A 220,102-nucleotide genomic window follows, 5' to 3' on the forward strand; every position below is an offset into this window, starting at 1 on the left:
CTGCCCTACGAGGAAGACCTCGTGCGCAAGGTCGAGGTTGCTCTTGGCCGGATCAGCGATGGCGAAGAGGTTGGCGGCGTCATCGAGGATGAAGCCTCGGGCGAGACCGCCGAGGAGCTGGCCGAGGAAGAGGCCGAAGAGGCCGCCGATGACGGCCCCGATTCCAGCATGATCGGCGACAGGGGCTTCCAGCTCGATCCCGGGGACCTGGTGTTCGGCGAGCGCCCGGCGCCAAGAACACCCGAAAAGCCGGACTGACAGGCGGGCGCTCCAGCGCCCGCCCCCGCGCCTCAGGCCTCGGGAACCTCGCCCTCCTGCGGCGTGGCAGCGCTGGGCGGCAGGCCGGTAAGGGCGATATAGGCGCCCGTCAGATCCTCGGTGCCCGTCTCGGCCAGAAGCGTCGCCGGCGTCTCTTCGCGGCGCACCTCGCCCTGCACCAGCAGCACGATCCGCGCTGCTGCCTCCACCTCTTCCGCCAGGTGGGTGGACCAGAGCACAGCCGTACCCTCCCGTTCCGCCAGCGCGGCGATGTCGGTGACGAGGCGCTGGCGCGAGGCCGGGTCGAGACCCGTCGAAGGTTCGTCGAGCAGCAGAAGCTCGGGCTGCGACAGCATCGCGCGAGCAATCTCCACCCGCCGCTGGTTACCGCCCGAGAGCTGTCGGACGGGCCGGTCGAGCAGGTCGCTGATCTCCATCAGATCGGCCATCTGCGCGATCCTCCGCCGCAGATCCTGCCCCCAAAGGCCGAAGAGCCCGCCATGGAACCGCAGGTTGGCGCGCACCGAGATATCGGCGTCGAGCGAGCGCGACTGAAACACCACCCCGACCCGCGCGAGGATCGCCGAGGGCGCGTCGCGGTAGTCGAGGCCAAAGAGCTTCACCTCGCCGCCATCGGGCGCGAAGAGGCCGGCGCAGATCTGGAAGAGCGTCGACTTGCCGGCGCCATTGGGGCCGAGCAGGCCCACCAGCTCGCCGCGCCGCACCTCCATCGTCACGCCGCGCAGGGCGGGCTTGCCGCCATAGCTCTTCTTGACTCCATTCAGCTCCAGCACGGGTTTGGTCATGTCAGCACCGCCTCCTCGCCCGCGGCTTCGCGGAGCTCTGCCAGAATGTTGCGAACGTCGGCCTCGCTGCGCTCATGCGCCGGCACCTTCGGGGTGATGTCGGCGGGTATGCGCACGGGCCGGCCACTGAGCAAAACCACGCGGTCGGCCAGCCGCGCGGCATCTTCGGGGTCGTGCGAGACCAGCACGACCGTCGGGCTGCCCTCGTGGATTAGCCGCAGAAACAGGCCCTGCAGATCGCGCACCACGGCGCGGTCGAGCGAAACGAAGGGTTCGTCGAGCAGCAGCATGCCGGGATGCACGCAGAGCGCCCGCGCCAGGGCGGCGCGGCGTTGCATGCCGCCCGAAAGCGCGTGGGGGAAGACATCTGCCTGCCCCTCAAGATGCACGGTGCCGAGCAGCTCTTCGATCTCGCCGTCGCTCAGGCCGGGCGCCACGGCGCGCAGATTGCCGGCGACGGTGAGCCAGGGCATCAGCCGCGCATCCTGAAACACATAGCCCGGCACCGGCGCTTCATGCGCGGGCTGATTGCCCACGCGCATCTCGCCCTGAAAGCCGCGCTCGGCCCCGCCGATGATGCGCAGAAGCGTCGTCTTGCCCACGCCGGAGGGCCCCAGCAGCGCCAGCACCTGGCCGGGCGGCACATGCAGCGTGAACCCCTCGAAGAGGGTGCGGCCGCCGAAGACGAGCCGATCGAGCTGAAGGGTCAGTTCCGGTCCGCGCGCCACCTCAGAACCCTTCTCTCAAGTGGGCGCAGAAGCCCGTATTCGATGACCATGATGACGAGCACGAAGACCGTCGCATAGGCGAGGATGCCCGTCATGTCGAAGAACTGGAAATAGACGCCCACCCGAAAGCCGACACCGCCGTCAGAGCCCAGCACCTCGAAGACCAGCACCATCTTCCAAACCAGCGATAGCCCGGTGCGGGCGGCGGCGAGCAGGTAGGGCACGAGTTGCGGGGTGAGCACGAGGCGCAGGTAGCGGGCGCGCGGCATCCGAAACATGCGGGCCAGCTCGTCGAAATCCTCCGACAGGCTGCGCACGCCTTCGCGCATCATCGTGGTGACCAGCGGCACCTTGTTGATGACGACGGCGATGACGAGCGCCACATCCGTCAGCCCCAGCCAGATGTAGCAGATGATCCCCACCACGATGGCGGGGATGTTCAGCCCCACGACCACCCAGGGGCTGAGCAGTCTGTCGATGGGCCGGATGCGCCCCAGCGCGATGCCGATCGCGGTGCCCAGCACCATGGCGATCACGAAGCCGGCGAAGGCCCGCGTCAGCGTCTGCGCAAAATCGTCGATCAGCCGGCCGCCCAGCAGCTCCTGCCAGATCTCGGCCGCCACGGCGACGGGGCCGGGCATGAAGCGCGACTGGGCGATCCAGGCCGCGCATTGCCAGAGAAGCAGCAAAAGGGGCAGCGACAGGATCTCCAGCAGCCGCCCCTGCATGAACCGGCGCGGCGGCTCGGGCGCCGCGTCTGCCGCGTCACCCGGAGTGCCGTCGGCTGCCCGCCAGGTCGCGCCCGCCGCGGGCCCGTTCTGGCGGGTCTCGCTCACTCAGTTCCCCTCGTAGCCGTCCCAGAAGGTGCCGGGCGCAATTTCGGGGTTGTCGCCGATCAGATCGGAGCCACCGTATTCAGCCATCAGCGCAAAGCTCTGCGCCGCGGCCTCTTCGGCCTCAGGGCCATAGGTGGTGACGATGCCGGCGCGGTAATCGTCGCGCAGCGTTTCGAACAGCGCGTCATCGTCGCCCACGTTCATCACGGGGCGAATGGTCTCCCACAGCTCGTCATCCGTCAGAAGCTTCTGCTTTGTCTCGTAGGAGGCATCGAGGAAGCCCTCGATGATGTCGTCATTCTCTTCGGCATAGCTCTCGGAGAAGACCCAGCCCAGCAGCGGCGGCGTCTCGCTGACGCCCAGCTCGGCCAGCATTTCTTCGACCGTGATCAGCTCGACCGCGCCCTCGACCTTGGCCCGGGCGTTGAAGTGCCAGAAGTTGAGCGCCGCATCCGCATCGCCCGAGGTGAGCTGCTCGTTGACGAGCGGCGGGGCGCCGAAGGTGGCCGTCACCTGGTCGGGCAGCGCTTCGCCGAACTTGGCCATGTAATAGGCCTGCAGAGTGACATAGCTCTTGTCGACCGGCCCGCCCGCGATGGCGATGGTCGAGCCGGGCAGATCCTCGACGCTCTGCACAGGGCCATCGGGCATCACCATCAGCGCGCCGACAGCGAGCGAATGGGGCACGAAGGTGAAGTCAGAGCCCTCATGGCGCTGCACCGAGGTCCAGAGGAAATCGGAGAGGATCACATCCACCCGGTCGCCCTGCAGGGCTACCTGGCCGGCGCCGGTATTGGCGACGGGGCGCATCTCGACTTCCACGCCGTGCTTCTCATCGAGATGAAGCGACTTCATCGCCTCGATCTCCCAGGTCGCGGTGCCGCCCTCGAGCAGGGCAACAGTGATCTCCTGGGCGGGCGGGCTGAAGGCAAAGGCGGTGCCGGCAGCAACGCTGCCCAGCAGCACAGCGGCCGAGCCCATGTAGGTGGTGAGTGTACGCATGATGATCCTCCCCTCACGTCTCTCGACTAGGTTTGCGACTGGGTATCATGCAGCACCATTAGCCGCGCCAATATTGAACATTGCAGCAGTTGAATTGACGGAACTGCCGGCGGGGCGGAGGATGCCCCCAGTACTATTGGGGAGGAGAGGTCGATGAGTGTAATCACGCGTCTGAACGCGGCGGCGGCATTGTGTGTGGCTGTTTCTCTCGGGGCGGCAGCGCCGGCCATGGCAGAGGGCAATCTCGCCGCCGTGCCAACAACGCTCGACACGCTTGAGCTGGGCGGCGATCTGTCGATTTCCACCAGCGAGTACACGCTGGAGACCGGGAAGTACTATCACCTGACGGTCGCCTCCGACGGTATCGAGGAATTCGCTTTCATGGCCCCCGAGCTGTGGCGCAATTCCTGGATCAACCAGGTCGTCATCAACGATCTCGAAGTGAAGCCCATGGGCCTTTACTCGATCGAGTTCGATGACGAGGGCGAGATCGATATCTGGTTCGTGCCCATCCGGCCCGGCCGCTACGACTTCTGGGTCGACGGCTATGAGAACCGCGGCATGGCCGGCTTCTTCATGGTGAATTGATGGCACGCCTGACCGGCCTCATCGCCCCCGCCATTCTGGCTCTCGCCTGCACGCCCTTCGGCGCGTGGGCTCAGGGCAGCGGCGATATCTTCGTCTCGCTCGAACGCGGCAACGAGATCGTCGTGCTCAACAGCGATTACGAGATCATCGACCGCATCGAGACCTCTCGCCGCCCGCGCGACATGCATTTCAACGCCGACAAGACGCTGCTCTACGTCGCCGCCGGCGACGACGACGTCATCGATGTGATCGACGTCGCCACGCATGAATTGGTCGACAACATCCCCACGGGCCCGAGCCCCGAAGTGTTCACCTTCTCGCCTGACGGCACGCAGATCTATGTGTCGAACGAGGAGGACAGCACGCTGGAATACATCGACCTCGCCACCGGCACGGTGACGAACCGCGTGCCCACAGGCGCCGAGCCCGAGGGGGTGATCAATGGCGTCAACGGCGAGGTGATCTATGTCACCTCCGAAGTCGCCGACATGGTGCATGTGGTCGACCGTGCCTCGGCCCGCGTGGTCAAGAACATCATCGTCGGCACGCGGCCCCGCCGCTTTGTCACCACGCCCGACGGCGCCGAGCTTTGGGTTTCGGACGAATTGTCGAGCGAAGTGCATGTGATCGACACCGAGACCAACGAGATCAAGGAAGTGTTGACCTTCCTGCCCCCGGGTTTCCGCCCTGAGGATGTGACGCCCGTCGGCATGACGATCACCGAGGATGGCAGCCGTATCCTGATCAGCCTTGGCCGCGCCAACCATGTGGCCGTGGTGGATGCCGCCACCCGCGAGGTCGAAGCCTATATCCTCGTCGGCAGCCGGGCCTGGTCGGTCGCGCTCAGCCATGACGAAACCAAGGCCTATGTGGCCAACGGCCTGAGCGACGACATCACCGTCATCGACATGGAAAGGCTGCGCCCCGTCACCTCGATCCCGGTCGGCCGCACGCCGCATACCATCGTGGTGGACGACTGATCATGGCGCTGATCCGCTTCGCGATCTTCTGCATCGTTCTGTTTCTGCCCATCGCCGGGCAGGCACAGGACGATCCGCTGTCGGAAGTGGTCATCGGCCATATCTCATTGGCCGACGATCCGCGCTACCAGCAGAACTGGGGCTATGCCCGCCTGATCGTGCCGCCGCCGGTGCGCACCATCGAAGGGGCCGAGATGGCGGTCGACGATCTGGCCTTCGTCAGCCAGTCGATGGGCCTCGCGCCCCGGATAGAGGCGCGCGAGGTGGCGCCAGACGGCGTGGTGCCGACGCTGCAGGAGCTGGTGGACATGGGCGCGCTCTTTGTGCTGCTCGATCTGCCCGCCGATCTGGTTGAGCAGGCCGCCGAAGCGGGCGAGGGGATGGCGGTGACGCTCATCAACGTCTCCGCCAATGACAATGCGCTGCGCACCGCCTGCCATGCCGGCCTGCTGCATTCCGCCCCGTCCGACCGGATGCTCATGGATGCCTTCGCGCAATTCCTGCGTGCGAAGGACTGGACGCGCGTGCTGATGCTGGTGGGGGAAAACCCGCAGGACGCAGTTACCGCCGATGCCTTCGAAGACAGCGCCGCCCGCCTGCGCCTGACCATCGAAGAGCGGCGCGACTTCACGCTGGCGGCCGACCCGGCCAGCCGCGAGGGCAACAACATCGCGCTGCTCACCTCCGGCGCCCGCTACGACGTGGTCTTCATCGCCGATGACCGCGGCGAGTTCGCCCGCTACGTGCCCTATGCCACGCAAGACGCCCGGCCCGTCATCGGCGCCACGGGGCTGACGGCGGAATCCTGGCACTGGGCGATGGAGCGCGATGGCGCGACGCAGGTCTCTTCGCGGTTTGACAAGGCCTATGGGCGGCGCATGTCTTCGGCCGACTGGTCGGCCTGGGTTGCGGTGAAAAGCGTGCTGCAGGCCTATACCCGCGCCCCCGAGCAGACGGTGGAGAGCATGACCAGCTACATGGCCTCTGACGACATGGCGCTCGACGGCTCGAAAGGCGTGCAGCTCAACTACCGGCCGTGGGACGGGCAGCTGCGTATGCCCATCCTGCTCGCCACGAGCGATGCGGTGATTGTCGTGGCCCCGGTTGAGGGCTACCTTCATGCGACGAACGTGCTCGACACGCTCGGGATGGATGAGGCCGAATTCGCTTGCAACTGACCGCACGCCACCTTGGACTTGGGCTTTGGGTGATCATAGCGCGGGAGCTGGCAAAATTCGTCCGCCAGCGTGAGCGCCTGATCTCCAGCCTCGTGCGACCGCTGCTCTGGCTGCTGGTGTTTGCCACCGGCATGCACGATCTGCTCGGCATCTCGATCATCGAGCCCTACACCACCTACACGCCCTATCAGGAGTTCATCCTGCCGGGGCTGATCGGCATCGTGGCGCTGTTCCAGTCGATGCAATCGGCCCTGAGCCTGGTTTATGACCGCGAGGCCGGCGTGATGCGGGTGATGCTCGTCACCCCGTTGCCGCGGCCATTCCTGCTCTTCGCCAAGATCCTTGCAGCCTCGGTGCTGGCGCTTGCGCAGGCGCTCGCCTTCCTCGCGGTGGCGGCGATCTTCAAGATCACCCTGCCCTGGGGCACAGTGGCTTGGGCTATTCCCGCCATCCTCGCCGCCGGGCTGATGCTGGGTTCGATCGGGCTGGTCGTGTCGGTCTACACCAACCAGATCGAAAACTTCGCCGGCATGATGAACTTCGTCATCTTCCCGATGTTCTTTCTCTCCTCGGCCCTCTACCCCTTGTGGAAGCTGCGCGAGGCGGGGGCTGAGATCGTGTACTGGCTGGCTGTCTGCAACCCGTTCACCCATGCGGTCGAGCTGATCCGCTTCGCCGCCTACGGGCAGATAAACTGGGTCAGCCTCGCCGTGGTGACGGGCGTGGGCCTGGTCGCCTTCGGCCTGGCCGTGCGCGGCTACGACCCGCAAAAGGGCGCGATCCGCCGGGTGAAGCGGGGCTGAGGCTCAGGCCCCCAGGTTCGGGCCCCCAGGTTCAGGCTCGCATCGCCCGGGAGGGGCGCAGCGAGAAGACCACCGCCAGCAGGCAGCCGCAGAGCAGAAGAAACAACAGTCCGGCGATGCCCCAGCGCACGGCGGGCAGCGATTCCAGCTCGACCCCCGGCCAGTCAGTGCCTCCGGTGAGGATCACACGGCCATGCGCGCCGCCTTCCGAGCCGAGCGAGATGCCGGTCGCGAGCGGCACATAGCCCTGCACCTCGCTGCCCGCATCATCGAGCGGCACCGCATCGCCCGGCGCCCTGTCGAGCCAGACGCGCGCCACGGCGCTCTCGCCCGCCGCCATCGTGCCGAATTCCAGCGCGGTGATCCCCGCCGCCGTCTGCCGCAGCTCGCGCGGCTGGCCCTCGCCATCCTCGGCGATCAGAGCGCCGGGCAGGGTGATGGCAACGTCGGAGAGCGCGTCGCCGCTGCGATTGGTCACCTGCACCTCGGCGACGGAGCGTACGTCTGCGAGCGAGAGGATCTCGGCCAGCGGCCCGGATTGCTCCATCAGGCCGCGCGTCACTGCCGGGCTCATCAGCCGGGGCAGGGCGACCTCGCGCAGCTTCTCCAGCCCGTCGCTGCTAAGCGTCACCCGCAGGGCGACATCGCGGGAGGCGCGGTCATCGAGTTCGCGCAGCAGGTAATCCGACAGCAGCTGCGGGTCCGCCCCAAAGCCGGAGGGCAGCGGAAAGGTCTGGATGTCCACCCGTGCCTGCAACCCACGGGGCTGAAGCAGGTCGCCCCGGCCGGACAGAACCACAAGCCCCGCCAGCGCGGCAGCGCCAAGAGCCAGAGCGATAAGAAGGGTGAGAACGCGCGTCATGAAAGCCTCGATGCCATTGCCGGGCGACCATGCCCGCGCTCACCCGTTCTTCGGGCGATGCGCGGGATTGGCAAAGCCAATGACGGCCCCTTAGGCGCCCTCTAGTCCCAGTCGGGCGCGCTGGCCGGGTCGATATGGCGGGGCAGATCGGGGATCGAGTCGATGATCGCCATCTCGTCCACCGTCAGCTCCAGCGTCTCGGCCGCCATGTTCTCGCCCGCCCGCTCGGGCTTGCTGGTGGTGGGGATGGCGCAATAGCCGCGGGTCAGCTCCCAGGCGAGCGCCACCTGTGCCGGCGTCGCGCCATGCGCCTCGGCGATGGCGGCGATCTCGGCATCCTGCCCCAGCCGCCCGCCGGCGATGGGCTGGTAGCAGACCACGCCGATGCCCGCCTCCTGGCAATAGCTCGCCAGCTTCTCGTTCTTGAACAGCGGGTTAAGTTCGACCTGGTTGCAGACGATCTCGCCCTCGCCAAGGATGCCCGCCGCCTCTTTGAGCAGTGCGATGGGGAAGTTCGACACGCCGATATGCCGGGTCAGGCCGGCGGCCTTCGCCTCGGCCAGCTGGGTGAGATACACCCCCAGCGGCACTTCGCCATTGGGCGAGGGCCAGTGGATGAGCGTCAGGTCGACCTGATCGAACTGCAGCTTGCGCAGGCTCTCCTCCAGCGAGGGCACCAGCTTGCCGGCGCCGAAATTGCCTACGTCGATCTTGGTCGTGACAAAGATCTCGTCCCTGGGCAGGCCCGAGCGGCGCACGGCCTCGCCCACCTCGGGTTCGGTGCCGTAGTTCTGCGCCGTGTCGAGATGCCGGCAGCCGGCCTCGATGGCGGCGAGCATCGGCGCGATCCCGTCGTCGCCCTCGCGGTGGACGGTGCCGAAGCCAAGGGCGGGGATATGTGCGGGGCCGGGGAGTGTCTTGACCATGAAAGGCTCCTTGCTGCCGGAATGCGGTTGACCCTTAGGGTGGGGCGCCGGCACGCCATGTCCACCCCCGCTGGACTTCCCGCTGCGGGAGGTTACGTTCCGCCCAAAGTTTGTCTGACAATCACGGGGGGAGCCATGAGTGCGACACAAACGATAGGTGTGGTGCCGCGCATCGGCTACGGCACCTGGCAGCGCCGCGGCGACGAGGCGCGGGCCTGCACCCTGGCGGCGCTGGAGGCTGGCTACCGGCATATCGACACCGCCGAAGGCTATGAGAATGAAGGCGAGGTGGGCCAGGGCATCGCTGAAAGCGGGTTGCCGCGCGGCGAAATCTTCGTGACGACCAAGGTGAAGCCCGAGCATCTCGGCCCCGGCGAGGTGCGCCCGGCGCTGGAGGCCTCGCTCGGCCGGCTCGGACTCGATCACGTCGATCTCTGCCTCGTGCACTGGCCCTCCATCGGCGATGAATACGAGGTGGCGGAGTATCTGGGCCAGATGGCCGAGGTGCAGCAGGCCGGGCTGACCCGGCATATCGGCGTGTCGAACTTCACCCGCCGCCATATCGACCGGGCGGTCGCGGCGCTGGGCGCGGGCGCCATCGCCTGCAATCAGGTCGAGATTCACCCCTATCTGCAGAACGACGCCATCGTGGACCATTGCCGCTCGCTCGGCATCCCCACCACCGCCTATTGCCCGCTCGCCCGCGGCAAGGTGGCGAGCGACCCTGTCATCTGGCGTATAGCCGAGGCGCATGGCGCGACCGCGGCGCAGGTGGCGCTCGCCTTCCTGCTGGCCGAGGGGCACATCGTCATTCCCACGTCATCGAAGCCTGACCGGATCGCCGAGAACCTTGGCGCGCTGGATCTGTCGCTGACGGCGGAGGACATCGAGAGCATGCGCGGCCTTGAGGCCGGCCAGCGGCTCGTCACCGGCACCTGGGCCCCGAAATTCGACTGATGAGGATCACATGACCGATTACAGCTACCAGCTTTACTCCTCGCGCAATTTCGGGCCGCTGCCCGACACGCTGAAGATGCTCGCCGACCTCGGCTACAAGGGCGTCGAAGGCTACGGCGGGCTCTATGCCGACAAGGAAAAAACCGACGAGCTGATGCGCCTGCTGGGCGACACCGGGCTGACGATGCCGACGGGGCATTTCGGCCTGGCACAGGTGAAGAGCGAGCCCAAGCGTGTGCTCGACATCTGTGAGCAGACCGGGATGGAGGGCGTCTTCGTGCCCGCAATCCCCGCCGACGAGCGGGTGAAGGATGCTGCCGGCTGGGCGGCGCTGGGCCGCGAGCTGGCAGAGGCTGGCAAGCCGTTCTGGGATGCCGGCCTCACCTTCGGCTGGCACAACCACGCCTTCGAATTCGCCGATATCGGCGGGGCGGAGAAGCCGCTCGACCTGATCCTCGCCGCCGATGACCGGCTGGCGCTGGAGATGGACGTGGCCTGGGTGGCCGTCAGCAAAGAAGACCCGCTGGTCTGGATCGCGAAATACGGCGACCGGATCGTCGCGGCCCATGTGAAGGACATCGCCCCCGCCGGCTCCGCCCCCGACGAGGACGGCTGGGCCGACGTGGGCCACGGCACGCTCGACTGGCCGGCCCTGATGGGCGGGCTGAAGGAGAAGACCAACGCCCGCTGGTTCGTCATGGAGCACGACAACCCGAACGACGATGCGCGGTTCGCAAGGCTGTCGATCCTAGCGGGGCAGTCGCTGTAGGGCGGGGTTCACCCCGTTACCTCTCCGCTCCATCCCTCGCGCGGAATCAAGGCCGTCAGGCCGCCGCGCGAGCGCCTGCCCGTTCCCGCGGGCTGGGGCTCTGGTGAAGGCAGCGCCTAGCCCTCCGCTGGGAGGAGCGCGCCAGGCATAGAGCGCTGTAGCGGGGCGGTTGAGGCGCAACCCCACGGGCCGGCGTGAGAGGTGGTCTTCGGTCGCAAGCGTCTTCTGAAGGCGAACGGCGAGGTAAGGCCACATTCCGCCGGCACAATTCGCAGCGAGGCAGAGCGCCGCGCATTGTTCTGCCCCGCCGCCAGCGCTAAGAAGGATTGTCTGACAATCCTCGAGCCCCAATGCCTACCGCCCTGCGCCTGCACCCCGACGACGACGTGGCCATCGCCCTCGCCGACCTCCCCCCGGGAACAGAGGTCGAAGGCGTGCGCCTCGCCGAGCCGGTCAAGCGCGGCCACAAGCTCGCGCTACGGCCCCTCACCCCTGGCGACATTGTCCGCCGCTACGGCCAGGTGATCGGCCAGGCCACGGCGCCCATTGCCCCGGGCTCCCATGTCCACAGCCACAACCTCGGCATGGCGGAGCACTCCGGCACCGCAACCTCCACCGCCGCACCTCTCCCTCCAGCCACAGAGCATCGGACTTTCGACGGCTACCACCGCGCCGATGGCACGGTCGGCACTCGCAACTACCTCGGCATCGTCACGACAGTGAACTGCTCCGGCTCCGTGGCCAAGTTTATCGCCGAGGCGGTCGAGCGCAGCCCCTGGTTCGCCGAGATGAGCCATGTCGACGGCATCGTGCCCATCACCCACGGCTCCGGCTGCGCGATGGATATGGAGGGCGAGGGCTATGCCACGCTCTTCCGCACGCTCTCTGGCTACGTGCAGCACCCGAACTTCGGGGGCGTCCTGCTTGTCGGCCTCGGGTGCGAGGCGATGCAGGTGCCGGCGCTGGTCGGCAAGGGCCGGATGCGCGAGGACATGAACTTCCGCTACATGACCATTCAGGCGACCGGCGGCACCAAGGCCACCATCGAGGCGGGGGTGGCGCAGATCCGCGAGATGGCCGAGGTGGCGAACCGGGCGCGCCGCGCCCCCGCGCCGCTCTCCAAGCTCATGCTCGGCATGCAATGCGGCGGGTCAGACGGCTATTCCGGCATCACCGCCAACCCCGCGCTCGGCGCCGCCTCTGACCTCTTGGTGCGCCACGGCGCCACGACGCTGCTCAGCGAAACGCCCGAGATCTACGGGGCCGAGCATCTGCTCACCGCCCGCGCCGCCAGCCCCGAGGTCGCCGAGGCGCTGATGGCGCGCATCGCGTGGTGGGAGCGCTACGCCGCCCTGCACGGCGGCAAGATGGACAACAACCCCTCCCCCGGCAACAAGCGCGGCGGGCTGACGACGATCCTCGAGAAATCGCTCGGCGCCGTCGCCAAGGGCGGCACCGCGCCGCTGGTCGAGGTCTGCGGATTTGCCGAGCGGCCCACGCGCCCCGGCTTCGTCTTCATGGACAGCCCCGGCTACGACCCCGTCTCGGTCACCGGGCAGATCGCGGCGGGCAGCAACCTCATCGCCTTCACCACCGGGCGCGGATCGGTCTCTGGCTTCAAGCCGGCGCCGGGGCTGAAGCTGGCGACCAATAGCGAGATGTTCGCCCGGATGGAGGGCGACATGGATATCGACTGCGGCGATATCCTGGGCGGCACCAGCATTGAGGAAAAGGGCCGCGAGATCTTCGAGGCGCTGGTCGCCACCGCCTCTGGCAGGGAAACGAAAAGCGAGGCACTTGGCTTCGGCGGGGCGGAATTCGTGCCCTGGCAAATCGGAGCAGTGATGTGAGTGAGGGACAGATGGCCGAAGCGCTGGTGCTGGAAGAGAAGGGCAAGCTCGCCCTGCGGGAGATCGAGCTGAAAACGGCGCCGGGCCCCGGCGAGGTTGCCATCGAGATCGACACGGTCGGCATCTGCGGCAGCGACGTGCATTACTACACCCATGGCCGCATCGGCCAGTTCGTCGTCGAGGCGCCCATGGTGCTGGGCCACGAGGCCGCCGGCACCGTCACCGCGCTGGGCGAGGGGGTGACTGGCCTCGCCGTGGGCGACCGGGTGTGCATGGAGCCGGGCGTGCCCGACCCGCGCAGCAGGGCGAGCCGGCTGGGGATGTACAACGTCGACCCCGCCGTCACCTTCTGGGCCACGCCGCCGGTGCATGGCGTGCTGACAAAGACCGTCACCCACCCCGCCGAATATTGCTTCAAGCTGCCCGAGCACGTCAGCTTCGCCGAGGGGGCTATGGTCGAGCCCTTCGCCATCGGCATGCAGGCCGCGGCCAAGGCGGGCATCACCCCCGGCGACACGGCGGCAGTGATCGGCTGCGGACCGATCGGCATCATGGTGGCGCTGGCCGCGCTGGCGGGCGGCTGCTCGAAGGTCATCATCGGTGACCTTGCCGAAGAGAAGCTGGCCATCGCCGCCAGCTATGACGGCATCGAGACGGTCAACATCCGCGCGCGCCCGCTGGCCGAGGCCGTCGCCGAGGCGACGGATGGCTGGGGCGCCGATATCGTCTTCGAATGCGCCGGCGCGCCGCCCGCCTACAAAACCATGTTCGACAGCCTGCGCCCCGGCGGCATCGCCGTGCTCGTGGGCCTGCCGGTCGAGCCGGTGCCCTTCGACACCAATGCCGCCATCGCGCGCGAGGCGACCATTCACACCGTCTTCCGCTATGCCAATGTCTTCGACCGTGCCGTGGCGCTGATCGCCTCGGGCAAGGTCGATCTCAAGCCGCTGATCTCGGAGACCTTCGCGTTCGCCGACAGCGTCGCCGCCTTCGAGCGCGCGGCAGAGGGGCGGCCGACGGATGTGAAGCTGCAGATCAAGCTGTGACCTTGGCGGCGGGCCCCCACAGATGAGCCCCGAGCATCGCGCCGTCGCGCGCTTTTACGTGACGCTCTACATGGTGCCCGCCGTCACCGTCACCTATCTGCCGATCTTCCTGCAAAACCGGGGCTTTACCGACAACCAGATCGGCGCCTTCACCTCGCTGCCCTTCTTCGCGATGCTGATGACGGCGATCCTGTTCGGCCGGCTGGCCGACCGGGCGAAGGACTGGAAGCAGGCGATCACGCTTGGCTACGGGCTCGCCTTCCTCGCCACGCTTCCGCTGTTCCTCGCCCGCGAGTGGCCCGTCTGGCCGCTGCTTGCCCTGTGGATGCTCACCGCCGTGCCCGCCGGCGTGGTGGGGCCGGTGGCCGATGCGGCGTCGATCCGGCTGTCGCGGCGCAAGGGCTTCTCCTTCGGGCAGGTGCGGGGGCTGGGCACCGTGGGCTTCCTCACCATCTGTCTCGTCACCGGCTGGGCCGTCTCGCGCTGGGGCGACACCGCCTTTCTCTGGTTGCTGCTCGCCGCGGCGGCGCTGCGCTTCTGGCACGCCTGGCGGCTGCCGGTGATGCGCGAGGCCGGGGCGGCCCGGCCGAGCGGCAGCGGCAAGGTTCTTTCTGTCGAGCTGCTCAGCCAGCTCAAGCTCTGGGTGCTGCTGCCGCTCGTCGGCGGGGCCATCATCCTTGGCACGCATATGGTGATGAACGCGTTTTCCGCCCTGGTCTGGGCCGAGCAGGGCATCTCGGGCACCACCATCGGTGCGCTGGTCGCGCTGGGCGCGGCGGCCGAGGCGACGACGATGCTGCTCTGGTCGAAGCTCGAGGCCCGCTTCTCGGCCCGCACGCTCATCCTGCTCGCTGCCGCCAGCGCCTGCCTGCGCTGGGGCGCCATGGCGCTGACGCCGCCGGTCTGGCTGCTCTGGCCGCTGCAGCTGACGCAGAGCATGACCTTCACGGGTGCGCTGCTCGGCTGTCAGTATTTCATCGCCAACCGCACCGAAGAGACGGTCGCGGCCGAAGCGCAAAGCCTGTTCGGTGTGATGCAGCAGGGGATGTCGGTGCTCATCATCGCCGGTTTCGGCGCGCTCTTCAGCGTGTTCGGCGATATCTCTTTCCTCGCCACCTCGCTGGCCTGTGCGCTGGTGGTGCCGATGGTTCTGCTCAGCTTCCGCCTGCAGGGCGACGAGGTGAAGGTCGAGGCGCCGGCCGCCTGACGGTTATTCCGGCTCGTAGCGCATGAAGGCGAAGCGGCTGCCATCGGGCGACCAGCAGGGCACGTTGATCGAGCCCTGACCGCCGAAGAGCGACACCAGCGTGCGGATCTCTCCGGTCTCGGGCATCAGCAGGCGCAGCTCGACATCGTGGTCGCGCGGATGGCCGGTGACGCCTTCCTCATAGGCGAGATACAGCACCTCCGGCCCGGTGGGGCGGGGATGGGGGAACCAGTTGACCCGCTCGTCGCGCGTCATCTGCTGCAGATCCGTGCCGTCGGGGCGGACACGCCAAAGGTCCATGCTGCCGCCGCGGTCGGAATTGAACCATATGAAGGCGCCATCGGGCGTGTAATCCGGCCCGTCGTAATGGTCGCCGGTGCTGCCGGTCACCCGCAGCTCGTCGCCGCCCTCCGCCGCGCAGGTGCAGATCCAGAATTCATCGTCACGCACGGCGGTATAGGTGTGCCGGGCGCCATCGGGCGACCAGCCGTGCCACCACGAGGGGATGTCCTTCGTCACCCGCGTGGCCGTGCCGCCGCCGGCGGGCAGGGTGTAGATGCAGCTCTTGCCCGGCGTGTGCGACGAGACGACGAAGGTGGTGCCGTCGGGCGAGATGCCGTGGTCGTTGTTCAGCTTCGCCGCCTCGCCTGTCTCGACGGGCTGCAGCGCCGGCGCCTCCATCGGCACCTGGAACAGGCCTCCATCGCCGTTGACCAGCAGGTAGCTGCCATCGGGCGCCCAGTTCGGCGCCTCGATCAGCTGCTCCGTGGTGAGCAGCGTCGTGACCGTTCCGGTCGCCAGCTCGTAGATCTCCAGATGCGATGTCATGCCGTCCCCCCAAGCTCTTGCGCATTTATGGGTGGCCGTCTGGCTGACGGCAAGTCTGGCTGGGGGCTTCACGGCGCTTGACAGGTGCGCACAATGATAAATGATCCTTTATATAAAGAATCACGGAATCATTGATGCCCCTCGACGCCGCCTTCGCCGCCCTGTCCGACCCCACGCGCCGCGCCATCCTTGCCCGGCTGGCCGAGGGCGAGGCGACGGTGAAGGACATCGCCCGCCCCTTCGAGATGAGCCAGCCGGCCATCTCGCATCACCTCAAGGTGCTGGAAGGGGCCGGCCTCATCACCCGCCGCGTGGCCGGCAGCAGCCGGCCCTGTCGGCTCGCGCCGGGTGCCCTGGCGGATATGGACAGCTACCTCGCCCAGCTGCGGACCGCCCTGGAGGCCAATTACGCGCGGCTCGACAGCCTTCTTGAGACCCTCACACCGAATGACGGAGACAAGACATGAGCGCCCTGACCCTCGAACGCGTGGGCGACAGCAATGTCGTCATCACCCGCCACTTCGCCGCCCCACCCGAGGCGTTGTTCCGCGCGCACACAGAGGCCGATCTCGTGCAGCAATGGATGCTCGGGCCCCCGGGCTGGACGATGCCGAATTGCCTCTGCGAGCCCGTGCCGGGCGGTAACATCCGCTACGACTGGGCGCATCCCGAGCAGGGCAGCTTCTACCTCACCGGCGAATTCATCGCGCTGGAGCGGCCGCACCGCATCGTACATGTGGAGCGCATGCACCTGCCCGATCCCACGCCCGACAACCGGATCGAGACAACCTTCGAGCCCGAGGGGACTGGCACGAAGATGACCATGCGGATGACCCTGCCCAGCCAGGAGGCGCGCGAGCAGATGCTGGCGACGGGCATGGATCAGGGCATGGAGACCAGCTACCAGAGCCTCGAAGCGCTGCTGGAGCGCATCTGAGGGAGAGCGCGTGGCGGAGAACGAGGCGAAACCGGGCGAGCTGCTGCTGCACGCGCCGGCCAAGGTGAACCTGGCGCTGCGCGTCACCGGGCGGCGGGCGAATGGCTACCACGAGCTGTCATCGCTCGCCGTCTTCGCCGGGGCGGGGGACAAGCTTCGCCTCGCGCCGGATGACGCGCTTTCGCTGGTTGTGGAGGGACCGTTCGCCGGAGGTGTGCCCGTGGACTCCGGCAACCTGGTCCTGAAGGCGGCGGAGGCGCTGCGCCGGGCGCGCGGTGTGACCGCTGGCGCCCGGATCACGCTGACGAAGCATCTGCCGCATGGCGCTGGCATCGGCGGCGGCTCGTCGGATGCGGCGGCGGCGATCACCGGGCTGGCGTCGCTCTGGGGCGTGGCTCCGCTCTCGGGGGAGGAGGCACTGGCGCTCGGCGCCGACCTGCCGGTCTGCCTCGCCGCGCCGGCGCCGCAGCTGATGGGCGGCATCGGAGAGCGGCTGGCGCCCGCGCCGGCTCTGCCGGCCTGCGGCCTCGTCCTCGCGAACCCCGGCGTGCCGGTCCCGACCGGGCCGGTCTTCAAGGCGCTGAACGGCCGCTTCGGTGCGCCGTTGCCCGCGCTGCCGGAGGGCATCGACTTCCCCCGCCTCTGCGCCTGGCTCGCCGCTGCGGGCAACGATCTGGCGGCCCCGGCGGAGCAGATCTGCCCAGAGATCACGGCAACTCGAGCTGCGCTTTCCGCTGCTCCTGCCTCTGGCATGTCTGGCTCTGGCGCCACCTGCTGGGCGCTGGCGGAGAGCGCCTCCGCTGCGGCGCGGCTCGCCGAAGAGCTCGGCCGGGCGCAGCCCGACTGGTGGGTTTGGGGCGGTGAGGTTCTGCCCGCGCGCTAAGCGCAGGCGAGGCTACTGGTCGGAGACCGGCGTGTAGAACTGCCCGCGATCCGCGACGATGGCCATCACGCAGGGCGCGGCGCCGTAGCTGTCGCAATGGGTGCCGTGGCGCTGCAGCAGGATCACGGCGGGCAGGTACGAATTCTGCCGAACCACCTCCCAGCCCCAGCCCTGCCAGCTCGCCGTGGCGCCGCTGTCGAGCACGAAATGCACCGGCGCGCCGCCGGTGCCGCCCCAGAGCGAGGCGGCGCGCGAGCAGTAGATGTAGTTGAAATCTATGACCAGATCGTCCGGCCCGTTGCCGGCATTGTCGCCATCGAGATCCTCTTCGATCAGCGAGCCGGGCTGAAACTCCAGCTCGCCGCCGTCCGTCTCGCGGTCGCATTGCTCGGCGGCGTCGGCCACGATCTCGGCCCCGGCGGGGAAGACCTGCTGCAGCCAGCTGATATCGTCCTGCGCCAGCGCGGCACCGGGCAGCAGGGCGGCGATGAGGCAGAGGGCGCGGCGCATCACTTCGATCCGATCTTCGGCTCCGTCCCGGCGGTGAGCCGGGCGATATTGGAGGAATGGCGCAGGAAGATGATCACCGCCAGCGCAAGGCACAGCACCGCCACCTCGGGCCAGCCCAGCAGTGCCGCCAGCACGGGCGAGAGCGCCGCGGCGAGGAGGGCGGAGAGCGAAGAATAACGCGTCAGCGCCGCGACGGCGAGCCAGATCACGCAGGCGATCAGCCCCAGCGGCCAGACCAGCGCGAGCAGGATGCCAAGGAAGGTCGCCACGCCCTTGCCGCCGCGAAAGCCCAGCCAGACGGGAAAGCAATGCCCGAGCAGCGCCGCGAAGCCCGCCAGCTGCGCCGCATCGGGCCCGCCCAGCCAGCCGGCCAGCAGCACCGCTACGGCACCCTTGGCGCCGTCGAGGATCAGCGTCAGCGCTGCGGCGCGCTTGTTGCCCGTGCGCAGCACATTGGTCGCGCCGATATTGCCCGAGCCGATCTTGCGCAGATCCCCAAGGCCCATCGTGCGCGCCAACAGCACGCCGAAGGGGATCGAGCCCAGCAGGTAGCCCATCACGGTGAGCAGCAGCAGCCAGAGCGGCGGCGTCGTCATCTCGGGCAGAAACATCATCCGAACATTCTTTCTCCGCCGACCCAGGTGCCCAGCACCTTGCCCTGAAGTCGGGCACCGTCAAACGGGGTATTTCGCGATTTGCTGTGGAGAGTCTCGCGGTCGAGCACGAAGGGCGCGTTCTCGTCGAAGAGCACCAGATCCGCCGGCGCGCCCTTCGCCAGCCGACCGCTTGGCAGGCCCAGCCGCAGGGCCGGGTTGCGCGACAGGGCGCGGAACAGCTGGGTCAGGCCAAGGTGGCCGCCATGCACCAGCCGCAGCGAGGCGGGCAGCAGCGTCTCCAGCCCCACGGCGCCAGAGGCGGCAACCTCGAAGGGCAGGCGCTTGGATTCCTCGTCCTGCGGGGTGTGGAACGAGCAGATCACGTCGATCAGGCCAGAGGCGACGGCCTCCACCGCTGCCATGCGGTCATCCTCGCTGCGCAGGGGCGGGGTGAGTTTGAAGAAGGTGCGGTAATCGGCGACGTCGAACTCGTTCAGCGTCAGGTGATGCACCGAGATGCCGGCGGTGATGTCGAAGCCGTTGGCCTTGGCCCGCTCCAGCGCCGGCAGGGCGCGGGCGGTGGTGATCTGGTCGGCATGGTAGCGCGCCCCGGTCATCTCGATCAGGGCGATGTCGCGGTCGAGCGCCATACGCTCTGCCATCGGGCTGATATGCGGCAGGCCGCGCAGCGAGGCGAACTTGCCCGCCGTGGCCACCCCGCCGGCGGAAAGCCCCGGCTCCTGCACATGGCCGATGACGAGGGTGCCGAGCGCGCGGGCATAGGTGAGCGCCCGCTGGTACACCTTGGTGTCTTCCACCACGCGCAGCCCGTCGGTGAAGGCGACCGCGCCGGCATCCATGAGGAAGCCGATCTCGGTCATCTCGCGCCCCTCACGTCCCTTGGTGAGCGCGGCCATGGGGCGCACGCGGGCGCGGGAATCCTCGCGGGCGCGGCGGGATACGAATTCCAGCACTTCGGGGGTGTCGATGGTGGGGGACGTGTCAGGCCGGGTGACCATGGTGGTCACGCCGCCCGCCACGGCGGCGAGGCCGGCGGAGCGGAAGCTCTCCTTATGGCGCTCGCCGGGCTCAGAGACCTTCACGCCCAGATCGACGATACCGGGGGCAAGGGCGGCGCCGCCGCAATCGAGCCGCTCGGTTCCGGGGAAGGCGCCCTCTTCCACGGCACCGGCGATCACTTCGGCAATCTCGCCGCCACGGATCAGCAGGGCGCCGCGGGCGGGCGCCTCGGCCTCGGGGTCGATCAGCCGGGCATTGGTCAGCAGCAGGTCGCTCATTCGCCCGCGTCGCCCTCGGGCTCGCCATCATCCAAATCGCGAGGATGGTAGTGTTCCGCATCTTCCTGGGCGTTGGCGGCGTCGATCAGCGCCTGGCTGGCGAGCCGGTAGACCTCGCTCCCCTCTTCGATCAGGCGGAAACCGACGGGGGCCGAGATGGTGGCGATGGACGAGCCGGTGGCGCGGCGCACATCGCGGCTGGCACGCTGCCGGTACTCGGATTCGGCGAACCACACGTTCTGCAGCCCGGTGATGTCATCCTCGACCGCGAGCTTTTCGGCCAGCAGCGGGTAGCGGCTGCGATGCTGCCCGAAGAAGCTGTCGGTCACATAGGCGGCGCGGTCGGTCAGAGTGTATCGGCTGGCGCGCCGGCGCTGCGCATCGGCGAGGATCCGGCCCACGGTGAACCAGAGCCCGAAGAGCAGCGCGACGGCCTCGATCACGGGGATCTGGCCGGACGGGCCGCCGTCGCGTGTTGTCCAGATGACGATGCGGATGATGGGGAAGAGCAGCAGGAGTGCCCCAATGGCACCTTCGGTGGACTTGATGTCCGACCAGAGCAGGCGGCCGTCGGGCCTGCCCTGCCAGAGCACGGTCTCGCCCGGCCCGATCTCGCCCTGCCCATCCGGCTCGCGCATCAGTTCTCGCCGCCTCTTGCCCCAGATCCCATGCTGCAATGCCGTACATTCTGCGCCGCGGTTTCGCCAGACCCAAGCTGGCGGGCGCGGCGCTCATGTGGCCGTTTCGGCGCCCCGGGCATTGGCGGTCTTCAGATTTTCCGCCAGCAGTTCCATCGCCGCCATGCGCACGGCGACGCCCATCTCGACCTGCGTCTGGATGACGGAGCGGTTGATATCGTCGGCGATGGTGCCGTCGATCTCTACCCCGCGGTTCATGGGGCCGGGATGCATGACGATGGCGTCGTCCTTGGCATAGGCGAGCTTGGCGGCGTCGAGCCCGTAGCGGTGGTAATACTCGCGCTCGGAGGGGATGAAGCCGCCATCCATGCGCTCTTTCTGCAGGCGGAGCATCATGACGACATCGGCGCCGCGCAGCCCTTCCTCCATGCTCTCGAACACCTCGACGCCCAAGTCCGCGATGCCCGGCGGCATCAGCGTGGGCGGGCCGACGAGGCGCAGGCGGTTCTCCATCTTGCCGAGGAGGAGGAGGTTGGAGCGGGCGACGCGGCTATGGGCGATGTCCCCGCAGATGGCGATGGAGAGGCGATGCAGCCGGCCCTTGGCGCGGCGGATGGTGAGCGCATCGAGCAAAGCCTGCGTGGGGTGCTCGTGGCGGCCATCGCCGGCGTTGAGCACGGCGCAGTTCACCTTCTGGGCGAGCAGATCGACGGCGCCGGAATGCGGGTGCCGCACGACCAGCAGGTCGGGCCGCATGGCGTTGAGCGTGAGGGCGGTGTCGATCAGCGTCTCGCCCTTCTTCAGCGAGGACGAGGCCATCGACATGTTCATGACATCGGCGCCGAGCCGCTTGCCGGCCAGCTCGAAGCTCGCCTGCGTGCGAGTGGAAGCCTCGAAGAACATGTTGATCTGGGTGAGCCCGGCGAGCTTGCGCTCGGGCTTGAGGCCGTCGCGCATCTGGTCGGCATGGATCTCGGCACGGTCGAGCAGCGCCACGATCTCGTCCTGGCCAAGCGGCTCGATGCCGAGGAGATGTCGGGCGCGGAAGGTCATCGGTCGGTCCCCTTGGGGCGAGGTCATGCCCCGGCGCGAGGACGGATGCAACATCGTTGGATGCCGGGCGGGGCATTGAAGGCGCGAGGAGTGTCGCAACGCTCCGGCTGTATCCCCCGCGCGGAATCAAGGCCTTCAGGCCGCCGCGCGAGCGCCTGCCCGTCCCCGCGGGCTGGCGCTCTGGTTGGGCTTGGCGCTTCGCGGGTAGCGGGGAGGGGCGTGGCGGGCATAAAGCGCGCAGCGGCGCCGTTGTGGCGCCACCCCACGGGCAGGCGTGAGAGCGGGGCGCGTGTGGCGGGCCGGGGAAGGCAGGTTACAAACCCACCACGCCTCTCGCCTAAGCCTCGCCCCGAGGCTTCAGCAGATCGCGGATATCCGTCAGCAGCTCTTCCTGCGTCGGGCCCTTCGGCGCCGCCGGCACGGGTTCGCCCTTTTCGACCTTGGCATCCTTGATCCGGTTCACCGCCTTGACCAGCATGAACACCACAAGCGCGATGATCAGGAAGTTGATCACCGCCGTCACGAACGCCCCGTAGGCGAAGATCGCGGCCCCGCTCTCGCGGGCCGTCGCCAGCCCCGCGTCGGCCGGCACTTCGCCCGACATCACCACGTACATGTCGGAGAAATCGACCCCGCCGAGGATCAGCCCGATCACCGGGTTGATGAGGTCGTTGACGAGGCTTTGCACGATAGCCGTGAAGGCCGCGCCGATGATGATCCCCACGGCGAGGTCCATGACATTGCCCTTGGCAATGAAGTCGCGAAATTCCTTGATCATTGTCCCACTCCCTCAAACGCGCGGCCCCGCCGCATTCTCTGCGGCGAGGCTAGCGCATGTCCTGTGACATGGGCAGAGGAATTAGCCGCGAAGCGCGCCGCCCGTGGCTTTCGAGACCTTGTCGACGACCTTGGCCGCCACGGCCTCGATCTCCTCGTCCGTCAGCGTGCCCGCCTTCGGTTCCAGCCGCACGGTGAAGGCCAGGCTCTTCTGCCCCTCCGCCAGCGACCCGCCTTCGAACTCGTCGAAGACCCGCACCTCGGAGATCAGCGCCTTGTCGGCGCCTTGCGCGGCATTCACCAGCACCTGCGCTTCGACGTCCTTCGGCAGCACGAAGGCGAAGTCACGCTCGACCGCCTGGAAGGCGCTGGCCTCCAGCGCCGGGCGGGCGGGGGACTTGGCGCGGGGCAGGGGCACCTCCTCCGGCGAGAGGGTGAAGGCGACCACCGGCCCCTTCACATCCATCGCCGCCAGCACCTTGGGATGCAGCGCGCCGAAGGTGCCCATGACCTTCTTCGGCCCAAGGCAGAAGCGCCCGTGCCGGCCGGGATGCCACCAGCCCTCGCCGCCGCGCATCACCTGCATCTTCGCCGGCGCGCCCATGGCCGAAAGCACGGCCTCGGCATCGGCCTTGGCGTCGAAGACATCCTCGGCCCGGCTCTCGCCGTGCAGATCCTTCGGGCCGGTCTTGCCAACCCAGATGCCGGCGATCTGCCAGTCCTCGTCCCCCGGCTCGCCGCCGGAGAAGACATGGCCAACCTCGAAGAGCCCGAAATCCGCCTGCCCGCGCGCCTGGTTGCGCGCCGCGGCGGCCAGAAGGCCGGGCAGCAGCGAGGGGCGCATGTGCGACATGTCGGTGGAGATCGGGTTCTCCAGCGCCGTGGCCTCATCGCCACCACCGAAGAGCTGGGCCGCGCCTGCCTCGATGAAGCTGTAGGTGACGCATTCGTTGTAGCCGAGCGCCGCCGCCTGCCGCCGCGCGAAGCCGAGGCGCCGCTGCATCGGCGTCAGCACCGGCTTCGGCACGCCGGGCACCTGCGGCATGGGCTTGCCCTGCAACTTCGTCAGGGACGCCACGCGCGCCACCTCCTCCACGAGGTCCGCCTCGCCCTGCACATCCGGCCGCCAGCTCGGCACGGAGGCCATGTCGCCATCCAGCGTGAAGCCGAGCGCCTCCAGCGTCGCGCGCTGCTCCTCGGCCGGGATCTCCATGCCGACGAGGCTGACCACGCGGTCGGTGTCGAGCTTGTAGGAGCGCGACGTGTCGGGCACCTCGCCCACCTGGATCATCTCGCTGGCCTCGCCGCCGGCGATGTCCACGATCATGCGCACGGCGCGGGCCAGCCCCTCGGGCGTGAAGGCCGGATCGACCCCGCGCTCGAAGCGGTAGCGCGCATCGGAATGCACCTTCAGGGCGCGGCCGGTGTAGGCGATCTGCACCGGGTCCCAATAGGCGCTCTCGACGATCACGTCCGTCGTCTCCAGCTCGCTGCCGGAATGCTCGCCGCCCATGATGCCGGCGATGCTCTCGGGGCCGTTGTCATCGCCGATCACCATCTGCCCCGGCTGGAAGCGGTAGGTCTTGCCGTCGAGCGCCAGCAGCTCCTCGCCGCCCTCGGCCCGGGAAACGCGGATCGCGCCTTTCACCTTGGCCGCGTCGAAGACGTGCAGCGGGCGGTTGAGATCGTAAGTGAAGAAGTTCGTCACATCGACGAGGAAGTTGATCGGCCGCAGCCCGATCGCCTTCAGCCGCGCCTGCAGCCACGCCGGGCTCGGCCCGTTCTTCACGCCGCGAATGACGGTCGCGCAGAAGAGCGGGCAGCCGTCGCGGGTGTCGTCATCGACGCTGATCTGCAGATCGGAGGTGAAGGCGGGCGCCACCGGCTCGAAGGGAACCTCCTTCAGCTTGCCCAGCCCCCGCGCCGCGAGGTCGCGGGCGATGCCGCGCACGCCGAGCGCGTCGGGCCGGTTGGGGGTGATGGCGATCTCGATCACCGGGTCGACGGCCTCGGGCCGGTTCGCGGCCAGCCAGTCGGCGAATTCCTCGCCGACCTCGCCGGAGGGCAGCTCGATGATGCCGTCATGCTCGTCGGACAGCTCCATCTCGCGCTCGGAGGCCATCATGCCGTGGCTCTCGACGCCCCGGATGTTGCCGACGGAGATCGTGATATCGAGCCCCGGCACATAGGCGCCCGGCTTGGCGACGACCACGGTGATCCCCTCGCGGGCATTGGGCGCACCGCAGACGATCTGCTTCGGGCCCTCGTCCGTCTCCACCTGGCAGACGCGCAGGCGATCCGCATCGGGGTGCTGGGCGGCAGCGGTGACCTTGCCGATGGTGAAGCCTTTCAGCTTCTCGGCGGGGTCTTCGATGCCCTCGACCTCCAGCCCGAGGTCGGTCAGCGCCTCGGCGATCTCGGCCACGGAGGCGGAGGTTTCCAGATGGTCCTTCAGCCAGGAGAGGGTGAATTTCATAGGTGGTCTCCTTTGCGGGGCGCGGGGGCCCCTCGTCTCTCGTAGGGTGCGTGCTCGTCACGCACCTTCGGCCAGTGTTTGGTTCGGTGCGTGCGAGCACGCACCCTACGACCGGTATCTCTTGGCGAGGTCTGCGTCGTCGCCCATCCGGTAGAGCTTGATCTCGCGCACCAGCCGGATGGTCGGCTTGGCGCCGAAGAGGATCGAGCCGATGAGGAAGAACCACGTGCCCATGGTCGTCCACGAGCTGTAGAAGAACATGACCGACCCGACGATAAAGCAGAGCGCCGCGCTGAAATCGACGAAGGTATAGACGATCTCGTAGCGCGCCCAGAGACGCTTGGACGCCTCGTTCTGCTGGCGGCGGTCGGGGTGGAAGAGGGGCATTGTATTTCAATCCTCTTGACGGACAGGAAGCCGTAATCTGGCCTAAGTCGCTGAAAAAGCTTGTCTTATTGCCAGAAAACGTCTAAAATGATCTATACGATCACTCCCCTCAGCAGGTCGTATAGGAGCCGAAAAATGAGTGAGAAACTCCGCGAGTTCTTCGCCGCCGCGAATCGCTTTTTTGCAAGCAATATCAATCGCTTGCAAGACTCTGCGCGTCGGGCGCGTCCGAGTTGGGTATTGTAGGCCGTTCGCCTGCGGCTCACTCGCTCGGCTGCGCCTCGCGCCTTCAATACCCAACTCGGAGGCCTCGACACTTGTCAAGGGTAAATCTGCATTCCTCACAGTAATTTGAATTATCACCTATTCAAACCCCCAGCCAACCCCGGCTGATCCAGCGACGCAAATCCATAGTGCCGCAGCCACCGCAGGTCGCTGTCGAAGAACGCCCGCAGATCCGGGATGCCGTATTTCAGCATCGCCAGCCGGTCGATGCCCATGCCGAAGGCGAAGCCCTGGTACTCGTTCGGGTCGATGCCGGCGTTGCGCAGCACGTTGGGGTGCACCATGCCGCTGCCCAGAACCTCCAGCCAGTCGTCGCCCTCGCCCACCTTCACGGTGCCATTGTCCCACGCGCATTGCACGTCGACCTCCGCCGAAGGCTCGGTGAAGGGGAAGTGCGAGGCGCGGAAGCGGGTCTTCACGTCGGTGCCGAAGAAGGCGGTGAAGAACTGCTCCAGCACCCATTTGAGGTTGGCCATCGAGATGTCCTTGTCGATGGCGAGGCCCTCGATCTGGTGGAACATCGGGGTGTGCGTCTGGTCGTAATCGGCGCGGTAGACGCCGCCGGGGCAGATGATGCGGATGGGGGCGCCGCTCTTCTCCATCGTGCGGATCTGCACGGGGGAGGTGTGGGTGCGCAGCACGGCCGGTGGGCGGTTATCCCCCTCGGCGCGGCGCATGTAGAACGTGTCCATCTCCGCGCGGGCCGGGTGGTGGCCGGGGATGTTGAGCGCGTCGAAATTGTACCAGTCGCTCTCCACCCTCGGCCCCTCGGCCACCGAGAACCCGAGGGAAGCGAAGATCGCCGTGACCTCTTCCATCACCTGGCTGATCGGGTGGACCGTGCCTGCCGGGCGCCGCCGCGCCGGCAGCGTCACGTCGAGCCATTCGCCGCGCAGCCGCTCTTCCAGCGCCGCATCGGCCAGCGCCGTCTTGCGGGCGACGAGGGCACTGTTCAGCTCGTCCTTCAGGGCGTTGAGCGCGGGGCCGGCGGTCTGCCGTTCTTCGGGCGTCATCTTGCCCAGCTCGCGCATCTTCAGGCTGACTTCGCCCTTCTTGCCGAGCGCTGCGATCCGCACCTCTTCGATCGCGGCCTCGTCAGAGGCATCCGCGATGGCGGAGAGGTATTTCGCTTTGAGATCGTCCATCATGGGGGCCCTCTTTTCGTTGGGCTGGTGCTACGGTCTTCGCCCCGCGCGCGCAAGCGCGGGCCGGATGCATGGGCCGCCCCCGAAGGTCTCTGCTGTCAGTGGATGCGTGGCGTCAGGCGCCCAATCCGGCAGAGGCCCCCGGGGGCCTGCTAAAGAGCCGGAACGTGATGGCGCAGATCGTCATGGACAGATCATCTAGCAGAGCCGCGGCGTTTTGCAAGCCTGGGGCTCCGCGCCTGGCGAGGCGGACCAGGGAGCTTCAAAGCAAAAGGCCGCCCCGAGGGACGGCCTTTCGTATTCCATAGGTGAGCGTGAAGCTCAGGCCAGGGCCTTCTTCGCCTGGTCGACGATGGCGCCGAACGCCTCGGGCTCGTGCACGGCGAGATCGGCGAGGACCTTGCGGTCGACTTCGATGCCAGCCAGCGACAGGCCGTTGATGAAGCGGCTGTAGGTCAGCGCTTCGTCATGGCTGCGCACGGCGGCGTTGATCCGCTGGATCCACAGGGCACGGAACGTGCGCTTGCGGTTCTTGCGGTCGCGCGTGGCGTATTGGTTGGCCTTGTCGACGGCCTGCTTGGCGACCTTGAAGGTGCTGCCGCGGCGGTCGTAATAGCCCTTCGCCTGGTCGAGGACCTTCTTGTGGCGACGGTGGGTAACGGGGCCGGTCTTGGTGCGGGACATGTCTCAAACTCCTCCGGTTCAGCGCGCGTACGGCATCATCGGCTTGATGATACCTTCGTCGGCCTTCGACAGGGTCGTCGTGCCGCGAGCGTTGCGAATGAACTTGGTGGAGCGCTTGATCATGCCATGGCGCTTGCCGGCCTGACCCGCGATGACCCGGCCAGAGGCCGAGACCTTGAACCGCTTCTTGCAGCTCGATTTCGTCTTCATCTTCGGCATTTCCATCTCCTTTTCGGATCTTCTGGCGCGACTCGGCAATGCCGGTAGGGGCCGGACGCGCGGATAGAGCGGGCCGTATAGGGGCAATGCGCCCATGTGGCAAGGGGCTGCGGGGCCTCGGAGCCTAGTTCATCATGTCGCCGATCACCCGCACGAAGGCGTCGGGGATCGTGGCGATGGTGTAGGTGCCAGGCGACTGGCGCATGGCGATGAAGATCAGCATGGCGGCGATGGCGATCATCACCGCCGCCATGCGCGGCGCCCGCCGTTCGATCAGCGCGCCGAAGATGGGCGGGATCGAGAGCCCGCCGATGACGATGCCGATGACGAAGTACAGATCGGCAGTCATTGCCAGGGCTCCCCGCTAGGTCGGGCGAGCCTATTCCGGCTCGGAGGCAAAGATCAAACGTTCCTCGCAAGGTGCGACGCGAAGGATGTTCGTCGAACCGGGCGTGTTGAAGGGCACACCGGCGGTGACGACGATGTTGTCCTTGTCTTCGGCAAGCCCCAGCGCCTTGGCGGCGCGCACCGCCTCGACCACCGCCATCTTGAAGCGGCTCACCTGGGGAACGACCACGCAATTGGTGCCCCAGACAAGGCAGAGCTGACGGGCCGTCTTCTCCATGTTGGTCATGGCGACGATCGGCACGCGCGGGCGCTCGCGGGCGACCATCAGCGCCGTGGTGCCGCTTTCGGAGAAGCAGCAGATGGCCTTCACCTGGGTCTTCTCGGCGATCTCACGCGCGGCGGCGGTGATCGCGCCGGCGACGGAAGAGCTGTCGGCCCGGCGGGAAGCCTCGATGATCTCAGTATAGGTCGGGTCGTTCTCGACCTCGGCGGCGACGTTATCCATCGTCTGAACCGCCTCGATCGGGTAGTCGCCGGCGGCGCTTTCTGCCGAGAGCATGATGGCATCGACGCCCTCGTAGATGGCGGCGGCCACGTCGCCCACTTCGGCACGGGTCGGCATCGGGCTTTCGATCATGCTCTCCAGCATCTGCGTCGCCACGATCACCGGCTTGGCGGCGGCCCGGCAAAGGCGTGTGAGGCGCTTCTGGATGGTCGGCACCGATTGTACCGGCATCTCGACGCCAAGGTCACCCCGGGCGACCATGATGCCGTCGGACACGGCGAGGATCTCTTCGAACGAACGCACCGCTGCGGGCTTTTCGATCTTCGACAGCACATTAGCGCGGCCCTTGGCGAGTGCCCGGGCCTCTTCTACATCCGCCGCGCGCTGCACGAACGACAGGGCCAGCCAGTCGATGCCGAGCTCGCAGACGAACTCGAGATCCTTCTTGTCCTTCGGCGACAGGGCGGCGAGCGGCAGCACCACGTCGGGCACGTTCACGCCCTTGCGGTTCGAGATGGTGCCGCCCACCAGCACTTCGCAATCGGCGAAATCGGCGCCGCAATCCTTCACCTTCAGGCGGATCTTGCCGTCGTTGACGAGCAGCGAGGCGCCAGGCTCCAGCGCATCGAAAATCTCCTTGTGGGGCAGCTGCACGCGGGTCGCGTCGCCCGGCGTTTCGTCGAGATCGAGGCGGAAGCTCTGTCCGTCTTCCAGCTCGGCCGAGCTGTCGGCGAAGGTGCCGACGCGCAGCTTGGGGCCCTGAAGGTCGGCCAGGATGGCGATGGGCGTGCCCAGATCGCTTTCCACCCGGCGGATGATCTCGTGCCGTTCGCGGATCTCGTCATGGCTGCCGTGGCTCATGTTGAGGCGGAAGACATCGGCGCCGGCATCGACCAGCGCGCGGATCACCTCGTAGGTCGAGGACGACGGGCCGAGGGTGGCGACGATCTTCACATTGCGATGGCGTTTCATGGCATCTAGCCCCTTGTTCGGTCAGGCCGGCCCTCAGGCCGGCCGATCTGTCTTTCGGCATACAGACGGGCCGCCGTTAACGCTAACAGCCCCTTCGCACGCCTTATCGCGCGATTTCCATTTGCTCACAACTAGCCTAAGTCGCCTTTCGGCAAGATGACAGGTACAAGCTAGATGACCGAAACCGGCAAAAATGCCGATAATGCCTATGAAACCATCGGTGAGGCGCGGCCTGGCCGCTGGCTGGTGACGTGTGATCACGCCACCAACATCGTGCCGCCCTGGGTGAATGGCGGCGATCTCGGCCTGCCGCCCGAGGATATGCTGCGCCACATCGCCTACGATCCCGGCGCCGCCGGCGTGACCCGCGCGCTGGCCGAGGCGCTCGACTCGCCCGCCATCCTCACCCGCTTCTCGCGCCTGGTGATCGACCCCAACCGGGGCGAAGACGACCCGACGCTGGTGATGAAGCTCTATGACGGCTCGGTCATCCCCGCCAATGCCAGGGTGGGCAAGGCTGGCAGAGAAGAGCGGCTGGAGCGGCTCTACCGCCCCTATCACCGCGCCTATGGCGACCTCGCAGCGCGCCGTCGCGACACGGCGATCGTCGCCATCCATTCCTACACGCCGCAACTGCGCAACCGCCCGCCGCGGCCCTGGCATCTAGGCGTGCTCACGGCGGATGAAGACCGGCGCCTGTCCGAGCCTCTGCTGGCACGCCTGGCGCGCGAGCCTCACCTCGTTGTGGGCGACAACGAGCCCTATGGCGGCCATATGCCCGGCGATTCCATCGACAAGCATTGCCTCGTCCCCGGTCGGCCGAACCTGCTGCTGGAAATACGGAACGACCTGATCGAAACCGAAGAGCAGCAGCGCGCCTGGGCCGAGCGGCTGGCGCCGATGCTGGTGGAAGCGCTGGCGCAGGCCGGCGTCTGAGCCGGCTGGGCTTTCACAGCCGCGCCGGGCACCTTACCTTCCCGGCAACCCCTGAGGAGGCCATCATGGACGACCAGACCCGTATCGAAATCGAAGCCGCCGCCTTTCGCCGTCTGCGCCAGCATCTCATCGAAGAGCGGCCCGACGTGCAGAACATCGACCTGATGAACATGGCCGGCTTCTGCCGCAATTGTCTGTCGCGCTGGTATCAGGAGGCCGCTGCCGAACGCGGCGTCGAGCTCTCGAAGGACGAGGCGCGCGAGGTCTACTACGGCGAGCCCTATGATGACTGGCGCGCCAAGCACCAATCTGAGGCCTCGCCCGAGGCCAAGGCGGCCTTCGCCGCCCGCGCGCCCGAAGGAAGCTGAACCGGCTGCCGCCGCCGTTTTCGGATTCTTAACCAAGCTGATTCCAAAATCCCCCATGTGAGCGGATCGCCCGGGCGCCGGGCTCGCCACCTGTCTGAGGGAGTGAGGAATCGGCAATGCGCAGCGTCATCCGCGATATCGGGCGGCTTCTCGATGGCTGGCGCCGTGAGCCGGCCAACCTGGCCGGTCAGGCGGGCGAGGGTGCGCCTCCGGCGCTGCTGGGCGCGTTCGATGCCGCCTTCTACCGGCTGACGAACCCCGATCTGCCGGCCATGGCGCCGCCCGCGCTGCTGGGGCATTTCCTCAGCACCGGCTGGCGCGAGGGGCGCGATGGCTGCGCCGGCTTCTCTCTGGCCGATTACCTCGATGCCAACCCCGATGTCGCCGCGGCGGGCATCAACCCGCTCGCCCATTACGTGCTCACCGGCAAGTCCGAGGGCCGCGAAGCCTGGCTCAGCCATTGGCGGCAGCAGGGCGCGCCCCGGGTCGAGGCGCGGCATCTGGCGCTGGTGGTGCCGCAATTCGATGCCACCGCCTATGCCGAGCGCCGGCCCGACCTGGCAGAGCTTGAGCCGGGCACGCTGGCCGCGCATTTCCTGATGGTAGGCTGGCGCGAGGGGCTCGACCCCAACGCCAACTTCTCGGTGCGGGAGTACCTCGGCCTCAACCCCGATGTGGCCGAGGCCGGGGTGAACCCCTTCCTGCATTTCCTGCAGGTCGGCCATGCCGAGGCGCGACCGCTGCATGGCCGCGAGGCGGGGCCCGGCCCGCAGCCGGTGGGCGAGGTGAGCGACGAGGATCTGGCGAATGTCGCGCCCTTCTTCGACGCCGCCTTCTACCGCGCCCGCCACCCGCATCTGGAAGGCGACGATGCCAGCCTCGCCCGCCATTACATGGTGGTGGGATGGCGGCAGGGGCACGACCCGTCGCCGGAATTCTCCACCTCGTACTACCTCGTCAACGCGCCCGATCTCATCGCGGCCGATATCAACCCGCTGCTGCACTATGCCCTCGCCGGCCGGGCAGAGGGCCGCGTCTGCGCCCCCACGCCCGACGATCACTCGCTGGCCGAGCGCGAGGGCAAGGATCTGGTCGATGCGCGCGATGTGTCTGCGCTGGGCGAGGCCGATCTCGAAGCGGTGATCGGCCAGTTCGACCCGGATTTCTACCGTGCCAGCAACGAGGATCTCGAAGGCTCCGACGCCGAGCTGCTGCTGCATTACATGACCCGCGGCTGGCGCGAGCGGCGCGACCCGTCGCCCAGCTTCTCGACCGGCTTCTACCTGGAGACCTACCCTGACATCGTGCAAAGCGGGGTGAACCCCTTCCTGCACTACCTGCTCTTCGGCCAGGCCGAGGGGCGGCGCGCCCATGCCGCCGCCGCTGTCGGCATCGGCTACAACCCCGCGGCCGATCTTGTGCCCGCCCTCTCTGCCGCCGTTTTGCCCGCCAGCCTTCCGGCCTCGCGCCGGCCGCCCACGCCGCCCTCGCGCATCAACACGCGGGCGATGGATATCCACTGGCTGGTGCCCGATTTCTCTCGCGGTGGCGGCGGTCACATGACCATCTTCCGCATGGTGCGCTTCCTTGAGCAATTCGGGCACCGCTGCACGATCTGGATCGACCAATCCTCGCTGCACGAAGATGCCGAGAGCGCCTGGGAAGACATCGTGAAGTACTTCCAATGCGTTCGGGCGCGGGTGCGCTTCGCCTCCGACGGGCTGGCCGAGGCGCGGGGCGACGTGATCCTCGCCACCGGCTGGTCGACGGCCTGGCAGGTCAAGGCGCTGCAGGGCTTCGCGCAGAAGTTCTACTTCGTGCAGGATCACGAGCCGGAATTCTTCCCGACCGGGGCAGAGGCGCTGCTGGCCCGTGCCACCTATGGCTTCGATCTGGCCTGCATCTGCGCCAGCCCCTGGCTGCAGCAGATGATGGAGCAACGCTACGGCCGCTGGGCGCGCGCCTTCTCGCTGGCCTACGATCCGGCCCATTACGACATCCACGACAAGCCCGGCCAGGCCCACCGTTACCAGCCGCCCAGCCCGCGCCGCCCGGCCCGCATTGCCGTTTACGCCCGCGCGCATACCGAGCGGCGCTGTGTCGACCTGGCGCTGCTGGCCCTGCAGGCGCTGGGCCGCGAGCGGCAGGATTTCGAGGTGCACTTCTTCGGGCAGCACAAGCTCGATTACGACGAGGCGCGCTTCCACGCGCAGGATCACGGCGTGCTCGACGCCGCCGCGCTGGCCGAGCTCTACAACAGCTGCGACATCGGCATCTGCTTCTCGGGCACCAATTATTCGCTCGTCCCGCAGGAGATGATGGCCTGCGGCCTGCCGGTGCTGGAGCTCGATGGCGAGAGCACGCGCGCCATCTTCCCCGAGGGCGTCACCGCCCTCGCGGGTCCGGAGCCGGCAGGCATCGCCGCCCGCCTCTCCGCCCTCATCGACGCGCCGGAAGACAGGCGCCGCCAGGCCGAGCGGGCGCTGGCCTGGGTGCGGCAATTCTCGTGGGAGCGTTCGGCCCGCGATGTCGAGGCGGCGATCGTCGAGCGTATTTCGGCAGAGCAGGCGCTCGCCGCCCCCGCCGGCATAAGACGCCGCCGCAAGCGCATGGATGTTGTGATCCCCACCTACAACGGCCTTGGCGAGATCGAACCGGTGATCGCCGCGCTCCGCGCGCAGAGCATGGCGGAGGAGATGCAGATCTTCTGCATCGACAGCTCCAGCGGCGACGGCACCGGCCCCTGGCTCGCGGCGCAGCGCGATGTCTCGCTCACCGTCATCCCGAAACAGAGCTTTCAGCACGGCCGCACCCGCAACCAGGCCGCGGCGCTGGGCGAGGCGCCGGTCATCGCCTTCCTCACCCAGGATGCCCGCCCCACCGGGCCCGACTGGGCCGCCGACTTGCTGCGGATGCTCGATCATCACGAGCGCGCCGCCGGCATCTTCGGCCGCCACAAACCCTATCCGCACCACCCTGCCTTCGTGCGTCGCGAGATCGAGCAGCATTTCGACAACATGCTGAAATACCCGCTCGCCCTCAGCCGCGAGACTGACCGTGCCCGCTGGGACAGCGGCGACAAGGGCTGGCGGCAGCTGCTGCATTTCTATTCCGACAACAATTCGGCCATGCGCCGCGACATCTGGCGTGACTTTCCCTATCCCGAGATCGACTACGGCGAGGATCAGGTCTGGGCGCGCGATATCATCGAGGCGGGCTTCACCAAGCTCTACGCCCCCACCGCCACCGTCTATCACAGCCACGATTTCGACCCCGAGCAGACCTATGAGCGCTGCCGCATCGAAGGCGGCTTCTTCTACCGCCACTTCGGCTACCAGCTCGGCGCCGGCAGTGCCGAAGAGGTCGCCGCCCGGGTCGAGCGCGAGCAGGCTGAGGTGAAGGCCCGCGCCGAGCGCGACGAGATGAGCGAAGAGGAGGTGGCGCGCCGCCTGGCCAATATCGCCGAGAAGTACCGCGGCTGGCGCGATGGGCTGCGCGAGGCGCTGCGGGGGGCCGCCAAGAGCATGCAGGCGGAATAGTCACATGTCAGGGGGAAACATCATGCCGAAGGATTTCAGCGAGCCGGCCGAAGAGGGCGTGTCTGCCGTCACCGCCGCTTTCGGGAACGAGATCAATGCCTTCTTCCATATCTCGCTGAAGCACCGCTACCTCTACGTGCAAACGCCGAAAGTCGCCTCGACCACGGTGAAATCGAAGCTGATCGAGGTCGAGATCGCCGGCTCCGGCATTCCCCGCGCGCAGGTGCCCCCGCATCCCGACAGGGTGGGTTCGGTGCATGTGAAGCCCTACCAGCTGCCGCCCCACATGCTGCAGGAGGTGCTGGAGGGCGAGTTCACCCGGTTCTGCTTCGTGCGCGACCCCTTCGCGCGGGTGCTCTCGGCCTATCTCGACAAGATCCTCAACGAGCCGGCCGACAGGGCTGCCTTCTGCAAGGGCCACGGTGTGCAGGTGGAAGACGACATCACCTTCGCCGATTTCGTCGAGCTGCTCTGGACGCATCGCGACAGGCGCCCCCGGTGGGACCCGCACTGGCGCCCGCAATGGCTGCTCCTGCGGCCGGATCTGGTCCGTTACGGCCTGATCGGCAAGATCGAGAGCTTCGATGCCGATTTCGCCGCGCTCGACGCCCGGCTCGGCGGCCTGCTCGGCGCCTACGAGGCGCGCGCACCGCACCGGACGAATGCCGCGGCGCTGCTGGCCGAGCACTACACCCCCGAGATCCGGGAGAAGGTGGCGCTGCTCTACGGCGAAGATTTCCGCCGCTTCGGCTACGAGGCCGGGTGAGGCGCTCAGATCGCGGTCTTCAGGCTTTCCGCCAGGTAGATCTCGCGCAGACGCGTGGCCACCGGCCCGACGGTGCCGCTGCCGATGGCGGTGCCGTCGATCTCGATCACCGGCATCACGAAGGCCGAGGCGGAGGTGATGAAGGCTTCATCAGCACCTTGCGCCTCTTCGATGGTGAAGGGCCGCTCTTCGACCTTCATCTGCGCTTCGGCGGCGAATTTCAGCACCGCGGCGCGGGTGATGCCGTGCAGGATGTCTTCGCTGAGCTGGCGGGTGACGATGACGCCGTCCTTGACGAAATAGGCGTTGTTCGACGTGCCCTCGGTGACGGTGCCGTCTTCGACCATCCAGGCGTCATCGGCGCCGGCGGCCTTGGCCATCATCTTGCCCATCGAGGGGTAGAGCAGCTGCACCGTCTTGATATCGCGCCGGCCCCAGCGGATGTCGGGGATCGAGATGACCTTCATGCCGGTCTTCGCGATGGGGTTGTCGGCGAGGCCGGGCTTGTTCTGCGTGAAAGCCACGATGGTGGGCTTGGTGCCCGCCGGCGGGAAGGCGAAATCCCGGTCGCCCGGGTTGCCGCGGGTGACCTGCAGATAAACCATGCCGTCGGTGATCTCGTTGCGGGCCACTAGCTCGCGGAACATCGCCAGCAGCTCGTCATCGGAGCAGGGCGCGTCCATCTGCAGCTCGGTCAGCGAGCGGGAGAGGCGGGCGGAATGGCCGGCGAAATCGAGGATCTTGCCGCCGAGCACCGAGGTGACCTCGTAGACGCCATCGGCCATCAGGAAGCCCCGGTCGAAGACAGAGACCTTGGCCTCATCCTCGGGCAGATATTCTCCGTTCACATAGACGATGCGGCTCATCCGGGGGCTCCTCATGCTGGTGCGGCGACCTTCCGCTTTTGCGGGGGGAGGTCAAGAGAGTTGGGCGCTGGCGTCGCCTTGGCACCGGTGCCGCTCACGCCCCCTGCGCGGAATCAAGGCCGCAGGCCGCCGCGCGAGCGCCGGCCCGTCCCGGCGGGCTGGCGCTCTGGTTGAGGCAGTGCCCAGCCCGCCGCTGGGAGGGGTGTGGCGGGCATTAAGCGTGTTAGCGGGGATGTCGTGGCGCCACACCACGGTCCGGCGTGCGGCGCGGTAGTCTGAGGCTGGCGTCTCTTATGAAGGTCTGTCCTGGCGGGGCCCTACCCCCAGAGCGCCGGATCGGCGGGGTAGATCGTCGAGCCCTCGAAGCGCACCGGCGGCTCACGGTCTTCGCCCAGCAGCAACGGCCCGTCGAGATCGACCCATTCCGCGCCCTGGGCGACCAGCACCGCCGGCGCCATGGCCAGCGACGAGCCCACCATGCAGCCCACCATCACCTTGTAGCCCGCCTCGCGTGCGGCGTCGCGCAGCGCCAGCGCCTCTGTCAGCCCGCCGGTCTTGTCGAGCTTGATGTTCACCACGTCGTACTTGCCGGCCAGCCCCGCCAGCGTCGCACGGTCATGGCAGCTCTCGTCGGCGCAGACGGGCAGGGGGCGCTCGATCTCGCCCAGCATGTCATCGGCCCCTGCGGGCAGCGGCTGTTCCACCAGCTCCACCCCGAGGCGAATGAGATGCGGCGCCAGCTCGGCATAGACCTCCGCCGTCCAGCCCTCGTTTGCATCGACGATCAGCCTTGCCTTCGGCGCTCCCCTCCGCACCGCCTCGAGCCGGGGCATGTCTTCCGGCGTGCCGAGCTTGATCTTCAGGAGCGGACGGGCGCTGTGCTTCGCCGCTGCCGCCTCCATCTTCTCGGGCGTGTCGAGCGAGAGCGTGTAGGCGCTGGTCAGCGGCTTGGGCTTCGGCAGGCCGGCCAGCTGCCAGACCGGCGCGCCGGAGCTCTTGCTCTGCCAGTCCCACAGCGCGCAATCCACCGCGTTGCGGGCGGCGCCGGCGGGCAGGGCGTCCGCCAGGTTCTGCCGCGAGATGCCCTCGTCCAGCCCCTCGATCTGCGCGGTCACGCTCTTCAAAGTCTCATCGTAGCGGGCGTAGGGCACGCATTCGCCTGCGCCCTGGCTGCCGTCGCGGGTGACGCGGGCAGTGAGCACATGCGCCTCTGTCCGGCTGCCGCGCGAGATGGTGAAGACTTCGGCGAGGCGAAAGCTCTCGGCCATTACAGATAGGGTCATGGATCGTCCTTCTGGCTTTTGGTGGCGGGGCGCCTCAGATCGCCCCCAGCGCATCCACCAGCCGGCCGGCGCCGTGGCGGTAGGGGTCGACCGTGGGCAGGCCCATGCGCTCTTCCACCTCGGCCAGATAGTCCCGTGCCGCCTCTTCCTCCAGCCCCGCCGTGTTGATCGAGATACCGGTCACCTGCACCGCGGGGTTGACCATCTGCGCCATGGTCAGGCCCAGATCGCGCAGCGCCTCAAGGCTCGGCAGGTCGCGGCCGGGCAGGCCGCGCATGTGCTCGCGGGTCGGCTCATGGCAGAGCACCAGTGCATCGGGCTGGCCGCCATGGATCAGCGCCAGCGTCACCCCGGAGTACGAGGGGTGGAAGAGCGAGCCCTGGCCCTCGATGATGTCCCAATGGTCGGCATCGTTGTCGGGCGTCAGCCATTCCACCGCGCCGGCCATGAAATCGGCGATGACGGCGTCGAGCGGCACGCCCTCGCTGGTGATGAGGATGCCGGTCTGCCCCGTGGCGCGGAAGGTGGCCTTCATGCCCCGCTCGGCCATCTCCTTCTCCATCGCGAGCGCCGTGTACATCTTGCCGACCGAGCAATCGGTGCCGATGGCCAGGCACCGCTTGCCCGTGCGGGGTTCGCCATTGGCAATCGGGTATTTCACCGTGGGGATGCGCACGTCGTGCAGGGTGCGGCCGTTCGCCTTGGCGGTCTCCACCAGCGCCGGCTCGTCGCGCAGCAGGTTGTGCAGGCCCGAGGCGAGGTCGTAGCCCATCTCCAGCGCTTCGCCGAGCACCGCCTTCCAGGTCTCCGAGATCACGCCGCCGCGGTTGGCAACGCCGATCACCAGCGTCTGCGCGCCGGCCTCGCGGGCGGCTTCGAGCGACATATCCGGCAGGCCGAGATCGGCCTTGCACCCCGGCAGGCGCAGCTGGCCGACAGCGTAGTCGGGGCGCCAGTCGCGGATGCCCTGCGCCACTTTGGCGGCCAGCCGGTCGGGTGCGTCGCCGAGGAAGAGAAGATAGGGAGGGGTGATCATGGGAGCTCCGTCCAGATGGCGTGCGTTTGCGGCATCCAGCCGCTTTTCGCGCGGCTCCGCAAGGGAGGCCCCGGCGGGCGGCAGAGAATTCTTTCGCCCCTGCCGCCCATTTTGGCGCCCCGGCGGGCCGCCGCCTCAGGCCCCCGGCCCTGCCACGGCCCCGGTTGCAAAGCCCGCAGCGCGTTGCATATAGGGGAATGGCCCGGCGCCCTCAGGAGGTTCGATGAACAACTATCTCGATTTCGAGAAGCCGATCGCGGAGTTCGAAGGCAAGGCCAACGAGCTGCGCGCCATGGCGCGGGCCAACAAGGAGATGGATGTCGAGAAGGAGGCCTCTCAGCTCGACAAGAAGGCCTCCGACCTGCTCATCAAGCTCTATTCCGAGCTCAGCCCCTGGCGGAAATGCCAGGTGGCGCGCCATCCCGAACGGCCGCATTGCAAGGATTACATCGAGGCGCTCTGCACCGATTACACGCCGCTGGCGGGTGACAGGAACTTCGCCGACGATCACGCCATCATGGGTGGGCTCGCCCGCATGGGGGGCATGCCGGTGGTGGTGATGGGCCACGAGAAGGGCCACGACACCAAGAGCCGCATCGAGCGCAACTTCGGCATGGCCCGCCCCGAGGGCTACCGCAAGGCCGTGCGCCTGATGGATCTGGCCGACCGCTTCGGCCTGCCGGTGGTGACGCTGGTCGACACGCCCGGCGCCTTCCCCGGCAAGGGGGCCGAGGAGCGCGGCCAGTCCGAGGCCATCGCCCGCGCCACGCAGAAATGCCTGCGCCTGAACGTGCCCATGGTCTCGGTCATCATCGGCGAGGGCGGCTCCGGCGGCGCCGTGGGCATCGCCACCGCCAACAAGGTGCTGATGCTCGAGCATTCGATCTATTCGGTGATCTCGCCCGAGGGCTGCGCCTCGATCCTGTGGAAGGATGCCGACAAGATGCGTGAGGCCGCCGAGGCCCTGCATCTGACAGCGCAGGATCTCGAACAGCTCGCGGTGATCGACAAGATCGTGAAGGAGCCCATCGGCGGTGCCCACCGCGACCCGGCGGCGACGATCAAGGCCGTCGGCAAGGAAGTGCAGGCGCAGCTCAAGCAGCTCTCCAACATGGGGGCCGAGGCGCTGCGCGCCGACCGCCGCCGCAAGTACCTGGGGCTCGGCGCCAAAGGCCTCGCCGCCTGATCGCCGGCGGGCGGGGGAATTCTCCCGCCCGAAGCTCCGGCGTTTACCCCTCCTTCACCACGATTTCGTAAATCTGCAGCGCGGCACAGGCTGAGGAGCCGATGGCCGCGCCAGGTGAAGCCCTGCCCCGCCGCAGCCCGAGGCGCCGCGGCCGGGCAGGGTGGACCCTCAGCTTCATCTGGCCAGAAATACCTCCGCCGGAGGCACCGAAGGTCCCGGCGCGCCGCCTTCCCTTAGCCGAACCGCTCCGGCAACGCCGCCCCGCGCAGCAGCTCCTCGGCACTCATCGGCCGTTTGCCCGGCCTTTGCGCCTGCAGGAATTCTATCGCCCCCGCCTCGCCCCCCGTGCCGCAGGCCACCGCAAGCCCCTCCGCCTCGGGCAGCCGGCTGCCGGGGGCCAGGCCCGCCTCAGCCCCAATCGGCCGGGCGCGCAGCACTTTCAGCCGTTCGGCCCCGTCCTCTTCGCCGAGCGGCGCCCAGGCGCCGGGGAACGGCGACAGGCCGTTGATATGGCCGGCCAGCTCCACCGGCGGGCGGGCCCAGTCGATGCGGGCTTCGTCCTTGCTGATCTTGGCGGCGTAGGTCACGCCATCCTCCGGCTGCGGCTCGGGCACCAGCTCGTCCAGGTGCGCCAGCGCCTCCACCACCGCTTCGGCGCCAAGGGTGGAGAGCCGGTCATGCAGCTCGCCCGTGGTCTCCTCCGCGCCGATTGCCACCGTGCGGCGCAAGAGCACCGGGCCGGTGTCCAGCCCCGCTTCCATGCCCATGATGCAGACGCCCGTCTCGGCATCGCCCGCCATAATCGCCCGGTGGATCGGCGCCGCCCCCCTCCACCGCGGCAGCAGCGAGGCGTGGATGTTGAGGCAGCCGCGCTCCGGCGCGTCCAGCACCGGCTGAGGCAGGATCAGCCCGTAGGCCACCACCACCGCCAACTCGGCGCCGAGCGCCGCGAAGGCCTCCTGCTCCTCGGCGCCCTTCAGGCTTGCCGGATGGCGCACCTCCAGCCCCAGCGCCTCCGCCGCCTGCTGCACGGGGCTGGGGCGGGGCTTCTTGCCGCGGCCGGCGGGGCGGGGCGGCTGGGTGTAGACGCAGGCGATCTCGTGCCCCGCCGCGGCCAGCGCCTGCAGCGGAGGGACAGAGAAGTCAGGCGTTCCCATGAAGATCAGCCGCATCGCATCGCTCCTCTCTTGCCCCGCGCGACGGCCCGTCAGGGCCGGCAAGCCGCGCCGGCTCAGCCCTTCCGCGCCCTGCGCAGAAACATGTCGCGCTTCACCCGGCTGAGATTGTCGAAATACATCCGCCCGTTCAGGTGATCGACCTGATGCTGCGCCGAAATCGCCCAAAGACCGACCAGATCGCGCTCTTCCATCTCGCCCGCTGCGTTCACGAACCGCATCGTCACCGCCCTCGGCCGGGTGATCACCGCAGACAGCCCCGGCAGGTTCGGCGAGGCCTCTTCATGCTCCATCAGCTTGACCGAGGCATGCAGCACCTCCGGATTCGCCATGCGGATCGCCTGCCCCCGCGCGTCGCTCGCATCCACCACGGCCAGCCGCAGCGGCACGCCGATCTGCGGCGCGGCGAGGCCAACGCCCGGCATCGCGTCCATCGAGGCAATCATCTCGGCCCAGATCTCGCGGATCTCGTCGGTGATCTCCGCGACCGGCGCCGCCTTGGCGCGCAGCATCGGGTGGGGCCAGCGCAGGAACTCTCTCATCGCGGCACCTCCGGGCGTTCGGTCATCAGCACACCGTCCAGATGGTCGATCTCGTGCTGGATGATGGTCGCCTCATAGCCTTCGAACGCCTCCTGCCGCTGCCGCCCGTCCGTGCCCTGCCACGCCAGCACGATCTCGGCAGGCCGCGCGATGCGCCGGCTCACGCCCGGGATCGACAGGCAGCTCTCGGGCACCACCTGCAGGCGGCTCGATTCGCGCACCACGCGCGGATTGGCGAAGATGCGGGGGCGCGGGCTGCCCTGCGGCCAGTCGACATCCATCACGAACAGCCGCGCAAGCCAGCCTGCCTGCACCGCCGCCAGGCCGCGGCCGCGATGGACATACATCAGCTCCAGCATCTGGCGCGCCAACTCGCCCGCCTCTGCCCCCGGCCGCACCGGCTCGGAGATGGCCTGCAGCACCGGGTCGGGCACGAGGCGCAGCGTCAGGCTCACGCCCGGGCCCGCTCGCGCTTCAGCTTCTGCATCTTGCGGGTGATCATCTGCCGCTTCACCGCGCTGAGGTAGTCGATGAAGAGCTTGCCGTTCAGATGGTCGATCTCATGCTGCACGCAGGTGGCCCAGAGCCCGTCGAAATGCTGCTCGTGCATCTCGCCATCCAGCCCCAGCCAGCGCACGTCCACCTCCGCCGGGCGGGTGACCTCGGCATATTGCTCGGGGATCGACAGGCAGCCCTCGTCAAACGTGCTCAGCTCCTCCGAAGCGCCGATGACCTCGGGGTTGAGCAGCACCATCGGCTGGGGCGGCTCCTCCTCGTCTTTCACGCAATCCATCACCAGCAGGCGGCTCATCACGCCGACCTGCGGCGCGGCGAGGCCGATGCCGGGGGCGTCGTACATCGTCTCCAGCATGTCGTCGGCCAGGCGGCGCAGCTCGTCCGTCACCTCGTCGACGGGCTGGCAGCGGGTCTTCAGGCGCGGATCGGGGTGGATGAGGATGGGCAAAATCATGGGCGCTGATCTAGGCGGTAGGGCGCAGCCTTGCAACTGCCTGCAACGGGGCTACGCTCCGCCGGCCGACCCCAAGGAGAATTTCATGAGCTTCGACGACATCATCGACAGGCGCGGCGCGCATACCGCCAAATGGGACGCGATGGAGGGCTTTTGCGGTGTCTCTCCCGACGACGGCCTGCCGATGTGGGTGGCGGATATGGAATTCGTGCCGCCGCAGGTCGCGCTCGACGCCGTGAGCCGCATGATCGAGCTCGGCTCCTTCGGCTATTTCGGCGATGACCGCGCCTATCGCGAGGCCATCCGCTGGTGGATGGAAGAGCGCCACGGCGTGCAAATCGACCCCGCGCATATCTTCACCACCCACGGGCTGGTCAACGCCATCGCCGTGATCCTCGAAGCGTTCACCCAGCCCGGCGACGGCGTGGTCGTGTTCGCGCCGGTTTATCATGCCTTCGGCCGTATCGTCGGCGCGGCGGGGCGCGAGCTGATCGAATGCCAGATGCCGGTGGGCGAAGATGGCGCCTATGTGCTCGATATCGACCGCTGGTCGGAAGAGCTGCCGAGCCACGCCAAGGTGCTGATCCTCTGCAGCCCGCACAACCCCGCCGGCCGCGTCTGGCGGCGGGACGAGCTGGAGGCGGTGGCAGCTTTTGCCCGCAAGCACGATCTGTTGATCGTCTCTGACGAGATCCATCAGGACATCGTGCTGCCCGGCCACAAGCACATCCCCACCGCGCTGATCGACGGCGTGGCTGACCGACTGCTCACTCTTTCCGCCCCGTCGAAGACCTTCAACATCGCGGGCGCCCATACCGGCCAGGTGATCATCTCTGACGAAGCGCTCCGCGAGCGCTTCGCCGCCAAGATGGCTGCGCTGGGCCTGTCGCCCAATTCCATCGGCCTGCACATGACGACGGCGGCCTATTCGCCAGAGGGTGCCGCCTGGGTGGACGAGATGTGCGCCTATCTGGCCGGCAATCTCGAGGTGTTCGCAAAGGGCATCGCAGGCATCCCTGGCCTGTCGCTGATGCCGATGGAGGGCACGTACCTGGCCTGGGTCGATTTCTCCGGCACCGGTATGAGCCTCGATGAGGTGCTGGAGCGGGTGCAGGGCCAGGCGAAGATTGCACCCAGCCCGGGCCCGTCGTTCGGCAAGGGCGGCGACACCTGGCTGCGCTTCAACATCGCCATGCCGCGCGCGCAGATCGAAGACGCAGTGCAGCGCCTGCAATCGGCCTTCGCAGACCTTCAGTAGGGCGGGCCAATAGCGCGGAGGACAGTCCGGGGCGCTCAGGCGCCCCGGGGCAGAAGCCCCGCTGGCACGAAATCGTCCTGCGCGAAATCCAGCGCCGGCCGGTCGCTGACGCGGGTGGAGCGCTTGAATTCGTACACACGCTCCTCCCCCTCATGTTCCGACGAGACGACGAGGCAGGAATAAAGGTGGCGGGGGCCATCGTAGATGTCGACGAAACCGCGCAGCGGCGGGGCATCTTTCTCAAGCGCGAAGCCGGTCTCCCACAGGCGAAGCACGCGGTGAACATCGTCACCATCATGCACGCAGAGCCGTTTCGACTTGCGCAGCATTGCCTTGTGCGCCTCTTCAAGACCCTTGCGCACGGCCTCGGGCAGGAAATCCGACATGAGTGCCCCCTCGCTTAGGCGGGTGATCCGCCCCTCAGGAATATAGCAAACTGGTTGCTATATGGTTCCCAAAACTGGCGCGAATTTAGGCGTTAAGATGTCGCACTGGCGCGCGGGCGCAACAGATGCGGCCTCGCAGCGTCATAAAGCGCTGAATCCGGGAACCCCTGATCCTCTCCCATCGCGGGGCCGACGAAAATAAGCGCCGTCCGCGTGATCTTCGCCTCGCGCACTTTCGGCTGGATGTCTGCCAGCGTGCCGCGCAGAATCACCTGGTCGGGCCAGGTGGCGCGGTAGACCACCGCCACCGGGCAATCCTCGCCGTAAAAGGGCGCCAGCCGCCGCGAGATATCGCGCAGCGCCCGGATGCCGAGGTGAATGGCCAGCGTGGTGCCCGAGGCCGCGAAATTCTCCAGCGTCTCGCCTTCGGGCATCGAGGTCGATTTCATCGACATCCGCGTCAGCACGAGGCTCTGGCTCACCTGCGGAATGGTCAGTTCCTGCCCCAGCGCGGCGGCGGCCGCGGCCCAGGCCGGCACGCCGGGCACGATCGCATAGGGGATGCCGTCGCGCTTAAGCAGGCGGATCTGCTCGGCGATGGCGCCGTAGAGCGACGGGTCGCCGGAATGCACGCGTGCCACGTCCTGCCCGGCGGCATGCGCGGCGGTGATCTCGGCATGGGTCTCGTCCAGCGTCATGGGCGCCGTGTCGCGCACCCGCGCCCCCTCCGGCGCGCCGGCGACCACCTCTTCGGGCACGAGGCTGCCAGCATAGAGGCAGACGGGGCAGGCGGCTATCAGCCGCGCAGCCTTCAGCGTTAGAAGCTCGGGGTCGCCGGGCCCGGCACCGATGAAATAGACCGTCATTCCGCAGCCCTCGCGATCAGATGTTTCTCGTAGCCCCGCGGCGTGAAGATCCGCGGCCCGTCACCCGTCTCGATTAGCCGGGAGGCCGAAGAGCCGATCAGCACGACCGTCAGCATGTCGACCTCGTCGACCTGCAGCTCGTCGAGCCGCCGGTGGGTCAGCTGCTCCTCGGGTCGCCCGAGGTTGCTGGCGAGCAGCACAGGCGTGTCGGCGGGGCGATGGGCGAGAAGGATCTCACGCGCCTCGGCGAGCAGCGTGCGGCGGGTGCGGCTGACCGGGTTGTAGAAGGCGATGACGAAATCGCCCTCCGCCGCCGCCCTCAGCCGCGCCTGGATCGCCGCGCGCGGGGTGAGCAGGTCGGAAAGCGAGATCGCGCAGAAATCGTGGCCCATCAGCGCCCCGGCCCGCGCGCTCGCGGCCTGCATGGCGGTGATGCCGGGCGCGGAAACCACGGCGGCGCGGCGGGCGGCATCGCTGACCCCCCCCGGCCCGTCGCCGCGCGCGATGAGCTCCCAGACCAGCGCGCCCATGGCGTAGATGCCGCTGTCGCCCGAGCAGATCAGCGCGACATTCTGGCCCTCGCCCGCCCGCTCCAGCGCGTGGCGGCAGCGATCCTCCTCGCCGCCGAGCGGGAAGTCGGCGCGCGGCTTGCCATGGGCAAGGGGGCCGAGCAGGTCGAGATAGAGCGAATAGCCCACCAGCTCATCGGCCTCTGCAACGAGGCGGGAGGCTTCGGGCGTGCGCCACGCCGCCTGCCCCGGCCCGATGCCCACAAGGGTGACCTGCCCGCGCTTGCGGCCGGGCAGGTCGGTGATCGGCGCGGGCGCGAGGCCAAGCGCGACGGTGGCGTTGGCGCTCTTGCGCTTGGGCAGCAGAAGCGCGCCATCCGGGCCGACGGAGGCGAGCGCGGCGTTTTCCGAGACGCCATGCGTGCCGACCTCGGCAAAGACGACATCGGAGGGATTGGCGGCACGGGGGCTCTCGGCCTCGAGCGCGGCGGCGCCAAAGAGGCGCAGCGGCGCGCCGAGATGCGCCGCGAGCGCGTGCATGGCGGGCTCGTCGGCCTTGAGGCCCAGCGTCGCGACGGCGGCAACGGCGGCGGGCGCGACGTTGGCCTCCTCCAGCGCGGCGTCGGCCAGCGCGATCAGCTCCTCCGCCGGGCAGCCCCGCGCGCAGCCGGCGCCGAGCACGACCTGCTGCGGGTGAAAGGCCAGCCCGGCGGCGGGTGCCGGGGCGAGGCCGGCGTGGATGGCGACCTCCGGCCCCTCCGGCAGCCCGGCGAGCCACGGCGCCTCGCCGCTGATCACCGCCCCGCCGCCCGCGAGCAGCGCCGCCATGGCGGGCTTGGCCGCCTCCGGGTTGGCGAGCCGCCAGCCCGGAGGCGGCGCATCGAGGGCCAGCCCCAGCTTTACATCGCCCGCCGTGGTCAGGGCCGGCGCAATACCGAGCGCCGCGCCGATCTGCCGGGCCAGCGCGTTGGCCCCGTGATGCCCGCCGAGAAGCGGCGTCACGGAAGAGCCATCCTCCGCCACCGCCAGCACCGGCGGCTCGGCGCGCTTGTCGGCCAGCAGCGGCGCGACGGCGCGGATGAGGATGCCGGCGGCGCAGAGGCCGATCACCGGGCGCCCGGCGGCGAAGAGCGCGCGGATATGCTCGGCGGTGTCGGTAAACGTCACCTCCGCCTCCGCGCGCCCCGCGAGCCCGTGAACCTCCGCCCCGAGGGTGGGCGCGAGGCGGCGGGCCGTCTCGGCGGCGCTGGCGGTCAGGGCGATGAGGGCGGGAGTTAGAGCCACGGGTCCTGGCCTTTCGTGATCAGACAGAGCGAGAAATAGGCGGCCTCGTCCGGCGCCTCGGCAAGCGGGCAGAGGATCTGCCGCTCCATCGAGACATGCTGTGCGAAGGTGGCGCGATGGGTGAGGCCGAGCCGGCCCAGCACGCGGCGCAGCTTCGGCAAATGCCGCCCGAGCTTGAGCACGGCCACGGCATCGGCGGCCTCGATGCGGGCCTGCAGATCGGGCTCGGGCAGGCCGGCGGACAGAACCTCCAGCCGCTCGTCACGCGCGACCAGCGGCAGACGGGCTTCGGCGGCGGCGGCGGAGAGCGAGGTGATCCCGGGCACGACCTCGATGGGATGCGCGCGCAGCCGTGCGGCCAGATACATGAACGAGCCGTAGAACAGCGGATCGCCCTCGCAAAGGAGCGCGACATCCTCGCCGGCGGTCAGCGCCGCGCCGATTTCCGCCGCGCCCCTGTCATAGGCCTCCTGCGCCGGCGCGCGGGCCGGGCGCATGGGCACCTCGATGCGGATCTCGCGCGCCCCGGCCGGGATCAGCGCCGCCGCGATGCCGCGCGCGAGGCTCTCGCCGCCCGCGGGGGCGGGGTAGGCGACGACGCGCGCCTGCTCGATCAGCCGGGCGGCTCGCAGGGTCAGAAGGTCCGCCGCGCCGGGGCCGAGGCCGATGCCATAAAGCGTGCCGCTCATCGCCCGGCCTCGCCTGTCGAGGGGGGCGCGGCCCCCCGCCTGCGGCCCCCCCGGGATATTTTGAGAAAAGCGAGAGGCAGGGCGCACGGTTGAGCCTCGCTTTTCGTCAAATATCCCCGCCGGAGGCATCCGACATCTGCCAGAAGCGCCGTCATCTTTTCACGAGGCTCCACTGCGTCACGGGCCGGAGCGGCTTGAAGCCGGTGAGCCCGCCGACCGGGCCGGCGCGGGAGATGTCGATGCGGGTCAGCTCGCCGCCGTGCTCCGAGCGGAGTGCGGCGAGGCGGGCCTCGCCCTCGATCGTCACCGCGTTGGCGGCGAGGCGGCCGAGGGGGCGGAGGGCGGCGAAGGCGGCGGCGAAGACCTCCTCCGTCAGGCCGCCGCCGATGAAGATGGCGTCGGGCGGGGGCAGGCCCTCGAGGGCCGCCGGGGCCTCGCCGGCGACGAGCTCCAGCCGCGGCGTGCCGAGGGCGAGGGCATTCTCTGCCGCCAGCGCGCGGCGGTCGGCGCGGGGCTCGATGCCGATGGCGCGGGCGTAGCGGGCGGCGCGCATCCATTCGACGGCGACGGAACCCGAGCCGCAGCCGATGTCCCACAGGAGCGCGCCGCGCATCGGCATCAGCTTGGCGAGCGTGATGGCGCGGATCTCGCGCTTGGTCATCGTGCCGTCGGAGCGGAAGAGCGCGTCGTCGAGGCCGGGGACGCGGGGCAGGAGGGCGGCGTCGGGGGCGGCGATGCACTCCACCGCCAGCGTGTTGAACTCGGGCACCTCGTGGGCCCAGCCCTCCGCGGTGCCTTCGAAGCGCTGCTCGCTCTCGCCGCCCATCGCGGCCAGCACATTCATCTTCGAGGCGCCGAAGCCACGCTCGGCGAGGAAGCGGGCGATCTTGGCCGGCGTCTCGGCGCCGGTGGTGAGGATCAGGAGCCGCGCCTCGGGCTGGATGAAGGCGATCATCTGCTCCACCGGGCGGCCGTGCACCGTGAGCGTCTCGCAATCGGCGAGGGACCAGCCGAGGCGGGCGGAGGCAAGCTGGAAGGCGGAGAGCTGCGGGTGGAAGGTGATCTCTTCCGGCGGGATGCCGCGGGCGATGCGCGCCCCGGCGGAGAACCAGAGCGGGTCGCCCGTCACCAGCACCACGGCGCGGCGGCCGCGTAAGGAGCGGATCGTGTCGATCATCGCCGAGAAGGGCGAGGGCCAGGCGATGCGCTCGGCGGTGATCGCGTCGCTCAGCACATGGTGCCGGTCGCCGCCGAGGATGACCTCGGCCGATTCCACCACGGCGCGCGTGGCGGGGGAGAGCCCGGCGAGCCCATCCTCGCCGATGCCGACGATGTGGAGCCACGGGTCGGGGCGAGGCGGGGCGGCGGCGAGGGCGCCAAGGGGGGCATCAGCCATGGGTCTCTCCCAGAGCGAGGGCGTTGACGGCGGCGGAGGCGAGGGCCGAGCCGCCGCGCCGCCCCTTGAGGGCGATGAATTCGCAGCCCCGGGGATTCGCGGCAAGCTCTGCCTTCGATTCCGCCGCGCCGACGAAGCCGACGGGCATGCCGATGATCAGCGCGGGCTTCGGCCAGCCCTCGTCGAGCTTTTCCAGAAGGTGGAAGAGCGCGGTGGGCGCATTGCCGATGGCGACCACGGCGCCCTCGATGCGCTCGCGCCAAAGCTCGACCTGCGCGGCCGAGCGGGTGGTGCCCATCTTGGCGGCGAGGGCGGGCAGGCCCTCGGCGTTGATCGTGGTGACCACATCGGAGCCCGTCAGGTGTCGCTGGATGATCCCCGCCCCGACCATCTCGCAATCGCAGAGGATGGGCGCACCCGCCTGCAGCGCCGCGCGGCCCGCCTCGGCGGCGCCGGGCGAGGCGGCGAGGCGGTCGGCGATGTCGATCATGCCGCAGGCGTGGATCAGCCGAGTGACGACGGGCTCCATCGCCGGGGAAAAGCGCTCCAGCCGGGCCTCGGCGCGCACGATGCGGAAGCTCTCGGCATAGATGGCGGCGGGGTCTTTGAGATAGGGGCGCATGGGGCGAGGCTTTGCACTGGGGGCGGGCAGGGCGGCGGGTGCGGAGGCGGGCACCGCGAGGGTGACCATCTCGGCGGCGGCGGAGACGAGCGACTGCTCGTGGCCGAGGCCGAGGATCCAGGCCTCTTCGCGTTCCACGATGGCGCGCTCGTCGCCGCTCAGCGTCGGGCCCCCTTCGAAGAGGCGCCCCAGCGCGCCGGTGGAATCGAGCCGCGCGAAGGCGGCGGCGTTCACCCGCACTTGCGCGGAATCGAGGGGTTCGTCTTCGGCCTGCTGTCGGCTCGCATGGGCCGCCTTCTGCAGGAGCGAGGGATAGATTTCGGCGAGCACGACCTGGGCTTCCGGTGCCCGAAGGCCGGTCTCGAAGGGCCAGACGGCTATGCGCCCGGCCAGGCGCGGCGCGCGGCGCAGGCGGGCGAGGGCGGGCAGGCCGAGGATCACCTGGCTGCCCACCGAGCCGGAATAGGCCAGCTGCCACACGGTCTTCGCGCCCTTGGCCTGCGCATCGGCAAGGCGGCGCTCGGGCGGATGGTCTGCGCCCTCCCGGTCGCTGGCGCGGATCGGGATGCTTGGTTGCTCGACGGTCTCCGGGCGGCCCCAGAATGGGCCCGTGCCATCGTAGAGGGCGTTGATCCGGGCGGCGACGGCGAAGCGGTTGCTGCGATTTTCGGGCCCATCCTCGACGGCGCTGTCCATCCAGTCCCAGAGGGCGAACGCTGTCGGCTCGCCGGTCAGGCGCTCGGCGACGCCGGCGGGATAGCCGAAGGGGAAGTCGAAGACTGCGAGCACCCTGCGGCCGAGATCCGCCTCCTCTGCCAGGAAATCTTCCAGGAAGGTGAGGGCGGCGCCCCGCGTGCGGAAGTAGCGGGGCGCCTGGATGGCGCCGTCCCGAGAGAGGCCGACCCAGATGGAATCCTTGGTCGGCCGCGCCGGGCTCGGCTGGTTCCGGGCCGACCAGTCGACGACGACATGGGTGTCGAAGAGCTGGCCGGCAGAGGCGCCGCTGGTCACTTTCTCGTCTTCAGGGCGCTGAGCGGCCCGTGGGGATGGTCGGCCTGCGGGTAGGGCGGGTGGTGGTGATCGTGGTCGTGCCCGTGACCGTGCCCGTGATCGTGGGAATGACCGTGGTCGTGATCATGGTGGTGATGATGCCCGTGACCATGATCGTGCGAGTGGTCATGCGAATGCCCATGGTCATGCGCATGCCCATGGCCCGCCGCCTCCTTCTCCAGCCGGCAGAGGCCGGTGCAGAAGGTATCGCAGAGTTGGCAATCGGCGACGTTCGAGCCGGGGGCCGAGGCGCCCTGTCCCTCGACATGGTGATGGTGGCTCTCCTGCGGGGCGCCGACCTCGTGCTCGAAGCCGATGACGGCGGCGCGGTACTTGCAGGTGCCGCAGGTGGGGGGGATGACATCGCCCACCAGCTCGGTCACCCGCTCGGCGAAGGTTTGCAGCACGCCCTCGTGCACGCCGAGATAGGGCGCCTTGAGGAACTCGATTTCGGGATGGGCCTTCGCCACCTCGTCGGTGAAGCCATATATCCGGTCGATCAGGATGCCCGAGAACAGGAAATACGGGAACACGACGACCCGCTTGTAGCCGAGCTTGGCCACATGGCTGAGCGCCGGTTCGACCAGCGGAAAGGTCACGCCGGAATAGCCGGTCTCGCACCAGCCAAAGCCCATGCCCTCCCACAGCATTCGCGCGATCTTGCTGACATTGCCGTTGGCATCGGGGTCAGAGGCGCCGCGGCCGATCACCACGAGGCAGGTCTCGTGCATCGGCACCTCGGGCGCCGCGGCCAGCGCCTCTTCGATGCGGGCACGCGCGGCGGCGAGCATCTGCGGGGCGACGCCCAGCTCGCGGCCGTAGATCACCTCGACGCCGGTCTCTTCCTGATAGGCGGCGAGCACGGCGGGAATGTCGTTCTTGCTGTGCATGGCGGCCAGCAGCATGCCGGGCACCGCGAGGATGCGCTCGCAGCCCTGATCGCGCAGGGAATCGAGGCCCTTGCGCAGCACCGGGTTGGCGAATTCCAGATAGCCGTATTCCAGCGGCCAGTCGGGCGGCAGATAGCCGGGCAGCGCCTCGGCGAGGCCGCGAAACTCTTCCACGGCATCCTGGCTGCGCGAGCCATGGCCGCAGAGCAGAACGCCCGTCTTGGGGCCGGCGGCGGGGAAGACGGGGCTCATGCGCGCAGGCCTTTGCCGGCTGGCCGCAGCAGGGTGGAAAGAACATTACGCGCGCGCATGGCAAAGCCTCCTTTGGCCGCTCACGCGCCAGAACCCCGGCGTATCCGGGGCGGGGACGATGCGGAGCCTCAGGCCCCCTGTTTGGGTCAACCCGGCGCCGCCAACCGTTCTGGCCCGAAAGCGGGCGTCGTCGGCCCCCTGCATAACGGCCCCGATCCCGGCCCACAACGCGGGAAGCGCCGCCCCCTCGGCCAAAGGCGACGTGGCGCCGATCTGCTCGCTTTTCAAGCGGCATCCCCTATATCATTGAGGGAAACCGAGTGACGAATTTATGGGAGGCCGCTGCAATGGGACAACTCATCGACGGAGAATGGGAACCCGGCTGGTACGACACCAAGAAATCCGGTGGCGCCTTCGAACGGAGCGCGGCGAACTTCCGCAACTGGGTGACGGAAGACGGCGAGCCCGGCCCCGATGGCAAGGGCGGCTTCAAGGCCGAAAGCGGGCGCTACCACCTCTATGTCTCCTACGCCTGCCCCTGGGCGCATCGCACGCTCATCATGCGCAAGCTGAAGGGGCTGGAGGATCACATCGACATCTCGGTCGTTCATCCCGACATGTTGGAGGACGGATGGACCTTCGATGACACCTTCGAGGGCTCGACCGGCGACAGGCTCTATGGCCTGCCCTTCCTGCGCGACATCTACGTGAAGTCCGACCCCAAGGTCAGCACCCGCGTGACGGTGCCGGTGCTTTGGGACAAGGAACAGGAGACCATCGTCTCGAACGAGAGCGCCGACATCATCCGCATGTTCAACAGCGCGTTCGACGGCATCACCGGCAGCTGCCGCGACTTCTACCCCAAGCACAAGCGGGAGGAGATCGATGCCATCAACGAGCGAGTTTACAACACCGTCAACAATGGCGTCTACAAGGCCGGTTTCGCCACCAAGCAGGGCGCCTACGACACGGCTGTCTGGGAGCTCTTCGAATCGCTGAACTGGCTGGAAGACATCCTGATGCAGAAGCGCTTTCTCACCGGCGACGAGGTGACCGAAGCGGATATCCGGCTGCTCACCACGCTGTTGCGCTTCGACCCGGTCTACCACGGCCACTTCAAGTGCAACCGGCACCGGCTGATCGATTACCCCAACCTCTGGGGCTACACGCGCGATCTCTACCAGATGGACGGCGTGGCAGAGACGGTCTGGCCGAGCCATTACATCCGCCATTACCACTACAGCCACGACACGATTAACCCGAACCGCATCATCCCGATCGGGCCGGACATCGACTACACCGCCCCTCCGGGCAGAGAGGCGCTCAGCCACGCGGCCTGAGAGGGCGCTTTGGTCGGGAGAATTTGGCTCAAATTCGCCGACAAACGAAGTTGACCGATGCGTCAACAGTGGCCGAGAACGAAGCAGGCGCCGGTCTTGTCCGGCGCCGCTGCCCTCTCTGGAGCCTGCCCATGAATCGCTACTTCGCCGCTGCCATTCTTCTGTCGCTTGGCATTCTGGCGGTGGCGTTCATTTCGGGCGACCAGCGCCCGAGGGCGGGCGCGGCGCTGGCGGCCGAGCCGCTGGTGGTGGCGCCGGTCTAAGGCGCGATCGGGCGGGAAGACGCCGTGATTGGGCTTGCGGGGGCGGGCCGTGCCCGTCACACCGCGCCCATGACAAGCTGGATCACCATCTGCGACACCTGCAAACGCGATGACTGGGCCGCGCGCGGCATGGACCGGAGCGATGGCGAACGCCTCGCCGCGCTGATCGAGCCGCTCGCCGCCTCTGCCGGCGTCGCCACCCGCCGCGTCTCGTGCACCATGGGCTGCGAGCGCGCCTGCAACGTGATCGTGCAGGGCCAGGGCAAGATCGGCTATTCCATCGGCACCTTCGAGCCGGGGGAAGAGGCGGCTGAGGCCATCGTCGGCTTCGCGGCCCTGCATGCGGAAAGCGAGACGGGCCAGGTGCCCTACCGGACATGGCCGGCCGGGGTGAAGGGCCACTTCGTTTCCCGCCAGCTCCCCCTGCCGGAGCCGCCCGCAGAGGCGGCCGAGTGAACGTGCGAGACCACGGCGGCGGTCTCGACGCCGCCATCGCCCGCTGGGGCGGCGCGCGGGAAGACTGGCTGGACCTCTCCACCGGCATCAACCCGGTGCCCTATCCGCCAGGTGACATCACCTCCGGCGCCTGGACGGCCTTGCCCGACCGCGGCGCTATGAACCGGCTTGATGCCGCCGCTCGCGCGTTCTGGCAGGTGCCGGAGGGGGCGGGAGTCCTCGCCGCGCCGGGCGCCTCGGCGCTGATCGCGCGGCTGCCGCAGGTGCTAGGCGCCGGCAGCTTCGAGATCGCCGAGCCGACGTACAACGAGTGGCGGGCTGCGTTCGGGGCCGCGGCGCCGGTGGCCGGGGGGAGGGCGGTGTCGGTTTTCGTGCATCCCAACAACCCGACCGGCGCGCTGGCGGACCCGCCCGCACCGGAGGGGCTGACGATCTATGACGAGAGCTTCTGCGACGTGACGCCGGAGGAGAGCCACATCTCCCGGGCCGGCGGAAACACTCTGATCGTCAAGAGCTTCGGCAAGTTCTGGGGCCTTGCCGGGCTGCGGCTCGGCTGGCTCATAGGAGACACTGCTCTGCTCACCCGCATGGCCGAGGCGCTCGGCCCGTGGCCCGTCTCCGGCCCCGCGCTGGAGATCGGCGCCCGCGCGCTGGAGGACATCGCCTGGGCGGAGGAGACGCGCGCCCGCCTCGCCGCTGATGCAGCGCGGCTCGACACCCTGATGCAGCGCGCCGGGGCGGCTGTGGCCGGGGGCACCTCGCTGTTCCGGCTCTACGAGGTGGAGGACGCCGCCGCCTGGCAAGAGCGGCTGGCCGAGCACCATGTCTGGAGCCGCATCTTCCCCTATTCCGCCCACTGGCTGCGCCTCGGCCTGCCCGCGCCGGAGCGCTGGGGGCAGCTCGAGGCCGCGCTGTGAGCGGGGCGCGGAAACCACATGGTTTCCGCCTTCGATTTCCATCTGGAAATCGACCCGGCTCATGAGCCTGCTCCCCCTCCTCCTCGCCGCCCTGTTCGACGCCGCCCTCGGTGAACCCCGCTGGCTGTGGGGCCGCGTCCCGCACCCTGCCGTGCTGATGGGCCGCGCCATCGGCTGGCTCGATGACCGGATGAACCGGGGCGCCAACCGCCGAGCAAAGGGCGTCGCCGCCGTTGCCCTGCTGCTCATCGGGGCCATCGCTCTTGGCCTCGCCCTCGCTGCTCTGCCGGGGTGGTGGGCGGAGGTGCTCGTGGGCGCTATCCTGCTGGCGCAGCGCTCGCTGGCAGACCATGTCTCCGCCGTCGCAAAGGGCCTGCGCCGCGGCCTGCCGGAGGGGCGCGCCGCCGTCGCCATGATCGTCAGCCGCGATACTGCCGCGATGGAGGCGCCCGCCGTTGCCCGCAGCGCCATCGAGAGCGCCGCGGAGAACCTGTCGGACGGCGTGATCGCGCCGGCCTTCTGGTTCGCCCTCGCCGGGCTGCCGGGGCTGCTCGCCTACAAGGCCATCAACACCGCCGATTCGATGATCGGCTACCGCACGCCGCGCCACGAGGCCTTCGGCTGGGCCGCCGCCCGGCTCGACGATCTGCTCAACCTTGTGCCCGCCCGGCTGACGGCGCTGCTGCTCTGGCCCCGTAGGGATGGCTGGCGCGACATCGTGGCGGATGCGCGCCGCCATCGCTCGCCCAATGCCGGCTGGCCCGAGGCGGCGATGGCCAGGGCGCTCGGCGTCGCGCTGGCCGGGCCGCGCAGCTACGACGGTGAGATGCGCGAGTTTCCCTTCGTCAATGCCAGTGGCCGCCGCGAGATCGGTGCGACCGAGGTCGAGGCCGCCGTGCGCCAGCTCTGGCGGGCGTGGGGCCGGGCGCTGGTGCTGGTGGCTGCCCTGGCGCTGCTCGCCTTCGCCGCCGGCTGAAGCCGCCCCCACAGACGCGTCATTGGACATGCCCGCCCGGCGCGGCCATGTTGCCCAGTAAAACGGGAGGCATCACATGCGGCATCTGACACTTCTGCTCGCGCTCGCCGGCGCGCCGGCGCTGGCGCAAGAGGCGCCCTGCGGCGGCGATTTCTCTGCCTTCAAGGCCGGGCTGGCGGCGGAGGCGCCGAATTACGGCGTGCCGCAGCAGACGGCCGAGGCCTTTCTCGCCGGTATCAACCGCGACGACAGCGTCATCGCGGCGGACAGGCGGCAGGGCGTCTTCCAGCGCGATTTCGTCGATTTCTCGCGCCGGCTGATCTCGCAAAACCGCATCGACAACGGCCGCCGCTTCTCGGCCGACTACGCCTCGACTTTCGACCGTATCGCGCAGAGCTACGGCGTGCCGCGCGGCATCCTGCTCGCCTTCTGGGCCTTCGAGACCGATTACGGACAGGTGCAGGGCGATTTCAACACCGCCGATGCGCTGGTGACGCTGGCGCATGATTGCCGCCGGCCCGAGTTGTTCCGCCCGCAGGTCTTCGCCGCGATGGAGCTGTTCGCGCGCGGCGATTTCGAGCCCGGCAGTACAACCGGTGCGTGGGCCGGCGAGATCGGTCAGGTGCAGATGCTGCCCGCCGATATTCTGGAGAACGGCGTCGATGGCGACGGTGACGGCCATGTCACGCTGAAGACCTCGGCCCGCGACGCGCTGATGTCCGGCGGGCAGATGCTGCAAAGCCTCGGCTGGCGCGCCGGCGAGCCCTGGCTGCAGGAGGTGCTGGTGCCCGACCAGATGGATTGGTCGCTCTCGGGCCTGGAGCAGACGATGCCGGCCTCGCAATGGGCCGCGCTGGGCGTGCAGCCGCGCGAAGGCCAGCTGGCCGATCTGCCGGCCTCGCTGCTGCTGCCGGTGGGCCGCGATGGGCCGGCCTTCCTGGCCTATCCGAATTTCAGCGTGCTCTTCGAATGGAACGAGAGCCTCGTCTACGTCACCACCGCCGCCTATTTCGCGACCCGGTTGGAAGGCGCCCCGATCTTCGCCAACGCCGATAATTTCGAGGCCGGCCTGACCGGTGAGGAGATGGAGGTGCTGCAGGCCAAGCTGGTGGAGCGCGGCTACGACGTGGGCGGCATCGACGGCATCCTCGGCGAGATGACCCGCGCCGCCGTGCAGTCGGAGCAGCGCCGCCTCGGAATGCCCGCAGATGCCTGGCCGACGCGGGAGCTGCTGGACGCGCTGTAGGGGTTTCGCTTCGCCGCCTTCTCCAACGGCCAGGAAAGGAGGCGCCTGCAAAGAGCACTGCCTCTCACGCCGGCCCGTGGGGTGGCGCTCCGACCTTCCCGCTACAGCGCTTTATGCCAGCCACGCCCCTCGCAGCGGCGGGCTGAGCACCCAGCCCAACCAGAGCGCCAGCCCGCCGGGACGGGCCGGCGCTCGCGCGGCGGGCTGAAGCCCTTGATTCCGCGCGGGGTGAGATGCGGTGCGGTCCCGCGCCAGAATGCGGCCTCGCAGCCTGATCACCTCTCGACCACCCAGCGATCCCCTTCCCTCGCCCCCCGCCTTCGGCTAGCGCTTCTTCATGCTCGCCGTATTCCTGCAGACCCTGCCGTTCTTCGCCATCATCGGCCTCGGCTATGGCGCGGGGAAGACGGGCTTCTTCACGGTAGAGGCGACGGCCTGGCTGACCAAGTTCGTCTTCTACTTCGCCCTCTCGGCGATGATCCTGCGCTTCACGGTCACGCTCGGCTTTGGCGAGATCTTCTCCTGGCCCTTCGTGCTCGCCTATGTCTCGGCGACGCTGGCCGGCTATCTCATCGTCACCGCCGTGGCGCTGGCACGCGGGCGCGGCATGGCCGAGGCGGCGGTCGAGGCGCAGACCGGCGTCATCGGCAATACCGGCTTTCTCGGCCTGCCGATGCTGGCGCTGCTGATCGGCGAGGCCGCCGTGGGGCCGACGCTGCTGGTGCTTTCGGTCGATCTCATCGTGTTCTCCTCGCTCTTCGCCATCCTCATGGCGGTGTCGCGCGGCGGGCGGATCGAGCTGGCGCTGCTCGGCCGGGTGCTGCGTGAGCTGGTCTCGAACCCGATGATCGTCTCGCTGGCCGTGGGGCTGGCCGTCTCGGCGCTGGATGTGCCGGTGCCCGAGCCGGTGATGGCCTTCCTCACCCTGCTCGGCGCCGCCGCCACGCCCGGCGCGCTCTTCGCCATCGGTGCCTCTCTTGCCAGCAAGAGCGCCGAGCGGCTGGCGGTGGCGGCCTGGCTCTCCTCCGTGAAGCTGGTTATCCACCCGGCGCTGGTGGCCGGCGCGGCGCTGTGGCTCTTCGATGTCGAGCCCTTCGCGGCGGGCGTGATGATCGCCGCCGCCGCCCTGCCGGTGGCGGGCAATGTCTACATGCTGGCACAGCATTACGGGGTGGCGCCGCAGCGGGTGTCGGCGGCCATCCTCTTGTCAACGACGGCTGCCATCGTCACCTTCCCGCTGGTGATCGCGCAGGTAACGGGAGGCTAAGGCCATGGAAATTGTCAAAGAGATGAAGTGCTTCGGCGGCACGCAGGGCGTCTATCGCCATGCCAGCAGTGCCACGGGCACCGACATGACCTTCGGCCTGTTCCAGCCCGAGGGGCCGGGGCCCCACCCGGTGCTGTGGTTCCTCGCTGGGCTGACCTGCACGCATGAGAACGCCATGGTGAAGGCCGGGGCGCAGATCCATGCCGCCGAGGCGGGCATCGCGCTGGTCTTTCCCGATACCTCGCCGCGGGGCGAGGGCGTGGCCAATGACGAGGCCTATGACATGGGGCAGGGCGCCGGCTTCTACGTCGATGCGACCGAGGCCCCCTGGGCGCCGCATTTCAAGATGAAGAGCTACGTGGGCGACGAGCTGCCCGCCCTGCTGGGCGAGGAATTCCATCTCGACATGGAGCGGCAGGCGATCACCGGCCATTCCATGGGCGGGCATGGCGCGCTGACGCTCGGCATGGGGCTGAAAGGGCGCTTCGCCTCGATCTCGGCCTTCGCGCCGATCAGCGAGCCGACGAAGAGCGACTGGGGCCGCAAGCAGTTCACCGGCTATCTCGGCAGCGACGAGAGCACATGGCTCGCCCATGACGCGACCCATCTGATGCGAGAGCACGGCTTCGACGGCGAGGTGCTGGTGGATACCGGCACGGCGGATGAATGGGGCGAGCAACTGCTGCGCTCCAGCGCGCTCGGCACGGCGATGGCCGAGCGTGGGCAGGCCGGCGCCTTCCGCATGCAGCCGGGCTATGACCATTCCTACTTCTTCGTGCAGAGCTTCATCGAAGAGCACATCGTCTTCCACGCCGAGCATCTGTTTTGATCTATGTCGATGCCGATGCCTGCCCCGTGCGGGCCGAGGCCGAGCGGGTGGCGCTGCGCCACAAGCTGAAGATGTTCGTGGTGTCGAATGGCGGCATCCGCCCCTCGCGCGAGCCCCTGGTGGAGACTGTGATCGTCACCGAAGGCGCCGATGTGGCCGACATGTGGATCGCCGAGCGGGCCGGGAAGGGCGACGTGGTGGTGACCTCCGACATCCCGCTCGCCGCCCGGGCGGTGGAGGCCGGGGCGCTGGTGATCAAGCCCGACGGCGAAGAGCTCAACGCCCGTAATATCGGCGGTGTGCTCGCGGCGAGGGATCTGGCGGCGGATTTGCGCGCCGCCGACCCCTTCCGCCAGGGCGGTGGCCGGCCGTTCTCGAAGCGGGACCGGTCGAACTTTCTCGACGCTCTGGAGCGGGCGGTAAGGGCGGCGGCGGCTGGTTGAGCCTGGTGGTCTTTGAAGGCCGACGTCGCCGCTTCTTCTCCCCGCGGAATCAAGGCCGCCAGGCCGCCGCGCTCTGGCGACCATGGTGCGTCCCTCTCTGCGAGGAGGGGCGTGGCAGGCATAAATGCTGTAGCGGGTAGGTAGGAGCGCCACCCCACGGGCCGGCGTGCAACGATAGCACCTGCTTGCGAGCGGGGAGATCGGCAGCTCCCTACGGAGCGGCACCCGAGGGCACATCCCCCTCGCCAAACTCCACCGTCGGCATCACCCCGCCCAGCACCTTCACCTCGCGCTGCGGGAAGGGGATCGAAATGCCGTTCTCCTTGAACGCGTCCCAGAGCGCCAGGAAGACGTTGCCGCGGATGTTCGTCAGCCCGCCCGACGGATCGGTGATCCAGAACCGCAGGATGTAATCCACCGAGGAATCGCCGAAGCCAGTGATGTGGCACACCGGTGGGCGGTCGCTCAGCACGCGGTTCACGCCGGCGGCCGCCTCTATCGCCACGCGGCGCACCAGATGCGGATCGTCGCCGTAGGAGGTGCCGAAATGAATGTCGAGCCGCACGAACTGGTCGGAATGGCTCCAGTTCACCACCTGGCCGGTGATGAGATCCTCGTTAGGGATCAGATATTCTTTGCCGTCCCGCGTGGTGATCGAAACGTAGCGGGCGCTCAGGGTCGTGATCCAGCCGAAGGTCTCGCCCAGCGAGATCACGTCGCCGGGCTTGATCGAGCGGTCGAGCAGCAGGATCACGCCCGAGACGAGGTTCGACACCACCTTCTGCAGGCCGAAGCCGAGCCCCACGCCGATGGCGCCGGAGAGGAAGGCGAGGCCCGTCAGATCCACCCCGACCACCCGCAGGCCGATGAAGAAGGCCGCGGCGAACAGGATGATCTGTGCCAGCTTCACCATCAGCACGCGCAGGCTGGGGCTGAGATCCTCGTTGCGCTGGATGCGCGACGACAGCCCCTTCGAGACGAAGCGCGCCGCCGCGAAGAGGGCGCCGATGATCACCACCGCCTGGAGGATCAGCCACAGGCTGAAGGTCGTAGACCCCACGTCGAACGACAGCGATGACAGCAGCAGCTGCACCTCGTCCGTCAGCCCGGTGATCGAGAGGGTGACCCAGGCCCAGGCGGCATAGCGCACCAGCACGCGCAGGAAGCCGTTGGGGATGAGGCGCGAGATCAGGAAGATCAGCACCCAGGCGCTGGCGAGCTCGGCGAAGATCGCCAGCAGGTAGCTGCGCGACGGCCAGGTGGTCGCCCTCATGATCAGGACCGTGGCCCAGATGAGCGGCACGAACAGGATCAGGCGCAGCTGCTTGTGGAGGGTCAGCAGCCAGCGCGTCTGCCACATCGTCAGGTTCTGGCGCTGCTTGATCCATTCGCGGTAGCGCGGCCCGACGAGCAGGCTCAGCAGATGGGCCAGCCCGAAGAGCGCCAGCGTGATGACGATCTGGTAGATGTTCCATTCGCGCAGCAGCGACGACAGGAACGTCAGCGCGTCGGACCAGACGCCCTGAAAGATCGCGAGGATGTCGCCCAATGCGCCGCCGGTCATCTGGTTAATCTGACCTGTTCGCCCCCCCGCGACAAGCGCGGTGAGCGGGGGCGGCCGTTCAGTCCAGCGGCAGCGACACTTCGTTGTGCCGCGCCCATGGCAGGGTCATCGGGTCGTCGTAGAAGGCGCGCTGCACCGGGCCGGTGGGGGCAAGCCCCTCGCGGGCGAGCACATCTCGGAGCTCGGCCTCGGCCTTCTCCAGCGCGGCATCGCTGGCGCGGCCCGGGAAGCCCAGCACGGCGCGGCGCTCGGCCGGCGTTTCGCGAAAGCGGATGTCGCCGGCGTTGGGCTGGGGCAGGCGCTCCATCGTCCATTCGGCGGGCATGGTGAAGCTGACCGTCCACTCGCCGCTGGCCGTCTCGCGCTGGCTCACCGGGGCGGTCATGTCGATCGTCTGGCTCTCGCGCTGGCTGACCGGTGCGGTCATCGCGACGCTCTGCTGTTTACTGTTGCCACCGAAGATGTAGCCAGCGAGCTTGCGAAAGCCGGCGCGCAGCGCGTCGTCGCGGCTGGCCTGCACGGTAACCTCGGCAAGGATATGCGGCGCGTAGCGGCGGATCTCGACCTCACCGAGCGTGCGCTCGATGGTGAAGGGCGGCACTTCGTAGCCGCGGTAGCGGGGCGCGCCGGCCTCGTCGAAGGTGATATCGTTGGGGGTGATGCGGGATAGCAGGCTCATGGCCGATCCTCCTGAATGATACCGTGAATACGGGCCGCGGGGCCCTTCGGTTCACGCCTGCAACACAGCATCGCTCTCTTGTGAGACTCAGCGGCGAGGTATATGTGCGCGCCATGACAAAGGTCTTCGACATGGACGATCGCGCGCGCCTGCCCTGGCGCTTCTTTGGCGCGACCCTGTCGATTCTTGCGCGCGCCTGAGGGCGCCCCGCTCAAGAGATTCCGCGCGCAGCCCGCGCGGCCCCCATTTGAACACCCCTAAGGGAGAGGACCGTTATGTCCCCCGATAATTCGCCCAAGACACTCTACGACAAGATCTGGGATGCCCATCTCGTTCAGGAAGACGAAGACGGCTCCAGCCTGATCTATATCGACCGCCACCTCGTGCACGAGGTCACCAGCCCGCAGGCCTTCGAAGGGCTCCGCCTGACCGGCCGCACCGTTCGTGCGCCCGAGAAGACCATCGCGGTGCCCGACCATAACGTGCCCACGACCGAAGACCGGGTGAACGGCATCACCAACCCCGAAAGCCGCATCCAGGTGGAGGCGCTCGACAAGAACGCCAAGGATTTCGGCATCCATTACTACCCGGTCAGCGACGTGCGGCAGGGCATCGTGCATATCGTCGGCCCCGAGCAGGGCTGGACGCTGCCGGGCATGACCGTCGTCTGCGGTGACAGCCACACCGCCACCCACGGCGCCTTCGGCTCGCTCGCCCATGGCATCGGCACCTCCGAGGTCGAGCATGTGCTGGCCACGCAGACGCTGATCCAGTCGAAGTCGAAGAACATGAAGGTCGAGATCACCGGCAAGCTGCGCCCCGGTGTGACCGCCAAGGACATCACCATGACGGTGATCGGCCAGACCGGTACCGCCGGCGGCACCGGCTATGTGATCGAATATTGCGGCGAGGCGATCCGCTCGCTGTCGATGGAAGGCCGGATGACCATCTGCAACATGGCCATCGAGGGCGGCGCCCGCGCCGGCCTCATCGCGCCCGATCAGACGACCTTCGATTACATCAAGGGCCGCGAGCATGCGCCCAAGGGTGCTGACTGGGACAAGGCGATGGAATGGTGGAAGACGCTATATTCCGATGACGATGCGCATTGGGACAAGGTCGTCACGATCAAGGGCGAGGACATCGCCCCCGTCGTCACCTGGGGCACCAGCCCCGAGGACGTGCTGCCCATCACCTCCGACGTGCCCGACCCGATGACCTTCAAGGGCGGCAAGGTCGGCGCCGTGAAGCGCAGCCTCGAATACATGGGCCTCGCCCCCGGCCAGAAGCTGACGGATGTCGAGATCGACACGGTGTTCATCGGCTCGTGCACCAACGGGCGCATCGAAGATCTGCGCGCCGCCGCCGCCGTGCTGAAGGGCAAGAAGATCAAGGACGGGCTGCGCGCCATGGTCGTTCCCGGCTCTGGCCTCGTGCGGAAGCAGGCCGAGGAAGAGGGCCTGGCCGACATCTTCAAGGAGGCCGGCTTCGAATGGCGCATGGCCGGCTGCTCGATGTGCCTGGCGATGAACCCCGACCAGCTGTCGGTGGGTGAGCGCTGCGCCTCGACGTCGAACCGCAACTTCGAGGGCCGCCAGGGCCGTGGCGGGCGTACCCACCTGATGTCGCCGCAGATGGCGGCGGCGGCGGCGATCACCGGCCGGCTGACCGATGTGCGCGAGATGCTCTCGCCCGAGCCGGAGCTGGTGTGATGAAACCCACCACCCTTCTGATCGTTCTGGGCGTGGTGTTTGCGGTGGGCGGCTTGCTCGCCCTCGCAAATCCCTTCGCGGCCTCGATCGCGGTGACAACTATCGTCGGCATCGTCTTCCTGTTCGGCGGGGTGCTGCAGCTTTGGGTCGCCTTCTCGAACCGGGAGGATCAGCACCGAATCTGGCACGGGCTCGTCGGCCTTCTCGGCATCGTTGCCGGGGTCTTCCTGCTGGCCAATCCGCTGAGCGGCATGGTCTCGCTGACGCTGATGCTCGGCATCCTGTTCCTCATCACCGGCATCATCCGCCTCGTCATGGCGATCAGCCTGCGGGGCAGCAGCTACTGCTGGTCGCTGCTGATTTCGGGCGGGGCCTCGGTGCTGATCGGGATGCTCGTGTTCGCCGATTTCGGGGCAGCTGCGGGCTCGCTTCTGGGCATTCTGCTCGGCATCGAGCTGCTCGTCGAAGCCGCCGCCTTCATCACAATGGGCCTCGTCGCCCGCCGCTAGGAATGTCCCGCCCCCGGGCGGAGGAGAAAACACATGGAAAAGTTCAACCACCTGACGGGCATCGCCGCGCCGATGCCGCTTGTGAATGTCGATACCGACATGATCATCCCCAAGCAGTTCCTGAAAACGATCAAGCGCACCGGGCTCGGCAAGAACCTGTTCGACGAGATGCGCTATGACGATCAGGGCAACGAGATCCCCGATTTCGTGCTCAACCAGCCGGCCTATCGCGACGCGCAGATCCTCGTCGCCGGCGATAACTTCGGCTGCGGCTCGTCGCGCGAGCATGCGCCCTGGGCGCTGGAGGATTTCGGCATCCGCTCGGTGATCTCCACCAGCTTCGCCGATATCTTCTACAACAACTGCTTCAAGAACGGCATCCTGCCCATCGTGCTGCCCGAAGAGCAGCGCGACATGGTGATGGCCGATGCCGAGAAGGGCGCCAACGCCCGCGTCGAGATCGACCTCGAAGCCCAGACGATCACCCTGTCGGACGGCACCGAGATCAGCTTCGACATCGACCCCTTCCGCAAGCATTGCCTGCAGAACGGCCTCGACGATATCGGCCTGACGATGGAGAAGGTCGGCGCCATCGACGCCTTCGAAGCCAAGGCGAGCGAAGCCCGCCCCTGGGTCTGATCGCCCGATTTTTGCCTTAATTCAGGCACAGGCCCGGCGATTCTGGTTGCCGGGCCGCTAACCAACCGGCGGCAGGGGCTCGGGCCCTGCGGGCTGGTGTTAAGTCGACGCTCCCCACAATATCTCGTTTTTACTGGCAAATTGCCACGCTGGCGGCCCGCAATGGTTGCAATGGCGCACCAGTTTTGCCTCAAAAAAGCCCCGCCTTCCCGCAAGCGTTAAGCCAGCATTGTTGCGTGGTGGGAAAAGCGGCAAAAGCATGGCATTAAAGAGGCAATCCGGACGCATCCGGCCCCCGTGGCCGGCACAAGATCGCGGCATCAATGCGCGGCACTCCGGACCGAGGGCAGGTTTTTCATGCTGACGCGACTGGCGGGAGCCATCTTTCGTGCTGTGCTCGTCATCCTTGCGATGTCGGCGCCCGCCATGCTGCTGCCCGGCTCCAGCGCCGATCTGCGCATGACGGTGATGCTCGTGGCGCTGTTCGCCGGCGTGTTCACCTTCATCGAATACAACATCTCGTACCCCTCGCTCGTCACGTTCCGCGACGCGCCGCCCTTCAACCGCATCCGCTTTGGCGGGCTGGCGGCGATCCTGTTGGTGCTGCCTCTGATGCAGCCCGCCCTCGGCCATGAAAGCGCGCTGCGCTCGCTGGTGGTGGCGCTCGGACGCCTGCTCTCCGAGGGGCTCGATTTCCCATATTCGCCGGTGCGGCTGACGGTGCTGATGATGCCGCAGGATGCGCCGGCAGCGCTGCTGGAAGCGGTGCGCATCTCGGCCGCGATGGCGTACTTCATTTCGCTGGCCATGCTGGTGGTGTTCATCGTCACGCAGCGCCTGACGCGCTGGCCGCTCAACCGTGGCGGCTTCAACGTCTGGGTCAACCTGCCCACCTTCGACCCCACCTCGGGCGGCGATGTGGTGGAGAGGCTGGGCCGCGACGCGATGCTCAACCTCGTGGCCGGATTTCTGCTGCCCTTCGTCATTCCGGCGCTTGTCAAACTCGCCTCGAACCTGTTCGATCCCCTCATCCTGGCGGACCCGCATACCCTGATCTGGATGATGACCGCATGGGCCTTCATTCCTGCCTCGCTGCTCATGAAGGGCGTCGCGCTGGCCCGGCTGGCGCAGATGATCCGCGTGCAGCGCCTGCGCGGCGCCGGGCGCGCAGGCGAAGGCGAGCTGGCCGCCGCCTGATTGCAGCTCTGCTGGTCTGCGTGCTGGCCGCGCCTTTGGCTGCCGAAACACTCCGCTTTGCCACCTACGGCGCCGCGCTCAGCCGCGATGGCCCCGGCCTGCTGCTGATGGATCTGCTCGAGCCGGATGCCCAGGTGCGCGGCACCGTCGAGGTCATCGCCGCCGCCGCGCCGGATGTCCTGCTGCTCACCGAGATGGATTTCGACCATGGCGGCGCCGCGCTTGGCGCCCTGCAGGCGCTGCTGGCGGAGGCGGGCCATCCGCTGCCGCACCGTTTCGCCGCCCGCCCGAATGCCGGCATGGCGACGGGGCTGGACATGGATGGCAACGGCTGCACCGGAGAGCCGCGCGATGCCCAGGGCTATGGTGCTTTCGCCGGTGACGGCGGGCTGGCGGTGCTGTCGCGCTATCCGCTGCGGCTGGTCCGCGATTTCGCGCCGCTGCTCTGGGGCGATCTGCCGGGCGCGACCCGGCCGACCCGGCGCAATGGCCAGCTCTTCCCGAATGCCGAGGTGGCCGCGGCGCAGCGCCTCTCCTCCACCGCGCATTGGGTGCTGAGCGTCGAGGCTCCGGGCGGGCCGGTGATGCTGATGGTCTGGGCCGCCACGCCGCCGGTCTTTGATGGCCCGGAGGACCGAAACGGACTGCGCGCCCGCGACGAGCTGCTGCTCTGGCGGCGCTTTCTGGATGGCGATCTTGGCCCGTCGCCCGACCCACCCTTCGTGCTGATGGGCCTGTCGAACCTCGACCCTTCGGGCGGTGAGGGCGACAGCGCCGCAATGGAAGCCTTCCTCGCCGATCCCCGCCTGATCGACCCGCAGCCCACCTCGCCCGGCGGCGGCCTGGATACAGCGGAGTGGACCGAGGAGGAGAACGGCACCGGGCCGCTGCGGGTCTCCTACGTGCTGCCCTCTGCCGATTGGGCACTCGCCGGGGCCGGCGTGCTGTGGCCGGCCCCGGGTGAGCCCCTCGCCGCCTCAGCCCGCGAGGCCGGCGCGCACCGGCTGGTCTGGGCGGATGTCATGCGCTGACCAGCCCTCCGGCAGCTTGCGGCGCAGCACGTCATCCAGATCCGTGGCCTGAAACTCCGGCAGCAGCGCGTCGAACCGCGCCCGGCCCAGCTGGTGGCTCGTGTTGTAGAGGTAGCGCATCTCGTTCATCTCGCGCGCCATCTCCCAGACCGGGCCAAGCAGGCGGAAGACGAGCCATGGGAAGCGGCTGATCTTCAGGCTCCGGCCAGAGAGGGCCTCCAGCCGCGCCTTCAGCTCCTCCGCCGTGAAGGCGTAGCCGGGGAAGGGCACATCGCTGAAGGCCGGCAGATCCGCCCGCTTCTCGGCCAGCGCCACGGCGGCGCGGCCCCAGTCGGGCAGGTAGGCATAGGCCTGCATCGCATCGGGCCGCCCAAGTGCGGTGACCTTGCCGCTCTTCAGGCTGCGCAGCAGGCCGACGCCGAACATATCGTCATCCCGCCCCTCGGCGATGAAATTCCCGGCCCGCAGCAGGATCACCTGCACGCCCGAGGCGCGATAGGCTGCCTCCATCTCCTCGCGGATACGGCCCTTGCGGGCAACGGGGCGGTGCGGCGTTGTCTCGTCCCAAACGCCGCGGCGGTCGCCGAAATTGTAGACGGTGGCGGGGTGGATGATAGTGGCGCCAGAGGCGCGGGCGGCTGCGATGGCCTGGGCGGTCGTCTCGGGGATGATCCTGTCCCAATCGTGGTAATTCGGCGGGTTGAGGCCGTTGACGATGACGTCGCAACCCTCCGCCGCTGCGTTCATGTCGGTGCCGCGGGTATAGCGGCGCACCTGCCAGCCGGCGGCGGTGAAGGCGGCAGCGGCGGCTGAGCCGATCTTGCCGGAGGCGCCGAGGATGAGAACTTTGCCAGTCATGTTGTGCTCCTTTCGGGGGTGAGCGTCTGTCTGATCGGGAAGATGGCGCCGCAACCGGCGCAAAGAAATTGCATATCTTTGACTGATGCCTATTCATGAATGAATGGACATCACAACGCTCGACTGGTCCCTCCTTCGCGCCTTCCTCTTCGTCGCCGAAGAGGGCTCGCTCTCGGCCGCCGCCCGGCGGCTGGGGCAGAGCCAGCCCACGCTCGGGCGTCAGATCAAGGCGCTGGAAGACGCGGTGGGCGCCGAGCTCTTCACCCGCGTGCCGCGCGGGCTGGAGCCCACGCCTGCCGCCGCCCCGCTGCTCGCCCCGGCCCGCGCCATGCGCGAGGCGATGGGGCAGGTGGCGCTGGCCGCGGCGGCGGGTGAGGCGCGTCATCTCGGCCCGGTGCGGCTCACCGCCTCTGACGCCGTCTGCGCCTGGCGGCTGCCACCGGTGATCGCGGCGATGCGCGAGGAGGAGCCGGGCATCATCATCGAGCTGGTGCCCTCCGACAGCTCATCGAATCTCCTCTACCGCGAGGCCGATATCGCTTTGCGCATGTACCGGCCCCGCCAGCTCGATCTTATTGCGCGGCATATCGGCGAGGTGCATCTCGCCGCCTTCGCCTCCCCCGCCTATGCCGCCCGGCGCGGCCTGCCGACGGGGGCGGAGGATATGGCTGGCCATGATTACGTGGGCTTCGACCGCAGCACCGAGCTGCGCGACATCTTCCGCGGCATGGGCCTGCCGATCGAGGAAAGCTGGTTCACCAGCCGCTGCGACGACAACATGGTGTATTGGGAGCTGGTGCGTGCCGGCTGCGGCATCGGCTTCGGCCAGCGCGCCGTGGGACGGGCGCATGGGATGATCGAGATGGACCTGCCGTTCCGGCTAGACCCGCTGCCGGTCTGGCTGACGGCGCATGAAGCCATGCGCCGCACACCGCGCATCGCCCGGGTCTGGGAGCTGCTGGTGGCGCATCTGACGCCGCTGTTCCGCGAGGGCTAACTCTTGCTGTCGGCGCCGCGCCGGTCGGGCTCGATCTGGCCGTGCATGCCCAGCCAATGCGCCACCAGCCACACGCCAAGCGCCCAGGCCGCGCCGAGTGACCAGCCGGCCAGCACGTCCGATGGCCAGTGGACGCCAAGGTAGACACGGCTGACGCCCACCGCGACCGTCAGCAGCGCCGCGACGGAGAGGAAGAAGATCCGCATCCGCAGCGCGCTCTCGCCCCGCGCCAGCATCACCGCCAGCGTCAGGTAGGTGACGGCTGCCATCATCGAATGGCCTGATGGGAAGGAGGCTGTCGCCACCTCCACCCCATGCGGCACCAGATCGGGCCGGGGCCGCGAGAAGCCCGATTTCGCCAGATGCGAGATGAGCTGCCCGCCCACGATGGCGGCGGCAAGAAACAGCGCCGAGGCGCGCTGCCGCCGCAGGAAGAGGTAGCCGAGCACCGAGAGCGAGATGATCGTCAGCACCACGATGCCGCCGAGCGCGGTGAGGTCGCGCATGGCCACCTGCATCTGCGGCCCGCCGATCCCGACGGCGGGGTCACCCGCCGTGCGCAGCGCCAGCAGCACCGTTTCGTCGAAGGAATGCAGATCGCCCTCGAGCATCTCGGAGGCGAGGGCCACGAAACCCCAGAGCGCCCCGGCGATGACAACGATGGCCCCAAGTGTTGCGGGTTCCATGCGGCGTGTGATGGCATCGGGCAGGCGGGACATCGGGGCTCCTTCTTTCGCGGCTCCCCTGAAGGTGGGTCGCGGGGCGCGAGGGGCAAGAGCCAGCAACGCCCTCGCCACCGCCGCGCCTTGCGCTAACTTCCCGGCATGGCGGACGTGCTCACCTTCACAGACAGCGGCATCTATTGCCCCGCGGGCGATTTTTACATCGACCCGTGGCGCCCGGTGGACAGGGCGCTGATCACGCATGGCCATGCCGACCATGCCCGCCCCGGCATGCAGCGCTACCTCTCCACCGATCTCGCCGCCCCGGTGATCCGCCAGCGGCTTGGCGACATCACCCTGAAGACGATTGCCTATGGCGAGCGGCGGCGCATTGGCGATGCCGAGGTCTCGTTCCATCCCGCTGGTCACGTGCCCGGCTCGGCGCAGATCAGGGTCGAGGTGAAGGGGCAGGTGTGGGTGGCGTCGGGTGACTACAAGGTGATCTCTGACGGGCTCTCCGACCCGTTCGAGCCGGTGACCTGCCACGCCTTCATCACCGAATGCACCTTCGGCCTGCCGGTCTTCAAGTGGACAGCCCCGGAGGCTCTGGCGAGCGACCTGAATGCCTGGTGGGCCTCGGCGGCGGAGGAAGGCCGCTTCGCCCTGATCGGGGCCTATTCGCTCGGCAAGGCGCAGCGTGTCATGGCCGCCGCCGATGCCTCGCTCGGCCCGATCCTCACCCATGGCGCGGTGGAGAACGTCACCGAGGTGCTGCGCGCGCAGGGGCTGCCGCTGCCTCAGACGATCCGCGTGACGCCCGAGACCGATCTGAAGGCCCATCGCGGCGCGCTGGTCGTCGCCCCGCCCTCGGCGCTGTCAGGCACCTGGGCGCGGCGCTTCTCGTCGGCCTCTGCGCCGGCCACCACCGGCTTCGCCTCTGGCTGGATGGCCTTGCGCGGGGTGCGGCGGCGCCGGGCGGCCGACAGGGGCTTCGTCATGTCGGACCATGCCGATTGGGACGGTCTGAACGACGCCATCCGCGCCACGGGCGCCCGGAAGATCTTCGTCACCCACGGCTACACCTCGGTCTTCCGCCGCTGGCTGGAGGAGCAGGGCTACGACGCCCATGTCGTCTCCACCGAATATGCCGGTGAGGGCGAGGCGGAGGAGGAAGAGGCATGAGCAATCCCGGGGCCAGCCGGTGAAGGAGTTCGCCGCCCTCTTCCGCGCCGTCGATCAGACGACGAAGACCAGCCGCAAGGTGGCGGCGATGGCGGAGTATTTCTCCACCGCGCCCGATGCCGACAAGCTGTGGTGCGTGGCGCTGTTCTCGGGCCGGCGCCCGCGGCGCACCATCACCACCACGGTCTTGCGCGAGTGGGCGGCGGAGCGGGCGGGCGTGCCGCTCTGGCTGTTCGAGGAATCCCGCCCCATCGTGGGCGACACGGCAGAGACCATCGCCCTGCTCTTGCCTCCGCCGGGCCAGCAGACAGACCGCTCCCTGGCCGAGTGGATCGCCGAGATCGCCCGTCTCTCTGCCCTGCCGGAGGAAGAGCGCAAGGCCGGCATTCTCGCCGCCTGGAATGGGCTCGACCCCACCGAGCGGCTGCTCTTCACCAAGCTGCTCACGGGCGGCTTTCGCGTCGGCGTCAGCGCCAAGCTGATGACGCGGGCGCTGGCGCAGGCCACCGAGATGGACGAGGCCGAGCTGACGCATCGGCTGATGGGCAGCTGGACGCCGCAGAACGTGACCTGGCAGAGCCTCATCCACGCGCCCGATCCCTCGGCAGACCTGTCGCGCCCCTATCCTTTCTACCTCGCCTATCAGTTAGAGGATCTCGCCGCCCTCGGCCCGGCAGAGGATTGGCTCGCCGAGCGCAAGTGGGACGGCATCCGCGGTCAGCTCATCCTGCGCGGCGGCGAGCATCACCTGTGGAGCCGGGGCGAAGAGCTGATGACAGACCGCTTCCCCGAGCTGGCGCGGCTGAAGGACTTCCTGCCCATGGGAACGGTGCTCGACGGCGAGGTGCTGGCCTGGAACGGCGAGGGCGAGGCGCCCCTGTCGTTCAACGCACTGCAGAAGCGCATCGGGCGGAAGACCGTGCCGAAGAAGCTGCTCACCGAGGCGCCGGCCATCCTGATGGCTTACGACCTGCTCGAATGGCAGGGCGACGACCTGCGCCAGACCCCTTTTTCCGAGCGCCGCGCCCTGCTGGAGCAGGCGGCGGAGGATCTGCCGCCCGAGGCGCCGCTGCGCCTGTCGCCGCTGGTCGAGGCCGAGAGCTGGGAGGCTCTGGCGAAGGAGCGGGCGCGCTCCCGCGAGCTGATGGCCGAGGGGCTGATGCTGAAGCGGCGCGACTCGCCCTATCTGGCGGGCCGCAAGAAGGGCGATTGGTGGAAGTGGAAGGTCGACCCGCTCTCGATCGACGCGGTGCTGATCTATGCGCAATCGGGCTCGGGCCGGCGGGCGAACCTGTTCACCGATTTCACCTTCGCGGTGCGGGATGGGGAGGAGCTGGTGCCCTTCACCAAGGCCTATTCCGGCCTGACGGATGCCGAGTTCCGCCAGATCACCGCCTGGGTGCGGCGGAATACGCTTGAGAAGTTCGGTCCCGTGCGCCGGGTAACGCCGGAGCATGTCTTCGAGATCGGCTTCGAGGGGATACAGCCCTCGACAAGGCACAAGAGCGGCGTGGCCCTGCGCTTCCCCCGGATGCTGCGCTGGCGGCACGACAAACCGGTGGCAGAGGCGAACACGCTGGAGGATATGAAGGAGATGCTGGCGCAATACGGCGGGCCGGAGAGCGTGGAGGAGGCGTGAAGGGCCGGCGCTCGCGCGGCGGACTGAAGGTCTTGATTCCGCGCTTGGGGAAGCAGCGGAGAGGTTCGCGGGGCGCCCATTCTTGACGGCCCACCGCCCGCGAGCTACCGCAGGCCGTCCAAACTGACGGAGCGTGACATGGCCCATTCCCTTCTCATCCTGCCCGGCGACGGTATCGGCCCCGAGGTGATGGCAGAGGTGCGCAAGGTCATCGACTGGTTCGGCACGCAGGGCCTCGCCTTCGACGTCTCCGAAGATCTCGTCGGCGGCGCTGCCTATGACGCCCACGGCACCCCGATCCATGACGACACGATGGCCAAGGCGCAGGAGGTCGATGCCGTCCTGCTCGGCGCCGTCGGCGGGCCCAAGTACGACGTGCTCGACTTCTCGGTGAAGCCGGAGCGCGGCCTTCTGCGCCTGCGCAAGGAGATGGACCTCTTCGCCAACCTGCGCCCCGCGCAATGCTTCGACGCCCTCGCCGATTTCTCCTCGCTGAAGAAAGACATCGTCGCCGGGCTCGACATCATGATCGTCCGCGAGCTGACCTCCGGCATCTATTTCGGCGAGCCGCGCGGCATTCACACCGAGAATAACGAGCGCGTCGGCATCAACACCCAGCGCTACACCGAGAGCGAGATCGACCGTGTCGCCCGCGCCGCCTTCGACCTCGCGATGAAGCGCGACAAGCGCCTCTGCTCGATGGAAAAGGCCAACGTGATGGAGAGCGGCATCCTCTGGCGCGAGGTCGTCACCGAAGTGGGCAAGGACTACCCCGAGGTCGAGCTTTCGCACATGTACGCCGATGCCGGCGCCATGCAGCTTGTGCGCCAGCCCAAGCAGTTCGACGTGATCGTCACCGACAACCTCTTCGGCGACCTGCTCTCCGACGCTGCCGCGATGCTCACCGGCTCGCTCGGCATGCTGCCCTCCGCCTCGCTGGGCGCGCCGATGGCGAACGGCCGACCGAAGGCGCTCTACGAGCCCGTGCATGGCTCGGCGCCCGATATCGCGGGGCAGGGCAAGGCCAACCCGATCGCCTGCATCCTCTCCTTCGCCATGGCTTTGCGCTACAGCTTCGACGAGGGCGAGAAGGCCACGCAGCTGGAGCAGGCGGTCGAGAAGGTGCTGGCCGACGGCTACCGCACCGGCGATCTGCTGGGCGAAGAGGGCAAGGAGCCTGTCTCGACCAGCGAGATGGGTGACGCGATCGTAGCGGCGCTCTCTGCCTGATCTGGTGGGGCCGGGCTGAAGCCCGGCTTCCCCCCTGGGCGAGCCTCAGCCCGCCGCCCGCGCGCCCCTCAAGGCAATGCCCGCGGCTGCCGTCTCACACCGTCCAGAATGCCCTCCGTCAGCGCCGCATCCGGCGCGGCATAGACCACCGAGATATCTCCCGTCGTCTCCAGCACCACGGCGCGGATGTTGCGCTGCTCCACCGCACCGGCCTGGCGCAGCTTGGCCATCACATCGGTCCGCGCGATCTGGGCGTTCTTCATGTTCCCGTCGAGGAAGGTGCCGTTCTCCATCAGGAGGAGCGGCGTGTTGTCCACCGCCTCCTTGAAGGGGTTCACCCGCACGCGCACCCGGCTTATCAGCCCCTGCAGCAGGAACAGCACGACCAGCGCGGCGAGGCCGGGGCCGAAGGCGCCCTCGCTCACTAGCGCGCTGGCGAGCACCGAGCCGGTGGCGACCGTGATGGCAAAGTCGAAGCTGGAGATCTTGGCGAAGCTGCGCAGCCCATTCAGCCGCGAGAGCAGCACGACCAGCGCCACGGTGATCAGGCCCTTGGCCAGAACCTCGGCAAACGTCTCCATGCGTTCTCTCCCCTTCATTGGGCAATGTGCCGCGGCAGGCGACAGTTCCGCCCGGCACCGGCGCTCTGCCGCCGCCGGGGGGCCGCCCGGCCTTGACGTGGGCCGCTGACCGGACAATCTGCCTTTTAAAAACCGGGCAGGGACAGTGACATGGGCTCGAACCTCAGGGGGGTGCTACTCGCGCTCGCCGCCTTCGGCATTTATGCGACCCACGACACCTTGGTGAAATTCCTGGGCGGCGGCTACGCGCCTGCGCAGTTGATCTTCTTCTCGACGCTGCTGTCGTTCCCGCTCGTCACGCTCACGCTGATCTCTGACAGGGCGCCGGGCACGCTGCGGCCTGTGCACCCATGGTGGGTAGGCTCGCGCACGCTGGCCGCGGTCGCCAATGCCGTGTGCAACTTCTACGCCTTTTCCACCCTGCCGCTGGCGCAGGTCTATGTGATCCTCTTCGCCTCGCCGCTGATCATCACGGTGCTGTCGATTCCCGTGCTGGGCGAACGTGTCGGGCTCCGGCGCTGGGCGGCGGTGGTGGTGGGCCTGGCCGGCGTGGTTGTGGCGATCTGGCCCTCGGGCGGGCAGGAATCCATCGGCTTCGAGCTTGGCCATGCCGCGGCGCTGGTGGGGGCGCTCTCGGGCAGCTTCGCGGCCATCTCGGTGCGCAAGATCGGGGCGGACGAGCGGCCCGTCGTGCTGATGCTCTACCCGATGATCGCGAACTTCGCGGTGATGGCGGTGGCGCTGCCCTTCGTCTACGTGCCCATGCCGGTGGGGCATCTGGGGCTGCTTGGCGGGATGGCCTGCCTGGGCTTTCTGGGCGGGCTTGTCATCATCGCGGCCTACAAGGCGGGCGAGGCGGCGGTGGTGGCACCGATGCAGTACAGCCAGATAATCTGGGCGGCGGCCTATGGCTTTCTCGTCTTCGGCGAGACGCCCGGCCGCAACACCAGCATCGGGGCCATCATCATCATCGCGTCGGGCCTGGTGATCCTCGGGCGCGAGCGCAACAAGCCCAATTCCGAGCGCCCCGTCACCCGCACGCGGATGTCGCGAGAGGTGGGTACGGCGCCGCGCCCCTCGGTGCTCATGCGCGTGCTCGACGGGCGCCGGCCCGGGCGCGCCAGCGCAGTGGCACAGCGCAGCGACTGAGCCCGATTCCGCCTTGCATTCCGCCGGCTGCTTCGCTACCTCCGCCGCCACGGTCGGAGTGTAGCGCAGCCTGGTAGCGCACCTGCTTCGGGAGCAGGGGGTCGGAGGTTCGAATCCTCTCACTCCGACCAAATCCCCCAAATCGACATGCGAAAACCCCGCCGGACTGGCAGGGTGCGGTTTTGTCCCGCCTCGCAGGTCCGCCGCCCCCTGGCGGCCTCGCGATCGGGCATGTGGGCGCCGGGGCGCCCCATCTTCCGGTTTCGTTACGAGGCGCGCTTTAGCGGGGCGCGCCTGTCGGGCTGCTGCCGCTGAGATGCCGGTCGGCCGGTGTCACGGGTGCGGAAGGCAGAGACATGGTTCGACAGCTCTGTCGCATCCTGTTCGAGCACCTGGCCGGCGGCGGTGGATTCCTCAACCATCGCGGCGTTCTGCTGGGTCATCGAATCGAGCTGAGAGACGGCGGTGTTGATCTCGTTCAGAGTGATCGCCTGCTCGGCGGCGCCATGGGCGATTTCCGAGACATGCGAGTGAATCTCCGAAACAGCGGCGATGATGCGCTCCAGCTCTTCACCCGCGCGGGTGACGAGGTTCACGCCGTTCGAGACATGCGCCGAGCTGTCGTTGATGAGCGTCTTGATCTCCGAGGCGGAATCGGCGGAGCGCACGGCGAGCGTTCGCACTTCCGAGGCGACAACGGCGAAGCCACGCCCGGATTCGCCCGCCCGTGCCGCCTCGACCCCGGCGTTCAGGGCCAGAAGGTTGGTCTGGAAGGCGATATCGTCGATAATCTTGATGACATGACTGATCCGGTCAGACGAGCGCTCGATCTCGGACATGGCGCCCACGGCATCCTTCACCACATTGCCGCCGGTCCGTGCCGTCGACTGGGCACTACCGGCGGTCTTTTCCATCTCCTGCGCGCTGTCGGCAGAGGCTTTGACCGTGGCCGTCAGCTCTTCGATGGCGGCGGCGGTCTCTTCCAGCGTGGCGGCCTGCTGCTCGGTGCGGCGGGCCAGATCGAAGGAGGATTGGCCGATCTCGCCAGCCGTGCGCTGCACCGTGCCGGCGACAGCCTTCACCGCCGAGACGACGTCATTGAGGCTGCTGACCGTCTGGTTGAACGAATCGACCAGCACCTGGATATCTTCTGCGCCGCAGGGCGGGATGACATGCGCCAGGTTGCCCTTGCTCAGCTGCACGAGGCCGTCGGCAATATCGGTGATGCCCTTCTGGCGGGCAGAGATATCCGTCGCGATCTTGATGACCGAAACGGCCTTGCCTGACGCATCGAGCACGGGGGCATAGGTGGCGCTGATCCAAACCACCGAGCCGTCCTTGTGAAGGCGGGGGTACGGGCTGGTGAACGAGCGGCCGGCCCGCAGCGCCTGCCAGAATTCCTCGTATTCCGCAGTTTGGGTATAGGCCTTGTCGACGAACATCGAATGATGGCGGCCGACGACCTCGTCCAGCTTGTATCCCAGAACGTCCAGAAAGTTCTTGTTCGCGGTGCGGATGGTCCCGTCGAGATCGAATTGGATGGTCGCCTGCGTTCGGTCGATCACCCCCATGAAGGAGTCCGCTACGCTCGGGGTTGGGGGAGCCTTCTCCCCCTTTAGAAAACTAAACACTTCGTTTCACCCTACACTGGAAACTGACGAATTCTCTCTAGTTCCGGTCAGTCGCTGAACCGTTAACAGCCCGGGGCCATCACCGAATTGGCAAACGCCGCCCGCCGAGTGGCGACGACCGCTTGCCAAAAGCTCTAAGGCCTCAGCGTTTACGATGGGTTGAAGAGTGCGGCGTGGGGAGCGCCGCCTCAGCTTTCGTGGAAATGGGCGTAGATCTTCTCGGCCATCGCCTCGCTGATGCCGCCCACGGCCTTCAGATCGGCCAGGGCCGCGCCGCTCACTGCCTTGGCAGAGCCGAAATGCGCCAGCAAGGCGCGCTTGCGGGCGGCGCCGACGCCGGGCACCTCGTCGAGCGGGTTGGCCATGGTGGCCTTGGCGCGCTTGGCCCGGTGGGTGCCGATGGCGAAGCGGTGCGCCTCGTCGCGCAGGCGCTGGATGAAGTAGAGCACCGGGTCGTTGTGGCGCAGCGCCATCACGCGCTGGCCCTTTCGGTGGAACTCCTCCTTGCCGAGATCGCGGTCGACGCCCTTGGCGACGCCGATCATGGCGATGTCTTCCACCCCCAGCTCGGCCATCACCTCGTGGACGGCGCTTACCTGCCCGGCGCCGCCGTCGATGAGCAGAAGGTCGGGCCAGGTTTCGCCCTCACGGTTCGGGTCTTCCTTCAGCAGGCGCTGGAAGCGGCGGGTCAGCACCTCCTTCATCATACCGAAATCGTCGCCGTTCAGGCTTTCGTCCTTGATGTTGAACTTGCGGTACTGGCTTTTCTCGAAGCCCTCCGGCCCCGCCACGATCATCGCGCCGATGGCGTTGGTGCCCATGATGTGGCTGTTGTCGTAAACCTCCACGCGCCGCGGCACGGCGGCGAGCCCGAAGGCCTCCTGCACGCCCTCCAGCAGCCGTGCCTGCGTGGCGCTCTCGCTCATGCGACGGGCGAGGCTTTCGCGGGCGTTCTGGGCGGCGTGGCCGACAAGCTCGGCCTTTTCGCCCTTTTGCGGCACGGCGATCTGCACCCGGCGCCCGAGCTGCTCGCTCAGCGCCTCTTCCATCAGCGAGGGATCGTCGAGCCCCGTGTTGGTGAGGATCAGCCGGGGCGGCTCGTGGTTCTGGTAGAACTGGCCCAGGAAAGCCTGCATGATCTCGCTGGCATCCTCCTCGCCGTTCAGGCGGGGGTAGAAGTCGCGGTTGCCCCAGTTCTGGTTGGCCCGGATGAAGAAGACCTGCACACAGGCCTGGCCGCCATCGCGGTGCAGCGCGATGACATCGGCCTCGGGCACGCCCTGCGGGTTGATGCCCTGGTTCGTCTGCACCAGCGTCAGGGCACGAATGCGGTCGCGCAGGGCGGCGGCGCGCTCGAATTCCATCGCCTCGCTGGCGGCCTGCATCTCGCCCGCCAGCTGCGCCTGGATGGCGGTGGACTTACCGGTGAGATAGCGCTGCGCGTCCTTCACGCTGGCCATGTAATCCTCCTCCGAGATCAGCCCAACGCAGGGGGCCGAGCAGCGCCGGATCTGGTGGAGCAGGCAGGGGCGCGTGCGGCTTTCGAAGGTGCTGTCGGAGCAGTTGCGCAGCAGGAAGGCCTTCTGCAGCTGGTTGAGCACCCGGCGGACGGAGCCGGCACCGGCGAAGGGGCCGTAGTAATCGCCCTTCTCGGTCTTCGAGCCGCGGTGCAGCTTGATCTGCGGGAAGGCATGCTCATGGCTGACGAGGATGTTGGGGAAGCTCTTGTCGTCACGCAGCAGCACGTTGAAGCGCGGCTTGAGCTGCTTGATCAGGTTCTGCTCCAGCAGCAGCGCTTCCGTCTCTGTCCGCGTCGAGAGGAACATCATCGAGGCTGTGTCGGCGATCATGCGCGCGATGCGGGGCGAGTGCTGGCCGGGCCGCGAATAGGAGGAGACGCGGGCCTTCAGGTTCTTTGCCTTGCCGACGTAAAGCACCCGCGCTTCGGTATCGAGCATACGGTAGACGCCGGGCCCGGTGCCCAGCGTCTTGAGGTAGCCGGCGATCACGGCATACCCGGTTTTGGCGGGGGCCTTGCCCCCCTGTTCGGCTGAGTCGCTCATCACCTGATTCCCGCCTGCCGATTCCATTTAAGCACCCGGGGCGCAAGAACGAAGGCATCCACGACTTCTGTGGATAAGTCTGCGGACAAACTCCCGCGACCGGAGATTTTCCCTTGCCTACAACCCACTTCGTCACATTGCCCAACAAAGAGGCGCTTCTCTAAGGGGCTGTAAACGCTCGGGAAATTTATTACTGAATGGTAAACTTCTGGAATCATTACGGTTTTGTTACGGCTGCATGACAGGTGAGGACAAGTCGCCGGGGCAGGTGGCTGCGGGCCGTGTCAGGCCCAGCCGGCGCTGTCGAGCTTTTCCCACATCAGGTGCTGGCCGCCATCCACCACAATGGCCTGGCCGGTCACTGTGCGCGCCTCCAGCAGGTAGCGCAAAGCCCCGATGATATCGGCAGGATCGGTGCCCCGCCGCAGCGGCCCGGCAGTGCGGCGGGCGCGGAAGCGCTGCTCGGGCTCGTTCTCTGCCGGCAGGGTCGAGCCGGGGGCGATGCCGTTGACGCGCACCTTGGGGCCAAGGCCCTGCGCGGCGGTGCGGGTGAGCGCCCAGAGGCCCATCTTGCCGACCGTATAGGTCATCAGCGCCGGGCTGAGGTTGCGGATGCGCTGGTCGAGCATGTTAACGCAGAGCGCCTGGGCGATCTTCTCGCCGTGCTCGTCCTCCAGCGGCTCCGGCGCCTGCGCGGCGAAGGCCTGCAGCAGGAAGAGCGGCGCGCGCAGGTTGGTGGCGATGTTGATGTCCCAGCTCTCGGGCGTGGCCGTCTCGATCTTGTCGAACTGAAAGCCCGAGGCGTTGTTGACGAGGCAGGTCAGGGCGCCGCCGAGTGCCTCGGTAGCCTCCGGCACGATCTCGGCCACGCGGGCCTCGTCCATCAGGTCGGCCTGCACGACGGCAGCCTTGCGGCCCATGGCGCGGATCTCCTCCGCCGCCGCCTCGGCGCCGTCAGTGGAGTGGTTGCAATGCAGCGCCACGTCATGGCCGCTCTCGGCCAGCGCCAGCGCGATGGCCCGGCCGATGCGGGCGCCGGCGCCGGTGACGAGCGCCCGTTTGGGGGCGGGGTCACTCATAGCAGCACCACAAGGACGAAGCCGACGTAGAGGGCGAGGAAGGCCAGGCCCCAGAGCCGCGTGATGTCACGCCGGAAGTAGACCAGCGGCACCAGCAGCAGGCTGGAGACCAGCAGCATCGGGAAATCGGCCCAGAAGACCTCTGCCCCCACCGGGATGCGGCCGAACAGCGTGGCGGCGCCGAGGATGGCGAGCAGGTTGAAGAAGTTCGAGCCGATGACATTGCCGATGATCACATCGGTCTGCTTGCGCAGCGCGGCGGCGAAGGAGGTGGCCAGCTCGGGCAGCGAGGTGCCGATGGCCACAAGCGTAAGGCCGATCACGGTTTCCGACACGCCCCAGCGCAGGGCGATCTCGGTGGCCCCGGTCACCAGCAGGTTGGCGCCCACGGGCAGGCCGACGAGGCCGATGACGAGAAACATCCCGATCTTCCAGGCGCGCATGTCGGGGTCGGCGCCCTCAGGCTCCTCCGCCTCGGCCTCAGCCGCGCGGTTGGCGCGCCGCTCCTTCACGCCCTGGCGCCCGGTGATCCACAGGATCGCCGCCAGCGCGGCTAGTAGGATCACCCCGTCAAAGCGGAACAGCGCCCCGCCGATGGCGGCGAGCACCATGACAAGCAGCGTCGCGGCCAGCATCTGCAGGTAGGAGCTCTTCACGTCGATATTCTGCGCGCTGATCGTGGTGACGAGCGCCGGGATGCCGAGGATGAGCAGCACGTTCGCGATGTTCGAGCCAACCACGTTGCCCAAAGCCAGCCCCGGCGAGCCGTTCAGCACGGCGGCGACAGAGACGAGCAGTTCGGGCGCCGAGGTGCCGAAGGCCACGACGGTGAGCGAGACGATCAGGGCCGGGATGCCCAGCCGCAGCGACAGGTTCACCGCGCCCTTCACCAGCGCATCGCCGGCGAAGAGAAGGATCACCACGCCCGCGGCGACGAAGAGCCAGTCGATCATGCGTTCTCCTTGCCGCAGGGGCATGGGCCCTTGCCGATGCGGGGGCGCCCGCAGGCCGGGCAGGTGCCGCCCAGGCGCCGGGCGACGCCGCCGGGCAGCTTGGGAAAGCGGAGCTTGCCGAACATGGCGACGACGGCCATGAAGACGAGGAACAGCGTGATGATCTTGAAGATCATGCCCCGGTCAAAGCCCGAAACGGCCGAAGGCAAGCCGCGCCTCCAGGCTTTCCATGGCGCCGGCGGCGGCAGAGGCGCCGAAGCGGGCCATCAGCGACTTCTTCGGCCCGTAGGTGCGGAAGCGCGTCTTGTCGCCGAAGCGACGCTTCATCTCGGGCACCAGATGGCCAACGCCATCGGCGAGGCCCTTCTCGATGGCGTGGCGGCCGATCCAGATATTGCCGGTGAAGAGGTTCTCGCTCTCGTCGAGCTTGGGGCCGCGGCGGGATTTCACATGGGCGATGAACGCCTCGTGCAGCTGCTCCAGCCAGGTATTGAGCCGTGCGACGTCTTCTTCCTTCTCCGGGCGGAACGGGTCCATCAGGCTCTTGCTCTCGCCGGCGGTGTGCACGCGCCGCTCGATCCCGTGCCGCTCGATGAAGTCGTTGAGCCCGAACGAGGCGGCGATGACCCCGATGGAGCCGACCATCGAGGTGTCGTCGACGAAGATCTCGTCGGCCGCGCAGGCCAGCCAGTAGCCGCCCGAGGCCGCGACATCCTCGCAGAAGGCGAAGACGGGCACCTTCTTCTCTTCGCTGAGCCGCCGGATGCGACTGGCAATGAGAGAGGATTGCGCCGCCGAGCCGCCGGGGCAATTGATGGCGAGCGCCACGGCGGCAGGTTTGCCGCGCCGGAACGCCTTTTCGATCTGAGGCGCGAGGCCGTGATCGCTCAGCCCGGCGCGGGGGCCGGCCGAGGAAATGGCGCCCTCGAGGCGGATGATCGCGACGGTCGGGCGCGAGGCGCCGAAGAAACGGTTAAACATGGAAAAGGATGTAGGGTCTGGGGCCCTTCCCGGCAAGGCGGACCCGCTCGCTGGGAGGGGCTTGGCGGGCATGAGTCGCGATAGCGGAAGAGGTGGAGCGCCACCCCACGAGCCGGCGAGCGGGGTGGCGCCATTGGTTGGGTCTCCCGGGGGGCGGAAGACCCGCCGCCTTAGCTCCGCAGGCGCCAGCCGGTGCGGAAGATCCAGGCGATGACACCCAGGCAGATCGCCGTAAAGATCGCGATGGCAAACAGCGACACGCCCACCGCCACATCCGACTCGCCGAAGAAACTCCAGCGGAAGCCCGAGATCAGGTAGAACACCGGGTTGAGGTGGATCACCGTCTGCCAGAACGACGGCAGCATCGAGGCGGAGTAGAACGAGCCGCCAAGGAAGATCAGCGGCGTCAGGATCAGCTGCGGCACGAGGTTGAGCTGCTCGAAGCTGTTCGCCCAGATGCCGATGATGAACCCCAGAAGGGCGAAGCTCAGACAGGTGAGCAACAGGAACCCGAGCATCGCCAATGGGTGCTGAATGTTCAGATCGACGAAGAAGAACGACGTGCCAAGGATGATGGCCCCGATGATCAGCGCCTTCGTCATAGCCCCGCCGACAAGCCCCAGCGTGACCTCGAAGAAGTTCACCGGCGCGGCCAGCATCTCGTAGATCGCCCCCATGTATTTTGGGAAGTAGATCGAGATGGCCGAGTTGGTGGTGGCCTGCATCATCACGGTCAGCATGATGAGGCCCGGCACGATATAAGCGCCGTAGCTGACCCCCTCGACCTGGTCGATCCGGCTGCCGATGGCGGCGCCGAAGACGACGAAATAGAGCGAGGTGGAGATGACGGGCGCCACGAGCGATTGCACGATGGTGCGGCGGAAGCGCTGCATCTCGCGCTTGTAGATGGTGGCGACGGCGTGTCCGTTCATTCGGCCGCCTCCTTCTCGTTGTCGTCTTCATGCACGAGCCCGACGAAGATCTCCTCGAGGCTCGATTGCTTGGTCGACAGATCGGCCAGCTTCAGCCCCTCGTCGCGGATCGCGGTGAGCAGGCGGGTGATGCCGGTGCTGCCCGAGGTGCTGTCGTAGGTGTAGGAGAGCTGCTGCGGCCCCTCCATCACCACGCCGCGCTCGGCGAGGGCCGGGGGCAGCGTGCCCACCGGCTCTGCCAGCTCGATGGTCAGCGTCTTGTGCCCCATGCGGGCCATCAGCGTATCCTTGCGCTCCACCAGCCGGATCTCGCCGCCGGTGATGACGGCGATGCGGTCGGCCATCGCCTCGGCCTCTTCAAGGTAGTGGGTCGTCAGGATGATGGTGGTGCCGGCCTTGCGCAGCTCTTCGACCACTTCCCACATGCCCTTGCGCAGCTCGACATCGACACCGGCGGTCGGCTCATCGAGGAACAGCACGCTCGGCTCGTGAGAGAGCGCCTTGCCGATCAGCACCCGGCGCTTCATGCCGCCGGAGAGGGACATGACGTTGCCGTCCTTCTTGTCCCAGAGCGAGAGCTGTTTGAGCACCTTTTCGACATGCGCGTCATTGCGGGGCTTGCCCCAGAGGCCGCGGGTGAAGGCGATGGAATCCCAGACCTTCGCATACATGTCGATGTTCACTTCCTGCGGCACGATGCCGATCTGCCGGCGCGCGCCCTTCGGGTCTTTCGCGGCATCGATGCCGCCGACGCGAATGGTGCCGGAGGTCGGCTCGGTGATGCCGCAGATGGTGGAGATCAGCGTCGTCTTGCCGGCGCCATTGGGGCCGAGCAGGGCGAGGATCTCTCCTTCTTCGATGGTGAGCGAGACACCTTTCAGCGCCTCGAACCCGCCCTCATAGGTTTTCCTGAGGTTCTCGACCTCGATCATGGCCGCCATCGGCGCGCCTCCCTCGTTCACGGATTTTTTGCGCCCGCCAGGACGGTCGGGGCGTGGTGAGGGGTCAAATAGGGGTGAGCGCCGGATAGGCCAAGGGTTCAATGTATATTTATTGAGCAGTGGCAGAAGGGCCTTGCCCTCAACCTTTGTTGAGGCTGTAGCCGGCGCGGCCGCGCGCGGGGCGCCGCTATCAGCGCGAAAAGGCGGGTGCCGAGGGCGGAACGGGCGGCCCGTCTGCCCCGCAGGCAGCCAGCGCGGCGAGCAAGGCGGCGAGGGCCAGAAGCCTCACAGCGGGATTCCGATGGGCCCGAGGCCAAGCCCCAGCCCGCGCGGCCCGACGGTCACCCGAGCCGGGCTGCCCGGCTGGCCGACGCTGACACCCGGAGACACCCCGCCCGGCCCGGCGCTGACCGAGGCATTCGCGGTGGGCGGCACATTGGGGTCGCAGGCCGCGAGGGCGAAGAGGGCGAGGAGCGTGGCCGCGAGGCGGGTGGGTCGGGTCATGACGGGCTCCGGGGTGGGAGGTTCGGGGGAAGAGTAGCGCGGATGCGGCGACGTGCCATCCCCTGAGTGCGGGCGGTGGCCGTTGGTGGGCGTTCCTGCGCGAGGTCTCGGCTGTGTCCCCGCGCGGAATCAAGCCGCAGGCGCCGCGCGAGCGCCGGCCCGTCCCGGCGGGCTGGCGCTCTGGCTGATCTTGGCGCCTCGCTCGGAGCGGGGAGGGGTTTGGCGGGCATAAAGCGCACCAGAAGGACCGTTGCAGCGCCACCCCACGGGCCGGCGTGCAACCGGGGCGCCAGTTGGAGAGCGGTCCGGTAGGCAGCGTGGCATCCATTGGCCGGTGTGGGCGGTGGGTTACAAACCCAACCTACGCGGCCCGGTGGGGTGGGTTTTCAACCCACCTTCCCGGCCCCCTCAGCCCAGCAGTTCCTTCCACCGCTTCACCTGCGCCCGCACCTGCTCTGGCGCCGTCCCGCCATAGACCGTCCGGCTCGCCACCGAGTTCTCCACGCCGAGCACGCTGAAGACCCCCTCGGTGATCCCCTCGTGCGCCTCCCGCATTTCCTTTAGCGTCAGGTCCGGCAGGTCGCAGCCCTTGCCCTCGGCCTTCGCCACCAACGCGCCCGTCACGTGGTGCGCCTCCCGGAACGGCAGGCCCAGCTCGCGCACCAGCCAGTCGGCGAGGTCCGTCGCGGTGGAGAAGCCGAGCGCGGCGCTCGCCCGCATCGACTCGCGGTTGGGGATCATCGTGGCGACCATGCCCTCCATCGCGGCGAGCGACAGCAGAAGGTTGTCGGCGGCGTCGAAGACCTGCTCCTTGTCCTCCTGCATGTCCTTTCCGTAGGTCATCGGCAGGCCCTTCATCACCGTGAAGAGCGCCACCTGCGCGCCGAGGATGCGCCCGATCTTGCCGCGGATCAGCTCCGCCGCATCGGGGTTGCGCTTCTGCGGCATGATCGACGAGCCGGTCGACCACGCATCGCCCATCGCCACGAAGCGGAACTGGGCGGTCGACCAGATGACCATCTCTTCCGCCAGCCGGCTGAGATGCATCGCGCAGATGCTCGCGGCGCCGAGGTATTCCAGCGCGAAGTCGCGGTCGGCCACCGCATCCATGGAGTTCGCCATCGGCCGGTCGAAGCCGAGCGCCTCCGCCGTCATCTCGCGGTCGAGCGGGAAGGACGAACCGGCGAGCGCGGCGGCGCCGAGGGGGCTCTCGTTCATGCGCGCACGGGCATCGGCAAAGCGGGAGAGGTCGCGGTCGAACATCTCGACATAGGCCATCAGGTGGTGGCCGAAGGTCACCGGTTGGGCGACCTGCAGATGGGTGAAGCCGGGCATCACCGCGTCGGCGCATTCCTCGGCCCGCGCCACCAGCGCGCGGATGAGCTTGGTCAGCGCCTCGATCGCCGCGTCGCATTGGCCGCGCGTCCAGAGGCGGAAGTCGAGCGCCACCTGGTCGTTGCGGCTGCGGCCCGTGTGCAGGCGCCCGGCGGCCTCGCCGATCAGCGCCTTCAGGCGCGCCTCGACATTCATGTGAATGTCTTCCAGCGCGGTGGAATACTCGAAGTCACCGGCCTCGATCTCTGACTTGATCGTGAGCAGGCCTTCCCGGATCGCCTCGGCATCTTTATCCGAGACGATGCCGGCCTTGGCGAGCATCGCCGCATGGGCGCGGGAACCCTCGATATCCTCGGCGTAGAGACGCCGGTCGAAGGAGATCGAGGCGTTGATCGCCTCCATGATCGCATCGGGCCCGGCGGCGAAGCGCCCGCCCCACATGGCGTTGGAGGTTTTCGACATGGCTTTCTCTCTCCTGCGCGCTGCTCTGGTCGCCGCCTGTTATACCGCGGGGGGCCTTGCCGCAATTCCGGCGCAGGCGGCCGGGCTGGACGACCTGCTCACCGGCGACATGCGCAAGTTTGTGCTGGCCGAGCGCGATGTCTCGGGCGAGGCGTTCACCGGGCCGGAGGGGACGGAGCAGGTTCTGGCCGATTACGAGGGTCAGGTGCTGCTGGTGAACTTCTGGGCCACCTGGTGCGCCCCCTGCCGCGAAGAGATGCCCACGCTGGCCGCCCTGCAGGAAGATATGGGCAGCGAGGACTTCACGGTGCTGACCATCGCCACGGGGCGGAACCCGATGCCCGCGATCGAGAGCTTCCTCGCCGAGATCGGCGTGGAAGACCTGCCGGTGGCGCTCGACCCGCAGCAACGACTGGCGCGCGACATGGGCGTTCTCGGCCTGCCGATCACGGTGCTGATCGACGCTAATGGCCAAGAGGTCGGCCGTCTTATCGGCGGGGCGGATTGGAATTCGTCGGAGGCGCAGGCGCTGATCGCGGCGGTGATGGAGGGGTAGGGCGACCCTCGGCGGGGTCCGATCCGCCGTGGTTCTAATCTAGCTCACAGCTCAGTCCCCGGCCCGGAATCAGGGCCTTCAACCCGCCGCGTGAGCGCCGGCCCGTCCCGGCGGGCTAGCGCTCTGTTGCCGTCGGTGCACAGCACGCCGCGAGCAGGGGTGTGGCTGGCATAAAGCGAGGTAGCGGTGAGGTTCTGGCGCCACCCCACGGGCCGGCGTTAGGCGTGGTCTCCAGACCCGCCGTCCCCGGAACTCCCAGCTGAAGGGAAATGCCCCCCTCAGCCGCCCACCCACGACAGTGCCAGGAAGCATGCCGCCGACAGCAGCGCCGCCGCAGGCACCGTCACCAGCCATGCCGCGATGATCGTCAGGAAATGCGAGCGGCGCACCAGCTTGCGGCGGCCGCGCTCCTCGGCGGCGATACGGTCTGCCGGCGGCAGGTCGATGCGCAGCTTGCGCGCCCTCCGCGCCGTGTCCCACTCCCGGAAGAAGCCCACGCCGAAGACGCCGCCCACCGCGATATGCGTTGAGCTCACCGGCAAGCCGGCCCAGGAGGCGGCGATCACCGTGACTGCGGCGGAGAGCGCCACGCAATAGGCCCGCATCGGGTTGAGCTTGGTGATCTGGTTGCCGACCATGCCGATCAGCTTCGGCCCGAAGAAGATCAGCCCGAACGAGATGCCGAAGGCGCCGATGACCATCACCCAGACGGGGATGGAGACCTCGGAGGCGACCCCCGCGCTGTCTTGCGCATGCACCACCGCCGCCAGCGGCCCCACCGCGTTGGCCACATCATTGGCGCCATGCGCGAAGGAAAGGAGCGCCGCCGACAGCACCAGCGGCAGGCGGAACAGCACCTTGAGCGAGCGGTTGCGGTTCTCCAGCCCCACCGATTGCCGGCGCACCAGCGGCACCGAGGCCAGGCCGAGCACCAGCCCGACACCGGCGCCGATCATCAGCGCCATCGGCATGTCGATATGAATGACGCGCTTGAGACCCTTCAGCGACAGATAGGCGGCGAAAGCCGCGGCCATCACGCCGATGAGCACGGGCACCCAGATGCGGGCGGCGGCGATCTTGTCGGGCACGTAGATGATGCGCCACTTGATGAAGGCCAGCATCGCGGCTGCGATCACGCCGCCCAGTACCGGGGAGATCACCCAGCTCGCTGCAATTCCGCCCATCGTCGGCCAGCTCACTGCCGACAGACCCGCTGCCGCGATGCCCGCGCCCATCACCCCGCCCACGACGCTATGCGTCGTCGAGACGGGCGCGCCGATCCATGTGGCGAGATTGACCCAGATGGCCGAGGAGAGCAGCGCCGCCAGCATCGCCCAGATGAACACGCTGTGCCCGCTCTCACCGCCGCCGGCGAGGCTCGCCGGGTCGATGATGCCCTTCGAGATCGTGTCGACCACGTCGCCACCGGCGATCAGCGCGCCCGCACTCTCGAAGATGGCGGCAATGGCGATGGCGCCGGCCATCGACAGCGCGCGGGCGCCCACGGCTGGCCCCATGTTGTTGGCCACGTCATTGGCGCCGATGTTCAGCGCCATATAGGCGCCGAAGGCCGCCGCCACGATGACGGCAAGCGAGCCGCTGTCGGCGCCGGTCAGAACCACCGCGGCCAGCGCGGCCAGCGCCACGAAGACCATCGACAGCCCAATGCCCACGAGCGGCCGGGCGGCGTAAAGGCCGGCGGCCTCCAGACGGGAGAGGCGGTTGAGGTCGCGGTCGAGCGTCGACCAGGCAGGTTCGTCGGCGGCGCTGGGGCGCAGCTCCTCGGGGCCCTTCACCGGGCCCGGCCCTTCTTGCGGGCGGCCTTGCGGCGAGCCTCGTCGGCTTGGGCCGCCTCCGCCGCGCGCATATGCGCCGGCAGCTCGCGCAGCAGCGCCTTCAGCTCGGGCTCCTGCACGGCCTCGGCGGCCTCCTCCGGGCTCACCCAGCGGCGCTCGCGGCGGCCGGCCTCGGGATAGGCATCATGCAGCTTGGCGGTTTTCAGGGCGTAGACATCCACGACCGTGGCCGCGGGCAGCCCGCCCGAGAGGCGCTTGGCATAGCGGTAGCTGCCGATCTTCATGGGCCGGTCGCCGCCCGCCCATTTCACCCCGGCCTCTTCCCAAGCCTCGGCCATGGCGGTGCCGGCGGCATCCACGCCCGAATGCGGCCAGCCCTTGGGCAGGATCCAGCGCTTCGTCTCCAGCGAGGTGACCAGCAGCACCTCCAGCCCGCCGGCCGTCTCGCGATAGCACAGCGCCGCCACCTGAAAGCGTGGCGGGCGCCCGAGCACGGGCGAGATGTAATCGGTCCACAGACGTTGAAGCATGAATGCAGGGGCCTCCGGGGCTGGCATTCGGCAGGGTCTAACCGCTCAGGCCCCTGTCGCGCAACCTTTGGCACTGGGCCCGCGCCCCGCTCAGGCACGCCCGGAGCTGGAGGAGAGGCCCGCCGGGTCGATCCCCAGCCCCTTGAGCGCGGCGGCCCATTTGTGCTCGGCGGCGCGGCCGAAGAGGATCTCGCCCCGCGCCGGCGCTGTCAGCCAGTCGTTGCGGGCCAGCTCTTCTTCCAGCTGCCCCGGGCCCCAGCCGGCATATCCGAGCGCCATCATGCTGTGCTGCGGACCCGTGCCCTCTGCAATGTCGCGCAGGATGTCGGTGGTCGCGCTCATGGCGACCTCTCCATCCACAGGCAATGTCGCCTCGCCGCCCTCGTAATCAGCGCTGTGCAGCACGAAGCCGCGCTGCGGCTCGACCGGCCCGCCAAAATGCACGCGGATGTCGCCCATGCCGCCGCCGGGCTCGATGCCGAGCTGGCGCAGAAGCTCGGCGAAGCGGATCTCGGGGGTCGGCTTGTTGACGATCAGCCCCAGCGCGCCGTCTTCGCCATGCGCGCAGATATAGACGACCGCGCGCGAGAAGCGCGGGTCGCCCATGTCGGGCAGGGCGACCAGAAGCTGGCCGGCCAGGGAAGTCGAGGTGTCGTCCATGCCCCAGATGATGTGATGCGGCCCGGCCACGTGCAAGGGCCGCTTACACGCGCTGTCGCGTCAACGTGACTTCCCATTTCGCCCTGCCTTGCCGAAGACAACTCCCGTGATACGCGCCCTTGCCCTGACCTTTTGCCTGCTCCTCGCCCCCGGCCTCGCCGCGGCCTGGGATGTCGACGATGCCGTCGAGCTGAGCGTGCTGCCCGGCTGGCGGCAGGCCGACGGCACCCATATGGCGGCGCTGCGCATTTCGCTGGCGCCGGGTTGGAAGACCTACTGGCGCGCGCCCGGCGACGCCGGCATCCCGCCCGAATTCGTCTTCTCCGACTCGACCAACCTCGCCGCCATCCGCCCGCACTGGCCGGTGCCCGAAATCTTCGAAGAGGGCGGCATGCGCTCGATCGGCTACAGCGGCGAGCTGATCCTGCCGCTGGAGCTGGTGCCAGACGGGCCGAGCGACATCCGCCTGCATGGCGAGGTCGAGCTTGGCATCTGCGAGGAGATCTGCGTGCCGGTGCTCCTGGACGTCTCCGCCCTGCTGCCGGCAGAGGGCAGCCGCGACGGCGCCATCGTGGGCGCCCTGCTAAACGAGCCGCTCAGCGCCTCGGCGGCGGGGGTCACCGCCGTCTCCTGCCAGATCCGCCCGGCGGAAGAGGGGCTGGAGGTGGTTGCCGAGGTCACAATGCCGCCGCTCGGCGCAGGCGAGGCCGCCGCCATCGAGGCCGGCCCGGGCATCTGGGTCTCCGAGCCGGAGCTGGTGCGCACCGGCGACACCCTGCGCCTCACCGCCCGCCTCGTCGACACCGCGGGCCGCCAGGTGACGGTAGAGCGCAGCGCCCTGCGCCTGACGCTCTTTGGCGGCGGACAGGCGGCGGATATCCGGGGCTGCCCGGCGCCTTAGGGCAGGTTTATCTCGGGTGTCCATGCGGGCCAGGGGCTGCCCGCTCGTTAAGAAATCCTTGCATCGATGGCGACAGCAGCGTTCCTGGGGGCATGGTGAAGCTCGTCCTCCTCCACAAGGCTGACTCGATCTACGAGGATGAGCCGGACGTCGTGTATGACTTCCCGCGCTCCTATCTGAAGGCCGTTCAGGAGGCCGTGGGCGACTGGATTGTCTACTACGAGCCAGTGAAGGCGGGCCCGCGTGGTTACTTCGCCGTTGCCAGGATTGAGCGGGTCATCCCCAAGCCGGGCGCAGAGGGGCGGTTCCTCGCCATGATCGAGCCGGGGAGCTTCCTTCCCTTCGACCGGGAGGTGCCGCGGCTGATGAACGGCCGCCTGATGGAGGCGGCCCTGACCGAACCGGATGGAACGCCGAAGACCGGCGGTGCAGTGCAGCTCGCCGTCCGGCGCCTGCCCGATACCGACTTCGCCCGCATCGTGAACCTCGGCCTCCCGCAGGACCTGGAGCGTTTGGAGGCGGCGCGCTACGAACCACAACCTGCTGAGCTCTCCGAAGGAGCGGAGACCTTCGAGCGCCCGGTGCTGGAGCGGCTGACCCGCAGGCCCTACCGCGATGTCGCGTTCCGCCGGAAGGTGCGCGAGGCTTACGGGTATCGCTGTGCGATGTCGGGCCTCATGCTGCGCAATGGCGGCGGGCGGCCGGAGGTGGATGCTGCACATATCCGTCCTGTCAAAAGTCATGGCAGCGATTCCGTTCGCAACGGGCTCGCGCTCTCGGGCACCCTGCACTGGATGTTTGACCGGGGCCTGATCTCTGTCGCTGAGGATTGCGAGACGATCCTCGTCTCTCACAACAAGGTGCCGGGCGATGTGGTGGGGCGCCTGCTCGCGACGGACGGCAAGCTGATTGCCCCGGCCGACCCTCGGAACGCGCCGCATCCCGAAAACCTGAAGTGGCACCGTGAGAACGTCTTTGGCCGGTCGATGCCGGAGGACCAGGCTCCCTGGGAGACTAGCGGCGGCCTCACGCCCTAGGCATGGGCCCCCTTCAGTCGAACGCCTGCGTGACACGCCCCAGCAGCATGAAGGCGCGGGCGGTGCGGGTTTCTGTCAGGGCGGCGAGCTCTTCGTCGGTGAGTTCGGGTTCGATCTCGCCGAGGATGCGGTCGAACAGGCGCATGAAATGGTGGGCGGCGTCGCGGAAGATGGTGTCTTCGCGCATCCGGCCGATGGTCAGCGCCAGGCAGGCGCGGTCGCGGATGCCGCCAAGGCCCGAGACGAGGCCGCCGCGCTCTCCCACCGCGAAGCGGCGCCAGATCTCGGGGCGGGCGCGGTCGGGCTTCAGATCGTCCATGTAGATGCCCTCCTGGCTGAGGAGGGTCAGCACATCCTGGCTGGCTTGGATGAGTTGACGGGCGCGCCTGTCTTTCAGTGCGCGTCGAAGGGCTGAGAAACCGGCCTCGTCGCCCTCGTTGTCGGGGAAGTTCAGGGCGCGGATGAAGTCGCCCAGTGGCAGCGGGGGCCCAAGCTCGTCGGCCGGGGTGCCGAGGGCGAGGCGCGGCTGGGCCTCGGCTGCCTCCGCCGGCGGGTCGGGCAGGCGGTTTCGGCGGGAGGAGAAGGTGAGCGGCGGCTCGGGTAGCGCCTCGGGCGCGGGGGCCGGCGTGGGCTGTGGAGCCACAGGCAGGCTGGCGCCGCGCGACTGGCGCTCCTCGATATAATCATGGCGGATCGCGTCGATCGCGGCCTGCAGGCGGCGCGATTCCTCTCGCACGATGCGGGCAGAGCGCACGGCGGCAGCGACCATCCAGATGACGGCCAGCGGCAGGATCACCGCCATCACCGCGATGATCGTGCCCAGCGTCTCTTCCGCCACCCCCTCGGGCCGCAGGAAGAACCAGCCGGCGGCCAGTGCGATCCACAAGAGCGAGAGGCCGAGCGCCACAACGTCGCCGCCCGAGAGGGTCGGGCGGGCCGGGGGCGCCAGATCGAGACCGGGATCGTGAGGCTGGCCGGGCATGGGCCCCTCCGCGAGGTCAGATATAGCTGATCTTGAGGATCTCGTAGGCCTTGTCGCCGCCGGGCGTATGCACCTCGACGCTGTCGCCCTCTTCCTTGCCGATGAGGGCGCGGGCGAGCGGCGACTTCATGTTGAGCTTGCCCTTCTCGATATCGGCCTCGTATTCGCCGACGATCTGGTAGGTCTTCTCTTCGTCGGTATCCTCGTCGACCAGCTCGACGGTGGCGCCGAACTTGACGGGGCCTGAGAGCTTTTTGGGGTCGATCACATCGGCGAGCGAGATGACGCTCTCGAGCTCCTTGATGCGGCCCTCGATGAAGCTCTGCTTTTCTTTCGCGGAATGGTATTCGGCATTCTCGGACAGGTCGCCATGCTCGCGCGCCTCGGAGATGGCGCGGATGATGGTCGGGCGTTCGACGCTTTTCAGCTGTTTCAGCTCGCCGTCGATCTTGTCGTAGCCGGCGCGCGTCAGCGGTATCTTGTCCATGATGGCCATCCTGCGTTTCGCTCCTAGTCGAGCCGGTTTTCTAACGGCGTTCAAGGCCCCAAAGTCAAGTCTGCCCGTTCGGTGGGCCCCGATCGGCCGGCCAGCGCGCCGCAGCGTCGCCAGGGGGCGACAGATTGCTGCGGCGCGGGAAATTGGGTAACCGAACAGGGCAGTTGCCCTTTGGGAGAGCGAGATGAGCCAGCCTGAGCGCGAGTCCATGGAATACGACGTCGTCATTGTCGGCGCCGGCCCGGCCGGCCTGTCGGCGGCGATCCGGCTGAAGCAGCTCGACCCCGAGTGCAACGTGGTGGTGCTGGAAAAGGGCTCCGAGATCGGGGCGCATATCCTTTCGGGCGCCGTGCTCGACCCCTCGGGCCTCGACCGGCTGTTCCCCGACTGGCGCGACATGGATGCACCGATCACCGTGAAGGTGAAGAAGGACCGCTTCTACATGCTCGGCGAGGGGGGCGGCATCCGCATCCCCAACTGGATCATGCCGCCGCTCATGAACAACCACGGCAATTACATCGTCTCGATGGGCAATGTCTGCCGCTGGCTGGCCGAACAGGCCGAGGCGCTGGGCGTGGAGATCTTCCCCGGCATGTCCTGCTCGCAGCTCGTCTGGGGTGAGGATGGCCGCCTGGCGGGCGTGGTGGCCGGTGAATTCGGGCTGAACCCCGATGGCACGCCGTCTGACGCCTACGAGCCGGGTATGGAGCTGCTAGGCAAGTACGTCTTCCTCTCCGAGGGCGCGCGCGGCTCGCTCTCGAAAGAGGCGATCGAGAAGCTGAACCTGCGCGAGGGGCACGACGTGCAGAAGTTCGGCCTCGGCATGAAAGAGATCTGGGAGGTGCCGGACGACGTGCATGACGAGGGCCTCGTGATGCACACGATGGGCTGGCCGCTCGGCAAGCGCGGCACCGGCGGCTCCTTCATGTATCACCTTGATAAAAATCAGGTTTACGTCGGCTTCATCGTCGATCTGAATTACAAGAACCCCTATCTCTACCCCTACATGGAGTTCCAGCGCTTCAAGCATCACCCGCGGGTGGCGAAGGTGCTGGAGCGGGGCAAGCGGGTGGCCTATGGCGCCCGCGCGGTGACGAAGGGCGGCTATCAGTCGATCCCCACCTCGGCCTTCCCCGGCGGCGCGCTGCTGGGCTGCGCCTCGGGGCTGGTGAACCTGCCGCGCATCAAGGGCAACCACAACGCCATGCATTCCGGCATCGCGGCGGCTGAGGCGGCCCATGCGGCGCTGGCGGCGGGCCGCGCCGGCGACACGCTTGAGGATTACGACGCCGCCCTGCGCGAGGGGCCGGTGGGCAAGGACCTTTCCAAGGTGCGCAACGTGGCGCCGCTCAACGCGCGCTTCGGCCCCTTCGGCGGGCTGGTGCTGGGCGGCTTCGACATGTGGTGCCGCACGCTGCTGGGCGTCTCGCCCTTCGGCACGATGAAGCACGGCAAGACCGATGCAGAAGCGACCGAGCCGGCCGAGAAGCACAAGCGCATCGACTACCCCAAGCCCGACGGCAAGCTCAGCTTCGACCGGCTGACCAACGTGGCCTACTCCTTCACGAATCACGAAGAGAGCCAGCCCGCGCATCTGAAGCTGAAGGACCCCTCGGTGCCGATCCAGCACAACCTGCCGATCTATGGCGAGCCTGCGCGGCTGTACTGCCCGGCGGGCGTGTATGAGGTGGTGGAGGACGAGGCGGGCCCGAAGTTCGTGATCAACTTCCAGAACTGCGTGCACTGCAAGACCTGCGACATCAAAGATCCGGCGCAGAACATCAAATGGACGGTGCCGCAGGGCGGCGACGGGCCGAATTACCCGAACATGTAGGCAAGCGCCCGCCGGGGCCGCTTGCGCCCCGGCACGGCAATTGCCCTGACGGCCCCCTCTGGCTAGCCTGACCCGCAGGACAGCAAGCCAGAAGGGGTATCTCTTGAAGGGTTTCATCTGCGCGCTCGCCCTCGCGGCGCCGCTCGCCGCCCCGTTCTCTGCCCCTGTGCGAGCCGACGATGTCGGCGCCTATCTCGCCGGGCGCTCGGCGGCGGTGCATTCCGATTTCGAGGCGGCGGCCCGCTACTACATGTCGGCCCTCGCCAGCGATCAGGGCAATGCGGGCCTTGCGAGAGACACTCTGACAGCGCTCGTCGAGCTGGGCGACTTCGCTGCCGCCGAGCCGCTGGCCCGCGGCCCGGCCGCGCAGGAGGGGCTGGCCGCGCTCGTGCGCCATGTTCGCCTGGCCGAGCAGGGCGACTGGCAGGGGATTCTCGATGATCTGCCTGCCGGTGATGCGGGCCTGGGCATGGTCGAACAGCTGGCGCGGGCCTGGGCGCTGGCGGGCGACGGGCGGATGCGCGACGCGCTGGATGCCTTCGATGCGATGGCGGCGGTCGAAGAGCAGCGGCCCTTCGCGCTCTACAACAAGGCGCTGGCCTTGTCGCTCGCCGGAGATCTGGAAGGGGCGGAGGCGCTGTTCTCGCTGCCGCCGGAGCAGGGCATGCCCGTCACCCGGCGCGCTGTGCTCGCCCATGCCATCCTGCTCGGCCAGCTTGGCCGGGGCGGGGAGGGGGCTGACTTGCTGGAGGAGCGGCTGGGCCTCGATATGGCGCTCGCTCCGCTGGCGGAGGACCTGCGCGCCGGCCGCCCAGTGCCGCCGACGGTGCCCGATGCCCGCGCGGGGCTGGCGGGCGTGTATTTCGCCCTCGCCGACTGGATGAGCACGCTCGACCGCTTCGACCTGCGCCAGCTCGTCTATGCCCGCGCCGCGCTCTGGCTGACGCCCCAGGATCTCGAAGCCATGCTGCTCGCCGCTGACAGCTACGAAATTCTCGGCCGCCCCGATCTGGGCATCGCCCTGCTGTCGGGCGTGGGCCCGGCCAGCCCCGCCTTTGCCGCAAGCCAGAAGGCGATGGCCGCGCTGATGCGCCGCTCAGGCGATGCGGCGGGGGCGGCGGAGGTGCTGCAGGCGCTGCTCGCCGACAACCCGGATCAAGCAGACTTGCAGGCGGCTCTAGGCGATACCCTCCGGGCGCTGGGGCGTTATCCCGAGGCCGAGGCGGCCTACGATCAGGCCCTGCTGCTCTACCCCGGCGACGCGCCGGTGCGCTGGCACCTGCACTACACCCGCGCCATCGCGCGGCAGGAGGCGGGCAACTGGCCGGGGGCAGAGGACGATCTGCGCCGCGCGCTTGAGCTTCAGCCCGGCGAGCCGCGGGTGCTGAACAGGCTTGGTTACTCGCTGGTGCTGCGCGGCGAGGCGCTCGACGAGGCGCTGGGCATGGTGCAGCGCGCGGTCGAGGCAGAGCCGCAGAACGCCGCCATCATCGACAGCCTCGGCTGGGCGCTGTTCAGCCTTGGCCGGCTGGACGAGGCGGTGCCGCAGCTGGAACGAGCCGCCGAGCTCAGCGCCGCCAATCCCGAGATCAATGAGCATCTGGGCGACGCCTATTGGCGAGTCGGGCGGCGCGAAGAGGCGCGGGTGCAATGGCAGCGCGCCCTCTCCTTCGGGCCGGAGGCTCCGGCGCCGGCGCGTCTGCAGGCCAAGCTCGAAGACGGCATGGCCCCCGCCGAGGTCGCCAGCGGGGGCTGAGGCTCAGCCCTTCAGGCAGCCGGCAATGGCGTCGGCCATGCTGGTGATCAACGCCGGGTAAAGGCCGGCGCCCTCGGGCAGGTCGGAGCCGAGCGGGTCGAGCACGGCGCTGCGGGCCTCGGTGCCGTCGAGCAGGGTCTCGGCGAGGCCGGGGTCGAATTGCGGCTCGGTGAAGACGCAGGCGATGCCGCCCGAGGTGACCGCATTGCGCAGCTCGCTCATCCGCGCCGGGCCGGGCGAGGCGCCGTCGCCCAACGAGATGCCGCCCTCATTGGTAAGCGCGAAGGCGTCGGAGAAATACTCGTAGCCATCGTGGAAGGTGAGGAAGGGTAGGCGCTGCACGGGCGTCAGGCTGGCGCGGGCGGCCTCTGTCGCTTCGGCGATCTGGGCGGCGCCATCGGCGGCATTGTTGCGGTAGATGCCGGCATGCTCGGGGTCGAGCTCGGCCAGCTTGTCGGCGATGGCGTTCAGCCAGACCGCTCCGTTGGCGGGGGCGAGCCAGGCATGCGGGTCGAGCCCGTCATGATGGTGCCCGCCCTCCTCTTCGGCATGGTCGTCGCTCTCGTCGTAATTGCGCAGGATGACGCCCTGCGCATCCAGCAGCTCCACCGTCACCGCGCCGCTGGCGAGGGCGGGCAGGGCGCGGGCGAGGCCGGGCGTCAGCTCCGGCCCGACCCAGAACACCAGATCGGCCCGCTCCAGCGCCGCCGCCTCTGACGGGCGCAGCGCATGGTCATGCGGGCTGGCCCCCGGCGGCAGAATCTGCGCCGACGTGCCCAGATCGCCCATCACCATCGCCGCCAGCGATTGCACCGGCGCAATATCTGTCGCGACCTGCGGCACCTCGGCAAACAGTGGCGGGGCGGCAAGGCTGACGGCGGCCAGAAGGGGGAGGAACAATCGCATGGGTGGGCCTGTTATAATGTAACGGTGTGCCTTGATAGCGCTGACGATATAACATAGCAAGTAGTTCAAGGCTCAGGAGGCTCACATGCAGACTATCGGTTTTGAGCGACACGATCACCACGGATGCATCGAGCAAGGTGTGGCCGCGGCCGATGCGCATTGCCGCGAGGCTGGCCTGCAGCTCACCCCGCAGCGCCGCCGCGTGCTGGAGATCTTGCTGGCCGAGCACAAGGCCATGGGCGCCTATGAGATCCTCGATCGCCTGAAGGCCGAGGGCATGGGCGCGCAGCCTCCTGTCGCCTATCGGGCGCTCGATTTTCTCGTGAAGCACGGCTTTGCCCACCGGGTGGAGCGGCTGAACGCCTTCATCGCTTGCTCGCATCCCGACGAGACGCATACGCCCGCCTTCCTCATCTGCCGCCAATGCGATGCGGTGGCCGAGGCGGTGGCCGAGGTGGCGCGCGGCCGGCTTGGCCAGGTCGCGGGCGAGGCCGGCTTCGAGATCGAGCGGGTCGTGGTCGAGGCCGAGGGGCTCTGCCCCGTGTGCCGCGGCGTCGGGGCCGAGGGCGCCCGGGCGTGAGCCTGATCAGTCTGGACGATGTCGCCGTCAGCCTTGGCGGCCAGCCAGTGCTGCACGGCGTGTCGCTGGCCATCGAGCCGGGCGAGATCGTCACCGTCGTCGGGCCGAACGGCTCGGGCAAGACCACGCTGATGCGTCTGGTGATCGGCGCGCTGGCGCCCGATGCCGGGCGTGTCACCCGCGCGCCGGGGCTGACCATCGGCTATGTGCCGCAGAAGCTGCATATCGACCCGGGGCTGCCGCTTTCGGCCCGCCGCTTCCTGTCGCTGCCGCGCCCCGTCAGCCGCGCCGCTGCCGATGCGGCGCTGGAAGAGGCTGGCGTCGGCGCGCTGGGCGACCGGCAGATGGCCCAACTCTCGGGCGGGCAGGCACAACGGGTGATGCTGGCGCGGGCGCTGCTGGCGCAGCCGCAGCTGCTTATCCTCGACGAGCCCACGCAGGGGCTCGACCAGCAGGGCTCCGCCGCCTTCTACCGCCAGATCGAGCAGGTGCGACAGACCCATGGCTGCGCGATCCTGCTGGTCAGCCACGATCTGCACGTCGTGATGGCGGCGACCGACCGGGTGATCTGCCTCAACGGCCATGTCTGCTGCGAGGGCGCGCCGGAGCATGTGGCGAGCGCGCCGGAATACCGTGCGCTCTTCGGCTCGGGCACGCAGGGCGCGCTGGCGCTCTACCGGCACGAGCATGACCATGCGCACGGGTCCGAAGCGGGGCATGACCACGCGCACCACCACCACCACGGGGCCGAGTGATGCTCGACAGTTTTCTGGTGCGCGCAGCCCTCGCCGGGCTGGGCATCGCGCTGATCGCGGCGCCGCTCGGCTGCTTCGTGGTGTGGCGGCGGATGGCGTATTTCGGCCACGCCACGGCCCATGCCTCCGTTCTCGGCGTGGCACTGGGGCTGGCGCTGTCGATCTCGATCTTCTGGGGCGCGCTGGCCGTTGCGCTGGTGATGGGCCTCGCGGTGAGCTGGCTCGACAGGCGCGGCCATTCCAGCGACAGCGCCATCGGCGTGCTCAGCCATGCGGCCCTCGCCTTCGGCCTGGTGGCGGTGGCGCTGACACCGGGGCTGCGCGGCGACCTTTCAGCCTATCTCTTCGGCGACATCCTGGCGGTAACACGGGGCGACCTCGCCATCATCTGGGGCGGCGCGGCGCTGGTGGCGGCGCTGCTGGCCTGGCGCTGGCGGGCGCTGCTGACCTCGACCCTCGGCCCCGATCTGGCCCGCGCCGCCGGATATGACGCAAGGCGCGAAGAGCTGGTGCTGGTCGTCGCCCTCGCCATCGTGGTGGCCGTTGCGCTGAAGGTGGTCGGGGCGCTGCTGATCGGCGCGATGCTGGTCATCCCCGCCGCCGCGGCCCGGCCGCTGGCCCGCACGCCGGAGGGGATGGCGGGGATCGCCGCCGGGCTTGCCGCAATCTCGGCGCTGGGCGGGCTGTGGCTGGCGTATCTCTTCGACACGCCGGCGGGGCCGAGCATCGTCTGCCTCGCCTCGGTGCTCTTCGCCATCACGAGCCTGATGCCCCGGCGTGCGGGCTGAAGCGATTTCCATATGGAAATCGCGCACGGAAACCATATGGTTTCCGGCGCCTCAGAGCCGCCCGCGAGCGTGCGGCCCGGCCCAGGCCAGCCAGATGGCGGCCGTCCAGGTGAAGCTGTTGCCGCCAGCCGGTGCCCCGTCGAGCGGCGAGAAATACTCGTAGAACCCGTGCTCGGCGATGAGCTTCTGCGTGTCCTTGCGCAGCTTGTTGGCCAGCAGCGTATGGCCCATCTCGGCCAGCCCCAGCCCGATCATCGCATTCAGCACCGCCCAGATCGGCCCGCGCCAATAGCGCAGTGCATCGAACCGCCGCCGCCGCGGGTCGAGCGAGGCGACGCCGTATTGCGTGCGGTCGAGAATGTCGGTCAGCAGCTGGTGCAGCTCGGGGTTCTCAACCCCCGCGTACCAGGCGAGGAACGAGGCCGAGCCGGGGGCGCCGGAGAACTCGCCCGTGCGCAGATTGCGCGAATCGTAGAAGCCCTCCGGGTTCCAATGCGCCTCGGCGCCGCGCTCCAGCTCCTTGATCCAGCCCTCGATCTCGCCGGTGTAATGGTCGAGCTCGGCGGCAATGTGCAGAAGGTCGCGGCAGGCGCGCAGCAGGATGAAGGTCATGCCCACATCGGCCACGCGGAACGGCCCGTCCCTGGCGATCACCGCCTCGTCCCAGCCGGCATCGCGCGAGAATTGCACGATGGCCAGGTAGCGGTCGTAATCTTCCTTGCTGGGCCGCATCGAGGCATCAACATGCGCGGTATCGCAGCGCGTGTACTCGCCCACGTTGGAGCCGTCGACATTCTCCAGCGCCGCGTCCCAGTCGGCGGCATTGTCGCGCCCCGATTCCCACGGATGGGTGATGGCGACCATGCCGTCCTGCACCCGGTGCTTCATGAACCAGCGGTGCCACGAGACGAGCCGTCCGTAGACCAGCTCCATATGCACGCGGCCGTAGTGCTTGTCGGCCTCGTAGACCGAGCGGATCAGCGTGGCGGCGACCGGCGGCTGGGTGATGCCCGAGGTATGGGGCACGCGCGGAACCCGCCACACGTCGGGGCCCGGGAAGTAACCATCGGCCCGCTTGTGGAAGATGATATGTGGGACCATGCCATTGTCCCACTGCCCGGTGAACAGTGTCTGGATCTCGAACCAGGCGCGGCGCACGTCGAAGGTGGAAAAGCCCCAGGCGGCGAAGCAGGAATCCCAGTTCCACTGGTAGGGGTAGAGCCCGGCCGTCGGCACAGTGTATCCGCCCCGGTCGTTGCCGCGCAGGATCCGCCGGGCCAGCTTGTCGATCTTGTCTGCATCCATCCAAAATGCTTGGCGCCTCGGCAGGGCCAAGGGCAAGGCCGGGGGCATCTTCGCTGGCCTGCGCGCAGGAACTGCGCAGCCCGCAGGCCACAATTGCGTGATTTCTCGGCAAGTCTTGCCCCGCCCGGCGGATTATCGTCTAGCTCTGCCGAATCTTGAATTGCCGGACTCTGCCGATGTTCGATGCCGCCCTCCGCCGAATGATCGACCCGCCGCTCAATCAGGCGGGCCGGCGCCTGGCAGAGGTTGGGCTGACCGCGAACCTGATGACCTCCGCCGGGCTGGCCGCGGGGCTGGTTTGCGCCGCGATGATCGCGGCGGGCTGGGAGATGCTGGCGCTGCTGCCCTTCGCCCTGCGCTGCCTCGCCGACGGGCTGGACGGCGCCATCGCAAGGGCCACCCGCAAGACGGATTTCGGCGGATATTACGATATTTCCGCCGATTTCCTGTTCTACGGCGCCGTTCCACTGGCCTTCGTCGTCGCCGATCCGACCAGCCGCGCCGCCTCTGGCGCCTTCCTTCTGGCGAGCTTCTACTTCAACGGCGCCACCTTTCTCGGCTTCTCGGTGCTGGCCGAGCGGCGGGGGATGGAGACATCGGCGCAGGGCGAGAAATCGCTCTATTACTCCAACGGCCTTCTGGAGGGCGGCGAGACGCTGGCCTTCTTCATCCTGCTGATGCTGCTGCCGGAGGCATTCGCGCCGCTCGCCTGGGCATTCGGCATCGCCTGTTTCCTGACAGGCACATTGCGGCTCATTGCGGCCCGTCGCCTCTTCCGGGGCTGACATTTGCACTTGTATCTAGTAGCCAAGATCAAACACGCGGCGAAGCAGGCCTAAATAAAGGGCAGCCACCGCGAAAGGGTATGTGAATCATCCGGTGCTAAAGGGGTTGCGGGCAAAGGCTCGCCCCCGCACAGGCTGGTGTTGAAGGAAAGGTCGCCGATGTCGCAAGTCTCCGAGGCCGTTCTTCCCGTCGACACAAGCCGAACGGGATGGACAGGCCCCTGGCGCGGCACCCGCCTGCGTGAGCGCAGCCCCCGCCCGGTCACTCCGGCGAAGCGGGCCATGGATATTACCGGCGCTCTTCTGCTCTTCGCGCTGCTCTGGCCGGTGATCTTGCTTTCTCTCGCAGTCATGCTGGTGGCGGAAGGGCGCCCGGTCTTCTTCATCTCCGAGCGGATGCGCACGCCTACGCAAAGCTTCAAGCTCATCAAGCTGCGCACCATGCAGACCGATCTGAGCGCCGAGGGCGTGACGGGCGGCGACAAGGCGCGCCGCATCTCGCGCCTGCAGCGCTTCGTACGCCGCGCCCGGATCGACGAGCTGCCGCAGCTGTGGAACGTGCTGAAGGGCGACATCTCGCTCGTCGGCCCCCGCCCGCCGCTGCGCAAATATGTCGAGAGCTTCCCCGAGATCTATGGCGAGGTTCTGAAGAGCCGCCCGGGCATCACGGGGCTCGCCACGATCGTGTACTACCCGACTGAAGAGAAGCTGCTGGCCGCCTGCAAGACGCCGCGCGAATCCGATCGCACCTATCGCACCCGCTGCGTGCCGCGGAAGGCCCGGCTCGACCTGATCTACCAGAAGAACCGCACCATCTGGATGGATCTCTGGCTCGTCGGCCGCACGGCGCTGACGCCGTTCCGCCGCAAGGGCTGACAGCTACCCCGCATCCTCATCGACAGCGCTCGCGCGAATCGCGGTGATGAGCCGGCCCCGCGCCGGTGGCAGCGGATGATCGCCTCCGCCCGCCAGCAGCTTGTGCTCGATGAACCAGCCCGTGGTGCCGAGCGCGTCGGCGACCTCGGCCGCGCTCCCCGCGCCCTGGCCCAGCATCACTTGCGGCAGGGGCAGCAGCTTCGGCGCCCATTCGCCGGCGCCAGTGGCGCTGACGGCGCGGCCCGACTTGGGCGAGACGTAGACGAGCGCCTCCGTCGTGCCGGTCACCGCGCAGGAGGTAAGGTCGAGCCCGTAGCCCATCTCCTCCAGCAGCGCCCGCTCCCATTGCAGATAGGCCAGCGCGAAGATCGGCTCGCCGGCCATGCCGATCAGCGCCAGGCTCTGCCGGTAGAGGCCGGGATGCGGGTCACGCTCCGGCAGGGTGAGCGAGAGCAGCGCGCAGATCGAGCTGACACCGGCCAGAGCCAGCCGAGAGCCAAGTGCCGGGCTCGCCCCCTTCGGCTCGAAGGTGAAGGAGCCAAGATGCTCCGGCAGCCGCGCGCGCCATGTGAGATCGAGCAAGTTGCCGGGTTGCAGATGCGGGCGGGCCTTGCGAGAGATACCGCCGCGCACGAGGCCGGCGTGCCGCCCATGCGCCTCGCTCATCACCTCGACAAGCGCCGCCGTCTCGCCATGCGGCCGGGCTGAAAGCACGAAGCCGTCGTCTCGCCATTCCATCAGGCGGTTATCAAGGCGCGCGCCCGGCTTGTATAGGGGCCGCCTGGCCCTTGCGCAGCGAGTGGAAACCGGCAGGAAGGGGCCATGTCCCGCCTTGCCCAGCCTGCCGCCGTACTCACCTGCCTCCTTTTCCTCGGGGTGACGCTGTTCGACATCGTGCCCGCCTTCGCCGAGGGCGTGCCGGGAGAGGCCCTGTGGCGGCGGGCGCGCTACTTCACCGACCTGACCATCTGGATGGGGCTTGGCGCCTTCACCTGGATGGCCGTCGTCGGGCGACCGCTCTCGCGCGGCTTCGGGGCCGGGCTGGTGCTCTGGCTGGCCATCGTCGGCGTGGTGTTCTTTACGATCCTCGGCGGCGGGAATGCGACGGGCTATTGGGCCGCGGTCACGTTCATCCAGCATGCCGTGCTGCCGATCGCCGCCGCGCTCTGGTGGCTGGCCTTTGCGCGCAAGGCGGGGCTGCGCTGGCGAGCGGCGGCGGTGTGGTTGGTCTGGCCTGCGCTCTACCTCGCCTACGTCCTCGTTCGTGGCGGGCTGGACGGGCTCTGGCCCTACAGCTTCGTCAACGTGGTGGAGCTGGGCTGGACCGGCAGCCTGCGCAACATGGCGCTGTTCTTCGGGGCCTTCTGGATCGCGGGCCTGGCGCTGGTGGCGCTGGCGCGGATGCTGGGCGGCTTGCAGCGGCGCTGAGCCCTCAGGCCAGCGCCCTCGGCCAGCGGTAGGGGGGGGCACCCCGCCACTCCGACTCTGCGGCCGTTCCCCCGCCCGGTGTGTGCGCCGAAGGCGCAGTACGAGTGCCGGGCCGTCCCGCTGGCTGGCGCTCAGGTCGGGGCAGCGCGAAGCCCTCCTCTGGGAGGGATGTGGCAGGCATAAAGCGCGATAGCTGACGAGGCAGGGCGCCACCCCATGGGCCGGCGCTCGCCCTGCGCCTGCAGGCTTTGGTCCAGCGGAGAGCGAGCGGTGCGCAGGTGAGCGAGCGATCCGCCCACGAGGCCCCGCTACGCCAGCCCGTCTTCCTCAAGCAGCGTCCGCCCGTGACTGTCCTCGATCTCGATGACCCAGAGGTCCGGGTCCATGCCGCGCTGGCGGCGGGCGCTGTCATCCACGTCCGCCTCCGGGCCCTCGGTGAGCAGCGTCCAGTGGCGGGTGTCGCTCTCGTAGTCCCAGCTGCGCTGGTAGAGCTTGGCGGTGCCGTCCATCGTGGCCAGCTTCACCAGAACCGCGCCCGCCGTGTCGTCGCCGCGGTGGGTGAGATAGGCGGGGATGCCCGCCAGCTCGAGCCGCTTGCGATAGGCGGCGACCCAGAGGCCGGTGGCGAGGCGGCCCTCCATCAGGCGCCGTCTTTGAAGTCGAGCCCCATCTCGGAGTAGCGCTCGGCCTCGTCGAGCCAGTTCGGCCGCACCTTCACCTGCAGGAAGAGATGCACCTGCCGCCCGAGAAACTCGTTGAGCTCCTCGCGGGCGGCCTTGGAGACGGCCTTGATCGTCTCGCCGCCCTTGCCGAGCACGATGCCTTTATGGCCGTCGCGGGCGACATAGACGATCTGGTCGATGCGGGCCGAGCCGTCCTTGCGCTCTTCCCACGCCTCCGTCTCGACCGTCAGCTCGTAGGGCAGCTCCTGGTGCAGGCGCAGCGTGAGCTTCTCGCGGGTCATCTCGGCGGCGATCATGCGCATGGGCAGGTCGGCGATCTGGTCTTCGGGGTAGAGCCACGGGCCCTCGGGCACCTGGCCCGCCAGCCATTCCTTGAGATCGTCGCAGCCATGGCCGCGCTCGGCGGAGATCAGGAAGGTCTTGTCGAAGGCGTAGCGGGCGTTGAGCTTCTCCGTCAGCGCCAGCAGCACCTCGGCCTTCACCTTGTCGATCTTGTTGACGATCAGCGCCACGGGGCGGCCGCCCGCGACCTCTTCCAGCTTCTCCAGGATGGCCTCGACGCCCTCGGTCAGCCCGCGATGCGCCTCGATCAGGAGGGCCACGACATCGGCATCGCCGGCCCCGCCCCAGGCGGCGGCGACCATGGCGCGGTCGAGCCGGCGGCGCGGGCGGAAGAGACCGGGTGTGTCGACGAAGACGATCTGGCTCTCGCCCTCGATCGCCACGCCGCGAATGCGGGCGCGGGTCGTCTGCACCTTGTGGGTGACGATGGAGACCTTGGCGCCGACCATGCGGTTGAGCAGCGTCGACTTGCCCGCATTGGGCTCGCCGATCAGGGCGACGAAACCGGCACGGGTGGGCATGGGGCAGATCCTCTGGCTCGGGGGATGGCGGGGCATAGCCGATGCGGGCCCGCTTGTGAAGGGAGTCGGGAGGTGCCGGATCGCCGGCGGCCTCCCGCCCACCCACCCCGGCGCGCCGGCGATCCTGTTGGAACGGGCGGTGCGGGGTGGAGGGGGCAGGACCGGGGGCCAGCCCCCGGACCCCCGGGATATTTCCAGAAAAGCGAGATGAAGGGGGAGGGGCGGAGGGCGCGGTGCCTTCCGGGCGAGGGGTCAGCTGCTGCGGACCTGCTGCAGCAGTGCCGTGGCCGCTTCATGCTCGGCGACGCGCTTCGAGCCGGCTTCGGCGCGGGCACTTTGGCCGGTCGAAAGGCGGGCCTCGATGGTGAAGACGGGCGCATGGTCGGGGCCGGAGCGAGCGATCTCGGCATAGGTGGGTGGGGCAAGCCCGCGCGCCTGGGCCCATTCCTGCAGCGACGTCTTGGCGTCGCGCGCATCCGCCGGCGCGGCGGCGACCCGCCCGCCCCAGAGCCGCAGCACCAGGTCGCGGGCCGGCTCGAGCCCGGCGTCGAGATAGACGGCGGCGATCACCGCCTCCATCGCGTCGGCCAGCAGCGCCTCCTTGCGGCGCCCGCCCGACATCGATTCAGACCGGCCGAGCTTGAGCACTTCGCCAAGCCCCGCCTCGCGCGCCACTTCGGCGCAGGTCTCGCGCCGGACGAGGGCGTTGAAGCGCGGGGCGATCTGGCCCTCACGCGCCGTCCTGTCGGCCTTCAGCAGCGCCTCGGCCATCACCAGGCCCAGCACGCGGTCGCCGAGGAATTCCAGCCGCTGGTTGTCTTCCTTGCCGGCGCCGGTGGCGGAGCCATGCGTGAGGGCGCGGCGCAAGAGGGCGGGGTCGCCGAAGCGATGGCCGAGCCGTTCGGAGAAAGCGGCAATGTCGCTGGCGAGCGTCATGGCGCTGGCGCCTGAATACCGGTGGACCGCCAGCCGGCATTCAGCATCAGGACCTGAAAAACGAGCGTCGCCTCGGCCACGCCGCGCTACTCCAGCTTCTTGAAGTACCGGTCGCTCCGCCATGTCCAGAAGGCGAGGATCGAGCGCCCGGCGGAGGAGAAGATCACGCGGTCGGCGCGGCCGACGATATCGGCGAAGGGCACATAGCCCACCCCGCGCGCGGATTGCGGCACGCGGCTGTCGGTCGAGTTGTCGCGGTTGTCGCCCATGAAGAAGTAATGCCCCTCGGGAACCGTGAAGACGCCGGTATTGTCGAGCCCCTGGTCGCCGATATCGAGGATGTCATGCGTCACGCCATTGGGCAGCGTCTCACGGTAGCGCGTCTTCAGGCATTCGGCACCCAGGCCGACGGCGCCGTTGGAGCAGCGCGGCGTGCCACCCTGGGGCCCCTGCGGCTCGTAGGTTTCGCTGAAGACGCCGTCGGGCACCACTTCCACCGCTTCGCCGTTGATCTGCAGGACGCCGTCGATCACCTGGATGCGGTCGCCCGGCAGGCCGATCAGCCGCTTGATGAAGTCGCGCCCGTCCACCGGGTGGCGGAAGACGACGATATCGCCGCGCTCGGGCTCGCTGGCGAGGATGCGCCCCTCTTCGCCCATCCAGCCGCAGAAATCATCGGCGCCGATATCGATGCCGAGAGCAGGGATGCGGATCGAGGGGCAGGAGGCGTAGCTATAGCCATAGGCCATCTTGTTGACGAAGAGGAAATCGCCGACCAGCAGCGTGTCCTTCATCGAGGACGAGGGGATCCAGAAGGGCTGGAAGAACAAGCTACGGAAGACCCCGGCGATGAGCAGGGCATACACGATGGTCTTGATGGTCTCCCAGGTCCCGGCAAGGGCGCCCGTCTTCTCGGTCATTTTGGATCTGCCTTATCGCCAGCCTCGGCCCGCGCTTCATGGAGAGGGCGCTGGCTTGTGTCAACATGGGGTGCGCCGCAGGGGCTGGTGTTCACGCAGCCGTTCAGCGAGGGCGCGAGGGCGCGGCTAGTCCGGCAGCGCCTCGATCACAACCATAGCCTGCGCCCAGGGGTGATCGTCTGTCAGGGTGACATGGATGACGGCGCGGTGGCCCGGAGGCGTTAGCTCATCGAGCCGGGTCTTCGCCCAGCCCTGCACATGCATCACCGGCTGGCCGCTGTGCAGGTTGGTGACCGACATGTCCTTCCAGGCGATGCCCATGCGCAGTCCGGTGCCGAGCGCCTTCGAGCAGGCCTCTTTCGCGGCCCAGCGCTTGGCATAGGTGGCGGCGACAGCATAGGGTCGGCGCTCGGCGCGGGCGCGCTCGCGGTCGGTGAAGACGCGGGAGAGGAAGCGCTCGCCGAAGCGGGCGATGGTGCCCTCGATCCGCTCGATATTGGCGAGATCCGTGCCGATGCCGAGGATCATTGCGCGCCTCCGCCCGGCTCAGACATCGAGATCGGCCACGAAGATGCCCGCGCCGCCGCCGGTGCAAAGGGCGGCCAGCCGGGCGCCGAGTGCCTTATGGCCGGGATCGGCGGCGTAGGTTGCGAGCGCCGCACGGTCGGCGAAGGTGGCGACGAAGCCGTAGGGATAGCCGGGCGACTTGCCCTCGGCGTCGATATTCGGGCCGTGGCGGAAGCTGTCGAAACCCGGTAGCTTCAGCGCCGCGAGGCCGTCCATCACGGTTTGCAGCTCGACCGGGTCATGGTCGTCCCGCAGGGCCAGAAGCACGACATGCGCGATCACAGCGGGGCCTCGCTGACGCCGATCTCGCCGGTGGACTGGTCAAGGGTGACGGTGACCAGAAGCGGGTCGAAGGCGGTCTCGTCGGCATTGGCGGCGGAGCCCTCGATGGTGAAGGTCAGCCCGGTCGCCGGGTCGTAGGCGGCCTCCAGCGTGGAGAAGTCGAGGTTCGACCAGCCGAAGACGCCGTCGCGCGTGATCAGCCGGCACTGGCGCAGGCCCAGCTCGTCGCGGGGCGGCGAGATGATGGCCAGATGCACCGGCCCGCCGGCGGGCTCGGTGAAGTCGATGAGCGCGACCCGCACCTCGCCGTTGGCGAAGGTGGCGGTGGACTCCGCCCAGGGCTCGACGATGGAATCGATGCCGACGCGCCCGGCGCATGGCTCGGCGCCGAAGGCGAAGGCTGTCTGGGGCAGAAGGGCGAGGGCGGTGAAGAGGGCTGTGGCGCGCATGATGTCTCCGGGGTTTGAAGGCCAGAGGTAAGCGCGGCGGCCGCTCCCGTCAAAGCCGCGTGGGCGGGGAGTCGCGCGGCAGGGGCAGGTCGGCCAGCTCGCGCGGACTCATGCGGGCGATCTGGGGATGGTCGAGCGGGCCGGGGCAGGGGCGCGGCGGCGGCAGGGTGAGGCGCCGGAAGGCGCGCAAAAGGCGGGGCATGGGATGGCTCCTTTCGGGGAGCGTTCTGCCATGCGGCCCTGCGCCGATCATTGCCGGATCGGTGGAGAGGGGTATAGCCTGACTATATGAACCCGCTGAACCGCCTTCCCCTGCAGAGCCTGCGCGCCGTCGAGGCCGTCGCCCGCCTGGGCTCGCTGGCGGCGGCCGCGGAGGAGATGGGCGTGACGCCCGGCGCGGTCAGCCAGCAGGTGATCCGCGCCGAGCGTGTGCTGGGGCTGACGCTCTTCGAGCGGCGACCCGCCGGCATGGTGCCGACAGAGCGGGGCGCGCCGGTCACGGCTCAGCTGCAAAGGGGCTTCGCCGAGCTCTCCGCCGCCGGGGCCAGGGCGCAGCGGGCCGAGGATCATCTCACCGTCTCGGTTGCGCCGGTCTTTGCGGCACGCTGGCTGATCTGGCGGCTGCCCCGCTTCCGGGCGCGGCATCCGGAGCTGCGCATCCGGCTCGATGCCAGCCTGGGGCTGGTCGACCCCAATGCCGGCGAGGCGGATATCTGCCTTCGCAACGGCCCCGGCGGGTATAGCGGAGTGACAGTCGAGCAGCTCTGGCCGCAGGTGATCTTCCCCGTCTGCGCACCCGATCTCGCGGCGCGGCTTCACAGCCATGACGATCTCGCCCGGGTGCCCGTGATCCGCGAAACCGGTGCCAATTTCGGCTGGGAGGACTGGCTGGGGCCGGAGGGGCACGCCGAGATCACGCCCGGCGACGGCCCGTTCTTCAGCGATTCCATGCTCTGCCTGGATGCAGCGATCTCGGGCGAGGGCGTCTTCCTCGCCTTCGAGACGCTGGCGACAGATGCGCTGGAGCGCGGCCATCTGGTTGCGCCATTTGCCGGCCGCCATGCCACCCGCAACCACTACTGGCTGATCACCGCGGCGGACAGGCGCCCCACCCGCGCCGTGCGCGCCTTCGCGGCTTGGCTGAAGGAGGAGGTGGCGGCGGCCGGGCTGGGGAGGACGGCTGGCTAGGCCCGCGCCTCGTCCATCAGGCGGCGCATCTCGGCGATGGCGGGCTGCAGGCCGCGGAAGATGGCCTCGCCGATCAGGAAATGGCCGATGTTGAGCTCGCGCACCTGCGGGATGGCGGCGATGGGGGCGACTGTCTCGTAGGTGATGCCATGGCCGGCATGCACCTCCAGCCCCAGCTCGTCGGCCAGCGCTGCCATCTCGGTGAGGCGGGCAAGCTCGGCGTCGCGCTCTTCGAAGCGGCCCTCGGTGTGCAGGTCGCAATAGGCGCCTGTGTGCAGCTCGACGACGGCGGCGCCGATGCGCGCGGCAGATTCCACCTGCGGGCGGTCGGCGCCGATGAACAGCGAGACGCGGCAGCCGGCTTCGCGCAGCGGCGCGATGAAATGGGCGAGGCGGTTCTCTTCGCGGGCCACGTCCAGCCCGCCCTCGGTCGTCCGCTCCTCGCGCTTCTCGGGCACGAGGCACACGGCATGCGGGCGGTGGCGCAGGGCGATGGCCTGCATCTCCTCTGTCGCTGCCATCTCGAGGTTGAGCGGGCCGTTCAGCGCCGCCATCAGCGCCTCGATATCGGCGTCGGAGATATGGCGCCGGTCTTCGCGCAGATGCGCGGTGATGCCATCGGCCCCCGCCTCTTCGGCCAGACGGGCCGCGCGGGCCGGGTCGGGGTAGGCGCTGCCGCGCGCGTTCCGCACGGTGGCCACATGGTCGATGTTCACGCCGAGCCGCAATGCCGTCATGGCTCTCTCCTTCTTACGGGCTGCCGCTCTTGCCAAGCTGGCTCAGCCGCTCCTTCAGCACCTTCTTGCGGCGGTTCTGATAGGCGCGGATCAGCGGCACGGCGAGGAAATACACCACCGTCGAGGCAATCGCACCCGGTATCACGAAGCCGACGAGATAGGGCAGGAACACATCGTGCCAGAACTCGGCCAGCCGGCCCCATTCCGTCGGCTCCGGCGAGAAGAGCGCCAGAAAGTTGTGCCAGAGGTCTTCGCCCGCGCCGAGGAACTTGGCCCCGAAGCTGTCATGCAGCTCGCTGCGCGGGCGGCGGCCCAGCAGGATATGCCCCGTCTGCAGCGAGATCACCCCGATGGGCACATAGGTGAGCGGGTTGCCGAAGAAGGTGCCCAGCAGCGCCGCCAGCACGTTGCCGCGCATAATGAGGGCGATGAGCCACGCCACCATGAAATGCAGCCCGTAGAACGGGGTCCAGCTGGCGAAGACGCCAGCCCAGAGGCCGCGGGCGATCTTCTCTGGCGTGTCGGGCAGGCGGCGCAGGCGGTGGGCGACATAGTTGAACGCCCGCTTCCAGCCGCCACGGGGCCAGAGCAGTTCTGTCAGCGCCCGGTACCATGGGCGTCTGTCGCGGCGCTTGAAGACCATGAAGCCTGCGCCTCTCCTCTATCTCTCAGCTTTGCCCCTTCAGAGGCTCGTTCGCCCGGCTCGGGTCACGGTAGCGGCGCAGGGCGGCCACGTCGCTTTCTGCCTCAAGCGCCGTCATCACCCGGTGAAGATGCTCCGCGTCCCGCAATTCTACATCGACCAGAAGGCGATAGTAATCGGGCTTGCGATCCTTGAACTCCAGATTGGAGATATTGGCGGATTGCTCGGCGATCAATGTGCACAGCCGCCCGAGGGTGCCGGCATCGTTGACGATGGTGACATCGAGCGTGACATCGTGGATCGCCTTGTGCTGCCCCTCCTGCCAGCGCAGGTCGAGCCAGCGGCCCGGCTGCTCTTCAAATTCCACCAGCGCCGCGCAGTCGATGGCGTGCACGACAACGCCCCGGCCCCGCCAGGTGATGCCGACGATGCGCTCGCCCGGCACCGGCTTGCAGCAGGGCGCGCGGGTATGCGGCTGGTCGGGGGCAAGGCCGACGACGGCTCGGTTCTCGTCGATCTCCTCGCCCGTGGTAGGCGTGAGATCTGGGTAGATCGTGCGCACGATCTGCCGGGCGGAAAGCTCGTTGGAGCCGACGCGCGACAGCAGCTCATCCACGCTCTCGACAGCCAGAGCCTTGGCGGCGGTGCGCAGGGCCTTGTCGGTCGCCTTGCGGCGGTGGTTCTCGAAGGCGACGCGCACCAGCTCTTGCCCCAGGCGGATGAAGCGCTCGCGGTCGACCTCTTTCAGCGCCCGGCGGATGGCCGTCTTGGCGCGGCCGGTCACGGCGATGTCCACCCAGGTGGCCTGCGGCGTCTGCCCCTCGGCGGTGATGATCTCGACCGACTGGCCGTTCTTCAGCCGCGTCCACAGCGGCACGCGCATGCCGTCAACCTTGGCACCCACGCAGGCATGGCCGATGCGGGTGTGGATGGCATAGGCGAAGTCGATGGGCGTGGCATCGCGCGGCAGCTTGATGACCTCGCCCTTGGGCGTGAAGCAGAACACCTGGTCCTGGTACATCTCCAGCTTCACCGCCTCTAGGAAGGCGTCGTGATCTTCCACCTCGTCCATCCGCGCGGTGAGCGAGGAGATCCAGCGCACCGGATCGACGGCGAAGCGGTTCGAGGCGCGCTGGCCGTCGCGATAGGCCCAGTGCGCGGCGACGCCGGCTTCGGCGACCTCGTGCATCTCGCGGGTGCGGATCTGCACCTCCACCCGTTTACCGTCGCGGCCCGAGACGGTGGTGTGGATCGAGCGGTAGCCGTTCGATTTGGGCTGGCTGATGTAATCCTTGAAGCGGCCCGGCACGCTTTTCCACCGCTGGTGGATGGCGCCGAGGGCGCGGTAGCAATCGGCCTCGTTCTCGGTGATGGCGCGGAAGCCGTAGATGTCGCTGAGACGCGAGAAGCCCTGATCCTTCGCCTGCATCTTGCGCCAGATCGAATAGGGCATCTTGGCGCGGCCGGTCACCTCGGCGGGAATGCCGGCGGCCTTCAGCTCTTTGCGCATGTCGGCGGTGATGCGCTTGATCACGTCGCCGCTGTCGCGCCGCAGCCGGGCGAAGTGGCGGATGATCGAGGTGCGGGCCTTGGGGTTGATGACCTTGAAGGACAGGTCCTCAAGCTCTTCGCGCATCCACTGCATGCCCATGCGGCCGGCGAGGGGCGCGAAGATCTCCATCGTCTCGCGCGCCTTCTGCTGCTGCTTCTCGGGCGACATCGAGCCGATGGTGCGCATGTTGTGCAGCCGGTCGGCCAGCTTCACCAGCGTCACCCGCAGGTCGCGGCTGGTGGCCATGAAGAGCTTGCGGAAGTTCTCGGCCTGCTGGGTTTGCGCAGACGAGAGCTGCAGGTTGGTCAGCTTGGTGACGCCATCCACCAGCTCGGCCACCTCGCGCCCGAAGCGCCGCTCGATCTCGCTGAACGAGGTTCTGGTGTCCTCGATCGTGTCGTGCAGCAGGGCGGTGATGAGGGTGGAATCATCGAGCCGCTGCTCGGCCAGAATGGCGGCGACGGCGATGGGATGGGTGAAATAGGGCTCGCCCGAGCGGCGCAGCTGCCCCTCATGCTTGTGCCGGCCATAGGCAAAGGCGGCGCGCAGCTTCGCTTCGTCGGTCTTGGGGTTGTAGCCGCGCACGACGGCGAACAGCGCCTCGCCCGCCGCGGCGACCGGGTCGTCCTTCGGCACGGGGTGCTCTGCTGTGGGCGGCGGGTCGACCGGGGCCAGCGGCGCGGCAGGCTCTGCCGCGTCGGCGCGCTCGACCTTCACGCCGCGCGCGGCGCGCGGGCGCGCCGGCTTGGCAGGGGTGCGCTCCGGCGAATTGCTTCCGGTGCTCACCCCATGATCGGCCATGTCTGGCGGTGCCTCCGGCTCAGCGCTGACGCTGGACTTCCATGAGTTCGCGCAGCAGGCGCTCTTCGCTCATGTCGTCGCGCGCCGGCTTGTCGACCTCGGCCTCCATGAGGCGGGCCATGGAATCTTCTTCAGGACGGTCGACCTCGATCTGCGTCTGGTGCGATTCGATCATGCGCTCGCGCAGATCCTCGGCACCTTGCGTCTCTTCGGCGATCTCGCGCAGGGCGACGACGGGGTTCTTGTCGTTGTCGCGCGGCACAGTCGGCGGGCCGCCCGCAGTGATTTCGCGGGCGCGGTGCGCGGCGAGCATCACCAGCTCGAAACGGTTCGGAACCTTGTCAACGCAGTCTTCGACGGTCACGCGGGCCATGAATGATCCTTGTCTGCTGTCGGCGCCGCCCAGGCGGCGGCCGGTTGCATCGTCGGCGGAGTGGCACACCTTTCGGCGTATCGCCCTGGCGATCCAGGCGCGCTGCGCCCAAAGCCTGCCCCGCTTTGAAAGGCCCCGTCTACGCTGCATGGAAGGGATTGACAAGTGCTGCGCCGAGGTTTCCGGGCCCCGGCCGTGCCTTGGGCCCCTAGTCCACTTGGCCCTCCAGCGGGGTGAGGGCGGCGACGTTGGCCCCGGGCAGCTCCGCCAGCATCTCGGCAGCGGTCAGCCCCGTCACCGGGTGGCGCCACTCGGGCGCAACCTCTGTCAGGGGCAGCAAAACGAAGGCCCTGTCGGCCATGCGGGGATGCGGCAGGACAAGCCTGTCCGGCGCCTCCACCCGCTGCCGCTCCTCCGGCAGCGTCACCCAGGCGGCCCAGCCCTCCCGGTCGGGGCGCACGGCTGCCCCCGCCGCGATGAGATCGAGATCCAGCGTGCGCGGCCCCCATCTAGTCTGCCGCTCCCTCCCGGCCTCGGCCTCGATGGCATGCAGCTGCGAGAGAATCGCCTCGGGCTCGGCATCCCAGCGCACGACGCAGACGGCATTCACGAAATCTGGCCCGATTCCCGCGGGGTAAGCCGCAGACCGGTAGGTGCGACTGATGCGCACAGGGGCCCCCGCCGCCGCCTCGATGGCCCGCGAGGCCCAATGCAACGTGGCGTTTCGGGAAAGTGACGCCCCGTCGAGGTTTGAACCCAGGGCGATAACCACCAAGTGGCCTGACGTGTCTTGTCGATGTGCTTGCGGCATGACACGTTTCTCTTACATTAGCGTGCCCCGCGCCAGCCACTCACACCACTCACGGCGCGGGACAATGGAAGGTCGTTTTAATGTTTTATCGTGACGAGCGCCTCGCGCTCTTCATCGATGGCTCGAACCTTTATGCCGCTGCGAAATCGCTGGGGTTCGACATCGATTACAAGCTGCTTCGGCAGGAATTCATGCGACGGGGCAAGCTCCTGCGTGCATTCTACTATACGGCGCTGCTCGAGAATGACGAATATTCGCCTATTCGGCCCCTGGTGGACTGGTTGCATTACAACGGTTTCACCATGGTGACCAAACCGGCGAAGGAATACACCGACAGCCAGGGCCGCCGTAAGGTCAAGGGCAACATGGATATCGAACTCACCGTCGATGCCATGGAGCTTGCCCCGCATGTCGACCATATCGTGCTCTTCTCCGGCGACGGCGATTTCCGCCCGCTGGTCGAGGCATTGCAGCGCAAGGGCGTGCGCGTCTCTGTGGTCTCGACCATCCGCTCGCAGCCCCCGATGGTGGCCGACGAGCTGCGCCGCCAGGCCGATAATTTCATCGAGCTGGAAGAGCTGAAAGAGGCCATCGGCCGCCCGCCGCGCGAGCGCGTGCCGCAGCGCGACGATGAAGAGGCGGTGCCGGGCGAATGACCCACCCGCTCCTGCAGCCCGGCGATGCAGAGGCTTACCGCCGCGACGGTGCGATCGTCGTGCGGGGCCTCTTCGCCGACTGGCAGGAGGAGCTGGCCGAGGGCGTGGCCGCCAACATGGCCGCGCCCGGCCCCTATGCGGCGGAGAACCTCAAGCCCGGCGAGCCGGGCCGGTTTTTCGACGATTACTGCAACTGGCAGCGCATCCCCGCCTTCGAGCGCGTGATCCTTGGCTCTGACGCCGCGCCCGTGGCGGCGGAGCTGATGGGCTCTGAGACAGTGCAGGTGTTTCACGACCATGTGCTGGTGAAAGAGCCGGGCACGCCGAAGGCCACGCCCTGGCATCAGGACGGGCCCTATTACTTCGTCGAAGGCAGCCAGACGATCAGCTTCTGGTCGCCGCTCGACCCTGTGCGCGAGAACACGCTGCGCATCGTCGCCGGCTCTCACCTGTGGGAGAAGCCGGTGCTGCCCAAGCGCTGGCTGGCCGATACCTCTTTCTACCCCGACCCCTCCGCCTACATGCCCGTGCCCGACCCGGATGCCGAAGGCATGGAGGTGCTGGAGTGGCAGCTGGAGCCGGGCGATGCTGTGGCCTTCGACTTTCGCGCCCTGCACGGCGCCCGCGGCAATGAGACCACGCAGCGCCGCCGCGCCTTCTCGCTGCGGCTGGTGGGCGACGATGCCCGCTATGTCGAGCGCCCCGGCCGCACCTCGCCGCCCTTCCCGGGGCACGGCATGCAGCCCGGCCAGCGGCTGCGCGAGGATTGGTTTCCGGTGATCTGGCCCCGCTAGGGCGCCTGTTTCCTTTTCGAAGGCCCCCCCGGATGCCATTTGCCTTCCGCCGCCCCGGCGCTGGCCGCCCGCTCATGCCTGCGTGAAGCTCCGGGGTCTCGACGGCGGCGCCCGCATCGCCTACCTCTGAGCCATGACCAAGCCGCCCCTCACGCTTCACCTCGCCGCCCCGCGCGGCTTCTGTGCCGGTGTCGACCGCGCCATCAAGATTGTCGAGATGGCGCTCGAGAAATGGGGCGCCCCCGTCTACGTGCGCCACGAGATCGTCCATAACAAATATGTGGTGGACGACCTGCGCGCCAAAGGCGCCGTCTTCGTCGAAGAGCTCGAGGAATGCCCCGGCGACCGCCCGGTGATCTTCTCCGCCCATGGCGTGCCGAAAGCGGTGCCCCGCGCGGCCGAAGAGCGGCAGATGATCTACGTGGATGCGACCTGCCCGCTCGTCAGCAAGGTGCATATCGAAGCCGCCCGCCACGCCGAGAACGGCCTGCAGATGATCATGATCGGCCACGCCGGCCATCCGGAGACCATCGGCACCATGGGCCAGCTCCCCGACGGCGAAGTGCTGCTGGTGGAAACGCCCGAGGATGTGGCCACCGTTGAGGTGCGCGACCCCGAGCGGCTCGCCTTTGTCACCCAGACGACCCTCTCCATCGATGACACGGCAGATATCGTGGCCGCCCTGCGCGCGCGCTTCCCGGCCATCATCGGGCCGCACAAGGAAGACATCTGCTACGCCACCACCAACCGTCAGGGCGCCGTGAAGGAAATGGCGCCCGATTGCGATGCGCTTCTCGTGGTGGGGGCGCCGAACAGCTCCAATTCCAAGCGGCTGGTCGAGGTGGCCCGCAAGGCCGGCTGCTCCTACGCCCAGCTCGTGCAGCGCGCCGCGGATATCGACTGGCGCGCGCTGGAGGGCATCCGCTCGATAGGCATCACCGCCGGCGCCTCGGCGCCCGAGGTGTTGATCGACGAGGTGATCGAAGCCTTCCGCGGCCGCTACGACGTGACTGTGAACCCGGTCGTCACCGCCGAGGAGCATGTGGAGTTCAAGGTGCCGCGGGTCCTCCGCGAGCCCGCCTGAGGGAGCGCGCCGATGGGCCCGGAATTTCTGCTGACGGCATTCGTCATCTGCCTCAGCCCCGGCATCGGGGTGATCTACACCTTGGGCGCCGCGCTTGCCGGCGGCGTGCGGGCGGGGGCCTGGGCGGCCGTTGGCTGCACGCTGGCGACGGTGGTGCACCTCGCCGTGGCGGCGGCGGGGCTGGCGGCGATCCTCCATTCCTCCGCCGTGCTGTTTCAGACGCTTAAGTTCGCCGGTGTCGCCTATCTGCTCTGGATGGCCTGGGGCGTACTGCGCGAGACGGGCTCGCTCTCGATCCGCCCGGGCGAGCCGGCGCCGCCGTCGCGGCTGGTCTGGCGCGGCATCCTCTTGAACATCCTCAACCCCAAGCTGCCGCTGTTCTTTCTCGCCTTCCTGCCGCAGTTCCTCTCGCCCGAAGCTGGGCTGGCGGAAGTGGCCGAGCTGGGCTTCGCCTTCTCGGCGATCACTTTCGGCACCTTCCTGCTCTACGCCGGGCTCGCCGCCTCTGGCCGCCACCTGATCCTCGGCTCCGAGCGGGCAATGGCGTGGATGCGCCGCGCCTTCGCCGCGAGCTTCGCCGGGCTCGGCCTCAAGCTGGCGCTGGAGCGGGCGTGACGGCAGCTGAGCATGCGGCGGCCCCCGATGCGGGGACCATCGCCTATTACGACAGCCACAGCGCCGATTACGCGGCCCTCCGCGCCGCGGATCTGCCGAGCAAGCACTTGGCCGCCTTCACCGAGCGCCTGCCCCCCGGCGCCGCGGTGCTCGATCTCGGCTGCGGCAGCGGCGCTTCGGCGGCGGCCCTGATTGCCCAGGGCTTCGCCGTCACCGGCATCGACGCCTCCGCCGGCCTCTTGGCCGAGGCGCGGGCCGCCGCGCCGGGCGCCACCTTCCGCCAGGCGAGCTTCGCCGAGCTGGACGAGGTAGCGGCCTATGACGGCATCTGGGCCAATTTCTCGCTGCTTCACGCCGCTCGCAATGCGCTGCCCGGCCATCTCGCCGCCGTCGCCCGGGCGCTCCGCCCCGGCGGGCTGCTGCATCTGGGGATGATGACAGGCGAGGGCGACCGCCGCGACGGGCTCGGCCGGCACTACAGCTATTACGCGCCGGAGGAGTTGCGGGCCCTGCTCGCCGCCGCCGGCTTTCACGAGCTCTCGGCCACCGAAGGCCGGGGGCGCAGCACGGCGGGTGACGAGATCGGCTGGATCGTCCTCCTCGCCCAGAGGGGAGAGCCGCATGGCTGACTACTTCGCCTATACCGATGGCGCCTGCTCGGGCAATCCCGGCCCCGGAGGCTGGGGCGCCCTGCTCATGGCCCGCGAGGGCGGCAAAGAACTCAAGCGCCGCGAGCTGAGTGGCGGCGCCGCGCAGACCACCAACAACCAGATGGAGCTGATGGCCGCCATCTCGGCGCTGGAAGCTCTCGGCCGGGCCACGAAGATCACGCTGGTGACCGACAGCAGCTACGTCAAAGACGGGTTGACCAAGTGGATCCACGGCTGGAAGCGCAACGGTTGGAGGACCGCCGCCAAGAAAGACGTCAAGAACGCCGAGCTCTGGCAGCGCCTCGACGCCGCCGCCGCCCGCCACGACGTGACGTGGGAATGGGTGAAGGGCCATGCCGGCCATCCCGAGAACGAGCGCGCCGACGAGCTCGCCCGCCTCGCCATGGCTCCCTACAAGGCGAAACGCCGGGCCTGAGCGCCCCTCTTCCCCTCGCTTTTCTCAAAATATCCCGGGGGGCCGAAGGCGGGGGCAGCGCCCCCTCCGCCCTCTCAGCTCGCGGTGGCGCCCGCCCCAAGGAACCGCACCTCGAACAGCCCGAAGCCGCCCCGCACCAGTCCCAGAGCCCGGATATGCTCCGGCGCCTCGGGCAAGCGCAGCACGTCGGCGGCAGAGGGGGCGCTGTGGTAGATGGCGCTGGTGCCGGGTAGCCGGGCAAAGCGCCAGACCGGCCGGGCCCGGGCCTGCACGGGCGAGTTGGCGCGCACGTAAGAGGCGATGATGTCGCGCAGGCCCATCTGGCTTTCGGCCAGCTGCCGGCCGCGCCGCACCATCGAATAGCCGGCGCTGCCGCCGAGCCGGTAGGAATTCGTCGCCACCACCAGCCGCGTCTCTTCGGTCACCAGCGAGCCGTCGGCGAGGCGTATGTCGCTGACCCTGTGGGCGGTGGGCGTGAGAAGCGCGCCTGATGCATCGCACAGGCGGGGCCGCGTCGGGTCGATCTCGTAGGTCAGCCCGTCGAGCACGTCGAAGAGGTAGGGCGGGCATTCGGGGTCGACCAGCGGCTGGTCGGCGACGCCCGCCCTGATCTGCGCGAAGATCGAGGCCGTGCGCTCCAGCCAGCTGTTCACCTCGGCCCCGGTCAGCTCAACCAGCACCATGCGGTTGGGGTAGCTGTAAAGCTCGGCGGCGTGGCGCAGCGCCAGCGGCCCTTCTGGGATATCGACGTAGTTGCCCGGCCCCTTGTGCCCGCCAGAGCGGACGGGCGCATGGGCGCAGATGATCGGCAGGCCCTCTTCAGGCCGGCCATGCAGCAGCCGGCGCGCCTCGGCCCGCATGGCATCCGCCGCGAGGCTGAGGCAGGGGTCGGGCGCGGCCATGGAGAAGTAGGATTGCAGCCGCCCCGTCAGATGTCCGATGGGGCGGCGGACCTCCTTTTGAGTGGCCTCATGTGCCGGGCGGGCCAGATCGACGATGCCGGCGTCCGGCTCGGGCAGCCGGCCATCCACCCCGCGCAGCGGGAAGAGGCGCGAGCTGTTCCGCACGGCGCTCCATTTTCCGTCGCGCAGCACGACGGCGAGGTCGATCACCGCCAGATGCGAGCCATAGGCCCCCGGCATCGCCGCCGGGCGGCCGTGGATGGTGCCCGCGTCATGATCCACCGGGCCAACATGCGGCCCGCCGGCCATCGGGAACACCCGGTGCGTATGGCCGCAGATCAGCGCGTCGATCCCCTCCTGCGCCGCCAGCGGCACAGAGGCATTCTCGCGCCCCGGCTCGTATTCGGCGCTGCCGATGCCGGAATGGCTGAGCGCCAGCACGATATCGGCGCCCTCGGCCTTCAGCCGGGGCAGATGCGCCTGCGCGGCTTCGACGATGTCGCGTGTGGTGACGGCGCTGCCCAGATGGGGGCCGTCCCACAGCGTGATCTGCGGCGGCGCGAAGCCGATGATACCCAGCTTGATCCTGTTCGGTTTGCCGGCACCTGTGACGATGTCGCGCTCGATCACCGTATAGGGCGGCATGAAGGGCGCATCTTCCGTCGCCCGGTTGCCGCGCCGGCGCACGACATTGGCGCAGACCACCGGAAATTCCGCCTCCGACAGCGCGGCCTCCAGAAAGCGCAGCCCGTAGTTGAACTCGTGGTTGCCAAGGCCGACCGCGTCGTAGCCCAGCTGGTTCATCGCGGCGATCATCGGGTTGGGCATCGGGTGGCCCGCCTCGGCCAGCTCGGCCAGCAGGTCGGACATCGGGTTGCCCTGCAGGAAATCACCGTTGTCGAAGAGAAAGGCGTTGGGAGCGCCGGCCCGCGCACGCCGGATCAGCTCGGCGCAGCGGGCCAGGCCAATGGGAGGGTCTTCACTGTCGGTGAAGTAATCCCACGGCAGCAAAGACATATGCAGGTCTGTGGTGGCCAGGATACGCAGGTGAGCCGTATCGCCACCTGATCTTATGTCAAAACTACGCTGCGGCATGACCGCCCAAATTGAACCACCCCACGACCGTTACATGCAATCGGGGTGCTTGTCTCGTCAGCTTTGACCGAACCGGCGCCGAGACGTGGCGTTTGGGTTCGCGGGGCGGGGTGCGCGTGCCGCTTCCCCCCGCCGGGCGGGCGTGGCAGGAAGGCGGCGTGAGATTAGCCGAGACAGTCACCTTCGGCGGCTCCGGGCTGGACCGGGCCGCGCATCTGCGCAGCGATGCCGCCGCGCAGGCTGCCCTTTGGGCAGAGCCTGGCGCGCGGGTGCTGCCCCTCTGGCGCGGCAAGGTGCTGGCGGAGGAGGGGCGTCTGCTGATGCTGCCGCCCTCCGACGTGCTCGAGACGGGCGAGCGCCTGTTCCTGGGTCGCGACGAGGCCGGCGCGCCGCTCTTCGCTGCTCAGCTCGTTGATTGGCCCGGGGCAGAGGCACCGGCGCCCGGCTTCTTCGATGACAGCGCGCAGAGCCACCCGGGCCTGCCCGGCGCATTCGCCGAGCTTCGCCGCATCATGCCCGGCCTCTCACCGCGAGAGGCAGAGCTGGCCGCGACGGCCCGGGCGCTGTTCGAATGGCACCGCATCCACGGCTTCTGCGCCCGCTGCGGCGCCAAGAGCGACATGGAGTCAGCGGGCTGGCAGCGGCGCTGCCCCTCCTGCGGCGCGCCCCATTTCCCGCGGACCGATCCGGTGGTCATCATGCTGGTGACGCATGGCAATTCCGTGCTCCTCGGCCGCTCACCCGCCTGGCCGGAGGGCATGTTCTCGCTGCTGGCCGGCTTCGTCGAGCCGGGCGAGGGGATAGAGGCCGCGGTGCGCCGCGAGGTCTGGGAAGAGGCCGGCGTGCGCGTCGGCCCGGTGCGCTATCTCTCCAGCCAGCCCTGGCCCTTCCCGGCCTCGCTGATGATGGGCTGCATCGGAGAGGCGACGAGCACCGAGATCAACGTCGACCCGGTGGAGATCGAAGAGGCGCTCTGGGTCAGCCGCGAGCGGGTGGCGGAGATCTTCGCGGCCCGTGACCCCCAGATCCGCCCGCCGCGCGAGGGGGCGATCGCGCAATTCCTGCTCTGGAACTGGCTGGGCGACCGGCTGGCCTGAGCGCCGCCCGATTGACGCAGCACGATTGACGGGGCCGCCGCCAGCCGCCATCAACAGCCCGATCTGCAGCAAGGAGCTCCCATGGATCTGTCCGCCGAAGCCGATGTCGCCGCCCCCATCGACTGGACGTTCGAGCGCTTCGCCGATTTTCAGGGCTTCGAGCGGGCAGCCGCCAAGCGCGGCGCCACCATCGCCCGCAAAGAGCCCGGCGCCTCCGCCGGCCCCGGAACGGCGTGGGACATTCGCTTCAACTTCCGCGGCCGTGAGCGGCATCTTGAGCCGGTGGTCACCGAATGGGCGCCGCCTGGCGGCTATGCGCTCGTCTCCGACAGCCAGGGCCTGCTGTTGACGGTACGTGTCACCCTCGCGGCCCTCGGGCCGGAGCGTACGCGCGCGCGGCTGGAGATCGAGATGGCGGCGAAGGGCATGGGCGGCAAGCTGCTGCTGCAATCGCTGAAGCTCGGGCGGGGCAAGCTGGCGGCCAGCCTGCGCGACCGCCTGACGGGCTATTGCGGCGAGCTTTCGGCGAAATACGCCGGCTAATCCGGCACGTTGTCGATGCCCGAGCCGCCCAGCGGATGGCAGCGGGCAAGGCGCCGCAGCGTCAGCCATCCGCCCTTGATGCCACCGTGCTTTTCCAGCGCTTCCAGCGCATAGGCCGAGCAGGTGGGCTGAAAGCGGCAGCCATGCCCCACCCAGGGCGAGCCGACCATGCGGTAGGCCCGCACCGGCAACGACAGGGCATAGGCGAGGGGGGTCATGTGCGGGCGCCGTGCAGCTCGGTCAGGGCGCGGGCGAGATCGTCCTTCATCAGGGCGAAGTCGCGGCTGGCGGTCGAGCCGTTCTTGCCGATCAGCACGTAATCCCAGCCGGGTTGGCCATGCGTTGGCAATACGGCGCGGGCCACCTCGCGCAGGCGGCGCTTGGCGCGGTTGCGCGCCACGGCATTGCCGACCTTCTTCGAGCAGGTGTAGCCGACGCGCACGCCAGTGGCCGGCTCATCGGGCCGGCGCTCGCGTGCTTGCAGCACGAAACCGCGCGAGAAGGCTCTTCCCCCTCGCGCGGCGGCTAGAAAATCGGCACGGTTCTTGAGGGTCGCAGCCTTGGCTACCTGCCCCTCGGCCAAAATCAGGCCGACAGAACCTTGCGGCCGCGGGCGCGGCGCGCGTTCAGGATCTTGCGACCGGCTTTGGTGGCCATGCGGGCGCGAAAGCCGTGGCGCGCCTTGCGGACGCGGTTGGAAGGTTGGAACGTGCGTTTCATCGCGGCTCTCCGTCTCGGGGCCCCCAATGGCGGAGGCTCAACTCAGGCCACACCGCACCGCCTTCGGCGGCCCCGGGGCCCGTTCATTCGAAGCCCGGCACTTAAGGGGTGATGGCATGTCTGTCAACGCCAGAAGGGCGCGGGCATCGCGGGCTTAGGCCCGAATTGGCGGATGAAAACAAGGGCGGCGCGCTGCCCGAGCGCCGGTTTCTACAGGACCGCGAGATTTCTTTGTCGTGCGGCCTTCCAGGGCAGCGAATCGGGGCGCGCCGGGAGTGCCGTGACGGCGCGCGATGAAAGGCCTTTCCCTTCCGCCCGCACCAGTCAAACTGGTGCCATGGCAGAACGCGACCCCGAAGACGGCGAAGAGACCAAGGGCAGCGGGCGCCTCGCCCGGCTGAGGCTGCTGCTGCCCGCCGGGATTGGCGGTGTAGCGATCTGGGGCGCCTGGGCCTTGGGCGAATACCTCAGCTTCGACACGCTCGCCGGCAACCGCGAGGCGCTGATGGCCTTCCGTGATACGCATTACCTGTGGGCCGTGCTTGCCTTCATGGGCGCCTATATGACTGTCGTGGCGCTGTCATTGCCGGGGGCGACGATCTTCACGCTCACCGGCGGCTTCCTCTTCGGCACGTTCCCGGGCGTTGTCTTCAACGTTCTGGCCTCCGGCACCGGCGCCTGCCTGATCTTCATGGCCGCACGCTGGGGGCTGGGCGAGCGGCTGGCGAGGCGGCTGGAGGGTGGTGAAAAGACACGGAAGCTGAAGGAGGGCATCGACGCCAACATGTGGCCGATGCTCTTTCTCATCCGCCTGATCCCCGTAGTTCCGTTCTTCGCGGCCAATCTCATCCCCGCTTTGCTGGCGGTGCCCCTTTCGGCCTTCGCGGTGACCACCTATCTGGGAATCATCCCCGGGGCGCTTGTCTACACCTCTGTCGGCGCGGGCCTTGGAGAGGTGTTTGCCACCGGTGGCACGCCGGATTTCAGCCTGCTGCGCGAGCCTCGGGTGTTCCTGCCATTCCTCGGGCTGGCGCTGCTCGCCGCGCTGCCGCTGTTCAGAAAGTACGTATTCGCCAGATGGACAAGCTGACCTTCGATCTCTGCGTCATCGGTGCCGGTTCTGCCGGCCTCACCCTCGCTTCCGGCGCTGCCCAGATGGGTGTGCGCACCGTGCTCATCGAGGGCGGCGAGATGGGGGGCGATTGCCTGAACTACGGCTGCGTGCCGTCGAAGGCGCTCATCAAAGCGGCGGCCGAGCGGCAGGCCGGGGCAGATGTCTCCTACCAGGCGGCACTGGCCCGCGTGAGCAGTGCCATCGGCGCCATCGCGCCCCATGACAGCCAGGAGCGGTTCGAGGGCCTCGGGGTTACGGTGCTGCGGGGCTGGGCCCGCTTCACCAGCCGCGAGGAGGTGCAGGTCGAGGGCGAGGGCGGCCCCTGGCGCATCCGCGCCCGCCGCTTCGCCGTCGCCACCGGCTCGTCCCCTGCCGTGCCGCCCATCGAGGGGCTGGCGGATGTGCCCTATCTCACCAACGAGAGCCTCTTCGCCCGCGAGCGCCTGGCCGACGCGGCACTGCCCGGTCATCTGATCATCCTCGGCGGCGGCCCTATCGGGATGGAGATGGCGCAGGCGCACCGGCGCCTCGGCAGCGAGGTGACGGTGATCGAGGCCGGCACGCCGCTGGCCCGCGAAGAGCCGGAGCTGCGCGACGTGGTGCTGGCCGCGCTGGAGCGCGAGGGCGTGACCTTCCGCACCGGCGAGAAGGCGGCGCGCGTGCGCCAGGATGGCGAGACCATCGTGGTGGAGACCGACAAGGGCGAGGTGCGCGGCACGCATCTGCTCGTCGCCACCGGCCGCAAGCCCAACCTTGCTAGGCTTGATCTGGAGAAGGCGGGCGTCGAGGTCACGAAGGCCGGCATCACCGTCGATGACAGCCTGCGCTCGGTCACGCACCGCCGCCTCTTCGCCCTCGGCGACGTCGCGGGGCGAGGCCAGTTCACCCATCTGGCCGGCTACCACGGCGTCACCGCCCTGCGTAACATCGCCTTCGGCCTGCCCGCCAAGGCGACTGCGCCCATCCCCCGCGCCACCTACACCGCCCCCGAGCTCGCCCATGTCGGGCTGACTGAGGACGATGCGCGGAAAAAGTACGGCAAGAGCCTCACCGTTCTGACCCTGCCCTTCGAGCGCAACGACCGTGCCCAGGCCGAGCGTGACACTGAGGGGCTCATCAAGCTGATGGTGGCGAAGGGGCGCCCCGTGGGCGCGGGCATCGTCGGGCCCGGGGCGGGCGACCAGATCGGCTATTGGCAGTTCGCCATCGGCCAGAAGATGAAGCTTTCGGCCGTGGCCGGCACCGTGATGCCCTATCCGACGCGCTCGGAAATTCACAAATCCGTGGCCGGCAGCTACTTTAGCCCCAAATTGTTCGAGAGTGGTTTTGTGAAACGCGCGGTGGGCGCCATTCAGCGCCTGACGCCCTGATCGGGAGGGGCCATGCTGAGAACGCTGTCAGGCCGGTTCCTCGTCCTGACCGTCATCTTCGTCATGCTGGCGGAGGTGCTGATCTTCGTGCCGTCCGTCGCCCGCTTTCGCGAGGATTACCTCAACGAGCGCCTGGCCCGCTCGCAGATTGCCTCGCTGGCGCTGCTGGCGGACGATATGGTCACGCCTGAGCTCGAGGCAGAGCTGCTGGAAAACGCCGGCGTCTTCAACGTCGTGCTCCGGCGCGACGAGGTGCGCCAGCTCGCGCTCTCCTCCCCCATCCCGCAGCCGATCTACGCCACATATGACATGCGCAATGCCGCAGCCCCGGCGCTGATCACCGATGCGCTGGCGGTGCTCTTCGACCATGAGGACCGGATCATCCGGGTCATGGGCAACCCTGTGCAGGACGGCGGCTTGCTCATCGAGGTAACCATGGCGACCGGCCCCCTCAGGGCGGCCATGTACGAATACGGCTTCCGCGTGCTGTTCCTCTCGGCTGTCATCTCTATCCTCACCGCGACGCTGCTGTTCATGGCCGTGCGCGCCTTGCTGCTGCGCCCCATCGCCGGGGTGGTGAGCGCCATGCAGAACTATGCCGCGGCGCCCGAGGATGCCCGCTCGATCATCAAGCCCTCGGCCCGGGTGACCGAGCTGCGCGAGGCCGAGGAGGCGCTGCGCACCATGCAGACGCAGCTGACCGGCGCGCTGAAGCAGAAGGAACGTCTCGCCCAGCTCGGCGGCGCCGTGGCGCGCGTCAGCCACGACCTGCGCAACATCCTCACCTCCGCCCAGCTTTTCGCCGACCGCATCGAGGGTTCGGACGACCCGCTCGTGAAGCGGCTCATCCCCAAGCTGCTCGGCTCGATCTCGCGGGCCATCAGCCTGGCGGAATCGACCCTCGCTTTCGGCCGCGCGGAAGAGCCGCCGCCGACGCTCGCCCGCGTGCAGATCGCGGGGCTGATCGGCGATGTCATCGACAGCGAGCGGCTGGCTGCGGGGGCCGACGAAATCTCCTTCGGCGAGGACATCCCCGCCGGCCTGACGCTGCGGGCCGATTCCGAGCAGATCTACCGCGTGGTTTCGAACCTCGTGCGCAACGCCCGCCAGGCCATCGTCGCCACCGGCAAGCCCGGCGAGATCTGCGTGCGCGCCTGGGAGGATGACAGCGCCTGGTGGATCTCTGTCAGTGACACCGGGCCGGGCCTGCCGCCGAAAGCGCGCGAGCACCTCTTCCAGCCCTTCCAGGGCGCGGTGAAGAAGGGCGGCTCCGGCCTTGGCCTTGCCATCGCAGCCGAGCTGGTGCGCGGCCACGGCGGCCGGCTCGACCTGCGGGGCAGCGGGCCGGAGGGTACGGAGTTCGCGATATGGCTGCCGAAGTCCGAGGCCGTCATGCAGGCGGCGGAGTGACGCGAAGGCGAGAGGCAGACTTCTGGCATTGCCCCTTGCAATGCCCCCGCAGCCCCGTTACATCGCCGGCACTCTCGCGCGCTGGTAGCTCAGTTGGATAGAGTACTTGACTACGAATCAAGGGGTCGGGGGTTCGAATCCTCCCCAGCGCGCCACTTCCACCTCCCCGTAGGAATACAGCTGACGCTTGAGTGGCGACTTTAGCGCTTGGGTGGTGCCTTTCTTAGGTCGCAGGCGCCTTCAAAGCGCTGGCGACAGATTGCGTTGCCATTTCGGCTGACGCAAACGGGCCCCGCACTGCACGTCGGGTGGCCGGGCGATGACGCCCCGACCCTCAGAGTATAACTGGATCTGACAGATCAGACCGAGGCCGCAGCCAACGTCATTCCCGCAGCCAAAGCTGCATGGCGTTCGGCCCGCGATTGCACCAGGCATAGTAGGGCACGGCGGCCAGTACCGTTGGGAGACGCTCAGGAGGCGTCGTGCGGTAGAGGGCGGACTCCCAGCCCTTGGCCTGCTCCGCTTCGCCAGAGGCCTCAAGAAGAGTGATGCCGCCGAGCAGGCGCTTTTCGTGCCGTGCCGTCAGCGGCGTCTCCCGGGGGAGGCTCAGACGGTTCACCGGCTCGGCGTTGTCATGCTGCTCGCAGCAATAGACGAGGGGGCCGCGGCGCAGAGCCACGCGGCCCGCGTCGGCGCGGACATCGGGATGGGCGTAGAGCCGCTCGGGCATCATCGGCAGGTCGAGCTCCACCTTGTCGCCGGCGGCCCAGCTTCGGGTGATCTTGAGGTAGCCGCGCTCGGTTTTCATCTCCACGGATGCCCCGTTCAGGCGGGCGGAGGCGCCCTGGCACCAGAAGGGGATCCTGAGTGAGAGCGTAAACTCGCCCGCCCCCTCCTGCTCCACCTCGATCTGCACCTTGCCATCCCAGGGGTAGTTCGAGGTCTCGCGCAGGGTCACCTCGCCGCCCGCCACCGGCAAGGTGGTCGTGGCGCCGCCGTAAAGATGGATGGCGATCTCCCTCTCCGCCAGCCCGTAGAAATAGCCCGCGACAGAGGCGACCAGGCGGGAGACGTTCATCGTGCAGCAGGGGCAGCGGTGCCAGGCCCAGCGGTGGTGCGAGCCGTCGCTTTCCAGCTTATTGTCGTAGAAGTAGTGCTCGCCGTCGAGGCTCAGCCCGGCCAGCGCGTTGTTGTAGAGCGCCAGCTCCAGCATGTCGGCGTAGTGGCCGTCGAGATCGAGGTTCAGCATCCGCGCCGCCCAGAACACCATGGCGACCGAGGCGCAGGTTTCGGCATAGGCGGTGTCGTTGGGCAGATCGTAGTCCTTGGTGAAGCCCTCGTTGCGGTCAGAGGGGCCAAAGCCGCCGGTGACGTACATCCGCTTCTCGGTGACATCCTTCCACAGCGCCTCGCAGGCGGCCTTCAGGCTGTCGTCGCCATGTTCGGCCGCGAGGTCGGCCATGGCCGTGTACATGTACATCGCGCGCACCGCGTGACCGACGACCTTCGTCTGCTGGCGCACCGGCAGATGGGCCTGGCCGTATTCATACATGCCTGATTTCGCGAAGAAGTAATCCTGAGGGCGGTCGCCCCGGGCCTTCGCTTCGATGTCGAAGTAATGCTCCACCCCGTCGGTATTGCCGCGCTCGTCGATAAAGTAGGTGGCGAGGTCGAGGAACTTCTGCTTGCCGGTGGCATGCCAGGCGCGCACCAGGGCCAGCTCGATCTCCTGATGGCCGGGGTAGCCACGCTTCTGCCCGTCGCCGGTGCCGAAGACACTGGCGATATGGTCGATGTAGCGTTCCATGATGCCCAGCATCCGGCCCTTGCCGGTGGCGTGGTAATAGGCCACCGCCCCTTCAAGAAGGTGGCCGGCGTTGTACATCTCATGGTTGTCGCGCAGGTTCGTCCAGCGGTTCTCGGGCTCGCGCTCTGTGTAGAAGCAGTTGAGGTAGCCATCCGGCTGCTGTGCGGCTTCCAGATCGTCGATCATCGCCTCGATCTCGGCCTCGACGCTCTCGTCGCGCCGGTGCGAGAGGGCGTAGGCCGCCGCCTCTATCCATTTGCCGATGTCGCTGTCCCAGAAGTACTGCACCGTGAACCCGCCCTGCTGCCGGGGGATGGTGAGCGGCGGAACGGGCTTCGGCAGTTTGATCGAGCCGCGGATGTCCGATTCCTCCAGCTTTTTCAGCTGGCTGGGGATGGTGCGCGTGAGAACGGTTTCGAGCCGTTCGCGCCAGAAGTCGCCGGTGATCGTGACGTCGGAAAACGGGACAGAGGAATAGGTACGCATGGGTGGCGGCCTTCTTTCAATGCGGGTGGATCAGAGCGCCACGCCAGTGTCGGGATCGAAGAGGTGGATATCTTCAGGCGCGATCGAGAGCGGCAGCGTCTCGCCGGCGCGGTAGCGTCCGCGGCCCTGCTCGACCACCATCAGCTCGGGCTGCGAGGCGGTCGTCGTGTAGGTGAGAGAGCCGGTGGATTCCACGATGCGGATCGGCGCCTCGAACTGGGCGCCGTCGGGGCCGATGCGCAGGTGCTCGGGGCGGAGACCAGTTGTCACCTTGCTACTGGCGGTCACCTCGCGTGCAAGCGGCAAGACCGGTGCCCCGGGCAGCTCCAGGCTGACGGAGCGACCATCCGCGCCCACGGTGCCATCCACGAAGTTCATCGCGGGCGAGCCGATGAAGCCGGCGACGAACTTGTTTGCCGGCTTGTCGTAAAGGTCGAGCGGTGCGCCCTGCTGCTCGATCACGCCGCCCTTCATGACGACGACGTGGTCGGCCATCGTCATCGCCTCGACCTGATCGTGGGTGACATAAACAGAGGTGGCGCCGAGCCGGTCGTGCAGCGCCCGGATCTCCATGCGCATGTGCACGCGCAGCGCGGCGTCGAGGTTCGACAGGGGTTCATCGAAGAGGAACGCCTTGGGGTCGCGGATGATCGCGCGGCCCATAGCGACCCGCTGGCGCTGACCGCCTGAAAGCTCTCGGGGATAACGCTCAAGGAGGTTGTCGAGGCCGATCACGGCGGCGACCTCGTCGGCCTTTTTGCGCGCTTCCTCCTTGCCGAAGCCCTTGAACCGCAGGGAATAGGTGAGATTTCCCAGCACGTTCATGTGCGGGTAAAGCGCGTAGGACTGGAAGACCATCGCCACATCGCGCTTGCGCGGGGGCGTGTTGTTGAGCGTCTCACCGGCGATCTGCAGGGTGCCCGAGGTGATGGTCTCCAGCCCCGCAATGCAGCGCAGCAGTGTGGACTTGCCGCAGCCGGAGGGGCCGACGAGGGCGGTGAAGGCGCCCTTGGGGATCGTCAGGTTGATGTCCTTCAGCGCATGGAAGGCGCCGTAGTGCTTGTCGAGATTGGCGATGTCGATCTGTGGCGTCATTTCAGTGCACCGGAAGTCAGGCCGGCGACGATCCGGCGTTGCAGGATGACGAAGATCGCCACGATGGGGGTCACGTAGATCGCGGCATAGGCCATGATCCCGTTCCAGTCGGTGGAGTTGGGGCCGAGAAAGCCCGACAGCCCCACCGAGGCCGGCTGGTAAGCGCGGGTGGTGATGATCGACTTCGAGTAGATGTATTCGCCGAAGGCCTGCATGAAGGTCAGGATGGCGAGCACGAGGATGCCGTTCCGCGCCAGCGGCAGAACAATGAAGAAGAAGGCCCCCCAGCGGGAGTTGCCGTCGACCAGGGCCGCCTCCTCCAGCTCTCGCGGCACGTTCATGAAGGTCGCGCGGACGAGGACGATGTAGAAGGGCATCGCCTTGCCCGATGCGGCCAGGATCACGGCGGTGCGCGGGTAGTCGAGCAGGCCGAGCTGGTTGAAGCCGACATAGAGCGGCGTGATCATCACCGAGGCCGGCAGCACCTGCAGCATCAGGATGCAGAAGAGGCCCACGTCGATCCAGGCGCTGCGGTAGCGGGCGAGCACATAGGCGCAGCCGGTGCCGAGCAGCACGGTCAGCGCCGTGACCCCGGTGCCGATGACCAGCGAGTTCCACAGGAACAGCGCCATCGTCCGCCGCTCCCAGGTTTCGGGGTAGATCGACAGGTTCGCGTCGCGCGGCCAGAAGGTTGGCGGGCTTGCGAAGATCTCCGACTGGCCCTTCAGGCTGGTCACGTACATCCAGTAAAGCGGGAACAGGTAGATCGCCGCCATCACCAGCGCGAGGGCCAGCAGCAGGCGGGGCATGGGGGCTGTCCGTCTCATCCGCGCACCTCGTGACGGGTCGAGCGGACATAGACGATCGAGGCGACGAGCACGAAGACCAGCATCATCACCGACACCGTCGCGCCCTTGGCGAAATCGAACAGCTGGAACGACCATTGCCAGGCCCAGAACTGCGCCACGTTAGAGCTGTTGGCCGGCCCGCCTTCGGTAATGGCGGGGAAGAGGTCGAATTGCTGCAGCGTGTAGATCAGCCCCAACGCCAGCACGGCCCCGATGGTGGAGCGCATCATCGGCAGGGTGATCGTGGTGAACCGCGCCCAGCCGCCGGCGCCATCAAGCTCGGCCGCCTCGTAAAGGTCACGCGGAATGGCGGCGAGGCCGACCGAGAGCAGCATCATGTTGAAGGCGAGGCCGAGCCAGATATTGGCGATGGTCACCGCCCAGATCGAGAGCCGCGGGTCGGACTTCCAGAACATCGTCTCGTCGATCACGCCGATCCCCTTGAGGATCGCGTTGAGCACGCCGAAATCCCCGGCGAGGATCCAGCCCCAGAGGGCGCCGACGACGAGCCCGGGCATCACCCAGGAGACGAGAAAGACGCCGCGGATCGTGGCGGCGAAGGGAAACTTGGCCATGAAGAAGAGCGCGAGGGCGAAGCCGAAGGCGAACTGGCCCGTGATAGAGCCGAAGACGAAGAACGCGGTGTTCTTCATGATCAGCCCGAACTCCGGCTGGCTCAGCACCTCGCGGTAATTGTCTAGCCCTGCCCAGGGCCGCGAGAAGGTGTTCAGGTTGAACATGTCGACCTGCTGAAAGCTCATCAGCACGTTGTAGACGAGCGGCATGCCGGCGATGGCCAGAAGGAAGATCATGGTCACGCCGACCAGCAGGATGTCGAACCCCTTGCCGTCAGTGATGCTCGATAGAATGCGGCGCATGGCCGGCCCCCTCCCGCGCGTGGTGGTCTTTGGAAAAGCCCGCACCATCCGGCCGGCCGATTCAGCCGGTCAGACGGTGCGGGAGGTTGCTCAGTTCACGATGCCATCAATCGTTTGCTGGGCTTGGGAGAGGGCTTCGTCAGGCGTCATCTGACCGGTCAGGGCCGCCTGTTCGGCGTCGTAGAGCGCCTTCGAAATCTTCTGCCACTCGGGGTGCGGGCCGCGCGGCTGGGCGTATTGCAGCTGCTCCTGGAACACCGCCAGCGCCGCGTCCTTCTCGGGAATGCCGCTCGCGGGCAGCTCGACATCGCCGCGCGTGGGCAGGTAGCCGAACTCGGGGAAGAGCCGGTCGTCCTGGCTGACGAAGTACTCCAGCACTTGGAAGGCTTCCTCGGGGTGCTCGGTCGTCGACAGGATGCCAAGGTTGAAACCGCCGAGCGCGGAGGAGCGCTCGTCGCCCTCTTCGAAGACCGGAAGCAGGGTCACGCCCCAGTCGAAATCGGCGTCCTCGACCATCCGGTCGATTTCCCACGGGCCCGAGATCGCCATCGCGGCGTTGCCCGAGTTGAAAGTGCCGGTGGAATCCCACTGGCCGAGCGACAGCACATCCTGGCTCAGGATTCCGTCGTCGATCATGCCCTTGACCATCGAGAGCCACTCGCGCGCGCCCTCGGTGTTCACATCCTCATAGCTGCCGCCCGACATCTGGATGACGGGCAGGAACTGGAAGGTGCCTTCCTCGTTGCCCCGGGCCGAAAGGGTGGCGCCGTAGACGCCTTCATCCGGCTTGGTGAGCTGGCGGGCGTCTTCTTCGAACTCGGCCCAGGTCTGCGGCGGCTCCGCGATGCCGGCCTCTTCGAACATGTCCTTGTTGTAGAACACGCCGATGGTGTCGGTGTACTTGCCGACGCCGTAGAGCCGGCCATCCCAGCTGACAGAGTTGAGCGGGCCCTCGAAGTAGTTCTCGGGATTGATGATATCGCTCTCCTCGGCCATCTCGGTGATGTCGAGGAAGGCCCCGCGGCTGGAGAAGAGCGCGAAGTCGGGGTTGTCGAGGCTGACGATGTCGGGCGCGTTGCCGGTGGCATAGGCGCGCAGCGTCTCGTTGACGATCTCGTCGAAGGGCACCGACCGGTAGTCGATGGTGATACCGTTATCCAGCGCATTGAAATCCGCCGAGAACGTATCTGACGGGCCCTCGGATTGCGCGCCGTCGATCGACCAGACGGTCACGGTCACGTTGTCCTGTGCCAGCGCGGGGCCGGCGAGCGCGAGCACCGACAGCGCGGCACCGCCCAAGAATTTGGTTGTCGTCGTGAGTTTCATGTCTTCCTCCCTGTGCGGCATCTGCCGCGTTCGCCCCGGGCTCCTCTTCCCTTAGGGGCAGTGCTCCCGGCGCCGGCAGGCCGCCGCCGGACCAACCTTCAGCCAGAGCGCGCCGGCGATCCCGGCTCCTCCTCCCGAGCTCCGCCGCAGGATTCGCGAGTGACGAGCCGGCACGGCAAACGCCGCAGGCCGGGCTCGACCTCCTTGCCCTCGGAGAGGGCGAGGATCAGCCGCCCCGCCTCTCGCCCGAGGTCCTTGAGATTCATGTCGACCGTGGTGAGCGGCGGCCGCGTGACCGCCGAGACGATCTCCCAATTGTCGAAGCCGACGACCGACACATCCGCTGGCACCGCAACGCCGCGCTCGCGCAGCGCGTCGATGACGCCGCGCGCGATCTGGTCGTTGCCGCAGAAGATGCCGTCCGGCCGCTCGCCTTCGCCAGACCAGAGCCGCCCCACCGCCTCGTGCCCCCAGCTTTCCGACCACTGGCCGTGAAGGACGGGGGCCGCTTCTCCAGCAACCGCGCGGAAGGCGCCGGCACGTTCGCGGACAGAGGCAAAGCTCTCGGGCCCGGTGACATGCACCAGCCGCCGCCGGCCCAAGCCGGCCATCCATTCGACCGCCTCTCGCGAGCCCTGCGCATCGTCCGAGACGAGCGTGACCGCATCGGCGGGCGCATCGGTGAAGGCGTAGACGACAGGGATCGCGATGTCGGAGACATCGACAGGCAGCCGCCGGTCGATCCGCTTGCCGGTCAGGATGATGCCGTCGACCTGCTTGTCGAGCATCGCGTCCAGATAGCGGCGGCCGGCCTCGGCATCGTCCTCGATATTGCACATGAAGACCGACACGCCGACATCCACCAGCGCCTCGGAGACGCCGGCCATGATGGGCATCGTGAAGCGCCCGTAGCTGTCGTTCGTGATCAACCCGACCGTCAGGCTGCGCTGGCTTATCAGGGCCCGCGCCATGGCGTTGGGGCGGAAGCCCAGCTCTTCGGCCACGCGGCGCACCCGCTCGCGGGTTTCGCTCGTCATCCGGCCCGTGCCGTTCAGAGCCTTCGATGCCGTTGCGACGCTGACGCCGGCCGAAGCGGCCACGTCGGAGAGACGGATGCGGACGGGAGCAGTGGCCAAACCGGCCTCCTGAGAAAGCGTTTTCTCATGCAGGGAAATCGTTTTCTCAATTTCTGTCAACACGTCTCTTAACCTTTCTCTCTGGCCGCCCCTTCCGGCGGCCGCGGCAGGCTCAGCTCAGCGAGGGATCGCCGCCGCCGTATTGAGCGGAAACGTTCACGAAATCGCCGCCGCGGCAGGCTTTGAGGTGGTTCAGCGCATGGATCTGGCCGGTCATCTCCAGTGCGTCGCGGTAGACCGGATCGTGCCATCCTTCGATGTCGATCGCGCCCGAATAGCCGGCCAGCCGCAGCTCGCTGATGATGTCCGTCCAGTTCGAATCGCCGAAGCCGGGCGTGCGCATCCAGACGAACTCCTCGCGCCCGAAGATCCCGTGCTCGCGGATCACCTCCCAGCGGATGGTCGCGTCCTTGCCGTGAACGTGGAAGATCTTGCCCGCCCACTTCCGGATCTGTGGCAGCGGGTCGATCAGGTAGACCATCTGGTGGCACGGCTCCCATTCGAGGCCGAGATTGTCGTCGGGCGTCTCGTTGAACATCAGCTCCCACGCGTCGGGATTATGGGCGATGTTCCAGTCGCCGGAGCGCCAGTCGCCCTCCATCGCGCAATTCTCGAAGGCGATCTTCACGCCCTTGTCGGCGGCGCGCTTGGCGAGCTCGGACCAGACCTCTTTGTACTTCGGCAGGCTGTCGGTGAGCGGCTTGCCCCGCACGCGGCCGGTGAAGCCGGCCACGCAGGTGGCGCCGAAATGGTGCGCGTTGTCGATGCAGTCTTTCCAGCCCTGCAGCGTCTCGCGGTCCATCTCCTGATCTTCGAGCGGGTTGCCGAACATGCCGAGCGTAGAGATCGTGATGTCCCGGTCGCCGATGGCATCGCGGCAGCGTTTGCCAAGCTCGGCGAGGTCCTGGCCGTTCGTCGTCTGCCAGAAGAACGGCTCGAAGCTTTCGAAACCCATATCGCGGATCTCGCCTATGCGATCCGCCGCCTCGCCGCCGCTGGCGCTGACCATGGTGCCGATGCGGATTGCCTTCGCTGGGTCGCTCATGCGGCGCCTGCCTTCCTGTTGTCGCCGAACTCCACGCGACGGCCGGTTTCCGCGCTCTCGATCGCGGCAAAGACCATGGCAAGGCTTCGGATGTTGTCGGTATTGGCCGAGAGCGGGTCGCGCCCGTTTTCGAGCGCGTCGATGAAATCGAGGATCACGCCGGCATGCCCCTCCGCCGGCAGATCGGGCACCTGCGGCACCTCTACCGGCCGGGTGGGGCGGAAGAACCCCTCGTCGCCATCGCGGACCGCGCCCTCGATGCCGAGATTGCCGTCCCAGAGGACGGAGCCTTTCGTTCCGTTCACGCGCCAGCCGCTCTCCCAGCTCGTCGGCGCACCCTCGGCGCACCACGAGCCGCGGTAGGAGAAGGTCGCGCCATCCGCGCAATCGAAGAGGGCATTGGCGCTGGCCCCGTGGGCGAACCACGAGCCCTTGGGGTTCGTCTCCTGGCAATAGACGGCCACGGGCTCGGCCGGCAGCAGGAAGCGCGCCGCGTCGAACGTATGGATCGCCATGTCGAGAAGCAGAACGTGCTCCATCTCTTCCCGAAAGCCGCCGAAATGCGGGCCGAGGAAGAAATCAGCGTGCAGTCCGGTGATCTCGCCCAGCTCGCCGCTCTCGATCAGCGCCTTCATCCGGCAGATGCCCGGCAGGTGGCGGCGGTTCTGAACGACGGCGTGCACGCGGCCATGGCTCTGGGCCAGCCCCAGAAGCTCCTGCGCCTCGGCAAGCGTGGCGGCCATCGGCTTTTCGGACAGCACATCGCAGCCATGGGCCAGAGCAACCTCAACCACGCCGCGGCGGGCAGGGGGGATGACCAGGTCGAAGACAACGCCGGGCTGGGTGGCCTCCAGGATCGCGGCCAGGTCGTCGCCAGTCTTGGCCTCGCCGTAGCCGTACTGAGCTGCCTTCTCGGCCGCCAATCCGGCGTCGAGATCGACGAAACCGACCAGTTCGATCTGCTCGGCAAGCCGGCTCGTGTCGCAGATGGCCTCGAGCCACCCGTTCGACATCTGACCGCAGCCCACCATGACGGCGCGCACCATAGGTATTACTCCCTGCGTCACGGCGCCTCCGACTCACCGTAAACGTTTACGACGCTACCGATGGCTGCCGATTTGTGTCAAACGATTTCTGGAAACGTTTACGGGATCGCATTCATGACAGGGATACGGGCGCTCGCGCGCCACCTGGATCTTTCCATCGGCACGGTCAGCCGGGCGCTGAATGCCAAGCCCGATGTCAACGCCAAGACCCGCGCCCGCGTGCTCGCGGCAGCGCGCGAGCTGGGCTACCGTCCCAACCATTCCGGCCGCTCTCTGCGCAACGGGCGCACCCAGACCATCGGCCTGGTGCTGGAGACGGGCAGTGCCAGCACCCTTGGCGGCGATACCTTCTTCATGCACCTGATTGATGCCATGCAGGAGGTCCTGACAGCGCAGGGCCAGGACCTGATCCTGCTGCCCTGCCGCTCTGCCGACGACCCCATAGAGTTCCTGCGCCGCACGGTGACGCGCCGCACGGTGGATGCGCTCGTCATCACCGCCACCCGCCGGCATGATGCCCGCATTGCGATGCTGGTGGAGGATGGCATGCCGTTTCTAGCGCTGGGGCGTAGCGAAACGCCGGGAGACTACCCCTGGATCGACCTCGACTTCGAAGGCGTGGCGCGCCGGTCGGTCGAGGAGCTCGTCAAGCTCGGCCACCGGCGCATCGCCGTCGCTGCCCCGCGCCGGGATGTAAATCTCGCGCATGTCTATCTCGACAGCTATCGCGCCGCGCTGCGCGATCACGGGCTTCCTGTCGACGAGGCGCTCATCCTGCGCGCCAGCGCCAGTGAGAACGGCGGTCGGAGCGTGGCCGAAGAGCTTCTGGCGATGCCGGACCGGCCAACCGCGGTCCTTCTGGGGCAGGAGCTGATGGCGATCGGCCTCTACACCCGTCTGGGCGAGGCCGGCCTGACCCCCGGCCGCGACCTGTCTGTGATCGGCTTCCGCCAGAACAGCCAGCTGCGCTTCCTGCGCCCGAACCTCGCCTGCTTCGCCCTCGACCTCCGCGCGCTTGGCCAGGCTGTCGGGGAGACCGCCCTGGGACTGGCCAGCGCCGAACCCGCGGGCGAGCCGGCGGGCATCGTCTGGCCGATGAGTTACGTGCCGGGCGACAGCGCTCAGCCGCCCGGCCTCGCCGGGTGAGCTACCCATGATGCCAGCGGGGTGCCGCGGCGCGGCGTGACTCGTGGCGCTGAATGACTACAGTGGTGCTCCCGCAACCCATGTCTGGAGGAGCCAATGACCAAGGAATATCTTGACCATCCGCGGGCCGTCAGCGGCGCCCGTGTCAGGGCATATGCACAGATCGAGCGCCAGAATGGCGACGAGGCGGCGCATCCCGCCATCAAGGGCCTGCACCGCGCGCCCGCCACGGCCGGAGGGCGCCTGAAGCCCTATACGCGCATCGAGCGCGGGCGCACGGCCTGATCGAGCACTAGGCGCGCGGCGGCCACGCCGGCGCGCGCTACCGGTGCTGCCGGGCATCGCGCCCGTGGCGACCTATAGAATTAGCGAGGTATTCACCGTGTTTTGGGTGGCGGCACGCACCGACCCGCCCTGAAATCGCCGCCTTTGCCGGGCCTCTTGGGGCCAACCGCGCAAGACGGACGAGCACATGACCTACCTCATCATCCCCTCGGGCTGCCCGCTGGCTGCCGGCACGGCGCGTGCCGCGCCATGACCATGCAGCCCCGCCCGACCTACGAATTCCACGACAGGCTCGCCGCCAAACTGGCCGAGCGCGAGGAGAAGGCCACGCCGGCCATGCGCCGCCGTGGCAATGGCGGCGGGAGGGCCATTCTGCTGCTCGTCGCCATCGCGGCAATCATGGCCGCGCTGTACCAGACCTTCGAGCGTCCGGCGGAGCTGGGCAATGCCGTCCTGGCGACCCAGGTGGATAGCCTTGAGGAGCTTGCAGCCGCTGCCCTGCCGCCCTCGGGTACGGTTGATGCAGGCACGCTCGCTGATGCGCTTCAGGGCTGGGCCGCGCTGCACGTTGGGCCGGTGGCCCAGACGCTGGAGCCCACGCAGCTGCTCATCGTGGCCGGCACGCTGGCGCTCTTCGCCGTGATCTTCGCGCTGCTGATCCTGAAGCTCGCGATGCGCGTCTTCTTCGGCAATCGCCACCGCTCGATCCGCGACATGGGGATCAACTAGGCCCTAGCCGGGCTAGAAGTCGACCTTCACGCCCGGCAGCTTGAGCGCCTTCATCGTCTCGCGCAGCTCGGCCCGCGCCGCGATGCCCGAGAGGCTGAGCCCCTTCACCCCCGCATCGCGCAGGTCGAGCAGGGTCAGCCCGCGGGGGAAGAGTTCGCGGAAGATCACCCGCTCGCCGAAGCCGGGGCCAACGCGAAAGCCGATGCGCTTAGCCAGCCGCTCCACCGCGCTCTCGATCTTGGCCTTGTTGATCATGTGCTGCGCGCCGATCCGGTTGCGCATGACGACCCAGTCGAGCGGCTTCATGCCTGCGCTGGCCCGGCTCTGCCGCGCCGCCCAGACCATCTCGGAATAAACTGAGGGGCCGAGGATCTCTTCCCCCTCCGGGTCCATCCGGGCGAGCATGTCGAAATCGACGAAGCTGTCGTTGAGCGGCGTCACCAGCGTGTCGGCAAGGGCGTGGGCCATCTGGCTGATGCGGCTGTGGGCTCCGGGGCAATCGATCACCGTGAAGGCGCAGGCACTGTCGAGTCGGTCGATGGCCTCGGCGAAGCGGCGGTCGATCGCATGCTCGCCGGCGGCGATCTGGTCGGCGCCGATCTTGGGCAGCTCGGCCACCTCGGGCGTAGCGAGATCCAGGCCCTCGCGGGCGATCGTGGCGCGGCGGTTTTCCATGTAGCGGGCGAGGGAGCGCTGGCGCAGATCAAGGTCAATCACGCCGGTCTTGTGGCCCATCCGCGAGAGGGCCGTGGCGATATGCATGGCGGTCGTGCTTTTGCCCGCGCCGCCCTTTTCATTGCCCACGACGATCAGATGCGCCATGTCGCCCGATGCCTCTTTTGCTGATGCCCCGGCCCGTCCATAGCCGGGCTGAAGGGTGAGGAAAAGCGAAGCCTGCCGCTTCGGCAGATGTCGAATGACGTAGGCCCTTGATCGAATCTCACGGTTTCGTTACTTCGCCTGCCAAAGGATGAGGTGACGTGGCCGTAAAGTACGCCATTCAGTCAGGCGCCACGATCTTCGGACTGGGCTTTGTCGCCTGGTTCGTCTGGGCCGGCATCGCGCTTCTACGCGGCTGACCGGTTCGCCCCCTGTCCGGCGCCTAGCTCAGGGGGAGAGGCGCCGGGCAGGCCATCGCCCAGCCGTCGCATTGCAGCTTTGTCTCGTCGGTCGTGTGCCAGCAATAAACACCCGTGGGCAGCAGCTCGAGCACCCAGGTCACGGGCTGCCCGTCGGGGCCGAGGCGGCTTTCGCCGTCGAGCGCCAAGGTCAGCCGCTCCTCCTCCACGCTCACCACGTCATAACCGCCGCTCAGGCACTGGTTGTACTCGTAGTCGGTGATCGGCTCTTCCCATGTGATGACCAGCCGCGAGCGGTCGGCAGGAAAGCTGAAGCGGTGCGGGTTGAGACAGCTGGCGTCGCTGTCGAACTCATGGCCCCAGGAGGACGCCGCAAGCCGTTCGAAAATGTCGGCCTGCACAGGGGCGGCGAGGCCGGCCAGCAGAAGGGCGGTCGCGATGCCGGAGGCTGCGTTCATCTCGTCACTCCCGTCCGCCCATGAAAAAGGCCCGCGGCGAGTATCGCGCGGGCCTTTCCGTGTCGCAATGGCGCGAGGCTTTTAGAAGCCGAGGCCCGCGTACTTGTTCTTGAACTTCGACACGCGACCGCCGGTGTCGAGCAGGCGGGTCGAGCCGCCCGTCCACGCCGGGTGCGAGGTGGGGTCGACGTCGAGCGACATGGTGTCGCCTTCCTTGCCCCAGGTCGATTTCATCTGGATCATCGTGCCGTCGGTCATCTTGACGTCGATGAGGTGATATTCGGGGTGGATACCGTCTTTCATCGCTTCTCTCCTCAGGCGCCGGCTTGGTCGGACAGCGGCTTGTAGTTCTGCACTTCGGCGATCCGGGCTTTCTTGCCGCGGCGATCGCGCAGGTAATACAGCTTGGCACGGCGAACACGGCCGCGGCGCACCACTTCGATCGACTCGATGTTGGTCGAGTAGAGCGGGAAGACGCGCTCGACGCCCTCGCCGAAGGAAATCTTGCGAACGGTGAATGTCCCGGCGATGCCAGCACCATGCTTGCGGCTGATGCAGACGCCTTCGTAGTTCTGCACGCGGGTGCGCGTGCCTTCCGTCACCTTGTAGCCGACGCGGATGGTATCGCCGGCCTTGAAATCGGGAATGGTCTTCCCGAGTTCGGCGATCTGTTCCGCCTCGAGTTGTGCGATCAGGTCCATGCCTGTCACTCCTATCACATGCGGGTTGGCCCGCTTGGTGGGGACGCCTTGAGAGCTCTTGGTCTTCGTTCGGGTCCGCCCCTAATGGGCGCCCGCCAGAGATCAGGTGTCGTCATTCTCTCGTGCCGTTGCCCGGGGCAGCGTTGGCGGAAGAAGGCCATTGCCACAGGCAGACGGGTCCGCAGGCCGATTCCGGCCGCCGACCGGGGGCGTATAGGCCCCCCGGCCCTGCGGATCAAGGGGGATGCGGGGGCTCAGGCCTCGGCCGCCTTGCGGGCGCGGATGAGCGTGAACACCCCGGCGGAGACGACGATGGCGGCGCCGACCGCGACATGCGGCTCCAGCGTCTCGCCAAAGACGATCAGGCCGATGGCGCTGGCATAGACGAGCTGCAGGTAGGCGAAGGGCTGCACCACGCTCGCCTCGGCCAGCTCGTACACCCGGATCAGCAGCCAGTGCCCGCTGGCGCCCGAGATGCAGAGCACGATCATCCATGCCCAGTCGCCGCCCGTCATCGGCTCCCAGAACCACTGGCCGACGGCAGTGGTGAGCACGGCGCCGGAGACGCCTGTCCAGAAGAAGGTCACCGCCGTCGGGTCGCGCCGGGCGACGTAGCGGTTGAGCAGCGAATAGAGCGCGAACATCAGCGCCGAGGCGAGCGGCAGGATCGCGGCGGGGGCGAAGACGCCGAAGCCGGGCTCAAGGATCACCAGCACGCCCACGAAGCCCACCCCGATGGCCGCCCAGCGGCGCCAGCCCACCTTCTCGCCCAGCACCGGGCCGGAGAGGGCGGCGACGAGCAGCGGGTAGGCGGCAAAGATCGCATGCGCCTCGACCAGCCCCAGCGCGACGAAGCCGGCGACCATGATGAAGATCTCAGCCGAGAGCAGCAGCGACCGGAAGATCTGCACGGCGGGCTGGCTGGTGGCGGCCGCGGCGCGGACAGAGCCGGTGCGGCGAAGGGCGACGGTGATGACGAAGGCGGCGAAGAACCAGTAGCGGATCATCACCACCATGAAGACGTTGTATTCCCCGGCGAGGTGCCGGGAGATGCCGTCCTGAAAGGCGAAGACCAGCGTGGTCAGCACCATCAGCCAAATGCCCTGCTTGTCGCTGGGTGACATCCTAGAGGTGCCCCACACTCATATGGCGCTTGCGCCCGTAGCCAGACTGACGCGTGACGGCGAAGCCCGCCTCGGCCAGTGCCCGGCGGACATGGCCGGCGGCGGTATAGGTGGCAAACGTGCCGCCCGGCGCCGTGTGCCGGGCGACCTGGGCGAGCAGCGCCTGCTCCCAGAGCTCGGGGTTCTTGGCGGGCGAGAAGCCATCGAGAAACCACGCATCGGCGCGCCCGCCCCAGCGGGGCAGGGTTTCGCGGGCATCGCCCTCGATCACCGTCAGAAAGGCCGGGCCGATGTGCCAGGGGGCAGGGCCCCGGGCCATGGCATTGCGCAGCGCCTCGGCCTCCGCCGCGAGGGCGGGGAAGGCGGCATGGGCCTGGGCGAGGTCGCCCGGCGACAGCGGGAAAGCCTCGAAGGAGACGTATGAGAAGCCGCCCGTGGTGCCCGAGGCACGCCAGGCGGCCAGCGTGACCAGGAAGTTCAGCCCGGTGCCGAAGCCGAGCTCGGCGATGGAGAAGCCGTCGGTGAAGCGCCCCGGCAGGCCGTTACCGGCGAGGAAGACATGCGCCGTCTCCGCCGCGCCATCGGCCATCGAGAAATAGGGGTCGTCGAAGCGCTCCGACACCGGCACGCCGTTCGTCCACCCTACGCCTGCCTGCTGGCCCTGCATCTCACCCTGTCCTAGAACGGCGCGACCATGCGGGCCGCAAGGGGGATTGGCAATGCGTGACCTCACCGTGATGGGCGCCGGCGCCTTCGGCCTTTCGATCGCCTGGGCGGCTTTGAAGCGCGGCGCGAGAGTGCGGGTGATCGACCCCGGCGGGCCGGGGGCGGGGGCCTCGGGCGGCGTGGTGGGCGCGCTCGCCCCGCATGCGCCCGAGGGCTGGGACGCGCTGAAGGCCTTCCAGTGGGAGGCGTTGATGCTGGCCGAGCGCTGGTGGGCCGAGGTTGAGGCCTCGGGCGGTGTGCCCACGGGCTACGGACGGCTCGGGCGGTTGCAGCCCCTTCGCGACGATGCCGCTGTCGAGCGGGCGAGGGGGCGAGAGGCCGGGGCGTTGGAGCATTGGGGCGAGGCGGCGCGCTGGCGGGTGATCCCGGCGGCAGACGGTGGCGCCTTCGCCCCGGCCTCGCCCTCGGGCTGGCTGGTGCAGGACGATGCCTCTGCCCGGATCGCCCCCGCGGCGGCCTGTGCGGCGCTCGTGGCGGCGGTGGTCGCGCGTGGCGGCGAGGTGGTGCGGGAGGGTGAGGCCGAGGGGCGCGTGGTCTGGGCGATGGGCGCGGCGGGGCTGGCGGAGAGCGGCCTCGGTGCCGGGGTGAAGGGGCAGGCGGCGCTGCTGCGGCTGGACAGGCGCGATGCCCCGCAGATCTCCGCCCCCGGCCTGCACATCGTGCCCCATGCCGACGGAACGGTTGCGGTGGGTTCGACCACCGAGCCGGAGGCGGAGGGGCTGGAGACAGACCAGCGGCTGGACAAGGTGCTCGCCAAGGCCGCCGCGCTGATCCCTGAGCTGGCGGAAGCAGAGGTGCTGGCCCGCTGGGCCGGCTGGCGCCCGAAGGCGCGGCAGAGGCTGCTGCTGGGGGAGTATCCGGGGCGACCGGGGGCGTACATCGCGAACGGCGGCTACAAGATCGGCCTGGGCCTGGCGCCGCTGGTGGGCGAGCGGATGGCGGAGCTTGTGCTGGAGGGGTGGGCGGATATCCCGGCGGAGTTCCTGGCGGCGGAGGGGATGGCGGGCTGAAGCCCGCGCTACGGGGTTCGGCCCCCGAGGCCCCTGTAGGGCGGGCTTCAGCCCGCCGCCCCCCACACACCGCTCGACCCAAAGAAACCCCAGCCCTCGTGCCCCCTCGCACGCCGGCCCGTGGGGTGGCGCTCCTCCCTTTCCGCTACCGCGCTTTATGCCCGTTACACCCCTCCCAGCGGCCAGCTCCGCGCTACCGTCACCAGAGCGCCAGCCCGCCGGGACGGGCCGGCGCTCGCGCGGCGGGCTGGCGCCCTTGATTCCGCGCGGGGGCGGAGCGGTGAGGGTTACTCGGTCGAGCTCGCGTTGGGTCGCACCCATACCGCCCCTCCCTTGCCCCCGCTCCGCCCCTCGCCCATGGTGGCCGCGCCCAGCCAGAAGGAGCCGCATCCATGCGCCACGGCGGACAGATCCTCGTCGACCAGCTCGTGCGCCTCGGGGCGCGGCGGGCCTTCTGCGTGCCGGGCGAGAGTTACCTCGCCGTGCTCGACGCCTTCCACGATGCGCCCATCGAGCTCATCACGGCCCGGCACGAGGGCGGCGCCGCCATGATGGCCGAGGCGAGTGCCAAGCTCACCGGCCAGCCCGGCCTCTGCTTCGTCACCCGCGGGCCCGGCGCCGCCAATGCCGCCGCGGGGCTGCATGTCGCGCGGCAGGATTCCACGCCGATGATCCTCTTCGTCGGTCAGGTGCCGCGGGGCCACAAGGATCGCGAGGCCTTCCAGGAGGTCGACTACCGCGCCGCCTTCGGGGGACTGTGCAAATGGTCTGCCGAGGTGGGCGAGACGGAGCGCCTGGCCGAATATGTCGCCCGCGCCTGGCATGTCGCCGTCACCGGCCGGCCCGGCCCGGTGCTGCTGGCGCTGCCGGAGGACGTGCTTTCGGCCCGCGCCGAGGTCGCCGACATCAGCCACGCCCCCATCGAGCTTGCGCCCACCTTCGAGAGCACCGCGCAGGATGCGCTGGGCTGGCTCGCCGGGGCCGAGCGCCCGTTGGTGGTGGTCGGCGGCCCGCATTGGTCGGAAGAGGCCGCGGCCGATCTGGGGCGCTTCGCCAGCGCCCAGGGCCTGCCGGTGGCGCTGAGTTTTCGCCGGCAGGACTACCTCGACAACCGGCACCCGAACTATGCGGGCGACCTCTCCGTCGGCGGCAACCCCAAGCTCTTTGCCCGCCTGAAGGAGGCTGACCGCCTGCTGCTGCTCGGCACAAGGCTCGGCGAAAATGCCTCGAAGAGCTATACGGCGCTGGAGCCGGGGGCCCCCGGCCCCGCCATCCTGCATGTGCATGCCAGCCCCGAAGAGAGCGGCCTCGTCTGGCGGCCCGACATGACGGTCACCGCCGACGCAGTGTCTTTCATCCGCGCCCTCGCCCGGCAGGCACCTCTGGGCCGCGATTGGTCGGCCTGGACGGGGGCGCTGAGGGCCGATTACGAGGCCTGGGTCTCGCCCCGCCAGACGCCCGGCGCGGTGAAGATGGAAGAGGTGGTGAGCTGGCTGTCGGAGAACCTGGCGGACGAGGCCATCGTCACCAACGGCGCTGGCAATTACGCCGCCTGGCTGCACCGCTACTTCCGGTTCCGCCGCTTCCGCTCGCAGCTCGCGCCGACCTCCGGCTCGATGGGCTACGGGCTGCCGGCGGCCATCGCGGCCTGCATCGAGCATCCCGGGCGCCCGGTGATCTGCATGGCGGGCGACGGCTGCCTGCAGATGACGATCAACGAGCTGTCGACCGCGGCCCAGTACGGCGCGGCGCCGATCGTGGTGGTGGCCAACAACGGCCGCTACGGCACGATCCGCGCCCATCAGGAGCGGACCTATCCCGCCCGGACGGCCGGCACCGAGCTGGCCAACCCCGACTTCCCGGCGCTGGCGCGGGCCTATGGCGGCTACGGCGAGCGTGTGGAGCGGACGGAGGATTTCCCCGGCGCCTTCGCCCGCGCGAGGGAGGCGGGAACACTGGCGATCATCGAGCTGATGCTGGATCCGGAGGCGCTATCGCCGGGCCAGACGCTGAGCGAGGCGCGGGCGGTGGGCGAAGCGCGGGGGTAGGAGCCGCCGCCGCTATCGCAGCGGGCGATCTGCCGGGAGGCGGCGACGCGAGTGACACGCTTGCACGCCGGACCGTGGGGTGGCGCTGCAACATCCGAGCGAAGCGCTTTATGCCCGCCAAGCCCCTCCCCGCTCACCGCGAAACACCGAGCCCAGCCAGAGCGCCAGCCCGCGGGGACGGGCCGGCGCTCGCGCGGCGCCTGCGGCTTGATTCCGCGCGGTGAGAAGCAGCAGAGAGGTCTCTCCCAAGGGCGCAAAGCCAAGGTGGATCGCAACCCCAACCGTAGGGTGGGTTTTCAATCCACCGCGCCCCTATGCCCTAAGCGCGGCGCTCCATCACCGACAGCCCCAGCGCGGCCTGAGCCGTCGCCGCGATGTGTTCCGCCGAGAGGCCGGCCACCCGGTACATGTCCTCCGGCGAGCTCTGGTCGATGAACACATCCGGCAGGCACATGGGCCGGAAAGCCAGGCCCTTGTCGAAGGCGCCGTTCATCGCGAGCAACTGGCCGACATGGCTGCCGAAGCCGCCCACCGCGCCTTCTTCCACCGTGATCAGCGCTTCGTGGTCGCGCGCGAGCTGCAAGATAAGCTCCTCGTCCAGCGGCTTGGCGAAGCGGGCGTCGACCACAGTCGGCTCGATGCCCTTCCTCGCCAGCAGGTCCGCCGCCTTCTCGGCCTCGGCCAGCCGCGTCCCCAGCGAGAGGATTGCCACGCGGCTGCCCTCGCGGATCACCCGGCCCTTGCCGATCTCCAGCGGCTCCGGCGACTCGGGCAGCTCGACGCCTACGCCCTCTCCCCGCGGAAAGCGGAAGGCGATGGGCCCGTCGTCATGCGCCGCGGCCGTGGCGACCATGCGCACCAGCTCGGCCTCGTCTGCCGCCGCCATCACCGTGAACCCGGGCAGGTTCGACAGATAGGCCACGTCGAAGGCACCCGCGTGGGTGGCCCCGTCGGCGCCCACCAGCCCCGCACGGTCGATGGCGAAGCGCACCGGCAGGCGCTGGATGGCGACGTCATGCACGACCTGGTCGTAGCCGCGCTGCAGGAAGGTGGAGTAGATCGCGCAGAAGGGCTTCATGCCAGACGCCGCCAGCCCCGCCGAGAAGGTCACCGCGTGCTGCTCGGCGATGCCGACGTCGAAGCAGCGGCCCGCGAAGCGCTCCATGAAGGCCTGCACGCCGGTGCCGTCGGGCATGGCCGCCGTCACCGCGACGATCTTGTCGTCTTTCTCGGCCTCGCGGACCAGCGCGCCCGAGAAGACGCTCGTGTAGCTCGGCGCGTTGCTTTTCGCCTTGCTCTGCTTGCCAGTCACCATGTCGAACTTCGCGGTGGCATGGCCGCGGTCGGCCGCGCCCTCCGCCGGGGCATAGCCCTTGCCCTTCTTCGTGATCGTGTGGATCAGCACCGGCCCGTCGGCGCGGGCCTTCACGGTGCGCAGCACGGCCATCAGCTGCTCCATGTCATGCCCGTCGATGGGGCCGACATAGGAGAAGCCGAGCTCTTCGAAGAGCGAGCCGCCGACTGCCATGTGCTTCAGCACATCCTTCGCCCGCTTGGCGCCCTCGCGGAACGGGCCGGGGAGGAGGCTCACCGCCCCCTTTGCCGCCGCCTTCAGCTCCTGGAAAGGCGCGCCGGCGTAGAGGCGCGACAGATAGGCGCTCATCGCCCCGACCGGCGGCGCGATGGACATCTCGTTGTCGTTGAGGATGACGATCAGGCGCTTGCCGAGATGGCCGGCGTTGTTCATCGCCTCATAGGCCATGCCGGCGCTCATCGCGCCATCGCCGATCACTGCGATGGCGTCGCCAGTGCCCTCCGCCCCCAGCTCCCGCCCCATGGCAAAGCCGAGCGCGGCGGAGATAGAGGTGGAGCTATGGGCGGCGCCGAACGGGTCGTAGGGCGACTCGCTGCGCTTGGTGAAGCCGGAGAGACCGTCCTTCTGCCTCAGGGTGCGGATGCGGTCGCGCCGACCGGTGAGGATCTTGTGGGGATAGGCCTGGTGCCCGACATCCCAGATGATCTTGTCGCGCGGCGCGTCGAATGTGGCGTGCAGCGCCACGGTCAGCTCCACCACGCCAAGCCCCGCGCCCAGATGCCCGCCGGTGACCGAGACGGCAGAGATCGTCTCCTGCCGCAGCTCGTCGGCCACCTGGCTGAGTTCGCGCAGGCTGAAGGCCTTGAGATCCGCCGGGGTATGAACCCGGTCGAGCAGGGGGGTCTTGGGGGCGTCGTTCATCTACCTACCTTCGCCGCGAGATGGCGAACCGTGCCGCAGCTCGCAATGTCTCGGCCTTCGCTCCGTAAGGAGAGATAGCAGCTTCTGCCGCTTCGGCCAGTTCCGCCGCCCTTGCCCGGGCGCCTTCGACGCCCAGCAGCGACACGAAAGTGGCCTTGCCGGCGCCGGCATCCTTGCCGGTCGCCTTGCCCACCTCGGCGGCGTCGCCTTCGACATCGAGCAGGTCGTCGGCGATCTGAAAGCCCAGGCCCAGGGCTGCGCCATAGGCGGCGAAGGGGGCCGGGTTCTCGCCGGCCATCCGCGCCCCGGCCATGGCCGACCAGGCGAGCAGCGCGCCGGTCTTGCCGGCCTGCAGCGCCTCGATCTGCGGCAGCGTAAGGGGCGTGGCGGCACTTTCGGCGGCAATGTCGGCCGCCTGGCCGCCGACCATGCCGTGAATGCCCGAAGCCTCGGCCAGCGAAGTCACCAGCGCCAGCCTTGCATCGGCCGGGGCGACGAAATCCGCCGCCAGCGCGAAGGCCAGCGATTGCAGCGCATCGCCGGCCAGCACGGCGGTGGCTTCGTTCCACGCCTTGTGCAGGGTGGGGCGGCCGCGGCGCAGATCGTCGTCATCCATGCAGGGCAGATCGTCATGGGCCAGCGAATAGGCATGCATCGCCTCGATGGCCGCTGCGGGCCCGCCGGCCTCGGCGGCGGTGATGCCGAAGATGCCCGCGCTTTCTTCCACCAGATAGGCGCGCAGGCCCTTGCCGCCTTCCACCGCATAGGCCATCGCGGCGGGCACCTCGCCCTCGGCGCCGCGCAGCGCCGCGGTGATGCGCGCCGAGGCACGGCCGCCGGCCGCTGTCATGGCGGCGATCAGCTCGTCGCCCATGTCAGGCCTCGAACGGCTCTGTGCCCGTGGGGTTGCCGCCGGCGAGGGTGATCTTCTGCACCTTCTCCTCGGCCTCGGCGAGCTTGGTTTCGCAATGCTTCTTCAGCTCTGCGCCCCGGTTGTAGAGCGCGATGCTCTCTTCCAGGGGCACCTCGCCGCGGTCGAGCTTGGTGACGACCTGCTCCAGCTCGGACAAGGCCGCCTCGAAGCTCATCTCTTTGACCGGTGTCTCGCTCATGCCCGCTCCTTCAACACGCTCACGTGGGCTGCCACGCTGCTCTCCAGCGCCGCAAGGTCATAGCCTCCTTCTAGCAGGGAGACCAGCTTGCCGCCGCAAACCTCGTCGGCCACATCGCAGATCATGCCCGTGAGCGTGGCGTAATCCTCGGTGCGCATCAGCAGCCCCGCCAGTGGATCATCCTGATGTGCATCGAAGCCGGCGGAGACGATGAGAAGTTCGGGAGAAAAGTCGCGGACGCGGGGCAGAATCTCCCGCTTCCAGAGGCGCAGGATCTCGGCGCCCGACGCCTCGTTGTGGAGCGCGACGTTGAGCACGTTGTCAAACTCGCCGGTCTCATTTGGGTCGCCGGTGCCGGGGTAAAGCGGCATCTGGTGGGAGGAGGCGAAGAAGATGCGCGCGTCGTCCTCCACGCAATCCTGCGTGCCATTGCCGTGGTGCACGTCGAAATCGAGGATGGCGACGCGCGAGAGCCCGTGATGGTCGAGCGCGGCCTTGGCGGCGATGGCGGCATTGGCGAGCAGGCAGAAGCCCATCGCGGTGGCGCGCTCGGCATGGTGGCCGGGCGGGCGCGTGGCGACGAAGGCATTGCCCACCTCGCCGGAGAGCACGAGATCTACGGCCTTCACGGCGGCGCCCGCCGCGCGGAAGGCGGCGCCGAGAGAGCCGGGCGAGAGCGTCGTGTCGGCATCGAGCCGGCGCCAGCCTTCCTCGGGCTCGGCATTGCGCAGGCTTGTCAGGTAGCTCTTCGGGTGCACGCGCAGGATGTCGCTTTCCGCCGCCAGCGGGGCGTCGCGCCGGTCGAGCGCCATGCCCTCCAGCGCGGCCATAACGGCATCGAGCCGGGCGACCTGTTCGGCATGGCCCGGCGGATTGACGTGTTGCCAGCAATCGGGATGGGAGAGGAGCGCTGTTGTCATTGGCGGAAGGAACCAGCTTGGCTCGCCCGGCGCAAGGGCGTGCGCAGGCTCATGCCAGCCGCCGCGCCGTCGCTCGCTCCGCCAGGCCCAGCCGAGCGGCGATGCGGCGCTTCAGGCTCTGCGGCGGCGGCACCTCGTGGTCCATCTCCCAGGTGGTGCCGGCCAGGCTCGGGTCTGACCAGAGCGCCAGCTTGGCGCCCCAGGCGGCAGAGACCTCAGGGCTGAGGCCATCGGGGATGCCCATGCCGGTGTTCAGCGCGCCCGGCATCCAGTCGTTGATGACGATGCGGGGGAAGCGGGCGCCGAGATCGGCGATCATGGCGCGGGTCAGGGCGCGCCCGGCCTCCTTGCTGACGGAATAGGCGCCGCTGCCTGGCAGGGGCGCCATGCCAGCATAGCTGGAGACGTTGAGGATGCGCCCCTCGCCCGCCGCCACCATGTCGCGCAGCGCCTCCTTGGCGGCGGCGGCATAGCCGGTGAGGTTGATGGCGATGACGCGGGCGAAATCCTCGGCGCTCTCCTCGATGAAGTCGCCACGGGGGTAGATGGCGGCGTTGTTGATGAGGATCGACACGGGGCCCTCCGCGCGGATGCGAGCGAAGGCTTCGGTGAGGCTGGCGGGGTCGGCCACATCCGCCGGGGCGGCGATGAAGCCTGGGCCGGCGAGCGCCGCCGTCTCCTCCAGCGCCTCTGCCCGGCGGCCAATGCCGGCGACGCGTAGGCCTTTGCGAGTCAGCTCGACCGAGAGTGCCCGCCCGAGCCCGCTGCCGGCACCTGTGACGACGGCGATCACGGGCGCTCCGCGATCTTGGCCGCCACGCGCAGGGCATGAGCGGCGATGGTGAGCGAGGGGTTCACCCCCATCGAGCTGGGCATGAAGCTGGAATCGGCGACCCAGAGGTTCTCCACCCCATGCACCCGCCCGTCGGGCGCGAGGACCGAGCGGGCCGGGTCGGCGCCGAAGCGCAGCGTGCCACAGGGATGGCCGAGGTTCGGCTCGAAGCTGTTCGTCAGCATGATGACCGGCCGCCCGATGCGGCGGATCTGGCGGCGGAGCATGCGGCGCCGCTCCAGAAGCTCATCGGCGATGCGGTATTCGATGCGCATGGCGCCGTCCGGCCCGGTGAGCACGCGGTTGTGGTCATAGGGCAGATCCTCCAGCAGGCCGACGAAGATCTTCGCGCTGCCGAGCAGCCGCATGGCCAGGGCCGCGGGCAGGCGCGCGGCCTCCTGCGCCAGGCGAGAGCGGCCGGCGGCGTGGCGCGACAGGCCTTCGCGGATGGCATAGAGCACGGCGCCAAAATCGGCCTCCACCCCCAGCGCCTGCACCATGCCAAGCCGGTGGCCCTGATGCGCGTAGAAATCGCGCAGGCCCACGGCCTTGGCGGCGCCGGTGCCCCGGGCTGCGCGGCCAGGAAAGAGGGCGAAGAGCTCGTTGAAATGGAACATGAGGCCCCGCCCGGCGAGGCCGGAATGGTTGCCGCTGCCCTCCGGCCAGGCCTCGCTGGCCGAGGCGGCGAGCAGGCGGGGGGAGTTCAGCGCCCCCGCCGCCAGCACGACATGCGGTGCAGTCAGCTCCGTCACCTCGCCGCCCCGCCGGACGGTCACGCCGGTGATCCGCTGCCCGTCGCCGGTCAGGCGCAGCACCTCTGCCTCGTCCCACAGCTCCGCCCGCCCTGTGGCGAGCGCCGGTTCGACCCCGGCGGAGCGGCCGTCGCGCTTGCAGTCGCGGGGGCATTTGCGCCCGACGCAGCCGAGGCAACCCTCGACGCTGCGGATGGCGCTGTGCAGTTGGTAAGGGTGCCGCCCGGCACGGCGCAGGGCCTGCAGGATGGCCTCGTCGCCGCGGCCCAGCGGGGCGGGGGGCAGCAGGGCAGGCTGCGGCTCCTGCCCCAGTGGGTCGGGCGCGCCGCGCACTTCGTAGAGCTGCTCGGCCTTGTCGAACCAGGGCCGCATCTCGTCCCACCCCACGGGCCAGCCGCCGGTGGGGTGTGGCATGGCGGGCGTGCTTTCCAGATCGTGCCGCTCCGGCCGCTCCAGCGTGGCAGCGTAGAAAACGGACGAGCCGCCGACAGTGCTGCCGATCACCGGGTCTCTGCGCTGCTCTGCCCCGTCGAGGGCCAGCACCGCCGGCTCGGGCCAGAGCCCGTGCAGGCTGCGCGCGAAGGCATCGGCAGGGCCGATCTCGGTGCCGTTCTCCTCGGCCCGCTGCCCCGCACGGCCCTTTTCGAGGAAGAGCACCCGCAGCCCGGCCTCGGCCAGCGCGCGCCCGGCGGTGCCGCCGCCCATGCCGGTGCCGATGACGATCACGTCGAACGTCGCCGCCTCCGGCATCAGCCCTCTCCGCTGAGGAAGGGCAGGAACAGCCCGCGCAGCGCCATGGCGCCGCGATTGGTGAGGTGGTTGTTGTCGTGATAGACCGGCACGCCGTGGATCTGCGCCGAGCAAACCTCGGGGCAGAGTGCCGGCCAGGGGTCGATCACATGGATCGCGCCGCTATTGGCCAGCGCCCAGATGGGCTCTTCCGCCGGGCGCACCCGGCCCGCCAGCTGCTCGCTGGGCGCGACGGAGCGTTGGGCGAGTGCCGCCGGGTCGATCTGGCGGTGCGCGACGAGGCGGGCCAGCTCGCGGCTGTCGAAATCGGGGATCTCGGGCACTTGGCGGAGCACGAAGATCTCGGGGATGCTCTGCGCGATCTCCTGCACCGTCAGCGCCCAGGCGCCGGCGTAGAGCTCGGCCTGCGGCCCCTCGGGCAAAGGCGAGCCGGGGGCGGGGCGCAGGGCGATGTGGTTCTCCTCGTCGATGCCGATGCCGCCGCCGTCAGCGTAGTAGGTCCAGCGGCCGACCAGCAGGATGCGCCGCACGCCGTCCTCCGCCAGGGCGGGCAGGGCGGCGCGCATCGTCTCGGTGGCGCGCAGGCAGGCGGCATCTTCGGCGGGGGTGACGGCGCTTTCGGTCTTGGCGAGGCCAAAGAGCGGCGGGCAGCCGGCGTGCCAGACGATCAGGCCGGGCGTGCCGCTTTCCGTCGCCGCGAGGCCCAGCCCGTCCATCAGGGCGCGCAGATGCGAGTCGCCGTAGATCAGCACCTCGGGCGGGCCGTCCGGGCCGATGGCGCAGCTTTCCACGCCCGCCAGCGGCCCGCTTTCGGCTACCGAGCAGCGGCTCCAATCCTGCAGAAAACCCCCGGCGGCGGCGATGTAACCGCGCGCCTCGGGCCCGAAGCGCCGGGGCAGGCCGTCGCTCTGCCAGAAGACCAGCCCGGCCAGCATCGTCATCGCCAACGCACCGCCGGTGGCGCCCACGAGGACGGGCGGGCGCAGGCCGAGGCGCCCGTGCCGCAATGGCTCCTCCACATAGGCCCAGGAGAGGGTGGCGAGCGCCACGGCCAGCGCCAGCCAGACCAGAGCCTCCAGCGGGCCGGCATAGCTGCCGCGCCAGTAGAGCGAGAGCGCCAGCACAGGCCAGTGCCAGAGGTAGAGCGAGTAAGAGATGCGGCCGACAAAGCGCAGCGGCGGCAGTGCCAGCAGCCATGTCACCGGCCCGCGCTGCCCCGATTGCCACAGGATCAGGGCCGCCCCGGCCACCGGCACCAGCGCCTGCCAGCCGGGAAAGCCCTCGGGCCGCAGCAGGAAAGCGCCGGCCACGACCAGCGCCAGCCCGGCGAAGGCGGCGAGCGGTTGGCTCGGCGCCTCGCGGTGCAGCAGCGCCCGGGCGAGCAGCACGCCGGTCAGCAGCTCCCACGCGCGGAAGGGGAAGAGGTAGAAGGCGGTATCTTGCGCCTCAGGCGTGACCCAAAGGCAGGCGGCCAGCGAGGCGGCCCAGAGCAGCACCAGCACCGGTATGAGGGCGCGGCGCACAAGGTAGAGGGCCAGCAGCGTGACGGGCAGGACGAGGTAGAACTGTTCCTCCACCGACAGCGACCAGGTGTGCAGCAGCGGCTTCGATTCCGCCGCCGCGTCGAAATAGCCGCTCTCGCGCCAGAACTGGATGTTCGAGAACCAGGCCGAGGCCGCGATCAGCGACTTGCCGTAGTCCCGCAGTTCATAGGGCAGCAGGATCACCAGCGCCGCCACGGATGTGACGAGAGCGACCAGCAGGAAGGCGGGTGCGAGGCGGCGGATACGGCGCAGGTAGAAGCGGCCCAGGCGAACACGGCCCGTCTCTTCCAGCTCCTTCAGGAGCAGCCCGCCGATGAGGAAGCCGGAGATGACGAAGAAGACGTCCACCCCCGAAAAGCCGCCACTGAAGGGGCCGAGGCCGAAGTGGTAAAGCACGACAGACGTCACCGCGAGCGCCCGCAATCCGTCGATGGCGGGGCGGTAGGTCAACCGGGGTCCGGTGCCTGTGGTATAGGCCTGCGCGTCTATGTCTCTGCCCTTTCCCCATCGCTACGTGGGGATTGTGGCGAAAGATACGCGAAAATCCGCCGACATGCGACGTTTTTGAGCCGCGCTTTGCGAGAAAGCTCCAGCCCTATTCCGCCGGTGTCAGGCGGCGGTGCCGCCGCGACAGCACCGCCCATGTGGCGGCGTAGAGCAGCATGAGCCCGCCCGCGAGCAGGGCGGCGTAGAGCCCGAGCGCTTTGAGCAGCCCGCCCTCGGGCAACAGGGCCCAGGGGGCGGCGGGCCAGAACTCGGGCAGCACGACAAGCGCGAAGAGCGCCAGCGCCAGCATCGCGGCCAGCAGCGTTGGCACCTGCACGCCGCGCGCGGGCGCCCGCAGCGCCTTGCGGGCCGAGGCAACGAGCCGGTTCACATCGGCCTGGATCGCCAGAAGCGCGGGCACGACCAGCAGCACGAGCAGCGTGCCGAAGGCCAGGCCGTAGACCAGCGTGATCACGGTGGGCTTCAGGAACTCCGCCTGCACCGAGCCTTCGTAGAGCAGCGGCGCCAGGCCGAGCACCGTGGTCGCGGTAGTCAGGAACACCGGGCGCAAGCGGTCGCCCACCCCGTCGACGATGGCGGGCAGAAGGCCGCGCTTTTCGGAATATTCGTCAATCGTCGTTACCAGCACGATGGAATCGTTGATGATGATGCCGATCATCCCAAGCAGCCCCACCAGCGAGAACATCGACAGCGGAATGCCCCATTGGTCATGCCCGAAGATGGCGCCGATCAGGCCGAAGGGGATGATGGCCATCACGATCAGCGGCCGCGCCCAGGACGAGAAGATCCACGCCAGCACCAGATAGATCGCCAGCAGGCAGAACATCGTGCCGAACCTTGCGCCGTTCAGGAACTCGGCCTCCTGCTCACTGAGGCCGCCCATATCAGTGCTGACGTGGTAGCGCTCTTCCAGCCGGGGCAGGATATCGCCCTCGATCTGGCTCATGATCTCGGCCGCGCGGTCGGCGTCTTCATCGTCGAGCCCCGCGGTGACAGAGATCAGCATCGTGCCGTTGATGCGGCGGACAGAGGAAAAGCCGTTGCGCTGCGTGACCGTCACGATGTCGGCCAGCGGCAGATAGGTGCCGTCGGCGGCGCGCATCATGGTGCGGTCGAGGAAATCGGCGGTCAGCTCGTCATCCGGCAGGGCGACGCGGATGGTGGCGCTGCGCGGCCCGTCCGGGAAGCTCGCCGCCTCGATGCCACCGAGCCGGTCACGCAGGGTGGAGCCGAGCTGGTCGATGGTAAAGCCGAGGGCGCGTCCCTGCGCCGTCAGCGACAGGATCAGCTCTTCCTTGTCATAGGCGAGGCTGTCCTCCGGCCCCGAGACCTCGGGGAATTGCCCCAGTTCGGCCTTCAGCGCCTCGGCGGCGGATTTCAGGATCTCCGGCGTGCCGCCCGACAGCTCGACATCAATCGCATCGCCCCCCGGCCCGGTGCCCCAGGAGCGGAAGCTCACCGTCTCGGCCATCGGCAGCGTTTGCGTGGCGGCCTGCAGATCGGTGACGAACTGGCCGGATGAGAAGGGCCGGGCGTCGGCATCGATCAGCTCGATGGTAATTGCGCCGAGCTGATAGCTTTCCTTGTCGTCGGCGCCCTGCAGCGGGCGGCCGTTGTTGCCGCCGATCTGCGCGATCACATAGTTGATCGGGTTGATGCCGTAATCGGCCTCGTATTGTGCGCCCACCTCCTCGGCGGCGCGCTGCATCTCGTGCATCTGGTCGAGGCTGTCCTCGCGCGTGGCGCCCGGCAGCATGGCGAAATTTCCGCCGACGGTGCCCTGCTCCGGCGACGAGAAGAAGCGCCATTGCACATCGCCGCGGATCAGCATCGCGCCCTGCCAGGCGAGCAGCAGCAGCGCCAGCGCCACAACGGGGTAGCGGGCGACGATCACCAGGCGCACCAGCGGGCGGAACAGTCGCTCGGTGACCCAGCGCATGCCCTTGTCGACCTGCCGGCTCGGCCAGTCGTACCAATGCGATTGCCCCGCACTCGCCAGACCGTGGGCGAGGTGGTTCGGCAGGATGATGAAGCACTCGATCAGGCTCGCCGTCAGCACGGCGATGACGGTGAAAGGAATATCCGAGATCAGATCGCCGAAGCGCCCGCCGATGAGCACCAGCCCATAGAAGGCAATGATCGTCGTCAGTGTAGCCGAGAAGACCGGCAGCACCATGCGCCGCGCCGCATTCTCCGCCGCCACCTTCGGTGGCTCGCCCAGGCGCGTGGCGCGGAAGTCGGCATGCTCGCCCACAACGATGGCGTCATCCACGACGATGCCGAGCGTGATGATGAGCGCGAAGAGCGACATGATGTTGAGCGTCAGCCCGAAGGCATACATCACCGCGATGGCGGCGCACATCGAGACGGGGAGGCCGAGCGCCACCCAGAGCGCCGTGCGCGAGTTGAGGAACAGGAACAGCAGCAGCACGACCAGCCCCAGCCCCATGGCGCCATTGTCGAGCAGCAGCGACAGGCGGGCGGTGATCTCCTTCGCCGTCGAATTGACGAGGTCGATGGAGGTGCCGGCGGGCAGGGTGGCGACCATCTCGCGCGCCACTTCGCGGGCGGCTTCCTCGATGGCGATGGCATCGCCCTCGGCGCTGCGCGAAATGTCGATCTGCATCGCCGGGTTGTCGCCCACGAAGAGCGCGCGCTCGCGGTCGATGGCGAGCGTCTGCACATTGGCGACATCGCCTATCGTCAGCGTGGTGCCGTCGGGGTTCTGCTCCAGCACGATGGCGGCGATCTCGGCGGCGCTGCGCCGCGCCTCGCCGGTGCGCAGGCGCTGGGCGCCGGCATCGCCCGCCGGGTCGGCACTGACCTCGCGGGCGATGGCCTGCGAGATTTCAGACATGCCGAGATCGTAGCGGATCAGGCTGAGCGAGGGCACCTCGACCAGGATCGACGGTGCCGCGATGCCGGAGATCGAGGTTTGCGTGACGCCGGCCTCGAAGAGGCGCGAGACGTATTCATCGGCGAATTCGGCCAGCGGCGCCGTGCCGATTGGGCCCGTCAGGATGGCCGAGGTGACCCGTTCTGCCCAGCCGCCGCGGCTGACGCGCGGGTCGCCCGCACCATCGGGCATGTTGATGGAATCGACGGCCTCCTGAACCTCCTTCTCGGCATTGTCCATGTCGGCGCCCGGCTCGAAGCTGAGGCGGATGAAGGCCCGCCCCTCCGACGAACGCGCGTCAGAGCCGGTGACACCACTGACGCCGCGCAAAGCGGGTTCGAGCGCCTGCACGATGGCGCCATCGACATCCTCGGCCCCCGCGCCCGACCACGAGACCGAGACGGAAATGGAATCGATGATGACATCAGGGAAGAACTGCGCCCGCATGCGCGGAAAGGCGATGATGCCGGCCGCGATCATCAGCACCATCACCAGATTGGCGGCGGTTCTGTGGCGGGTGAAGTAACTAAACATCGCCTGGCCTCCGGGCGGCGAGGGCGGCGGGGCAGCCCATCAGCTTCCCATCCGGCTTTCGAGCCGGGCGACCATATCCGCCGGCACTTCCGGCTGGGTGAGCGTCTCGCGGATGCGGCTTTTGGCATCGGCCGGCATCGTATCGCTTTCGTCGACATAGGCGATCAGCCGGGCGCGGCGGGTCTCGTCGAGCGCGATCATCTCTCCGCTGTCGGCGGCAGGCTGGGCGGCGGGCGAGGCGGGCGGCTGGCCGCCCGCGAAGGCGCCCTCGGGCGCCGCGGCGGGGGTGGCATCGGTAACCAGCTCGGTGCCGTCATCCAGCAGCGGGCGCACCAGCAGCCCTGCGCCGATCAGCGGCGAGCGCTCGCGCACGACATAGCGGCCCTCCAGCTCGGGCGCGCGGATCAGCACGCTGTTGCCCTGACGGCGCAGCAGCTCGACCTGCACCTCTTCCAGCCGGTTGCCCTCACCCAGCGCCAGCAGGGTGCCGTCGGCGGCGATGGCCGGCGCGGGCAGGCGGGCGATGTTGGTTTGCTCGGGCTCGGCGATCTCGACGGTGACGAAATCGCCGGGGCGCAGGCCATGTGCGGCCTCGATCTCGGCATAGATGAGCCGGCCCGACTGGCCCTCGCCGCCCGCACTCTCGCGGGTGATGCGGCCCTCGGCCGAGAGCGAGAGGCCGGAGACGTCCAGCGTAACCGTCACCGGCGCTTCGATCAGCTCGCCCTGCTCATTGAGAAGGTTGGCATATTGCGCGGCCGAGACGCGGAAGGCCGCCTCCAGCGCCGTCGGGTCGATCAGCTCTGCCACCTGCTCGTTGGCCGAGATGCGCGAGCCCTGGCCCACGGTGACGCTGGCCAGCGTGCCGGTGAAGGGTGCGGCGAATTCGGTGTCGGCCAACGCGCGCTCGGCCTCGTTGACGGTCAGCTGCGTGCGGGCGACGGCGTTTTGCGCGCTGTCCACCCGCGCCTCGGCCTGCGCGAGCGACTCGCGGCGGGTCAGCACAGTGGCCTCGGCGTTTGAGGCGGCAAGCTCCGCCGTTTCAAGATCGGTCTGGGTGACGATGCCCCGGTCGACGAGGCCGCTTTGCCGCTCCAGAGCGGCGCGGCGCAGATCGGCCTGCTCCTGCGCCGAAGTCAGCTCATCCGCGGCCAGCGTCAGCGCCCGCTCGGCGTCGCGCACCTCGGCCTCGGCATCGGCGAGATCGGCGCGGGCACGGGCCAGCGCTGCTTCGGCCTCCACCGGCTCGAGCCGCAGCAGCAGATCGCCCTCCTGCACCTGGCCTCCATCGGCGAAATCCTCGGCCACCCAGGTGATCGTGCCGGCGGCATTGGGGCGCAGCGCCAGCGTGCGGCGCGAGCGGAGTTCGCCGTAGACCTCCAGCACCGGGCGGATCGTCTGCCCCTCGATCTGCACGACATTCGCCGCAACCACGCGTTCGCGTTGGGGAAAGCTGCGCGGCTCGGCATTCATGCGCTCATCGACCGCGCCCCACAGCACCAGCCCCGCCTGCACCAGCAGGACGACGGTGAGTGCCATCAGGAAAATGCCAATGAAGGCACGGGCGACGAATCGCATGTCACATCCTCTTTGCCTGACAAATCAAGCCCATGAACCGTCCGGCTTGTCTACCGCCACGGTCTTCAACGCCAGGTGAGGGACGATCCGTCGCGTAGTGCGACTATTTCTTTCGGCGCAGATGCTCGGAGAGGCGCGGCAGGATCTCGACGAAGTTGCAAGGCATGTGCCGGTAGTCGAGCTGGGCCTTCAGGATGCCGTCCCAGCCGTCCTTGCAGGCGCTGGGCGAGCCGGGCAGGGCGAAGAGATAGGTGCCGTTCGCCACCCCGCCGCAGGCCCGCGACTGCACGCAGGAGGTGCCGATCTTCTCGTAGGAGAGCATGGTGAAGAGCGTGCCGAAGGCGTCGATCTCCTTTTCATAGACGGCGCGATGGGCCTCAACCGTCACGTCGCGGCCGGTCAGCCCGGTGCCGCCGGTGGAGATGATGACATCGACGCTCGGCGAGTGAACCCAGCGCTCCAGCCGCTCGATCAGGCGCTCGCGCTCATCGGGTACCAGCACCCGGTCGGCGAGGTGGTGGCCCGCCTCCTCAACGCGCGCCTGCAGGATGTCGCCCGAACGGTCGTCGTCCAGCGTGCGGGTGTCAGAGACGGTGAGGATCGCGATGTTGAGCGGGATGAAGGCACGCTCTTCGGGGGCTGCCGGGGCTTGGGGGGTGGGGTTGTCGTCGCTCATGGCGTTGTCCTTTGCAGCACGAGCCGCAGTGCGAGTGCGGCGAAGATCGAGGCGGAGATCCAGCGCAGCCAATGCGCGCCGCGCCCCAGCGCCCCCAGCCGGCCGGCCAGAGCCCCGGCGGCAGCGTTGATGACAAAGCCGCCCGCCGCGATGACGGCGCCGAGCGCCAGGAATTGCGGCAGGAGCGGCCCCCGCTCGGGCGAGGTGAATTGCGGCAGGAAGGCAAGGATGAAGAGGATCACCTTGGGGTTCGACAGGTTGGTAACCAGCCCGTCGCGAAAGGCGCGCGAGGGGCGCACGGGCGGCGCATCCGCCGCCTCTGCCGGAGCGCGCAGCATCCGCCAGGCCAGGAACAGCAGATAGGCCGCGCCCAGCCAGCGGATCGCGGTGAAGAGCCCCGGCAGCGCCGCCATCGCGGCGCCGAGGCCCAGCCCCGCCAGGGTGACATGCACCATGGCGCCGAGGGAGACACCGGCCGAGGCCGCCGCCGCCGCACGCGGGCCGGCCCGCAGCCCCTGGGCGATGCACAGCATCATGTCGGCCCCGGGGGTGAGGTTCAGCGCCAGCGCGGCGGGCAGAAAGGCGAGAAGGACAAGCGGGTCGAGCATGTCACAGGTCTGTCCAGTAGAGCCCCGGCCCGAGGTTGCGGCAGAGCGAGGTGCCGATGGTGCCCTCCTGCCCCCAGCAATCATGCACATGCCCGAAGGCCATCAGCCCCGGCTGCATCCGCTCGACCGCTTCGTGCAGGGCGTCTGACCCCACATGACCGCCCGCGCTCGGGCTGTCGGCCACGCCCTTGGGCGGGGCATGGGTGAGAAGGATATCGCAGGTGTCGTAGGGGGCGAGAAGCTGCTCCGCCTCGGCCTCGCTGACATCCCACGAGCCGGCCAGGCCGAGCGGCGGCACGGCGCCGCCGAGGCCCACCACGATGAGGCCGGCACGCTCGATCTCTTCCCCGTGCAGCACCGTCAGAGATGTGGCGGCCCGCAGGTCGTCGAGCGTTTCGGCATTGCCGGGCACCAGCAGCGCCTTGTCGCCAAGCGGCGCCAGCACCTCCATGATCGGGCCGAGCCCGTCTTCGGCATGCGCCAGATCGCCGGCGATGAGCACGAGATCGGCCTTCGGCGCGGCCTCGACGATGGCGCGGGCGGCGGCGAGATCGCCATGCAGATCGGAGGCGGCAAGAACTTTCATGTTGTCTTCTCCAGCTTGGCGGCCAGATCGAGCAGATCGGCCCAGGCGTCCCGCTTGGCGGCGGGGTTTCTCAACAGGTAGGCCGGGTGGAACATCGGCAAGGCCGGCCGCTCCAGCACGCGAGACCACTGGCCGCGCAGCCGGGTGATGCCGGCGCGGCCCATCAGCGCCTGGCAGGGCGTGTTGCCCATCAGGATCAGCAGCTCCGGGTCAGCCAGCGCGATGTGCCGCTCAAGGAACGGCAGGTGCATGGCGATCTCCGCCGGCTGCGGCGTGCGGTTGGCGGGCGGGCGCCATGGCAGAACGTTGGTGATATAGACGGCGCTCTCAGCCTCTGCGCTGCTACGCGACAGGCGTATGGCGGCGAGCATCCGGTCTAGCAGCTTGCCGGCACGGCCGACGAAGGGCTTGCCCTGCTGGTCTTCCTCGCGGCCCGGCGCCTCGCCCACGATCATCACCCGCGCCGCCGGGTTGCCATCGGCGAAGACGAAGCTGCGGGCGGCGGGCTTGAGCGCGCAATGCTCGAAGGCCTCCATCGCGGCGGCCAGCTCTGGCAGGCTTTGCGCGGCGGCGGCGGCCTTTTGCGCCTCTTCCACGGCATCGACGGGCGCTGCACTCTCAGGCGGGGCATGGGCGATGGCCTCGGCCGCGCGCTCGCCCCGCTCTGCCGGCTTCGGGGCCGCTTCGGGCGCGACTTTCGGGCTGGCGGCAGGCAGGTCGAAGCGGTTGACGGGGGCCTCGCCGATGGCCTCGTCGGCGCCGAGCTCCACCTGCCAGGCCAGCGCGGCGAGCGCGGCATCGTAGCTCAGCGAGTCGGGCGAAATCCTGTCCATCGACGGCAGGTTAACCCGGCGGCGGCGGAGTTGAAATGCGCCCCGCGCGCCCACGCTGCGACATTGAAGACGGCGCCCGCTCTGCTATGAGCGCGGCATGGATCACTTTCTCTATCGCGGCGGCGCGCTCTACGCCGAAGATGTGCCGGTGGCGGAGATTGCCGCCGCTGTCGGCACGCCGGTCTACATCTACTCCGCCGCGACGCTGGAGAGGCACTATCGCCTGTTCGACGAGGCGCTGGGCGAGGGGCCGCATCTGGTGTGCTTCGCCATGAAGGCGCTGGGCAACCTCGCGGTGCTGAAGCTGCTGGGCGACATGGGCGCCGGCGTCGATGTCGTCTCGATCGGCGAGTACCTCAAGGCCAAGGCCGCCGGCATCCCCGGCGAGCGCATCGTCTTCTCCGGCGTCGGCAAGACGCGCGATGAGATGGCGACGGCGCTGGAAGGCGGCATCCGCCAGTTCAACGTCGAAAGCGAGCCAGAGATGCGCGCACTCAGCGAGGTGGCGCATGGCATGGGGCTGCGCGCGCCGGTGACGCTGCGGGTGAACCCCGATGTCGATGCCAGGACCCATGCCAAGATCGCCACGGGCAAGAGCGAGAACAAGTTCGGCATACCCATCGCCAAGGCCCGCGCCGCCTATGCCGAGGCGGCGACGATGCCCGGACTGCAGGTCGTCGGCATCGACGTGCACATCGGCAGCCAGCTCACCGAGCTTGCCCCGTTCGAGGCCGCCTTCGCCAAGGTCGCCGAGCTGACCGAGCAGCTGCGCGCCGATGGCCACGCCATAACGCGTCTCGATCTGGGCGGCGGTCTCGGCATCCCCTACGAGCGGTCCAACTCCGCGCCGCCCCTGCCGGTGGAATACGGGCAGATGGTGCAGCGCACGCTCGGCCATCTCGGCTGCGAGATCGAGATCGAGCCGGGGCGCCTGATCGCGGGCAACGCCGGCATCCTCGTGAGCAAGGTGATCTGGCTGAAAGAGGGCGAGGGCCGCGACTTCCTCATCCTCGATGCGGCGATGAACGATCTCATCCGCCCCGCCATGTACGAAGCCTGGCACGATATCGTGCCGGTGGAAGAGCCGGAGGCAGGCGTCGAGCCGCGCCGGTTCGATATCGTCGGGCCTGTCTGCGAGACGGGCGATACCTTTGCCCGGGCGCGCGACATGGCACCCGTCGGCGAGGGCGATCTGGTCGCCTTCCGCTCGGCCGGCGCTTACGGCGCGGTGATGGCGAGCGAGTACAATGGCCGGCCCCTGGTGCCGGAAGTGCTCGTCAAAGGGGATCAATTCGCGGTTATCCGCCGACGCCCGACCTATGAAGAGATGATTTCGCGCGATAGCCTTCCGACATGGCTTTGAGCGCATAGATTGAAGCCGAAAGACGCGAGAGGCGGACCGCTGACACAGCCCGAGGGCCGCGCGCCCACCCCCTTGCCGGATATTTCCTGGCCCGTGACGCTGACGCGCGCGGGTATGGTTGCCGAGCGCGCGTGCCGGGCCTTCTGGCCGTTCTGGATCGCCGCCGGGCTGGCCCTGGCCGTGCTGGCTACGGGCTGGCTGCAGGGCGCGGCGGTGGAGCTCTACTGGTTCGCCGGCCTCGCCTTTGGCGCCGCGCTTCTCATCACCCTCGCCTTCGGTATCCGCCGCTTCACCTTGCCCAGCCATGCCGAAGCGCTGGCCCGCGTCGACGCCCGCTTGCCGGGCCGGCCCATTGCCACGCTGGCCGATGCGCAGGCCGTCGGCTCGGGCGATGCGGCGTCCGAGGCGGTGTGGCAGGCGCACCAGCGCCGCATGGCCGAGGCCGCCTCGCGCGCCAAGGCGGTGGAGCCCGACCTGCGCCTCGCCAGCCGCGACCGCTACGGGCTGCGATACATCGTGGCGCTGCTGCTCATCACGGCGCTGCTCTTCGGCTCGCTCTTCCGCGTCGCCCTGCCGGGCACCACCGGCCCGGGCACCGGCGCCACACTTGCCTCCGGCCCCGCCTGGGAGGGCTGGGTCGAGCCGCCGGCCTATACCGGGCGCCCCTCGCTCTACCTCGCCGACATTCCACCGGGCGCGCTGAGCGTGCCCGAGGGCTCCACCATCACGCTGCGCCTCTACGGCGACGTCGGCGAGCTGGCGGTGCTGGAGACGGTGTCAGGGCGCATCGGCGATGTGCCCTCCGCCGCCGACGCGCAGCAGAGCTTCACCGTCAAGCAAGACGGCACGTTGCGCATCGAGGGCGCCGAGGGGGCCAATTGGGACGTGCGCGTGCTGGCCGACGACCCGCCAGAAGTGCGGCTCGACGGGCCGCTGCAGGTCGAGGGCACGGGCGAGATGGCCCAGCCCTTCCGCGCGGCCGACGATTACGGCGTGACCGGCGGCTCGGCAACAATTGCGCTCAATGCAGAGGCCGTCGACCGCCACCACGGGCTCGCGGCCGAGCCAGATGCGCGCGAGCCGATCACCGTCGACCTGCCGATGCCGTTCACCGGCAGCCGCGAAGACTTCGCCGAGCGGCTCGTCGACGATTTCTCGCAGCACCCCTGGGCCAACCTGCCCGTAACGCTGACCCTGCAGGTCGAAGATGCCGCCGGCCAGACCGGCGCCACCGAGCCTGTGCAGATGGTCCTGCCCGGTCGCCGCTTCTTCCAGCCCATCGCTCGCGCCGTCGCCGAGCAACGCCGCGACCTGCTGTGGAGCCGCGACAATGGCCGCCGGGTGCTGCAGCTTCTGCGCACCGTCGCCTATGAGCCCGACGGGTTCTTCCCCAACGAGATCAGCTATCTGCGCCTGTCCTTCACGCTCCGCCGCCTGGGCAGCTATCTTGAGGATGGCGGCCCCCTGACCGTCGAAGAGCAGGACGAGGTCGCCGCCGCCCTTTGGGAGCTGGCCGTGCAGCTGGAAGACGGCACCCTCGCCGATGCCCGCCAGCGGCTGGAGCGCGCCCGCGACCGGCTGGCCGAGGCCATGCGCAACGGCGCCAGCGAGGAAGAGATCCAGGAGCTGATGAACGAGCTCCGCCAGGCGACCGACGATTACATGCAGATGCTCGCCCAGAATGCCGAGCCGATGGAAAACGGCGCCGATCAGCCGCAGAGCGCCCAGCAGCAGATGCAGCGGATCACTCAGGACGAGATCGACGCCCTGATGGACCAGATCCAGCAGCTCATGGAAGAGGGCCGCATGGCCGAGGCCGCCGAGCTGATGGAAGAGCTGAACCAGCTCATGGACAACATGCAGATGCAGCAGGCCGAAGGCGGCCAGGGCATGAACACGCCCGGCCAGCAGAGCATGGAAGACCTGTCCGAGACGCTCCGCGAACAGCAGGGCCTCAGCGACGAGAGCTTCCAGGAGCTGCAGGAGCAGTTCGGCCAGCAGGGCCAACAGGGCCAGCAGAGCCAGCCGGGCGAACCCGGCCAGAGCGGGCAGGGCATGAGCCCCGGCGACAACAACAGCCAGCAGAACGGTCAGCAGGGCGAGAACGGTCAGGGCGGCGAGGGCCAGGAGGGCGACCAGCAGCAAGGCGGCGGCCAGTCGCTCGCCGAGCGCCAGCAGGCGCTGCGCGACGAGCTGAACCGCCAGCGGCAGAACATGCCCTATATGGGCGGCGAGCAGGCCGATGCCGCCCGCGGCGCGCTCGACCGCGCCGAAGAGGCGATGGATGGCGCCGAGCAGGCGCTGCGCGAGGGCGATCTGGCCGAGGCCATTGACCGGCAGGCCGAGGCGATGAACGCGCTGCGCGACGGGATGCGCAATCTTGGCGAGGCGCTGGCGCAGAACCAGCAGCAGCAAGAGCCGGGGCAAGGCCAGCAGGAGGGCCAGACCACGGGCCAGGCCGCCCCCCTCCGCCGCGACCCTCTGGGCCGCGAGATGGGCGAGGCCGGCCAGCTCGGCTCTGAAGAGAACCTGCTCGGCAGCCAGACCCTCACGGAACGCGCCGACGAGCTGATGGACGAGATCCGCCGCCGCTCTTCCGAGCGCGAGCGCCCGAAGATCGAGCTCGACTACCTGCGCCGGCTGCTTGAGCGGTTCTGAGCCAGCGGCTCAGTCGGGCGCCAGCATGTAGCCCGCGCCGCGCACCGTTTGCAGATAGCGCGGCTGGCGCGGATCGGCCTCGATCTTGCGGCGCAGGCGCGTGATCTGCACATCGACGGCGCGCTCCTGGGCCTGCCCGCCGGCGCGGCTGAGCTCCTCCACCAGATGCCCGCGTGTCAGCGTCTCTCCCGGGCGGGCGGAGAAGATGCGCATCAGATGGCTCTCGGTCGCCGTCAGCCGCACCGGGCGCTCGCCCTCCCACATCTCGCCGCGCTCGGTATCGTAGCGCACCGGGCCGAGTTGCAGCACCTTGGGCCGCACCGGCGCCGCCTCGGCCGAGGGGGCGCGGCGCAGGATGGCATTGATGCGCAGCAGCAGCTCCTTCGGCTCGAAGGGCTTGCCGAGGTAATCGTCCGCCCCCGCCTCGAGCCCGCTGATGCGGTCGCCCGTCTCCGCCTTGGCGGTGAGCAGCAGGATGGGGGTGGGCAGCTCGGCGCGCAGCGATTTGCACAGGCTGATGCCATCCTCGCCCGGCATCATCACGTCGAGAATGATGAGGTCGAAATCGAGCCCGCTCAGCAGCCGGCGCGCATGGGCCGCCTCGCGTGCGGTGGTCACGAGAAAGCCGTGCCGCATGAGGAATTTCTGCAGCAGCTGGCGGATACGCTCGTCATCGTCGACAAGCAGCAGATGGGCGGCGTCGCTCATGTGCGCGGCCCGCTCAGGCGCTCGTACTGACGGCGCTGGTCTTCATCCATCATCGCCTCCAGCACCTGCCGGAAGCCGGCCACCGCCTCTGGCCCCGCCGTGCGATAGGCGGCGCGCATCCGCTCTCGCTGCGAGTCGGACAGCTCGCGCTCCAGCGCCTGGCCCTCGGAGGTGAGGTACAGATGCCGCTCGCGTTTGTCGCTGCGGCCCACGCGGCTTTCGACCAGCCCGTCCTCGATGAGGCTGCGCAGCACCCGGTTGAGCGATTGCTTGGTCACGCCAAGGGTCGCCAGCAGGTTGTTCACTGTAGTGCCCGGCGAGCGGTGGATGAAATGGATGGCGCGATGATGCGCACGGCCGTAGGATTTCTCGGCAAGGATACGGTCGGGGTCAGCGGTGAAGCCGCGATAGGCGAAGAACATCGCTTCGATGCCCTTGCGCAGCTGATCGTCGGTCAGGAACAGCAGCGATTGCCCGCCAGCGCCCTCGGCCATGACTCCTCCCCCATATTTCACTGATCACAGAATACGTCAGCCTTGTTGACATTCCAAGACGTGACCGATATCCGAGTCGCGGAAAATGCGCAACTTTATGTCCGGTCCGGACCTGGTTGTGAAACAAGTGCAAAGAATGGAGGAGGGCGCCATGTCAGGGGCCTATGACGATCGCGACGGCAAGATCTGGATGGACGGCAAACTTGTCGAATGGCGGGACGCCAACGTCCATATCCTGACCCACGCGCTGCACTACGCCTCCTCGGTGTTCGAGGGCGAGCGCTGCTACAACGGCAAGATCTTCCGCGGCGTGGATCACTCCAAGCGCCTCAAGGCGTCTGCCGAGATGCTCGATTTCGAGATCCCCTATTCGATCGAAGAGATCGAGGCGGCCAAATACGCCATGCTCGAAGCGAATGGCTGGACGGATGCCTATGTGCGCGCCGTCGCCTGGCGTGGCGCCGGCCCCGACATGGGCGTCAGTGCCGCCCGCAACCCGGTGCGCATGGCTGTCGCCGGCTGGGAATGGGGCAATTACTACGGCGATGCCAAGATGAAGGGCGCCAAGCTCGACATCTCGAAATGGAAGCGCCCGAGCCCCGAGACCATCCCCAGCCATGCCAAGGCCGCCGGCCTCTACATGATCTGCACCATGTCGAAGCATGCCGCCGAGGCGAAGGGCTGCTCGGATGCCATGATGTTCGACTATCGCGGGTACGTGGCCGAGGCGACCGGCGCCAACATCTTCTTCGTCAAGGATGGCGAAGTGCATACGCCGCTGCCCGATTGCTTCCTCAACGGCCTGACCCGTCAGACGGTCATCGGCATGCTGAAAGAGCGCGGCATCACCGTGAACGAGCGGCACATCATGCCCGAAGAGCTGGAAGGCTTCGAGCAATGCTGGCTCACCGGCACCGCGGCGGAAGTGACCCCCGTGGGCCAGATCGGCGACTACAATTTCGAGGTCGGTCAGCTCACGCGCGACATCTCGGAAGCCTACGAGACGATGGTGCGCAGCTAAAAGCGTTGGGCGCCCGAGCATTGCCGGGCGCCCGCTCTCTCACTCTTCTTCGACGGCGTCGCCGGAAGAGTTCTTCATGATCTCGATGCCGCGCTCGCAATCGGCTTTGTTCACATAGCCTTCGCCGCTATCGGCGATGATGTTGCCGTTGCCCGACTTGTAGTGCCAGCGCCACTCGCCGCCCTTATCCTTGTAAATCTTGTAGGCCATACGGCACCTCCCGATAATTTCTAATGCGGGCCAAGGCTAACATGGATCTCAGGTCGGTCGAGCCTTTTTGGCCCCGGCCGATCTCGCCTAGGTTCCCACCCCGCCCGTCCGCGAAGCCCGCCGCTCTTTGTCGCGCTGCAGGCCTAGGTGACGCTCGCGCAGGATCACCACGACGCCGGCCAGCATGATCAGCGCCGCGCCGGCCAGCACTGTCAGGGTCGGCACTTCGGAGAAGATCGCGTAGCCGATGATCAGCGCCAGCACCATCGAGGCATAGTCGAACGGCGCGATCAGCGAGGCGTCGGCGTGGCGGTAGGACGAGGTCAGCGCGATCTGCCCGAAGCCGCCCAGCAGGCCGCTCAGGATCAGCAGCGCCGCCGCGCCCGGGCTGGGCAGGCGCCAACCCCAGAAGATGGTCAGAAACGACAGCGCCGAAGCGGTGACAGAGAACCAGAACACGATGGTCGCCGTCCGCTCTATCTGCACCAGCCGGCGCACCTGGATCTGTGCCAGCGCCGCGCAGAAGGCCCCGCCCACGGCAACCGTGGCGCCAAGCCGCTCGGCCCCGCTGATGCCGCCGGCGCCGAGTGACAGGTTCGGTGCCAGCACGATGAGCACGCCGCACATCCCGATTGCGACCGTGGCCAGGCGGAAGACGCCCACCTTCTCGCCCAGCAGCGGTATCGCCAGCACCACCACGAGCAGCGGAGTGGCATAGCCGATGGCCGTCGCCTCGGGCAGCGCCAACAGGCCGAGCGCGGTGAAGTTCAGGCCCATGGCCGAGGTGCCGACAAACCCGCGCCAGACATGGCCCAAGGGCTGCGACGTGCGCACGCCAAGATGGAGCTCGCCTCGCATGGCGAGCCAGCCGATGATCACCGGAATGGCAAAGAAGGATCGGAAGAACACCGCCTCACCGGGCGGCACGTCACCGGAGGTGGCCTTGATGAGAGTCGCCATGCCGGTGAAGAGCGCGACTGAGAGGAGCTTGAGAAGTATGCCGCGCAGCGGTTGCATGGGATGGCCCCTGTGAAGGGCGCCCGCTGGCATGCCGGCACCCCGGGGTCTCGCCCCAGTGGTGGGGCGACCCTAGTGGCGGTGGCGGCGAGGTAAAGCCTGCCTCAGCGTTCGCGGCGGCGATCGACGCGAACGGGCACCGGCTCGGCACGGGGCCCGGTGAGGCCAGCGAGGAAATCGAAGACTTGCGTGAGGATTCGGTCGATCATGGAAGGCCTCCCTTTGACAGCAGCATGACACAAGTGCGCGGCGAGGGTGTTAAGTTCCCGGCGTCACTCGCAGCACAGATCCGTTATTTTCGTCCACCAGCAGCAGAACGCTGCCATCCGGGGCGATTTCGACGTCGCGGATGCGCCCCAGATCCTGCCGGATGCGCTCTTCGCCGGTGACCCGGCCATCCTCGATTCGCAGCCGCACGACGCCGCCGGGCGTGAGCGAGCCGATCAGCAGGTCGCCCTGCCATTCCGCGAAGCTGCCATCGTAAAAGCTCATGCCGGAGGGGGCGATGACCGGGTCCCAGTAATAGACCGGCTCTTCAAAGCCCTCGGCCCGCGGCTCGCCAGAACCGACGGGCGCGCCGTTGTAGTTCACCCCGTAGCTCACCACCGGCCAGCCGTAGTTGGTGCCTGGCTCGATGCGGTTCAGCTCGTCACCGCCCGCCGGCCCGTGCTCGATCGTCCAGAGCTGGCCCGAGGCATCGAGATCGGCGCCCTGCACGTTGCGATGGCCGAGCGTCCAGATTACGCCGAGGGCGTTCTGGGTGCCGGTGTACGGGTTGTCCTGCGGCACGCGGCCGTCATGCGTCAGCCGGATGACCTTGCCGTAGCTGGCCCCCAGCTCCTGCGCGCGCTGCCGGTCTTCGAGCGAGAAATGCTCACCGGTGGTCAGGTACAGATACGGCCCGTCGAAGACGATGCGGCTGCCGTAATGGGCCGCGTTGGACGAGGGGGGAGATTGCATGAAGATCTCCTCGACCTGGCTCACCTCCGTCCGGTCCTCGCTCAGCACCCCGCGCGCGGCGGCTGTGACAGTGCCCGAGGGCACGGCCTTGGCGAAGGTCCAGTAGATGCGCCGGTCGGACGCGAAGTCGGGTCCCACGGCCACGTCGAGCAGGCCGCCCTGGCGGCGGGCGTCCACCGCCGGCAGCCCGCTGATCGGCTCCGACAGGCTGCCATCGGCGCCGAGCACCCGCAGGCGCCCGGGCCGTTCCGTCACCAGCCAGCCGCCCTCGGGCAGGGGCGAGATGCCCCAGGGGTGCGAAAGGCCGGTGGCGAAGGTCTCGACGCTCACCTCGGTGGCAGGCAGCGCCGGGGCGCGGGTCTGGTTCTCGAAGGCGGGGCTGAAATCGGCATTGGCGGAGCCCTGTTCGACCTGCGCGCAGGCAGGCAGCGACAGCGACATTCCGGCGAGCAGGGCGGGGAACAAATGATGCTTCATGGGGATGAAGCTAGGCCATCAGCCGCTCTCGCCCATGTCACCAAGCCGTGAGAGCGCCCAGTCGGCGGCATCGCGCACCGCCGGCTCCTCGCTGTTCAGATGCGGGCGCGCCGCCTCTGCCAGATGCGGCGCGCCGGAATTGCCGATAGCGTAGAGCACGTTGCGCATCAGGCGGGCGTGCCCCAGCCGCCGCAGTGGCGTGCCCTTGAAGCGCTCGCGGAAGGCGGGCTCGTCCATCGCCGCCAGCTCGGCCAGCGGCGGCGCCGCCTCTCCGGCATAGCGGGTCTCGCGCGCCTGAGCGGCGAACTTGTTCCAGGGGCAGATGGCGAGGCAATCGTCGCAGCCGAAGATGCGGTTGCCGAGCGCGGGGCGGAATTCCTCCGGCACCGCCCCATGGTGCTCGATGGTGAGGTAAGAGATGCAGCGCCGCGCATCGAGCTGGAAGGGCGCGGGGAAGGCGTTGGTCGGGCAGATGTCGAGGCAGGCGGTGCAGGAGCCGCAATGCTCGCCCTCCGGCGCATCGGGCTCCAGCTCCAGCGTCGTGAAGATGGCACCGAGGAAGAACCAGTTGCCCAGTTCGCGGGAAAGCAGGTTCGTATGCTTGCCCTGCCATCCCAGCCCCGCCGCCTCGGCCAGCGGCTTCTCCATCACCGGCGCGGTATCGACGAAGACCTTGATCTCCTCGCCCTCGGGCGCCTGCTCCAGCAGCCAGCGCCCAACGCGCTTGAGCCGCTTCTTGACGATGTCGTGGTAATCCTTGCCGCGCGCGTAGCCGGCGACGATCCCCCGTTCGCGCTCCCCCAGCAGCGCCAGCGAATCCTCCGGCTGGTAGACCTCCGCCAGCATCACCACGCTGCGGGCCTCAGGCCAGAGCGCCGCCGGGTCACCGCGCCAATGCGCGCGCTCCTCCAGCCAGCTCATCTGCCCCTGCCGCCCCTCGCCTAGAAAGGCGCCAAGCCGCTCCTTCGCCTGCGGAATGGCATCGGGCCGGCAGATCCCCATCGAGGAAAACCCGGCTTCCGTCGCGAACTGCCGCAGGGCCTCCTTCACTCCGCCCCCCATTCATCTGGCCAGAAATACCTCGGGGGTTGCCATTGGTGGCGCCATTGGTTCAAGCCGCCAATGGCGACGGGCAGCGCCCCGGCTCTCTCGATCAAAAATCGAGGTCGGAATAATGCGGCGCCGGTTTGAAGCCCGGAACGGTGTCGGCGAGGATGCCGCGGAAGGCCGGGCGCGACTTGATCTTGGCATACCAGTCCTTGACCGTCTCCGAGAGATTCCAGTCGACATCCGAGATGTAGTCGAGGCACGAGAGCTGCGCGGCGGCGGTGAAATCGGCCATGGTCATCTCGTTGCCGGCCAGCCAGCGGCGCTGCTCCAGTAGATGCTCCATGTAGCGGATGTGCCATTTGATGGCCTTCGCGCCGGCCTTGACGTTGGCACTGTCCGGATAGCCGGTGCCCATGATCTTGCGGAAGACCCGCTCGCCCATGAGTTTCTCGGTGACCTCGCGGTTGAACTTGTCGTCGAACCAGCCATTCAGACGGCGCACCTCGTAGCGCGCCTCCGGCGTCTTCGGCATCAGCGGCGGGTCGGCCACCGTCTCATCGAGGAATTCGCAGATCGCGCCGCTTTCGGCCATCATGCGGCCGCCCATGCGCAGCACCGGCACCTTGCCGGCGGGATTGCGGCGCAGGAACTCCGGCTCCTTCACCCAGTAGCGCTCTTCCACCAGTTCCACCTCGATGCGTTTCTCGGCCAGGACGAGCCTGACTTTGCGGCAGAAGGGCGAGAGCGGGTGGTGATAGAGGCGGTTCATGAGCAGGCCGAATTGAGGACTGGGACAGGGCTTCAATGCCTGTTCGCCTCGATGGTTGCAATGCGGGCGGCGGTGCCTTGCCGGGAGGTGAAGCCCGGGCGGCGGCCTAATCCGCCTCGAAACAGGCGGCCCGGCCATCGCGTGCGATGGTGGCGGCGCCGTCCTGGATAGAGGAGGCGCGGCGCAGCATCATCGTGGTGAGATTGGCCGCATTGCGGGTTTGCGGCGAGGGCAGCACGGTGGCGAGCCGCGCGGCTTCGCCGGCAGTCAGGGCCGAGGCGGGCTTGCCGAAATAGGTCTGCGCCGCCGCCTCGACGCCGAAAATGCCGGGGCCGAATTCGATCATGTTGAGGTAGATTTCCAGGATGCGCCGCTTGCTCCAGACGATCTCGGTCAGCGGCGTGATGCCTGCCTCCAGCGCCTTGCGCAGCCAAGAGCGGTCCTGCCAGAGGAAGACGTTCTTCACGACCTGCTGCGAGATGGTCGAGCCGCCGCGGTTGCCGCCCTCGTCGATGGCGGCGCGGATGGCGTTGAGATCGAGACCCCAGTGCAGGCAGAAATTGGCGTCCTCTGCCGCGACTGCGGCCCGGGCCATAACGGGGGCGATCTCCTCCATCGGCACCCAGTCGTGGCGGATTACACCGCCGAGGCGGTGCCGCTCCTGCAGCATGTAGGGTGTCGTGGGCGGGTTGAGGATGGCATAGGCGCCGATGGCGCCGAAGATCAGCAGGGCGGCGAGCGCGACCAGGCGGAGGAGCCAGCGCAGCAGCCAGCGGATGGGGCGGATACGCGGGCGCGGCGGCGCCTCGTCGTCCTTGCGCCGCCGGCGCCTGCCGCCCCGCTCATCCTTGCTCGCCCGTGCCATGCCGCCATAGGCCATGCCGGCGCCGGGAGGGTCAACCGCGAGGCGGAGGAACGGGGCCGGTTCTTGGGGCCTGCCCGAGCTTCGACGCCCTCTGACCGGACCTCGCCGCTCCGTCCCCTGGCGCGGAAACAAGGCCGTCAGGCCGCCGCTCTGTTGAGGGCAGTGCCGTGCTCGCCGCTGAAAGGGGTTTGGCAGGCATAAAGCGCGGTTGCGGCGCCGTGGAGGCGCCACCCCCCGGGGCCGGCGTGCGAGAGGGTTTCTTGTTGCGGGGCGCTATCGGCACCCGCTCGCAGGGCAGCTCTGCGACCTCCCTGCAGCAAAGCGCCGCGCAGTATACCGCGCGGCGCCTTTGATCATTCCGCCGGCATCGCGGCCTGCTCGACCACCAGAGGGTGCTCCAGCTTGCCGAGCATCTCCTTCGGGCAAATCTGCACGAAGTTCGGCAGCTCGCTCTCCCAATGGGCGAGGATCTCGGCGGCCTTGCGGCTGCCGGTCTCGCGCTCGTGCTGCTCGACCAGGCCGCGCAGTTCGGCCTCCCAATGGTCCACCGTCACCGGGCAGGTGACGAGCGTGTCCATGTTGATCAGCGGCGCGGCGGCGCCTTCAGGATCGTAGAGATAGGCCATGCCGCCCGTCATGCCGGCGCCGAAGTTGGCGCCGATCGAGCCGAGGATCACGGCCTTGCCGCCCGTCATGTACTCGCAGCCGTTCGAGCCGCAGCCCTCGATCACCACGCTGGCGCCGGAGTTGCGCACCGCGAAGCGCTCGCCCGCGCGGCCGGCGGCGAAGAGATAGCCGTCGGTCGCGCCGTAGAGCACGGTGTTGCCGATGATGGTGTTCTCATCGGCCACCAGCGGGCTCGCCATCTGCGGGCGCACCACGATGGTGCCGCCGGAGAGGCCCTTGCCGACGTAGTCGTTGGCGTCTCCCGAAACCTCGATCTTGAGGCCCCGCACTGCGAAGGCACCCAGGGACTGGCCGGCAGAGCCCTTCAGCTTCACCGTCAGATGCCCCGGCTGCAGATCGTTGCGCATGCCGAAGCGCTTGACGATATGGCTCGTCGTGCGCGTGCCGATGGTGCGCAGCGTGTTCTGCACCGCGTATTCCAGCTGCATCTTCTCGCCGTCCTGCAGGAAGCGCGCGGCGTCCTTGACGATCTCGGCGTCGAGCGTGTCGAGCACGTCGTTGCGCGGCTTGTTCCGGTCGTAGCGGATCTGGTGCGCGCCATCGACGGTGATGAGCAGCGGGTTGAGATCCAGATCGTCGAGATGGGCCGAGCCACGGGAGACCTGAGTCAGCAGGTCGGCCCGGCCGATCACGTCGTCGAGCGACCGCGCCCCGATGGAGGCTAGGATCTCGCGCACCTCGGTGGCGTAGAAGGTGATGAGGTTCACCACCTTGTCGGCGTTGCCGGTGAACTTGCCGCGCAGCGCCTCATCCTGCGTGCAGACGCCGACGGGGCAGGTGTTGCTCTGGCACTGGCGCACCATGATGCAGCCCATGGCGATGAGCGCCGCGGTGCCGATGCCGTATTCCTCGGCCCCCAGCATCGCCGCCATGACGATGTCGCGCCCGGTGCGCAGGCCCCCGTCGGTGCGCAGCGTCACCCGCTCGCGCAGGTGGTTCATGGCGAGCACCTGGTGCGCCTCGGTCAGGCCCATCTCCCACGGCAGGCCGGCATACTTGATCGAGGTCGCCGGAGAGGCCCCCGTGCCGCCGTTATGGCCCGAGATAAGGATGACATCCGCCTTCGCCTTCGCCACGCCCGCCGCGATGGTGCCGACACCCGACGACGCCACCAGCTTCACCGTCACCTTGCAGCGCGGGTTGATCTGCTTGAGATCGTAGATCAGCTGCGCGAGGTCTTCGATCGAGTAGATGTCGTGGTGCGGCGGCGGGCTGATCAGCGTCACGCCCGGCGTCGAATGCCGCAGGCGCGCGATCAGCTTCGTCACCTTCATGCCGGGCAGCTGGCCTCCCTCGCCGGGTTTGGCGCCCTGCGCGACCTTGATCTCCAGCTCCTCGCACTGGTTGAGGTATTCCGCCGTCACGCCGAAGCGCCCGGAGGCGACCTGCTTGATCTTGGCCGACGGGTTGTCGCCATTCGCCTCGGGCACGAAATGCGCTGGGTCTTCGCCGCCCTCGCCGGAGTCCGACTTGGCGCCGATCCGGTTCATCGCGACGTTCAGCGTCTTGTGCGCCTCGGGGCTGAGCGCCCCCAGCGACATGCCCGGCGTCACGAAGCGCTTGCGGATTGAGGTGATGCTCTCGACCTCTTCGATCGGGATCGGCTCGCCCATCGGCTTGATGGCCAGAAGGTCGCGCAGATGGATCGGCGGGTTCGACTGGATCGCCTTGCTGTACTGCTGCCAGATCTCGTAGCTTGCACGGTCGCAGGCGCTTTGCATCAGGTGCATCACGCTGGCGCCCCAGGCATGGCTCTCGCCCGAGCGGCGCGACTTGTAGAACCCACCGATGGGCAGCACGTCCTGGCCGCCGAGCCAGCCGCGGGCGTGAACCTCTTCGAGCTTCTTCTGGATGCCGGCGGTGCCGATGCCCGAAATGCGGCTGTGCATGCCGGGGAAATACTCGGCGCACATGGCGCGGGAGAGGCCGACAGCCTCGAAGTTGAGCCCGCCGCGATAGGACGAAATCACCGAGATGCCCATCTTCGACATGATCTTGAGCAGGCCCGCGTCCACCGCGTCGCGGTAGCGGCGCATGGCGTCGGTGAGGCTGCCCTCGATCAGCCCGCGGCGGATGCGGTCGGCGACCGAATCTTCGGCGAGATAGGCGTTCACCGTCGTCGCGCCCGAAGAGATGAGCACGGCGAAGTAGTGGGGGTCGATGCATTCTGCTGAGCGCACGTTGAGCGAGCAGAAGGTGCGCAGGCCCTGCTTCGTCAGCCAGGAATGCACGGCCGAGGTGACGAGGATCATCGGCATCGCCACGCGATCCGGGCCCTGGGCCTGGTCGGTCAGCACGATATGGCCGGCGCCGGAGCGCACGGCATCCTCCGCTTCGGCGCGGATACGGGTGAGCCCGTCCTTCAGCGCATCATGCGCGCCGCCGGCGGGGAAGGTGCAATCGATCGAGGCGACCTGATCGCCGAACTGTTCGACCATCACGTCGAACTCGGCATTGGCGACGAAGGGGCTTTCCAGCACGAGAATCTCGGTCTGGCTGCTGTTCTCGTCCAGCACGTTCTTGAGGTTGCCGAACCGCGTCTTCAGGCTCATCACCCGCTGCTCGCGCAGGGAGTCGATGGGCGGGTTGGTCACCTGGCTGAAGTTCTGGCGGAAGAAATGGCTGAGCGGCCGGTACTTGCTGGAGAGCACGGCGGCGGGGGTGTCATCGCCCATCGAGGCGATCATCTCCTTGCCGTCCTCGGCCATCGGCGCCAGCACCTGCTCGAGCTCTTCGAGCGTGTAACCCGCGGCGATCTGCCGGCGGCGCAACTCGTCACCCTCGTAGACGGGGGTTTCGGGCACGTCGCGGAGGATGGCGTTGAGGTCGATGACCTTCTCGATCCAGTCCTGATAGGGCAGGGCGGCGGCGAGTTTGTCTTTGATTTCAGTGTCGTGGTAGAGCTTGCCCTCTTCCATATCCACCGCGATCATCTGGCCCGGGCCAAGCGCGCCCTTCTCTTTCACCCGCGTCTCGTCGACCGGCACCATGCCGGCCTCGGAGCCTGCGATCAGCAGGCCGTCGCCGGTGACGACATAGCGCATCGGGCGCAGGCCGTTCCGGTCGAGCCCGCCGCACACCCAGCGGCCATCGGTCATGGCAAGGGCGGCGGGGCCGTCCCACGGCTCCATCACCGCGTTGCAATAGGCATACATGTCCGACCAGGCCTGCGGCAGCTCGGTGGCCGACTTGCTCCAGGCTTCCGGCACCAGCATCGTCTTGGCCATCGGCGCCGAGCGGCCGGCGCGGACCATCATCTCGAACACCGCATCGAGCGCGGCGGAGTCGGAAGAACCCTGCGCGACGATGGGTTTGATGTCCTCGGCCATCTCGCCGAAGGTGGACGAGGCCATGCGGATCTCGTGGCTCTTCATCCAGTTCAGGTTGCCCTTCAGCGTGTTGATCTCGCCGTTATGCGCGAGCATGCGGAAGGGCTGAGCCAGCCACCATTGCGGGAAGGTGTTGGTGGAATAGCGCTGGTGATAGAGCGCGAAGGCGCTCTCGAACCGCTTGTCGAGCAGGTCGGGATAGAACTCGGCCACGTCCTGCGCGAGCATCATGCCCTTGTAGATGATCGACCGGCAGGAGAGCGAGGCGAGGTAGAGCGTCGGCACGCCGGCGGCGGCCGCGGCCTTCTCGATCCGGCGGCGGATGATGTAGAGCTCGCGCTCGAACGTCTCCTTGTCGATGTCCTTCTCGCAGCGGATCAGGATCTGCTCGATCTCCGGCCGCGTCGCGTTGGCCTTCTCGCCGAGGACGTTGATGTTCACCGGCACGTGCCGCCAGCCGTAGATGTAATGGCCCATGCGCAGCACTTCGCTTTCCACGATGGTGCGGCACTTCTCCTGCGCGCCGAAATCGGTGCGCGGCAGGAAGACCTGGCCGACGGCGATCAGCCGGTCGGGGCGGGGTTCATGCCCGCAGCGGCGGATCTGCTCGTAGAAGAAGGGCAGGGGGATCTGCACATGGATGCCCGCGCCGTCGCCCGTCTTGCCATCGGCATCGACGGCACCGCGGTGCCAGATGGCCTTGAGCGCGCTGATGCCCTTCTCCACCACGCCGCGGCTGGCTTTTCCGTCGATGGAGACAACGAGGCCCACACCGCAGGAGGCATGCTCGTCCTCCTCGCGGAACATGGAGTTCTCGTTCATCCACTTGCGCTTTGCCTCTTCGGCGGCAACCCAGGATTCGTCGTAGCTGGTCATTTCAAGGCTCCTTACGAAGAGGAAGGGGGGCGGCGGAGGGGCCGGTGTTCAGATTGGCAGCGCCACGCGGGCAGCGCGCCGCGTTCATGAGGCGCTCGTGCTGGCCGAGGGCATGACCTCGGCGCGGGTCAGGCGGGGGTGATCGCCGGCGAAGGCGAAGCCCGCGGGCTTCTGGTCGATGAAGATCTCCTTGGTGAGGAGAATGTCGTCCTTCTCGTCGAACAGGCCGAGCGGCACCTCGTAAGAGCCGGCGCCATCCTCACCCTTATCGTAGCGGTACCAGAGCGGCGAGCCGCATTTGGCGCAATTGGCCCGGCTCGCCCAGCCGGAGGTGCGGCGCGCCACCACGTTGTCGCTGCCCGTCACAACCATCGCCGCCTCGGCCACCGAGACGCCGAGCAGCGGCCCGCCCGTCCAGCGCTGGCACGAGGTGCAATGGCAGGCGCCAAGGCTGCCGATCTCGGAGGCGGCGAATTGCACGGCGCCGCAGAAGCACGATCCGGTCTTCGTCATGAGCGACTCTCCACGCTTGGGCTTCTGGCCTCGTACTCAGCCCGGGTGATGCGCGGGTGATCCCCCGCGAAGGCGTAGCCCTCGGGGCAGCGGTCGGCGTAAACCTCGCGCGACAGCCTGGCGCCGCCGGCATTCTCGAAGAGGCCGGGGCAGAGCTCGTAGGTGCCGAGGTTCTCGCCTTTCGTGTCGCGCAGCCAGAGTGACGAGCCGCAGACCGGGCAGAAGGCCCGCTCGGCGAAGGAGGAGGAGGCGTAGATTTTCACCTCGCCCTCCACCGTCAGGTCAGCTTCGGCGACATCCAGCCCGATGCCGACAGAGCCGCTCCATTTGCGGCACATGTCGCAATGGCAGGCGGACATCTCCGCCGGCAGCCGCGCGGCGGTGACCGTCACGGCCCCGCAAAGGCAGCTGCCGGTGACACTCATTCGTCGGGGCTCCACGACGAGCTGACGACGTTGCAGCCGAATTTCGGCTGGGTCGCCAGGAAGCCGGGGTCGCCGGGCAGCGAGATTTCCATCGGGCTGTCATCGGTCGGGTAGGTCTCGCCATCCACCGTCGTGGTGCCGGGGCCCGAGAGGAACAGCCGGTGCTCGCGGTTGATGTATTCGTTACCTTCCGACTCCCACAGGATATCGCCGGCGTCGCTGATGGCCTGGATGTGGTATTCCGTCTCTTCCAGCGTCAGCCCGTTCATGGTGATCGCCTCGCCGGTCAGGCTGTCTTGCCCCACGAAGCGGGTGACGCCGATCTCGGGAGATTCCGTGCGGAAATCATAGCTGTCGCTGCCGGTGTTGATGAGATCGGAGAAGCTGGCCGGGTCGTTGGCGCCGGGCATCAGCCGCTCGGAGCGGTTGGAGAGCACATGGAAGCTCTCGACCCATTGCGTCTCGGCATCGATGGCACCGGCATAGGTGATGCCCGCCTCATCCAGATCGACACGGCGCTGCCAGCCCTCGGGATCGTCGGAGCAGGTGAAATGGTGGCTGATCGAGCAGCTCTTGGTCTGCACGCTCATATAGGCGGTGCAATTGGCCGGCAGCGAAAAGGTCTGCCCCTGCGCGAAGGCAGCGGGGGCGAAGCCCGCCAGCGCGGGCATCAGGGCGGCAAGGCAGGTGAGGGTGGTGGTCTTCATTGGCTTGCTCCGGGCATCGCGGATTCCACGACGCCGCAATCGAATTTGGGTTCGGTCGAGAAGAACCCCGGATCGTCGGGGTAGAGGAACTCGACAGGGCTTGCGTCCAGCACGTCCTCCGGCTCGTCGCGCGGCCAGGATTGGCCGAGGAAGAACAGGCGGTGCCGTTCGGAGACGAATTGCGTCCCTTCGCCAGAATAGGAGATTTCGCCGTCCGATGTGACCACATCATAGGCATAAGTCGTGCGCAGCAGCGGCTCGCCGTCGATCTCGACCTCTTCACCGGTCAGCCGGTCGACGCCCACGACGCGCTCCGGCGGGGTGCCAGAGTCAGACGTGGTTGTGAAATCATAGACATCGCGGCCGGTCTCGAAGAGCTCGGTCAGGCTGCCGGGGTCGGCCGCCGGCAGCTCCATGAATTCTGTGTGATCGGCGTAGTAGGTTTCCAGCCACTGGAACTCCTCGTCGACCTTTTTCACCTGGAAGGGGCCGGCGGGGCCGAACATGGCGATCCATTGCTCGCCCGGCGCGTCATCTTCGCATTGCCAGACATTCACCACGATGCAGGCGCGTTGCTGCACGGTGAGCGTTGGCGTGCAACCGGTCGGCGGCACGAAATCCTGCGCCGCGGCCCCGCCCGCAAGGCCGGTGAGCCCGGCAAAGAGCAGGGCCGGGCGGATCATTCCGCCGCCACCGTGGCAGAGGCGCTGGCCAGGTGCTGCAGGATCGCATCGGCGCAGTCGCGCCCGTCGCGGATGGCCCAGACCACCAGCGAGGCGCCGCGCACGATGTCGCCGGCGGCGAAGACACCGTCGAGCGATGTGCGGCCCGTGCCATAGTCGGCGCGGACGGTGCCCCAGCGGGTCACGTCGAGACCGGTGACGCCCCAGAGCTTCGGCAGCTCTTCGGGCTCGAAGCCGAGCGCCTTGATGACGAGATCGGCCTCTTCCAGATAGTCGGCCCCCTCGATCACCTCGGGGAAGCGCCGGCCGGAGGCGTCGGGCGCGCCGAGGCGCATCTTCGAGATGGTGACGCCGCTGACGGTTTCGCCCTCGAAGCCGGCGGGGGCCGAGAGCCAGACGAACTCGACGCCCTCCTCCTCGGCGTTCTGAACTTCGCGCTGCGACCCCGGCATGTTGGCCCGGTCGCGGCGGTAGAGGCACTTCACGCTGGTCGCGCCCTGCCGGATGGCGGTGCGCACGCAATCCATGGCCGTGTCGCCGCCACCGATGACGACGACCTTCTTGCCGAAGGCGTTCAGCTCGCCGCTGTCGAATTCCGGCACCTCGTCGCCAAAGCTCTTGCGGTTGGAACAGGTGAGATAGTCGATGGCGCGCACGATGCCCTCGGCCCCGGCGCCCGGCGCATCGAGATCGCGGCTCTTGTACACGCCGGTCGCAATGAGCACGGCGTCATGCTTGCCGCGGATGGCATCGAAGCTCAGATCCTCACCCACCGCGCAATTGGTGACGAATTCGACGCCGGATTCCTCCAGCAGCCGGATGCGCCGCATGACGATCTCTTTCTCCAGCTTGAAGCCGGGAATGCCATAGGTCATCAGCCCGCCGGCGCGGTCGTGCCGGTCGTAGACGGTGACCTGAACGCCATTGCGGCGCAGCGCCTCGGCGGCGGCGAGGCCAGCCGGCCCGGCGCCGATGATGCCAACGCTCTCTTCGCGCTCGTGGCTCGGCAGAGAGGGTTTCACCCAGCCCATGTCGAAGGCGGTGTCGGTGATGTATTTCTCGACCGAGCCGATGGTGACGGTGCCGTGGCCCGATTGTTCGATCACGCAATTGCCTTCGCAGAGCCGATCCTGCGGGCAGATGCGGCCGCAGATCTCGGGGAAGGTATTGGTGGACTGGGAGATGGCATAGGCCTCTTCCAGCCGGCCTTCCGCCGTCATCCGCAGCCAGTCGGGGATGTTGTTGTGCAGCGGGCAATGCGTCTGGCAATAGGGCACGCCGCATTGGCTGCACCGACCCGACTGCTCTTCGGCCTTGGCCTCGGCGAATTCGGCGTAGATCTCGTTGAAGTCGTCACGCCGGTTGGCGGCATCCCGCTTGGGCGGCATGTCGCGCGGAGTCGTGACGAATTTCAGCATGCGCTGGGTGGCCAAGGGCATCCCCTCCCGTCTGTTCGAAGGCGCTTTTACAGGCTGCCCCGCCAGAATAAAAGTCAGCTTAGCTGACCTAAAACGGGATTATTTTGCCTTGGGCGGCTGAAGTTGCCGGATCGCGCGGGAATTTATGGCAGCGTAACTGACCTACTGCCTCACCGGCCTGCCAAGAGGGCCACCAGCGCCACGCCGCCCACGGCGATTCGCCACCAGCCGAACAGCGCGTAGCCGTGCCGCGAGACAAACCCGAGCAGCCAGTGCACCACCAGCAGCGCCGTCACGAAGGCCGCGCCGAAGCCGATGGCGATCTCGCCCCAGGCCGACAGGTCCAGCTCATGGCGGGTGGCGTAGATGTCGTAGGCCACAGCGCCCGCCATCGTTGGCATCGAGAGGAAGAAAGAGAACTCCGCCGCCGCCCGCTTCGACACGCCCAGCATCACCGCGCCAACAATCGTGGCGCCCGAACGAGAGACGCCGGGCACCATGGCGAGGCACTGGCAGAGGCCGATGTAGAAGGCCTTGCGCAGCGGCAGCGCCTCGGCATCGTCAACCGTGGGCTCCGGCGCGAAGCGTTCGAAGAACAGCAGGATAACCCCGCCGATCACCAGCATCGTGGCGATGAGCATGGGCGTCTCGAACAGAACTGTCTTGATGATGTCGTGCAGCAGCACGCCGAGCACGGCGGCCGGCAGGAAGGCCAGCAGCACCGAGCCGATGAAGCGCCGCGCGGCCGGGTCGTGCGGCGCCGCGGTGAACACGGCCCAGAGCCGCTGGGCATAGACGAAGAGCAGCGCAAAGATCGCGCCGAGCTGGATGACGACCTCAAAGGTCTTCCCAGCCGCGTCGAAGCCGAGGAAATGCCCGGCGAGCAATAAGTGGCCAGTGGACGAGACCGGGATGAACTCGGTCAGGCCCTCGAGAACCCCGAGCAGCAGAGCGATCAATGCGTTGTCAGCCATGCGTCAGGACTTCCGCAGGCCTTTGGCGGATTCCTTGATGGCGAGATACTGCCCCGAGGGGCGGAAGCGCCACAGATAGGTCGGCAGGATCACTTCCATCGCCGTGGGCGTGATGCCGAGCTCGGCAAAGCCCTTCGCGCCCTCGGGCACGACGGAATCATGCGCCAGCGCGCGAAGCTCGTCCTTGCTGATCGGTGTCTTGACGATTCCGAGGCTCAGCACCTGAACGATGTCGCCGGCCCAGGCCGTCAACCGGGCCAGGAACAGCGGCATGCCGAAGATCACCCGCTTGCGGCGGATCAGCGAGACGATGCCGTGCATCAGCTCGCGCTGCGTCACCACTTCGGGGCCGCCGAGCGCGTAGGTGCCAGAGGCGGCACCGGTCACGCCCATCACGGCAGCTGCGGCGACATCGTCGACATAGACGGGCTGCAGCTTGGTATCGGGCCGCGGCACCGGGATCACCGGGAAGGCGCGGGCCAGCTTGGCGAGCCGGTTGAAGAAGGTATCGTCGATGCCGAACATCGGGGCGGGGCGCAGGATCATCGCGCCCGGGAAGATCTCGCGCACGGCGGCTTCGCCATCGGCCTTCGTCTGCAGGTAGCCGCTTTCGGTGCCGTCATCGGCGCCAAGGCCGGACAGATGCACCAGATGCGCGACGCCCATCTCTTTCGCGATGCGGGCGATGCGGGCGGCGCCCTCTTCGTTGACGGCCGTCAGGGTGTTGCGGCCCTTGTCGCCGAGCACACCCACGCAATTGACCGCGGCATCGGCGCCGGCCAGCGCGGCGGCGACCGAGCGGTCATCGAGGATGCTGCAGAACACAGGCTCGACCTGGCCGACGGCGCCGTACTGGCGCACGAAGCCCGCGTCATGCGGCTCGCGCACCGCAACGCGCACCCGCCAGCCCTGATTGGCCAGCCGCCGGGCGATCAGCCGCCCCAGAAATCCCGATCCGCCGAAGATGGTGACGAGCCCTGCCATGGATCGCTCCGCATTTGCTGTCTCTGTGGCGGTTTAGTCGGGCCGCCCCGGCCAGACAAGACGAATCCCCCGCAGATGGAGGTCGCCTCGGCCCCGCTGCCCGATATCTGTGCCGCCGGAGTGGTTGAAACGGCGTTCGCAGGCGTTGTGATGGCGGCAGAGATTACGGGCGAAAATTCCTTCTCGCCGGGCCCGGAAATCTCGTTGACACCTCCTGGCCCCCGCCGTAAACGCAGCCGGCACACCTGCCCAGGTGGCGGAATTGGTAGACGCGCTGGCTTCAGGTGCCAGTGACCGCAAGGTCGTGGAGGTTCGAGTCCTCTCCTGGGCACCATCCCTTCCCTATGTCGCTATCCAAGATGAGCGTTGGCTGAAGTGGGATCAGTGTGTCCACCGATCTGCCCGAATTAGCCTTGTGGTCAGCGGGTTCAGGCATGGCACCGGTATCTTCACCGCACATTCCTCTATGATCAGTCGTGAGGACTGTTTCCCCGCAGGTCAGTAAGCCAGCCGTCGAACGTCTGTTCGCACCGGGCGATCCGGGCCGGGCGTCGCCTGCGGCGCATTGCCGCCATTGGCGCAGAGTATCCGACTTTTTTCGTCGGGTACCTTGTCATTCGAGACATTCCAGGTAGGTCTCGCTGGTGAAACCTGCGAGAGCCTCATGCCCACGTCCGCACTCAGAACATCACCGGTCGCCCCGCAAAGCCGCCTCGCCACCCGGGGCCTGTCTTCGGGATATGGCGGCCAGCCCATCGTCCGCGAGGTGACGCTGACCATTCCGGACGCGGCCCTGACGGTGCTCATCGGGCCGAACGGCTGCGGCAAGTCCACGCTGCTCAAGACCATGGCGCGGGTCCTGCCGGCCTCTGCGGGGCAGGTCCTTCTCGACGGTCGGCCCGTGCACGACACGCCGACACGCAACGTGGCCCGGCGGCTGGCGCTGCTGCCACAGGGCCCGACCGCGCCCGAGGGGCTGCGGGTGCGCGAGCTGGTGGCGCAGGGCCGCTTTCCGCACCAGTCGCTCCTGCGGCAATGGTCGCGCGAGGATGCCCGCGCCGTCGAGGCGGCGATGGAGGCCGCCGATGTCGCGCAATTCGCGGACAGGCCGGTGTCGGAGCTGTCCGGCGGGCAGCGGCAGCGCTGCTGGGTCGCCATGGTGCTGGCCCAGGAGACGGACATCATCCTGCTCGACGAGCCCACGACCTTCCTCGACCTCAAGGTTCAGGTCGAGCTGATGAAGCTGCTGCGCCGCATCGCGCATGACGATGGCCGCACCCTGGTGGTCGTCCTGCACGAGCTGAACGTCGCCGCCGCCTTCGCCGACCTGCTGATCATGATGAAGGACGGAAGGCTCGTCTCGCAGGGGCCTGTCGAGACGGCCTTTACCGCAGAGGCGCTGGCGGAGGTCTTCGGCCTCGAGGCGAACGTGGTGGCAGACCCCGTCAGCGGGCGGCCGGTCTGCGTGCCCATCGTCGCGCCCAGCCTCGCGGTTGCGGCGCAGTGAGCGTGGCGGCCCTGCAGCGCGGCAGCCTGCTTGGCTGGGCCGCGCCCGTGGCGGGGCTCGCGGCCCTGCTGCTGGCCTTCGGGTGGCACATCTCCGTCGGGGCCAAGACGATCCCCCTCGGCACGGTGATCGAGGCGTTCATGGCCTACGACCCCTCCAACTTCGATCACGTCGTCATCGTCGACCTGCGCCTGCCGCGAGCCCTCTTCGCCGTGCTGGTGGGCGCCGCGCTCTCGGTCGCCGGGGCGCTGATGCAGGGCGTCACGCGCAACCCGCTCGCGGAGCCGGGCATCCTGGGCCTGCTGATCGGCGCCTCCTTTGCCGTAGTCGTCTTCGTCGGGGTGTTCGACCTCGCCCCGCCGGCGCTGATCCCGCTGGTGGCGGCCATCGGGGCGCTGGCGGCGGCGGGCATCGTCTGGGGCATCTCCACCGCCGCGCCGGGCGGGGCGACACCGCTGACGCTGGTGCTCGCCGGGGCGGCCATCACCGCCTTCCTCGGCGCGCTGATCACCGCGGCGAACCTGCTCGACGAGGAGACCTTCGAGGAGCTGCGCGTCTGGCTCACCGGCTCGCTCGCCGGGCGCCGGCTGGACGTGATGCCATGGGCGCTGCCCTGGCTCGCCGCGGGGCTGGTCATCGCCTTCGGCGCCGCGCGGCAGGTCACGGCGCTGGCGATGGGCGAGGAGACGGCCGTCGGGCTGGGCATGAACGTCGGCCGCCTGAAGGCGCTGGTGCTGGTCTCGGTGATCGCGCTCACCGCCTCTTCGGTGGCGATTGCCGGGCCGATGGGCTTTGTCGGCCTCGTCGTGCCGCATGCCGTGCGGCTGTTCGTGGGGCAGGATTACCGGCTGGTCGTGCCATGGTCGGCCGTGGCCGGGGCGGCCTATCTGCTGGTGGTGGATATCGCGGCGCGCATGGTGCTGGCGCCCGTCGAGATCTCCACGGGCCTCGTCACCGCGCTGCTGGGCGCGCCGATCTTCGTCTGGCTGATCAGGGCGCGGCTGTGACGGCCGGCCTCGTCACCCGGCTGGAGGGGCCCGTCACTTTCGCGCTGCCACTGCGGGCGCTCTGCGTGCTCGGCCTGCTCCTTGGCCTCGTCGCCGTGGTGCTGGTGATCAGCCTGATGACGGGCAGTTACGCGCTGGACATGCCGGGCGTGCTCTCCACGCTCGCCGGCAACCCGCCGTCGGCCACCGCGGACACCGTCGTCTGGCAATTCCGCTTCCCCCGCACGCTGGCGGCCTTCTTTGCGGGCGCGCTGCTGGCCCTGTCGGGCGCGACACTGCAGAACGTCACGCGCAACCCGCTGGCCGACCCGTCGCTGGTGGGCGTCAGCCAGGGCGCGGGGCTGGCCGTCGTCGCCGCCATCGTGCTGTTCCCGCAGTTGCCCTACGGGCTGCGGCCGCCTCTCGCCTTCGCCGGGGCGCTCGCCGTGGCCGCGCTGATCCAGTGGATTTCCATGCGGAGGACAGGCGGGGCGACGATGCGGTTCATCCTCACGGGGATCGGCGTCGCGGCGTTCATCTCGGCGGCGACCTCGGCGATGCTCACCTACGGCAAGATCGATCAGGCGATGGCGGCCTTGGGCTGGCTCGCCGGATCGGTCCATGCGGTGGGGTGGAGCGACGTCGCCGTGCTGGGGCTGACGCTCATCGTGCTCGTGCCTGCCCTCTTCGCTGCCTCGCGCCCGATGGCCGCGCTGCGCATGGGGCCGGAGATGGCCGTGGCGCTGGGCGTGCGGGTTGGCCGGGCGCGCGTGGCGCTGATCACCCTCTCCGTGGCGCTGGCCGCGGCGGCGGTGGCCATGGTCGGGCCGCTGGGCTTCGTCGGGCTGGTCGCGCCGCATCTGGCGCATCGGCTGGCCCGCTCGGGCGTGGGGCTGCACCTGGGGCTGTCGGCTGCGGCGGGCGCGCTTCTGGTGGGCGCGGCGGACCTGGCCGGGCGCTCTCTCTTCGCCCCGATCCAGATCCCGGCGGGCATCGTCACCGCGGTCATCGGCGTGCCGATCTTCGTGGCGCTCATCCTGCGCCGGGAAGGGAGCCCGTCATGAGCCGCTTCTGCAGCGAGCGCAGCCTTGCGGCGGGCGAGCCGCTTGCGGGCACTGGCATTCACCCGGCGCGCAACCTGCTGATCCAGTGGCCGAAAGCGAAATGGCGCCATTCGCTGCGCATCGCGGCGGACATGGACGAAGCGCTTGTCACCGCCCTCGAAGACGTCGTGTCGGCCGGCTGGCGCGTCAACCTCATCGACCGCAAGGGCGAGAGCCGCGAGACGCTGCGGGTCTTCCTCTATCCCGAGGCGCTCTCGTTCGAGCTGCGGGCGGAGGCCCTGCCCGCCTTCCTCGCCGCCATCCCCCTGGGCGCGGACGCGCTCACCCCTTTCGGCCCGAAGCCGGCGCGGACGCCGCTCGTCCTCTGCTGCACCCATGGCAAGCATGACCGCTGCTGCGCCAAGTTCGGCTTCGCCATCTACCGCGCGCTGGCCGCCGAAGCTGAGGCGCGCGGCGATTTCGACGTCTGGGAGGCCACGCATCTGGGCGGCTGCCGGCTGGCGGCGAGCGTTCTCGTGCTGCCCTCGATGCGCAAATACGGTCGCCTCGCCCCGGCAGACGCGCCGGCGCTGCTGAGCGCCGAAGCCGCGGACCTGCCCTATCTGAAATGCTATCGCGGCGCCTCTCACCTGGACGGCCCGGCGCAGGTCGCCGAGGTCGCCGGCCTGCAGCACCTCGCCAGCCAGGGCATCTACGGGACCGCCAAGCTGCGCGAGATCGGCGCCCTCCGCTATGCCGTGACGGTGGGCACCAGCGTCGCGCATGTCTCGCTCACCGAAGGCAGCATGAGCGGCCACAGTACCTGCGCCGATATCGACGGGGCCAACCCCCCCGCGACCAAGACAATCTGGCGGCCCCGCGTCGAGCCCCTCCGCGAGGCCGCCACCCCGAACACCCCACCGACCAAGACCTGACCCAAGGAATAAAGCCATGACACGCGCCATCCCGGCCCTCGGCTTGCTCATCGCTCTGGCACTGCCGACCACGGCCGCCGCCCAGGACACCCGCATCATCACCGACGACACCGGCACCGAGGTGGAGATCCCCACCGACCCGCAGCGCATCGTCGCCCTGCATGACAGCGTGCTGACGGTGCCTTTGCTGGAGCTCGGCGCCAATGTCGCCGGCAGCCATGGCCGCGGCGAGAGCGAGGATGGCGCCTTCATCCGCTCCAGCCTGTCGATCACCGGCATCGATTTCGACAATTCCGATATCGAGTGGGTCGGCAACCTTCCCGCCGACGTGGAGCGGATCGCCGCCGTGGAGCCGGACCTGATCCTCACCACCCAGTGGCAGACGGCGGATGTCGATCAGCTGCGCGCCATCGCGCCCACCGTGGTGCTCGATTACACGCAGCGCGGCGAGTGGGAGATCTACGATTGGCTCGCCGAGCTGACCGGCACGACCGACCAGCTGGAGCTGATGAAGCGCCGCTATGCCGACCAGATCGCCCTGATCCGCGAGGTGATCGACACCGAGAGCATCATGGTCTCGACCGTGCAGGCCAATCCCGGCGAGCTCTTCGCCTTCAACCCCTACGGCAATATCGGCAAGGTGCTGGTGGATGCCGGCTTCCAGCGGCCGGCCCTCATCGAGGCGATCCCCGAGGGCGGCAACCAGAGCTTCACCGCCGAAGTGCTGCCGGAGTTCGACGGCGATTTCATCTTTGCCACCTACCGCTCCACCGCCGGTGACGGGCCGGACGACGTGCGCGCCAATTTCGACAGCGTGCTGCCGGGCTGGTGCGATCAGCTGCACGCCTGCCGCGAAGACCAGATGTATTTCGTCAGCCGCTCGCTCGGCTCCACCCGCTCGTATTTCGCGCTTGGCGCCGTCAGCTACATGCTCCTTTCGGTGATCGGCGGGCAGGACTTCACCCCGATGCCGCGGTGAGGCCGCTGTCTCTAGACAATCTCAGGACATATCCCATGCGAACCAAGCTTTTGGCCCTCGCCCTCGCCGCGGTTGCAATCGCGGCGCCGGCCTGGGCGCAGGACACGCGCACCATCACCGACGATCTGGGCCGGGAGGTGACCTACCCGGCCGCGCCCGAGCGCATCGCCACGCTGCACGATATCGAGCTCACCGTACCGCTGCTGGAACTCGGTGCGCCGGTCGTGGCCAGCCATGGCCGCCCCGGGCCTGACGGAACGCCTATGATCCGCGCCGGCCTTCTGCTGACCGGCCAGGGGTTCTCGCCGGACGGCATCATCAATCTTGGCCACAACCCGGTCGATATCGAGGTTCTGGCCGCAGCGGCGCCCGATCTCATTCTGACGACCACCTGGCAGCAGGCCGAGATCTCGCAGCTCGAGGCGGTCGCCCCGACCATCGTGATCGACACAAGGTCGGGCCTGCGCGGAGATTACGAGCTCTACGACCTGCTGGCTGACCTTGTGGGCCGGACGGGCGCGCTCGGCACCCTGAAGGCCCGCTACGAGGCGCAGATCGCGCAGTTGCAGCGTGTCGCCGGGCAGGCGCCGCTTATGGTGAGTGCCTTCCACGCGCAGAATGGCAACCTGTCGGTGTGGAACCCCTATTCCTCCTTCGGCAAGGTGCTGCGGGATGCCGGCTTCTCTGCCCCCGCGCTGATCGAGAGCATCCCCGAGGGCACCTCCGAGCAGCTCAGCGCCGAGCACCTGCCCGAGCTGGATGCCGATGTCGTGCTCATCACCTATCGTACTGACCGCGGAGAAATCCCGGCGGATGCTCTGGCCGCGCTGGAAGAGACGGTGCCCGGCTATTGCGCGCAGCTGACGGCCTGCCAGGCGGACCGCATGATCATCATGCCCCGCGAAGAGGGCTGGGCGACCTCCTACGTGGGGCTGACGATGATCGCCTATGCGGTCACCACCGCCCTCGGCAGCCTCGATTCCCGGTGATGCGCCGCGGCCGCGCTCATGCCTCGCAATCGGCGCGGCCGCTCCCCCTATTCCTCAAATCGAAAGACCCAACATGAAACGTCTTCTTGGCGCTTCGGCGCTTGCCTTGCTCCCCGCGCCGGCCATGGCGCAGGACTACCCGCTGACCATCGAGCACAAGTTCGGCACGACCGTCATCGAGGAGCCGCCCGAGCGGGTGGCGAGCCTCGATTACAACGGCGCCGACAACCTTCTGGCGCTCGGCGTTCAGCCCGTCGCCATCCGCTACTGGTACGGCGATTACGAGAATGCCGTCTGGCCTTGGGCCGAAGACCTTCTGCAAAGCGAGCCGGAGATCCTGCGCGGCGCCCTCAACTTCGAGCAGATCGCGGCGACAGAGCCCGATGTCATCGTCGCGCTCTGGTCGGGCATCACGGCAGAGGAGTACGAGAGCCTGTCGCTCATCGCCCCGGTCGTGGCCGTGCCCGAAGGTGTCGGCGACTACTCCCTGCCATGGGATCAGCTCGCCCTGATGGCCGGCACCGCGGTCGGCCGGCTCGACGAGGCCGAGGCACAGGTCGCCGAGATCGAAGCCGAGATGCAGGCCATCGCCGCCCGGCACCCCGACTGGGCCGACAAGACCGCCGCCGTGGCCTATTACTACGGTGACACACCTGGCACCTACACCGGCGAGGATATTCGCCCGCTCCTGCTGTCGCGCCTCGGCCTGTCGTTGCCGGAGCCGGTTCAGGCGCTGGCCACGGGCAGCAAGTTCGCGGTGACCTTCTCGGAAGAAGAGCTTCAGATCGTCGATGCCGATGTGCTGATCTGGATGATCGACGAAACGGCGGGCCAGCGCGACAAGATCGAGGGGCTCGCCCTGCGCCCGGCGCTGACGGCCTACCAAGAGGGCCGCGAGATCATCACCGACGTGCTCCTGAGCAGCGCGTTCAGCCACGCCTCGCTGCTGAGCATCCCCTATGTCCTGGAGGAGCTCGAACCCCGCATCACCGCGGCCATCGACGGGGACCCGGCCACCGAGGTACCGGACTGATCGAGCCGGCCTCGGCGCATCTTAACACAACGGCCCAGCCGCTGCCCTTCCGGGTCGCGGCTGGACATCCGCGCATCCTCAGGCTCCGAGCGACTTTGCGTGCTGGCGCGGGCTCCTGCCCGTCACGCGCTTGAATGCCGTTCTGAACGCGCTCTCCGAGTCATAGCCGAGGGCATGGGAGATTGCCCCGATGGGCTCGCCGTGCTCCAGGCTGCGCCCGGCGAGCAGCATGCGCCACTTCGTGAGGTACTCGATGGGGCTCTCGCCAACCAACTGGCGAAACTGCGCCGCGAAGCCGGACCGCGACATGCCGGCCTCCGTGGCGAGGCTCTCAACCGTCCAGCGCCGCGACGGCTCGCGGTGGATCGCCTGAATGGCGGCGCCGACGCGCTTGTCTGACAGCGCGAAAAGCCAGCCGGTGCCGTTGGTCTCACTGAGATACAGGCGCAGCGCCTGGATGAAGATCATGCAGGCGAGCTGCTGCGCGACGAGGATGCCACCCGGCTTCAGATCGATCAGCTCCTGCCGCATCAGCCCGAAGGTCCAGCGCAGCGTCTCCCCCTCGGGCCCGCCCCGCAGATGCACGATGGGTGGCAGCATACCGAGCAGGATCTCGGCCTGCGGCCCGGCGAGCGCGAAATGGCCGCCGAGCACCGTCACCCCGGTGCCCTCGTTGAGCTTCACGAGGGAGCCCTCTTCGGCACTTAGAAAGTGGTGCCGCCAATCTTCGGGCGGCAGGCTCAGGTCGCTGGCGATCTGAAACGGCTGGCCGTGCGGCAGCATGAAGCAATCGCCCGTCTGCAGGAACACAGGCTCGCCTGCGCCTTCCACAGCGATCCAGCACGCGCCCTCGGCGACGGTGTAGCATTTGACGGCGTCATGCGCGTCAAAGCCGACCGACCAGTGCCCGCCCGCCACGAAGCCGCCCACCAGGTAGCTTCGCAGGCGCAGGAACGAGACGATGTCAGACAGCGGGTCCATTCTGGACGATCTCCATCAAAGATTGGAGCTTTGCGCATAGTTCGTCCGAAGTCGACGGCCTATCTCGGATCAAGCAATGACTTGATCAGTGGAGACGGCCTTTGACCTTCCAGATTTTGGCCTTCGTCATGACGGCCGCGTGCATCGTGCTCGGTGCCCGCTTCATGTTCTTCGGTGGCGGGCTGCTGAAGGAATGGGGGCTTGAGAGCAGCACCGGCGCGCTCATCCTGTTTCGCCGGATGGGCCTGATGTATCTCGGCCTCGCGCTGGCGTTCTTCCTCGGGCGAAACGCCGGGCCCTCCGACATCCGCTCGGCGCTGTGCCTGGTTCTGGGCGTCACGGCCATCCTGCTCTCAGGCCTCGGTCTCTACGAGTACCTGGCCCGGCGTGTCGGCGCGGGCATCTTTCGCTCGGTCGCCGCAGAGGCGGTGCTTGGCGCGGCCTTCCTCTGGGTTGGGTGGGCTGGCTGAGGAGCGGCGTCCACCAAGCCCACTCACGCATCCCGCGCCTGATGCGCCAGCCAGCTGCGGAAGGCGCGAACGCGGGGCAGGTCGCTCTTGCCCTCGGGCGTGACGAGGTAATAGCCGCCCGGCCCGTTCACCCGCACCGGGAAGGGCGCGATCAGGTTGCCCGAGGCAAGGTCGGTCTGCACCAGGAAGGTCGGCAGCAGGGCGACGCCCAAACCCGAGGTGGCGGCCTGCAGAACCATGAAGAAGTGCTCCAGCTTCAGGCCCCAGCGCATCTCGCCGGGGTCGATGCCCGTTGAGCGGAACCAGTGATCCCAGGCGCGGGGGCGCGTGGAGTGGATGATCAGGTCGTGCCGGCGGAGCATCGTGTAATCCACCAGCGGGTAGGGGCCGTCCATGATGCGCGGGCTGCAGACGACCAACAGCTCTTCCGACATGATCGGTTCGGCCAGATGCCCCGGCCATTCGCCGTAGCCGAAGCGGACGGCGGTATCGATGGTGTTATCGCCCTCGATGGGCGGGCCGTCGCTTGAGACAATATTGAGCGACAGCTCCGGGTGACGTTGCTGGAACGAGCCAAGGCGGGGGATCAGCCACTTGGTGCCAAAGGTCGGCAGGATGCCCACCGTCAGTGTGCCCGTGCCGGCGCGGGTAGAGAGCAGCTCGGTCGTGCCCGACTCGATTCGGTTCAGCGCTTCGCCCAGCAGATCGGCGTAGTAGCGGCCCTGATCCGTCAGCTCGATCACCCGGCTGCGGCGGGTGAAGAGCTCGATTTCCAGGTAATCCTCAAGGCTGCGGACCATGCGGCTGGCTGCGCTCTGCGTGACGTTCAGCTCGGTCGCGGCGCGGGTGAAGCTGCCGTGCCGCGCCGCCGCCTCGAAGGTACGCAGCGCGTTGAGGGAGGGAAGGGTTCGTCCGGCCATTTGCATTCCTTCAGCTCATGCAAGACCGATGTTTAGGGCGCTTGCGGGCGAGCGCAACCTGGCCTGTCATGCAGGTGTAATGAAGGGCCGCGCCTTGCCGGCTCGTCCCGAGCCTGCCGCAAAATGGGGCATCTGTCCCCGAAAGCTGCGCGGGCCAGAAGCACAAAAGGAACGTCATGAGTCTCTCAAAGATCGGTCGCCAACTCACCGCAGTCACAATGGGAATTGACCGGTTCGAGCGGACCCGGAACGACGGACACAGCCTGCTCGACGGCGAGGGCCTGGTGCCGATCTTCATGGGCGACGACCTGGTTGCGGCCCGCGATTACACCAGCTGGGATGCCGTCCATTCCGATCTGGGCGATCTGGAAAGCGACATCGAAGGGCTGCCGAAAGGCGAGCGTAAGGTATTCCTCGAGGGAATGCTCACCTCGCTGCGTCTGGCCGTTCGTCTGTTCTCCGGCGGCTCGCCGACTTTCGAGGAAAAGGTTGTCGATCTCGTCGGCGCGCCGCGCGGCAAGGTCGATCCCGGCATCATCGACACGGCCCGCGACAACATCGACCGTCTGCTCAGCCAGGCCGGCTTCACCGACGGAACCTTGCCCGAGCGCGTAGCGCGGTGGGAGGCCGAGAACGCCATCGACCCCGACAAGCTGGAAGGCGTCTTCACCGAGCTGATGGCGCAGGCCAAGGCCCGTACCGACGAGATGATCTTCGACACCGGCGACTACACTATGGCGCTGCACCCGGTCTCTGACGTGCCCTACACCGCCCGCTGCAATTTCAACGACGCGAAGATGGATCTGAACATGGATCTCAGCTTCACCCGCGCGGCGCTGAAGCATCTGGTGTGCCACGAGGTGTATCCCGGCCACTCGACCCAGCTTCTCTACACCCGCGCCGAGGTCGATGCCGGCCGCTCCACGATGGACGCTCTGCTCATCACCGCCAACGCCATCACCGGCTGCGTGCAGGAGGGCATCGGCGACCAGGGCATCCAGCTGATCGACTGGATCGAGGATGACGACGACCAGATCCATCTGGAGCTGCGCCGCCTGCGCTCTGCCGCGCAGACGACGGCGACCTGGGTCTACATGGTCGAGGGCACGCCCGCCGAAGAGGTGATGCGCTACCTCCGCGAAGTCGCGATGGGGCAGGAGGCCTGGGCCCGCGGGCGCCTGCGCATGGCGGCCCACCCGTTCCGCGGCCCGTTCATCGCCTCGTACTGGGCCGGCAACGAGGCCGTGCGCGCGGTGCGCGAGCGCATCAGGCCCGAACAGAAGCCCGAATTCCTCAAAGCGCTGTACGGCCGGGCCCAGAGCCCGCGCAGCCTCGACATGTTCCCGGCGGAGTAAACGCTATGAAATTCACTATCATCGGGGCAGGCGCCATCGGCGGCCTCGCCGGCGCCTACATGACGAAAGCCGGCCATGACGTGACGCTGGTCGACCGCTGGGCCGAGCATGTCGACGCGCTCAACAAGGCCGGCATGGTCATCGACGGTGTGCGCGGCGACATGACGGTAAACGTCACCGCCAAGCTGCCGAGCGAGCTGGAAGGTGACCTCGGCGTCGTCCTCATCGCCACCAAGTCGCAGCACGCGGTCGAGGCGGTGAAAGAGATCATCCCGCTTCTCACGCCGGAGAGCTGCGTCGTCTCCTACCAGAACGGCTTTAACGAGCCCGACCTCGTGGCCGCGCTCAATGAGGCCGGCCTGCCGGGCGACAAGATCGTCATGGGCTCGATCCCCAACTACGGCGGCGCACTCGTTGACCCCGGCTATATCGAATACGTCCACGAAGGCCCCATCCAGCTCGGCGAGATGGACGGTACCATGTCGGACCGTCTGAAAGAGATCGGCGAGGCGCTGAGCGCCCTCACCGAGGTGCAGTATTCCGACCGCATCTGGGGCCAGATCTGGGCCAAGGAAGTCTATGCGAGCCAGGTCGTTTTCTCGGCCCTCGTCGATGCGCCGATCCGCGAGACGCTCGGCAACGAGCGCTATGCCCGCATCGCCGGCGCCATCGTGAAAGAGGCGCTGGAGATCGCCGATGCCAAGGGCATCGACGTGCAGGCCTTCGATTTCTTCGATCCCGCCAACTACCGGGTGAAGACGGCGGAAGACACGCGCAAGCTGCTCGACAACATCAACCACGCGATCTGGCTCTTAAAGAAAGACCAGGACACCAAGCCCACGCACCAGTTCAAGAAAAAGGGCTCGGGCATCTGGTGGGACATCGTCTATCGCAAGCGCCCCTCCGAGACGCGCTCTTCCAGCGGCAAGCTCGTGGCTTACGGCGAAGAGGTCGGCGCCGATACGCGGCTGAACGCGAAGCTCTTCGAGATGATCTACGAGATCGAAGAGGGCCAGCGCGAGCTTGGCTTCCACAACTACGATGAACTCGAGGCCTATGTGGCCGAATGCGGAAAGACCCTGCCATGAGCGAAGAGAAACTCGGCGTCGGCGTCATCGGCACCTTTGCCTGGGCCGACAAGGCACACCTGCCCGGATACAAGGCGCATGAAAGCGTCGATCTCGTCGCCGTCTGCGACGTCAACGAAGAGCGAGCCCGTGCGGCGGCCGAGAAGTTCGGCGCCCGCAAGGTTTATACCAACGCGGCCGAGATGATCGCCGACCCCGAAGTGCAGATGGTCGACGTCTGCACGCCGACCCATACGCACCTGCCGCTGTCGCTGGATGCCATCGCCGCCGGCAAGCATGTTCTGTCGGAAAAGCCGCTGCATACCGAAGCCGCCCCCGCCTTCGATGCCGCCGCCCGGGCCGATGCCGCTGGTGTGCGCACCAAGCTGGGCTTCACCTTCCGCTACTCCCCCGCGATCCGCTGGATTCAGGCGGCGGTGGCCTCCGGCGAGCTGGGCGAGATCTACCATATCCACGGCTTCGAGCAGAACCAGCAGTGGCTCGACCCTGACTTCCCGCTGCGCCAGGTGGCGCCCGACGCCAAGCGTGACGAGCTGATCCCCTCGTCGATCGTCGGCTATGGCAGCCACCTGATCGACCTGATGCGCTGGGTGGGCGGCGAGTTCGACTCGGTCGTGTCGAGCATGAAGAACTTCATCCCCGAGCGCGTGATCCGCGGCGAGGAAGGCCGCCAGCGCGTGCTGATCGACGACGGCACGGTCGGCCTGGTCGAGTACAAGAGCGGTGCGCAGGCGACGCTTCAAACCAGCTACATCGCCGTCGGCAACTACCCCGGTGTCGAGCTCCGGGTCTACGGCTCCAAGGGCGCGGCCATCGCGCGGCTGATCTCTGAATACGACGTGCAAGAGACGCTGATGGTGGCCGACAAGGAGAACTTCGAGTTCCGCAAGGTCGACCTTCCCGACAGCACCCTGCCGCCGGGCACCACGCTCGCCACGCCGTGGCCCGAGCTCTACTACCGCAACCTCGTGCGGCATTTCGTTGACGAGATCCTCGACGACAAACCGCAGGAATGCACCTTCTACGACGGCGCCAAGAGCCAGGAGATTGTCGACGCCTTCATCAAGGCCCATCGCGAACGCCGCTGGGTCGAGGTGGGCAAGTGACCAGCACTGTCGACGCCTATCTCGCGCACCGCTTCGCATGGCGCCCGGTCGATGCGACCTTCATGGGCGCCGCCGGCCATGACGACCGGCTCCCCCGCACCGGCCCCGATGCCCCGGCGGAGGAGCTGGCCGAGCTGGACAAGCTGATCGCCGAGGTCGAGGCCGCCCGCGACCTCGGCGAGAGCGACCGGCAGATGCTGCTGGCCGAGATGCGCGTCGAGCGCTCGGCCCTCAGCATCCACCCGCGCCACCGCAACCCGGCGTGGCACACGGGCGAGGCTGCCTTCGGGGTGATCTCGCTGCTGCTGCCGCAGTCGCAGCCGTGGAAGGGCGAGGCCGTGGCCGCGCGCCTTGCCGCCATCCCAGCCTTCCTGAAGGACGGGCAGGCTGCCATCGGCGGCGGCGCCGTGCCGCCCGGCTGGGTCTGGCGGGCGCAGAACGAATGCGCCGTGATGCAGACTTTCCTGCGCGAAGATCTCCAGCTTCACCCTGCCTATAGCGGCGCCTGGGACGAACCGGCAAACGCCGCCGCCGCCGCCTTCGCAGCCTATGGCGAGGCGCTCACCGACCTGCCGGAGGCAGACCCGGCCTTCGGCGAAGAGCATCTGGCGCTGGTGATGCGTGAGCAGCACCGCCTGGACTTCGGCCCCGAGGAGGCCCGCGCCCGCGCCGAGGAGGCGTTCGCCAAGCTCGGCACCGAGCTGGAAGAGATGGCCCGCGAGATCGACCCCGGCACGCCGTGGGAAGATCAGATCGCCGCCCTCTCCACCCTGCATCCCGGCAGCGAAGCCGGCGTGATGGAGAGCCTGCGCCAGCTCGATACCGATACGCTGGGCGCCGCGAACGGGCTGGTCACGCCCGCCACCGAATACGGGCTCGATTATCGCTTCTTCCCCGACTGGGCGCGTAACGTCTCGAAGGCGCTGTACTTCCTGTTCTATCGCTCGCCGCCGGGCCTGAACCCGGGCGACGGCAGCACCTATTGGGTCAGCCGCGCCGGCGATGACATGGGCGCCTATCTGGCCGCCAACAGCACCGCCATGCTCAAGACCATCCACGCCGTCCATCACGGCAGCGTCGGGCACCACACCCAGAACGCCCGCGCCCGGCAGGCGCCCTCGCGCCTTGGCCGCATCGCCGGCACCGATTGCGCGATGGGGCTGGCCTTCATCGGCTCGGGCACGCTGATCGAGGGCTGGGCCTGCTATGTCGAAGATCTGCTGATGGAGGCCCCCGGCTTCTACAGCCCGACCGAATGCCTGCTTCTGAAGTCGTTCGAGCGGCGCAACGCGGCCAGCGTTCTGGTCGACGTGAACCTGCATACCGGCGCCTGGAGCCTGGATGAGGCGGCGCGCTTCTATGCCGAAGAGGCCGGCTTTGCCCCCGCCCGCGTGAAAGGCGAAGTCATCCGCAACTCGATGTTCCCCGGCAGCCGGCTGATGTACTGGATCGGCGTCGAGGGCATCCGAGAGCTGCGCCGCCGCTGGACCGGCACGACGCAGGATTTCCACGATACGCTTCTGTCCCTCGGCCATGTCCCCCTGGCGACCGTGGCCGAACACATGGCGCAAGAAGGCACCCTCGCTGCATGACCGAGCCGCTCCTCGAAATCCGTAATCTCGTCACCGAATTCCGCACCGAAAGCGGCGTGGTCAGGGCCGTGAAGGGCGTCGACCTGACCATCGGCCGCGGCGAGACGCTGGCGCTGGTCGGCGAAAGCGGCTCGGGCAAATCCGTCACCTCGCTGTCTGCCATGCGCCTGATCGACGAGCGCGCCGGCCGCATTGCGGGGGGCGAGATGCTGTTCACCGGGCGCGACGGCAAGGTTCGCGACCTGGTGACGCTGGACAAGGACGCGATGAGCGATCTGCGCGGCTCTGAGATGGCGATGATCTTCCAGGAGCCGATGACTTCGTTGAACCCGGCACACCGGATCGGTGCGCAGATCGCCGAGGCCGCCCGCCTGCACGAGGGCCTCAGCTCCAAGGCCGCCAAGGCCCGCGCCATCGAGATGCTGCGACTGGTTGAGATCCCCGAGCCGGAGCGACGGGCCGAGGCCTATCCGCACCAGCTTTCGGGCGGCATGCGGCAGCGGGTGATGATCGCCAGCGCGCTGGTCTGCAACCCCTCGCTGCTGATCGCCGACGAACCGACGACGGCGCTCGATTCCACCGTGCAGCTGCAGATCCTGGTGCTGCTCAAGCGCCTGCAGGAAGAGTTCCAGATGGGCGTGCTCTTCATCACCCACAATCTCGGCGTCGTGGCCGAGATCGCCGACAGGGTGGCGGTGATGTATGGCGGCCGCATCGTCGAAGACGCGCCGATGGCGCAGATCCTCGATGCGCCGCGCCATCCTTACACCCGCGGCCTGCTCGGCAGCGTGCCGCGCACCGATCACGCCGCCCGCGCCAGCGGCAAGCGCGAGCGGCTGGCGCAGATTCCCGGCAGCATGGTCGACCCGCTGCGCCCGCCGCCGGGCTGCGATTTCGAGCCGCGCTGCGCCTGGGCCGTGCCCGAGTGCCGCGCCGCCGTTCCGCCGCTCGACCCGACGGGCGCCGATAGCCACGCCCGCTGCATCCGCTGGAAGGACATCGCATGAGCCAGCCGCTGCTAGACGTACATGACCTTCGGGTCCATTTCCCGGTCGGGCGCACCATGTTCGACAAGGGCGTCACCGTGCGCGCCGTCGACGGCGTGTCGCTGACCATCGGCAAGGGCGAGGTGATGGGGCTCGTGGGCGAAAGCGGCTCGGGCAAGACGACGCTCGGCCGCTCGCTGCTGCGCCTGATCGAGCCCACCGGCGGCTCGGTGCGCCTGAACGGCGAAGAGGTGACGACGATGTCGCCAACCCGCCTGCGCCAGGCCCGGTCGGAAATGCAGATCATCTTCCAGGACCCCTTCGCCAGCCTCAACCCGCGCATGAGCGTGGGCGAGATCCTCGGCGAGGCTCTCCAACTGCACGGAATCGGCACGCGCGCCGACCGGCGCGACCGGGTCGCCGAGCTGCTGCAGAAGGTCGGACTGCCTGCAAATGCGGCACAGCGCCATCCTCATGAGTTTTCCGGCGGGCAGCGCCAGCGCATCGGCATTGCCCGGGCGCTCTCGGTCAACCCGGCCTTCATCGTCGCCGATGAGCCGGTCAGCGCCCTCGACGTGTCGATCCAGGCGCAGATCGTGAACCTGCTGCATGACCTGCGCGAGGCGATGGAGCTGTCGATCCTGTTCATCGGGCACGACCTGTCGGTGATCGAATATCTCTGCGACCGGGTCATGGTTCTGTACATGGGCCGGGTGATGGAGACGGGCACCGTCGCCGACATCTACGAACGCCCGCGGCACCCGTATACGCGAGCCCTGCTTGACGCTGCACCGCAGGTCACCACCCAGCGGCGCACCGACCGGATCATGCTGTCGGGCGATCTGCCGAGCCCCGTGAACCCCCCTTCGGGCTGCATCTTCCGCACCCGCTGCCCCTTCGCGACAGAGGCCTGCGCGCAGACCATCCCGCCGCTCGAGACGCGCGCGCCGGGGCACGAGGTCGCCTGCATCCGCGCCGGAGAGATCGATCTTGTTCCCGCCTGACCGTCCGGCACCCCTTTGCCCGGCATGCATGAGTTCAACGCCGTGCAACGCCGAGATTTTGAACCGTTGCCCGCCTTCAGGCAGCCAATAGCGTGAGTTCCATGATACGCATCTACATCGCATCCAAGGGCGACCGCGCCGGCCTCGCCAAGCTGTTCCAGGCCGAGCTGCCGGACGCCGAAGTGCTCATCGACCCGGCCGAGCTGGGCACCGAGCCCTGCCCCTATATCGTCGTCGGCCGCCCCGATCCCGGCACCATCGCCAGCGTGCCCGGCGTAGAGGTCGTGCTGTCGCTGAACGCCGGCGTCGAGCATCTGCTGGCCTCGGGCGAAGTGCCCGACGGCATGCCGATCGTGCGCATGGTCGATGACGGCCTGGCCGAGGGCATGACGGAATGGGTGCTGGCCGAAGTGCTCGCCTGGCATCGCAACATCCTGCACTACAAGGACGTTCAGGCCGAAGGGCGCTGGGCCGCCGAGAAGGAGAAGCTGGCCCGCGACCGCGTGGTCACCGTCCTGGGCGCCGGTGCGCTCGGCGGACGGGCGGCGGAATACCTGGCGCATCTGGGCTTCCAGACCCGCGTCTGGAGCCGGTCTGGCCGCGAGATCCCCGGCTGCCGCGCCTATGGCGCCGATGCGCTGGGCGAGGCCGTCGATGGCGCCGACGTGCTGGTGAACCTGCTGCCGCTGACCGCCGAGACGCGCGACCTGATCGACGGCGCCCTTCTGGGCCGCATGGCCAAGGATGGCCTCTTCGTGAACGGCGCGCGGGGCGCGCATGTCGTCGATGCCGATCTGATCGCGGCGCTCGATGCAGGCCAGCTGTCCTGGGCCGCGCTCGACGTCTTCCGGACAGAGCCGCTGCCCGAGGGCGACCCGCTCTGGCGGCACCCCCGGGTGCTCGTCTCTCCCCATGTTGCAGCCCCGACCCATCCCGGGCCGGCGGTTGCGGAAATGGCTGCCAACATCCGGCGCCACCAGAACGGCGAGCCGATGCGCAACGTCGTCGATCGCGCGGCGGGGTACTGACCGCGCCCAACCAATGACCGGGGCGAGAAACCCTCGGCAACAAGACTTCAACCAGGAGACTGAGAATGACCAGACTTACACGTCGCGGCCTCTTCCGGGCCACCGTTGCGGGCGCTGCCCTGTTGCCGCTCACCGTCAGCTGGGCCGCCGCCCAGCAATCCGGCGGCACGCTCGATGTCGGCCTCACCTACGAGATCGACACGATGAACGTCTACTCGACCGGCTATCTGGGCGATGCGCAGGCGACCATCGTCGAAGGCCTGCTCGCCCCCGACCAGAACGCCAACTACGTCCCCGTGCTCGCCACCGAAGTGCCGACGCTCGACAATGGCGGCATCGTGCTGTCCGACGACGGCGAGACCATGACCATCACCTACCACCTGCGCGAAGGCGTGGTGTGGCATGACGGCGAGCCCTTCACCTCGGCCGACGTCGCCTTCACCTGGGAAGCGGTCAAAGACCCGAACTTCATCGCCGAATCCAAGTCGGGCACCGAAACCATCGACTCGATCGAAACGCCCGACGACTACACCGTCATCGTGCATTACAACACGATCGCGCCGGACTTCGCCTCGACGCTGTTCACCTTCGGCATCATGCCCAAGCACGTGCTTGAGGGCACCGATCTGAACACCAGCGAGTACAACGAGCTGCCCATCGGCACCGGCCCCTTCATGGCGACCGAGTTCGAGCGCGGCCAGTATGTCGTTGCCGACCGCAACCCCAACTACTGGCGCACCGCCGAGGATGGCACGCAGCTGCCCTACCTCGACCGGATCGTCTTCCACATCGTGCCCGACTCGAACACCATCATGACGCAGCTGCGTTCGGGTGAGCTCGATCTGGTCGTGAAGACGCCCTACAATCAGGCCGCTCAGGTTGAGGCGATGGACGACATGGAGCTGGTCGTCGGCCCGCTGCTGTCGTGGCAGCACCTCGACTTCAACTTCCGCAACGACCTGCTCGACGATCTGCCGGTCCGCCAGGCCATCGCGCATGCCATCGACCGTGACGTGCTGATCCGCGCCCAGGGCGGTTTCCCCGAAGCCATCAAGTCGATCGTCGTTCCGGTCTTCTCGATGTACGACGACACCACGCCCGAGCTGGCCTATGACGTCGACATGGCCAACCAGATCCTCGACGATGCTGGCTACGAGATGGGCGACGATGGCATCCGCACCAAGGATGGCGAGCGCATGTCCTTCGAGTTCGTGGTGACCGCGGGCGCCACCGACGACGAGAACATCCAGCAGATCCTGATGGCGCAGCTGAAGGAGATCGGCATCGAGCTTATCCCCGACAACCGTGCCGGTGTGGCCTATCGTGAAGCCCGCTACTCGGGCGATTACGACATGATCTACGGCCGCTGGATCACCTCTGCCGACCCGGTCTACTCGGTCTTCTACGGCACCGATGGCCCGAACAACGGCCAGGGCTACTCGAACCCGGAGCTCGACGAAGTGCTCGCCACGCTCGAAAACAGCCTCGACCCGGAGATCCGTCAGGAAGCCTCGTCGATGATGCAGCACATGATCGCGGAAGATATCCCGTCGATCCCGCTGACGACCAACGTCGCGCTGATCTCCAAGACCACCGCACTGAAAAACTTCGTGCCGAACCCGACGAACATGACCAACTTCGTCAACACGGCCGATTGGTACCTCGAGGAGTAATCCTCTCAGGCCGGCCGCGGACATGCCCGCGGCCGGCTCCCCTCCGCCCCCAAAGGGATTCAAGTGAGCTTCAGTTTCCTCATCCGGCGTATCCTTGGCGCGATCCCGCTGCTCTTCGGGATTTCGCTGGTGCTCTTCGTCATCATCCACCTCGCCCCCGGCGGCCCGCTCGACGTGTATGCCGACAACCCCTCGGTCTCGCCCGAGGCGCTGGCGCAGATCCGCGAGAGCTTCGGCCTCGACGACCCGCTGCCGCTGCAATACGTCAAGTGGCTCGGCTCGATGGTCACCGGCGACTGGGGCCTGTCGATCCGCACCGGGCGTCCCGTGCTCGACGAGATCGTCACCCGGCTCGGCCCCACGCTGCAGCTCGGCGGCATCTCGATGCTCCTGTCCTTCATGATCGCGCTGCCGCTCGGCATCATCAGTGCCGCCCGCCGTGGCAGCCGCACCGATAGCACCGTCACGCTCGCCGCCTTCGCCGGCATCTCGCTGCCCGTCTTCTGGTCGGCGCTGCTGCTGCAGCTGATCTTCAGCGTCTGGCTGGGCTGGCTGCCCTCTGCGGGGATGAAATCCATCGGCGACGGCTCGTTCTCTGACCGGCTGGTCCACCTGATCATGCCGGTGACGGTTCTGTCGCTGGCCACCATCGCCAGCTGGAGCCGCTACATCCGCTCCGGCATGGTCGACGTGCTCAGCCAGGATTACATTCGTACCGCCTATGCCAAGGGCCGGCGCGAGCCGGCCGTGATCGTGCTGCACGCCCTGCGCAATGCCATGATCCCCGCCGTGACGGTGATCGCCATCGACTTCGTCACCATTATCTCCGGTGCTGTCATCACCGAGACCGTCTTCGCCTGGCCCGGCATCGGCCGCTTGTTCGTGGAAAGCATGAACGGCCGCGACTACCCGATGCTCATGGGCCTGATGATGATGGGCTCCGTCGGCGTCGTCGGCGCCAATATCCTGGCCGACATCGTCTATGCCACGCTCGACCCCCGGATCCGTCATGGTTGATCTCACAACAGATACACTCGACACGCCGGCCACGCAGAGCCGCCGGCCGCTGCGCCAGATGGCCTCCCGCTTCGCGCGGCACCGCCTGGCGGTGGTGGGCCTCGTCCTGCTGGTGATCATGACGCTGATCGTCATCGTCGGGCCCTGGCTCTCTCCCTATGCCTACGATCAGCAGGATTTCATGCTGATCGGCATGCCCGGCGCGCCCTCCTCCGAGCATTGGCTCGGCACCGACGAGCTGGGGCGCGACGCGCTGACCCGGCTGATCTACGGCGGCCGTGTCTCGCTGGGCGTGGGCCTGCTCGGCGCGATCATCTCGACGATCGTCGGCACCTTCATCGGCTCCATCGCCGGCTTCTACCGCGGCTTCTGGGACGTGGTGCTGATGCGCTTCACCGATGTGATGCTCTCGATCCCCACGCTGCCGCTGGTGCTTCTGCTCTCCACCCTGTTCCGGCCCAGCCCGGTGCTGCTGGTCGCCATCGTCGGCGGCCTGATCTGGATGGGCACGGCGCGCCTCGTTCGATCGCAATTCCTCGCCCTGCGCGAGCGGGAATATGTCGAGGCGGCGCGGGCGCTGGGGGCAGGAGGGCCGCGGCTGATGTTCCGCCATATCCTGCCCAATGCGCTGGGGCCGATCACCGTGGCCGCAACGCTGGCCGTCGGCAGCTCGATCATGCTGGAATCCGCTTTGTCGTTCCTCGGCTTCGGCATCCTGCCGCCGGTGCCGACCTGGGGGAACATCCTGAACTCGGCCAGTGGTTGGCTGGCGATCGCACCCTGGCTCGCGATCCCGCCGGGGCTCGCCATCTTCTTCACGGTGCTCGCCGTCAATTTCGTGGGCGAAGGCCTGCGCGACGCAATGGAGCCCCGCGGCTGAGATCGCGGCGCCCGATAATATCCTTCCGGAGGAAACAGACATGACCGCACCCCACCATCCCGCGCGGCTGGCCCGCCTGGCGCTGCCCGAGCGGGTCGGCGGCCAGAGCGCGCGCGAGGCCGACCTCGCGCTGATCGCACAGGCGCCAGATGCCTTTCTCGACACCACCCATTTCGACACCGTCCGCTTCCCCGCGCCGGATTGGGCGGCCGAAATGATGGGCGAGGTCCTGCGGGACGGCACCCGCGCCTACAGCCCCTATCGCGGCCATGCCGACGTGCTGCAGGCTGTCGCCGCCAACAGCGCCAAGCTGCTCGACCTGCCGGTCGACCCGGAGCGCAACGTCATACTCACCGCCGGCACCCAATCGGCGCTCTTCGCCGCGATGGGGGCTCTGGCGCCGGAGGGCGGCGAGGTCGTGCTGCTCTCGCCGGAATACCTGTTCGACGAGCGCATGGCCTCCTTCCTCGGCGCAAAGGTGCGGCATGTCTCGCTGGATCTGGCCGCCGAGACGCCCGACATGGCGGCGCTCGAGGCTGCCTTTGCCGGTGGCGCGAAGGTCTTCGTCTTCTCGCACCCGAACAACCCGACGGGCACGGTCTTCTCGGAAGAGACGGTGGCCGAGATCGCCCGCCTTGCGATCAAGCACGACGTCACCGTGGTGGCCGACGAGCTTTATTGCCGGCTGCTGCACGAGGGCATGCCCTTCTTCCACATCGCCGCGCAGCCCGGCATGGCGGAGCGCACGATCACGCTGCTTGGCCCCAGCAAGACGGAATCGCTCAGCGGCTATCGCCTGGGCGTGGCCATCGGCCCCGAGGCGCTGATCGCGCGGATGGAAAACGTGCTCTCGATCACCTCGCTGCGCGCCCCGGCCTATGCCCAGAGCCTCCTCACGCGCTGGCTGGGCGAGGATGGCGAGTGGCTGGCCGCGCGCATCCCCGAGCTGACGGCGCTGCGCGACCTCACCCGCGACAAGCTCTCGGCGCTCCCCTGGCTGAAGGTCACCACCGGCCGCGGCACCGCCTATGCGTGGTGCGACGCCCGGGCGCTGGATCTGCCGGGGGCCGAGGTCGCCCGGCGCCTGCTGGTCGATGCCGGCGTGCTGGTGAGCCCCGGCTACCAGTTCGGCCCGGAGACCGACGGCTTCTTCCGCCTGTGCTACGCGCGCGACGAGGCGGAATGGGCGGCGGCGCTGGACCGCGTCGTCTCGGTTCTTGGCAAGGCCTACGGGGCCGGGTCGCAGCAGGCGGCGGCGCAGGAGCCTGCATCGCCGGGGCAACTGGCGTAAGTTCGAGCGCTTTCGAGGTTAGGGGGCGGCGACCTGCGAAGGGTCGCCGCCCTTGCTTTTCGCGGGTAGCGCGACTCGAAGGTTTCTAAATGGTGAATGGGTTTCCCGGAAAGTCCCGCGATTAACCATCCGTTATTAGAGGTTTACAGTTCAATAACGCCGCTCCCGCGAATTATCGAAGTTTATTATCATTTAGTTACAATGTCTTGATCCGCATTCGGGCAGCCCTCTGTCGGCCTCTATCGTACCCCTCATTGACAGGCCTCACCCCCAGCTGAACCCTCGGGTCAGGAGAGCCATTCTCTCCGACGTTTCCGAGTAATCCGGCAAACCGAATTGCCGGCTGTGAATGGGTTTTGGTGTGGCCGATCGGGTTTCAGCCAGCGGTAAAGGTGCGCTCTCATGAAGGGCGAGGTTGCCGCAATCTTTGCGCTCAAGGTCGCGGCCATCGGGCTGAGCGTTCTGGGGCTGGCGGCCCTGGCCCGCGCCATGGATGTCGCGCAATACGGCGCCTTCGCCGCGATGCTCAGCGCCGGCCTTCTGCTCTCGATCCCCCTCATGGCCGGCCTCAACCTGTCGCTTCTGCGCGAGATGAGCGGCCGGGAGGGGGCGGAGCGGCTGGCCCTGGCGCGCCATGTGCTCGCCCGCTGGGCACCCGCCGCCGCAACCGTGGCTCTGCTCGCCACGACGCTGGCGTTGGCCGCCGGGGCCGCCCCGGTTGGCGCGGTCGCCACGGTCGCCGCCTTCGCGGCGCTCTACGCCCTGTCCGAAATCCTGCAGAGCATCACGCGGGTCATCGACGGTCCTGTGCGCGCCTTCGCCTACCGCGAGATCCTCTGGCGGGGCGCCGTCGTCGCCGTGGCCCTCGCCGCCCTCGGCCTTGGCGGGCTGACGGCGGTGCAGGCGCTGCTCTGCCTCACCGCTGCCCTCGCCGGCACAGTCGCGCTTCAGCTCGCAACAAGCGGCCTCCTGAGAGGCCCCGCGCAGGCGAACTCCAGCGAGATCACCGCCACCCGCCGTCGCCTGCTGCGCGAGGCGCCGTCCTTCACGCTCGCGGGCAGCCTCTCGACCGCTGCGCCGCATCTGGTCGTCGTGCTGGCGGGGCTGGCACTCAGCCTGACGGCGACGGCGCATTTCTTCACGGCCCTGAAAGTGGCGATGCTGCTTCAGCTCTCCGTCGTGGCGATGAACTTCGTTATCACCCCCCGTCTGCGGGCCATGACGATCGGCGGTGCGGGGGCGGCCGACATCCAGGCCGTCTCGCGCCTATGCGCCGCCTCTGCCCGCGTAAACCTGGCCTTCGGGGCCACGGGTGCGGCACTGCTCATCCCTTTCGCCGGGCCGGTGCTGTCACTCTTTGGCGCTGACTTCGCCGAGGCGGCGCCAACCTTGCGCATCCTCTGCCTCGCGGCGCTGCTCAACGCCGCTACGGGGCCCGCGGGCTTCGTGATGGTGATGTTCGGACGGCAGCGGGTGTTCAACCTCGTCTCCGCCACCTCGCTCGGGCTTGGCGCCATGCTCTGCCTCGCCCTTGGGCGGGCCTACGGGCTCACCGGCTTCTGCTGGGGCTACGTCGGCTGGGCCGCCATGCAGAGCCTTGGCACCGCGCTCGCCGCCTTCGGAACGCTGCAGATCAACCCCACCGCCCTGTCCCGGCCCATGCCGCGGGGGCTGGTCTCATGAGAGCCCTCGCCCATCTCGGTCGCGCTATTCACCTCGCCCGTCGCATCGCGGGCCGGGCAGAGGCGGAGTACCAACGCGCCCTCATCGCCCGCCACACGCAGGCCCCCGCGCTGGCCGGGCCCGGCTACATGACCGGCCTTCCCGCCATGCGCATCGGCAGCAATGTGCATCTGGGCCGCGGCTTTTTTATCCGCGCCGAGGGCGGCCTGACCATCGGGGACAATACGCATATCTCGCACCGGCTGACCGTCTACACGGTCAACCACCGCCATGACGGCACCCTCCTGCCTTTCGACGACACGCTCACTGCCCGGCCGGTCTCCATCGGCCGCAACGTGTGGATCGGCATCGGCGTGACGCTGCTGCCGGGCGCCCGCATCTGCGACGGCGCCATCATCGGGGCGGGGGCCGTCGTCGCCGGAGAAGTCGGGCGCGGGCAGATCTTCGGCGCGGCGCAGGCCGCACCGCTCAAGGCGCGGGTGGCGTCACATTACGACCGGCTGGAAGCGGCCGGCGCCTATTCCGGGCCCGGGGGGCGCCCGCTCTCATGAGGAGACAGCGCGATGGACGTATTGACCCTTACCCCCGCCCAGCTGGCCGACCAGACGGGCCGGCTCGCTCGACGCGTGCGCGAGAGCGGCTTTCTGCCCGAACTCGTCGTGGGCATTCGCACGGGGGGCGAGCATGTTGCCCGCCTGGCGTTGGAGGATTTCCCCGAGGCGCGGCTGGCGATTGTGCGGCGCCAGCGCGAGAGCACCAGGCTCAAGACCGGCATGAGCGTCGGGACAGTGCTCAAACCCATGCCCTATATGGTGACCGACCGGCTGCGCATTGCCGAGCACCGGATGCGCGAGCGCCGGGTCCGCGCCCGCGGCCGGGGCGGCCGGGCCGCGCGGGGCGGGCGCGACGCGGTGCGGGTGGAAAGCGGCGCCACGCTCGCCGCCCGGGAGTACAGCGAGCGCCGGATCCTCGTGGTCGATGACGCGGTCGATACCGGGCAGACGATGGCCGACGTGATGGATCACCTCGGCCGGCTCTTCCCGCGCGCCGAGATCCGCAGCTTCTCGATCTCGCGCACGATGGAGCACCCGCTCGTCGAGCCAGATTACGCCGCCACCGGCTACGGCACGCTCGTGCGCTTCTTCTGGTCGGAGGATTATCATGCCGAGTGATCCCGTGCTTGGTCAGGCCTCGCCCCTGCGCCCCGGCGACGTGCTGGTGATCGACCTCGACGGCACGCTGCTGCCGGGCAACAGCTTTCACCTCTGGCTGCGCCATCTGCTACTGCACGGCCTGCCGGGCGCCCGGCTGGGCGGTCGCCTCGTCTTGCTGCGGGCCATCGCGCTTCGGGCGCTCGGGCGGGCCAGCCATGCCGCCATGAAGGCACGGGTGATGCAGCTCTGGCAGGCGGCCGAGGCGCGGGCGCCGCACCGGGCCGAGGCGCAGCTCATCCGCTTCGCCAAGGGTCTGGCAAGCAGCTTCCGGCCCGAGCTGATCGAGCTGGCCTGGGAGGCGCGCGAGCGCGACATCCCTTGCTTGCTCGCCACCGCCGCGCCGCTGCCCTACGCCCGCGCGCTCAACCGGAGGGGACCCTTCGACGCCGTCGTCGCCAGCCGTCTCACCCCGCACGGGCTGGACGAGACGCTGGGCGCCCGCAAAGCGGCGGAGGTGCGCTCTGTCATGGCCGCGCGGGGCTGGGCCGGGCGGCCCTTCGTGCTCGCCACCGACCATGCCGACGATCTGCCGCTCTGCCGGCTGTCGCTGCAGGTGCTCTGGTACGGCCCGCCGGCGGAGGGGCGGCGCCTCTGCGCCACGAAGATCCTGCCCGAGCCGTCGGCGCGACGCGCACTGGAGGCCGCGACATGAGCGTGCCGGCGAGCCAGGTGTTCGTCCTCTCCGCCGGGCGCACGGCGACGACCACCTTCGCGCGCGCCGCCGCTCATCTGCCCGGCTTCACCGCCGGGCACGAAACCCGCGTGACAGAGCCGCTGGCGACGCGGCTGGGTTACCCGCGGCACCACATCGAGGCCGACAATCGCCTGGTCTTCCATTTGCAGCAGCTCGAGGCGCGCTACGGCGACAAGGCCCACTACGTGCATATCCGGCGCGACCCGGCTGAGATCGCGCAAAGCTACGCGGCGCGCTGGCCGCTAACCGTCTCTGTCGTGCGGGCATGGACGCATGGGGTGCGGATGCGGCCCCGCGTGCGGGCCAGCGAGATCGAGGCGATGTGCCGTGACTACGTCGACTGGGCCGAAAGTACGCTCGCGCTGTTCTTCGCCCGCCAGGCCCATGTGATGAGCTTCGATCTTGCCGCTCCCGTCGCGGAGTTCACCCGCTTCGCGCATTGGGCGGGGGTCGACGAGGTGCCGAACGCCGCGCTGGCCGAATGGCGCCAGAGCCACAATGCCAACCGCGCGCCGGGGCTGCGGCATCACGTGACCCGCCAGATGCGGCTGTGGATGGCGTAGCCTGCCTGCATGCAGATCTCCGTCATCATCCCCAGCTATAACCGCGCCGCGCAGATCGCCGGCGCCGTCCTTTCCGCCGCGCATCAGACGCGCCCGCCGGGTGAGATCATCGTCGTCGACGATGGCTCGACCGACCACACCCGTGCGGTGGTGGAGGCGCTGGCCCTGCCAAACCTCACCCTCATCTCGCAGCCGAACGCCGGGGGCAGCGCCGCGCGCAACGCCGGCATCGCCGCGGCCCGCCACCCGTGGATCGCGTTTCAGGACAGCGACGACGCCTGGCTGCCCCACAAGCTGGAGACGATCGCGCGCGAACTGGCGCGGCATGAGGCAGAGGGCGCAGGCGAGCTGAACGCCGTTTTCTCCGCCTTCACGCTCTACGATCCCGCCCGGCGCACCGCCCGGCTGATGCCGAAGGCGCTCGCCCGGGCCGAGGCGCCGTTGGTGCTGCTGCGCGACCCGCTCCGCGAGGCCCGGTTGCTGGCGGCCAACGCCGTGAGCACGCAGACGCTCGTGGCCCGCAGGGCCGTGCTGGAGCGGCTCGGCGGCTTCGATATCGCCCTGCGGCGCTTTCAGGATTGGGACCTGGCCATCCGCCTCGCCGCCGACGGGCCGATGCTCTACCTGCCCGAGCCGCTCGCCCATGTGGCGCTCTCGCCGGATTCGCTGACGCGCAACTACCGGGCGGGGCTGGAGGCGCGCCAGCATCTGCTGCGCAAGCACGCCGCCCTGCATGCGCGCGCCCCGGGTGACGCCCGCCGGGCGCGGCTCGACTTGGCGCTGCACCAGCTGGCGCTGCGCGTGAAGGGCAGGGGGGCCGCGCCGGGATGAGGCGGGCGGGCAGAAAGACGCTGCTGCTCTGCCCGCCCCTGGTCTTTCTGGCGCTCTGGGCCGCTGTGCTGGCCCTCTTCGAGCTTCGCCTCAGCACCCGCCTGACCGCGCCGACCGAAGCGGTTCTGGCGCTGCTGGCGCTGATCTGCGGCGGCTACTTGCTGGGCGCGCTCTATGCCGGCCTCGCCGCGCGCAAGCTGCGGCTTGGGATATCGGGCGCTCTCTGCCGCCGGCGCCGGCGCCTCGCGGCGGGCCTGCTCTGGGGCCTGCTCGCCCTGGCGGCGGTGGAGGCGGCCATCGAGGGCTTCATCCCCGCTCTGGCGCTCGCCCGGGGCGCGAGGATCAGCCATTTTGACTTCGGCATCGCCAGCATCCACGGCCTGCTCATTGCCGGCCTCACTGCCGTGGGCGCCGTCTTCTTCGCGGAGTTCTGCCTCACGGGCCGCAGGCGCGCCCTGGCCGCCGCGCTGGTGCCGATTGCCTACGCCGTGCTCTTCGTCAGCCGGAAGATGTTCACCGTCTGCTTTCTGGAATACGCCGTGATCTTCCTCTGCACCCGACCGCTGCGCCTGCGCGGGCTGGTCCTCGCGGCGGCGGCGATGCCGAGCTTCATCTATGCCTTCGGTGCCTTCGGCGACCTGCGCGGCCGCAGCGGGATGCTGGGAGATTACGGCGGCTTCGAGGGCCGGCTCTCCTTCCCGGGCGATACCGGCTTTCGCTGGGTCTATCTCTACGCCACGACGCCGCTCGACAATCTAAGCCACACCGCCGCACGCTACCCGCCCGAGACCAATCTCGGTCTATCGCGCACCCTTGGCCCGCTCGTGCCCTCTGCGGTGACGCGGCTGGTGGAGGGCGAGGCCGGCGCCCTTGGCCGTTTCCAGCGGGCGGGGGTGGAGCGCTACTGGCTGAAGAGCGCGATGTTCAACGTCTCCACCGGCTTCAACCCGGCCTATCTCGATCTCGGCCGCCCCGGCATTTTCGCCTTCGCCGCGGCCATCGGCTTTGCGACGACCTTCGCCTTCTGCACCTTTCGTGGGATCATCGGCCTAGCGGTCTTCGCAGCGCTCATGGCCGGCTCGGTGCTGACGGTCTTCTCCAACAGCTTCAGCAATCTCAACTATGCTGGCCAGGCGCTGTTCTTCCTGCTGATCCGCTACCCGCTGATCCTGCGGGGCCCGCGCCACAGCGGGGGCAGCCTGCCCATGGGGTATGTCACGCCGGCCCCGCGATGGCGCTGGGGCGCTGTCCTTCCGCGGCTCAATCGCCCCCGAAGAGGTCGCGGGTATACACCTTGTGGCCCACATCCTGCAGCTCTTCCGTCACCCGGTTGGCCACGATCAGCCCGGCCTGCGCCTTGAAGTCATCCAGGCTGGTGACCACCGGCGAGCCGAAGAACTCCGCCGCATCGAGATTGGGCTCGAAGACGATGACGGGAATACCCTTCGCCTTGATCCGCTTCATGACGCCCTGCACCGAACTGTCGCGGAAATTGTCGGAATCGGCCTTCATCACCAGCCGGTAGATGCCCACAACCTCGGGTTTCTTCGCCAGAATGCTTTCGGCGATGAAATCCTTGCGCACCGAATTGGCATCGACGATGGCGCGGATCAGCGTTTGCGGCACCTGGCTGTAATTGGCGAGCAGCTGGCGCGTGTCCTTCGGCAGGCAATAGCCGCCATAGCCGAAGGAGGGGTTGTTGTAATGGCCGCCGATGCGCGGATCGAGGCTGACGCCGTCGATGATCTGCCGCGACTGCATGCCATGCACCTCGGCAAAGGTGTCGAGCTCGTTAAAATAGGCGACGCGCATGGCGAGGAAGGTGTTGGAGAACAGCTTGATCGCCTCTGCTTCCGACGGGTCGGTGAAGAGCACCGGGACGTCCTTGCGGATGGCGCCCTCTTTCAGCAGCTCGGCGAATTGTTCGGCCCGCTTGGAGCGCTCACCGACGACGATGCGAGAGGGGTAGAGGTTGTCATGCAGCGCCCGGCCCTCGCGCAGGAACTCGGGCGAAAAGATGATGTTCTCGTTGCCGGAGCGGGCGCGGATATCGGCCGTGTAGCCGACGGGGATGGTCGACTTGATGACGATCACCGCATCGGGTGCCAGGCGCGTGACATCGGCGATGACCGCCTCGACGCTGCGGGTGTCGAAGTGGTTGGTGGCCGGATCGTAGTTTGTGGGGGTGGCGACGATGACAAAGGAGGCCCCGGCGTATGCCTCTTCGGGGCTGGTCGTGGCGGCGAGGTTCAGGGCCTTGTTGGCGAGGTAGTCCGAGATTTCGGTGTCGATGATCGGGGATTTGCGCGCATTCACTGTCTCGACGCGCCGTGCTGAGAGGTCGACAGCCACGACCTCGTTGTGCTGAGCGAGCAGAACCGCGTTCGACAGCCCCACATATCCGATCCCCGCGACTGCAATCTTCATACGGTCTCTCCAGCTCTCCGCCCCGTGCCGGGTGCCCGGCCGCAGCGTTTCACCCAAGCGACTGCCAGTATCGCGAGACCTTCGCAAGCCGCGAGAGCCGATTGCCAGCGGCCATCCGCCGCGCCAAACCGTTTGTCATCCGGCCCGCAAATTGCGTAGCCTGCCCAAAAATCTTGGAAGGACAAATGATGCGCACAATGGCCGCCGTGGCGCTCGAAGCGGGCAAGCCGCTGGAAGTGATGGAGGTGAATCTCGAGAGCCCGAAGGCCGGCGAGGTTCTGGTGGAGATCAAGGCCACCGGCATCTGCCATACCGACGAGTTCACCCGCTCGGGCGCCGACCCCGAGGGTCTCTTTCCCTCCATCCTCGGCCATGAGGGCGCGGGCGTGGTCGTCGAGGTCGGCGAGGGCGTCACCACGCTGAAGCCGGGCGACCATGTCATCCCGCTCTACACGCCGGAATGCCGCGAATGCCCCTCTTGCCTGTCGGGCAAGACGAACCTCTGCACCGCGATCCGCAATACGCAAGGCCAGGGCCTGATGCCCGACGGCACGACGCGCTTCTCGATGCTCGATGGCACGCCGATCTACCATTACATGGGCTGCTCGACCTTCGCGAACCACACGGTGATGCCCGAGATCGCGCTGGCCAAGGTGCGGGACGACGCCCCCTTCGACAAGATTTGCTACATCGGCTGCGGTGTGACCACCGGCATCGGCGCCGTCATCAACACCGCCGGTGTCGAGATCGGCTCGACCGCCGCAGTCTTCGGGCTCGGCGGTATCGGGCTCAACGTGATCCAGGGCCTGCGCATGGCCGGGGCCGACATGATCATCGGCGTCGACCTCAACGACGGCAAGGAGGAGATGGCCCGCAAGTTCGGCATGACGCATTTCGTCAACCCGTCGAAGCTCGAGGGCTCCGTCACGCAGGCCATCGTCGATCTCACCAAGACCGAGCGCGACCAGATCGGCGGGGTCGATTATTCCTTTGACGCCACCGGCAACGTGAATGTCATGCGGGATGCGCTGGAATGCTCGCACCGCGGCTGGGGTGTCTCCGTCATCATCGGCGTGGCGCCGGCGGGGGCCGAAATCTCCACCCGCCCGTTCCAGCTCGTCACCGGGCGCACGTGGAAGGGCACGGCCTTCGGCGGCGCCAAGGGCCGCACCGACGTGCCGAAGTTCGTCGACTGGTACATGGACGGCAAGGTCGAGATCGACCCGATGATCACGCACACGCTCAAGCTTGAAGACATCAACGAAGGCTTCGAGCTGATGCACAAGGGCGAGAGCATCCGCGCCGTCGTCGTCTACTAAGCCAAACTGCTCTCCGCCGGCGCCGCATTCTGGCGCCGGCGGCACTGTTTTTCTGAAGGAGGAGGTTTTCAGATGTTCATTTCACCCCGCCCCGCATGGGCTCTCGCCGCCGCGATCGGCCTTCTGGCCGGCCCTGCGCTCGCCGAAGGCTGGACGGCCACCGAACTCGGCTGGATGGACACCGAGGCCAATTGCATGGACCGCGCCGACCGTGTCTTCCAGCGCTACCGCGACACCTATGCGCCGGGCACTGATGTCTCTGGCGCCGGTTGGACGGCAGCCGGCTACGACCAGCTCGGCGAAGATGTGGATTCCCTCATCATCTGCCCGCAGGTGAACGACCAGATCGCGCCTTACCTCGTCTCGCATTCCAGCCACGATTTCCCCGACGAGCGCGAGCTGGTGCATGACCGGCTGCTCGCGCTCTGGGACAAGACGTATTAAGGCCTTCCGGCGCTCAGAGCCCCATATCGCGGCGCCCCGCCCGGGCCAGTGCCTCGGCGAGCGCATCGGGCAGCGGCTTCTTGGGCGAGAAGGTCACGCCGGTCTTCGTGGCCTTCAGCCCGGCGGCGGCGATATCTTCGCGGCAGGCCGTGATGGCGCCGGAGCTGACGTAAAGCCCGCACCGGCTCTTGAAGGCGGCATAGCCGGCGATGACCGTGCCGCCGATGGCGAAGCCCGGCATGTCGTAGCGGATGATCTCTTCGGCGCCGGGCAGCGCCGCGGCGAGCCGGGCGCGAAGCTGGTGAAGCGCCGGCTGCAGCGCCTCGGGCGCGGCGGCGATGTAGGCGTCTGGCGTGTCCGTGGCGCTCATTCTGCCGCCTTCGCTCGATGGCCGTCGGTCGAGGGTAGCCCGCCGCCCCCTGTCCGCAAAGGCCGCGTTGCCAGCCGGGGCCGAAGAGCCTAGGTGTGCCGCATCCTTCCCGGAGCCCGAAAGGCCCCTCATGCCCGACAGCCGCCCGCTTCTCGCAGTCCTGATCGACGCCGACAATTCCTCGCCCGCAAAGGCCCGCGCCGTCTTTGCCGAGATCGCCTCGCTGGGCGAGGCCTCCGTGCGGCGCTGCTATGGCGACTTCTCCTCGCAGCGCATGGCAGGCTGGGGGAAGATGCAGGCAGAGCTCGGGCTGGTGCCGCACCACGCGCCCGCCAATACCGTGGGCAAGAACGCCTCCGACATCTCCCTGGTCATCGACGCGATGGATCTGCTGCACACCGGCCGCTTCGACGGTTTCGTGCTGGTCAGCTCGGATAGCGACTTCACCCGCCTCGCCAGCCGCATCCGCGAGCAGGGCATGGATGTCTACGGCATCGGCCAGAAGAAAACGCCGGAGGCGTTCCGCAAGGCCTGCAAGCGCTTCATCTTCGTCGAGAACCTCGGCGACGGCCACGAGTCGGTCGAGCCGCCCGCCCAGCCCAGCACGCCGGCGCCGCCGCCTGAGACTGCAGAGCCGGATGGCGGCCCGAAGGGCACGCCCGACGAGGCGCGCCGCCTCATCACCGGGGCGATGGATGCGATCGAGCAGGAGGACGAGTGGTATACGCTCAGCCAGCTCGGCCAATACATCACCAGCGCCAACCCCGATTTCGACACGCGGACCTATGGCAAGCGCAAGCTCAGCGACCTGATCCGCGAGCTGAAGATCTTCGAGACGAAGACGGGCTCCGGCAACCAGCTGCTGGTCCGCCGGCGCGACTGAGATGCGGGAGCGGCTGGGATGACGGAGCGGCTGTCGCCCGATGAGGCCGGGCTCGCCCGCGCCGCCGACCTCTTGCGCGGCGGCGGCCTCGTCGCCTTTCCGACGGAGACGGTCTACGGCCTCGGCGCCGATGCCACCAATGGCACGGCGGTCGCCGGTATCTACGAGGCCAAGGGCCGCCCCAGCTTCAATCCCCTGATCGTCCACGTCGCCTCGCTTACGCAGGCGGCGGAGCTGGTGGAGCTGAGCGCCGAGGCCGAGCGCCTCGCCGCCGCCTTCTGGCCCGGCGCTCTGACGATGGTGCTGCCCGCAAGGCCCGGCAACGGCATCGCCTCCCTCGCCAGCGCCGGCCTCCCCTCGCTCGGCATCCGCCTGCCCGCCCATTCCCTGGCCCGGCAGCTGCTTGAGGCGACTGGCCGCCCCGTAGCGGCCCCCTCCGCCAACCCGTCCGGCCGCGTCTCACCCACCACGGCGGAGCATGTGCTCGCCGGCCTCTCCGGCAAGATCGCAGCAGTGCTCGATGGCGGTGCCTGCGACGTCGGCGTCGAGAGCACCATCATCGGCCTCACCGGCGCGCCCGCCCTGCTGCGCGCCGGTGGCATCCCGGCGGAAGCGATCGAGGCCTGCCTCGGCGCGCCCCTCGCCCCGCCGCCCGCCAATGCCAGCCCGACCTCACCGGGCCAGCTCGCCTCGCATTACGCTCCAACGGGGACCATCCGCCTCGATGCCGAAGCGGCGCGCCCCGGCGAGACCTTTCTCGGCTTCGGCCCGTCCGCTGCCGACCTGAACCTCTCGTCCAGCGGCGACCTGACCGAGGCGGCAGCCAATCTCTTCGCCTGCCTGCACCAGCTCGACGCGATGGGCGCCACCCGCATCGCGGTAGCCCCCATCCCCGACCACGGCCTCGGTCGCGCCATCAACGACCGCCTCCGCCGCGCCGCCGCCCCCCGCCCCTGAGCCTTCCGACACGCCGCACCCAACCAGCGACCGCCCGATCCTCAGCCGAGCGCGGCCTCACCATCCCCCTGTCTTTGCTCCAATAAATCCCGGGGGCTCCGGGGGCTGGCCCCCGGTCCCGCACTCTCAGCCAGCACCGACCTACTCCCCCGAGGTCAGCACCACTTCCACCCGCCGGTTCTCCTCGCGCCCCGCCTCGGTCAGGTTGCTGGCCACCGGCGCGAGGTAGCCCATTCCCTCCGCCGCGAGCTGGCTTCGCGGGATATCGTAACGGCTCACCAGCCGTTCCAGCACAGATCCGGCGCGGCGTCGGGAGAGGGTGATGTTGCCGTCGAGCCCGCCTTCGGTGTCGGTATGGCCCACCAGCGCCACGCGGTGGCCTGGGTTGTCCTGCAGGTAGCGGGCAAGGGCCTGCAGCGAGGCATAGGGGCCGGGGCCGAGCTGGGCCGAGCCGGTCTCGAAGCTCAGATCGGTCAGGATCACCCGGCCGGCGCCCTCCAGCTCGGCGGCGAAGTCCTCCGGCAGGGCGGCGGGGATGGACGGCGCGGCAAAGGCTTCGCGGCCCGGCGTCATCGCCGCGGCGCCGGTGCCGGAGAGGGCGGTGCCGGCGGGGCCGATGCGCACGAGATGCGCATAGGCGGCGCGCGCGGTACCGGAGGTGAGGAGGAAGATAGTTTCCGTGCCACCCTCCCCCTGCCGCTCCGCCGTCAGCGCGCGGAAGTCGCCGAGGTCGAACCAGAAATCGGGCGCCGGGATCAGGTCGAGCCCGAGGCGAAAGTCGAAGCCGCCGCAGCCTTCGGTCGCGCAGTCCAGCAGGATGTCGAAACCCGCCGCCTCCAGCTGCGCGCGCAGGGGGGCGAGCAGCTCCAGCGTGGTCACCCCCTCGCCGACGCGCCAGGCCTGGGCGCGGATCTCGCCCTCTGCATCGGTTCGGGGGGCCTCTCCGCCAACCGCCGGGCCGATTGGTACGGCGTAGGAGCCGGCCTCTTCCACCCGCTCGGCGGTCATCTCGGCATTGGAGGGAAAGTCCAGCACCTGCGCCCCGGCGGGGCTCGCCAGCAGAAGGAGGAGGGCGGCGGCTGCCCTCATGCCGGCAGGGCGCGATAGTGGTAGCCGCCCTGCTCCTGCATGCCGAGGCCGCGGTAGAGCGCGTTCGCCCCGGTATTGGCGCGGGTCACGAGCAGGCAGAGCGCCTTGGCCCCCTCCGCCTGGGCCCAGGCGGAGGCGCCAAACATGAGTTGCCGCGCGAGGCCGCGGCGGCGGTGCGTGGCGCGCACGTCGAGCGCGTGCAGCATGGCGAGGCCCCCTTGCATGGCAACGAAGGCGGTGCCCGCGGGCTCCTCCCCGAGCCGGCCAAGCAGGGCTGTCTTCGGCCCGGCGACCCGCGCCATCACCGCCAGCCGCTCCGGCCCGATGCCGCCTTCGGCCCAGATCTCGCGCTGCTCCTCTGTCGGCGGCCAGTGGGCGGTGACGTCGCCTCCCGGCCCTCCGGCCAATCCAGCCGGCGCCGCCGCGTAGGTGACCACCGGGTCCTTCACCGCATAGCCGCGGCCGGCGAGGGTCTCGTCCAGCGCCTCCTGTCCCGCGCGCACCATCACCAGCGGCGCCTGGCCG

The 220,102-nt window shown here is 68.4% G+C and carries 222 protein-coding genes and 3 tRNA genes (2 of these 225 running past the window's edge); 102 read left to right on the forward strand and 123 right to left on the reverse strand.

Going from position 1 to position 220,102, the window contains the following annotated elements:
• On the forward strand, positions 1-258 hold the 3' portion of the coding sequence (locus ACXN5S_RS02600) for a hypothetical protein (protein WP_458603822.1). 324 nt of this gene lie to the left of the window's left edge; 258 of the gene's 582 nt are visible here — the last part of the coding sequence; the start codon falls outside the window, past its left edge; the stop codon is at positions 256-258.
• Positions 259-290: 32 nt separating this feature from the next.
• Here ACXN5S_RS02600 and ACXN5S_RS02605 read toward each other — a convergent pair whose 3' ends face one another.
• Genes ACXN5S_RS02605 through ACXN5S_RS02620 form a run of 4 tightly spaced genes read right to left on the reverse strand, consistent with a single transcriptional unit; the run spans position 291 to position 3,630 of the window.
• Positions 291-1,064 carry an ABC transporter ATP-binding protein gene (locus tag ACXN5S_RS02605; protein ID WP_458603823.1) on the reverse strand — a complete coding sequence of 258 codons (774 nt, stop codon included), beginning with the start codon at positions 1,062-1,064 and terminating at the stop codon, positions 291-293.
• Positions 1,061-1,792 (reverse strand): ABC transporter ATP-binding protein, encoded by a 732-nt coding sequence (locus tag ACXN5S_RS02610; protein WP_458603824.1) that lies wholly within the window; start codon positions 1,790-1,792, stop codon positions 1,061-1,063. The genes ACXN5S_RS02605 and ACXN5S_RS02610 overlap by 4 nt, the downstream gene beginning before the upstream one ends.
• Entirely contained in the window at positions 1,771-2,628 is an 858-nt protein-coding gene (locus tag ACXN5S_RS02615) for an ABC transporter permease (protein ID WP_458603825.1), read from the reverse strand. Before ACXN5S_RS02615 ends, ACXN5S_RS02610 begins: the two co-directional genes overlap by 22 nt.
• Entirely contained in the window at positions 2,629-3,630 is a 1,002-nt protein-coding gene (locus tag ACXN5S_RS02620) for an ABC transporter substrate-binding protein (protein ID WP_458603826.1), read from the reverse strand. It lies immediately after the preceding gene.
• 153 nt (positions 3,631-3,783) lie between these two features.
• Between ACXN5S_RS02620 and ACXN5S_RS02625 the strand changes: the two genes are divergently transcribed.
• From ACXN5S_RS02625 to ACXN5S_RS02640, 4 genes are read left to right on the forward strand one after another with little or no spacing between them, the layout of a single operon-like run.
• Positions 3,784-4,218: a cupredoxin domain-containing protein gene (locus ACXN5S_RS02625; RefSeq protein ID WP_458603827.1), complete on the forward strand. Its 435-nt coding sequence runs from the start codon at positions 3,784-3,786 to the stop codon at positions 4,216-4,218.
• A complete protein-coding gene (locus tag ACXN5S_RS02630) occupies positions 4,218-5,198 on the forward strand; it encodes a PQQ-dependent catabolism-associated beta-propeller protein (RefSeq protein ID WP_458603828.1) in 981 nt (326 codons plus the stop codon). Before ACXN5S_RS02625 ends, ACXN5S_RS02630 begins: the two co-directional genes overlap by 1 nt.
• A 2-nt stretch (positions 5,199-5,200) precedes the next feature.
• Positions 5,201-6,376: an ABC transporter substrate-binding protein gene (locus ACXN5S_RS02635; protein ID WP_458603829.1), complete on the forward strand. Its 1,176-nt coding sequence runs from the start codon at positions 5,201-5,203 to the stop codon at positions 6,374-6,376.
• Positions 6,367-7,179, forward strand: coding sequence for an ABC transporter permease (locus ACXN5S_RS02640; RefSeq protein ID WP_458603830.1), 813 nt, complete (start codon positions 6,367-6,369; stop codon positions 7,177-7,179). The genes ACXN5S_RS02635 and ACXN5S_RS02640 overlap by 10 nt, the downstream gene beginning before the upstream one ends.
• 31 nt (positions 7,180-7,210) lie before the next feature.
• On the opposite strand, the gene ACXN5S_RS02645 is transcribed toward ACXN5S_RS02640, so the two are convergent.
• Together ACXN5S_RS02645 and ACXN5S_RS02650 are read right to left on the reverse strand one after the other, a co-directional pair.
• Positions 7,211-8,041 carry a hypothetical protein gene (locus ACXN5S_RS02645; protein WP_458603831.1) on the reverse strand — a complete coding sequence of 277 codons (831 nt, stop codon included), beginning with the start codon at positions 8,039-8,041 and terminating at the stop codon, positions 7,211-7,213.
• Between the two features lie 101 nt (positions 8,042-8,142).
• Positions 8,143-8,967: an aldo/keto reductase gene (locus tag ACXN5S_RS02650; RefSeq protein WP_458603832.1), complete on the reverse strand. Its 825-nt coding sequence runs from the start codon at positions 8,965-8,967 to the stop codon at positions 8,143-8,145.
• Positions 8,968-9,102: 135 nt separating this feature from the next.
• Here ACXN5S_RS02650 and ACXN5S_RS02655 point away from each other — a divergent pair, with 135 nt between their 5' ends.
• From ACXN5S_RS02655 to ACXN5S_RS02675, 5 genes are all read left to right on the forward strand, one after another.
• Entirely contained in the window at positions 9,103-9,924 is an 822-nt protein-coding gene (locus ACXN5S_RS02655; protein WP_458603833.1) for an aldo/keto reductase, read from the forward strand.
• Positions 9,925-9,934: 10 nt separating this feature from the next.
• The gene (locus ACXN5S_RS02660) at positions 9,935-10,693 is read left to right on the forward strand and encodes a sugar phosphate isomerase/epimerase family protein (protein ID WP_458603834.1); all 759 of its coding nucleotides are present in this window, start codon (positions 9,935-9,937) and stop codon (positions 10,691-10,693) included.
• A 350-nt stretch (positions 10,694-11,043) separates the two neighbouring features.
• Complete coding sequence (locus tag ACXN5S_RS02665; protein ID WP_458603835.1) at positions 11,044-12,543, forward strand: UxaA family hydrolase; 1,500 nt, start codon at positions 11,044-11,046, stop codon at positions 12,541-12,543.
• 11 nt (positions 12,544-12,554) lie between these two features.
• Positions 12,555-13,589: an NAD(P)-dependent alcohol dehydrogenase gene (locus tag ACXN5S_RS02670; RefSeq protein WP_458604074.1), complete on the forward strand. Its 1,035-nt coding sequence runs from the start codon at positions 12,555-12,557 to the stop codon at positions 13,587-13,589.
• A 22-nt stretch (positions 13,590-13,611) separates the two neighbouring features.
• Positions 13,612-14,796, forward strand: coding sequence for an MFS transporter (locus ACXN5S_RS02675; protein ID WP_458603836.1), 1,185 nt, complete (start codon positions 13,612-13,614; stop codon positions 14,794-14,796).
• Between the two features lie 3 nt (positions 14,797-14,799).
• Here the strand turns inward: ACXN5S_RS02675 and ACXN5S_RS02680 are convergent, their stop codons facing one another.
• Complete coding sequence (locus ACXN5S_RS02680; protein ID WP_458603837.1) at positions 14,800-15,624, reverse strand: TolB family protein; 825 nt, start codon at positions 15,622-15,624, stop codon at positions 14,800-14,802.
• A 134-nt stretch (positions 15,625-15,758) separates the two neighbouring features.
• Here ACXN5S_RS02680 and ACXN5S_RS02685 point away from each other — a divergent pair, with 134 nt between their 5' ends.
• Genes ACXN5S_RS02685 through ACXN5S_RS02695 form a run of 3 tightly spaced genes read left to right on the forward strand, consistent with a single transcriptional unit; the run spans position 15,759 to position 17,444 of the window.
• Entirely contained in the window at positions 15,759-16,091 is a 333-nt protein-coding gene (locus ACXN5S_RS02685) for an ArsR/SmtB family transcription factor (RefSeq protein ID WP_458603838.1), read from the forward strand.
• The gene (locus ACXN5S_RS02690; RefSeq protein WP_458603839.1) at positions 16,088-16,561 is read left to right on the forward strand and encodes an SRPBCC domain-containing protein; all 474 of its coding nucleotides are present in this window, start codon (positions 16,088-16,090) and stop codon (positions 16,559-16,561) included. The genes ACXN5S_RS02685 and ACXN5S_RS02690 overlap by 4 nt, the downstream gene beginning before the upstream one ends.
• A gap of 10 nt (positions 16,562-16,571) precedes the next feature.
• A complete protein-coding gene (locus ACXN5S_RS02695; RefSeq protein ID WP_458603840.1) occupies positions 16,572-17,444 on the forward strand; it encodes a 4-(cytidine 5'-diphospho)-2-C-methyl-D-erythritol kinase in 873 nt (290 codons plus the stop codon).
• Between the two features lie 12 nt (positions 17,445-17,456).
• Here ACXN5S_RS02695 and ACXN5S_RS02700 read toward each other — a convergent pair whose 3' ends face one another.
• The 13 genes from ACXN5S_RS02700 to pyk form a co-directional block, all read right to left on the reverse strand.
• A complete protein-coding gene (locus ACXN5S_RS02700; RefSeq protein ID WP_458603841.1) occupies positions 17,457-17,954 on the reverse strand; it encodes a hypothetical protein in 498 nt (165 codons plus the stop codon).
• Positions 17,954-18,568: a glycerol-3-phosphate 1-O-acyltransferase PlsY gene (plsY, locus tag ACXN5S_RS02705; protein WP_458603842.1), complete on the reverse strand. Its 615-nt coding sequence runs from the start codon at positions 18,566-18,568 to the stop codon at positions 17,954-17,956. The genes ACXN5S_RS02700 and plsY overlap by 1 nt, the downstream gene beginning before the upstream one ends.
• On the reverse strand, positions 18,565-19,848 hold the full coding sequence (pyrC, locus tag ACXN5S_RS02710; protein WP_458603843.1) for a dihydroorotase: 1,284 nt from the start codon (positions 19,846-19,848) through the stop codon (positions 18,565-18,567). The genes plsY and pyrC overlap by 4 nt, the downstream gene beginning before the upstream one ends.
• On the reverse strand, positions 19,845-20,486 hold the full coding sequence (locus ACXN5S_RS02715; RefSeq protein WP_458603844.1) for a hypothetical protein: 642 nt from the start codon (positions 20,484-20,486) through the stop codon (positions 19,845-19,847). The genes pyrC and ACXN5S_RS02715 overlap by 4 nt, the downstream gene beginning before the upstream one ends.
• Before the next feature lie 93 nt (positions 20,487-20,579).
• Positions 20,580-21,539, reverse strand: a complete 960-nt coding sequence (locus ACXN5S_RS02720; RefSeq protein ID WP_458603845.1) for an aspartate carbamoyltransferase catalytic subunit — start codon at positions 21,537-21,539, stop codon at positions 20,580-20,582.
• A gap of 337 nt (positions 21,540-21,876) precedes the next feature.
• Positions 21,877-22,317: a large conductance mechanosensitive channel protein MscL gene (gene mscL, locus ACXN5S_RS02725; RefSeq protein ID WP_458603846.1), complete on the reverse strand. Its 441-nt coding sequence runs from the start codon at positions 22,315-22,317 to the stop codon at positions 21,877-21,879.
• An 81-nt stretch (positions 22,318-22,398) separates the two neighbouring features.
• On the reverse strand, positions 22,399-24,792 hold the full coding sequence (pheT, locus tag ACXN5S_RS02730) for a phenylalanine--tRNA ligase subunit beta (protein ID WP_458603847.1): 2,394 nt from the start codon (positions 24,790-24,792) through the stop codon (positions 22,399-22,401).
• A gap of 105 nt (positions 24,793-24,897) precedes the next feature.
• Positions 24,898-25,179, reverse strand: a complete 282-nt coding sequence (locus ACXN5S_RS02735; RefSeq protein WP_458603848.1) for a YrhK family protein — start codon at positions 25,177-25,179, stop codon at positions 24,898-24,900.
• Between the two features lie 359 nt (positions 25,180-25,538).
• Complete coding sequence (pheS, locus tag ACXN5S_RS02740; RefSeq protein WP_458604075.1) at positions 25,539-26,609, reverse strand: phenylalanine--tRNA ligase subunit alpha; 1,071 nt, start codon at positions 26,607-26,609, stop codon at positions 25,539-25,541.
• 321 nt (positions 26,610-26,930) lie between these two features.
• Positions 26,931-27,293, reverse strand: a complete 363-nt coding sequence (gene rplT, locus ACXN5S_RS02745) for a 50S ribosomal protein L20 (protein ID WP_458603849.1) — start codon at positions 27,291-27,293, stop codon at positions 26,931-26,933.
• A gap of 18 nt (positions 27,294-27,311) precedes the next feature.
• The gene (gene rpmI / locus ACXN5S_RS02750) at positions 27,312-27,512 is read right to left on the reverse strand and encodes a 50S ribosomal protein L35 (protein ID WP_458603850.1); all 201 of its coding nucleotides are present in this window, start codon (positions 27,510-27,512) and stop codon (positions 27,312-27,314) included.
• Positions 27,513-27,636: 124 nt separating this feature from the next.
• Positions 27,637-27,861, reverse strand: coding sequence for a hypothetical protein (locus ACXN5S_RS02755; protein ID WP_458603851.1), 225 nt, complete (start codon positions 27,859-27,861; stop codon positions 27,637-27,639).
• Between the two features lie 30 nt (positions 27,862-27,891).
• Positions 27,892-29,337: a pyruvate kinase gene (gene pyk, locus ACXN5S_RS02760; protein ID WP_458603852.1), complete on the reverse strand. Its 1,446-nt coding sequence runs from the start codon at positions 29,335-29,337 to the stop codon at positions 27,892-27,894.
• A 174-nt stretch (positions 29,338-29,511) separates the two neighbouring features.
• On the opposite strand from pyk, the gene ACXN5S_RS02765 reads away from it, so the two are divergent.
• From ACXN5S_RS02765 to ACXN5S_RS02780, 4 genes are all read left to right on the forward strand, one after another.
• Positions 29,512-30,273 carry an N-formylglutamate amidohydrolase gene (locus ACXN5S_RS02765; protein ID WP_458603853.1) on the forward strand — a complete coding sequence of 254 codons (762 nt, stop codon included), beginning with the start codon at positions 29,512-29,514 and terminating at the stop codon, positions 30,271-30,273.
• 65 nt (positions 30,274-30,338) lie between these two features.
• Positions 30,339-30,641 (forward strand): DUF1244 domain-containing protein, encoded by a 303-nt coding sequence (locus tag ACXN5S_RS02770; protein ID WP_458603854.1) that lies wholly within the window; start codon positions 30,339-30,341, stop codon positions 30,639-30,641.
• Between the two features lie 116 nt (positions 30,642-30,757).
• On the forward strand, positions 30,758-34,180 hold the full coding sequence (locus ACXN5S_RS02775; RefSeq protein ID WP_458603855.1) for a rhamnosyltransferase WsaF family glycosyltransferase: 3,423 nt from the start codon (positions 30,758-30,760) through the stop codon (positions 34,178-34,180).
• Positions 34,181-34,202: 22 nt separating this feature from the next.
• Positions 34,203-34,946 carry a sulfotransferase family protein gene (locus ACXN5S_RS02780; RefSeq protein ID WP_458603856.1) on the forward strand — a complete coding sequence of 248 codons (744 nt, stop codon included), beginning with the start codon at positions 34,203-34,205 and terminating at the stop codon, positions 34,944-34,946.
• Between the two features lie 5 nt (positions 34,947-34,951).
• Here the strand turns inward: ACXN5S_RS02780 and ACXN5S_RS02785 are convergent, their stop codons facing one another.
• The 3 genes from ACXN5S_RS02785 to dgcN form a co-directional block, all read right to left on the reverse strand.
• On the reverse strand, positions 34,952-35,812 hold the full coding sequence (locus ACXN5S_RS02785) for a D-amino-acid transaminase (RefSeq protein ID WP_458603857.1): 861 nt from the start codon (positions 35,810-35,812) through the stop codon (positions 34,952-34,954).
• A 317-nt stretch (positions 35,813-36,129) separates the two neighbouring features.
• Entirely contained in the window at positions 36,130-37,095 is a 966-nt protein-coding gene (gene dgcA, locus ACXN5S_RS02790) for an N-acetyl-D-Glu racemase DgcA (protein WP_458603858.1), read from the reverse strand.
• A gap of 34 nt (positions 37,096-37,129) precedes the next feature.
• On the reverse strand, positions 37,130-38,131 hold the full coding sequence (gene dgcN, locus ACXN5S_RS02795) for an N-acetyltransferase DgcN (protein WP_458603859.1): 1,002 nt from the start codon (positions 38,129-38,131) through the stop codon (positions 37,130-37,132).
• A gap of 223 nt (positions 38,132-38,354) precedes the next feature.
• Here dgcN and ACXN5S_RS02800 point away from each other — a divergent pair, with 223 nt between their 5' ends.
• On the forward strand, positions 38,355-39,317 hold the full coding sequence (locus ACXN5S_RS02800; RefSeq protein WP_458603860.1) for an acetyl-CoA carboxylase carboxyltransferase subunit alpha: 963 nt from the start codon (positions 38,355-38,357) through the stop codon (positions 39,315-39,317).
• A gap of 233 nt (positions 39,318-39,550) precedes the next feature.
• Here ACXN5S_RS02800 and fmt read toward each other — a convergent pair whose 3' ends face one another.
• From fmt to def (ACXN5S_RS02820), 4 genes are read right to left on the reverse strand one after another with little or no spacing between them, the layout of a single operon-like run.
• A complete protein-coding gene (gene fmt / locus ACXN5S_RS02805; RefSeq protein ID WP_458603861.1) occupies positions 39,551-40,489 on the reverse strand; it encodes a methionyl-tRNA formyltransferase in 939 nt (312 codons plus the stop codon).
• Between the two features lie 59 nt (positions 40,490-40,548).
• Complete coding sequence (gene def, locus ACXN5S_RS02810; RefSeq protein WP_458603862.1) at positions 40,549-41,034, reverse strand: peptide deformylase; 486 nt, start codon at positions 41,032-41,034, stop codon at positions 40,549-40,551.
• A complete protein-coding gene (locus ACXN5S_RS02815; RefSeq protein ID WP_458603863.1) occupies positions 41,031-41,489 on the reverse strand; it encodes a peptide deformylase in 459 nt (152 codons plus the stop codon). The genes def (ACXN5S_RS02810) and ACXN5S_RS02815 overlap by 4 nt, the downstream gene beginning before the upstream one ends.
• The gene (gene def, locus ACXN5S_RS02820) at positions 41,486-42,004 is read right to left on the reverse strand and encodes a peptide deformylase (protein ID WP_458603864.1); all 519 of its coding nucleotides are present in this window, start codon (positions 42,002-42,004) and stop codon (positions 41,486-41,488) included. Before def (ACXN5S_RS02820) ends, ACXN5S_RS02815 begins: the two co-directional genes overlap by 4 nt.
• Positions 42,005-42,089: 85 nt before the next feature.
• Between def (ACXN5S_RS02820) and ACXN5S_RS02825 the strand changes: the two genes are divergently transcribed.
• A complete protein-coding gene (locus ACXN5S_RS02825) occupies positions 42,090-43,262 on the forward strand; it encodes a MalY/PatB family protein (protein ID WP_458603865.1) in 1,173 nt (390 codons plus the stop codon).
• A gap of 35 nt (positions 43,263-43,297) precedes the next feature.
• On the opposite strand, the gene ACXN5S_RS02830 is transcribed toward ACXN5S_RS02825, so the two are convergent.
• The 7 genes from ACXN5S_RS02830 to ACXN5S_RS02860 form a co-directional block, all read right to left on the reverse strand.
• The gene (locus ACXN5S_RS02830) at positions 43,298-43,648 is read right to left on the reverse strand and encodes a hypothetical protein (protein ID WP_458603866.1); all 351 of its coding nucleotides are present in this window, start codon (positions 43,646-43,648) and stop codon (positions 43,298-43,300) included.
• Positions 43,649-43,740: 92 nt separating this feature from the next.
• On the reverse strand, positions 43,741-44,514 hold the full coding sequence (cobM, locus tag ACXN5S_RS02835; RefSeq protein ID WP_458603867.1) for a precorrin-4 C(11)-methyltransferase: 774 nt from the start codon (positions 44,512-44,514) through the stop codon (positions 43,741-43,743).
• Positions 44,511-46,307, reverse strand: coding sequence for a precorrin-3B C(17)-methyltransferase (gene cobJ, locus ACXN5S_RS02840; RefSeq protein WP_458603868.1), 1,797 nt, complete (start codon positions 46,305-46,307; stop codon positions 44,511-44,513). The genes cobM and cobJ overlap by 4 nt, the downstream gene beginning before the upstream one ends.
• The gene (gene cobI / locus ACXN5S_RS02845) at positions 46,298-46,996 is read right to left on the reverse strand and encodes a precorrin-2 C(20)-methyltransferase (protein WP_458603869.1); all 699 of its coding nucleotides are present in this window, start codon (positions 46,994-46,996) and stop codon (positions 46,298-46,300) included. Before cobI ends, cobJ begins: the two co-directional genes overlap by 10 nt.
• Before the next feature lie 151 nt (positions 46,997-47,147).
• A complete protein-coding gene (cbiE, locus tag ACXN5S_RS02850) occupies positions 47,148-48,392 on the reverse strand; it encodes a precorrin-6y C5,15-methyltransferase (decarboxylating) subunit CbiE (protein ID WP_458603870.1) in 1,245 nt (414 codons plus the stop codon).
• Complete coding sequence (locus ACXN5S_RS02855; protein ID WP_458604076.1) at positions 48,385-49,014, reverse strand: precorrin-8X methylmutase; 630 nt, start codon at positions 49,012-49,014, stop codon at positions 48,385-48,387. The genes cbiE and ACXN5S_RS02855 overlap by 8 nt, the downstream gene beginning before the upstream one ends.
• A gap of 1,007 nt (positions 49,015-50,021) precedes the next feature.
• Entirely contained in the window at positions 50,022-51,206 is a 1,185-nt protein-coding gene (locus ACXN5S_RS02860; protein ID WP_458603871.1) for a sirohydrochlorin chelatase, read from the reverse strand.
• 347 nt (positions 51,207-51,553) lie between these two features.
• Between ACXN5S_RS02860 and ACXN5S_RS02865 the strand changes: the two genes are divergently transcribed.
• The 9 genes from ACXN5S_RS02865 (at position 51,554) to ACXN5S_RS02905 (ending at position 58,943) form a co-directional block, all read left to right on the forward strand.
• A complete protein-coding gene (locus ACXN5S_RS02865; protein WP_458603872.1) occupies positions 51,554-52,546 on the forward strand; it encodes a glutathione S-transferase family protein in 993 nt (330 codons plus the stop codon).
• A gap of 131 nt (positions 52,547-52,677) precedes the next feature.
• Positions 52,678-52,809: a hypothetical protein gene (locus tag ACXN5S_RS02870; RefSeq protein ID WP_458603873.1), complete on the forward strand. Its 132-nt coding sequence runs from the start codon at positions 52,678-52,680 to the stop codon at positions 52,807-52,809.
• Between the two features lie 69 nt (positions 52,810-52,878).
• A complete protein-coding gene (locus ACXN5S_RS02875; protein ID WP_458603874.1) occupies positions 52,879-53,265 on the forward strand; it encodes a DUF1636 family protein in 387 nt (128 codons plus the stop codon).
• Positions 53,262-54,182: an aminotransferase class I/II-fold pyridoxal phosphate-dependent enzyme gene (locus ACXN5S_RS02880; RefSeq protein ID WP_458603875.1), complete on the forward strand. Its 921-nt coding sequence runs from the start codon at positions 53,262-53,264 to the stop codon at positions 54,180-54,182. The genes ACXN5S_RS02875 and ACXN5S_RS02880 overlap by 4 nt, the downstream gene beginning before the upstream one ends.
• Before the next feature lie 61 nt (positions 54,183-54,243).
• The gene (cbiB, locus tag ACXN5S_RS02885) at positions 54,244-55,158 is read left to right on the forward strand and encodes an adenosylcobinamide-phosphate synthase CbiB (protein ID WP_458603876.1); all 915 of its coding nucleotides are present in this window, start codon (positions 54,244-54,246) and stop codon (positions 55,156-55,158) included.
• 76 nt (positions 55,159-55,234) lie between these two features.
• Positions 55,235-56,404: a lytic murein transglycosylase gene (locus ACXN5S_RS02890; protein WP_458603877.1), complete on the forward strand. Its 1,170-nt coding sequence runs from the start codon at positions 55,235-55,237 to the stop codon at positions 56,402-56,404.
• Between the two features lie 337 nt (positions 56,405-56,741).
• The gene (locus tag ACXN5S_RS02895) at positions 56,742-57,671 is read left to right on the forward strand and encodes an AEC family transporter (protein ID WP_458603878.1); all 930 of its coding nucleotides are present in this window, start codon (positions 56,742-56,744) and stop codon (positions 57,669-57,671) included.
• 4 nt (positions 57,672-57,675) lie between these two features.
• Positions 57,676-58,500 (forward strand): S-formylglutathione hydrolase, encoded by an 825-nt coding sequence (gene fghA, locus ACXN5S_RS02900; protein WP_458603879.1) that lies wholly within the window; start codon positions 57,676-57,678, stop codon positions 58,498-58,500.
• On the forward strand, positions 58,497-58,943 hold the full coding sequence (locus ACXN5S_RS02905; protein ID WP_458603880.1) for a YaiI/YqxD family protein: 447 nt from the start codon (positions 58,497-58,499) through the stop codon (positions 58,941-58,943). The genes fghA and ACXN5S_RS02905 overlap by 4 nt, the downstream gene beginning before the upstream one ends.
• 211 nt (positions 58,944-59,154) lie before the next feature.
• Here the strand turns inward: ACXN5S_RS02905 and ACXN5S_RS02910 are convergent, their stop codons facing one another.
• Entirely contained in the window at positions 59,155-60,507 is a 1,353-nt protein-coding gene (locus ACXN5S_RS02910; protein WP_458603881.1) for a mechanosensitive ion channel family protein, read from the reverse strand.
• Between the two features lie 58 nt (positions 60,508-60,565).
• The gene (locus ACXN5S_RS02915) at positions 60,566-61,186 is read right to left on the reverse strand and encodes an SOUL family heme-binding protein (protein ID WP_458603882.1); all 621 of its coding nucleotides are present in this window, start codon (positions 61,184-61,186) and stop codon (positions 60,566-60,568) included.
• Positions 61,187-61,461: 275 nt separating this feature from the next.
• On the opposite strand from ACXN5S_RS02915, the gene leuC reads away from it, so the two are divergent.
• The 5 genes from leuC (at position 61,462) to ACXN5S_RS02940 (ending at position 66,274) form a co-directional block, all read left to right on the forward strand.
• The gene (gene leuC, locus ACXN5S_RS02920; protein WP_458603883.1) at positions 61,462-62,898 is read left to right on the forward strand and encodes a 3-isopropylmalate dehydratase large subunit; all 1,437 of its coding nucleotides are present in this window, start codon (positions 61,462-61,464) and stop codon (positions 62,896-62,898) included.
• Positions 62,898-63,407, forward strand: coding sequence for an HdeD family acid-resistance protein (locus tag ACXN5S_RS02925; RefSeq protein WP_458603884.1), 510 nt, complete (start codon positions 62,898-62,900; stop codon positions 63,405-63,407). The genes leuC and ACXN5S_RS02925 overlap by 1 nt, the downstream gene beginning before the upstream one ends.
• A 33-nt stretch (positions 63,408-63,440) precedes the next feature.
• Positions 63,441-64,046, forward strand: coding sequence for a 3-isopropylmalate dehydratase small subunit (gene leuD / locus ACXN5S_RS02930; protein ID WP_458603885.1), 606 nt, complete (start codon positions 63,441-63,443; stop codon positions 64,044-64,046).
• A 357-nt stretch (positions 64,047-64,403) separates the two neighbouring features.
• A complete protein-coding gene (locus ACXN5S_RS02935; RefSeq protein WP_458603886.1) occupies positions 64,404-65,243 on the forward strand; it encodes a hypothetical protein in 840 nt (279 codons plus the stop codon).
• A gap of 35 nt (positions 65,244-65,278) precedes the next feature.
• Positions 65,279-66,274 (forward strand): endonuclease/exonuclease/phosphatase family protein, encoded by a 996-nt coding sequence (locus ACXN5S_RS02940; protein WP_458603887.1) that lies wholly within the window; start codon positions 65,279-65,281, stop codon positions 66,272-66,274.
• Here ACXN5S_RS02940 and ACXN5S_RS02945 read toward each other — a convergent pair.
• On the reverse strand, positions 66,221-67,132 hold the full coding sequence (locus ACXN5S_RS02945) for an NAD-dependent epimerase/dehydratase family protein (RefSeq protein WP_458603888.1): 912 nt from the start codon (positions 67,130-67,132) through the stop codon (positions 66,221-66,223). The two genes, ACXN5S_RS02940 and ACXN5S_RS02945, sit on opposite strands and share 54 nt — an antisense overlap.
• Positions 67,133-67,235: 103 nt before the next feature.
• Here ACXN5S_RS02945 and ACXN5S_RS02950 point away from each other — a divergent pair, with 103 nt between their 5' ends.
• Positions 67,236-68,129 (forward strand): LysR family transcriptional regulator, encoded by an 894-nt coding sequence (locus ACXN5S_RS02950; protein WP_458603889.1) that lies wholly within the window; start codon positions 67,236-67,238, stop codon positions 68,127-68,129.
• Here ACXN5S_RS02950 and ACXN5S_RS02955 read toward each other — a convergent pair.
• Positions 68,126-68,848 (reverse strand): phosphatase PAP2 family protein, encoded by a 723-nt coding sequence (locus ACXN5S_RS02955; protein ID WP_458603890.1) that lies wholly within the window; start codon positions 68,846-68,848, stop codon positions 68,126-68,128. The two genes, ACXN5S_RS02950 and ACXN5S_RS02955, sit on opposite strands and share 4 nt — an antisense overlap.
• 105 nt (positions 68,849-68,953) lie before the next feature.
• On the opposite strand from ACXN5S_RS02955, the gene ACXN5S_RS02960 reads away from it, so the two are divergent.
• From ACXN5S_RS02960 to leuB, 3 genes are all read left to right on the forward strand, one after another.
• Positions 68,954-69,973: a ligase-associated DNA damage response exonuclease gene (locus ACXN5S_RS02960; protein ID WP_458603891.1), complete on the forward strand. Its 1,020-nt coding sequence runs from the start codon at positions 68,954-68,956 to the stop codon at positions 69,971-69,973.
• Between the two features lie 19 nt (positions 69,974-69,992).
• Positions 69,993-71,612 carry an ATP-dependent DNA ligase gene (locus tag ACXN5S_RS02965; RefSeq protein ID WP_458603892.1) on the forward strand — a complete coding sequence of 540 codons (1,620 nt, stop codon included), beginning with the start codon at positions 69,993-69,995 and terminating at the stop codon, positions 71,610-71,612.
• A 138-nt stretch (positions 71,613-71,750) separates the two neighbouring features.
• Positions 71,751-72,842, forward strand: coding sequence for a 3-isopropylmalate dehydrogenase (gene leuB, locus ACXN5S_RS02970; RefSeq protein ID WP_458603893.1), 1,092 nt, complete (start codon positions 71,751-71,753; stop codon positions 72,840-72,842).
• Positions 72,843-72,910: 68 nt separating this feature from the next.
• Here leuB and ACXN5S_RS02975 read toward each other — a convergent pair whose 3' ends face one another.
• The gene (locus ACXN5S_RS02975) at positions 72,911-73,423 is read right to left on the reverse strand and encodes a DUF421 domain-containing protein (protein ID WP_458603894.1); all 513 of its coding nucleotides are present in this window, start codon (positions 73,421-73,423) and stop codon (positions 72,911-72,913) included.
• Between the two features lie 150 nt (positions 73,424-73,573).
• Between ACXN5S_RS02975 and ACXN5S_RS02980 the strand changes: the two genes are divergently transcribed.
• Both ACXN5S_RS02980 and ACXN5S_RS02985 read left to right on the forward strand, forming a co-directional pair.
• Complete coding sequence (locus ACXN5S_RS02980; protein WP_458603895.1) at positions 73,574-74,572, forward strand: DMT family transporter; 999 nt, start codon at positions 73,574-73,576, stop codon at positions 74,570-74,572.
• A gap of 54 nt (positions 74,573-74,626) precedes the next feature.
• Positions 74,627-74,703 (forward strand) — tRNA-Pro (locus ACXN5S_RS02985).
• A gap of 135 nt (positions 74,704-74,838) precedes the next feature.
• Here ACXN5S_RS02985 and ACXN5S_RS02990 read toward each other — a convergent pair.
• The 10 genes from ACXN5S_RS02990 to argH all read right to left on the reverse strand — a co-directional run bounded on the left by ACXN5S_RS02990 (position 74,839) and on the right by argH (position 85,453).
• Positions 74,839-76,143, reverse strand: coding sequence for a methyl-accepting chemotaxis protein (locus ACXN5S_RS02990; RefSeq protein WP_458603896.1), 1,305 nt, complete (start codon positions 76,141-76,143; stop codon positions 74,839-74,841).
• Positions 76,144-76,391: 248 nt separating this feature from the next.
• Entirely contained in the window at positions 76,392-78,266 is a 1,875-nt protein-coding gene (gene uvrC / locus ACXN5S_RS02995; RefSeq protein ID WP_458603897.1) for an excinuclease ABC subunit UvrC, read from the reverse strand.
• A 284-nt stretch (positions 78,267-78,550) separates the two neighbouring features.
• The gene (locus ACXN5S_RS03000) at positions 78,551-79,345 is read right to left on the reverse strand and encodes an SDR family oxidoreductase (RefSeq protein WP_458603898.1); all 795 of its coding nucleotides are present in this window, start codon (positions 79,343-79,345) and stop codon (positions 78,551-78,553) included.
• Positions 79,342-80,298, reverse strand: a complete 957-nt coding sequence (locus ACXN5S_RS03005; protein ID WP_458603899.1) for a calcium/sodium antiporter — start codon at positions 80,296-80,298, stop codon at positions 79,342-79,344. Before ACXN5S_RS03005 ends, ACXN5S_RS03000 begins: the two co-directional genes overlap by 4 nt.
• Positions 80,295-80,474, reverse strand: a complete 180-nt coding sequence (locus tag ACXN5S_RS03010) for a hypothetical protein (RefSeq protein WP_458603900.1) — start codon at positions 80,472-80,474, stop codon at positions 80,295-80,297. The genes ACXN5S_RS03005 and ACXN5S_RS03010 overlap by 4 nt, the downstream gene beginning before the upstream one ends.
• A 7-nt stretch (positions 80,475-80,481) precedes the next feature.
• Positions 80,482-81,279, reverse strand: a complete 798-nt coding sequence (locus ACXN5S_RS03015) for a S49 family peptidase (RefSeq protein ID WP_458603901.1) — start codon at positions 81,277-81,279, stop codon at positions 80,482-80,484.
• A 170-nt stretch (positions 81,280-81,449) separates the two neighbouring features.
• Entirely contained in the window at positions 81,450-82,211 is a 762-nt protein-coding gene (locus ACXN5S_RS03020; RefSeq protein ID WP_458603902.1) for an ABC transporter permease, read from the reverse strand.
• Positions 82,208-83,152, reverse strand: a complete 945-nt coding sequence (locus tag ACXN5S_RS03025; protein WP_458603903.1) for an ABC transporter ATP-binding protein — start codon at positions 83,150-83,152, stop codon at positions 82,208-82,210. Before ACXN5S_RS03025 ends, ACXN5S_RS03020 begins: the two co-directional genes overlap by 4 nt.
• A 285-nt stretch (positions 83,153-83,437) precedes the next feature.
• Positions 83,438-83,656 (reverse strand): hypothetical protein, encoded by a 219-nt coding sequence (locus tag ACXN5S_RS03030; RefSeq protein WP_458603904.1) that lies wholly within the window; start codon positions 83,654-83,656, stop codon positions 83,438-83,440.
• Between the two features lie 408 nt (positions 83,657-84,064).
• A complete protein-coding gene (gene argH, locus ACXN5S_RS03035) occupies positions 84,065-85,453 on the reverse strand; it encodes an argininosuccinate lyase (RefSeq protein ID WP_458603905.1) in 1,389 nt (462 codons plus the stop codon).
• On the opposite strand from argH, the gene ACXN5S_RS03040 reads away from it, so the two are divergent.
• Positions 85,452-86,009, forward strand: a complete 558-nt coding sequence (locus ACXN5S_RS03040) for a TlpA family protein disulfide reductase (RefSeq protein WP_458603906.1) — start codon at positions 85,452-85,454, stop codon at positions 86,007-86,009. The genes argH and ACXN5S_RS03040 overlap by 2 nt on opposite strands.
• A gap of 278 nt (positions 86,010-86,287) precedes the next feature.
• Here ACXN5S_RS03040 and ACXN5S_RS03045 read toward each other — a convergent pair whose 3' ends face one another.
• The 3 genes from ACXN5S_RS03045 to ACXN5S_RS03055 all read right to left on the reverse strand — a co-directional run bounded on the left by ACXN5S_RS03045 (position 86,288) and on the right by ACXN5S_RS03055 (position 88,995).
• A complete protein-coding gene (locus ACXN5S_RS03045; protein WP_458603907.1) occupies positions 86,288-87,805 on the reverse strand; it encodes an inorganic phosphate transporter in 1,518 nt (505 codons plus the stop codon).
• A complete protein-coding gene (locus ACXN5S_RS03050; RefSeq protein WP_458603908.1) occupies positions 87,802-88,335 on the reverse strand; it encodes an NUDIX hydrolase in 534 nt (177 codons plus the stop codon). The genes ACXN5S_RS03045 and ACXN5S_RS03050 overlap by 4 nt, the downstream gene beginning before the upstream one ends.
• Before the next feature lie 90 nt (positions 88,336-88,425).
• On the reverse strand, positions 88,426-88,995 hold the full coding sequence (locus tag ACXN5S_RS03055) for a YqgE/AlgH family protein (RefSeq protein WP_458603909.1): 570 nt from the start codon (positions 88,993-88,995) through the stop codon (positions 88,426-88,428).
• Between the two features lie 106 nt (positions 88,996-89,101).
• On the opposite strand from ACXN5S_RS03055, the gene ACXN5S_RS03060 reads away from it, so the two are divergent.
• Both ACXN5S_RS03060 and ACXN5S_RS03065 read left to right on the forward strand, forming a co-directional pair.
• Positions 89,102-89,896, forward strand: coding sequence for a protein-disulfide reductase DsbD domain-containing protein (locus ACXN5S_RS03060; RefSeq protein ID WP_458603910.1), 795 nt, complete (start codon positions 89,102-89,104; stop codon positions 89,894-89,896).
• 92 nt (positions 89,897-89,988) lie between these two features.
• Positions 89,989-90,933: an HNH endonuclease gene (locus ACXN5S_RS03065; RefSeq protein WP_458603911.1), complete on the forward strand. Its 945-nt coding sequence runs from the start codon at positions 89,989-89,991 to the stop codon at positions 90,931-90,933.
• 13 nt (positions 90,934-90,946) lie between these two features.
• Here ACXN5S_RS03065 and ACXN5S_RS03070 read toward each other — a convergent pair whose 3' ends face one another.
• A complete protein-coding gene (locus ACXN5S_RS03070; RefSeq protein WP_458603912.1) occupies positions 90,947-91,915 on the reverse strand; it encodes a hypothetical protein in 969 nt (322 codons plus the stop codon).
• A 16-nt stretch (positions 91,916-91,931) separates the two neighbouring features.
• Positions 91,932-92,402, reverse strand: coding sequence for a transcription elongation factor GreA (gene greA / locus ACXN5S_RS03075; RefSeq protein WP_458603913.1), 471 nt, complete (start codon positions 92,400-92,402; stop codon positions 91,932-91,934).
• Positions 92,403-92,595: 193 nt separating this feature from the next.
• On the opposite strand from greA, the gene ACXN5S_RS03080 reads away from it, so the two are divergent.
• Positions 92,596-94,245, forward strand: coding sequence for an electron transfer flavoprotein-ubiquinone oxidoreductase (locus ACXN5S_RS03080; RefSeq protein WP_458603914.1), 1,650 nt, complete (start codon positions 92,596-92,598; stop codon positions 94,243-94,245).
• Between the two features lie 103 nt (positions 94,246-94,348).
• Positions 94,349-96,001: a tetratricopeptide repeat protein gene (locus tag ACXN5S_RS03085; protein WP_458603915.1), complete on the forward strand. Its 1,653-nt coding sequence runs from the start codon at positions 94,349-94,351 to the stop codon at positions 95,999-96,001.
• A 3-nt stretch (positions 96,002-96,004) separates the two neighbouring features.
• Here the strand turns inward: ACXN5S_RS03085 and ACXN5S_RS03090 are convergent, their stop codons facing one another.
• Positions 96,005-96,907, reverse strand: coding sequence for a zinc ABC transporter substrate-binding protein (locus tag ACXN5S_RS03090; protein WP_458603916.1), 903 nt, complete (start codon positions 96,905-96,907; stop codon positions 96,005-96,007).
• An 85-nt stretch (positions 96,908-96,992) separates the two neighbouring features.
• Between ACXN5S_RS03090 and ACXN5S_RS03095 the strand changes: the two genes are divergently transcribed.
• Genes ACXN5S_RS03095 through ACXN5S_RS03105 form a run of 3 tightly spaced genes read left to right on the forward strand, consistent with a single transcriptional unit; the run spans position 96,993 to position 99,030 of the window.
• Entirely contained in the window at positions 96,993-97,487 is a 495-nt protein-coding gene (locus tag ACXN5S_RS03095; RefSeq protein WP_458603917.1) for a transcriptional repressor, read from the forward strand.
• Complete coding sequence (locus ACXN5S_RS03100) at positions 97,484-98,242, forward strand: ATP-binding cassette domain-containing protein (protein ID WP_458603918.1); 759 nt, start codon at positions 97,484-97,486, stop codon at positions 98,240-98,242. Before ACXN5S_RS03095 ends, ACXN5S_RS03100 begins: the two co-directional genes overlap by 4 nt.
• A complete protein-coding gene (locus tag ACXN5S_RS03105; protein WP_458603919.1) occupies positions 98,242-99,030 on the forward strand; it encodes a metal ABC transporter permease in 789 nt (262 codons plus the stop codon). The genes ACXN5S_RS03100 and ACXN5S_RS03105 overlap by 1 nt, the downstream gene beginning before the upstream one ends.
• 51 nt (positions 99,031-99,081) lie before the next feature.
• Here ACXN5S_RS03105 and ACXN5S_RS03110 read toward each other — a convergent pair whose 3' ends face one another.
• A complete protein-coding gene (locus tag ACXN5S_RS03110; RefSeq protein ID WP_458603920.1) occupies positions 99,082-100,335 on the reverse strand; it encodes an MGH1-like glycoside hydrolase domain-containing protein in 1,254 nt (417 codons plus the stop codon).
• Between the two features lie 176 nt (positions 100,336-100,511).
• Between ACXN5S_RS03110 and ACXN5S_RS03115 the strand changes: the two genes are divergently transcribed.
• Entirely contained in the window at positions 100,512-101,120 is a 609-nt protein-coding gene (locus tag ACXN5S_RS03115) for a CDP-alcohol phosphatidyltransferase family protein (protein WP_458603921.1), read from the forward strand.
• 159 nt (positions 101,121-101,279) lie between these two features.
• Positions 101,280-101,996 (forward strand): sugar transferase, encoded by a 717-nt coding sequence (locus ACXN5S_RS03120; protein WP_458603922.1) that lies wholly within the window; start codon positions 101,280-101,282, stop codon positions 101,994-101,996.
• A gap of 3 nt (positions 101,997-101,999) precedes the next feature.
• Here ACXN5S_RS03120 and recO read toward each other — a convergent pair whose 3' ends face one another.
• Complete coding sequence (gene recO / locus ACXN5S_RS03125; protein ID WP_458603923.1) at positions 102,000-102,734, reverse strand: DNA repair protein RecO; 735 nt, start codon at positions 102,732-102,734, stop codon at positions 102,000-102,002.
• 84 nt (positions 102,735-102,818) lie between these two features.
• Here recO and ACXN5S_RS03130 point away from each other — a divergent pair, with 84 nt between their 5' ends.
• Entirely contained in the window at positions 102,819-103,424 is a 606-nt protein-coding gene (locus ACXN5S_RS03130) for a Pr6Pr family membrane protein (RefSeq protein WP_458603924.1), read from the forward strand.
• Positions 103,425-103,732: 308 nt separating this feature from the next.
• Here the strand turns inward: ACXN5S_RS03130 and ACXN5S_RS03135 are convergent, their stop codons facing one another.
• The 8 genes from ACXN5S_RS03135 to ACXN5S_RS03170 all read right to left on the reverse strand — a co-directional run bounded on the left by ACXN5S_RS03135 (position 103,733) and on the right by ACXN5S_RS03170 (position 108,326).
• Entirely contained in the window at positions 103,733-104,065 is a 333-nt protein-coding gene (locus ACXN5S_RS03135; RefSeq protein ID WP_458603925.1) for a DUF1491 family protein, read from the reverse strand.
• Positions 104,065-104,970 carry a GTPase Era gene (era, locus tag ACXN5S_RS03140; protein ID WP_458603926.1) on the reverse strand — a complete coding sequence of 302 codons (906 nt, stop codon included), beginning with the start codon at positions 104,968-104,970 and terminating at the stop codon, positions 104,065-104,067. The genes ACXN5S_RS03135 and era overlap by 1 nt, the downstream gene beginning before the upstream one ends.
• A gap of 252 nt (positions 104,971-105,222) precedes the next feature.
• Complete coding sequence (rnc, locus tag ACXN5S_RS03145) at positions 105,223-105,906, reverse strand: ribonuclease III (RefSeq protein WP_458603927.1); 684 nt, start codon at positions 105,904-105,906, stop codon at positions 105,223-105,225.
• A gap of 86 nt (positions 105,907-105,992) precedes the next feature.
• On the reverse strand, positions 105,993-106,826 hold the full coding sequence (gene lepB, locus ACXN5S_RS03150; protein ID WP_458603928.1) for a signal peptidase I: 834 nt from the start codon (positions 106,824-106,826) through the stop codon (positions 105,993-105,995).
• A gap of 126 nt (positions 106,827-106,952) precedes the next feature.
• Complete coding sequence (acpS, locus tag ACXN5S_RS03155; RefSeq protein ID WP_458603929.1) at positions 106,953-107,354, reverse strand: holo-ACP synthase; 402 nt, start codon at positions 107,352-107,354, stop codon at positions 106,953-106,955.
• A gap of 18 nt (positions 107,355-107,372) precedes the next feature.
• Entirely contained in the window at positions 107,373-107,675 is a 303-nt protein-coding gene (locus ACXN5S_RS03160; RefSeq protein ID WP_458603930.1) for a Dabb family protein, read from the reverse strand.
• Positions 107,672-108,124, reverse strand: coding sequence for a hypothetical protein (locus ACXN5S_RS03165; RefSeq protein ID WP_458603931.1), 453 nt, complete (start codon positions 108,122-108,124; stop codon positions 107,672-107,674). Before ACXN5S_RS03165 ends, ACXN5S_RS03160 begins: the two co-directional genes overlap by 4 nt.
• Before the next feature lie 49 nt (positions 108,125-108,173).
• Positions 108,174-108,326: a hypothetical protein gene (locus tag ACXN5S_RS03170; protein ID WP_458603932.1), complete on the reverse strand. Its 153-nt coding sequence runs from the start codon at positions 108,324-108,326 to the stop codon at positions 108,174-108,176.
• 86 nt (positions 108,327-108,412) lie between these two features.
• On the opposite strand from ACXN5S_RS03170, the gene ACXN5S_RS03175 reads away from it, so the two are divergent.
• Positions 108,413-109,312, forward strand: coding sequence for a LysR substrate-binding domain-containing protein (locus ACXN5S_RS03175; protein ID WP_458603933.1), 900 nt, complete (start codon positions 108,413-108,415; stop codon positions 109,310-109,312).
• Here the strand turns inward: ACXN5S_RS03175 and ACXN5S_RS03180 are convergent.
• The 5 genes from ACXN5S_RS03180 to folK all read right to left on the reverse strand — a co-directional run bounded on the left by ACXN5S_RS03180 (position 109,309) and on the right by folK (position 114,229).
• Complete coding sequence (locus tag ACXN5S_RS03180) at positions 109,309-110,049, reverse strand: pyridoxine 5'-phosphate synthase (RefSeq protein ID WP_458603934.1); 741 nt, start codon at positions 110,047-110,049, stop codon at positions 109,309-109,311. The genes ACXN5S_RS03175 and ACXN5S_RS03180 overlap by 4 nt on opposite strands.
• 13 nt (positions 110,050-110,062) lie before the next feature.
• Positions 110,063-110,692: a DUF2062 domain-containing protein gene (locus ACXN5S_RS03185; protein ID WP_458603935.1), complete on the reverse strand. Its 630-nt coding sequence runs from the start codon at positions 110,690-110,692 to the stop codon at positions 110,063-110,065.
• Positions 110,693-110,717: 25 nt separating this feature from the next.
• Positions 110,718-113,045 (reverse strand): RelA/SpoT family protein, encoded by a 2,328-nt coding sequence (locus ACXN5S_RS03190; RefSeq protein WP_458603936.1) that lies wholly within the window; start codon positions 113,043-113,045, stop codon positions 110,718-110,720.
• 19 nt (positions 113,046-113,064) lie between these two features.
• Positions 113,065-113,418, reverse strand: coding sequence for a DNA-directed RNA polymerase subunit omega (rpoZ, locus tag ACXN5S_RS03195; RefSeq protein ID WP_458603937.1), 354 nt, complete (start codon positions 113,416-113,418; stop codon positions 113,065-113,067).
• A 208-nt stretch (positions 113,419-113,626) separates the two neighbouring features.
• Positions 113,627-114,229, reverse strand: a complete 603-nt coding sequence (gene folK / locus ACXN5S_RS03200; RefSeq protein ID WP_458603938.1) for a 2-amino-4-hydroxy-6-hydroxymethyldihydropteridine diphosphokinase — start codon at positions 114,227-114,229, stop codon at positions 113,627-113,629.
• An 80-nt stretch (positions 114,230-114,309) separates the two neighbouring features.
• On the opposite strand from folK, the gene ACXN5S_RS03205 reads away from it, so the two are divergent.
• From ACXN5S_RS03205 to rnhA, 6 genes are all read left to right on the forward strand, one after another.
• Positions 114,310-114,885, forward strand: a complete 576-nt coding sequence (locus ACXN5S_RS03205; RefSeq protein ID WP_458603939.1) for a LabA-like NYN domain-containing protein — start codon at positions 114,310-114,312, stop codon at positions 114,883-114,885.
• Positions 114,882-115,679 (forward strand): phytanoyl-CoA dioxygenase family protein, encoded by a 798-nt coding sequence (locus tag ACXN5S_RS03210; protein WP_458603940.1) that lies wholly within the window; start codon positions 114,882-114,884, stop codon positions 115,677-115,679. Before ACXN5S_RS03205 ends, ACXN5S_RS03210 begins: the two co-directional genes overlap by 4 nt.
• 133 nt (positions 115,680-115,812) lie before the next feature.
• Positions 115,813-116,763 carry a 4-hydroxy-3-methylbut-2-enyl diphosphate reductase gene (gene ispH / locus ACXN5S_RS03215; protein ID WP_458603941.1) on the forward strand — a complete coding sequence of 317 codons (951 nt, stop codon included), beginning with the start codon at positions 115,813-115,815 and terminating at the stop codon, positions 116,761-116,763.
• Positions 116,764-116,775: 12 nt separating this feature from the next.
• Complete coding sequence (locus ACXN5S_RS03220; RefSeq protein WP_458603942.1) at positions 116,776-117,378, forward strand: LysE family translocator; 603 nt, start codon at positions 116,776-116,778, stop codon at positions 117,376-117,378.
• The gene (locus ACXN5S_RS03225; protein ID WP_458603943.1) at positions 117,375-118,007 is read left to right on the forward strand and encodes a class I SAM-dependent DNA methyltransferase; all 633 of its coding nucleotides are present in this window, start codon (positions 117,375-117,377) and stop codon (positions 118,005-118,007) included. The genes ACXN5S_RS03220 and ACXN5S_RS03225 overlap by 4 nt, the downstream gene beginning before the upstream one ends.
• Positions 118,000-118,464, forward strand: a complete 465-nt coding sequence (rnhA, locus tag ACXN5S_RS03230) for a ribonuclease HI (protein WP_458603944.1) — start codon at positions 118,000-118,002, stop codon at positions 118,462-118,464. The genes ACXN5S_RS03225 and rnhA overlap by 8 nt, the downstream gene beginning before the upstream one ends.
• A gap of 74 nt (positions 118,465-118,538) precedes the next feature.
• Here the strand turns inward: rnhA and ACXN5S_RS03235 are convergent, their stop codons facing one another.
• The gene (locus tag ACXN5S_RS03235; protein ID WP_458603945.1) at positions 118,539-120,461 is read right to left on the reverse strand and encodes a bifunctional 2',3'-cyclic-nucleotide 2'-phosphodiesterase/3'-nucleotidase; all 1,923 of its coding nucleotides are present in this window, start codon (positions 120,459-120,461) and stop codon (positions 118,539-118,541) included.
• Positions 120,462-120,619: 158 nt separating this feature from the next.
• On the opposite strand from ACXN5S_RS03235, the gene nudC reads away from it, so the two are divergent.
• Together nudC and ACXN5S_RS03245 are read left to right on the forward strand one after the other, a co-directional pair.
• The gene (gene nudC, locus ACXN5S_RS03240; protein ID WP_458603946.1) at positions 120,620-121,558 is read left to right on the forward strand and encodes an NAD(+) diphosphatase; all 939 of its coding nucleotides are present in this window, start codon (positions 120,620-120,622) and stop codon (positions 121,556-121,558) included.
• A gap of 81 nt (positions 121,559-121,639) precedes the next feature.
• On the forward strand, positions 121,640-122,101 hold the full coding sequence (locus ACXN5S_RS03245; RefSeq protein WP_458603947.1) for an SRPBCC family protein: 462 nt from the start codon (positions 121,640-121,642) through the stop codon (positions 122,099-122,101).
• Here ACXN5S_RS03245 and yidD read toward each other — a convergent pair.
• The 3 genes from yidD to rpmH are packed head-to-tail and all read right to left on the reverse strand — an operon-like array spanning position 122,098 to position 122,821.
• A complete protein-coding gene (yidD, locus tag ACXN5S_RS03250) occupies positions 122,098-122,319 on the reverse strand; it encodes a membrane protein insertion efficiency factor YidD (protein WP_458603948.1) in 222 nt (73 codons plus the stop codon). The genes ACXN5S_RS03245 and yidD overlap by 4 nt on opposite strands.
• On the reverse strand, positions 122,316-122,684 hold the full coding sequence (rnpA, locus tag ACXN5S_RS03255) for a ribonuclease P protein component (protein ID WP_458603949.1): 369 nt from the start codon (positions 122,682-122,684) through the stop codon (positions 122,316-122,318). Before rnpA ends, yidD begins: the two co-directional genes overlap by 4 nt.
• 2 nt (positions 122,685-122,686) lie before the next feature.
• Positions 122,687-122,821: a 50S ribosomal protein L34 gene (gene rpmH / locus ACXN5S_RS03260; protein ID WP_013385276.1), complete on the reverse strand. Its 135-nt coding sequence runs from the start codon at positions 122,819-122,821 to the stop codon at positions 122,687-122,689.
• Positions 122,822-123,158: 337 nt separating this feature from the next.
• Here rpmH and ACXN5S_RS03265 point away from each other — a divergent pair, with 337 nt between their 5' ends.
• The 4 genes from ACXN5S_RS03265 to ACXN5S_RS03280 all read left to right on the forward strand — a co-directional run bounded on the left by ACXN5S_RS03265 (position 123,159) and on the right by ACXN5S_RS03280 (position 126,870).
• Positions 123,159-123,911 (forward strand): TVP38/TMEM64 family protein, encoded by a 753-nt coding sequence (locus ACXN5S_RS03265; protein WP_458603950.1) that lies wholly within the window; start codon positions 123,159-123,161, stop codon positions 123,909-123,911.
• On the forward strand, positions 123,899-125,305 hold the full coding sequence (locus tag ACXN5S_RS03270) for a dihydrolipoyl dehydrogenase family protein (protein ID WP_458603951.1): 1,407 nt from the start codon (positions 123,899-123,901) through the stop codon (positions 125,303-125,305). Before ACXN5S_RS03265 ends, ACXN5S_RS03270 begins: the two co-directional genes overlap by 13 nt.
• Positions 125,306-125,317: 12 nt before the next feature.
• The gene (locus ACXN5S_RS03275; protein WP_458603952.1) at positions 125,318-126,715 is read left to right on the forward strand and encodes a sensor histidine kinase; all 1,398 of its coding nucleotides are present in this window, start codon (positions 125,318-125,320) and stop codon (positions 126,713-126,715) included.
• 78 nt (positions 126,716-126,793) lie between these two features.
• Positions 126,794-126,870: transfer RNA gene (locus ACXN5S_RS03280), tRNA-Arg, on the forward strand.
• Positions 126,871-127,097: 227 nt separating this feature from the next.
• Here ACXN5S_RS03280 and ACXN5S_RS03285 read toward each other — a convergent pair.
• The 8 genes from ACXN5S_RS03285 to ACXN5S_RS03320 all read right to left on the reverse strand — a co-directional run bounded on the left by ACXN5S_RS03285 (position 127,098) and on the right by ACXN5S_RS03320 (position 136,382).
• Positions 127,098-129,008 carry a glycoside hydrolase family 127 protein gene (locus ACXN5S_RS03285; RefSeq protein ID WP_458603953.1) on the reverse strand — a complete coding sequence of 637 codons (1,911 nt, stop codon included), beginning with the start codon at positions 129,006-129,008 and terminating at the stop codon, positions 127,098-127,100.
• Between the two features lie 30 nt (positions 129,009-129,038).
• Positions 129,039-130,103 carry an ABC transporter ATP-binding protein gene (locus tag ACXN5S_RS03290; protein ID WP_458603954.1) on the reverse strand — a complete coding sequence of 355 codons (1,065 nt, stop codon included), beginning with the start codon at positions 130,101-130,103 and terminating at the stop codon, positions 129,039-129,041.
• Positions 130,100-130,912, reverse strand: a complete 813-nt coding sequence (locus ACXN5S_RS03295; RefSeq protein WP_458603955.1) for a carbohydrate ABC transporter permease — start codon at positions 130,910-130,912, stop codon at positions 130,100-130,102. The genes ACXN5S_RS03290 and ACXN5S_RS03295 overlap by 4 nt, the downstream gene beginning before the upstream one ends.
• A 14-nt stretch (positions 130,913-130,926) precedes the next feature.
• Entirely contained in the window at positions 130,927-131,829 is a 903-nt protein-coding gene (locus ACXN5S_RS03300) for a carbohydrate ABC transporter permease (protein ID WP_458603956.1), read from the reverse strand.
• A gap of 90 nt (positions 131,830-131,919) precedes the next feature.
• On the reverse strand, positions 131,920-133,155 hold the full coding sequence (locus ACXN5S_RS03305; RefSeq protein WP_458603957.1) for an ABC transporter substrate-binding protein: 1,236 nt from the start codon (positions 133,153-133,155) through the stop codon (positions 131,920-131,922).
• Positions 133,156-133,253: 98 nt separating this feature from the next.
• On the reverse strand, positions 133,254-134,291 hold the full coding sequence (locus tag ACXN5S_RS03310; RefSeq protein WP_458603958.1) for a LacI family DNA-binding transcriptional regulator: 1,038 nt from the start codon (positions 134,289-134,291) through the stop codon (positions 133,254-133,256).
• Between the two features lie 112 nt (positions 134,292-134,403).
• The gene (locus tag ACXN5S_RS03315) at positions 134,404-135,336 is read right to left on the reverse strand and encodes a sugar phosphate isomerase/epimerase family protein (protein WP_458603959.1); all 933 of its coding nucleotides are present in this window, start codon (positions 135,334-135,336) and stop codon (positions 134,404-134,406) included.
• Entirely contained in the window at positions 135,333-136,382 is a 1,050-nt protein-coding gene (locus ACXN5S_RS03320) for a Gfo/Idh/MocA family protein (RefSeq protein ID WP_458603960.1), read from the reverse strand. Before ACXN5S_RS03320 ends, ACXN5S_RS03315 begins: the two co-directional genes overlap by 4 nt.
• Before the next feature lie 114 nt (positions 136,383-136,496).
• On the opposite strand from ACXN5S_RS03320, the gene ACXN5S_RS03325 reads away from it, so the two are divergent.
• The 3 genes from ACXN5S_RS03325 to ACXN5S_RS03335 all read left to right on the forward strand — a co-directional run bounded on the left by ACXN5S_RS03325 (position 136,497) and on the right by ACXN5S_RS03335 (position 138,542).
• The gene (locus tag ACXN5S_RS03325) at positions 136,497-137,528 is read left to right on the forward strand and encodes a substrate-binding domain-containing protein (RefSeq protein WP_458603961.1); all 1,032 of its coding nucleotides are present in this window, start codon (positions 136,497-136,499) and stop codon (positions 137,526-137,528) included.
• Positions 137,529-137,624: 96 nt separating this feature from the next.
• Positions 137,625-137,813: a hypothetical protein gene (locus tag ACXN5S_RS03330; protein WP_458603962.1), complete on the forward strand. Its 189-nt coding sequence runs from the start codon at positions 137,625-137,627 to the stop codon at positions 137,811-137,813.
• A 249-nt stretch (positions 137,814-138,062) separates the two neighbouring features.
• Positions 138,063-138,542 (forward strand): hypothetical protein, encoded by a 480-nt coding sequence (locus ACXN5S_RS03335; protein WP_458603963.1) that lies wholly within the window; start codon positions 138,063-138,065, stop codon positions 138,540-138,542.
• 12 nt (positions 138,543-138,554) lie between these two features.
• Here ACXN5S_RS03335 and ACXN5S_RS03340 read toward each other — a convergent pair whose 3' ends face one another.
• The 6 genes from ACXN5S_RS03340 to mnmD all read right to left on the reverse strand — a co-directional run bounded on the left by ACXN5S_RS03340 (position 138,555) and on the right by mnmD (position 142,571).
• Complete coding sequence (locus ACXN5S_RS03340; RefSeq protein WP_458603964.1) at positions 138,555-139,364, reverse strand: division plane positioning ATPase MipZ; 810 nt, start codon at positions 139,362-139,364, stop codon at positions 138,555-138,557.
• Between the two features lie 280 nt (positions 139,365-139,644).
• Positions 139,645-140,079, reverse strand: coding sequence for a hypothetical protein (locus ACXN5S_RS03345; protein ID WP_458603965.1), 435 nt, complete (start codon positions 140,077-140,079; stop codon positions 139,645-139,647).
• 81 nt (positions 140,080-140,160) lie between these two features.
• On the reverse strand, positions 140,161-140,382 hold the full coding sequence (gene rpmE, locus ACXN5S_RS03350; protein ID WP_458603966.1) for a 50S ribosomal protein L31: 222 nt from the start codon (positions 140,380-140,382) through the stop codon (positions 140,161-140,163).
• 11 nt (positions 140,383-140,393) lie between these two features.
• On the reverse strand, positions 140,394-140,780 hold the full coding sequence (rplS, locus tag ACXN5S_RS03355; protein WP_458603967.1) for a 50S ribosomal protein L19: 387 nt from the start codon (positions 140,778-140,780) through the stop codon (positions 140,394-140,396).
• A 254-nt stretch (positions 140,781-141,034) separates the two neighbouring features.
• Positions 141,035-141,904 carry a DMT family transporter gene (locus tag ACXN5S_RS03360; protein ID WP_458603968.1) on the reverse strand — a complete coding sequence of 290 codons (870 nt, stop codon included), beginning with the start codon at positions 141,902-141,904 and terminating at the stop codon, positions 141,035-141,037.
• A gap of 1 nt (position 141,905) precedes the next feature.
• Positions 141,906-142,571, reverse strand: a complete 666-nt coding sequence (mnmD, locus tag ACXN5S_RS03365; RefSeq protein ID WP_458603969.1) for a tRNA (5-methylaminomethyl-2-thiouridine)(34)-methyltransferase MnmD — start codon at positions 142,569-142,571, stop codon at positions 141,906-141,908.
• A 52-nt stretch (positions 142,572-142,623) separates the two neighbouring features.
• Here mnmD and ACXN5S_RS03370 point away from each other — a divergent pair, with 52 nt between their 5' ends.
• Together ACXN5S_RS03370 and ACXN5S_RS03375 are read left to right on the forward strand one after the other, a co-directional pair.
• Positions 142,624-143,640, forward strand: a complete 1,017-nt coding sequence (locus ACXN5S_RS03370) for an NAD(P)/FAD-dependent oxidoreductase (RefSeq protein WP_458603970.1) — start codon at positions 142,624-142,626, stop codon at positions 143,638-143,640.
• 392 nt (positions 143,641-144,032) lie between these two features.
• Positions 144,033-145,688 (forward strand): thiamine pyrophosphate-dependent enzyme, encoded by a 1,656-nt coding sequence (locus ACXN5S_RS03375; protein WP_458603971.1) that lies wholly within the window; start codon positions 144,033-144,035, stop codon positions 145,686-145,688.
• 319 nt (positions 145,689-146,007) lie between these two features.
• Here the strand turns inward: ACXN5S_RS03375 and dxs are convergent, their stop codons facing one another.
• The 13 genes from dxs to ACXN5S_RS03440 all read right to left on the reverse strand — a co-directional run bounded on the left by dxs (position 146,008) and on the right by ACXN5S_RS03440 (position 162,052).
• Positions 146,008-147,924: a 1-deoxy-D-xylulose-5-phosphate synthase gene (dxs, locus tag ACXN5S_RS03380; RefSeq protein ID WP_458603972.1), complete on the reverse strand. Its 1,917-nt coding sequence runs from the start codon at positions 147,922-147,924 to the stop codon at positions 146,008-146,010.
• A gap of 4 nt (positions 147,925-147,928) precedes the next feature.
• Entirely contained in the window at positions 147,929-148,798 is an 870-nt protein-coding gene (locus tag ACXN5S_RS03385) for a polyprenyl synthetase family protein (protein ID WP_458603973.1), read from the reverse strand.
• A gap of 1 nt (position 148,799) precedes the next feature.
• Positions 148,800-149,036, reverse strand: a complete 237-nt coding sequence (locus ACXN5S_RS03390; protein ID WP_458603974.1) for an exodeoxyribonuclease VII small subunit — start codon at positions 149,034-149,036, stop codon at positions 148,800-148,802.
• Positions 149,033-149,956 (reverse strand): histone deacetylase family protein, encoded by a 924-nt coding sequence (locus ACXN5S_RS03395; protein WP_458603975.1) that lies wholly within the window; start codon positions 149,954-149,956, stop codon positions 149,033-149,035. The genes ACXN5S_RS03390 and ACXN5S_RS03395 overlap by 4 nt, the downstream gene beginning before the upstream one ends.
• A gap of 49 nt (positions 149,957-150,005) precedes the next feature.
• Positions 150,006-150,749: an SDR family oxidoreductase gene (locus ACXN5S_RS03400; RefSeq protein WP_458603976.1), complete on the reverse strand. Its 744-nt coding sequence runs from the start codon at positions 150,747-150,749 to the stop codon at positions 150,006-150,008.
• On the reverse strand, positions 150,746-152,290 hold the full coding sequence (locus ACXN5S_RS03405; protein ID WP_458603977.1) for a GMC oxidoreductase: 1,545 nt from the start codon (positions 152,288-152,290) through the stop codon (positions 150,746-150,748). The genes ACXN5S_RS03400 and ACXN5S_RS03405 overlap by 4 nt, the downstream gene beginning before the upstream one ends.
• A complete protein-coding gene (locus tag ACXN5S_RS03410; protein WP_458603978.1) occupies positions 152,290-154,284 on the reverse strand; it encodes an acyltransferase family protein in 1,995 nt (664 codons plus the stop codon). The genes ACXN5S_RS03405 and ACXN5S_RS03410 overlap by 1 nt, the downstream gene beginning before the upstream one ends.
• Positions 154,285-154,429: 145 nt before the next feature.
• The gene (locus ACXN5S_RS03415) at positions 154,430-157,771 is read right to left on the reverse strand and encodes an efflux RND transporter permease subunit (protein ID WP_458603979.1); all 3,342 of its coding nucleotides are present in this window, start codon (positions 157,769-157,771) and stop codon (positions 154,430-154,432) included.
• 39 nt (positions 157,772-157,810) lie between these two features.
• Complete coding sequence (locus ACXN5S_RS03420; protein ID WP_458603980.1) at positions 157,811-159,349, reverse strand: efflux RND transporter periplasmic adaptor subunit; 1,539 nt, start codon at positions 159,347-159,349, stop codon at positions 157,811-157,813.
• A gap of 103 nt (positions 159,350-159,452) precedes the next feature.
• On the reverse strand, positions 159,453-160,025 hold the full coding sequence (moaB, locus tag ACXN5S_RS03425) for a molybdenum cofactor biosynthesis protein B (protein WP_458603981.1): 573 nt from the start codon (positions 160,023-160,025) through the stop codon (positions 159,453-159,455).
• Positions 160,022-160,633, reverse strand: a complete 612-nt coding sequence (locus ACXN5S_RS03430) for a LysE family translocator (RefSeq protein ID WP_458603982.1) — start codon at positions 160,631-160,633, stop codon at positions 160,022-160,024. The genes moaB and ACXN5S_RS03430 overlap by 4 nt, the downstream gene beginning before the upstream one ends.
• Position 160,634: 1 nt before the next feature.
• Entirely contained in the window at positions 160,635-161,219 is a 585-nt protein-coding gene (locus ACXN5S_RS03435; protein ID WP_458603983.1) for a metallophosphoesterase family protein, read from the reverse strand.
• On the reverse strand, positions 161,216-162,052 hold the full coding sequence (locus ACXN5S_RS03440; RefSeq protein ID WP_458603984.1) for a uracil-DNA glycosylase: 837 nt from the start codon (positions 162,050-162,052) through the stop codon (positions 161,216-161,218). Before ACXN5S_RS03440 ends, ACXN5S_RS03435 begins: the two co-directional genes overlap by 4 nt.
• A gap of 97 nt (positions 162,053-162,149) precedes the next feature.
• Between ACXN5S_RS03440 and lysA the strand changes: the two genes are divergently transcribed.
• On the forward strand, positions 162,150-163,415 hold the full coding sequence (gene lysA, locus ACXN5S_RS03445; protein ID WP_458603985.1) for a diaminopimelate decarboxylase: 1,266 nt from the start codon (positions 162,150-162,152) through the stop codon (positions 163,413-163,415).
• 72 nt (positions 163,416-163,487) lie between these two features.
• Entirely contained in the window at positions 163,488-166,073 is a 2,586-nt protein-coding gene (locus ACXN5S_RS03450) for a TIGR02302 family protein (RefSeq protein ID WP_458603986.1), read from the forward strand.
• A gap of 9 nt (positions 166,074-166,082) precedes the next feature.
• Here ACXN5S_RS03450 and ACXN5S_RS03455 read toward each other — a convergent pair whose 3' ends face one another.
• Positions 166,083-166,781, reverse strand: a complete 699-nt coding sequence (locus ACXN5S_RS03455; protein ID WP_458603987.1) for a response regulator — start codon at positions 166,779-166,781, stop codon at positions 166,083-166,085.
• Positions 166,778-167,275 (reverse strand): MarR family winged helix-turn-helix transcriptional regulator, encoded by a 498-nt coding sequence (locus ACXN5S_RS03460; RefSeq protein WP_458603988.1) that lies wholly within the window; start codon positions 167,273-167,275, stop codon positions 166,778-166,780. Before ACXN5S_RS03460 ends, ACXN5S_RS03455 begins: the two co-directional genes overlap by 4 nt.
• 151 nt (positions 167,276-167,426) lie before the next feature.
• Here ACXN5S_RS03460 and ACXN5S_RS03465 point away from each other — a divergent pair, with 151 nt between their 5' ends.
• Positions 167,427-168,296, forward strand: coding sequence for a branched-chain amino acid aminotransferase (locus ACXN5S_RS03465; protein ID WP_458603989.1), 870 nt, complete (start codon positions 167,427-167,429; stop codon positions 168,294-168,296).
• A 39-nt stretch (positions 168,297-168,335) separates the two neighbouring features.
• Here the strand turns inward: ACXN5S_RS03465 and ACXN5S_RS03470 are convergent, their stop codons facing one another.
• From ACXN5S_RS03470 to ACXN5S_RS03535, 14 genes are all read right to left on the reverse strand, one after another.
• Complete coding sequence (locus tag ACXN5S_RS03470) at positions 168,336-168,506, reverse strand: YegP family protein (RefSeq protein WP_458603990.1); 171 nt, start codon at positions 168,504-168,506, stop codon at positions 168,336-168,338.
• Between the two features lie 87 nt (positions 168,507-168,593).
• Positions 168,594-169,523 (reverse strand): DMT family transporter, encoded by a 930-nt coding sequence (locus tag ACXN5S_RS03475; protein WP_458603991.1) that lies wholly within the window; start codon positions 169,521-169,523, stop codon positions 168,594-168,596.
• Positions 169,524-169,781: 258 nt separating this feature from the next.
• Positions 169,782-170,960 carry a PQQ-dependent sugar dehydrogenase gene (locus tag ACXN5S_RS03480; protein WP_458603992.1) on the reverse strand — a complete coding sequence of 393 codons (1,179 nt, stop codon included), beginning with the start codon at positions 170,958-170,960 and terminating at the stop codon, positions 169,782-169,784.
• Positions 170,961-170,978: 18 nt separating this feature from the next.
• Positions 170,979-172,022 carry a tRNA epoxyqueuosine(34) reductase QueG gene (queG, locus tag ACXN5S_RS03485; protein WP_458603993.1) on the reverse strand — a complete coding sequence of 348 codons (1,044 nt, stop codon included), beginning with the start codon at positions 172,020-172,022 and terminating at the stop codon, positions 170,979-170,981.
• A gap of 91 nt (positions 172,023-172,113) precedes the next feature.
• Positions 172,114-172,779 (reverse strand): FtsZ-binding protein FzlA, encoded by a 666-nt coding sequence (gene fzlA / locus ACXN5S_RS03490; protein ID WP_458603994.1) that lies wholly within the window; start codon positions 172,777-172,779, stop codon positions 172,114-172,116.
• A gap of 106 nt (positions 172,780-172,885) precedes the next feature.
• The gene (gene mtgA / locus ACXN5S_RS03495; RefSeq protein ID WP_458603995.1) at positions 172,886-173,644 is read right to left on the reverse strand and encodes a monofunctional biosynthetic peptidoglycan transglycosylase; all 759 of its coding nucleotides are present in this window, start codon (positions 173,642-173,644) and stop codon (positions 172,886-172,888) included.
• 353 nt (positions 173,645-173,997) lie between these two features.
• A complete protein-coding gene (gene gltB, locus ACXN5S_RS03500) occupies positions 173,998-178,536 on the reverse strand; it encodes a glutamate synthase large subunit (protein ID WP_458603996.1) in 4,539 nt (1,512 codons plus the stop codon).
• An 84-nt stretch (positions 178,537-178,620) separates the two neighbouring features.
• Positions 178,621-179,049 (reverse strand): GFA family protein, encoded by a 429-nt coding sequence (locus tag ACXN5S_RS03505; RefSeq protein ID WP_458603997.1) that lies wholly within the window; start codon positions 179,047-179,049, stop codon positions 178,621-178,623.
• Complete coding sequence (locus ACXN5S_RS03510; RefSeq protein ID WP_458603998.1) at positions 179,046-179,474, reverse strand: GFA family protein; 429 nt, start codon at positions 179,472-179,474, stop codon at positions 179,046-179,048. Before ACXN5S_RS03510 ends, ACXN5S_RS03505 begins: the two co-directional genes overlap by 4 nt.
• Positions 179,471-180,181: a hypothetical protein gene (locus tag ACXN5S_RS03515; RefSeq protein ID WP_458603999.1), complete on the reverse strand. Its 711-nt coding sequence runs from the start codon at positions 180,179-180,181 to the stop codon at positions 179,471-179,473. The genes ACXN5S_RS03510 and ACXN5S_RS03515 overlap by 4 nt, the downstream gene beginning before the upstream one ends.
• Positions 180,178-180,864: a hypothetical protein gene (locus tag ACXN5S_RS03520; RefSeq protein WP_458604000.1), complete on the reverse strand. Its 687-nt coding sequence runs from the start codon at positions 180,862-180,864 to the stop codon at positions 180,178-180,180. The genes ACXN5S_RS03515 and ACXN5S_RS03520 overlap by 4 nt, the downstream gene beginning before the upstream one ends.
• Positions 180,861-182,297, reverse strand: coding sequence for an NAD(P)-dependent oxidoreductase (locus ACXN5S_RS03525; protein ID WP_458604001.1), 1,437 nt, complete (start codon positions 182,295-182,297; stop codon positions 180,861-180,863). The genes ACXN5S_RS03520 and ACXN5S_RS03525 overlap by 4 nt, the downstream gene beginning before the upstream one ends.
• A 155-nt stretch (positions 182,298-182,452) precedes the next feature.
• Positions 182,453-183,256, reverse strand: coding sequence for an undecaprenyl-diphosphate phosphatase (locus ACXN5S_RS03530; RefSeq protein ID WP_458604002.1), 804 nt, complete (start codon positions 183,254-183,256; stop codon positions 182,453-182,455).
• 3 nt (positions 183,257-183,259) lie between these two features.
• The gene (locus ACXN5S_RS03535) at positions 183,260-184,240 is read right to left on the reverse strand and encodes a complex I NDUFA9 subunit family protein (protein WP_458604003.1); all 981 of its coding nucleotides are present in this window, start codon (positions 184,238-184,240) and stop codon (positions 183,260-183,262) included.
• 247 nt (positions 184,241-184,487) lie between these two features.
• Here ACXN5S_RS03535 and ACXN5S_RS03540 point away from each other — a divergent pair.
• The 8 genes from ACXN5S_RS03540 (at position 184,488) to ACXN5S_RS03575 (ending at position 191,712) form a co-directional block, all read left to right on the forward strand.
• Positions 184,488-184,574: transfer RNA gene (locus ACXN5S_RS03540), tRNA-Leu, on the forward strand.
• 330 nt (positions 184,575-184,904) lie between these two features.
• The gene (locus ACXN5S_RS03545) at positions 184,905-185,747 is read left to right on the forward strand and encodes an ABC transporter ATP-binding protein (RefSeq protein WP_458604004.1); all 843 of its coding nucleotides are present in this window, start codon (positions 184,905-184,907) and stop codon (positions 185,745-185,747) included.
• Positions 185,744-186,754, forward strand: coding sequence for a FecCD family ABC transporter permease (locus ACXN5S_RS03550; protein ID WP_458604005.1), 1,011 nt, complete (start codon positions 185,744-185,746; stop codon positions 186,752-186,754). The genes ACXN5S_RS03545 and ACXN5S_RS03550 overlap by 4 nt, the downstream gene beginning before the upstream one ends.
• The gene (locus ACXN5S_RS03555) at positions 186,751-187,797 is read left to right on the forward strand and encodes a FecCD family ABC transporter permease (protein WP_458604006.1); all 1,047 of its coding nucleotides are present in this window, start codon (positions 186,751-186,753) and stop codon (positions 187,795-187,797) included. The genes ACXN5S_RS03550 and ACXN5S_RS03555 overlap by 4 nt, the downstream gene beginning before the upstream one ends.
• Positions 187,794-188,711, forward strand: coding sequence for a sucrase ferredoxin (locus ACXN5S_RS03560; protein WP_458604007.1), 918 nt, complete (start codon positions 187,794-187,796; stop codon positions 188,709-188,711). Before ACXN5S_RS03555 ends, ACXN5S_RS03560 begins: the two co-directional genes overlap by 4 nt.
• 16 nt (positions 188,712-188,727) lie before the next feature.
• Positions 188,728-189,690 (forward strand): ABC transporter substrate-binding protein, encoded by a 963-nt coding sequence (locus ACXN5S_RS03565; protein WP_458604008.1) that lies wholly within the window; start codon positions 188,728-188,730, stop codon positions 189,688-189,690.
• Between the two features lie 35 nt (positions 189,691-189,725).
• Entirely contained in the window at positions 189,726-190,679 is a 954-nt protein-coding gene (locus ACXN5S_RS03570; RefSeq protein ID WP_458604009.1) for an ABC transporter substrate-binding protein, read from the forward strand.
• Between the two features lie 73 nt (positions 190,680-190,752).
• Positions 190,753-191,712, forward strand: a complete 960-nt coding sequence (locus tag ACXN5S_RS03575; RefSeq protein WP_458604010.1) for an ABC transporter substrate-binding protein — start codon at positions 190,753-190,755, stop codon at positions 191,710-191,712.
• 78 nt (positions 191,713-191,790) lie between these two features.
• On the opposite strand, the gene ACXN5S_RS03580 is transcribed toward ACXN5S_RS03575, so the two are convergent.
• Positions 191,791-192,693 (reverse strand): AraC family transcriptional regulator, encoded by a 903-nt coding sequence (locus tag ACXN5S_RS03580; protein WP_458604011.1) that lies wholly within the window; start codon positions 192,691-192,693, stop codon positions 191,791-191,793.
• A gap of 101 nt (positions 192,694-192,794) precedes the next feature.
• Here ACXN5S_RS03580 and ACXN5S_RS03585 point away from each other — a divergent pair, with 101 nt between their 5' ends.
• Positions 192,795-193,163 (forward strand): hypothetical protein, encoded by a 369-nt coding sequence (locus ACXN5S_RS03585; protein ID WP_458604012.1) that lies wholly within the window; start codon positions 192,795-192,797, stop codon positions 193,161-193,163.
• A gap of 23 nt (positions 193,164-193,186) precedes the next feature.
• Here ACXN5S_RS03585 and gcvA read toward each other — a convergent pair whose 3' ends face one another.
• On the reverse strand, positions 193,187-194,083 hold the full coding sequence (gcvA, locus tag ACXN5S_RS03590) for a transcriptional regulator GcvA (protein ID WP_458604013.1): 897 nt from the start codon (positions 194,081-194,083) through the stop codon (positions 193,187-193,189).
• Between the two features lie 176 nt (positions 194,084-194,259).
• Between gcvA and ACXN5S_RS03595 the strand changes: the two genes are divergently transcribed.
• The 18 genes from ACXN5S_RS03595 to ACXN5S_RS03680 all read left to right on the forward strand — a co-directional run bounded on the left by ACXN5S_RS03595 (position 194,260) and on the right by ACXN5S_RS03680 (position 213,449).
• Positions 194,260-195,438: a hypothetical protein gene (locus ACXN5S_RS03595; protein WP_458604014.1), complete on the forward strand. Its 1,179-nt coding sequence runs from the start codon at positions 194,260-194,262 to the stop codon at positions 195,436-195,438.
• Positions 195,439-195,443: 5 nt separating this feature from the next.
• On the forward strand, positions 195,444-196,526 hold the full coding sequence (locus ACXN5S_RS03600) for a ketopantoate reductase family protein (protein WP_458604015.1): 1,083 nt from the start codon (positions 195,444-195,446) through the stop codon (positions 196,524-196,526).
• Positions 196,523-197,632, forward strand: a complete 1,110-nt coding sequence (locus tag ACXN5S_RS03605) for a Gfo/Idh/MocA family protein (RefSeq protein WP_458604016.1) — start codon at positions 196,523-196,525, stop codon at positions 197,630-197,632. The genes ACXN5S_RS03600 and ACXN5S_RS03605 overlap by 4 nt, the downstream gene beginning before the upstream one ends.
• The gene (locus ACXN5S_RS03610) at positions 197,629-199,224 is read left to right on the forward strand and encodes a DUF885 family protein (RefSeq protein ID WP_458604017.1); all 1,596 of its coding nucleotides are present in this window, start codon (positions 197,629-197,631) and stop codon (positions 199,222-199,224) included. Before ACXN5S_RS03605 ends, ACXN5S_RS03610 begins: the two co-directional genes overlap by 4 nt.
• On the forward strand, positions 199,221-200,231 hold the full coding sequence (locus ACXN5S_RS03615) for an ABC transporter ATP-binding protein (protein WP_458604018.1): 1,011 nt from the start codon (positions 199,221-199,223) through the stop codon (positions 200,229-200,231). The genes ACXN5S_RS03610 and ACXN5S_RS03615 overlap by 4 nt, the downstream gene beginning before the upstream one ends.
• Positions 200,228-201,214 (forward strand): ABC transporter ATP-binding protein, encoded by a 987-nt coding sequence (locus tag ACXN5S_RS03620; protein ID WP_458604019.1) that lies wholly within the window; start codon positions 200,228-200,230, stop codon positions 201,212-201,214. The genes ACXN5S_RS03615 and ACXN5S_RS03620 overlap by 4 nt, the downstream gene beginning before the upstream one ends.
• A gap of 101 nt (positions 201,215-201,315) precedes the next feature.
• Complete coding sequence (locus ACXN5S_RS03625) at positions 201,316-202,242, forward strand: 2-hydroxyacid dehydrogenase (RefSeq protein WP_458604020.1); 927 nt, start codon at positions 201,316-201,318, stop codon at positions 202,240-202,242.
• Between the two features lie 65 nt (positions 202,243-202,307).
• Positions 202,308-203,915 (forward strand): ABC transporter substrate-binding protein, encoded by a 1,608-nt coding sequence (locus tag ACXN5S_RS03630; RefSeq protein WP_458604021.1) that lies wholly within the window; start codon positions 202,308-202,310, stop codon positions 203,913-203,915.
• A 63-nt stretch (positions 203,916-203,978) separates the two neighbouring features.
• Complete coding sequence (locus tag ACXN5S_RS03635) at positions 203,979-204,932, forward strand: ABC transporter permease (protein ID WP_458604022.1); 954 nt, start codon at positions 203,979-203,981, stop codon at positions 204,930-204,932.
• Positions 204,925-205,812: an ABC transporter permease gene (locus tag ACXN5S_RS03640; RefSeq protein WP_458604023.1), complete on the forward strand. Its 888-nt coding sequence runs from the start codon at positions 204,925-204,927 to the stop codon at positions 205,810-205,812. The genes ACXN5S_RS03635 and ACXN5S_RS03640 overlap by 8 nt, the downstream gene beginning before the upstream one ends.
• A 40-nt stretch (positions 205,813-205,852) precedes the next feature.
• Entirely contained in the window at positions 205,853-207,103 is a 1,251-nt protein-coding gene (locus ACXN5S_RS03645; protein WP_458604024.1) for an aminotransferase class I/II-fold pyridoxal phosphate-dependent enzyme, read from the forward strand.
• 402 nt (positions 207,104-207,505) lie between these two features.
• Positions 207,506-208,786 carry a lipopolysaccharide biosynthesis protein gene (locus ACXN5S_RS03650; protein ID WP_458604025.1) on the forward strand — a complete coding sequence of 427 codons (1,281 nt, stop codon included), beginning with the start codon at positions 207,506-207,508 and terminating at the stop codon, positions 208,784-208,786.
• Positions 208,783-209,337 carry an acyltransferase gene (locus ACXN5S_RS03655; RefSeq protein WP_458604026.1) on the forward strand — a complete coding sequence of 185 codons (555 nt, stop codon included), beginning with the start codon at positions 208,783-208,785 and terminating at the stop codon, positions 209,335-209,337. Before ACXN5S_RS03650 ends, ACXN5S_RS03655 begins: the two co-directional genes overlap by 4 nt.
• Positions 209,338-209,349: 12 nt before the next feature.
• The gene (locus ACXN5S_RS03660) at positions 209,350-209,958 is read left to right on the forward strand and encodes a phosphoribosyltransferase family protein (protein WP_458604027.1); all 609 of its coding nucleotides are present in this window, start codon (positions 209,350-209,352) and stop codon (positions 209,956-209,958) included.
• Positions 209,948-210,652 carry an HAD family hydrolase gene (locus tag ACXN5S_RS03665; protein WP_458604028.1) on the forward strand — a complete coding sequence of 235 codons (705 nt, stop codon included), beginning with the start codon at positions 209,948-209,950 and terminating at the stop codon, positions 210,650-210,652. Before ACXN5S_RS03660 ends, ACXN5S_RS03665 begins: the two co-directional genes overlap by 11 nt.
• On the forward strand, positions 210,649-211,257 hold the full coding sequence (locus tag ACXN5S_RS03670) for a hypothetical protein (protein WP_458604029.1): 609 nt from the start codon (positions 210,649-210,651) through the stop codon (positions 211,255-211,257). Before ACXN5S_RS03665 ends, ACXN5S_RS03670 begins: the two co-directional genes overlap by 4 nt.
• 9 nt (positions 211,258-211,266) lie before the next feature.
• Positions 211,267-212,088 carry a glycosyltransferase family 2 protein gene (locus ACXN5S_RS03675; protein ID WP_458604030.1) on the forward strand — a complete coding sequence of 274 codons (822 nt, stop codon included), beginning with the start codon at positions 211,267-211,269 and terminating at the stop codon, positions 212,086-212,088.
• Positions 212,085-213,449, forward strand: coding sequence for a hypothetical protein (locus ACXN5S_RS03680; RefSeq protein WP_458604031.1), 1,365 nt, complete (start codon positions 212,085-212,087; stop codon positions 213,447-213,449). The genes ACXN5S_RS03675 and ACXN5S_RS03680 overlap by 4 nt, the downstream gene beginning before the upstream one ends.
• Here the strand turns inward: ACXN5S_RS03680 and ACXN5S_RS03685 are convergent.
• Complete coding sequence (locus tag ACXN5S_RS03685; RefSeq protein ID WP_458604032.1) at positions 213,349-214,515, reverse strand: nucleotide sugar dehydrogenase; 1,167 nt, start codon at positions 214,513-214,515, stop codon at positions 213,349-213,351. The genes ACXN5S_RS03680 and ACXN5S_RS03685 overlap by 101 nt on opposite strands.
• A gap of 188 nt (positions 214,516-214,703) precedes the next feature.
• On the opposite strand from ACXN5S_RS03685, the gene ACXN5S_RS03690 reads away from it, so the two are divergent.
• Positions 214,704-215,834: an S-(hydroxymethyl)glutathione dehydrogenase/class III alcohol dehydrogenase gene (locus tag ACXN5S_RS03690; protein ID WP_458604077.1), complete on the forward strand. Its 1,131-nt coding sequence runs from the start codon at positions 214,704-214,706 to the stop codon at positions 215,832-215,834.
• A 72-nt stretch (positions 215,835-215,906) separates the two neighbouring features.
• Positions 215,907-216,278 (forward strand): hypothetical protein, encoded by a 372-nt coding sequence (locus ACXN5S_RS03695; RefSeq protein ID WP_458604033.1) that lies wholly within the window; start codon positions 215,907-215,909, stop codon positions 216,276-216,278.
• Between the two features lie 13 nt (positions 216,279-216,291).
• On the opposite strand, the gene ACXN5S_RS03700 is transcribed toward ACXN5S_RS03695, so the two are convergent.
• Complete coding sequence (locus tag ACXN5S_RS03700; RefSeq protein WP_458604034.1) at positions 216,292-216,648, reverse strand: iron chaperone; 357 nt, start codon at positions 216,646-216,648, stop codon at positions 216,292-216,294.
• A gap of 130 nt (positions 216,649-216,778) precedes the next feature.
• Here ACXN5S_RS03700 and ACXN5S_RS03705 point away from each other — a divergent pair, with 130 nt between their 5' ends.
• Together ACXN5S_RS03705 and ACXN5S_RS03710 are read left to right on the forward strand one after the other, a co-directional pair.
• A complete protein-coding gene (locus ACXN5S_RS03705; RefSeq protein ID WP_458604035.1) occupies positions 216,779-217,531 on the forward strand; it encodes an NYN domain-containing protein in 753 nt (250 codons plus the stop codon).
• A gap of 18 nt (positions 217,532-217,549) precedes the next feature.
• A complete protein-coding gene (locus ACXN5S_RS03710; RefSeq protein WP_458604036.1) occupies positions 217,550-218,488 on the forward strand; it encodes an L-threonylcarbamoyladenylate synthase in 939 nt (312 codons plus the stop codon).
• A gap of 141 nt (positions 218,489-218,629) precedes the next feature.
• Here ACXN5S_RS03710 and ACXN5S_RS03715 read toward each other — a convergent pair whose 3' ends face one another.
• Positions 218,630-219,577: an OmpA family protein gene (locus ACXN5S_RS03715; RefSeq protein ID WP_458604037.1), complete on the reverse strand. Its 948-nt coding sequence runs from the start codon at positions 219,575-219,577 to the stop codon at positions 218,630-218,632.
• On the reverse strand, positions 219,574-220,102 hold the 3' portion of the coding sequence (locus ACXN5S_RS03720; RefSeq protein WP_458604038.1) for a GNAT family N-acetyltransferase. It continues 191 nt past the right edge of the window; 529 of the gene's 720 nt are visible here — the last part of the coding sequence; the start codon falls outside the window, past its right edge; the stop codon is at positions 219,574-219,576. Before ACXN5S_RS03720 ends, ACXN5S_RS03715 begins: the two co-directional genes overlap by 4 nt.

Source organism: Pseudoroseicyclus sp. H15 (assembly GCF_054353345.1).

Coding starts and splice junctions, on each gene's coding strand:
- ACXN5S_RS02800 (WP_458603860.1), top strand. CDS start 38,355: ATGAACAACTATCTCGATTTCGAGAAGCCGATCGCGGAGTTCGAAGGC.
- ACXN5S_RS03385 (WP_458603973.1), bottom strand. CDS start 148,798: ATGGGCGACGAGCTGATCGCCGCCATGACAGCGGCCGGCGGCCGTGCC.
- ACXN5S_RS03135 (WP_458603925.1), bottom strand. CDS start 104,065: ATGGAGGGCCGCCTCGCCACCGGCCTCTGGGTCGCCGCCTATCGCAAG.
- era (WP_458603926.1), bottom strand. CDS start 104,970: ATGCCCACCCGTGCCGGTTTCGTCGCCCTGATCGGCGAGCCCAATGCG.
- ACXN5S_RS02825 (WP_458603865.1), top strand. CDS start 42,090: ATGAGCTTCGACGACATCATCGACAGGCGCGGCGCGCATACCGCCAAA.
- leuC (WP_458603883.1), top strand. CDS start 61,462: ATGTCCCCCGATAATTCGCCCAAGACACTCTACGACAAGATCTGGGAT.
- ACXN5S_RS03415 (WP_458603979.1), bottom strand. CDS start 157,771: ATGTTTAGTTACTTCACCCGCCACAGAACCGCCGCCAATCTGGTGATG.
- ACXN5S_RS02875 (WP_458603874.1), top strand. CDS start 52,879: ATGACAAGCTGGATCACCATCTGCGACACCTGCAAACGCGATGACTGG.
- queG (WP_458603993.1), bottom strand. CDS start 172,022: ATGGGGGGCGGAGTGAAGGAGGCCCTGCGGCAGTTCGCGACGGAAGCC.
- ACXN5S_RS02645 (WP_458603831.1), bottom strand. CDS start 8,041: ATGACGCGCGTTCTCACCCTTCTTATCGCTCTGGCTCTTGGCGCTGCC.
- ACXN5S_RS02675 (WP_458603836.1), top strand. CDS start 13,612: ATGAGCCCCGAGCATCGCGCCGTCGCGCGCTTTTACGTGACGCTCTAC.
- ACXN5S_RS02655 (WP_458603833.1), top strand. CDS start 9,103: ATGAGTGCGACACAAACGATAGGTGTGGTGCCGCGCATCGGCTACGGC.
- ACXN5S_RS03325 (WP_458603961.1), top strand. CDS start 136,497: ATGACAGGGATACGGGCGCTCGCGCGCCACCTGGATCTTTCCATCGGC.
- ACXN5S_RS03275 (WP_458603952.1), top strand. CDS start 125,318: ATGCTGAGAACGCTGTCAGGCCGGTTCCTCGTCCTGACCGTCATCTTC.
- def (WP_458603862.1), bottom strand. CDS start 41,034: ATGAGAGAGTTCCTGCGCTGGCCCCACCCGATGCTGCGCGCCAAGGCG.
- ACXN5S_RS02950 (WP_458603889.1), top strand. CDS start 67,236: ATGGACATCACAACGCTCGACTGGTCCCTCCTTCGCGCCTTCCTCTTC.
- mnmD (WP_458603969.1), bottom strand. CDS start 142,571: ATGCAGGGCCAGCAGGCAGGCGTAGGGTGGACGAACGGCGTGCCGGTG.
- ACXN5S_RS03335 (WP_458603963.1), top strand. CDS start 138,063: ATGACCATGCAGCCCCGCCCGACCTACGAATTCCACGACAGGCTCGCC.
- ACXN5S_RS03510 (WP_458603998.1), bottom strand. CDS start 179,474: ATGAGTGTCACCGGCAGCTGCCTTTGCGGGGCCGTGACGGTCACCGCC.
- ACXN5S_RS02720 (WP_458603845.1), bottom strand. CDS start 21,539: ATGACCTTCCGCGCCCGACATCTCCTCGGCATCGAGCCGCTTGGCCAG.
- leuD (WP_458603885.1), top strand. CDS start 63,441: ATGGAAAAGTTCAACCACCTGACGGGCATCGCCGCGCCGATGCCGCTT.
- ACXN5S_RS02665 (WP_458603835.1), top strand. CDS start 11,044: ATGCCTACCGCCCTGCGCCTGCACCCCGACGACGACGTGGCCATCGCC.
- argH (WP_458603905.1), bottom strand. CDS start 85,453: ATGTCGAAAACCTCCAACGCCATGTGGGGCGGGCGCTTCGCCGCCGGG.
- ACXN5S_RS03440 (WP_458603984.1), bottom strand. CDS start 162,052: ATGGACAGGATTTCGCCCGACTCGCTGAGCTACGATGCCGCGCTCGCC.
- ACXN5S_RS03395 (WP_458603975.1), bottom strand. CDS start 149,956: ATGACAACAGCGCTCCTCTCCCATCCCGATTGCTGGCAACACGTCAAT.
- ACXN5S_RS03620 (WP_458604019.1), top strand. CDS start 200,228: ATGAGCCAGCCGCTGCTAGACGTACATGACCTTCGGGTCCATTTCCCG.
- acpS (WP_458603929.1), bottom strand. CDS start 107,354: ATGATCCTCGGCATCGGCACGGATCTCGCCAATATCGAGCGGATCGAG.
- ACXN5S_RS02660 (WP_458603834.1), top strand. CDS start 9,935: ATGACCGATTACAGCTACCAGCTTTACTCCTCGCGCAATTTCGGGCCG.
- ACXN5S_RS03120 (WP_458603922.1), top strand. CDS start 101,280: ATGTCGCAAGTCTCCGAGGCCGTTCTTCCCGTCGACACAAGCCGAACG.
- ACXN5S_RS03420 (WP_458603980.1), bottom strand. CDS start 159,349: ATGCGATTCGTCGCCCGTGCCTTCATTGGCATTTTCCTGATGGCACTC.
- ACXN5S_RS03065 (WP_458603911.1), top strand. CDS start 89,989: ATGGTGAAGCTCGTCCTCCTCCACAAGGCTGACTCGATCTACGAGGAT.
- rpmI (WP_458603850.1), bottom strand. CDS start 27,512: ATGCCGAAGATGAAGACGAAATCGAGCTGCAAGAAGCGGTTCAAGGTC.
- ACXN5S_RS03110 (WP_458603920.1), bottom strand. CDS start 100,335: ATGGATGCAGACAAGATCGACAAGCTGGCCCGGCGGATCCTGCGCGGC.
- dxs (WP_458603972.1), bottom strand. CDS start 147,924: ATGAACGACGCCCCCAAGACCCCCCTGCTCGACCGGGTTCATACCCCG.
- ACXN5S_RS03020 (WP_458603902.1), bottom strand. CDS start 82,211: ATGAACGGACACGCCGTCGCCACCATCTACAAGCGCGAGATGCAGCGC.
- leuB (WP_458603893.1), top strand. CDS start 71,751: ATGGCCCATTCCCTTCTCATCCTGCCCGGCGACGGTATCGGCCCCGAG.
- ACXN5S_RS03390 (WP_458603974.1), bottom strand. CDS start 149,036: ATGAGCGAGACACCGGTCAAAGAGATGAGCTTCGAGGCGGCCTTGTCC.
- ACXN5S_RS03295 (WP_458603955.1), bottom strand. CDS start 130,912: ATGCCCCGCCTGCTGCTGGCCCTCGCGCTGGTGATGGCGGCGATCTAC.
- ACXN5S_RS03475 (WP_458603991.1), bottom strand. CDS start 169,523: ATGCAACCGCTGCGCGGCATACTTCTCAAGCTCCTCTCAGTCGCGCTC.
- rpoZ (WP_458603937.1), bottom strand. CDS start 113,418: ATGGCCCGCGTGACCGTCGAAGACTGCGTTGACAAGGTTCCGAACCGT.
- ACXN5S_RS02620 (WP_458603826.1), bottom strand. CDS start 3,630: ATGCGTACACTCACCACCTACATGGGCTCGGCCGCTGTGCTGCTGGGC.
- ACXN5S_RS03080 (WP_458603914.1), top strand. CDS start 92,596: ATGAGCCAGCCTGAGCGCGAGTCCATGGAATACGACGTCGTCATTGTC.
- cbiE (WP_458603870.1), bottom strand. CDS start 48,392: ATGGCTGATGCCCCCCTTGGCGCCCTCGCCGCCGCCCCGCCTCGCCCC.
- ACXN5S_RS03670 (WP_458604029.1), top strand. CDS start 210,649: ATGAGCGTGCCGGCGAGCCAGGTGTTCGTCCTCTCCGCCGGGCGCACG.
- fghA (WP_458603879.1), top strand. CDS start 57,676: ATGGAAATTGTCAAAGAGATGAAGTGCTTCGGCGGCACGCAGGGCGTC.
- ACXN5S_RS03130 (WP_458603924.1), top strand. CDS start 102,819: ATGTCCCGCCTTGCCCAGCCTGCCGCCGTACTCACCTGCCTCCTTTTC.
- ACXN5S_RS03115 (WP_458603921.1), top strand. CDS start 100,512: ATGTTCGATGCCGCCCTCCGCCGAATGATCGACCCGCCGCTCAATCAG.
- ACXN5S_RS03435 (WP_458603983.1), bottom strand. CDS start 161,219: ATGAAAGTTCTTGCCGCCTCCGATCTGCATGGCGATCTCGCCGCCGCC.
- ACXN5S_RS03055 (WP_458603909.1), bottom strand. CDS start 88,995: ATGGACGACACCTCGACTTCCCTGGCCGGCCAGCTTCTGGTCGCCCTG.
- fmt (WP_458603861.1), bottom strand. CDS start 40,489: ATGCGGCTGATCTTCATGGGAACGCCTGACTTCTCTGTCCCTCCGCTG.
- ACXN5S_RS02700 (WP_458603841.1), bottom strand. CDS start 17,954: ATGCGCCGCGCCCTCTGCCTCATCGCCGCCCTGCTGCCCGGTGCCGCG.
- ACXN5S_RS03315 (WP_458603959.1), bottom strand. CDS start 135,336: ATGAGCGACCCAGCGAAGGCAATCCGCATCGGCACCATGGTCAGCGCC.
- mtgA (WP_458603995.1), bottom strand. CDS start 173,644: ATGGCACGGGCGAGCAAGGATGAGCGGGGCGGCAGGCGCCGGCGGCGC.
- ACXN5S_RS02855 (WP_458604076.1), bottom strand. CDS start 49,014: ATGCGCCCCTATCTCAAAGACCCCGCCGCCATCTATGCCGAGAGCTTC.
- ACXN5S_RS02690 (WP_458603839.1), top strand. CDS start 16,088: ATGAGCGCCCTGACCCTCGAACGCGTGGGCGACAGCAATGTCGTCATC.
- ACXN5S_RS03675 (WP_458604030.1), top strand. CDS start 211,267: ATGCAGATCTCCGTCATCATCCCCAGCTATAACCGCGCCGCGCAGATC.
- recO (WP_458603923.1), bottom strand. CDS start 102,734: ATGGAATGGCGAGACGACGGCTTCGTGCTTTCAGCCCGGCCGCATGGC.
- ACXN5S_RS03290 (WP_458603954.1), bottom strand. CDS start 130,103: ATGACGCCACAGATCGACATCGCCAATCTCGACAAGCACTACGGCGCC.
- ACXN5S_RS02860 (WP_458603871.1), bottom strand. CDS start 51,206: ATGAGCCCCGTCTTCCCCGCCGCCGGCCCCAAGACGGGCGTTCTGCTC.
- ACXN5S_RS03595 (WP_458604014.1), top strand. CDS start 194,260: ATGAGTCTCTCAAAGATCGGTCGCCAACTCACCGCAGTCACAATGGGA.
- ACXN5S_RS02775 (WP_458603855.1), top strand. CDS start 30,758: ATGCGCAGCGTCATCCGCGATATCGGGCGGCTTCTCGATGGCTGGCGC.
- ACXN5S_RS03430 (WP_458603982.1), bottom strand. CDS start 160,633: ATGCTCGACCCGCTTGTCCTTCTCGCCTTTCTGCCCGCCGCGCTGGCG.
- ACXN5S_RS03170 (WP_458603932.1), bottom strand. CDS start 108,326: ATGCCCCGCCTTTTGCGCGCCTTCCGGCGCCTCACCCTGCCGCCGCCG.
- ACXN5S_RS03185 (WP_458603935.1), bottom strand. CDS start 110,692: ATGGTCTTCAAGCGCCGCGACAGACGCCCATGGTACCGGGCGCTGACA.
- ACXN5S_RS03370 (WP_458603970.1), top strand. CDS start 142,624: ATGCGTGACCTCACCGTGATGGGCGCCGGCGCCTTCGGCCTTTCGATC.
- pyk (WP_458603852.1), bottom strand. CDS start 29,337: ATGAAACGCCATCGCAATGTGAAGATCGTCGCCACCCTCGGCCCGTCG.
- ACXN5S_RS03565 (WP_458604008.1), top strand. CDS start 188,728: ATGACACGCGCCATCCCGGCCCTCGGCTTGCTCATCGCTCTGGCACTG.
- ACXN5S_RS03480 (WP_458603992.1), bottom strand. CDS start 170,960: ATGAAGCATCATTTGTTCCCCGCCCTGCTCGCCGGAATGTCGCTGTCG.
- ACXN5S_RS02935 (WP_458603886.1), top strand. CDS start 64,404: ATGCTGACGCGACTGGCGGGAGCCATCTTTCGTGCTGTGCTCGTCATC.
- ACXN5S_RS03460 (WP_458603988.1), bottom strand. CDS start 167,275: ATGGCCGAGGGCGCTGGCGGGCAATCGCTGCTGTTCCTGACCGACGAT.
- rpmE (WP_458603966.1), bottom strand. CDS start 140,382: ATGAAAGACGGTATCCACCCCGAATATCACCTCATCGACGTCAAGATG.
- ACXN5S_RS02945 (WP_458603888.1), bottom strand. CDS start 67,132: ATGACTGGCAAAGTTCTCATCCTCGGCGCCTCCGGCAAGATCGGCTCA.
- ACXN5S_RS02870 (WP_458603873.1), top strand. CDS start 52,678: ATGAATCGCTACTTCGCCGCTGCCATTCTTCTGTCGCTTGGCATTCTG.
- ACXN5S_RS03305 (WP_458603957.1), bottom strand. CDS start 133,155: ATGAAACTCACGACGACAACCAAATTCTTGGGCGGTGCCGCGCTGTCG.
- cobM (WP_458603867.1), bottom strand. CDS start 44,514: ATGACGGTCTATTTCATCGGTGCCGGGCCCGGCGACCCCGAGCTTCTA.
- ACXN5S_RS03005 (WP_458603899.1), bottom strand. CDS start 80,298: ATGATCGACTGGCTCTTCGTCGCCGCGGGCGTGGTGATCCTTCTCTTC.
- uvrC (WP_458603897.1), bottom strand. CDS start 78,266: ATGAGCGACTCAGCCGAACAGGGGGGCAAGGCCCCCGCCAAAACCGGG.
- ACXN5S_RS03165 (WP_458603931.1), bottom strand. CDS start 108,124: ATGCGCGCCACAGCCCTCTTCACCGCCCTCGCCCTTCTGCCCCAGACA.
- ACXN5S_RS02925 (WP_458603884.1), top strand. CDS start 62,898: ATGAAACCCACCACCCTTCTGATCGTTCTGGGCGTGGTGTTTGCGGTG.
- ACXN5S_RS03645 (WP_458604024.1), top strand. CDS start 205,853: ATGACCGCACCCCACCATCCCGCGCGGCTGGCCCGCCTGGCGCTGCCC.
- rpmH (WP_013385276.1), bottom strand. CDS start 122,821: ATGAAACGCACGTTCCAACCTTCCAACCGCGTCCGCAAGGCGCGCCAC.
- ACXN5S_RS03640 (WP_458604023.1), top strand. CDS start 204,925: ATGGTTGATCTCACAACAGATACACTCGACACGCCGGCCACGCAGAGC.
- ACXN5S_RS03580 (WP_458604011.1), bottom strand. CDS start 192,693: ATGGACCCGCTGTCTGACATCGTCTCGTTCCTGCGCCTGCGAAGCTAC.
- ACXN5S_RS03655 (WP_458604026.1), top strand. CDS start 208,783: ATGAGAGCCCTCGCCCATCTCGGTCGCGCTATTCACCTCGCCCGTCGC.
- ACXN5S_RS02955 (WP_458603890.1), bottom strand. CDS start 68,848: ATGTCCCGCCTGCCCGATGCCATCACACGCCGCATGGAACCCGCAACA.
- rnhA (WP_458603944.1), top strand. CDS start 118,000: ATGGCTGACTACTTCGCCTATACCGATGGCGCCTGCTCGGGCAATCCC.
- ACXN5S_RS02755 (WP_458603851.1), bottom strand. CDS start 27,861: ATGACTGCCGATCTGTACTTCGTCATCGGCATCGTCATCGGCGGGCTC.
- ACXN5S_RS03360 (WP_458603968.1), bottom strand. CDS start 141,904: ATGTCACCCAGCGACAAGCAGGGCATTTGGCTGATGGTGCTGACCACG.
- ACXN5S_RS02895 (WP_458603878.1), top strand. CDS start 56,742: ATGCTCGCCGTATTCCTGCAGACCCTGCCGTTCTTCGCCATCATCGGC.
- gcvA (WP_458604013.1), bottom strand. CDS start 194,083: ATGGCCGGACGAACCCTTCCCTCCCTCAACGCGCTGCGTACCTTCGAG.
- ACXN5S_RS03710 (WP_458604036.1), top strand. CDS start 217,550: ATGACGGAGCGGCTGTCGCCCGATGAGGCCGGGCTCGCCCGCGCCGCC.
- ACXN5S_RS03205 (WP_458603939.1), top strand. CDS start 114,310: ATGTTTTATCGTGACGAGCGCCTCGCGCTCTTCATCGATGGCTCGAAC.
- gltB (WP_458603996.1), bottom strand. CDS start 178,536: ATGACCAGCTACGACGAATCCTGGGTTGCCGCCGAAGAGGCAAAGCGC.
- ACXN5S_RS03105 (WP_458603919.1), top strand. CDS start 98,242: ATGCTCGACAGTTTTCTGGTGCGCGCAGCCCTCGCCGGGCTGGGCATC.
- ACXN5S_RS03330 (WP_458603962.1), top strand. CDS start 137,625: ATGACCAAGGAATATCTTGACCATCCGCGGGCCGTCAGCGGCGCCCGT.
- ACXN5S_RS03040 (WP_458603906.1), top strand. CDS start 85,452: ATGGCTTTCTCTCTCCTGCGCGCTGCTCTGGTCGCCGCCTGTTATACC.
- ACXN5S_RS02650 (WP_458603832.1), bottom strand. CDS start 8,967: ATGGTCAAGACACTCCCCGGCCCCGCACATATCCCCGCCCTTGGCTTC.
- ACXN5S_RS03030 (WP_458603904.1), bottom strand. CDS start 83,656: ATGACCCGACCCACCCGCCTCGCGGCCACGCTCCTCGCCCTCTTCGCC.
- ACXN5S_RS03535 (WP_458604003.1), bottom strand. CDS start 184,240: ATGGCAGGGCTCGTCACCATCTTCGGCGGATCGGGATTTCTGGGGCGG.
- moaB (WP_458603981.1), bottom strand. CDS start 160,025: ATGAGCGACGACAACCCCACCCCCCAAGCCCCGGCAGCCCCCGAAGAG.
- ACXN5S_RS03270 (WP_458603951.1), top strand. CDS start 123,899: ATGGACAAGCTGACCTTCGATCTCTGCGTCATCGGTGCCGGTTCTGCC.
- plsY (WP_458603842.1), bottom strand. CDS start 18,568: ATGATGTTTCTGCCCGAGATGACGACGCCGCCGCTCTGGCTGCTGCTG.
- ACXN5S_RS02960 (WP_458603891.1), top strand. CDS start 68,954: ATGGCGGACGTGCTCACCTTCACAGACAGCGGCATCTATTGCCCCGCG.
- ACXN5S_RS02605 (WP_458603823.1), bottom strand. CDS start 1,064: ATGACCAAACCCGTGCTGGAGCTGAATGGAGTCAAGAAGAGCTATGGC.
- ACXN5S_RS02635 (WP_458603829.1), top strand. CDS start 5,201: ATGGCGCTGATCCGCTTCGCGATCTTCTGCATCGTTCTGTTTCTGCCC.
- fzlA (WP_458603994.1), bottom strand. CDS start 172,779: ATGAACCGCCTCTATCACCACCCGCTCTCGCCCTTCTGCCGCAAAGTC.
- ACXN5S_RS03025 (WP_458603903.1), bottom strand. CDS start 83,152: ATGGCGGCCATGATCGAGGTCGAGAACCTCAGGAAAACCTATGAGGGC.
- ACXN5S_RS03505 (WP_458603997.1), bottom strand. CDS start 179,049: ATGACGAAGACCGGATCGTGCTTCTGCGGCGCCGTGCAATTCGCCGCC.
- ACXN5S_RS03630 (WP_458604021.1), top strand. CDS start 202,308: ATGACCAGACTTACACGTCGCGGCCTCTTCCGGGCCACCGTTGCGGGC.
- pheT (WP_458603847.1), bottom strand. CDS start 24,792: ATGAAATTCACCCTCTCCTGGCTGAAGGACCATCTGGAAACCTCCGCC.
- cobI (WP_458603869.1), bottom strand. CDS start 46,996: ATGAGCGGCACGCTTTATGGCATCGGCCTCGGCCCCGGCGCGGCGGAC.
- ACXN5S_RS03375 (WP_458603971.1), top strand. CDS start 144,033: ATGCGCCACGGCGGACAGATCCTCGTCGACCAGCTCGTGCGCCTCGGG.
- ACXN5S_RS02625 (WP_458603827.1), top strand. CDS start 3,784: ATGAGTGTAATCACGCGTCTGAACGCGGCGGCGGCATTGTGTGTGGCT.
- ACXN5S_RS03685 (WP_458604032.1), bottom strand. CDS start 214,515: ATGAAGATTGCAGTCGCGGGGATCGGATATGTGGGGCTGTCGAACGCG.
- ACXN5S_RS03680 (WP_458604031.1), top strand. CDS start 212,085: ATGAGGCGGGCGGGCAGAAAGACGCTGCTGCTCTGCCCGCCCCTGGTC.
- ACXN5S_RS03715 (WP_458604037.1), bottom strand. CDS start 219,577: ATGAGGGCAGCCGCCGCCCTCCTCCTTCTGCTGGCGAGCCCCGCCGGG.
- rplS (WP_458603967.1), bottom strand. CDS start 140,780: ATGGACCTGATCGCACAACTCGAGGCGGAACAGATCGCCGAACTCGGG.
- ACXN5S_RS03560 (WP_458604007.1), top strand. CDS start 187,794: ATGAGCCGCTTCTGCAGCGAGCGCAGCCTTGCGGCGGGCGAGCCGCTT.
- mscL (WP_458603846.1), bottom strand. CDS start 22,317: ATGATCAAGGAATTTCGCGACTTCATTGCCAAGGGCAATGTCATGGAC.
- ACXN5S_RS02670 (WP_458604074.1), top strand. CDS start 12,555: ATGGCCGAAGCGCTGGTGCTGGAAGAGAAGGGCAAGCTCGCCCTGCGG.
- ACXN5S_RS03300 (WP_458603956.1), bottom strand. CDS start 131,829: ATGCGCCGCATTCTATCGAGCATCACTGACGGCAAGGGGTTCGACATC.
- rplT (WP_458603849.1), bottom strand. CDS start 27,293: ATGTCCCGCACCAAGACCGGCCCCGTTACCCACCGTCGCCACAAGAAG.
- ACXN5S_RS03700 (WP_458604034.1), bottom strand. CDS start 216,648: ATGAGCGCCACGGACACGCCAGACGCCTACATCGCCGCCGCGCCCGAG.
- ACXN5S_RS03570 (WP_458604009.1), top strand. CDS start 189,726: ATGCGAACCAAGCTTTTGGCCCTCGCCCTCGCCGCGGTTGCAATCGCG.
- ACXN5S_RS03520 (WP_458604000.1), bottom strand. CDS start 180,864: ATGATCCGCCCGGCCCTGCTCTTTGCCGGGCTCACCGGCCTTGCGGGC.
- ACXN5S_RS03545 (WP_458604004.1), top strand. CDS start 184,905: ATGCCCACGTCCGCACTCAGAACATCACCGGTCGCCCCGCAAAGCCGC.
- ACXN5S_RS02715 (WP_458603844.1), bottom strand. CDS start 20,486: ATGCGCGAGCCGGATGGGCAGGGCGAGATCGGGCCGGGCGAGACCGTG.
- ACXN5S_RS02830 (WP_458603866.1), bottom strand. CDS start 43,648: ATGTCGGATTTCCTGCCCGAGGCCGTGCGCAAGGGTCTTGAAGAGGCG.
- ACXN5S_RS02865 (WP_458603872.1), top strand. CDS start 51,554: ATGGGACAACTCATCGACGGAGAATGGGAACCCGGCTGGTACGACACC.
- ACXN5S_RS03705 (WP_458604035.1), top strand. CDS start 216,779: ATGCCCGACAGCCGCCCGCTTCTCGCAGTCCTGATCGACGCCGACAAT.
- lepB (WP_458603928.1), bottom strand. CDS start 106,826: ATGACCGAGAAGACGGGCGCCCTTGCCGGGACCTGGGAGACCATCAAG.
- greA (WP_458603913.1), bottom strand. CDS start 92,402: ATGGACAAGATACCGCTGACGCGCGCCGGCTACGACAAGATCGACGGC.
- ACXN5S_RS02680 (WP_458603837.1), bottom strand. CDS start 15,624: ATGACATCGCATCTGGAGATCTACGAGCTGGCGACCGGAACGGTCACG.
- ACXN5S_RS03455 (WP_458603987.1), bottom strand. CDS start 166,781: ATGAGCGACGCCGCCCATCTGCTGCTTGTCGACGATGACGAGCGTATC.
- rnc (WP_458603927.1), bottom strand. CDS start 105,906: ATGACGCTCGCCAGCGACATTGCCGCTTTCTCCGAACGGCTCGGCCAT.
- ACXN5S_RS03070 (WP_458603912.1), bottom strand. CDS start 91,915: ATGCCCGGCCAGCCTCACGATCCCGGTCTCGATCTGGCGCCCCCGGCC.
- ACXN5S_RS03660 (WP_458604027.1), top strand. CDS start 209,350: ATGGACGTATTGACCCTTACCCCCGCCCAGCTGGCCGACCAGACGGGC.
- ACXN5S_RS03530 (WP_458604002.1), bottom strand. CDS start 183,256: ATGGCTGACAACGCATTGATCGCTCTGCTGCTCGGGGTTCTCGAGGGC.
- ACXN5S_RS03180 (WP_458603934.1), bottom strand. CDS start 110,049: ATGACGGCATTGCGGCTCGGCGTGAACATCGACCATGTGGCCACCGTG.
- ACXN5S_RS02770 (WP_458603854.1), top strand. CDS start 30,339: ATGGACGACCAGACCCGTATCGAAATCGAAGCCGCCGCCTTTCGCCGT.
- ACXN5S_RS02990 (WP_458603896.1), bottom strand. CDS start 76,143: ATGGGGGTGATCGACCGAACGCAGGCGACCATCCAATTCGATCTCGAC.
- dgcN (WP_458603859.1), bottom strand. CDS start 38,131: ATGATCACCCCTCCCTATCTTCTCTTCCTCGGCGACGCACCCGACCGG.
- dgcA (WP_458603858.1), bottom strand. CDS start 37,095: ATGACCCTATCTGTAATGGCCGAGAGCTTTCGCCTCGCCGAAGTCTTC.
- ACXN5S_RS03095 (WP_458603917.1), top strand. CDS start 96,993: ATGCAGACTATCGGTTTTGAGCGACACGATCACCACGGATGCATCGAG.
- def (WP_458603864.1), bottom strand. CDS start 42,004: ATGATTTTGCCCATCCTCATCCACCCCGATCCGCGCCTGAAGACCCGC.
- ACXN5S_RS02910 (WP_458603881.1), bottom strand. CDS start 60,507: ATGACCGGCGGCGCATTGGGCGACATCCTCGCGATCTTTCAGGGCGTC.
- ACXN5S_RS03515 (WP_458603999.1), bottom strand. CDS start 180,181: ATGAAGACCACCACCCTCACCTGCCTTGCCGCCCTGATGCCCGCGCTG.
- ACXN5S_RS03405 (WP_458603977.1), bottom strand. CDS start 152,290: ATGCCGGAGGCGGCGACGTTCGACGTGATCGTCATCGGCACCGGCATG.
- ACXN5S_RS03010 (WP_458603900.1), bottom strand. CDS start 80,474: ATGATCTTCAAGATCATCACGCTGTTCCTCGTCTTCATGGCCGTCGTC.
- ACXN5S_RS03090 (WP_458603916.1), bottom strand. CDS start 96,907: ATGCGATTGTTCCTCCCCCTTCTGGCCGCCGTCAGCCTTGCCGCCCCG.
- ACXN5S_RS03600 (WP_458604015.1), top strand. CDS start 195,444: ATGAAATTCACTATCATCGGGGCAGGCGCCATCGGCGGCCTCGCCGGC.
- cbiB (WP_458603876.1), top strand. CDS start 54,244: ATGAGCCTGCTCCCCCTCCTCCTCGCCGCCCTGTTCGACGCCGCCCTC.
- ACXN5S_RS03695 (WP_458604033.1), top strand. CDS start 215,907: ATGTTCATTTCACCCCGCCCCGCATGGGCTCTCGCCGCCGCGATCGGC.
- ACXN5S_RS03340 (WP_458603964.1), bottom strand. CDS start 139,364: ATGGCGCATCTGATCGTCGTGGGCAATGAAAAGGGCGGCGCGGGCAAA.
- ACXN5S_RS02735 (WP_458603848.1), bottom strand. CDS start 25,179: ATGCCCCTCTTCCACCCCGACCGCCGCCAGCAGAACGAGGCGTCCAAG.
- ACXN5S_RS03345 (WP_458603965.1), bottom strand. CDS start 140,079: ATGAACGCAGCCTCCGGCATCGCGACCGCCCTTCTGCTGGCCGGCCTC.
- ACXN5S_RS02785 (WP_458603857.1), bottom strand. CDS start 35,812: ATGAGCCGCATCGTCTATGTGAACGGAGAATATCTGCCCGAGGATGAG.
- lysA (WP_458603985.1), top strand. CDS start 162,150: ATGGATCACTTTCTCTATCGCGGCGGCGCGCTCTACGCCGAAGATGTG.
- pheS (WP_458604075.1), bottom strand. CDS start 26,609: ATGGACGATCTCAAAGCGAAATACCTCTCCGCCATCGCGGATGCCTCT.
- ACXN5S_RS03050 (WP_458603908.1), bottom strand. CDS start 88,335: ATGCTTCAACGTCTGTGGACCGATTACATCTCGCCCGTGCTCGGGCGC.
- ACXN5S_RS02765 (WP_458603853.1), top strand. CDS start 29,512: ATGACCGAAACCGGCAAAAATGCCGATAATGCCTATGAAACCATCGGT.
- ispH (WP_458603941.1), top strand. CDS start 115,813: ATGACCAAGCCGCCCCTCACGCTTCACCTCGCCGCCCCGCGCGGCTTC.
- ACXN5S_RS03470 (WP_458603990.1), bottom strand. CDS start 168,506: ATGGCCTACAAGATTTACAAGGATAAGGGCGGCGAGTGGCGCTGGCAC.
- ACXN5S_RS02890 (WP_458603877.1), top strand. CDS start 55,235: ATGCGGCATCTGACACTTCTGCTCGCGCTCGCCGGCGCGCCGGCGCTG.
- ACXN5S_RS03265 (WP_458603950.1), top strand. CDS start 123,159: ATGGCAGAACGCGACCCCGAAGACGGCGAAGAGACCAAGGGCAGCGGG.
- ACXN5S_RS03015 (WP_458603901.1), bottom strand. CDS start 81,279: ATGTTTAACCGTTTCTTCGGCGCCTCGCGCCCGACCGTCGCGATCATC.
- ACXN5S_RS02780 (WP_458603856.1), top strand. CDS start 34,203: ATGCCGAAGGATTTCAGCGAGCCGGCCGAAGAGGGCGTGTCTGCCGTC.
- ACXN5S_RS03690 (WP_458604077.1), top strand. CDS start 214,704: ATGCGCACAATGGCCGCCGTGGCGCTCGAAGCGGGCAAGCCGCTGGAA.
- ACXN5S_RS02630 (WP_458603828.1), top strand. CDS start 4,218: ATGGCACGCCTGACCGGCCTCATCGCCCCCGCCATTCTGGCTCTCGCC.
- ACXN5S_RS02915 (WP_458603882.1), bottom strand. CDS start 61,186: ATGAGCCTGCTATCCCGCATCACCCCCAACGATATCACCTTCGACGAG.
- ACXN5S_RS03320 (WP_458603960.1), bottom strand. CDS start 136,382: ATGGTGCGCGCCGTCATGGTGGGCTGCGGTCAGATGTCGAACGGGTGG.
- ACXN5S_RS03245 (WP_458603947.1), top strand. CDS start 121,640: ATGGATCTGTCCGCCGAAGCCGATGTCGCCGCCCCCATCGACTGGACG.
- ACXN5S_RS03605 (WP_458604016.1), top strand. CDS start 196,523: ATGAGCGAAGAGAAACTCGGCGTCGGCGTCATCGGCACCTTTGCCTGG.
- ACXN5S_RS03235 (WP_458603945.1), bottom strand. CDS start 120,461: ATGCCGCAGCGTAGTTTTGACATAAGATCAGGTGGCGATACGGCTCAC.
- ACXN5S_RS02975 (WP_458603894.1), bottom strand. CDS start 73,423: ATGGAGACGTTTGCCGAGGTTCTGGCCAAGGGCCTGATCACCGTGGCG.
- ACXN5S_RS03000 (WP_458603898.1), bottom strand. CDS start 79,345: ATGAGTGACCCCGCCCCCAAACGGGCGCTCGTCACCGGCGCCGGCGCC.
- ACXN5S_RS03210 (WP_458603940.1), top strand. CDS start 114,882: ATGACCCACCCGCTCCTGCAGCCCGGCGATGCAGAGGCTTACCGCCGC.
- ACXN5S_RS03650 (WP_458604025.1), top strand. CDS start 207,506: ATGAAGGGCGAGGTTGCCGCAATCTTTGCGCTCAAGGTCGCGGCCATC.
- ACXN5S_RS03625 (WP_458604020.1), top strand. CDS start 201,316: ATGATACGCATCTACATCGCATCCAAGGGCGACCGCGCCGGCCTCGCC.
- ACXN5S_RS03665 (WP_458604028.1), top strand. CDS start 209,948: ATGCCGAGTGATCCCGTGCTTGGTCAGGCCTCGCCCCTGCGCCCCGGC.
- ACXN5S_RS03575 (WP_458604010.1), top strand. CDS start 190,753: ATGAAACGTCTTCTTGGCGCTTCGGCGCTTGCCTTGCTCCCCGCGCCG.
- ACXN5S_RS03615 (WP_458604018.1), top strand. CDS start 199,221: ATGACCGAGCCGCTCCTCGAAATCCGTAATCTCGTCACCGAATTCCGC.
- ACXN5S_RS03465 (WP_458603989.1), top strand. CDS start 167,427: ATGTCAGGGGCCTATGACGATCGCGACGGCAAGATCTGGATGGACGGC.
- ACXN5S_RS03190 (WP_458603936.1), bottom strand. CDS start 113,045: ATGGCCGATCATGGGGTGAGCACCGGAAGCAATTCGCCGGAGCGCACC.
- yidD (WP_458603948.1), bottom strand. CDS start 122,319: ATGACCCCCCTCGCCTATGCCCTGTCGTTGCCGGTGCGGGCCTACCGC.
- ACXN5S_RS03175 (WP_458603933.1), top strand. CDS start 108,413: ATGAACCCGCTGAACCGCCTTCCCCTGCAGAGCCTGCGCGCCGTCGAG.
- ACXN5S_RS02980 (WP_458603895.1), top strand. CDS start 73,574: ATGGGCTCGAACCTCAGGGGGGTGCTACTCGCGCTCGCCGCCTTCGGC.
- pyrC (WP_458603843.1), bottom strand. CDS start 19,848: ATGAGCGACCTGCTGCTGACCAATGCCCGGCTGATCGACCCCGAGGCC.
- ACXN5S_RS02685 (WP_458603838.1), top strand. CDS start 15,759: ATGCCCCTCGACGCCGCCTTCGCCGCCCTGTCCGACCCCACGCGCCGC.
- ACXN5S_RS03285 (WP_458603953.1), bottom strand. CDS start 129,008: ATGCGTACCTATTCCTCTGTCCCGTTTTCCGACGTCACGATCACCGGC.
- ACXN5S_RS03220 (WP_458603942.1), top strand. CDS start 116,776: ATGGGCCCGGAATTTCTGCTGACGGCATTCGTCATCTGCCTCAGCCCC.
- folK (WP_458603938.1), bottom strand. CDS start 114,229: ATGCCGCAAGCACATCGACAAGACACGTCAGGCCACTTGGTGGTTATC.